A 230,686-nucleotide genomic window follows, 5' to 3' on the forward strand; every position below is an offset into this window, starting at 1 on the left:
TGTGGCGCAGTGGTAGCGCATCACCTTGCCAAGGTGAGGGTCGCGAGTTCGAATCTCGTCATCCGCTCGAGTGCAGTGGATCAGCCTCAGGGCCGGTCCTGATCGGTCTTCGGACAGGTCGGGCATGTGGGTCAGCCCACACGCGGTGGCGTGGCCGAGAGGCGAGGCAGCGGCCTGCAAAGCCGTCCACACGGGTTCGAATCCCGTCGCCACCTCCACTCAGCATCCTCCAGGTGCTTACGCAGTACCCGGTTCCCGGGCGATTGGCGCAGCGGTAGCGCGCTTCCCTGACACGGAAGAGGTCACTGGTTCGATCCCAGTATCGCCCACCAGCAAGACGAAGGCCCCGAGCGGAGACGCTCGGGGCCTTCGTCGTTCCACCGCTGGGTCGATACCGCCGTGCCGACGCCGCAGCGCACGCGTGACGCGCCCGGGATGCACAACGACTTTTCCGCGTCATTCCGGGCGAGAATGCGGATCCGACAGTCCAGATGTCACGAACGCCTCTCAGCATCGGCTAGAGTTTTCAAGCACCCGGGAAACCGGTTGTGAAATGCGGATGTGGCGCAGTGGTAGCGCATCACCTTGCCAAGGTGAGGGTCGCGAGTTCGAATCTCGTCATCCGCTCGAGTGCAGTAGACCGGTCTCGGACCGTCTGCGGCAGGTGGGCTCAACCCACACGCGGTGGCGTGGCCGAGAGGCTAGGCAGCGGCCTGCAAAGCCGTCCACACGGGTTCGAATCCCGTCGCCACCTCCACTCGGCAACAACAGAACATGGGCGATTGGCGCAGCGGTAGCGCGCTTCCCTGACACGGAAGAGGTCACTGGTTCGATCCCAGTATCGCCCACCAGCAAGACGAAGGCCCCGAGCGGAGACGCTCGGGGCCTTCGTTGTTCCGCCGCGGCGCGAAAGACTAGGGCATACCCCCTAGTGGGGGGCATTGCCGTCTCCGTAGGCTGGGCAGCGCGCTGCGGGACGAGGGCGCGACGTCTGCGGGGGTGAACGTGTCGGAGCTGGTGTGGAACCTCCTGGCGGCGGCTGGGGTTCTCCTCGCAGTGAGCGTTGTGCTGCTCGTCCTGCTGCGCAACCGCACGGGCGCCTCGAGCCGCCTGGGCGACCGCTCGGCCGAGACGCGGAAACGATCGACCTGGCTTCCGCTCGAACCCGACTGATCCGTCGAGAGCCCGTCAGGCCTGCGATGCGGAACGTGCCGAGCGCCCGATGCCGTCAGCCGCTGCCGCACCAGCCGCGCGTGCGCGCAACACTCGCGCCACCCCGAACACGATGAGGCCCTGGCCCGCCGCGTAGAGCACCATGATGATCTCGTCCGCGGCCCAGAGAGGGAGCGACGGCACAAAGCGATCGATGGCGATGAGGGAGTCGGACACGAGGAACAGCGCGCCGCCGACCGCGATCATCGGCGTCGTCGCGGACGCCGTGAGCGCCATCGCGCCGATCACCGCCCCGTAGAGGATCACCGCCGGCAGCAGGACGCCGAGCGACTGCTGCGCGATCAGCCAGACGCCGGCGACGAACCACGCCGCGTACACGAGCGACCACCAGGGGAGTCGCTTCAGCCGGAGTCGGGACCGGAACAGGACCACGTACGCCGCCTGAGCCAACATAAAGAACACGATGCCGATGAGGAACGGGACCTCGCCCGGGATCTCCAACACGACATCGCCCAGCCAACTGCAGAGGATCGCGACGAGCGTGATGACAAGCGCCCGGCTGAGTTTCGGGACGGCCCAGACGAGGGCGAGCGCCAATGACAGCATCAGGAGCGGCTTCGTCGTGACCGACAGCAGCTGGATGCCGGACGCGAGCCCGATCACGTGCACAACGGCGATCACCGGGAAGGCGGCGAACACGGCCATCGTCGTTGGTCGAGTCTGAACCGCCACGTTGCCTCCATCGACCGTGATCCGAATTGCGCCCAACTCTACCGAGACGTCGTCGCCCGGGCGCACAGCTGCCCTCGCGCTCGGCGGTAAGGTAATACGGTTCGACTGATCTGAGAAGGAGTGGCCATCCGTGAGTGACGGGTTCGCACTGTTCACCGACCGATCCGTTGTCGCAATGCGCGTCAACGGCGAGCTGAAAGACCTCGCCACGACGGTGACGGAGACGGACACCGTCGAGGCAGTGCACATCGGCTCACCCGATGGCCTCAATATCCTCAGGCACTCCGCAGCCCACGTCCTCGCGCAGGCCGTGCAGCAGATCGACCCGCACGCGAACCTCGGCATCGGCCCGCCCGTCACCGACGGCTTCTACTACGACTTCGACGTCGCAGAGCCGCTCACGCCGGAGGCGCTCAAGGCGATCGAGAAGAACATGGACCGCATCATCCGTCAGGGGCAGCGGTTCGTCCGCCGCGTCGTGACGGAGGACGAGGCCCGCGAAGAGCTCGTGAACGAGCCGTACAAGCTCGAACTTATCGGCCTCAAGGGCGGTTCAGCGGAAGCCGGTCAGGACGGCGAGAGCGTCGAGGTCGGCGGCGCGGAGCTCACGATCTACGACAACGTGGACCCCAAGACCGGCGAGACCGTCTGGAAGGACCTCTGCCGAGGACCCCACCTGCCGAGCACACGCATGATCGGCAACGGTTACGCGCTCACCCGTGTCGCCGCCGCCTACTGGCGCGGCAGCGAGAAGAACCCGCAGCTGCAGCGCATCTACGGCACGGCGTGGCCGAGCAAGGACGAGCTCCGCGCGTACCAGACCCGCATCGAGGAGGCCGCGAAGCGCGACCACCGCAAGCTCGGTGCGGAACTCGACCTGTTCTCGTTCCCCGAGGAGATTGGTTCCGGTCTTGCGGTGTTCCACCCCAAGGGCGGCATCATCCGCAACGAGATCGAGAACTACATGCGCGAGCGCCTGCTCGCGTACGACTACGAGCTCGTCAACACTCCGCACATCACGAAGGGCCGACTCTACGAGATCAGCCAGCACCTCAACTGGTACAAGGACGGGATGTTCCCGGCCATGCACCTCGACGAGGAAGTCGATGCGGACGGTCACGTGACCCGTCAGGGCCAGGACTACTACCTGAAGCCCATGAACTGCCCGATGCACAACCTGATCTACCGTGCTCGCGGACGCAGCTACCGTGAGCTCCCGCTGCGTCTGGCCGAGTTCGGCACCGTCTACCGTTACGAGAAGAGCGGGACCCTCTCCGGTCTGACGCGCGTGCGCGGCCTGACCCAGGACGACGCCCACATCTACGTCACCGAGGAGCAGATCAAGGACGAGGTCGGCAAGCAGCTCGAGTTCGTGCTCGAGACGCTGCGCGGCTACGGCCTCGACGACTTCTACCTCGAACTCTCCACCCGGAACCCGGAGAAGTCCGTCGGCTCAGAGGAACTGTGGGAGCAGGCGACCGAGACGCTGCGCGAGGTTGCGGTCGAGTCCGGCCTCGAGCTCGTCGCAGACCCAGGGGGAGCGGCGTTCTACGGCCCGAAGATCTCGGTGCAGGCGCGCGACGCCATCGGTCGGACCTGGCAGCTCTCCACCGTGCAGCTCGACTTCAACCAGCCTGAGCTGTTCGAGCTCGAATACACGGCGGCCGACGGCACACGCAAGCAGCCGGCCATGATCCACCGTGCCCTCCTCGGCTCGATCGAACGGTTCTTTGCGATCCTGCTCGAGCACTACGCCGGTGCGTTCCCCGTGTGGCTCGCGCCCGTCCAGGTCGTCGGCATCCCCGTCGCGGAGCAGTACGGCGAGTTCCTCGGCGAGGTCATCGCCGGCCTCAAGGCCGCAGGCGTCCGCGCTGAACTCGACTCCTCGGACGAGCGCATGCAGAAGAAGATCCGCAACCACACGAAGGCCAAGGTCCCGTTCCAGCTCATCGTCGGCGAAGAGGACCGTGCCAATGGCGCAGTCAGCTTCCGGTTCCGCGACGGCACGCAGGTGAACGGCGTCCCGGTCGAGGACGCGGTGCGCCGCATCCTCACGTCGATCAAGGAGCGCGTGCTCGTGAACGGCGCGGAGGACTTCCCAGCATGACCGAGGCACCCGGGTTCGGCGTCGGTGGCCCCACCGACGCCGAGCTCGAGTCCTCGAGCGAGTTCGCAGGGGTCCCGGACGAGTTCCAGCGCCTGTGGACGCCGCATCGGATGGTCTACATCCAGCAGGGGCAACCAGCCGACGACGGCTGCCCGTTCTGCGTCGCACCGAGCATGGACGACGAGCGTGCGCTCATCGTGCACCGAGGAACGCACGCGTTCGTGCTGCTCAACCTCTTCCCCTACAACTCGGGGCATCTGCTCGTCTGCCCGTATCGGCACGTGGCGATGTACGACGATGCGACGCCGGAGGAGGTGGCCGAGATCGGCAGCCTCACCCAGACCGCGATGCGGGTTGTCAAGCAGGTCTCGCGCAACGACGGCTTCAACATCGGGATGAACCAGGGGCAGGTCGCCGGCGCCGGAATCGCCGCGCACCTGCACCAGCACATCGTCCCGCGATGGGCGTCGGACGCGAACTTCTTCCCCATCATCGCCAAGACGAAGGCGCTCCCGCAGCTCCTCGGCGACGTGCGCACGGCCATCGCGAACGCCTGGCCGGCCGACGGCGCCTGATCCGGCGCACCCGCATCACCACGGAACCCGCACCACCCACCCGCAAGTCCAATTCCTGAGCTGTGGACGGCGATCACGCCGGCAGCCCCCGAGTAGAATCGACACCATGACCGACAGTGCCACGCCCACCGGAGAATACGGCTCGAACCGCGTGAAGCGCGGCCTCGCTGAGATGCTGAAGGGCGGCGTCATCATGGACGTCGTCACGGCAGAGCAGGCCCGCATCGCAGAAGACGCAGGAGCCGTCGCCGTTATGGCGCTCGAGCGCGTTCCGGCCGACATCCGCTCGCAGGGCGGCGTCGCCCGCATGAGCGACCCGGACCTCATCGACGCCATCCGCGCCGAGGTGTCCATCCCCGTGATGGCGAAGGCCCGCATCGGCCACTTCGTCGAGGCGCAGGTCCTCCAGGCGCTCGACGTCGACTACATCGACGAGTCCGAGGTCCTGAGCCCGGCCGACTACGTCAACCACATCGACAAGTGGAACTTCACCGTCCCCTTCGTCTGCGGCGCCACCAACCTCGGTGAGGCCCTCCGCCGCATCAACGAGGGCGCGGCCATGATCCGCTCCAAGGGCGAAGCAGGCACCGGTGACGTCTCTGAGGCCACCAAGCACATCCGCAAGATCAAGTCGGAGGTCGCCGCGCTCACGTCCATGAGCAAGGACGAGCTGTACGTCGCAGCCAAGGAACTGCAGGCCCCCTACGACCTCGTTGTGGAGATCGCCGAGACCGGCAAGCTCCCCGTCGTCCTCTTCACCGCCGGCGGCGTCGCCACCCCGGCCGACGCGGCCATGATGATGCAGCTCGGTGCGGACGGCGTGTTCGTCGGCTCCGGCATCTTCAAGTCGGGCAACCCGGCCGAGCGTGCTGCCGCCGTCGTCAAGGCGACCACGTTCTACGACGACCCGGCCGTCATCGCCGAGGTCTCCCGCGGGCTGGGCGAAGCCATGGTCGGCATCAACGTCTCCGACCTCGCAGCGCCGCACCGCCTCGCAGAGCGTGGCTGGTAGCAGCACGCCCCGCGTCGGCGTCCTCGCCCTCCAGGGCGATTTCCGCGAACATGCAGCAGTGCTCTCCGGGCTCGGAGCGAGCGTCACGCTCGTCCGACGCCCGGAGGAGCTCGCTGCGGTCGACGGACTCGTCATCCCCGGTGGGGAGTCGAGTGTGATGGACAAGCTGGCGAGGGCCTTCGACCTGGCCGAGCCGCTCCGCGCCGCCGTCCGCGGCGGCCTGCCCGTCTACGGGACGTGCGCCGGTCTCATCATGCTGGCCGACCGCATCGTGGACGGCATCGTGGGTCAGGAGAGCATCGGCGGGCTGGACGTGTCCGTCCGCCGCAACGCCTTCGGTTCGCAGGTCGACTCGTTCGAGACCGACCTCGACATCCCGGTCCTTGGCGCTCCGCCGGTGCATGCCGTGTTCATCCGTGCGCCCATCGTGGAATCGGCGGGGGAGCAGGTCACCCCGCTCGCAACACTCGACGACGGCACGATGGTCGCCGTCGAGCAGGGCAATCTGCTCGGCACCTCCTTCCACCCGGAGGTCACCGGGGACACCCGTTTCCACGCCTATTTCCTGGCGAAGGTGGCCGCGGCCGTCTGATCGTCGGCCGACGACCCCGGTCCACCAGCGAGCAGCTCCGCGCTGCTCTAGACTAGGTGGGTTCTTTTCACGCAGTTAGGGAGCACATGTCCGGTCACTCCAAATGGGCAACGACGAAGCACAAGAAGGCCGTCATCGACAGCCGTCGCGCCAAGTCGTTCGCGAAGCTCATCAAGAACATCGAGGTCGCAGCCAAGATGGGCGGCGCCGATCTCTCGGGCAACCCCACGCTTGTGGACGCCATCCAGAAGGCCAAGAAGACCTCGGTCCCGAACGACAACATCGATCGCGCCGTCAAGCGCGGCGCCGGGCTCACCGGTGAGGTCGTCGACTACACGACCATCATGTACGAGGGCTACGGGCCGAACGGCGTCGCCCTGCTCGTCGAGTGTCTGACGGACAACAAGAACCGAGCTGCAGCGGACGTGCGCACACTGATGTCGCGCAACGGCGGCACCATGGCGGACCCCGGAAGCGTTGCCTACAACTTCCAGCGCAAGGGCCTCATCGTGGTCCAGGCAGAGGGAACGACCGAGGACGACATCCTCGCGGCGGTCCTGGAAGCAGGCGCCGAAGAGGTCAACGCAGAGGGCGAGACCTTCGAGGTCGTCACCGAGCCGAGCGACATGGTCGCGGCGCGGAAGGCGCTGCAGGAGGCCGGCATCGACTACGACTCGGCCGACGTCGCGTTCGTCCCGAACCTCAAGGTCGAGGTCGACGCGGAGACCGCACGCAAGGTGTTCAAGCTCATCGACGCCCTCGAGGACAACGACGACGTGCAGAACATCTACAGCAACTTCGACCTGACTCCAGAGGTGCAGGCCGAGCTCGAAGCGGACGACGAGTAGTTTCGAACGGATGTACGACACTCCGGGCCGGTCGCGATGCGACCGGCCCGGAGGTCGTTAACCTCGGATCATGACGCTCAGAGTGCTCGGCATCGATCCTGGGCTGACCAGATGCGGCATCGGCGTCGTCGATGTCGAGCCCAACCGGACGGCGGTGCTCGTCGAGTACGGCGTCGTGCGGACGGAGCCGGACCTGCCGCTCGAACTGCGTCTGCTCGGCATCGCCCAGGGCATCGCGGAGTACATCGAGCGCACCTCCCCGGACGCGATGGCGGTCGAGCGCGTGTTCGCGCAGCACAACGTCCGCACCGTGATGGGGACGGCGCAGGCCAGTGGCCTCGCACTCCACGCCGCGGCGTCGCGTGGCATCCCGGTCGGACTGCACACGCCGAGCGAGGTCAAAGCCGCGGTGACCGGCTACGGGCAGGCGGACAAGAAGCAGGTGCAGGCCATGGTGGCGCGGATCCTCGGCCTGGACGAACCGCCGAAGCCGGCGGATGCCGCAGACGCGCTCGCCCTCGCAATCTGTCATGCGTGGCGTCCGTCGAGCATCTCCACAACGGCCGCCGCCGCCGTCTCCACTGCACCAGGGCGGCCAGCAGCATCGGGCCTCACACCGGCGCAGCTCGCGTGGCAGCGTGCCGAGCGGTCGTCGAAGTCGCCGACTCAGCGCGCGGGGGTGCACGGTGTGTCTGCGCCGCGCCCTAGGCTTGGATCGTGATCTCCTCAGTACGCGGCCCCGTTCTCAGTGCTCTCGGCAGTGTCGTCGTCGTCGAGGTGGGCGGCATCGGATTCGCCGTGCAGGTCGTGCCGGAGCTCGCCCTCTCGCTCCGCATCGGCGAGGAGGTCCGCCTGACGACGACGCTCATCGTCCGCGAGGACTCGCTCACGCTCTTCGGCTTCCGCGATGCGGAGGAGCTCGCGGTCTTCGAGCTGCTGCTCGGTGTCACCGGTGTCGGCCCCAAGTCGGCGCTTGGCGTCATCGCAGCGCTCACACCGGACCAGATCGCCTCCGCGGTCTCCGCAGAGGACGACGCCCCGTTCCGGAAGGTGTCCGGCATCGGCCCCAAGACCGCGAAGCTCATCGTGCTCTCGCTCACCGGCAAGCTGAAGGTCGCGCCGCCGAGCGCCACGAAGCCCGGAGCGGTCGTCGACGCGTCCGCCATCTCGGAGCGCGTCGTGACGGCGCTCATCGGACTCGGCTGGCAGGAGAAGACCGCCGTCCAGGCCGTCGTCGACGCCTCGGCCGAGGCTGCACCTGCCGACCTCACCGCCGTTCCGGCCCTGCTCCGGCTCGCCCTCGCGAGGCTCGGCCCCGCACACACGCCAGGACGCAGCGCATGAGCGACGACCTGACCAACCCTGAACCGGAGTCGGACGCCGAGCTCGCGTTCGAGGGGGCGCTCCGCCCGCGGTCGTTGTCCGAGTTCGTCGGACAGAGCAAGGCGAGGGGGCAGCTCCAGCTGCTCATCACCGCCGCCGGGATGCAGAACCGCACGCCCGACCACATCCTGCTGGCCGGCCCGCCCGGACTCGGCAAGACGACGCTCGCGATGATCGTCGCCCACGAGACCGGGAAGCCGTTGCGACTGACGAGCGGCCCGGCCATCCAGCACGCGGGCGACCTCGCCGCCGTCCTCTCGTCGCTCACGCCGGGCGAGATCCTCTTCATCGACGAGATCCATCGCATGGCGCGTCCTGCGGAGGAGATGCTCTACCTCGCGATGGAGGACTTCCGCATCGACATCATGGTCGGCAAGGGCGCCGGCGCGACGAGCATCCCGCTCGACCTCGCACCGTTCACCCTCGTCGGCGCGACGACGCGCTCCGGTCTCCTGCCGAATCCGCTCAGGGACCGCTTCGGCTTCACGGCGCACCTCGAGTTCTATGACGAGTCAGAGCTCCAGCAGGTGCTGAAGCGAACCGCGGACATGCTGGGTCTCGACATCGACGGCGAGGCGATCGCCGAGATCGCCGGACGCTGCCGGGGGACTCCTCGCATCGCGAACCGGCTGCTGCGGCGCGTGCGGGACTACTCGCTCGTGCACAGCGGCGCCGCCGATCTGGCGACGGTGCGCGCAGCCCTCGAACTGTACGACGTCGACGCGCTCGGACTCGATCGCCTCGACCGGACGGTCATGGAAGCGATGCTCGACCGCTTCAGTGGCGGCCCGGTCGGGCTCAACACGCTCGCCGTCTCCGTCGGCGAAGAACCGGAGACGATCGAGTCGGTCGTGGAGCCGTTCCTCGTCAGGATCGGCCTCATCACGCGCACACCGCGGGGGAGAATCGCCACCAGGAACGCCTGGGACCACTTCGGCAGGACCCCCTCACAGCAAGCCCCCACGCTCGGTGACCTATAATTATCATTTGGCGGTGCGCCATGAGCGCGTCCGACCCCCACAACCCTCTGGAAGGTTCCCATCGTGGATGCAATGACTCTCGTCCTGTTCGGCCTCGCGGCCGTCATGATCGTCTTTATGATGGTCAGCAACAACAAGCGGAAGAAGCAGGCCGCTGAAACCGAAACCAAGCTCGTTCCGGGCGCAGAAGTGCTCACGGGCTTCGGCGTGTACGGTACCCTGATCTCCATGGATCGCGAGGCCCGCAAGGCGGACGTCGAGATCGCACCCGGTGTCATCGTCACCATCGACCCGCGCTTCGCAGGCAGCGTCGTCCCGGAGCCCGTCGTCGAGACGCCCGCAGACGCTCCGGCAGTCGAATCCATCACGGATGAGGCAACGGCGGGGGAGCCTGAATTCGGTCAGCGGATCGAAGACCAGTCGAACCAGTCGAAGAAGAGCGACGACTAACACCAACCTTCCCGCGTGACGCGCAGCGATGCCGTCACACGCAGAGAAAGCTGAGTTCCGAGTTTGGCAAAGTCGACCCCGGTCAAGAAGGCGTGGCGCTCGCTCACGTGGCTTGGCGTGATCATTATCGGTCTGTTCGCGATCAATGCGGCCGGGGTGATCTGGGGCAACAGCTCCTGGACGCCCAAGCTCGCCTTGGACCTCGAGGGCGGAACGCAGATCATCCTCGCGCCGAAGCTCGAGTCCGGTCAGACGGTGTCGTCTGAGCAGCTCAACCAGGCCGTCTCCATCATCCGCCAGCGCGTCGACGCGTCCGGCGTCTCCGAAGCGGAGATCACCACACAGGGCCAGAACGTGGTCGTGTCGATCCCCGGCACTCCGGACGACGAGACGCTCAAGCGCATCCAGTCGTCCGCGAAGCTCGAGTTCCGACCGGTCCTCACCTCGCAGCAGCTCACACCGGGCCAGCCCTCGAACACGTTCATGGGTCAGGACGGCAAGTCCACGCCGTACCCGACGCCGGCTCCGGATCTCGAGAGCACGCCGACGGCGAAGCCCACGAACGCGAGCGACCTCAACTACGTCACTCCGGCGTTGTACGCAGAGTTCCAGGCGTTCGACTGCGCGGCCGAGCAGTCCGGAGACGCGGCTGCGGCACCGGCAGACAAGCCGCTCATCACCTGTGACGTCGACGGCACGTTCAAGTACATCCTCGGCCCGGTCGAAGTGACCGGCGAGGACCTGTCGGACGCCAGCGCAGGCATCAAGACGACGCAGTCGGGGGCCAGCACCGGCGAGTGGGCCGTCTACCCGGTCTTCAACGCGCACGGCACGAAGCTGTTCGCCGACGTCACCGGCCGCCTCACCTCGCTCCAGAGCCCGCAGAACCAGTTCGCGATCGTCCTCGACGGCAGCGTCATCTCGGCCCCGCAGTCCCTCGCGGTCATCTCGGACGGCAAGCCGGAGATCAGCGGTTCGTTCACGCAGGAGTCCGCAAAGACCCTCGCCGACCAGCTGAAGTACGGCGCCCTGCCCATCAGCTTCACGGTGCAGTCGTCCGACACCATTTCGGCGACCCTCGGTTCGACCCAGTTGCAGAGCGGCCTCATCGCCGGTCTCATCGGTCTGATCCTCGTGGTCATCTACACGCTGTTCCAGTACCGATTGCTCGGTCTCGTCACGATCGCGTCGCTTGTGGCCGCTGCCGCGCTCACCTACGTCGTCGTCCTGCTGATGTCCTGGCGAGAAGGGTTCCGGCTGTCACTCGCGGGTGTCGCGGGCCTCATCGTCGCCATCGGCTTCACGGCCGACTCGTTCATCGTGTACTTCGAACGCATCAAGGACGAGTTGCGCGACGGCCGTGGCCTGGAGTCCGCCGTCGAGGCCGGCTGGAAGCGTGCGAAGCGCACCATCTACGCGGCGAAGGGCGTCAACCTCCTCTCCGCCGTGGTGCTCTACATCCTCGCGGTCGGCAACGTGCGCGGCTTCGCGCTCACGCTCGGCATCACGACCGTGATCGACGTCATCATCGTGCTCATCTTCACGCACCCGATGATGCAGCTGCTCGCGCAGACGAAATTCTTCAACAGCGGCAAGCCGATCACGGGTCTCGACCCGACAGCGCTCGGCGCCATCTATCGTGGTCGAGCCGAGTTCAGGAAACCGACGGCCACCGCCGGCAAGAACGCCGGCGCGAACCGTGAGGCTGCAAAGCGTCAGACCATCGCCGAGCGCAAGCAGGCGGCACTCGTCGGTGCTGGCGGCGATGCCGGTGACGACCATGCATCGACCGAGGGGAAGGACTCCTGATGGGTGCGTTCGCACGTTTCGGAAACGAGCTGTACACCGGCAAGCGGTCCTACGACTTCGTCGGGAAGCGCAAGATCTGGTACACGATCGCAATCGTCGCGATCCTGCTCTCCGTCCTCATCCCCGTGGTCAAGGGCGGATTCAACTTCGGCATCGAGTTCCGCGGTGGATCGCAGTTCCAGATCGCCGACGTCAAGGACACGAATCAGAACCTCGCTCAGGATGCGGTGACATCGGTCGTCCCCAACGCGGTCGTGCACGTCACGATCGTCGGCGACGACGCGGTGCGGGTCCAGACCGACCAGCTGAAGAACAACGCCGAGACGAAGCAGGTCTCCGAGGCCCTCGCGAAGGCCTACGACGTCCCGGTCTCCGACATCACGGTGTCGTTCGTCGGGCCGACGTGGGGCCAGGACGTCTCGCAGCAGGCCATCAAGGGTCTGATCGTCTTCCTCGTCCTCGCAGCGATCCTCATGGCGCTGTACTTCCGGACCTGGAAGATGTCGGCCGCAGCGCTGATGTCGCTGCTCCACGACCTCCTGATCACGGCCGGCGTCTACGCCGCGACCGGTTGGGAGATCACTCCGGCGGCCATGATCGGCTTCCTGACGATCCTCGGCTTCTCGCTCTACGACACGGTCGTGGTGTTCGACAAGATCCGTGAGAACACGACCCTCGATGCGGACGGCGCTTCGCGCACGTTCGGCGAGTCGGTCAACCTCGCGGTGAACCAGACCCTCGTGCGCTCGATCAACACGGGTGTCGTCGCCGCGCTGCCGGTCGCAGCGATCCTCTTCATCGGTGCGTTCGTCCTCGGTGCAGACACACTTCGCGACATCTCGCTCGCGTTGCTCGTCGGCATCCTGGTCGGCACCTACTCGACGATCTTCGTTGCGGCGCCGCTGTACGCGAACTTCCGTCAGGGTGAGCCGCGGATCGCCAAGCACGACAAGCGCGTGCTGGCAGCCCGCGAGCGCGCCCAGACCGGCGAGCTCGTGGAAGCAGACGCCTGATCGCGTTGTTGTAGTACTCGAGATCATCGAACGGAGGGAGGTCTGACATGGCGGATACAACGACGTCATCGACGGCCTCCCTTCGTCGTCTCGTCCCGCGGATCTTCTCCAAGGCACAGCCGGCCGGCGCCGTCGACACCCTGATGCGCACCGTACGGCAGCACCACCCCAAGGCGGACCTCGCGCTCATCGAACGCGCGTACACCGTTGCGGAGCGGGCCCACTCCGGCCAGAAGCGTCAGAGTGGCGAGCCGTACATCACGCACCCCGTCGCGGTCGCCCAGATCCTCGCGGACCTCGGCATCGGCCCGAAGACGATCGTCGCCGCACTCCTGCACGACACGGTGGAGGACACCGACTACTCGCTCGACCAGCTCCAAGCGGACTTCGGCGACGAGGTCGCGATGCTCGTCGACGGGGTCACGAAGCTCGACAAGGTCAAGTACGGCGACAGTGCGCAGGCGGAGACCGTCCGCAAGATGATCGTGGCGATGTCGAAGGACATCCGTGTGCTCATCATCAAGCTCGCCGACCGGCTGCACAACGCGCGCACCTGGGGCTTCGTCCCGTCCGAGAAGGCGGCGAAGAAGGCCACCGAGACGCTCGAGATCTACGCGCCGCTCGCACATCGGCTCGGCATCCAGGCCATCAAGTGGGAGCTCGAAGACCTGTCGTTCGCCGTTCTCTACCCGAAGCTCTACGCGGAGATCGAGTCGCTCGTCAAGCAGCGGACGCCGCAACGCGAGGAGTACGTGCAGAGCGTCATCGACGCCGTGAGCGAAGACCTGAAGGCTCAGCGCATCCGCGGGAAGGTCGTCGGCCGCCCGAAGCAGTACTACTCGATCTATCAGAAGATGATCGTTCGCGGACGCGAGTTCGATGACATCTACGACCTCGTTGGCATCCGCGTGCTCGTCAATTCGCTGCGCGACTGCTACGCCGTGCTCGGTTCCATCCATGCGCGATGGACACCGGTTCCCGGCCGTTTCAAGGACTACATCGCCACTCCGAAGTTCAACCTGTACCAGTCGCTCCACACCACCGTCGTCGGGCCGGGCGGCAAGCCCGTCGAGATCCAGATCCGGACGAACGAGATGCATCAGCGCGCCGAGTTCGGCGTCGCGGCGCACTGGAAGTACAAGGAACGCGTCAACTCGGGCAAGACCCAGTCGTCTTCGGAGCCGGACGCCTCGATGGCGTGGCTCGCCCACATCTCCGACTGGCAGGCCGAGACCGCCGACCCGGGGGAGTTCCTCGACTCGCTGCGCTTCGAGATCGGCGCGAAAGAGGTGTACGTCTTCACGCCGAAGGGCCGCGTGATCGGTCTCCCGGCGAGTGCGACCCCGGTCGACTTCGCGTACGCCGTGCACACCGAGGTCGGCCACCGCACCATGGGTGCGAAGGTCAACGGCCGTCTGGTGCCGCTCGAGAGCACGCTCAACACCGGCGACGTCGTCGAGGTCTTCACCTCGAAGAACCCGGACTCCGGCCCGAGCCAGGACTGGCTGAACTTCGTCAAGAGCCCCCGGGCTCGGAACAAGATCCGTGGCTGGTTCACGAAGGAACGCCGCGACGAGGCGGTCGAGCAGGGGCGTGACGCCATCGCCCGGGCGATGCGCAAGCAGAACCTGCCGCTGCAGAAGCTCATGAACCAGGACTCGTTCGCCGAGGTCGCGGCGCAGCTGCGCTACGAGGACGTGACCGCGATGTACGCTGCGGTCGGCGAGGGCCACGTGTCCACACAGTCGGTGCTCGAGAAGGTCGTTGCGCTCGTCCACCAGGACGAGAGCGAGAACACCGAGTTCACGCTGCCGACCCGCGGTCGTCGTGAGCGTCTCAAGAACAGCGATTCCGGTGTGCTCGTGCGCGGCGCGGACGACATCCTCGTGAAACTCGCGAAGTGCTGCACACCGGTGCCAGGGGACGACATCGTCGGCTTCGTCACCCGTGGCGCCGGCGTCTCCGTGCACCGCTCGGACTGCCACAACGTCCAGTCGCTGTTGCAGGAGCCGGAGCGCATGATCGACGTCGAATGGGCGCCGTCGTCCAAGAGCGTGTTCCTGGTCCAGATCCAGGTGGAGGCCCTCGACAGGGCCGGTCTGCTCTCCGACGTCACACGCGTCCTCTCCGAGTACCACGTGAACATCCTGTCCGCGACCGTCAACACCTCGAGCGACCGACTGGCGATCAGTCGATTTGTGTTCGAGATGGGGGACACGACGCATCTCGACCGTGTGCTCAACGCCGTGCGCCGCATCGACACCGTCTACGACGTCTATCGCGTCAACGGCGGCTGATCCGCTGGGCGGACGTCACCGCGGCCGCCAATGGCGCTGTGGGACGAGAGGATCGCTGAGACGGCCGCTTGCTCCACCGGGACGTCCAGGCCCGGCAGCGTGGCATCAACGGCCGCCTCGATAGATCTGAGCGCTCGTGGACGCCCGGGGAACCGTCGATGAGCGTCCAACCAAGCGATGACCTCGGCTGGTGGGGCAGTGCCTGACCCGAGCAGGCGCCGCAGTGCGACGTGTCCGGGCGAGGAGAGCCGGTGGTCCCGCGCGAGATCGACGGCGGTCCGCACCGCCGTGGTGACCCCGTACGGCCCGAGCCGGGTGACGTCGGCGTTCTCGATGACGAGCTGACGGACGCTCACGACGCTGGATGAGTGCCAGGACCCGCGCGCCTGCACGGGGATCACGACCTCATGACGTGCGGGAGGCGTGGAGAGTGCGCCGTGCAGCCACGCGGCGCTCAGCCCGGCGATCGTCGCGCCCAGAGAGGGCCGAACAACCCGCGAGAGGATCTCGAGCCGGAGCTCCCTGGTGTCCGGTTCGTCGATGCTGCAGTAGCCGTCGTCGATCGCGAACAGATCGCCGTCGAGCCGGGCGGCCGAGAGCTCGGTGACCGATAGAACCGGCGGCTGCAGGTAGGCGGACAATCGGCTGGACATACAACGATCCTCCTGCAAGCGGATGGCCTGCAGGAGGATCGTGGCGATGTTGTGGAGAACCGGTCGAGTGGGGCGGGTTGTGGACGGCCCTGCTCGACCGGGCGGATCAGCGAATGGCGCCGAGCCAGGCCTTCCGAGCATCGAGCGCTTCGATGGCGGCTGCCAGACGGGCGGCATCACCGGACGCGCGAGCGGCGGTGACCTCGTCCTCGAGCTTCGCGATGGCGTCCGCCAGCTGGCTCGCGAGTCCCTCGGTGCGAGCCTTGGTCTCGGGGTTGTTCCGCTTCCAGTGGTCGTCCTCGAGCTGCTTGACGTGCGCTTCGATCTTGCGCAGGCGGTCCTCGACGACACGGACCTGGTCGCGCGGGACCTTGCCGATCTCGTCCCAGCGGCGCTGGATCGCTGCGAGAGCCGTACGGGCCTTGTCGCGGTCCTGTTCCGTGAGGATGGGCTCAGCATCGGTCAGGACAGCGAGCTTGAGGTCCAGGTTGCCCTGGAACTCGGCGTTGTCGCGGGCGTCGATCTCAGCCTTCGCGCCGTAGATGGCGTCGCCGGCAGCCTTGAACTTGGCCCAGAGCGCGTCATCCTGACGCTTGCCGGCACGCGGCGACTGCTTCCAGTCGTCGAGCAGTGCGCGATACGCGGGAACGCCGTCCGCACCCTGCGGGATGAGCGCCTCAGCGCGGTCGACGAGGGCCTGCTTCTTCGCCCGCGCCTCCTTGTGCACCGAGTCGAGCTCCGTGTAGAACGCGCGGCGGTGCTGTTCGATCGTGGCGCGAGCGGTGCGGAATCGCTTCCAGAGCTCGTTGCCCTCGGTCTTCGGCAGGCGCGGACCGTCGTGCTGCTGGCGCTGCCACTCCGCGAAGAGCTCGTCGAGCCTGGTGGAGGTCTGCTTCCACTGGACGCGCGCCGGGTCCTGCTGCGCGAGCGCCTCGGCCTCTTCGATGATGGCGACACGGGACTGCACCGCCTCGTCGAGCGCGGCCTTCGCCTCCTGCGTCTGCGCCTCGGTCAGCTCGCCGACCTTGCCGTCCAGCGCCGCGAGGCGCGTGGTCAGTGCTTCGAGATCGCCGACGGCGTTGGCCGATTCGACGTTCTTCCGCAGCGACGACACGGCTTTCGCGATGTCGGTCGCCGGTGCGCCGCGCTTGGCGCGCTGCTCGAGCAGCGTCACCTGCCCTGCGAGGTCGGTGTACTTGCGCTCGAAGTAGGCGAGCGCTTCCTCTTTGGTTCCGTCAGGGTACTGTCCGACGGCTCGTTCGCCCTCGGCTTCGCGGACGAAGACCGTTCCGTCCTCGTCCACCCTGCCCCATGGGGCCATGTCTGAACTCGTCACACGCTTCACCTTGCTGTGTTGTCGCCTCGTTGACAATCTTGATCAATCCGCAAGCCTAATACGCCAGACGGCGTCGCTGGCGAAACTTCCGGATCGAACCGGTACTCGGTGACCGCTACTGCACGGTCACCGAGGTGATCTTGGCCGGAACGGCCGGGGCGCCATCGCCCGTCCCGCCTTCGACGCCCTTCGACGTCACGCCGGAAATGAGGTTGTCCAGGCCGTCCGTGATGTTGCCGAGGATCGTGTAGCCGCCGGCGGCGTCAGAGGGGATCGTGGAGTCCTGGTAGACGATGAAGAACTGGCTCCCGTTGCTGTACCCGTTGCCGCCCTGGCGCGCCATCGCGATGGTGCCGGCCGGGTACACGTCGCCCTTCGGCGCGTTCTCGACCGGGCCGTAGCTGTATCCGGGACCGCCGGTGCCGTCGCCCTTCGGGTCGCCGCACTGGAGCACGTAGATGCCGCTCGTGGTCAGGCGGTGGCAGCTGATGCCGTTGTAGAAGCCCTTCTCGGCGAGCGAGATGAAGGACGAGACGCCCTGCGGTGCGCACTTGCCGTCGAGCGTGAGGTCGAGGGCGATGTCGTTGATCGTCATCGTGCCCGTCCAGTCGCGCCCCTCCGCGAGGCTCGTCGATGGGGCGTCGCCCGTGTTGGAGCCGGTGGTCGCTCCCGTTGTGCCACACCCGTCCGCTGCGGCGGACGGTGAAGCCGATGCGGAGGCGCTGGCAGTGGGCTTCGGCGTTCCAGGGCCGCCGGAGAAGTAGAACACCTGGGCCGCCGTGGCTGCACCGAGCACCACGACGAGGGCGACGGTCGCGATGATGTTGTCCCGCACGCGCCGCTTCACGCGGTGCTCGTGCACCGTCCGCCTGGCGTTGTATCCGCGGATGCGCGCACGCGCTTCACGGGCTTCTTTGTCCGGACCCTTGCTCGTTGCCACGTCTGTTCCCTCCAGATGCCGCCAGATGATTCGGTGATTCGGCGACATCGCCGCGTGCCCCACGTCGTGCGGCCCCTCAGAACCTTACGGGGGCGCAACTTCCCGAGCCAAATGGACGCGGCCGGAATCGTCACGTTCTTGGCGAGTTGGGAGGTGACCGGTCGGCCGTCGGATGTGCGTGACGCGGCATCGGACACCGCGCACGGCGGTGGTGTCGGCCGTGCGCACTACCCTTGAACACATGTTGGATGCAGGCCCTGGAATCTCGGGCGGACAGGTGCCCCTCGCCGTGCGCATGCGTCCGCGCAGCCTGGACGAGGTCGCCGGGCAGCGTCACCTGCTGCGTCCGGGCTCGCCCCTCGTGCGACTCGCCACGGACGTCTCCGGCAACCAGGCGGCGGTCTCCGTGATCCTGTGGGGCCCGCCAGGGACGGGCAAGACCACCCTCGCCCAGGCGATCGCGCACAGCTCCGGCCGCCGATTCGTCGAGCTCTCGGCCGTCACCGCCGGGGTGAAGGACGTTCGGCAGGTCATGGAGGCCGCGATGTCCAGCCGCGATCTCTACGGCACGTCCACCGTCCTCTTCCTCGACGAGATCCACCGGTTCAGCAAGGCCCAGCAGGACGCGCTCCTGCCCGGTGTCGAGAACGGCTGGGTCATCCTGGTGGCGGCGACGACCGAGAATCCGTCGTTCTCCGTCATCTCACCACTCCTGTCGCGGTCGCTCCTGCTCACGCTCGAACAGCTGAGCGATGACGACCTGGGCATCCTGATCGATCGTGCGGCAACGGATCCGAGAGGACTCGGCGGTCGCTTCACCGTCACGCCGGAGGCGCGCGACGCGCTCATCAGGCTCTCCTCGGGTGATGCCCGGCGTGCGCTCACCGCCCTCGAGGCGGCGGCGATCGCGGCCGACGCCGACCTCGGCCGCTCCACCGGCGCCTCAGAGGACGACCTCGACGATGCCGGGCTGCTCGGGTTCGGAGATGACGACGAGGACGATGCTGACGGCGAGGCGGACGACGGCGATGACGAGGACGATGCGGATGACGCATCGGACGACGCCGCAACCGCCTCCTGGACCGGTCCGGTCATCACCGACGAACTCGTCGCGCAAGCAGTCGACCGCGCGCTCCTGCGGTACGACCGCAACGGCGACGAGCACTACGACGTCATCAGCGCCTTCATCAAGAGCATCCGAGGCTCGGACGTGGACGCGGCCATGCACTACCTCGCCAGGATGATCGAGGCGGGGGAGGATCCCCGGTTCATCGCCAGGCGCATCATCATCTCCGCAGCCGAGGACATCGGCATCGCCGACCCGCAGGCGCTCCCCATCGCGGTCGCAGCAGCGGACGCCGTGCAGTTCATCGGCATGCCGGAGGGACGCATCCCGCTCGCGGAGGCCGTCGTCTACCTCGCGACCGCCGCAAAGTCCAATGCCGCATATCTGGCGATCGACAAAGCCATCGCCGATGTGCGCGCCGGTTCGTTCGGGCGCGTCCCGAAACCCATGCGGGACGCCCACTACGCCGGCGCGAAACGCCTCGGACACGGCAAGGGCTACCGCTACCCGCACGACGCGGCGATCGGCGTGGTCAAGCAGCAGTACATCCCGGACGAACTCACCGACGTCCGCTACTACGAGCCGACGGATCACGGCCACGAACGCGAGATCGGCGCCCGCCTCGACAAGCTGCGGAAGATCGTCCGGGGGACGGAGGACTGACGCGCCGCGCCCGGCTCGGCCCGACATGTCTGCGGGGCGTCCTCCGTGCTAAGATCGTCGAGGCCTAGATCAGGTGTGACCGTGCGGCTGCGCGATCATCTCGATCGACGGGACGTGTTCTGTAGCCGAACAGCCCTGGCGAACCCCTCTGACTTTCCGGTGCATCACTGCGCCGGGACCACTGCGTCCCGGTCGACACGGCGCCGGTATCCATCGTTTGAGTATCCATTGAAAGGAAACCGTGTCTACCAAGTCACGTACCCGCAGCAAGACCCGCCTCTCGCGGGCCCTCGGCATCGCCCTCACCCCGAAGGCAGCCAAGTACCTCGAGAAGCGTCCGTACGCTCCCGGTGAGCACGGCCGCACCAAGCGCAAGGCCGACAGCGACTACGCAGTCCGTCTGCGCGAGAAGCAGCGTCTGCGCGCCCAGTACGGCATCCGCGAGGCTCAGCTGAAGATCGCCTTCCAGGAAGCACGCCGCACCCAGGGTCTGACCGGTGAGAACCTGGTCGAGATCCTCGAGACCCGTCTCGACGCACTCGTCCTGCGTGCCGGCTTCGCCCGCACCACGGCGCAGGCGCGCCAGATGGTCGTGCACCGTCACATCCTCGTCGACGGCCAGCTCGTCGACCGCCCGTCCTTCCGCGTGAAGCCGGGTCAGCTCATCCACGTCAAGCCGCGCTCGGAGGGCACCGAGCCCTTCCAGGTCGCCGCTGCCGGTGGACACGTCGACGTCCTCCCGAAGGTGCCCGCGTACCTCTCGGTCGAGCTCGACAAGCTGCAGGCACGCCTCGAGCGTCGCCCGAAGCGCGCTGAGGTTCCCGTGACGTGTGAAGTTCAGCTCGTCGTCGAGTACTACGCAGCCCGCTAAGTCGCACGACTTCGCATCGAGAGGGACCGTGGCATCTGCCACGGTCCCTCTTCGCATCCCCCGAGTCGATGCGCCGCACGGGCGCAGTGCTCGACGATGCGCGCCGCTCGACTACGATGGATGCGCTGGCCTGTCGCTCCGCGCGCGAGGTCACTCGCAGAGAAGGAGCTCCACATGAAGAACGTGTTCTGGCTGGTCGTGGGCATCGGCGCCGGATTCGTCGTCGCCCACCAGATCAACAAGACGCACAAGGGCAAGCAGTTCTTCGCGGAGCTCGACGCACGCATCAAGGAGTTCACCGACACCGTCGGCGATGCGTACAAGGAGCGTGAAGCGCAGCTGCGCGACACGGTCGACACGATCGTCGACGAGGCGGAAGACGTCATCGACGAACTCAAGAAGTGAGATGACCTCGCTCCTCCAGGCGAGCCCTCCCCACTCCCCGCAAGACGACCGCAACAAGTAATCACCGACGTACGGAAACTATGCAAACCGCAGACATTCGCTCCCGCTGGCTTCAATTCTTCGGAGATCGGGGGCACACGGTCGTGCCGTCGGCCTCGCTCGTCAGTGACGACCCGACGCTCCTGTTCACGGTGGCCGGCATGGTCCCGTTCGTCCCGTACCTCACGGGTGTCGTCCCCGCGCCGTTCGATCGCGCGACGAGTGTGCAGAAGTGCATCAGGACGAACGACATCGAAGAGGTGGGCAAGACCCCTCGTCACGGCACGTTCTTCCAGATGAACGGCAACTTCTCCTTCGGCGACTACTTCAAGGAAGGGGCCATCGGGTACGCCTGGGAGCTCCTCACCGGACTGGAGTCGGAGGGCGGATACGGCTTCGACGAGAAGGACCTGTGGGTCACCGTCTACAAGGACGACGACGAGGCCATCGCGCTGTGGAAGAAGATCGCCGGTCTGCCGGACGAGCGGATCCAGCGCCTCGACAAGGACACGAACTACTGGTCCACCGGTCAGCCGGGTCCAGCAGGCCCCAGCTCCGAGATCTTCTTCGACCGGGGCCCGGCGTACGGTGCGGACGGCGGGCCGGCGACGGACGACGACCGGTACGTCGAGATCTGGAACCTCGTCTTTATGCAGTACCTCGTCGCGAACGTGCGCAGCAAGGTCGACTTCGACATCGTCAGCGAGCTCCCGAAGCGGAACATCGACACCGGCATGGGTCTCGAGCGCGTCGCGTTCATCAAGCAGGGCGTCGAGAACATGTACGAGATCGACCAGGTCCGCCCGGTCCTCGACCTCGCCTCCACACTGAGCGGACGCCGCTACGGCGCCGACCACGGCGACGACGTGCGGATGCGCGTCATCGCGGACCACGTCCGCTCCTCGCTCATGCTCCTGAGCGACGGCGTCACGCCGTCCAACGAGGGTCGCGGGTACATCCTGCGCCGGCTCATCCGCCGGAGTGTTCGCGCCATGCGTCTGCTCGGCGTCGACACGGCGACCCTGCCGGAACTCCTCACGGCCTCGAAGGACGCCATGAAGGCTTCATACCCCGAGGTCGAGGCCGACTACGGCCAGATCTCGCAGGCGGCGTACGCGGAAGAGGAGACCTTCCTGCGCACCCTGTCGAGCGGATCGACGATCCTCGACCTCGAGCTGGACAAGACGAAGCAGACGGGCGGCACCCAGCTGGGCGGCAAGCAGGCGTTCCTCCTGCACGACACCTATGGATTCCCGATCGACCTCACGCTCGAGATCGCAGAGGAAGCAGGCCTGTCCGTCGACCGCTCGGCGTTCGACACGCTGATGCAGGAGCAGCGCGCACGAGCCAAGGCGGACGCCAAGGCGAAGCGGAGCGTCCTCGCGGACCTCTCCGTCTACAGCGACCTCCGTTCACTCGGCGAGACGGTCTTCACCGGGTACACCGACCTCGAGACCGAGTCGCGCATCCTCGGCATCATCGTCGACGGACACCCCGTCACGAAGGCCGTCGCGGGCGACATCGCCGAGGTGTTCCTTGCGGAGACCTCGCTGTACGCGGAGTCGGGCGGACAGGAAGCCGACCAGGGCGTCATCGTCGGCCCTGGCTACGAACTCGAAGTGCTCGACGTGCAGAAGCCCGTCAAGGGCCTCATCGCGCACAAGGTCCAGGTGACCCAGGGCGAAGTGGGCGTCGACGCACCGGCGACCTCGATCGTGGACGCCGACTACCGTCGCGGCGCGCAGCAGGCGCACTCCGGCACGCACATCATCCACGCGGCACTGCGCCAGGTGCTCGGGTCGACCGCGCACCAGTCCGGATCGTCGAACAAGGCCGGCTACCTGCGCCTCGACTTCACCTGGAACCAGGCGCTGTCCGCCGAGACCAAGACCGAGATCGAAGAGATCTCGAACAACGCGATCCGCGAGAACCTCCTCGTCTCCACGCGCGAGATGGCCCTCGACGACGCCAAGGCGCTCGGCGCGATGGCCCTCTTCGGCGAGAAGTACGGCGAGAGCGTGCGCGTCGTCGACATCGGCGGTCCCTGGTCGCGTGAACTCTGCGCAGGCACCCACGTCGCCTCCAGCGCCGAGATCGGGATGATCAACCTCATCAGCGAGTCCTCCGTCGGGTCGACCAACCGTCGCGTCGAATCGCTCGTCGGCATCGAGGCATTCCGTGATCTCGCTGCTGAACGTGCGATCGTCGCCCAGCTGTCCGCGAACCTCAAGGCTCCGAAGGACCAGCTGGCCGACCGCATCGCGGAGCTCGCCGCCAACCTGAAGGCGGCCGAGAAGAAGATCGCGGCGTTCGAAGCCCGCTCGCTCAGCGATCGTGTTCCGACGCTCGCCGCCAAGGCCCAGTCGGTCGGATCCGTCACGCTCATCGCGGAGTCGGTGGGGGCGCTCGCGTCCCAGAACGACCTCCGCACCCTCGTGACCTCGCTGCGCGAACGCCTCGGCGACGCGCCAGCGGTCGTCGCGCTCGGGGCGGTCGTGGCCGACAAGCCGGCGGTCGTCATCGCGACGAACCAGGGTGCTCGTGATGCCGGGCTCAAGGCGGGAGCGCTCGTGCGCACCGCGGCCGGTGTGCTCGGCGGCAACGGTGGCGGCAAGGACGACCTCGCACAGGGTGGCGGCACGGATGCCGCGGCACTCCCGGCCGCGCTTGCGGCCGTCGCCCGCGAGATCGGCTGACGTGTCGTCCGACGTCGCACCCGGTCACGAGAGCTCCGACGACGGCCCCCGGTTCCGCCGGGGCGTCCGCCTCGGCGTCGACGTCGGGAAGGCCAGGGTCGGGGTCGCTCGCAGCGACCCCGACGGTCTCCTCGCGACGCCCGTCGAGACGGTCGCCCGCGACCTGGGCGGTGACACGGACATCGCCGCCATCGTGGCGATCTGCGCAGACCTCGGCGTTGTGGAGATCGTCGTCGGCCTGCCCATCTCGCTCGCCGGGAAGGACACGGCGTCCACCGGGGACGCTCGCGAGTTCGCCGCGCGGTTGGCTCGCGCATCCGGGCTGCCGACTCGTCTGGTGGACGAACGCCTCACCACCGTGACGGCGCACTCGGCTCTGAGATCGGCGGGAAGACGCTCCAAAACCACCAGATCGATTGTCGATCAGGTGGCAGCCGTCATACTCTTGCAGTACGCCCTCGACGCTGAACGCGGTTCGGGCAGAGCCCCTGGAACCCTCGTCGACTCCTAGAAGGACGTGTCTGTGTCAGATCTGACACCCCAGAACCCCCACGATCACGACCCGACGACCGGTGAGGCTGCGCCTCCGCTGTCACGTCGGGAAGCGCGTGAACGTGAGCAGGCGCTGGCGGATGCACAAGCGCGCGCAGCGGCGCAGCAGGAGCAGCAACACCTGAGCCGGCCATCCGCGCCTGAACAGGCGCCTGCGGCGCCCACCACGGCTGCATCCGCGGCCGCAGCCCCGGCTGCGACCGCTCCGATCGCCGCGCCGGCCTCCGCGCCGGCCTCCGCGCCGCTCCCCGCCATCCAGGATGCCGACAATGGAGCGGATCGGCACCTCGGCACCGATGCGATCCTCACGGCGCTCGGGACGTCCGCCGCCGAGCAGGAGCACCACGCGCCGCATCGCGGCCAGCGCAGGGCCAAATCGGGAGACGGCGCACCGCCTCGGAAGCGTCGAGGACGGCGCGGACTGATCGCGCTCATCGTGTCGATCGTCGTCGTCGGCGGACTCGCGGCGTGCGCCGCGGTGGTCTGGACGTCGTACGAGCCGCAGATCAGGAAGGTCCTCGGCTGGGTGGAACCGAACGACTACACCGGCACCGGCACAACCGACGTCACCGTGCAGATCCACGCGGGCGACATCGGCGAGGACATCGCGAACACCCTCCACAAGGCGGGAGTCACCAAGAGCTTCGACGCCTTCTACAACCTCCTGCTCGCGCAGAAGACCCAACCAGAATTCTTCCCGGGCGCGTTCCAGCTGAAGAAGCAGATGAGCGCCAAAGCGGCACTCGAGGCCCTGCTCGACGACGCGAATCGCTTGAAGGACACGGTCGTGGTGCCGGAGGGCACGGTCGAGCAGGACGTCCTCGCATCGATCTCCGAGACGTCCGGCATCCCGCTCGCCGAGATCCAGGCCGCCGCAGCCGACCCGTCGGCGTACGGCCTGCCACCTGAGGCGAAGACCCTCGAAGGCTTCCTGTTCCCGGCGACGTACACGCTCCAGCAGGGCGCGTCGGCGCACGACATCATCAAGATGTTCGTCGACCGCTCCTTCGAGGCGCTCGACTCCGCGGGTGTCACGCCCGCCGATCGCTGGAAGACGATCGTGCTCGCCTCGCTCGTGCAGAAGGAAGCCGGACTCAAGGACGACTACTACAAGGTCGCCAGGGTCTTCCTCAACCGTCTCGACCCCGCACAGTGGGACAGCGGGCTGCTGCAGTCCGACGCCACGGTGGCCTACGGCACCGGGAACACCCACCGCGTCTCGACGACGGACGCCGAACGGGAGGACGCGAGCAACCCCTACAACACCTACGTCCATCCCGGTATGGTCGTTGGACCGATCTCCAACCCGGGCGACCTCGCCATCGATGCAGCTCTGCACCCCGCCGAGGGGCCCTGGCTGTACTTCGTGACCTGGAACCTCGACACGGGAGAGACGATCTTCTCGACAACGGGCGAGGAGCACCAGGCCGCCGTCGACAAGTGGCTCGCATGGATGGACCAGCACCCTGAGTACAAGTAGCAACCCCAACGCCGAACACGCCGACGCGGCCGCCCGCCTCGCCGTCTTCGGGTCGCCCATCGCGCACTCGAAGTCGCCGACCCTGCACCGCATCGCCTATGAGCGCCTCGGGTTCGCCTGGAGCTACGACTCCAGGCAGGTCGAGGCCTCGGAACTGGCCGACGTCATCGCGTCGCTCGGCGACGAGTGGCGCGGGCTGTCGCTCACGATGCCCCTCAAGCAGCAGGCGTTCGCGCTGTGCGACGAACTGGACGCGATCGCGACCGCAACGGGCGCCGTCAACACGATCAGGTTCCGCACGGTCGGCGACCGCCGAGTGCTCTCCGGTTTCAACACCGACGTCGGCGGCATCGTCCGGGCCATCGGCGCCGCTGGAACGGCGTCCGTCCACGCCGCCGCCATCATCGGCGGGGGAGCGACGGCGTCCTCCGCAGTGCTCGCCGTCGCAGAACTCGGCGCCCTGCACGTCACCGTCGCCGTCCGCGACGCCACACGCGCCGCCCGCCTCGGCGATCTCGCGACATCGCTCGGTCTGACGATCGATTTCCAAGGTCTCGACGTGGAGCTCCCCGCCGTACCGCTCGTGGTCAGCACCCTCCCGGGTGGAGCCGGAGTCGACCCGGCCCCCTTCACCCGGCATGCCGCGGAGGCACTGCTCTTCGATGTCGCCTACGACCCGTGGCCGAGCGATCTCGCCCGCGCGTGGGAGCAGGCCGGCGGGAACGTGTTGAACGGGCTCGCGATGCTCGTGCACCAGGCCGTGCTGCAGATCAGGATCTTCCGAACCGGCGATCCGCTCGTCCCGCTCGACGACGAAAACGCCGTCCTGGAGGCCATGCTCGCCTCCGTCGGGCTGTCGCCGACGGGCAGCACTCGCTGACATCCACCCGGTCCGGCCTCGATTCGCATCGGCCAGACCCTCGTGCGCGCACCCGTGCGCACGAGCACCCCCTCCTCCTATGGAAAGATGGACCCATGCTTCGTTGGCTCACTGCCGGAGAGTCTCACGGCCCGGAACTCATCGCCGTCATCGAGGGGCTCCCTGCGGGGGTCCCCGTTTCCATGGACGGCATCCGTGCCGACCTCGCACGTCGGAAGCTCGGTTACGGCCGAGGATCGCGTATGAAGTTCGAACAGGACGAACTCGCGATCTCCGGCGGCGTCCGCCACGGCTACTCGATGGGCAGCCCCATCGCCGTGCGCATCGGCAACACGGAATGGCCGAAGTGGATCGAGGTCATGAACCCCGAGCCCGTCGAAGAGACCGAACGCTCCCGTGGACGCAACGCGGCGCTCACCCGCCCGCGCCCCGGCCACGCGGACCTCGTCGGCATGCAGAAGTACGGCTTCGACGAGGCCAGGCCGGTCCTCGAGCGCGCGAGTGCGCGTGAGACCGCCGCGCGTGTCGCCCTCGGCGCCGTCGCGAAGGCGTTCCTCGCCGAGCTGGACATCACCCTCGTGAGCCACACCCTCTCCATCGGCCCCGTCCGCGTCCCAGAGAACAGCGCGTTGCCGTTGCCGTCGGACGTCGACGCCCTCGACGCCGATCCGCTGCGCTGCTTCAACCCGGCCACCTCTGAGCTGATGGTCGCCGAGGTCGACGACGCGAAGAAGGAGGGCGACACGCTCGGCGGCGTCGTCGAGGTCCTCGCGTACGGCCTGCCGCCGGGGCTCGGCTCCTACGTGCACTGGGACCGTCGCCTCGACGCGCGCCTCTCGGCCGCACTGATGGGCATCCAGGCGATCAAGGGCGTCGAAGTCGGAGACGGCTTCCTCACGACGACCCGCCGTGGTTCCGCTGCACACGATGAACTGGTGCAGGAGGACGGCGAGATCGCCCGTGTGAGCGACCGCGCCGGCGGAACAGAGGGCGGCATGACGACCGGGACGGTACTGCGCGTCCGTGCCGGCATGAAGCCGATCGCCACCGTCCCGCACTCGCTGCGCACGATCGACATCGCGACGAGCGAGGCCGCGACCGCACACCACCAGCGTTCCGACGTCTGCGCCGTCCCCGCTGCCGGCGTTGTGGCGGAGGCCATGGTCGCGCTCGTCCTCGCCGAGGCCGTTCTGGAGAAGTTCGGCGGCGACAGCGTCTCGGAGACCAAGCGCAACCTCACCGGTTACCTCCAGGCGATCCCGGAGAACCTGCGCACGCGCGGCGACGACGGGGACCGCGCTCCGTCGCATGTCTGAGGTCGACGCTGCTGCTGCAGCCGATCAACAGGGTCACGACCAGGAAACGGCTGACGGCATCGCGCTGCCGATCGTTCTGATCGGACCGATGGGGGCTGGGAAGACCCGCGTCGGCAAGCGACTGGCCAAAGCGCTCGGGGTGCGGTTCATCGACACCGATGCCGTCATCCAGAGCGAACACGGCGTCATCCAGCGCATCTTCGACGAGCACGGAGAAGCCCACTTCCGCGGACTCGAACGGGACGCGGTGGCCGATGCGCTCGCCCAGCCTGCCATCGTCTCGCTGGGCGGAGGAGCCGTCCTCGACGAGCGCACGCAGCAGGACCTCACGGAAGCGCGGGTCGTCCTGCTGACGGTCACCGCTGAAGCGGTCCTCGCCAGGGCGAACCTCGACAAGCGACCGCTGCTCAAGGATGATCCGGGGGCGTGGACACGCATCGCGGAGGCCAGACGCCCCATCTACGAACGCCTCGCGACCGTGACGTTCGACACCTCACACCGCCCGATCCAGGGCATCGTCGACGAACTCGTCGTCTGGGCGAAGGAGCAGGAATGACCACCGACCGCACCGTCATCGAGGTCACCGGCGATTCGCCGTACCCCATCATCATCGGCCACGGCCTGCAGGGGGAGATCGTCGAGCACCTCGGCACCGGCGTCGCCCGGGTGCTCATCGTGCACCCGCCGACACTGGGGGAGAAGGCCGCCCGCCTGCGCGAGTCGCTGCTCGAACACTACGAGGTCCTCCTCGCCGAGATCCCGGACGCCGAAGCCGGCAAGCGTGTCGAGGTCGCCGCGTTCTGCTGGGGCGTGATGGGGCAGTCGAACTTCACCCGCACCGACGCCGTCATCGGATTCGGCGGAGGCGCAGTGACCGACCTGGCCGGCTTCGTTGCCGCGACCTGGCTGCGCGGGGTCAAGCTCATCCAGATCCCGACCACCGTGCTCGGCATGGTCGACGCCGCGGTCGGCGGGAAGACCGCCATCAACACGGCGGAGGGCAAGAACCTCGTCGGAGCGTTCTACGCGCCGGCCGCCGTCATCAACGACCTCGACACGCTCGACACCCTGCCGAAGAACGAGATCCTCGCCGGCTACGCCGAGGTCGTGAAGGCCGGATTCATCCGCTACCCGGAGATCCTCGACATCGTCGAGGCCGACGTCGACCGTGCCACCGACCCGACCACGCCGGAGTTCCGCCGCGCCATCGAGCTCGCGATCCAGATGAAGGCCGACGTCGTCAGCGAGGACTTCACCGAGCAGGGGCTGCGGGAGATCCTCAACTACGGGCACACGCTCGGGCACGCCATCGAGCACACCGAGCGGTACCAGTGGCGGCACGGAGCCGCCGTCGCCGTCGGCATGATGTTCGTCGCGGAGCTCTCCCGCCTCGCCGGCCGACTCTCCGACGAGGCCGTCGACCGCCATCGCCGCGTCCTGGAGCTGCTCACCCTCCCGGTGTCGTACCCCGTCGGCAGATGGAACACGCTGCTCGCGACGATGCAGCGGGACAAGAAGACCCGCGGATCGATGCTGCGCTTCATCGTCCTCGACGACATCGCGAAGCCCGTCGTCCTGCAGGGCCCTGACGCCTCGCTCCTGTTCGCGGCCTACCAGGAGATCGGTTCCTGACGGGACCGATACGCTGATCATCATGACGACCGTCCTTGTCCTCAACGGCCCAAACCTCGGACGCCTCGGCAGCCGGGAACCCGACGTCTACGGCGCCGCGGACCTCGATGCGCTCCGCGCCTACCTGGAGGCGAGCGCCCCGGTCGGGACCGCCATCGATCTGCGGCAGACGGACGACGAGGCCGAACTCATCGCCTGGCTGCACGGAGCGGTCGACGCCAGGACGCCCGTCATCCTGAACCCGGCGGCATTCACGCACTACAGCTACGGACTGCGCGATGCCGCAGCACTCGTCACGAAGGCCGGTGTGCCGCTCATCGAGGTGCACATCTCCAACCCGCACGCGAGGGAGACGTTCCGGCACACGAGCGTGATCTCCGGAATCGCGACCGGGGTCATCGCCGGGTTCGGCTTCGACTCGTACCGGCTCGCGCTCGACGTCATCGTGCGCCGCGCAGCTTCCTGACGGTCTGCCGACCCACGGAGGCACCCGCGCAGACGCGCGGTGATGCGCCCTGACGCTCGCTGAAGCGCCCGCGGCGACAAGCCGCGGAACCCGGCTATTCGTGACCTCACGCCGCGAGCGGCTACACTCGTTCGTTGGGTCGTCTCCGGCCGTACACCTTCTTCCACCACGAACGGACAATCTCTCGCATGGCATCTACCGCTGACATCAGAAACGGCGTCGTCCTCAACATCGACGGCCAGCTCTGGACCGTGATCGAGTTCCAGCACGTCAAGCCGGGCAAGGGCGGCGCGTTCGTTCGCACCAAGATGAAGAACATCATGACCGGCAAGGTCGTCGACAAGACGTACAACGCCGGCACGAAGATCGAGATCGAGAACGTCGACCGCCGCGACTTCACCTACCTGTACGCGGACGGCGACGCCTACGTGTTCATGGACACGAGCGACTACGACCAGATCACCATCCCCGCCGTCATCGTCGGCGACACCAAGAACTTCCTCCTCGAGAACCAGGCCGTCACGGTCGCGCTCAACAACGGCAACCCGCTGTACGTCGAGCTCCCGGCATCGGTCATCCTCGAGGTCACCTACACCGAGCCGGGCCTGCAGGGCGACCGCTCGACCGGCGGCACGAAGCCCGCGACCGTCGAGACCGGCTACGAGATCCAGGTCCCGCTGTTCCTCGAGACCGGCACCAAGGTCAAGGTCGACACGCGGACGGGCGACTACCTCGGTCGCGTCAACGACTAGTGAGCGCTCGGACGAAAGCGCGCAAGCGCGCCCTCGACCTGCTCTACCAGGCCGACCTCCGCGACATGACGCTCGCTGAGATCCTCTCGGCCGAGGCGCAGCGCGCCGTGAGCGAACCCGACCGCGAGGCGTCCTGGATGTACGCGCGGGAGATCGTGGACGGCGTGGCGGACCACTCCGAGGAGATCGACGAGCAGATCGAGACGTACTCGCAGGGATGGACGCTCGCGCGCATGCCAGCGGTCGACCGTGCGATCCTGCGCATCGCGATCTGGGAGATCCTGTTCAACCCCGAGGTGCCGCACGGCGTGGCGATCGATGAGGCCGTCGAGGCCGCGAAGACGCTGTCGACGGAGGACTCCTCCGGATTCATCAACGGACTGCTCGGCAAGATCTCGCAGATCAACCCGCGCTGACCATCGCACAGACACCCGGACGGACGACGTGGAACTGAAGCGTGTGCACCACATCGCGATCATCGCGAGTGACTACGAGGCGTCGAAGCGGTTCTACCAGGACGTGCTCGGCTGCGAACTCCTCACCGAGGTGTACCGCGCCGAGCGCGACTCCTGGATGGGCGACCTCGCCCTGAACGGCGAATACCTCATCGAGTTGTTCTCCTTCCCGGACTCTCCGGCACGGGTGAGCGGCCCTGAAGCGCTCGGCCTCCGCCACCTCGCGTTCGCGGTCGACGACGTCGACGCGTGCCACGCGGAACTCGTCGGCAAGCAGGTCAGGGTGGAGGACGTCCGCGTCGATCCGCACACGGGCCGCAAGATGCTGTTCTTCTTCGACCCGGACGGCCTGCCGCTCGAACTGTACGAAGCCTGAGTTCAGACGTTCGTGCTCGTGCGGGACGCACGCCCCGCGGCGGCCGTCCCGCACGAAAACGTACGTCTGACTGATATGGTTGAACCATCAGACAACCTTTAAGAGCCGTCCAGAGAGACGGAGAAGGGAGTCGGCGATGAGCGCACGAATCGTGCTGCAACAAGCTGACATCGCACGGGCATTGACTCGGATCTCCCACGAGATCCTGGAGTCCAACCGTGGAGCAGAACACCTCGTCATCCTCGGCATCCCGACCCGCGGAGTGATCCTCGCGAGTCGGATCGCCGCGATCATCACCGAGATCTCCGGAACCGAGATCTCCTCCGGGTCGCTCGACATCACGATGTACCGCGACGACCTGCGTCGGCAGCCGACACGCGTCCCGCAGCCGACGACGCTCCCGGCCGGCGGGATCGACGGGACAACGGTCGTCCTCGTCGACGACGTGCTGTACTCGGGACGGACCATCAGGGCAGCCCTGGATGCGCTCACCGACCTGGGACGACCGCGCGCCGTTCGGCTCGCGGCCCTTGTGGATCGCGGCCACCGCGAGCTTCCCATCCGCCCCGACTTCGTGGGGAAGAACCTGCCCTCCTCCCAGTCGGAGCGCATCTACGTGCGCCTCGAAGAACTCGACGGCGAAGAATCCGTCTCGATCGACGGGAGTGCGGCATGAGACACCTCCTGTCCACCAAATCGCTCACCCGTGACGAGGCGGTGAGCATCCTCGACGTCGCAGAGGACATGGCCCAGACGCAGGAGCGCGAGGTCAAGAAGCTCCCGACCCTTCGCGGCAAGACGGTCGTCAACCTGTTCTTCGAGGACTCCACACGCACGCGCATCTCCTTCGAAGCCGCTGCGAAGCGCCTCTCAGCCGACGTCATCAACTTCAGCGCCAAGGGTTCGAGCGTCTCGAAGGGCGAGAGCCTCAAGGACACCGCCCAGACGCTCATGGCGATGCACGCCGACGCCGTCGTCATCCGCCACCCCGCCTCTGGCGCGCCGCAGACCCTCGCCGCGAGCGGCTGGATCGACGCCGGCATCCTGAACGCGGGCGACGGCACCCACGAACACCCGACGCAGGCGCTCCTCGACGCGTTCACGATGCGCAAGCGCCTGCACGGCGACGCCTCCCGCGGACGCGGACTCGACGGCGTGACCGTCACGATCGTCGGCGACATCCTGCACTCGCGCGTCGCCAGGTCGAACGTGTGGTTGCTGCACACCCTCGGCGCCGAGGTGACCCTCGTCGCTCCGCCGACGCTCCTCCCGGTCGACACGAGGCACTGGCCGGCGACGATTAGGTACGACCTGGACGACGCGATCGCCGAGGACCCGGACGTCCTGATGATGCTCCGAATCCAGTCGGAGAGGATGCATGCGGCGTTTTTCCCCAACAGCCGGGAGTATTCGAGGCGTTGGGGCCTCGACGACGAACGAATGGGGCGTCTCGGTCCGACTAGCATTGTGATGCACCCCGGACCGATGAACCGCGGTCTGGAGATCTCGTCCGGGGCTGCGGATTCACCGCAGTCAACGGTGCGGGAGCAGGTCGCGAACGGCGTGTCCGTTCGCATGGCCGCCCTGTACCTGCTGCTGTCAGGTGATCGAGAGGAAAACGAACGTGTCTGAAGCATCGAACGCCACGAGGCCGGCCGAGGCCGGAGCCGCGACGCTCATCGTCGGCGCGACCCTCGCCGACGGCAACCGCACCGACCTGCTCGTGCGCGACGGCCGCATCGTCGAGACCGGTTCGGGTCTGTCGGCTGCAGGTGCAGACGTCATCGACGCGGACGGCCTGATCGCACTGCCCGGCCTGGTCGACCTCCACACGCACCTGCGGGAGCCGGGCTACGAGCAGAGTGAGACCGTGCTGACCGGCACGCGCGCCGCCGCCGCCGGTGGATTCACGGCTGTCTTCGCGATGGCCAACACCTCACCGGTCGCAGACACCGCCGGCGTCGTCGAGCAGGAGCAGTCGCTCGGCGAGCAGGCCGGATTCGCGACGGTGCAGCCCATCGGCGCCGTGACCGTCGGGCTCGCGGGGGAGCGGCTCGCCGAACTGGGCGCCATGGCGTCCTCCCGGGCGAAGGTCCGCGTCTTCTCCGACGACGGCTTCTGCGTCTCAGACCCGCTGCTCATGCGCCGTGCGCTCGAGTACGTCAAGGCGTTCGACGGCGTCATCGCCCAGCACGCCCAGGAGCCCAGGCTCACGGTCGGCGCCCAGATGAACGAGGGAGCCCTCTCCGGCGAACTCGGTCTCACCGGCTGGCCGGCCGTCGCCGAGGAATCGATCATCGCCCGCGACGTCCTGCTCGCGGAGCACGTCGGCTCACGCCTCCACGTCTGCCACGTCTCGACAGCGGGTTCCGTCGATGTCCTGCGCTGGGCGAAGTCGCGTGGCATCGATGTCACGGCGGAGGTCACGCCCCACCACCTGCTCCTCACGGAGGACCTCGTCGCGAGCTACGACTCCCGGTACAAGGTCAACCCGCCACTGCGCCGCGCCGAAGACGTGCAGGCGCTCCGCGAAGCCCTTGCGGACGGCACGATCGACATCGTCGCGACCGACCACGCCCCGCACCCCCTCGAAGCGAAGGACTGCGAGTGGGATGCAGCGGCCAACGGCATGGTCGGGCTCGAATCGGCGCTGTCCGTCGTCCACGCGGCGATGGTCGAGACCGGACTGCTCGGCTGGGAGGACGTCGCACGCGTCCTCTCGACGACACCGGCGCGCATCGGCCGCATCTCCGGTCACGGCGAACCGCTCGCGGTCGGCGCCGCAGGCGAGATCGTCCTCTACGACCCCGCAGCGTCCCGTCCGTTCGGCACGGAGCGCCTCGCCGGCAAGGGCGTCAACTCGCCCTACCTCGGACGATCGCTCCCCGGCCGAGTCGTCGCGACCTTCCACCGCGGGTACGCGACCGTCCTCGACGGCACGGTCCTGCCCTCGGACGTCGTCGCAGCATCGGCGTCCCGGTTCCTGCAAGGGGCGCCGCGTGGACACTAGGATCCTGGCCGCGATCATCGTCGGCATCGTCCTCGTCGGCATCCTCGCTCTGATGCTCTTCGCCTGGCGACGACGGGTGACCCGCGATGGGGCGATCGCCGTCTCGGCCGAGGTGCCGGAGCCGCGTCCCGTCGCGTCCTCGACGGCCACGGTCCTGTACGTCGCGACCAGCCGCCGCGACGAGCCGATCGAACGCCTCGCCCTGCCCGGCCTGGCCTACCGGTCGAAGGTCACCCTCGAACTCAGCGACGCCGGCGTCATCATCGACGTGCCAGGCGACCGCTCGACGTTCATCCCCGTCGCAGCGATCGAGTCCGTCGGCCAGGCGAGCTTCACGATCGACCGGGTCGTCGAACGCGACGGCCTCATCGTCATCGCGTGGTCCCCGGCCCCCGACGTCCAGGCCGACAGCTACTTCCGCGTCCTCGATCAGGCAGACCGACGACGGATCATCGACACCATCACTCACATCACCCCGGCACTCCGGGACTCACGACAGCACAACGAGAGCGCATGATGACCTCCTCAACATTCACCCCGCCCAGCCCAGCAGTCCTCGTCCTCGAGGACGGGAACCGATTCGTCGGTCACGCATACGGCGCAACGGGCCGCACCCTCGGCGAGGCCGTGTTCTCCACCGGCATGACCGGCTACCAGGAGACGCTCACCGACCCGTCCTACGCCGGTCAGATCGTCCTCATGACGGCCCCGCACATCGGCAACACCGGCGTCAACCGCGAAGACATGGAATCCTCCCGCGTGTGGGTCGCCGGATACGTCGTGCGCGACCCATCACGCGTCGTCTCCAACTTCCGGGCCGACCGCAGCCTGGACGACGAGCTGACGGGCGACGGCATCGTCGGCATCAGCGGCATCGACACGCGCGCCGTCACACGCCACATCCGTTCAGCCGGATCGATGCGCGCCGGCATCTTCTCCGGCGCCGACTTCGAGCTCTCCGGGGCTGAACAGCTGAGCCTCGTCCGCGCCGGCGTCCAGATGGAGGGCCTCAACCTCTCCGCAGAAGTCTCGACGCCCGAGCAGTACACGGTGGAGGCGACCACGGAGCGCATCGGCTCGGTCGCCGTCCTCGACCTCGGCATCAAGACCTCGACGGTCAACTACCTCGCGCAGCGCGGCTTCGACGTCATCGTCCTGCCGCAGACGGTCACCTCGGAAGAGATCCTCGCGCTCGAGCCGTCGGCGCTGTTCTTCTCGAACGGCCCAGGCGACCCGGGGGCGAGCGACCGCCACGTCGCGCTCCTGCAGGACGTGCTCCGCGCCGGCGTGCCGTACTTCGGCATCTGCTTCGGCAACCAGCTCCTCGGCCGCGCGCTCGGCTTCGACACCTACAAGCTGCCGTTCGGGCACCGCGGCATCAACCAGCCGGTGCTCGACAAGGCCACCGGGCGCGTCGAGATCACCGCGCAGAACCACGGCTTCGCCGTCGACCTGCCCATCGAGGGTCAGCACGACACTCCCGCCGGCTTCGGTCTGGCCGAGGTCAGCCACTACAGCCTCAACGACCACGTCGTCGAGGGCCTCAACTGCATCGACATCCCCGCGTTCTCCGTGCAGTACCACCCGGAGTCGGCCGCTGGGCCGCACGACGCGAACTACCTCTTCGACCGTTTCCGTGACATGGTCCTGAACCGCGGCACCGCCCGCGCACAGGACGTCGCCTCCGAAACCGTCACCACAGACAGCACCGCCACCACCGAGGAGAACAACTAGTGCCCAAGCGCGACGACATCAACAGCGTGCTCGTGATCGGCTCAGGGCCGATCGTCATCGGGCAGGCCGCCGAGTTCGACTACTCGGGAACCCAGGCGTGCCGGGTGCTCCGCGAGGAAGGCGTGCGCGTCATCCTCGTCAACTCCAACCCGGCCACGATCATGACCGACCCGGACTTCGCGGACGCGACCTACGTCGAGCCCATCACGTGGGAGGTCATCGAGACCATCATCGCCAAGGAGAAGCCCGACGCGATCCTGCCGACCCTCGGCGGGCAGACGGCGCTCAACGCGGCCATCCAGCTGCACGAGCACGGCATCCTGGAGAAGTACGACGTCGAGCTCATCGGCGCCAACTTCGAAGCCATCAACAAGGGCGAAGACCGCCAGATCTTCAAGCAGCTCGTGCTCGACGCGGGTGCAGACGTCGCTCGTTCGCACATCGCGCACACGGTCGACGAGGCCGTCGGCTTCGCAGAGGACCTCGGCTACCCGCTCGTCGTCCGTCCGTCGTTCACGATGGGCGGCCTCGGCTCCGGCTTCGCGTACAACGAGGAGGAGCTGCGCCGCATCGTCGGCGACGGCCTCCACCAGAGCCCGACGACCGAGGTGCTCTTGGAGGAGTCCATCCTCGGCTGGAAGGAGTACGAGCTCGAGCTCATGCGCGACACGGCCGACAACACGGTCGTCGTCTGCTCGATCGAGAACGTCGACCCGGTCGGCGTGCACACCGGCGACTCCATCACGGTCGCGCCTGCGCTCACGCTCACCGACCGCGAGTACCAGAACATGCGCGACATCGGCATCGACATCATCCGCGCCGTCGGCGTCGACACGGGCGGCTGCAACATCCAGTTCGCGATCGACCCGACGAACGGCCGTGTCATCGTCATCGAGATGAACCCGCGCGTGTCCCGTTCGAGCGCCCTCGCCTCGAAGGCGACCGGCTTCCCGATCGCCAAGATCGCGGCGAAGCTCGCCATCGGCTACCGTCTCGACGAGATCCCGAACGACATCACGAAGGTGACGCCTGCGAGCTTCGAGCCGACGCTCGACTACGTCGTCGTCAAGGTCCCCCGCTTCGCGTTCGAGAAGTTCCCGGCGGCGGACCCGACCCTCACGACGACCATGAAGTCCGTCGGCGAGGCGATGGCCATCGGCCGCAACTACGCGACCGCACTGCAGAAGGCGCTCCGTTCGCTCGAGAAGCGCGGATCGAGCTTCCACTGGGGCGATGAGGACCGCACGGTCGAGGAGCTCCTGGAGATCAGCACGGTCCCGACCGACGGCCGCATCGTCGTCGTGCAGCAGGCGCTGCGCAAGGGCGCGACGTCGGAGCAGGTCTTCGAGGCCACGAAGATCGACCCGTGGTTCATCGACCAGATCATCCTGATCAACGACGTCGCCGAGTACATCCGCACCGCGGAGCGTCTCGACACCGAGGTGCTGCGCAATGCGAAGAACCACGGATTCTCCGACGCCCAGATCGGTCAGCTCCGCGGCTTCGGCGAGCAGGAGGTGCGCGAGGTGCGTCACATCCTCGGCGTCCGCCCGGTCTACAAGACGGTCGACACCTGCGCGGGCGAATTCCCCGCGCTCACGCCGTACCACTACTCGAGCTACGACCAGGAGACGGAGGTCGCCCCGAGCGACCGCCGCAAGGTCGTCATCCTCGGCTCCGGCCCCAACCGCATCGGCCAGGGCATCGAGTTCGACTACTCGTGTGTGCACGCCTCGTTCGCACTCCAGGGTGCCGGCTTCGAGACGATCATGATCAACTGCAACCCCGAGACGGTCTCGACCGACTACGACACGAGCGACCGGCTCTACTTCGAGCCGCTCACGCTCGAGGACGTCCTCGAGGTCATCGACGCGGAGAGCCAGTCAGGCGAACTCGTCGGAGTCGTTGTGCAGCTCGGCGGCCAGACGGCTCTCGGTCTCGCAAAGGGGCTCGAAGCGGCCGGCGTCCCCATCCTCGGCACGACCCCCTCGGCGATCGACCTGGCTGAGGAGCGAGGCCAGTTCCAGGAGATCCTCGACGCCGCAGGCCTCATCGCCCCGCGCAACGGCACCGCGATCGAGATCGAGGGCGCACTGCGCGTCGCTGAGGAGATCGGCTACCCGGTCCTCGTCCGCCCGAGCTTCGTGCTCGGCGGTCGTGGCATGGAGATCATCTACGACAACGCGTCGCTCACCGACTACTTCGTCCGTATTGAGGACCAGGGCATCGTCGGCCCGCAGCAGCCGCTGCTCGTCGACCACTTCCTCGACGACGCCATCGAGATCGACGTCGACGCGCTGTTCGACGGCGAGGAGCTGTACATCGGTGGTGTCATGGAGCACATCGAGGAGGCCGGCATCCACTCCGGCGACTCGAGCTGCACCCTGCCGCCCGTCTCCCTCGGCCGCGCCGAGATCGACCGGGTGCGTGAGGCGACGCTCGCGATCGCCCAGGGCATCGGCGTCCGCGGCCTGCTGAACGTGCAGTTCGCGATCGGCGCAGGCATCCTCTACGTCATCGAGGCGAACCCTCGTGCGTCGCGCACGGTCCCGTTCGTCTCGAAGGCGCTCGGCATCCCGCTCGCGAAGGCCGCGTCGCTCATCATGACCGGCTCGACCGTCGCCGACCTCAAGGACAGCGGACTGCTCCCGCCCGTCGACGGGTCCCGCGTCCCGATCGACTCGCCCGTCTCCGTCAAGGAGGCCGTGCTGCCCTTCAAGCGCTTCCGCACGAAGACCGGCCAGATCGTCGACAGCGTCCTCGGCCCTGAGATGCGCTCCACCGGCGAGGTCATGGGCATCGACAAGGACTTCCCGCGCGCGTTCGCGAAGTCGCAGGAGGCCGCGTACGGCGGACTGCCAACGAGCGGAACCGTGTTCGTGTCCGTCTCGGACCGCGACAAGCGTTCGATCATCCTGCCCGTGCTGCGCCTGCAGCAGCTCGGGTTCGAGATCCTCGCGACCGACGGCACCGCTGAGGTGCTGAACCGCAACGGCATCAGCGCGCGCACCGTCCGCAAGTACAGCGAGGCCCAGGGCGAAGAGGACATCGACGGTTCGATCGTCGACCTCATCAACCGCAACGAGGTCGACATCGTGATCAACACGCCGTCCGGCCGCTCCGCGCGCGCCGACGGCTACGAGATCCGCGCGGCCGCCGTCGCGGCGGACAAGCCGCTGTTCACCACGATCGCCCAGCTCACCGCCGCCGTCGCCTCCTTCGAGGCGCTCGGCTCCGGCTTCGAGGTCCGTTCGCTCCAGGAGTATGCACTCGATCGGGCCGCGCGCTCGTGACCTCCCGGTTCGGAGACCGGCTCGAAGGCGTGTTCCACGCGTCGGGGAGGTTGTGCGTCGGCATCGACCCGCACCGCTTCCTCCTCGACGCGTGGGGGCTGCCGGACACGGCCGCCGGAGCGGAGTCGTTCGGGCTCACGGTGGTCGAGGCCACCGCTGGGCGCGCCGGCATCGTCAAACCGCAGATCGCCTTCTACGAACGGTTCGGCGCTGCGGGGTACCAGGCACTCGAACAGGTGCTCGGTGCTGCGCGATCGGCCGGCCTGCTCGTGATCGGCGACGTCAAGCGCGGCGAGATCGGCACGAGCATGGAGGCCTACGGTGAAGCCTGGCTGACGCCGGGCCACCCCCTCGAAGTCGATGCGATGACCGTGAACCCGTACCTGGGATTCGGTTCGTTCCAGTCGACGTTCGACTACGCGGAGGCCAACGGCAAGGGCGCGTTCGTCCTGACGGCGACGTCCAACCCGGAGGGACGGACGGTGCAGCTCGCAGCAGACCCTGCCACGAACAGGTCGGTGGCGCGCTCGATCGCCGACTCGATCGGCGACTGGAACCTCTCCCACACGCCCGGGGCGGGGTTCGGCTCGATCGGCGCCGTCATCGGTGCGACGCTCGACCTCGACGAGTTCGGCCTGGCCGATGCGACGTCGGTGGGGGAGCGTACGGTGGTGATGCCGGTGCTCGCCCCCGGGTTCGGACATCAGGGGGCACGCGTCGAGGACGCGACCAAGATCTACGGCGCCGCAACGGCAGGCGTCATCGTCTCCGAGTCGAGGAGCATCCTCGGAGGCGGCCCGGCGGGCCTGGCAGGCACCGTCGAACGAACAGCAGACAACGTGAGGACCGCAATTGGCTGAGGCCGAAGACACCAACCAGGGCCGTTCGGCCGACACACCGGGCGCTGCGCCGCGCCCCATGCCGGAGGTCGACCGCGCCGCTGCATCCCGTGAGGCCGTGCGGAAGCGTCGCGCGCGCGCGACGGTCAAGGCGTCCATCGCCTCTGGAGCACGCACCGCGCTCGATGTCCTCGACACCGCGACACGCGAGCCGGCAGGCATCGAGGGCAGCATCCGGGTGACCGAGTACCTGTTGAGCATCCCGAGCATCGGCGTCACGAAGCTCAACCGGATCCTCGAAGCGCTCGAGATCTCGCCGGTCAAACGCCTCGGCGGACTCGGACGGCTGCAGCGCGACCGCTTGCGCGAGTTCATCGTCGAGCGTCAGCCGAAGCGTCGCAGGAGTCGACTCGTCGTCCTCGCCGGCCCGACCGCGGTCGGCAAGGGGACGGTCGCGGCCTACATCCGCGACCACTTCCCGGAGGTGCACCTGTCGGTGTCGGCCACGACGCGTCATCCGCGTCCAGGCGAGGTCGAGGGCGTCAACTACTACTTCGTGTCCGACGAGGGCTTCGACCGGCTCATCGACCAGAACGAGCTCCTGGAGCACGCGACCGTGCACAACGCGTTCCGCTACGGCACGCCGCGCGCGCCCATCGACCGCGCCCTCGCGGCAGGAGACAGCGCACTGCTCGAGATCGACATCCAGGGCGCACGCCAGGTCAGGGCTGCCATGCCGGAGGCGACCCTCGTGTTCCTGCTGCCGCCGAGCTGGGACGAACTGGTCCGCAGACTCGTCGGCCGCGGCACTGAGGACGAAGAAGAACGCGAGCGCCGACTGCGCACCGCGAAGGTCGAATTGGCGGCCGCAGACGAGTTCGATTACCGCGTTGTGAACGACGACGTGGCCCGCGCGGCCCAAGAGGTCGTAGACTTGATGAAGATTCACGGGGAATGAAGTCCGAGCGGCACCCCGCATCGAACCCCTCTCATCCCCGAACAACCACACGAGGAGTGTGACCCAGCATGGCTGACAAGCTCAAAGGCATCATCGATCCGCCCATCGACTCCCTGCTCACCAAGGTCGAGTCGAAGTACGCACTCGTGATCTTCGCGTCCAAGCGCGCACGTCAGATCAACGACTACTACGCCGACCTGCACGAGGGAAGCCTCTTCGACAACGTCGGGCCGCTCGTCGACTCGTCCGTCGAGGACAAGCCGCTGTCGATCGCGCTCCACGAGATCAACGAGGACAAGCTCCAGGTCCGCCCCTCCGGCGAATAGTTCCTCCTCGAGGTCCGCCAGCCCGTCTCGAACGTGCTGGCGGACTTCGTCGTTTCCGACCACCCTCAGCAGCGCGTAACACACACCTCCGGGTGTCCGAGGCCCGCGTTATAGTGTGTGAGGCCCGGCAGAACGCCGTCGGCCGCCCGCTCGCAGAGCCGATCCGTGACCGACGGACGCTCGTCGCTGCTGCACGGCACACCACCCACACTGGGAGACCGCATGACCGATCTGCGCCTGTTCACCTCCGAATCCGTGACCGAGGGCCACCCGGACAAGATCTGCGACCAGATCTCGGACAGCATCCTCGACGCACTGCTCGAGGAAGATCCGGCCAGTCGCGTCGCCGTGGAGACGCTCGTCACCACGGGGCTTGTGCACGTCGTCGGCGAGGTGTCCACAAGCGGCTACGTCGACATCCCCACGATCGTCCGCGACCGGGTGAAGGCCATCGGCTACACCTCCTCCGACATCGGTTTCGACGGCGACTCGTGCGGCGTGTCCGTGTCCATCGGTTCGCAGTCAGCCGACATCGCGGCCGGCGTCGACCACGCGTTCGAGTCTCGTGAGGAGTCCAGCAAGGACTCGTACGATCTGCAGGGCGCCGGCGACCAGGGCATCATGTTCGGCTTCGCCACCCGTGAGACCCCGCAGCTGATGCCGTTGCCCAGCTGGATCGCGCACCGCCTCGCCGAGCGGCTCGCCGAGGTCCGCAAGTCCGGTGAGCTGGACTACCTCCGTCCGGACGGCAAGACCCAGGTCACGATCGGGTACGACGGCATCGTCCCCAAGACGGTCGAGACCGTGGTCGTGTCCACGCAGCACAACCCGGGCGTCTCCACGGAGCAGCTGCGTCGCGACGTCGCTCGCCTTGTCATCGCCCCTGTGCTCGAGACGGTCGAACTCGACAGCTCGAACGTCCGCCACCTGATCAACCCGACCGGCATCTTCGTCGTCGGCGGCCCGAAGGGCGACGCCGGGCTCACCGGCCGCAAGATCATCATCGACACCTACGGCGGCGCAGCCCGCCACGGTGGAGGAGCCTTCAGCGGCAAGGACCCGTCGAAGGTCGACCGCTCGGCCGCCTACGCCATGCGCTGGGTCGCGAAGAACGCCGTCGCGGCAGGATTCGCGGAGCGTCTCGAAGTGCAGATCGCCTACGCGATCGGCAAAGCGGCGCCCGTCGGCCTGTATGTCGAGACGTTCGGTACCGGCCACGTCCCGGACGCCACGATCACGAAGGCGATCCGTGAGGTCTTCGACCTGCGACCGGCTGCGATCATCAACGACCTCGATCTCCTGCGTCCCATCTACACGGCGACGGCGGCGTACGGCCACTTCGGCCGTGAACTGCCCGACTTCACGTGGGAGCGTCTCGACCGGGTGGAGGCTCTGCAGAGCGCTGCAGGGGTCTAATGGTGGCTGGGGCGAAGGTTGCCCGGGTGGTGCTCGACTCTCCGCTGCCCCAGCTCGACCACCTGTTCGATTACGGGATTCCGGAGGAGCTCAGCGAGGACGCCGTGGCAGGCGCACGGGTGACTGTCTCGCTCCGTTCAGCCGGCAGGGTGGCGTCGGGGTTCATCGTCGGACTGGCGGATTCGAGCGAGTTCGGCGGGACGCTCAGCCCGCTGCAATCGGTGGCTTCGCCCGTCCCGGTGCTCACACCTGAGCTGTGGACGCTCGCCCGGAAGGTCGCCGACCGGAGCGCCGGAAGCGCGATGGATGTCCTGCGTCTCGCCATTCCGCCGCGTCAGGTGCGCGTCGAGAAGGCATGGCGGGCGACGCCGGAGCCGGAGGCGCCGACGGTGGCGAAGCGCCCGGTGCCCGGGTACGCGGCCGGAGTGCTTGACCGGCTCGTGCCAGGCGACCGCATCGCGTTGAGCGCCGTTCCGGCCCTCACGACGGCCGACGACGGATCCTCCGTCCCGAACTGGGCGTTCACCTTCGCTGCCCTCGCCATCAACCAGCTCGCGGACGGCCGCAGCAGTGTGCTCGCCGTGCCTGATTATCGTGACGAGGAACACCTGCTGACGGCGCTCCGCACGCTCGGCGCGGACGAGTACACCTACCGGACGGACGCCAGGCAGACGCCAGCGGAACGCTACCGTTCCTACCTGTCCGGCCTGTGGGGCGTGCCACGCATCGTCGTCGGCAACCGCTCGGCCGTGTACGCCCCGACGCACGCCCTCGGATTGCTTGCGATCTGGGACGACGGCGATCCGCTGCACCAGGAACAACTGGCGCCGTACGTGCACGCACGTGATGTCGCACTGGTGCGCCAGGGGGAGACCGGGGCCGCGCTCGTGATCGCGTCGCACTCTCGCAGCACGGAGGCACAACGTCTCGTCGAGCTCGGATTCCTCTCCGACGTGCAGCCGTCGCCTCCTGCCCGGCCGAGGGTCATCGCGTCGAAGCCGGACGAGGACGACACCATGACGAGTCAGGCGCGCATCCCCACACGAGCATGGCGGGCCGTGGACGAAGCGCTGCACAGCGGCCCCGTGCTCGTCCAGGTGGCACGGCCGGGTTACGCGCCGCACGTCGCGTGCCGTCGATGCGGGACGCGCGCGCACTGCGCCGTGTGCCAGGGGCCGTTGCTGCTCGCGACGAGCCGCAGCCAGCCGTCCTGCCGATACTGCGGCGCGATCGCGACCAGGTGGGCGTGCACGGAGTGCGGCGATCACGGGCTCCGGGTGACGGCCGCCGGCACCGGCCGCACGGCCGAGGAGTTGGGGCGGGCGTTCCCGAAGACCAAGATCATCGTGTCCGACGGCGAGACGCCGAAGTTGCGGGTCGGTTCGGAGTCCGCGCTCGTCATCGCGACGCGCGGTGCAGAGCCGGTCGCCGACGGCGGGTACCGTGCCGTCCTCCTCGTGGACGCCGACCGGATGCTCGCGCGAGAATCCCTGCGTGTGGCTGAGGACTGCCTGCGCTGGTGGTCGAACGCCGCCGCGCTCGGCGCCCGGGATGCGCCGGTGCTCCTGATCGGCGTCGACGCACCGGTCGCGACGGCGCTCGCCCTCTGGCAGCAGCCCCGGTTCGCGAGCGAGGAACTGGCGGAGCGGCGCGCCCTCGGCTTCCCGCCGGCGGTCAGGACCGCGACCATCAGCGGCCGCAGGGATGCCGTGGATGCCGCGCTGGGGGAGTTGCCCCCGGAATGGAAGCGGCGCGTCCTCGGCCCGACGACCACGGAGGACGGCGACAGCGTCGCGATCGTGCGGGTGGACTACCGCCACGCGACCGACGTCGCCGAGAACCTGCGCGCCTCGGTCATCGCATCCGCAGCGCAGCGCAGACGACCGACCCCCGGCAGGCGGCAGGCGCGCCCCACGCCTACACTCAAAGTACGATTCGACGATCCGGAGATGCTGTCATGATCCACCCCACCCGCCCCCGCAGCGAGAGCCGCCCGGCCGGATCGGCAGCGATCGCGTGAGGCTCGTCTTCGCAGGGACCCCGGCCGTCGCCGTGCCGACGCTCGAAGCGCTCGTCGCGAGCGATCACGAGGTCGTCGCCGTCGTGACGCGCGAGGACGCGCCGGTCGGGCGGAAGCGTGTCCTCACGCCGTCGCCCGTCGCAGATGCGGCGGCCCGCCTCGGCATCCTCGTCGTCAAGGCGAACCGCCTCGACGACGAGGTGACGGCTCGGATCGCCGCGCTCGACCCGGATCTCGGCGTCATCGTCGCGTACGGCGGCCTCGTGCGGGAGCCGCTGCTGTCCACGCCGAAGTATGGCTGGATCAACCTGCACTTCTCCCTCCTGCCCGCCTGGCGGGGTGCCGCACCCGTGCAGCGCTCCATCATCGGCGGCGACCGCGTCACCGGTGCATCGGTGTTCCAGCTGGTTGCCGCGTTGGACGCCGGCCCGGTGTTCGAGGAGCTCGAAGTCCCGATCGGCGATGCAGAGACGGCCGGTGAGCTCCTCGATCGTCTCGCCGACCTCGGCGGAGCCCTGACGCTGCGAGTGGTAGACGGCATCGCCGACGGCACGGCCGTCTCCGTCGAGCAGGAGGGGGAGCCGACCCTCGCGCCCAAGCTCGGCAGCGACGACGCGCGGATCGACTGGAGCGCAGACGCCGTCACGGTCGATGCGCTCATCCGCGGGGTGACGCCTGAGCCAGGTGCGCACACGAGCATCGACGGTGCCCGGTTGAAGATCCACCGGGCGACCCGCACGGACGCGGAGCCGCTCGCGCCAGGACACATCACCCAGCGGGGCGGCGAGATCCTCGTCGGCACCGCAACAACACCGCTTCGGCTGCACACCGTGCAACCGGCCGGGAAGACCGCCATGCCGGCAGCCGACTGGTGGCGCGGCATCGACACGGAGAGCCTGGTGGCATCATGACGAACCGCGAACCACGTCACGAGACGCCGCGGGGCCGGCAGCGGCCCGCGCGACAGGTCAACGCCGGGACCGCGCAGCCGGCGCGGCGCATCGCCTTCGACGTCATCCGCGCGGTCAGCGAATCCGACGCGTATGCGAACCTCCTGCTTCCGCACCGGCTCAACGAGGCCAAGCTGTCCGCGGCCGACGCCGGCCTCGCCACCGAGCTGACCTACGGGACGCTCCGGATGCGCGGTTACTACGACCGCGTCATCGAGCGTGCAGCCTCGCGTCCGGTCGCCGAGATCGATCCGGCCATCCTGGACGTCCTCCGCCTCGGCACGCATCAGCTCCTGTCGATGCGCGTGGCGAGCCACGCAGCCGTCAACGAATCGGTCGAACTCGCCCGGAGCGCAGGCTCACGATCGGCGGCCGGCTTCGTCAACGGCGTCTTGCGGGCGATCACCCGCACGGAACCCGATGCCTGGCAGTCCCTGATCCTCGGCGACTCCACGGGGGAGATCGACCGGCTCGCCACGCGGTACGCCCATCCGTCGTGGGTCGTTCGCGCCATCAAGCAGTCGCTCGACCTGCAAGGACGCGGTGACGAGCTGGAGGAGGCACTCGCGGCGGACAACCTCGCGCCGCAGGTCAACTTCATCGCACTCCCGGGCCTTGCGACACGCCCGGAGGAGGCGACCCCCAACCGGTTCTCGCCCTTCGGCTTCCGATCTGGCGGCGGCGATCCGCTGTCGACCGTCTCCGCAAGCGGCGGAACGCTGCGTGTGCAGGACGAGGGCTCGCAGTTGGCCGCCCTCGCGCTCTCCCGCGTCCGACCGGTCGAACCGGGCGAGCAATGGCTCGACGTATGCGCGGGACCGGGAGGGAAGGCTGCGCTGCTGGCCGCCGAGGCGCTCGCAGGTGGAGCGGAGCTCGACGCGAACGAGCTCGTTCCGGCACGCGCCAGACTCGTGGAGCGCGCGATCGAGGCCGTTCCGTTGCCGGTCGTGGTGACGACGGAGGACGGCACGACGCTCGGCGCCTCCAGGACGGGTCATTACGACCGCATCCTGCTCGACGCGCCCTGCACGGGTCTCGGAGCGCTCAGACGACGCCCGGAAGCCAGATGGCGGAAGACGCCGAAGGACGTGTCCGAGCTCACGAAGCTGCAGGGTGCGCTGCTCGACTCGGCGCTCGACGCCCTCGCGCCCGGCGGCATCGTCGCGTACGTGACGTGTTCGCCGCACGTCGGCGAGACTGCGCTGATCGTCGAGAGCGCGCTGCGGACCCACCCAGGCGTCGAGCGTCTCGACACGCAGGCCGTCCTCGACGGTGTGACCGGTGAACCGCTCGACGCGGCAGCGCCTGGCGGGGCTGTCCAGCTGTGGCCGCACCGCCACGGCACCGACGCGATGTTCATCGCACTGCTGCAGAAGCCGTTCGACCAGCCGGTCGGCTGACGGCGAGCGGGCGTCGCTGCGGTCGTGATCGTCGACCACCGCGACGCTCGCTAGGCTCGATGTATGGCCGTACGCATCAACCCGAGCATCCTGTCCGCCGACTTCGTCAACATGGAGCGTGATCTCGGACGCATCACCTCCGCAGATCTCGTGCACGTCGACGTGATGGACAACCACTTCGTCCCGAACCTCACGTTCGGGCCGCAGATGGTCCAGCGGATCCAGGACGTCTCCGCGATCCCGCTCGACATCCACCTGATGATCGAGGACCCGGATCGTTGGGCTCCCGGATACGCGGAGATCGGCGCCTACTCGGTGACGTTCCACGCCGAGGCCGTCGCCGATCCGGTCAAGCTCGCCCGCCGCCTGCGGGAGATCGGCTCCCGCGCGGGCATCGCCCTGAAGCCGGGCACCCCGGTCGAGTCCTATCTCGAGCTGCTGCCCGAGTTCGACCAGGTCCTCGTGATGACGGTCGAGCCCGGATTCGGCGGCCAGTCGTTTATGGGGGAGACCATGCCCAAACTGGAGCTGCTCTCGGCCGAGGTCGCGCGCACGGGACTCGATGTGTGGCTGCAGGTCGACGGCGGCATCACGGCCGATACGATCACGATCGCCGCGGAGGCCGGGGCCGACACCTTCGTCGCCGGTTCCAGCGTCTTCGGCGGCATCGATCCCGCAGCCAACATCGCGACCCTGCGCGCGGCGGCAGCCGCCCACCAGCACACTCACTAACCCGCCCGTCCGCCCCGTCCGCCCGCCTGCCTACCCGATCCACGCTCGCGAGCTGGCAGTTGTGGCTGGAACGGCCATGCCGGAACCCGCCACGAGTGACAGTTCGCGGGCCGAAAGCTGGCCGAAAGCGGGCCGGGGACGCGAGGCGGCACGGGGGACGTTCAGGAACCGGTAGCCTTGGAGGGTGAAAACCTTCGACGAGCTGTTCGACGAGCTGCAGATGAAGGCCGAGACTCGGCCAGAGGGTTCCGGCACGGTCCGTGAACTCGATTCCGGCGTGCACGGCATCGGCAAGAAGATCGTCGAAGAGGCTGCAGAGGTCTGGATGGCAGCCGAATACCAGACCGACACCGAGACCGCTGAGGAGATCTCCCAGCTGCTCTACCACGTACAGGTGCTGATGGTCGCGAAAGGCCTGACCCCGGCCGACGTGTACCGACATTTGTAGGAACGCCGCTCCAGGCGCGCCCCAGCAGGGCGCGCCGCATCGGATCCGTCCCACCGGACGACCACGAGCGCTGCGTGACCACCACGTCGACACACCACACACCTACACGAAAGTCACCCCATGCTGAGAGTTGCGGTGCCCAATAAGGGTTCGCTGTCCGAGATCGCCATCGAGATGCTGCAGGAGGCGGGTTACGCCACCAGGCGGGACACGAAGGAACTGCACGTCGTCGACGCCAAGAACGGTGTCGAGTTCTTCTACCTGCGTCCGCGCGACATCGCGACGTACGTCGGATCCGGTGCCCTCGACGTCGGCGTCACCGGTCGTGACCTCATGCTCGACTCGCACTCGCCGGCAGCAGAGCTGGCATCCCTGGGCTTCGGCAACTCGACGTTCCGATTCGCCGGCCCCGCCGAGCGTTTCCAGAAGCTCGAAGACCTCGACGGCACGCGCATCGCCACGAGCTACCCCGGCCTCGTCGGCGGCTTCCTCGACGCCGCGGGCATCAGCGCAGAGCTCGTCCGTCTGGACGGCGCCGTCGAGTCGGCTGTGCGCCTCGGTGTGGCCGATGCCGTCGCCGACGTCGTGGAGACCGGCACGACCCTCCGCAAGGCGGGCCTCGACATCTTCGGTCCCGTCATCCTGGAGTCGACGGCCGTCCTCATCACCTCACCGGAGGTCAAGGCGGGAACCGACACGCTCCTCCGCCGCCTGCAGGGCGTGCTCGTCGCCCGTCGCTACGTCCTCGTCGACTACGACCTGCCCGTCGCGCTGCTCGAACAGGCGAGCGAGATCGCGGCCGGCATCGAGTCACCGACGGTCTCTCCGCTCCGCGATCCGGAGTGGGTCGCCGTGCGCGTGATGATCAAGCGCACGGATGCGAACGAGGTCATGGACCGCCTGTACGAGCTGGGCGCCCGCGCCATCCTCGTCACGGCGATCCACGCCGCCCGCTTGTAGGAAGGACGATCATGTCCCTCGCAACCCGGGTCATCCCGTGTCTCGACGTGGCCGACGGCCGCGTCGTCAAGGGCGTCAACTTCCTCGATCTGCGTGATGCAGGCGATCCCGTCGAACTCGCCAGGAAATACTTCGAGCAGGGTGCGGACGAACTCACCTTCCTCGATGTCACGGCAACCGTCGCCGGACGAGACACCACCTACGACCTCGTGAGCCGCACGGCCGAGCAGGTCTTCATCCCGCTCACCGTCGGGGGTGGAGTGCGTTCGGTCGACGACGTCTCACGTCTGCTCGCGAGCGGCGCGGACAAGGTCGGCGTGAACAGTGCGGCCATCGCACGCCCTGAACTGCTCGGCGAGATCGCCGACCGGTTCGGTGCCCAGGTGCTTGTGCTCTCGCTCGATGTGAAGCGTGCGGCAGGAACACCGTCCGGGTTCGTCGTGACGACGCACGGCGGTCGCACGGAGACCTCCATCGACGCCCTCGAGTGGGCGAAGGAGGCGATCGAACGCGGCGCAGGGGAGCTGCTGGTGAACTCGATCGACGCCGACGGCACCAAGGCCGGCTTCGACACGGAGCTCATCACCCTCATGCGCGGCGTCAGCTCGGTGCCGGTCATCGCCTCCGGCGGCGCCGGCAAGGTCGAGGACTTCCCACCGGCCATCGCCGCCGGTGCGGACGCCGTGCTCGCGGCGAGCGTCTTCCACTCCGGCGAACTCACGATCGGCGACGTCAAGCAGGAGCTCTCGGCAGCAGGATGGACGGTTCGGTGATGGGCGCGGAAACGACGACCGGTGTGACGGGCGCGGTGACCGGCCCGGTATCGGGCACCGAGGAGATCCTCGCGAGCCTCGTGTTCAACGACCACGGCCTGCTTCCGGCGATCATCCAGCAGTGGGACTCCCGTGAGGTGTTGATGCTCGGCTGGATGGACGCGGAAGCCGTCCGCAGGACACTCTCGGAGGGGCGCGTCACGTTCTGGTCCAGGTCTCGGCAGGAGTACTGGCGCAAGGGGGACACCTCCGGACACGTCCAGTACGTGCGTCGAGCGGCCTACGACTGCGATGGGGATACCCTGTTGGTGGAGGTCGACCAGGTCGGCGCAGCATGCCACACCGGCACACGCACCTGCTTCGACGGACGGACGCTCGATGCGGTCGTCGGCTCCGCGGAACACGCAGGCCACTGATCGCCGTCTGGAGCACGTCATGACGATTCCCACAACGGGAACGACCACCCAACGAGAGTTCGACCGGCTCGCGTCGGACCGTCGGGTGATCGCGGTCGTCCGGACGCTCTTCGCCGACGGCGAGACGCCCGTCGGCATCTACCGGAAGCTCGCGCTCGGCAACCCGGGGACGTTCCTCCTGGAGTCCGCCGAGCAGGGCGGCATCTGGTCCAGGTTCTCCTTCGTCGGCGTCTCGTCGTTCGGCGTGCTCACGCAGGAGGGCGACACGGCCGCCTGGATCGACTACGGCCTGTCCGCGAAGCGTGCCCTCGGTGATGTGACCGGCCTCGGCCCGCTCCAGGTCCTCGAACAGCTCTACGACCGTTGGCAGACGACGCCACCGCCAGGACTCCCGCCGCTCACGGGCGGCCTCGTCGGCTTTGTGGGCTGGGAGGCGATCAGGCAGATCGAACGGCTGCCGAACCGGCCGGTGCAGGAAGTCCGTGTCCCAGGGCAGGCGTTGTCGTTCGCTGCGGACGTCGTCGCCATCGACCACCGCGACGGCACCGTGCATCTCATCGCGAACGTGCTGAACGACGGTCTCGAACCGGCGCAGGCGCTCTGGCGCGAAGCGCAGACGCGACTCGACCGGATGCAGCGGAAGCTCGCAGAACCGGCGGAGGCCTGGCTCGCAGACCTCGACTTCGCAGCCGAGCCGGCGCCGAGCCATCGAACGGCGAAGTCCGACTTCCTCGCATCGGTCGACACGGCGAAACAGCACATCAGGGACGGCGACGTCTTCCAGGTGGTCGTCTCGCAGCGGTTCGATCAGGAGTGCACGGCCGACCCCATCGACGTGTATCGCGTGCTGCGCAGCCTCAATCCGAGCCCGTACATGTACCTCCTCGCTCTGGACACGGCTGACGGCCGGCCGTACACGATCGTCGGATCCTCACCGGAGGCGCTCGTGAAGGTGCAGGACGGCAGGGCTTTGACGCACCCCATCGCCGGTTCGAAGCCGCGTGGTGCGACGCCTGAGGCGGATGCCGACCTCGAAGCAGAACTGTCCGGCGACGCGAAGGAGCGCGCTGAGCACCTCATGCTCGTCGACCTCGCCCGCAACGACCTGTTGAAGGTGTGCGAGGCCGGGACGGTCGAGGTGACCGAGTTCATGCGCGTCGAACGCTTCAGCCACATCATGCATCTGGTCTCCAGCGTGGAGGGGACGATGCGTGACGACTTCTCGCCCATCGACGTCTTCCGTGCCACGTTCCCGGCGGGAACGCTCTCCGGCGCGCCGAAACCGCGTGCGCTCGAGATCATCGACGCCCTGGAACCCGCACAACGCGGCGTCTACGGCGGCGTCGTCGGTTACTTCAGCTTCTCGGGCGACCTCGATCTCGCGATCGCGATCCGCACCGCGACGATCATCGACGGCACGGCCCACGTGCAGGCCGGCGGTGGACTCGTCGCCGACTCCGACCCGGCGAGCGAGTACCTCGAATCACAGAACAAGGCCGCAGCGCCCCTCCGCGCCGTCGCCATCGCGAACAGTATGGAACGAGTACGCTGACATGCCCAACCCCCGCAGGTTGAAATCGACCCTGCTCCTTGCAGCGGTCGTCGTGGACGCGTTCGTCCTCGCCTCCTGGACCCAGACCTGGCTGACGGTCGGCCTCGGTGCGGAAGCCGGACACAAGGGCGAGATCGTGGTGGTCGGCTCCATTGCGGCCCCTGCACTGTCGGCCCTCGCCCTCGCCGGACTCGCGCTCGTCGCGGCCCTCGCCATCGCCGGTCCCGTGTTCCGCGTCGTCCTCGGCAGCCTGCAGGCCGTGATCGGCGCGTGCGTCGCCTACTCGGCGTTCGCTGCGCTCGTCGATCCTGGTGCCGCTGCCGCCGCCGCGATCACCCAGGCGACCGGTGTCGCCGGCAGCAGCTCCGTCGACGCGCTCGTCGAACACACGACGCTGACGGCGTGGCCGATCGTGACGCTCGTCCTCGGCATCCTGCTCGCGCTCGTCGGCATCGCGATCGTTGTGACCTTCCGTGCGTGGCCAGGTCCGTCCAAGAAGTACCAGACCGTCCAGTTCGCCGATGCGGACGCCGACGGCGAGGCCGACCCGGTCATCACCTGGGACGGCCTGAGCCGCGGAGACGACCCCACCCGTTGACCAACGGCGCGCGGCACTCGCGCGTCGATCCCATCCACCACCAACACCGAAGCAGGCCTGCGCCCCGCCTCGCAACCTCACGGTCGGCGAGCCGATACACTGGTCAGGAACCCGCTGAGAAGGAGACTCATGAGCACCGATCCCTCGGACCCCGGCCACGGACACTCGCCCGCCGCCTGGACGGCAGTGATCATCATGCTGGTCGCATTCGCCATCGGAACGCTCGCGTTCTGGCTCGACCTGCCCGCCATCGTCTGGGCTTCGGTCGGACTGTTGATCGTCGGCGCAGTCGTCGGCTGGATCATGGGCAAGGCCGGATACGGCGTCAACGGCACCAAGTACATCGCGAAAGAGCACTGACCCGTGCTCGCCGACCTGATGGCCGGCGCGAAGGCGGATGCTGAAGAGCGTTTGTCACAACGTCCGTTCGCAACGGTGGAGGCCGCCGCGCACGCGGCCCCGCCCGCGATCGATGCGCTGGCAGCCCTCGCGCCGTCCGACCGCGTCAAGATCATCGCAGAGGTGAAGCGATCGAGCCCTTCGCGGGGCGCCCTCGCCGACATCCCGGATCCCGCGCTCCTCGCCTCGCTCTACGAGCAGGGCGGGGCGAGCGCCGTCAGCGTCCTCACCGAGGGCCGTCGTTTCGGCGGCTCGCTCGCGGACCTGGAGGCGGTCAGGGCGAAGGTCTCGCTGCCCGTGCTGCGCAAGGACTTCATCTCCTCGCCGTACCAGGTGTTCGAGGCACGCGCCGCAGGCGCAGACCTCGTGCTCCTCATCGTCGCCGGTCTCGAACAGGCTCCGCTCCGGCTGCTGCACTCGCTCATCATCGAGCTCGGCATGACGCCGCTCGTCGAGACTCACACGGCGGACGAGCTCGAACGCGCCATCGACCTCGATGCGAAGCTCATCGGCGTCAACGCGCGCAACCTGAGCACCTTCGAACTGGACCAGAGCCTCTTCGGCACGCTCGCGGATCGGATCCCCGCCGGGACCGTCCGCGTCGCGGAGTCCGCGGTGAAGACCGCAGAGGACGTCGCCAGGTACCGTGCAGACGGCGCCGACGTCGTCCTCGTCGGCGAAGCACTCGTGACCGGCGATCCGGTCGCAACCCTCAACCACTTCCTGGGAGCTGGCGAATGAACCTGCGCGATGAGACGGGCCCCTTCTTCGGCGACTTCGGTGGCCGCTACATGCCGGAGTCGCTCATCGCAGCGGTCGACGAGCTGTCGGCGGCGTACGAGCACGCGAAGACCGACCCGACGTTCCAGGAGGAACTGACGACGCTGCTTCGCGACTACGCGAACCGGCCGTCGATCATCACCGAGGTGCCCCGTTTCGCGGCGCACGCCGGGGGAGCACGCGTCATCCTGAAGCGTGAGGACCTGAACCACACCGGTTCACACAAGATCAACAACGTCCTCGGGCAGGCCCTCCTCACCAAGCGCATCGGCAAGACCCGGGTGATCGCGGAGACCGGAGCAGGACAGCACGGTGTCGCCACGGCGACGGCTGCAGCGCTGTTCGGCCTCGAGTGCACGATCTACATGGGCGAGGTCGACACCGAGCGCCAGGCGCTCAACGTGGCCAGGATGGAGCTGCTCGGCGCGACCGTAATTCCGGTGAAGACCGGATCGAGGACGCTCAAGGACGCCATCAACGAGGCGTACCGCGACTGGGTCGCATCGGTCGAGACGACTAACTACATCTTCGGCACTGCCGCCGGACCCCACCCGTTCCCTGCCATGGTGCGCGACTTCCAGAAGATCATCGGCGAGGAGGCGCGCCAGCAGGTCCTCGACCTCACGGGAGCGCTTCCCGACGCCGTGGTCGCGTGCGTCGGCGGCGGCTCCAACGCCATCGGCATCTTCCACGCGTTCCTGGACGACCCCTCGGTCGCACTGTTCGGCGTCGAGGCGGCCGGTGACGGCGTCGACACCCCGAAGCACGCCGCGTCGATCGAGCGCGGTCGCCCCGGCATCCTGCACGGTGCGAAGACCTATGTGCTCCAGGACGAGGACGGCCAGACGATCGAGTCGCACTCGATCTCCGCCGGTCTCGACTACCCGGGCGTCGGCCCGGAGCACGCGTGGCTCTCCGACATCGGACGCGCCACCTACGTTCCCGCAACGGACGCGGAGGCGATGGACGCGTTCCGTCTCCTCTGCCGCACCGAAGGCATCATCCCGGCGATCGAGTCGTCACACGCGCTCGCGGGCGCCATCGTGCTCGGCAAACGCCTCGGTCCGGACGCGACGATCCTCGTGAACCTCTCCGGTCGCGGGGACAAGGACGTCGAGACGGCCGCGAAGTACTTCGGCCTGCTCGATGAAGGAGTCACAGCATGACCGCATCACCGGTCGCAACCGCGATCGATCAGGCGAAGGCACAGCGCGCCGGCGCCCTCATCGGCTACCTGCCCGTCGGGTTCCCGGACCTCCAGACGAGCATCGACGCCGCAATCGCCCTCGCGCAGAACGGCGTCGACGTCCTCGAACTTGGTGTGCCGTACTCCGACCCCGTGATGGACGGTGCGGTCATCCAGGCCGCGACGCTGCACGCCCTCGAGGGCGGATTCCGCCTGCAGGACGTCTTCACGGCGATCCGCGCCATCCGCGCGGCGGTCGACGTGCCGGTCCTGATCATGACGTATTGGAACCCCGTGCTGCAGTACGGCGTCGAGCGGTTCGCCTCCGACCTCGTCGAGGCGGGCGGCGCAGGGCTCATCACCCCGGATATCACGCCTGACGCTGCCGACGACTGGCTCGCTGCGAGCGAGAAGTTCGGCCTCGACCGGGTCTTCCTGGCCGCCCCGACCTCCACCGACGCCCGACTGGCGCTCGTCAACGAGCACTCGCGCGGCTTCGTGTACACCGTGTCGACGATGGGCATCACCGGCGCCAGGCAGGACGTCGACGCCGCGGCGAAGCAGCTCGTCGCCAGGCTGCGCGCCGTCGGGACCGAGCACGCGTGCGTCGGCATCGGCATCTCCACCGCCGCTCAGGTCGCCGACGTGCTGGTCTACGCCGACGGCGCGATCGTCGGCTCCGCCATCGTCAAGGCCTTGGCCGACGGGGGAGTCGAGGCCGTCGCCGCGATCGCCCGCGACCTCAGCACCGGCACCGCGGCAGTCAAGTAGCAATCCAGTAGCATCTCGTCCCAGGACGTACACTCGATCAGAGTTCCCCACGAAAGGCGTTCACACCAGTGATTGCACCCCTCAGCATCCCGAGCCCCAGCATCTCGAGCTTCAGCCTCGGTCCGTTCACGGTGCACATCTACGCCCTCTGCATCATCGCGGGGATCATCGCGGCGACCATCCTGACATCCAGGCGCCTCACCAAGCGCGGCGCAGAGCCAGGCATCGTCCTCGACATCATCCTGTGGGCTATCCCGCTCGGCATCATCGGTGCGCGCATCTTCCACGTGCTGACCCACCCGGGCGACTACTTCTACCCGGGAGCCGATCTGCTGCGCACCCTGTACGTGTGGGAGGGCGGCATCGCCATCTTCGGGTCGCTCATCGGCGGCGCCGTCGGCGCGTACATCGGCTGCCGCATGACGGGCATCCGGTTCTGGACCTTCGCTGACGCGCTCGCCCCCGGCCTGCTGCTCGCTCAGGCGTTCGGTCGCCTCGGCAACTACTTCAACCACGAGCTGTTCGGCCTCCCGACCGACCTGCCGTGGGGTCTCGAGATCGAGGCGAGCAACCCGGCGTTCCCCGTCGGGCTGCCGGCCGGAACGCTCTTCCAGCCGACGTTCCTCTACGAGATCATCTGGAACCTCATCGGCGTCGCCGTCCTCCTCTGGATCGGCCGGAAGTTCAACCCGCAGTGGGGCAAGCTCTTCGCCGGCTACCTCATCTGGTACGGCGCAGGCCGCACCGTGTGGGAGAGCATCCGCATTGATCCGAGCGAATACTTCTTCGGCATCCGCACCAACGTGTGGGCTGCGATCCTCGCGATCGTCGTCGGCATCGCGATCATCATCGTGCAGACGAGACGCCACACGGGACGCGAGTCCTCGCCCTACGTCGCGGGGAGGGAATGGAAGGGCCCGAAGGCTGAGGTACACTACTACGACACCGACGCGGAGAACCTGGGCCTCGAGCGTGTGGACGAAGCCTCCGACACTCCGGACGGAACGTCCGACGCTGCAGCCGCTCCGGAATCGGGAGATGCGGTCGCCACAAGCGGAACCGGCTCGAAATCCTAGGCGTGGCGCACACCGACTTCACCAGCCTCTGAACCCCTCCACTCGCGAGGGTTGCCACCTTTTGCTCGTTTCAGGGCCATCGTCGTCCCTTTTGTGAATCCCCCTTCGTGAGGACGGTATTTCTATGGCGCATGCTCCGTATGCTCAGTTCAGCGCGGTTCCTGCCAAGCAGGGCATGTACAACCCGGCCCGGGAGAAGGACGCCTGCGGGCTGGCGATGGTCGCCAGCCTCCGCGGCGAAGCCTCCCACGCCATCATCGATGCCGCTCTCGGCTCGCTCCGCAACCTCGAACACCGCGGCGCCATCGGCTCCGACGCCGGCACCGGTGACGGCGCCGGCATCCTGACGCAGATGCCGGACGAGTTCCTGCGCGGCGTCGCAGGCTTCGAGCTGCCGCCCGTGGGCGAGTACGCGGCCGGCATCGCATTCCTCCCGGCCGATGAGGCTGCACGCGACGAGCTCAAGGCCGGCATCGCAGCGATCGCGGCCGAAGAACACCTCGACGTGCTCGGTTGGCGTGTTGTGCCGGTGAACCCGGACCAGCTCGGCAAGCTCGCGCGCGCCGCGATGCCGGCGTTCGAGCAGCTGTTCGTGACGAGCGCGGGTGAGCACGCTCTCACCCCGTCCGGCATCGTGCTGGACCGTCTGACCTACCGGTTGCGCAAGCGCGCCGAGCGCGAGCTCGGCGCGTATTTCATCTCCCTGTCCAGTCGCACGCTCGTGTACAAGGGCATGGTCACAACGCTGCAGCTCGAGCCGTTCTACCCGGACCTGTCCGACGCGCGCTTCGCGACGAAGCTCGCGATCGTGCACTCCAGGTACTCCACGAACACCTTCCCCTCGTGGCCGCTCGCGCAGCCGCTCCGCATGATGGCGCACAACGGCGAGATCAACACCGTCGAGGGCAACCGCAACTGGATGCGCGCCCGCCAGTCACAGCTCGAATCGGAGCTCATCGGCGACATCCGTCCGCTGCTGCCGATCATCACGCCTGGCGCGAGCGACTCCGCATCGTTCGACGAGGTGCTGGAACTGCTGACGCTCACGGGTCGGTCCCTGCCGCACGCCATGATGATGATGGTGCCGGAGGCATGGGAGAAGCAGACGGGCCTCTCGCAGAGCCGTCGCGACTTCTACGAGTTCAACTCCATGCAGATGGAACCGTGGGACGGCCCGGCCGCACTGACCTTCACCGACGGAACGCTCGTCGGCGCGACACTCGACCGCAACGGTCTGCGTCCCGGTCGCTGGCTCGAGACCACTGACGGTCTTGTGGTGCTCGGCAGTGAGATCGGCGTCCTCGACGTCGAGCCCGGCCGAGTGAAGCGCAAGGGCCGCCTGCAGCCGGGCAAGATGTTCCTCGTCGACACCGAGGCCGGCCGGATCATCGAGGACGACGAGATCAAGGACGAGCTGTCTGCGCTGCAGCCGTGGGGCGAGTGGCTGGAGCACGGCCGCATCCACCTGCGCGACCTCCCGCAGCGTGAGCACATCGTGCACACGCCGGCGTCCGTCACACGCCGCCAGCGCACCTTCGGCTACACCGAGGAAGAAGTGCGCATCCTGCTGCAGCCCATGGGCCAGAACGGCGCAGAGCCGCTCGGCGCGATGGGTTCGGACACGCCGATCGCGGTGCTCTCCGAGCGTCCTCGCCTGCTCTTCGACTACTTCGTGCAGCAGTTCGCGCAGGTCACGAACCCGCCTCTCGACTCCATCCGCGAGGAGGTCGTCACCTCGCTGAGCCTCGGGCTCGGTCCGCAGCGGAACCTCCTGTCCTGGGGCCCGGAGCACGCGAAGCAGGTCGTGCTCGACTTCCCGGTGATCGACAACGACGAGCTCGCGAAGATCCAGCACATCGACCCCCGCCCCGGCCGTCGTCTCACCACGACGATCAAGGCGTTGTACCGCGTAGAAGACGGAGCCACCGGGCTCGAAGACCGGCTCACCGCGATGTGCGCCGAGGTCGACGAGGCCATCACGGCCGGCGCGGCCTTCATCGTCCTGAGCGACCGCGACTCCAACACGGAGCTCGCGCCGATCCCGTCGCTGCTGTCGCTCGCGGCCGTGCACCACCACCTGATCCGCTCCGAGAACCGCACGAAGGTCGGTCTCGTCGTCGAAGCCGGCGACGTCCGAGAAGTGCACCACGTCGCACTCCTCATCGGTTACGGCGCATCGGCGATCAACCCGTACCTCGCCATGGAGACCTGCGAGGACCTCGTCCGCAGCGGCATGATCCAGGGCGTCACCCCTGAGCAGGCCGTCAAGAACGTCATCAAGGCGCTCGGCAAGGGTGTCCTGAAGATCATGTCCAAGATGGGCATCTCGACGGTCGCCTCCTACGCGAGCGCTCAGGCGTTCGAGGCCGTGGGCTTGAGCGAGGAGTTCATCGGCCGGTACTTCACCGGCACGGAGACGAAGCTCGGCGGCGTCGACATCGACGTCATCGCCGAGGAGAACGCGACGCGTCACCGCTACGCTTACCCGGAGGATGCCGCGTCCACGGCGCACGAGCGCCTGCAGACGGGCGGCGAGTACCAGTGGCGCCGCGACGGCTCGCCCCACCTGTTCAACCCGGACACGGTGTTCAAGCTGCAGCACTCCACGAGGACGCGCCGCTACGACATCTTCCGCGACTACACGCGCCTCGTCGACGAACAGGCCGAGTCGCTCATGACGCTCCGCGGCATGTTCAAGCTGCGGAAGGACGTGCGCCAGCCCGTTCCGATCGACGAGGTCGAGTCGGTCTCCTCGATCGTCAAGCGGTTCTCAACCGGGGCGATGAGCTACGGCTCGATCTCCAAGGAGGCGCACGAGACGCTCGCGATCGCGATGAACAGCATCGGCGCGAAGTCGAACACCGGTGAGGGCGGAGAGGACGTCGACCGTCTGCTCGACCCGACCCGTCGCAGCTCCATCAAGCAGGTCGCGTCCGGACGCTTCGGCGTCACGAGCATGTACCTGACGCACGCCGATGACATCCAGATCAAGCTCGCTCAGGGCGCGAAGCCGGGCGAGGGCGGTCAGCTGCCTCCCACGAAGGTGTACCCGTGGGTCGCGCGGACCCGTCACGCGACCGCCGGCGTCGGCCTCATCTCCCCGCCCCCGCACCACGACATCTACTCGATCGAGGACCTCAAGCAGCTGATCTTCGACCTCAAGCGTGCGAACCCGAGCGCCAGGATCCACACGAAGCTCGTGAGCCAGTCCGGGATCGGTGCCGTCGCCGCCGGCGTCGCGAAGGCGCTTTCCGACGTCATCCTCGTCTCCGGTCACGACGGAGGAACGGGTGCGAGCCCGCTCAACTCCCTCAAGCACGCCGGAACGCCGTGGGAGCTCGGTCTCGCCGAAACCCAGCAGACGCTTATGTTGAACAACATGCGCGACCGCGTCGTCGTCCAGGTCGACGGTCAGCTGAAGACCGGGCGCGACGTCATCATCGGTGCGCTGCTCGGCGCCGAGGAGTTCGGTTTCGCTACCGCGCCCCTCGTCGTCTCCGGCTGCATCATGATGCGCGTCTGCCACCTCGACACCTGCCCCGTCGGCGTCGCGACGCAGAACCCCGTGCTCCGCGAGCGCTTCACCGGCAAGCCCGAGTTCGTCGTCAACTTCTTCGAGTTCATCGCCCAGGAGGTGCGCGAGTACCTCGCAGAGCTCGGCTTCCGCTCCATCGAGGAGGCGATCGGCCACAACGAGCTCATCGACTCCGACGGCGCGATCGAGCACTGGAAGGCGTCCGGTCTCGACCTCACGCCCGTGCTCGTCGGTCCCGAGTTCGCCGAAGACGAGCCGCGTACGAACCGCCGAGTGCAGGAGCACGAGCTCGACAAGCACTTCGACCGCGGACTCATCGAGGCGAGCGCGGACGTGCTGGAGAACGGTGGGCACATCGCCATCGACCTCCCCATCCGCAACACCGAACGCGCGGTCGGCACGATGCTCGGCCACGAGGTCACCCTCCGCCACGGTGAGAACGGTCTGCCGGCGGGGAGCATCGACGTCACGCTGCACGGTTCCGCCGGTCAGTCGTTCGGTGCATTCCTGCCAGGCGGCGTCAGCCTGCGGCTCATCGGCGACTCCAACGACTACGTCGGCAAGGGCCTCTCCGGCGGACAGATCGTCGTCCGTCCGCCGGCGGAGGCGACGTTCGCCCCTGAGGACAACGTGATCGCCGGCAACGTGATCGGGTACGGCGCAACGCAGGGGACGTTGTTCCTCGGCGGCACCGTCGGCGAACGCTTCCTCGTCCGCAACTCGGGTGCGACAGCGGTCGTTGAAGGTGTGGGAGACCACGCCCTCGAGTACATGACGGGTGGCCTCGCGCTCATCCTCGGGGAGACCGGCCGGAACCTCGGCGCCGGCATGTCCGGTGGTACGGCGTACGTCTACGACCTCGCCCGCGAGAAGGTCAACCGCGATTCGCTGAACTCCGGCGAGCTCGAGTTGCTGCCGCTCGGCAGCGGTGACGTGGAGATCGTGCGCGACCTCCTCGCTCGCCACCTGGCTGAGACGGGATCCCCGCTCGCCGCCCGTCTCCTCGACGACGTCGAAGAGACCATGCAGAAGTTCGTCAAGGTCCTCCCGCGCGACTACGCGGCCGTCCTCGCCACGAGGCAGACGGCTCTGGACGAGGGGCTGGACCCCGATGGCGACATAGTTTGGACCCGAATCTTGGAGGTGACCGGTGGCTGATCCGAAGGGATTCCTGAAGGTACAGGAGCGCGAAGTACAAAAGCGGCGGCCGGTGCCCGTCCGCCTGATGGACTGGAAAGAGGTCTACGAGCAGGGCGACCCAGCGACGGTCCGCAAGCAGGCCGGACGCTGCATGGACTGCGGCATCCCGTTCTGCCACAAGGGCTGCCCGCTCGGCAACCTGATCCCTGAGTGGAACGACCTCATGTGGCGCGGCGAAGGCCGCTCCGCGATCGAGCGTCTGCACGCGACCAACAACTTCCCGGAGTTCACCGGTCGTCTCTGCCCTGCCCCGTGCGAGAGCTCGTGCGTCCTCGGCATCAACCAGCCCGCCGTCACCATCAAGCAGGTCGAGGTCTCGATCATCGACCAGGCGTTCGCGAACGGATGGGTGGAGTCACACCCGCCGGAGCGCCTCACCGGCAAGACGGTCGCCGTCGTCGGATCCGGCCCAGCCGGTCTCGCGGCAGCACAGCAGTTGACGCGCGCCGGTCACACGGTCGCCGTGTACGAGCGAGACGACCGCATCGGCGGGCTGCTCCGCTACGGCATCCCCGACTTCAAGATGGAGAAGAAGCACCTCGACATCCGCATCAAGCAGATGCAGGACGAGGGCACCCGCTTCCGCGCCGGCGTCAACATCGGCGTCGACATCACCTGGGCAGACCTGCGCGCACGGTACGACGCCGTCGTCGTCGCGACCGGCGCCATGGTTCCGCGCGACCTCCCGATCCCCGGTCGGGACCTCGGTGGCGTCCACTTCGCCATGGAGTACCTCGTCCAGGCCAACAAGGTCGGCGCAGGCGACACCGTCTCCGGTCAGATCACTGCAGAGGACAAGCACGTCGTCGTCCTCGGCGGCGGCGACACCGGCGCGGACTGCATCGGAACGGCCCACCGTCAGGGCGCCGCCTCCGTCACGAACCTCGCGATCGGCCGCCAGCCGGGCATCGCCCGCCCCGACCACCAGCCGTGGCCGATGCAGCCGAACCTGTTCGAGATCCAGAGCGCGCACGAAGAGGGCGGCGAACGCGAGTTCCTCGTCTCCACCGTCGAGTTCCTCCGCAACGACGAGGGCGACGTCCGCGCCATCCGCGTCGCCGAGACCGAGTTCGTCGACGGACGCCGCGTCCCGAAGAGCGGCACCGAGCGCGAGATCCCGGCCGACCTGGTCCTCCTCGCCCTCGGCTTCACCGGTCCGGAATCCGACACGCTCGAGTCGCAGTGGAACCTTCCGTTCGACGCACGCGGCAACGTCGCGCGCGAGTCCGACTACCAGACCAGCGAGCCCGGCGTCTTCGTCGCCGGCGACGCAGGCCGTGGACAGTCGCTCATCGTCTGGGCGATCGCTGAAGGCCGCGCAGCCGCTGCTGCGGTCGACGCATACTTGGAGGGTGACACCCAGCTGCCGTCGCCGGTTCGTCCAACGGACCAGCCGATCTCCCTCTAGGCTTTGTCATGACGACAAACATCACGCAGCAAGAAGCGCATCAGCGCAGAAGCATGGAGTACACACCACAATGAGACGAGCGAAAATCGTCGCAACGCTGGGCCCGGCAGTGTCCACGTACGAAAAGATCCGCGCCATCATCGATGCAGGTGTCGATGTCACACGGATGAACCTCAGCCACGGCAGCTATGACGTGCACGAGGCCATCTACGCCAACGTGCGCAAGGCCACCGAGGACTCCGGCCGCGCGGTCGCCGTCCTGGTCGACCTGCAGGGCCCGAAGATCCGCCTCGGCAAGTTCGAGGGCGGACCGTACGAGCTCGCTGAAGGCGACATCTTCAAGATCACGACCGAGGACGTCCTCGGTACGAAGGAACTCTCCTCCACGACGTTCAAGGGCCTCCCCGGCGACGTCAAGCCGGGTGACTTCCTCCTGATCGACGACGGCAAGGTCAAGGTCAAGGTCATCGAGACCGATGGCACGGTCGTCACGACCGAGGTCATCGTCGCCGGCCCCGTCTCGAACAACAAGGGCATCAACCTGCCCGGTGTCGCCGTCAACGTCCCCGCCCTGAGCGAGAAGGACGAAGCCGACCTCCGTTGGGGCCTCCGCCTCGGTGCAGACCTCATCGCGCTGTCCTTCGTGCGTGACGCGAGCGACATCGTCCGTGTGCACGAGATCATGGCCGAGGAGGGCCGCAAGGTCCCCGTCATCGCCAAGATCGAGAAGCCGCAGGCGGTCGACAACCTCGAGCAGATCGTCGAAGCCTTCGACGCGATCATGGTCGCCCGTGGCGACCTCGGCGTCGAGCTTCCCCTCGAAGCCGTCCCGATCGTGCAGAAGCGCGCCGTCGAACTGGCCCGTCGTATGGCGAAGCCTGTCATCGTCGCGACGCAGATGCTCGAGTCCATGATCCAGAACCCGATCCCGACCCGCGCGGAGACCTCCGACGTCGCCAACGCCGTCCTCGACGGTGCTGACGCGGTCATGCTGAGTGGCGAGACGAGCGTCGGCGAGTACCCCGTCATCACCGTGCAGACCATGGCGCGCATCGTGGAGTCGACGGAAGAGCACGGTCTCGACCGTGTCGCTCCGCTCGGCACGAAGCCGCGAACGCAGGCCGGCGCGATCACCCTCGCAGCCGTCGAGGTCGCCGACTTCGTCGGTGCCAAGTTCCTGTGCGTGTTCACCGAGTCCGGTGAGTCCGTCCGTCGGATGGCGCGTCTGCGCAACCGCATCCCGATCCTCGCGTTCACGCCGGACCCGGCCATCCGTCGCCGGATGGCGCTCAACTGGGGCGTCGAGTCCTTCGTCGTCGAGCGTGTGACGCACACCGACCAGATGGTCGCGCAGGTCGACGAGGTCCTCGTCGCAACCGGCAAGGCTCAGGCCGGCGAGAAGGTCATCATCATCTCAGGATCCCCTCCCGGAATCCCCGGCACCACCAACGACATGCGTGTGCACCGGGTCGGAGACGTCCTCTAAGCATCGTGTGGTTGTGAACGCCCCGCTCTGCAGCTCATGCTGCGCAGCGGGGCGTTCTCGTCCGCCCCATGCCACAACCGGTGTCCGCATCGTGTGCCGTGTCCAGACCCGCCCTGGAGGCCCTACGCTGTTGCCATGAACCACGATGGCGGCAGTCGGCTGACCCACGGATCGACGGCGTACCTGGCGTCCCACCTGCCCGTGCTCGACCTCGCGACATGGGCGGTCGGTTCCGTGGAGGATGCGGCGGATCGGTTGCGAGTCGCGCTCGGCTTCGATCCGCTCCTCGCGTCCGTTGACCGGGAGCGGGTGGCCGCTGCGTACTCGAGTGATCGCCTGCTGCGACTGGACGGCGAACCCGTCGACGGATTCGCGCCGCTGTCCGGGTTCTTCCCCGCGTCGGACGCGTGGGTGCGCACCCACGCGAACTACCCGCACCACGCGGAGCGGTTGCGCCGCATGCTGGCGTTGAGGCCGGATGCCGGCCGAGACGAGGTGGCCTCGGCCATCGCCGCTCGCTCCGCCGGGGAGTTGGAGGACGCGGCGGATGCGATCGGCGCGCTCGTCGTTCGGGTCAGATCGAGCGACGAGTGGTCGAGCGGGGAACAGGCGTGCTTCCTCACCCGGGAGCCGCTCGTCCGACGCTCAGTCGATGCCCAGGCACGGTCCGATCTCGCGGACGACGGTGACGCCGATCCTCGGGCCGTCGAGCGGCGATCCCTCACCGATCCGGTAGGGCCGCTGCGCGGAGTCCGCGTCCTCGACCTGACGCGGGTGATCGCCGGACCGGTGGCGACACGGACGCTCGCGTTGCTCGGAGCAGACGTGCTCCGGGTCGACACGCCGACGCTGCCGGAGATCCCGTGGCAGCACATGGACACCGGGCAGGGCAAACGAACGGTTTCGATCGACGGCACGACCAGGAGCGGTCGCGCGCTGCTGCAGGAGTTGCTGGACGGCGCGGACGTCCTCGTCACCGGATATCGGCCAGGCGCTCTGGATCGCCTTGGGCTCGTCCGTCCGCCGCGGCTCGTCGAGGCGAGTGTCGACGCCTGGGGCGGCAGCGGACCGTGGCGGGGCAGACGTGGCTTCGACAGCCTCGTGCAGGCTGCCTCCGGCATCGCTGTGATCGACGGCTCGCTCGACCGGCCGGGCGCGTTGCCGGCTCAAGCCCTCGATCACACGTCCGGATATCTGCTGGCGGCGGCGATCATCGATGCACTCGCCCGGCAGATCGAAGCGCCAGGCGCTCATCGCGTAGCGGTGTCGCTCGCGCGCGTCTCAGCACACCTGCTTGCCTCCGGCCGGACCGAACCCGCCCCGCTGCCGATCACTCCGGGTGCGGCAGCGACGGTCACACACCGCGTCCGGGGGACCGAGGTCACAACGGCACGTCCGGCACTGAGCGGATACGACGACTATCCGTTCCCGGCTCACCCGCTCGGCTCTGGCGCCCCGGTGTGGACCGTCTGATGCGGTCGCACGCCATCCGCGTGTCTGTGCTTCTTGGGTGGACACTGAGCCCGTCACCCAGGCTCCGGTGAACGAGGTCGCCTAGGCTGGACGTATGCGCCTCATTCTCATCAGACACGGTCAGACCCCATCGAACGTCGCGGGATTCCTCGACACGGCGATCCCGGGAGCCGACCTGTCCGAGCTCGGACGAGAGCAGGCCCTGGCAGTCCCTGAGGCGCTCTCTGCCGAGCGCATCGAGGCCGTGTATGCATCGACAGCTGCGCGCGCACAGCAGACCGCAGCGCCCCTTGCAGCCGCGCTCGGGCTCGACGTCGTGGTGCGCGAGGACCTCAAGGAGATCGCCGCCGGCGACAACGAGATGCGCAACGACATGCCGGCGGTCGAGGTCTACATGCACGCGATGGTGCAGTGGGCCAGGGGCGATCTGGACCACCGCATGCCAGGCGGGGAGAACGGTCACGAGGTGTTCGACCGATTCGACCGGGTGGTGGACGAGATCGCTTCACTCGGTCTCGAGACCGTCGCCGCCGTGAGCCACGGCGCGATGATCCGCTCCTGGGTCGGTCTGCGGGCCGCGAACGTCAACGCCGAGTTCGTGGCGGCGCATCCCATCACCAACACCGGCGCCCTCGTCCTGACCGGTTCGCCTGCGGACGGCTGGATCGTCGAGACCTGGACCGGGCAGGCGGTCGGCGGCGACGCCGTCACCGACACGGACTTCGACGGCGTCGCAGCCGAGGTCACCCGCGGCTTCTGATCCGGATCGAGTCCGGATCGAGCAGCTCTGGTCCGCCTGCCCGGTCTCGTCTGAGCCGGCGAACACGATCGCCCAACGACCGACAGCATTCAAACCCCTGGTCAGGCACCCGCCGAGTGTGCAACACTGCACTCGCGACGAGACACGTCGCCGGCACTGGAACGGTTCAGGAACGCGAAGCGAAGCGGCTCGGTGCATTTCGGATGGATCGGGAGACCGTGATGGCGACACACCACAAGAAGCACGACGGCAAGAAGCCGGATGCCAAGAAGAGCGACGCGAAGAAGTCGGATGCGAGGAAGCCCGACGCGCGGAAGCCCGATGCCAAGAAGCCCGACCCGAAGAAGTCGACTCGGAAGCAGGCGACCGAGACGAAGACCTCGCTCAGCCCTTCGAAGGACCAGCCGAAACATGAACGCCTCGCGGAGCAGGCACTCCTCGCAGCCGAAGCAGCCGTCGCCGCCGCGCGACACGCCGTGCAGGACTCCTCGAAGAAGCTCCGCAAGCGCGCAGAAGAGCTGCACGAGGAGACGGCGAAGCTCGTCCGCGAGCAACACGATGCGGTCCAGGCGCTCGCCTCGACGCCGCCGGCAGCCGCGACCGGAGCCGTCGTGGGGGAGCAGGTGCCGTCCACCTCCTCGCCGAGCGGCGTCCCGAGCATGATCGAGCTGCGCGCACACGCGAAACGTCTTGGGCTCACCGGCGTCTCCAGACTCAGCAAAGCCCAACTCCAAGCCCATCTGGAGCACGTGGAGGCCGAACGCCAGGCTGCCGCCGCGACCGCGACCGACTGACGGAGCGGCCGTTCGTCACCGGTACGATTGACTCACCGGACGAAAGGTGAGCACCATGGTCGACGCCATCCTGTACAGCATTCTCGGAGCCATCACGCTCCTCGGCGCCATCGGCGGCATCGCCGCTGCGATCGCGCTCGCGAAGTCGGGCTACCACGGCTGATTCCGTCGGCCCCTGTACGCACAATGGCCCGTGATTCCTGGAAAAACCAGGGATCACGGGCCATTGGTCGAAGTACCGGTGGTGGGACTCGAACCCACACGCCCTCTCAGGCAAAGCATTTTGAGTGCTCCGCGTCTGCCATTCCGCCACACCGGCTCACAACAACCTGGACCAGAGTACCGTAGGATTTGAGGGTGACTGAGCAAGAGACCCCAATCGTAGCCCCGCGGCGAGTCGTCGTCGCCGAGGACGAATCCCTTATCCGCCTCGACATCGTCGAGATCCTCCGCGACAACGGATTCGAGGTTGTGGGTGAAGCAGGTGACGGCGAGACCGCGGTCGCGCTCGCGACCGAGCTGCGCCCGGACCTCGTCATCATGGACGTCAAGATGCCGCAGCTCGACGGCATCTCGGCTGCGGAGCGCATCGGCAAGGCGCACATCGCGCCGGTCGTGCTGCTCACGGCCTTCAGCCAGAAGGAACTCGTGGAGCGCGCGAGCGAGGCAGGGGCACTCGCCTACGTCGTCAAACCTTTCACCCCGAGCGACCTGCTGCCGGCGATCGAGATCGCCCTCTCCCGGTACCAGCAGATCATCACCCTCGAGGCAGAGGTCGCCGACATGGTCGAGCGCTTCGAGACCCGCAAGCTCGTCGACCGCGCGAAGGGCCTCCTCAACGAGAAGATGGGCCTCAGCGAGCCCGAGGCCTTCCGCTGGATCCAGAAGGCGTCCATGGACCGCCGTCTGACCATGCACGACGTGGCCCAGGCCATCATCGAGCAGCTCAGCGCCAAGAAGTAGCACCGCTGACGACCCGGAACGGGTCGTACGGCTCTGAACGTCACGAAGGCGGTCCTCCCAGGGGAGGACCGCCTTCGACGTGTGCGGGAGCCAAGCGGATCGTCAGCGCGCGGTCGGCGCCTCTTTGATGAGGTTCGTGATGCGGATGGTCGAGCACCTTCTGCCCTGCTCATCCGTGACGGCGATCTCGTGGACCGTGAGGCTCCGACCGAGGTGGATCGGTGTGCAGACACCGGTCACGATGCCACTCGTGGCGGAGCGGGTGTGCGTCGCGTTGATGTCGATCCCGACCGCGAGACGACCGGCGCCGGCGTACAGGTTGGCCGCCATCGAGCCGAGCGACTCTCCCAGCACGACGTATGCGCCGCCGTGCAGGAGCATGGCGGGCTGGGTGTTGCCCTCGACCGGCATCGTCGCGACCGATCGCTCGACCGAGAACTCGGTCATCTCGATGCCCATCTTCGTTGCGAGGGCGCCGATTCCGCGCGCCTGGAGGAATGCCAGGGCGTCGCTGGTGTCCCGGGTCGTCTCGTTCGTCATGTCCGCCTTCGGATCGTGCCTGACCGGTGTCGGCCCCGGCTTGTAGGCTGGGTCCGTGTCGGATTCAGAAAAGCCTACCCTCCTCGTCATCGACGGCCACTCGCTCGCGTTCCGGGCGTTCTACGCCCTGCCGGTGGACAGCTTCCAGACGCGCGACGGCCAGCACACGAACGCCATCCACGGCTTCGTGGCCATGCTCATCAATCTCCTGAAGAACGAGAACCCGAGCCACATCGCGGTCGCGTTCGACATCTCCCGCCGGTCGTTCAGGACCCGCGAGTACCCCGAGTACAAGGGCACCCGCGGTGAGACGCCTGCCGAGTTCATGGGTCAGGTGCCACTGCTCGAAGAGGTGCTGAAGGCCATGAACATCACGACCATCAGCAAGGAGGACTACGAGGCGGACGACATCCTCGCAACGCTCGCCTCGCAGGGATCCCAGCAGGGGTTCCGCGTCCTCGTCGTCTCCGGAGACCGCGACACCATTCAGCTCGTGAACGACGAGGTCACGCTCCTCTACCCCTCGACGCAGGGCGTCTCCGCGCTCACCCGCTACGACCCGGCCAAGGTGTTCGACCGCTACGGCATCCGCCCGGAGCAGTACCCGGAGATCGCGGCGCTCGTCGGCGAGACGAGCGACAACCTGCCCGGCATCCCCAAGGTCGGCGAGAAGACGGCCGTGAAGTGGCTCAACCAGTTCGGCAGCCTCGAGGAAATCCTGTCTCGCGCAGACGAGATCACCGGCAAGGTCGGCGAGAGCCTGCGCGAGCACAAGGAGAACGCGGTCAGGAACCGCAGACTCAACCGGCTGTTGACGGACGTCGAGCTCCCGGTCGGACCGAAGGACCTCGAACGCAAGCCGCTCGACGTCGAGGAGGTGCGCACCATCTTCGGTCGACTCGAGTTCAGAACGCTGCTCGACCGCGTCCTGAAGCTCGACGGCTCCGATGCCCCAGGGACGGAACCCGCAGCGGTCGCTCAGATCGGTGAGACCATGCCGCCGCAGAAGGAACTGCTCGACGAGGAACTCGGGGCCTGGCTCACGAGGGTGACCGCTGCGAACCCGGACGGACTCGGCCTGCAGATCGACCTCCACGAGGACGCACCGACATCGCTCGGCGTCTCGACGTCCACGGAGATCGTGACAGTGGCCTGGAAGCCGGGTGAAGCCGACTACGAGCCGCTCGAAGCGTGGCTGCGCAGCGACGCCCCGAAGATCATGCACGACGCGAAGCCGCAGGTGAAGGCCGCGGCTCGCGCCGGCGTCGCCATCGCCGGCCTCGCCTACGACACGGTCGTCGCCGGCTGGCTGCTCCGCCCGAGCGGCGGCGACAAGTCCATCGCAGACCTCGTCTCCCGATACCTCGACGAGACCCTGCCCGTCGCGGACCCGAACCAGCTCGTCCCGGATGCGGATCCGGTGAGCGCTGGCGGCACCGCCTGGTACACGCTGCGTGTCGCAGCGGCCACACGAACGGCCCTCGACCCCGGTTCGCTCCGGGTGCTGTTCGACATGGAGATGCCGGTGCTGCGCGTCCTCGCGCACATGGAGTTGAACGGCGTCTCCGTCGATCACGAGATCCTGAGCGGCCTGTCCACCGAGCTCGGCGCGAAGGCTGCGGATCTGCAGTCGCAGGCGTTCGCCGAGATCGGCCGCGAGGTGAACCTCGGGTCGCCGAAGCAGCTCCAGGAGGTCCTGTTCGACCAGCTGGGCATGCCGAAGACACGAGCCAACAAGACCGGCTACTCCACGGACGCCGGCGCGTTGGCCGACCTGCAGGAGAAGAGCCCGCACCCGTTCCTCGGTCTGCTCCTCGAACACCGGGATGCCACCAAGCTCAGGCAGATCGTGGAAACACTCGACAAGGCGATCACACCCGACGGCCGCATCCACACGACGTACGTGCAGATCGGCACGAGCACGGGCCGCATCTCGTCCACCGACCCGAACCTGCAGAACATCCCCGTCCGCACTGAGGAGGGGCGCCGGATCCGGGCTTCGTTCCAGTCCGGACCGGAGTTCGAGACGCTCCTGACCGCCGACTACTCGCAGATCGAGATGCGCATCATGGCGCACCTCTCCGGCGATGAAGCCCTCATCGAGGCATTCAACGCCGGTGAGGACCTGCACCGCTTCGTCGGCGCCAGGATCTTCGGTGTTGATGCCGCGGACGTCACACCGCTCATGCGCACGAAGGTCAAGGCGATGTCCTACGGTCTCGCGTACGGGTTGAGCGCATTCGGCCTGTCGAAGCAGCTGCGCATCACGAGCGCCGAGGCGAAGCAGCTCATGTCGGACTACTTCGAGCGCTTCGGCGCCGTCCGCGACTACCTGCGCCATGTTGTGGAGCAGGCGAAGATGGACGGCTACACGGAGACGATCTTCGGTCGCCGCCGGTTGTTCCCCGAGCTCTCGAGCCCCAACCGCCTCGTCCGGGAGAACGCGGAGCGTGCGGCTCTCAACGCGCCCATCCAGGGTTCGGCCGCTGACATCATGAAGATCGCGATGATCGGCATCGAGCAGGACATGGCCGAACAGCAGCTCACCTCCCGCATGCTGCTGCAGGTCCACGACGAACTGATCTTCGAGACGGCCGCGGGGGAGTGGGACGCACTCGAAGGCATCGTCCGGACGCGGATGGCCGGTGCCGCAGACCTCCGTGTTCCGCTCGACGTCCAGGTCGGACGCGGGAAGAACTGGGACGCCGCGGCGCACTGATCGTTCGGTGGCCGCCGCCCGCATCGGGCGGCGGCCACCGAGACGCGGACGGGTGCACGGCGGCTGCATCGACGGGTGCCGGCTTGGCGCTCATCACAGGATCGTCCTAGGCTCGTCGTATGGCACACGACGAAGTACGTCCAACGACCCCCATCGACGCGATCGCCGAGCGGTGGGTCGACACACTCGTCGAGCTGCAACCGGTCCTCGGCACCTACATCGGCCGCAATGAGGTCAACGATCGCTACGGCGACTACTCCCCGGCCGGCCACGGCGCCTACATCGAGGCCGCGAAGCGCACGCTCGGCGAGCTCCGGGCCGCGGCCGTCGTCGATTCCGTCGACGAGGTCACCAAGACCGATCTGAGCGCGCAGCTCGAACTCGACGTCGAGAGCTCCGATGCCGGCCTGCAGTATCGCGACCTCAACGTCATCGCATCCCCGGCGCAGGAGATCCGTGAGGTGTTCGACCTCATGCCGACCGCGACCGTCGAGGACTGGGAGACGATCTCGACGCGGCTGGGGCGTCTGCCCGAAGCGGTCCACGGCTACATCGAGACGCTCCGCGAAGGCATCGCGAAGGGGATCACGCCGGCGAAGCGCCAGGTGGCCGAAGTCTTCGAACAGGTCAACCGGGTCGCGGCGGAGGACGGATTCTTCGTCGAATTCGCGGCGAACGGCGGTCCGGTGGGCGGACAGCTTCCGGCGTCCCTCGCCAACCAGCTCGGCGTGCACGCGGGCGCGGCGGCCGTCGCATACAGCGAGCTCGCCGACTTCCTCGCCCAGCAGCTCCTCCCGGTGGCCACCGAGCGCGACGCCATCGGCCGCGACCTGTACGCGCTGCAATCCCGCCGGTTCCTCGGCGCGACGATCGATCTCGACGAGACCTACGAGTGGGGCATCGAGGAACTCGGTCGGATGGTCGCCGAGCAGTCGTCGATCGCGAACGAGATCCTGCCGGGCGCTTCGGTCGAGGAGGCCGTCGCCTTCCTCGAACGCGACGACGCCCGGAAGCTGCACGGCACCGAAGCGCTGCAGCGGTGGATGCAGGAGACGAGCGACCGCGCCGTCGAGGAGCTCGGACGCACGCACTTCGACATCCCCCAGGAGATCCGTGCACTCGAGTGCATGATCGCGCCGACGCAGGAGGGCGGGATCTACTACACGGGGCCGACCGACGACTTCTCCCGTCCTGGACGCATGTGGTGGTCCGTGCCTGAGGGCGTCACCGAGTTCGACACCTGGCGAGAACTGACGACCGTTTACCACGAGGGCGTTCCAGGGCACCACCTGCAGATCGGCCAGGCCGTGGTCAACCGGGCGAAGCTCAACACCTGGCGCCGTCAGCTCGCGGGAACCTCCGGCCATGCGGAGGGTTGGGCGCTGTACGCGGAACGCCTGATGGAACAACTCGGCTACTTGAACGACCCGGCGGACCGACTCGGCATGCTCGACGGACAGCGGATGCGGGCGGCGCGCGTCGTCCTCGACATCGGCGTCCACCTCGGGAAACAGCTCCCGGACGGCAGCGGCGCCTGGAGCGCAGAGTACGCGTTCGAGTTCATGGGTCAGAACGTCAACATGTCGCCGGAGTTCGTGAAGTTCGAGGTCAACCGCTACCTCGGCTGGCCCGGACAGGCGCCGTCGTACAAGGTCGGTCAGCGCATCTGGGAGCAGCTGAGGGACGAGGTCCAGCGCCGCGAGGGCGATGCGTTCAGCATCAAGGAGTTCCACCGGCGCGCGCTCGACCTCGGCGGGGTCGGCCTGGATACCCTCCGATCGGCACTGCTCGGCTGAGTCCGCGCGGTGGGGGACAGGGCGTCCGAGCGCAGATCTCCGTACGAGGATGCGCTCGGCGCGAGCCTCGACGAGCTGCACCCTCGGCTCAGGGCCTACTTCAGTGCGATCCCGTACGGGTCGGTCGGCGTCGGGACGGGTGTGTTCGACACGGTAGGCACACCGAGACGGTGGTTGTGGCCGCTGCTGTGGCCGTTCGGTCGCGCCGGGGTGATGTTCGGCGTATGGGAGCGGGACGTCCCGTTCACCGTCGTCAACCGACCCGTCATCCCGGACGTCGGCGTCCCGGCGGTGGCATCCGAACGGATCTTCCACCTCGCATCCGGCGACCGCACGATGGTGGATCGCATCGCCTCCAGCGGCGGGCTGAGTCGATCGGTCACGGATGCCCTCGGTTCCGGTGGACGTGTGCACTCGCGGCTCGATGCGTCGATCGTCGACGGCTCGCTCCGCCTGAGATCGACCGCGGTCGCCGTGAGGATCGCGCGCCTCACGATCCGGATCCCCGGCGTCATCTCACCGGTGGTGACGCTCGTCGAGCGCTGGGACGACGACGCCGATGAGCAACGCGTCTCGATCGTGGTCGACGCGCCACTCATCGGTAGGCTGTACGAATACGCCGGTCGCTTCACCTATGCGGTCCGGCCGGGGGAGGCAACACCGTGACCGAGCGGATCGTGATCGCCGGCGCGTCCGGTTTCATCGGACAGTACCTGATCGACGCATACCGGGGGCGTGGGGCGCAGGTCGCCACGATCGGACGACGCGGGGCCGACGCATCGTGGGGCGACACCGAGCGCATCACCGCGTTGCTCGACGGCGCCGACGTCCTGATCAACCTCGCAGGCAAGAGCGTGAACTGCCGCTACAACGCGGCGAATCGTGCCGAGATCGCACGCTCGCGGGTGGAGACGACCGCTGAACTCGCAGCTGCGGTGCGCGCGTGCCGAAAGCCACCGCCCCTCTGGGTCAATTCCTCGACGGCCACGATCTACCGACACGCGGAAGACCGCCCGATGACCGAATCGACCGGCGAGATCGGCCGCGGCTTCTCCGTGGACGTCGCAACCGCCTGGGAACGGGAGTTCTTCGCGGGCGACCTCGACGGCACACGGCGGGTGGCCCTCCGCATGGCGATCGTCCTCGGCGACGGCAGCGCCCTCGTGCCCCTCATCCGCCTTGCGTCGTTCGGGCTCGGTGGAGCTCAGCTCGACGGTCGGTGGCCGTCGACGGAGGCCGGCATCGACGCCGGAACCTACCATCGGTATCGCTCGCGCGGCGGCCGTCAGCGCTTCAGCTGGATCCACGTCGAGGACGTCCTCGGCATCATCGACTTCGTTCGGGAACATCCGGATGTGGACGGCGTGCTCAACGCCTCATCGCCGAACCCGACCGACAACCGAGGCTTTATGCGGACGCTCCGATACGCGCTCGGCGTGCCGCTCGGCATCCCGACTCCTCGGTGGATGCTGGAGATCGGATCGATCGCCATCCGGACCGAGACGGAACTCGTCCTGAAGAGCAGGTGGGTGGTCCCAGAACGCCTCCAGGGCCTCGGCTACCGGTTCCGGCACCCGAAGCTCGACCCGGCGATCCGCTCGATCATCGACGGGCGGAACGGCATTCGTCACGGGTTGCCGGGAGCCGCAGAATCCAGCTAAACTGGATTGTCACAATTGTGACGTTCTATCCGCCTGCCAGTCTCGCAGCGCGACGCGTCGGCCACCCGGTCGCCGCGGCACACACATCATCGCCGGAACTCCTCACGGAGTTCGGGTCGGTGCGTGCGGCTGGCCTGAAACATTGTCCGCACTGGAGCAACTACTACATGACAAGCGCAACGACCGCCCCCCGGCAGGTCGCAATCAACGACATCGGATCTGCTGAAGACTTCCTGGCAGCGGTCGAGAAGACTCTGAAGTTCTTCAACGACGGCGACCTCATCGAAGGCACCGTAGTGAAGATCGACCGCGACGAGGTCCTCCTCGACGTCGGTTACAAGACCGAGGGCGTCATCCCCTCACGCGAACTCTCCATCAAGCACGACGTCGACCCCAGTGAGGTCGTCAACGTCGGTGACACGATCGAGGCTCTCGTTCTCCAGAAGGAGGACAAGGAAGGCCGTCTGATCCTGTCCAAGAAGCGCGCACAGTACGAGCGCGCTTGGGGCGATGTGGAGAAGATCAAGGAATCCGACGGCGTCGTCACCGGTTCGGTCATCGAAGTGGTCAAGGGTGGCCTCATCGTCGACATCGGCCTCCGTGGCTTCCTCCCGGCATCGCTCATCGAGCTGCGCCGCGTCCGCGACCTCACGCCGTACCTCGGCCAGGAGATCGAAGCGAAGATCCTCGAGCTCGACAAGAACCGCAACAACGTGGTCCTGTCGCGTCGTGCGCTCCTCGAGCAGACGCAGTCCGAGAGCCGCACCACCTTCCTCAACAACCTCCAGAAGGGACAGGTCCGCAAGGGCATCGTCTCGTCGATCGTCAACTTCGGTGCGTTCGTGGACCTCGGCGGAGTGGACGGCCTCGTGCACGTCTCCGAGCTCAGCTGGAAGCACATCGAGCACGCCAGCGAGGTTGTGGAAGTCGGCCAGGAAGTCACCGTCGAGATCCTCGAGGTGGACCTGGACCGCGAGCGCGTCTCCCTGTCGCTCAAGGCGACGCAGGAGGACCCGTGGCAGGTCTTCGCCCGCACCCACGCCATCGGCCAGGTTGCACCGGGCAAGGTCACCAAGCTCGTTCCGTTCGGTGCGTTCGTTCGCGTCGCAGACGGCATCGAGGGCCTCGTGCACATCTCCGAGCTGTCGGGCAAGCACGTTGAGCTCGCCGAGCAGGTCGTTTCGGTCGGCGACGAGGTCTTCGTCAAGGTCATCGACATCGACCTCGAGCGTCGCCGCATCTCGCTGAGCCTCAAGCAGGCCAACGAGGGTGTCGACCCCGAGGGCACCGAGTTCGACCCGGCCCTCTACGGCATGCTCACGGAGTACGACGACCAGGGGAACTACAAGTACCCCGAGGGCTTCGACGCCGAGACGCAGGAGTGGAAGGAAGGCTTCGACGCCGAGCGCGAGAAGTGGGAGCAGGACTACGCTGCAGCCCAGGCTCGTTGGGAAGCGCACAAGAAGCAGGTTGCAGCCGCAGCCGCTGAAGAGGCCAACCCGACCACGTCGAGCGCTTCGTCCGCTGGTTCCTCGTTCTCGAGCGAGTCCACCTCCGGTGGCACGCTCGCTGACGACGAGTCCCTCGCAGCTCTGCGCGAGAAGCTCTCCAGCAACTAGTTCCATCCGCTGACCGGTCTCCGACCGCGATGCACTGAAGAGGGTCGCCTTCGGGCGGCCCTCTTCTGCGTGTGGGGCAGGTGCTGCGTCTGCCTCAGGCGGGGTTCGCGAGCCGACGCCGCCGCTTGCGGAGGACGCGCCAACCGAGGATTGCGAGCGTCACGGCGACGAGGACGACGAGCACCGGGACGACGAGCGCGAGAATCGACGCGAAGAGGCTCCCGACATCCTCCGCGATGCTGAGGACTGGGGCGGCGAAACCGGCGGTCGCGGCATTGGCGACCGGACGCACCCCCATCTTCAGCAGGTGGATGATCAGCGCGATGACCACGCCTGCGACGATCGGGACCCATTGGCCGTTGTCGAGCGCGACTGACGGGTCTTGGACCGCGACGGTCTCGGCTCCGAAACCGGAGCCGAAGGCGATGCCTCCGGCAGTCGGTCTGATCACCGTCTGGACGACGTCGTTGAGGGAGTCGACGGCCGGGATCTTGTCCGCGACGACGTCGAGCACCAGCAGGAAGCCGAGGATCCCGAGCACCCACGGATTCTCCAGCCAGGTCCAGCCGGCAGGCAGCGTGATCAGATCTGTGAAGCGGCCGATGAGCCCCAGCACGAGCAGCGGGATGTACGCGTTGACTCCGGCCGCGGCGGCGAGGCCTGCACCGGTCAGGACTTCGAGCATGGCGCCTCCTCGGCGGGTCGACCACGGCCGGATCGATCGATGACCCGTGCTCCATGGTAACGACGGCCGCTCGAGGACTGCGCGCGGCTAGGCTTGAGTCATGTACTTGATCGGCCTCACGGGCGGCATCGCCTCAGGCAAATCGACCATCGCCCGTCGCCTCGCCGAGTTGGGAGCCGTGGTGATCGACGCCGACGTCATCTCCCGCGAGGTCGTCGAACCGGGGACACCCGGGCTGCAGGCGATCATCGAACGATTCGGGCCGGACGTGCTCGCGGCCGATGGTTCGCTCGCCAGGCAGCGGCTCGGGTCCATCGTGTTCACCGATGAGACCGCTCTCGCCGATCTGAACGCGATCGTCCATCCGGCGGTCAAACGCCGCTCCAGGGAGCTCATCGATGCCGCCTCGCTCGTCCCGGGCGCGGTCGTCGTCTACGACGTCCCGCTGCTTGTGGAGACGGGGCGCGCGGACGAGTTCGACCGTGTGGTCGTCGCGTCTGCGCCGGAGGCCGTCCGCCTCTCCCGGCTGACCGAGATCCGCGGACTGGATGCGGGGGAGGCCGCCAGGAGGATCGGCGCCCAGGCGACCGACGAGCAGCGCCTGGCGGTGGCGGACGACGTCGTCGACACCGGTGGGACGATGGAGCACACGCTCTCCCAGGTCGACCGCATCTGGGATTCCGCACGCGCAGCATCCCGCGCCAGCTCCTGACCTTCTGCCGAGGGGTCGCAATCTGCGGGTGCTGTCGGCGAACACCCGCAGTTCGCGACCCTTCGGCAGAGGGTAGCGGGGGCGATGTCGGTGGGGATACCTAGGATTGGAGCATGGAACCCACACGCTCCGTTCGTCCGTTCGAGGTCATCAGCGACTACGAGCCGAGCGGCGACCAGCCGAAGGCGATCGCCGAGCTGACCGGTCGCATCAACGCCGGTGAGACCGACGTCGTGCTGCTCGGCGCCACCGGTACCGGCAAGTCGGCCACGACGGCCTGGCTCGTCGAAGCGGTGCAGCGTCCAACGCTCGTGCTCGCGCACAACAAGACCCTCGCGGCGCAGCTCGCGAACGAGTTCCGCGAGTTGATGCCAAACAACGCGGTCGAGTACTTCGTCTCCTACTACGACTACTACCAGCCGGAGGCGTACGTCCCGCAGACCGACACCTTCATCGAGAAGGACTCGTCGATCAACGCCGAGGTGGAGCGACTCCGCCACTCGACGACCAACTCGCTGCTCAGCCGGCGCGACGTCATCGTCGTCTCCACGGTGTCGTGCATCTACGGCCTCGGTGCAGCGGAGGAGTACCTGGAGGCCATGGCGGCCTTGCAGGTCGGCCAGGAGATCGGTCGCGACCGCCTCATCCGCAAGTTCGTCGGCATGCAGTACAACCGCAACGACGTCGACTTCTCCCGCGGCAACTTCCGGGTGCGCGGCGACACCATCGAGATCATCCCGGTCTACGAGGAACTCGCCATCCGCATCGAGTTCTTCGGCGACGAGATCGAGGCGCTGTACGCGCTCCACCCGCTCACAGGAGACGTGGTCAAGAAGCTCGACGCCGTATCGGTGTTCCCCGCATCGCACTACGCCGCCAGCCCGCAGACCATCCAGCGCGCCATCGGCACCATCCAGGAGGAGCTCGCAGAACGCCTCCAGGACCTCGAGCGCGAGGGGAAGCTCCTCGAAGCGCAACGCCTGCGCATGCGCACCACCTTCGACCTCGAGATGATGCAACAGATCGGGTTCTGCTCGGGCATCGAGAACTACTCCAGGCACATCGACGGCCGGAACCCGGGGGAGGCGCCCAACTGCCTCCTCGACTACTTCCCGGACGACTTCCTGACCGTCATCGACGAGTCGCACGTCACGGTGCCGCAGATCGGCGCCATGTTCGAGGGCGACGCGTCCCGCAAGCGCACCCTCGTCGAGCACGGGTTCCGTCTGCCGAGCGCCATGGACAACCGTCCGCTCCGCTGGGACGAGTTCAAGAACCGCGTCGGACAGACGGTCTACCTCTCCGCGACCCCCGGCAAGTACGAGATGGGCATCGCCGACGGCATCGTCGAGCAGATCATCCGCCCGACCGGCCTCGTCGACCCTGCCATCATCGTGAAGCCGTCCACCGGCCAGATCGACGACCTCCTCGAAGAGATCCGCCAGCGTGCCAAGCGCGACGAACGCGTCCTGGTGACCACCCTCACCAAGAAGATGGCGGAGGAGCTGACCGACTTCCTGACGGAGGCCGGCGTGCGGGTGCGGTACTTGCACTCCGACGTCGACACCCTGCGCCGAGTGGAACTGCTGAGCGAGCTGCGGGCCGGTGTGTACGACGTCCTCATCGGCATCAACCTGCTCCGAGAGGGTCTCGACCTGCCTGAGGTGTCGCTCGTCGCGATCCTCGATGCGGACAAGGAAGGCTTCCTGCGATCGTCCACGTCCCTCATCCAGACCATCGGTCGCGCCGCGCGAAACGTGTCCGGCGAGGTCCACATGTACGCAGACGTCCTCACCGACTCCATGAAGCGCGCCATCGAAGAGACCGACCGGCGGCGGGAGAAGCAGGTCGCGTACAACCTCGAACGCGGCATCGACCCGCAGCCGCTGCGCAAGCGGATCGCCGACATCACCGAAGCGCTCGCGCGTGAGGGAGCCGACACGGCGGAACTCCTGGCGGGACGCGACAAGTCCAAGAAGAGCCCGACTCCGAACCTGCGGCGGGAGGGCATTGCAGCCGAGGGGGCGAACGACATCGAGTCGATCATCGCGGACCTCAACGCCCAGATGCTCGCGGCCGCGGCCGAGCTCAAGTTCGAACTGGCCGGGCGCCTCCGGGACGAGGTCGCCGAACTCAAGCAGGAGCTCCGGCAGATGTCGAAGGCCGGCCACATCTAGGGGATCCGCCGCAGAGGGTCACCCTCCGATGAGCGGTACGAAGGCGACGCCGCCGAGCGCACTGCAGTCGAGCGCACCGTCTGGTCGCTTGACACAGCAGGTGAGCGTCTGCCCGTAGCTCGGACGTCCGATCGGCGCGACGAGCCGCCCGCCCGGACGCAGCTGGTCCCGCCAGGCATCCGAGATCGACGGCGTGGCCGCCGCGACGACGATGACGTCGAACGGCGCCTCCGCTGGCGCGCCGAGGCGACCGTCGCCGTCGAGGACGGTCACGTTCGAGACCGTTGGAGACCCGAGTCGATCGCGCGCCGATTCCGCGAGGGCGGGGATCCGCTCGACGCTGACGACACGGCGAGCGAGCCTCGCGATGACGGCCGCTGCATACCCGGAGCCCGTTCCGATGTCCAGGACCACGTCATCCGGTCCGATCTGCGCGGACTCGAGCATCAACGCCACGACGTAGGGCTGCGAGATGGTCTGGCCGTCTCCGATGGGGAGCGGGTGGTCCGAATACGCGTCGCGGATCAACGCAGCCGGAACGAACTCGTGGCGGGGCACCTCGCCCATGGCGGAGAGCACACGCTCATCGGTGATGCCGCGAGCACGAAGCTGCTCGTCGACCATCTCTGACCTCGCCCGGTCGAATCCGTCCATGTTCCATTGTCGCTCCGAAGCGCGTGGATGGATCCAGCCGTCGGAGAGAAATCGCCTGGGACGATCCGGATGCGGCACCGGACGATTCACGGCATAACTTCGCTCTCGGCACAGCCCTGGGTGATCCAGTGTCGGTGGCGCTGCGTACACTCGTAGGGTGTCAGTTGCGAAGGTAGATTCCCACTCCAAACTCAGCGTTCAAGGTGCCCGCGTGCACAACCTGCAGAACGTGAACCTCGAGATCCCACGCGACTCGCTTGTCGTGTTCACGGGCCTCTCCGGCTCGGGCAAGTCATCGCTCGCGTTCGACACCATCTTCGCCGAGGGACAGCGCCGGTATGTCGAATCGCTGTCCGCATACGCGAGGCAGTTCCTCGGCCAGGTCGACCGCCCGGACGTCGACTTCATCGAGGGCCTCAGCCCGGCGGTCTCCATCGACCAGAAGTCCACCAACCGCAACCCCCGCTCCACGGTCGGCACCATCACCGAGGTGTACGACTACATGCGTCTGCTCTGGGCGCGCATCGGCGTCCCGCACTGTCCCGTGTGCGGCGAGGTCATCCAGCGCCAGACCGTGCAGCAGATCGCCGACCAGCTGATGGAGCTGGATGACAAGACCCGGTATCAGATCGTCGCGCCGGTCGTGAGCCAGAAGAAGGGGGAGTTCGTCGACCTCTTCAGCGAGCTCTCCGCGAAGGGTTTCGCCCGCGCCATCGTCGACGGCGAGCAGATCCAGCTCACCGAACCCCCCACGCTCAAGAAGCAGGTCAAACACGACATCGCGGTTGTGGTGGACCGCCTCGTCGCCGGACCGGAGATCCTCGGCCGCCTGACTGACTCGCTGGAGACGGCGCTCAACCTCACCGACGGACTCGTCAAGATCAACTTCGTCGACGGTGAAGGAGACGATGCATGGCGCACGTTCTCGGAGAAGCTGTCCTGCCCGAACAACCACCCGTTGCAACTGACCGAGATCGAGCCGCGGACGTTCTCGTTCAACGCGCCCTTCGGCGCCTGCCCGGAGTGCTCCGGTCTGGGAACCAGGATGTCGGTCGACTCCGAGCTGCTCCTCGGCGACGAGGAGCTGAGCATCAACGAGGGCGTCATCATCCCCTGGACCACACAGGGCAAGGGGCTGTACCAGTACTACGAGAAGCTCCTCGAGGGCCTCGCCCGCGATCTCGAGTTCTCGCTCAGCACACCCTGGCGCGACCTCCCCAAGAACGTGCAGGAAGCGGTGCTCCGCGGCAACAACTTCAAGGTCACGGTCAAGTGGCGCAACCGGTTCGGTCGCGACATGAGCTACTCGTCCGGTTTCGAAGGCGTGATCCCGTACATCGAACGCCAGTACATGGAGGCGGACTCCGACTCCCAGCGTGTTCGCTGGTCAGAGTACCTCCGCGAGGTGCCCTGCCAGGTGTGCGAGGGCAAGCGGCTGAAGCCGGAGGTCCTCTCGGTCCTCATCCACGAGCACAGCATCGCCGACGTCGCACTGCTCAGCCTGTCCGACGCCCGCGCGTTTATGGACAAGCTGGAGCTGTCCGATCGGGAAGCACACATCGCGGCGCAGGTCCTGCGCGAGATCAAGGTGCGGCTCGACTTCCTGATCCAGGTCGGGCTCAACTACCTCGACCTCGCCCGTTCCGCCGGGTCGCTGTCCGGCGGCGAGGCGCAGCGCATCCGCCTCGCCACGCAGATCGGTTCCGGTCTGACGGGTGTGCTCTACGTCCTCGACGAGCCGAGCATCGGCCTGCACCAGCGAGACAACCGCCGTCTCATCGAGACGCTCGTTGCACTTCGCGACCTCGGCAACACGCTCATCGTGGTCGAACACGATGAGGACACCATCCGTACGGCGGACTGGATCGTCGACATCGGGCCTGGCGCCGGCGTCAACGGCGGCAAGGTCGTCCACTCGGGGTCGTTCGAACAGCTCCTGGCCAACACGGAGTCGCTCACGGGCGACTACCTGTCGGGCCGCAAGGCCATCGAGACGCCGGAGAAGCGTCGTCCCATCGACCCCGAGCGTCAGATCCGGGTCGTCGGCGCCGCCGCGAACAACCTGCGCAAGGTGAACGTCGACTTCCCACTCGGTGTGCTCACGGCTGTCACCGGTGTGAGCGGGTCAGGCAAGTCGTCCCTCGTGAACGACGTCCTGTACCGTGTGCTCGCCAACAAGCTCAACGGCGCCCGCAAGGTCCCTGGCAAGCACACGCGAGTCACCGGTCTCGAACTGCTCGACAAGGTCGTGCACGTCGATCAGGCGCCCATCGGACGCACACCCCGGTCGAACCCGGCCACCTACACGGGTGTGTTCGATCGCATCCGCACCCTGTTCTCCGAGACGTCAGAGGCCAAGGTCCGCGGCTACCTCCCCGGCAGGTTCAGCTTCAACGTCAAGGGAGGCCGCTGCGAGGCGTGCTCCGGCGACGGCACGATCAAGATCGAGATGAACTTCCTGCCGGACGTCTACGTGGCCTGCGAGGTCTGCGGAGGCGCGCGTTACAACCGCGACACCCTCACCATCCACTACAAGGGCAAGAACATCGCAGAGGTGCTCGACATGCCCATCGCCGAGGCTGCGGACTTCTTCGAACCGATCTCCTCGATCCACCGGTTCCTGAAGACGCTCGTCGAGGTCGGCCTCGGATACGTCCGTCTCGGCCAGAGCGCCACCACGCTCTCCGGCGGTGAGGCCCAGCGCGTCAAGCTCGCAACGGAACTGCAGCGCCGGAGCAACGGCCGGAGCATCTATGTTCTGGACGAGCCGACGACCGGTCTGCACTTCGAGGACGTGCGCAAGCTCCTCCTCGTGCTCGGCAGCCTGGTCGACAAGGGCAACACGGTCATCGTGATCGAACACAACCTCGACGTCATCAAGACCGCCGACTGGCTGATCGACATGGGGCCGGAGGGCGGTGCAGGCGGCGGCAAGGTGCTCGCGACCGGCACCCCGGAACACCTGGCCACGGTCACGCAGAGCCACACCGGCGTCTTCCTGCGCGAGGTCTTCGAGGCTGAGGCCGGCGACAGCCGCAAGGCGGGCTGACGTGCCGGCCGTTCAACGCGGAAGCGGTCTGTCGTACCGGCCGAAGGCGGGGGAGATCCCGACCCTCCCGGGCGTGTATCGCTTCAGTGACGACGCAGGTCGGGTGCTGTACGTCGGCAAGGCGAAGAACCTCCGCGCGCGCCTGAGCAACTACTTCGCACCGTTGCACTCGCTCCACGAGCGCACGAGGCGCATGGTGACCACCGCGACCGGCGTCGAGTGGACCACGGTCGGCAGCGATGTCGAGGCGCTCCAGCTCGAGTACACCTGGATCAAGGAGTTCGATCCGCCGTTCAACGTCAAGTTCCGCGACGACAAGACCTACCCGTACCTCGCCATCACGCTCGGCGACGAAGCGCCACGGGTCGTCGTGACCCGCAACACGCGGATGAAGGGCGCCAAGTATTTCGGGCCGTACCCGAAGATCTGGGCCGTCCACGACACCGTCGACCTCATGATCAAGGTGTTCCCCATCCGCACCTGCTCCGATTCGAGCTACAAGCGCGCCATGACGACAGGCAAGCCATGCTTCCCTGGGCAGATCGGCCGATGCGGCGGTCCGTGCTCCGGCAAGGTCACGATCGAGGAGCATCGCGCGATCGTCGACGACTTCGTTTCGTTCATGGCCGGCAACGACAAGCGCTTCACCTCACGCATCATGGCCGAGATGCGAGCGGCGGCGGAGCGCCAGGACTACGAGAGCGCAGCAACGTACCGCGACCAGCTCCAGGCGCTCGAGCAGGTGCTCCAGAAGAGCACGGTCGTCCTCCGCGACGGCGTCGACGCCGACCTGTTCGGCATCGAACACGACGAGTTGGCGGCATCCGTGCAGCAGTTCATCGTGCGGGGCGGCCGAATCCGCGGTGTCCGCTCCTGGACGGTCGACAAGGAACTCGACATGTCCACGGCCGACCTCGTCGACGGGGTCATCCAGCGCGTCTACGACACGGCATCGGGCATCGACGTCCCCCGCGAGGTCCTCGTCCCAGAGCTTCCAGAGGATGCAGAAGGTCTCGAAGCGTGGCTCGCGGAACGACGTGGATCGAAGGTCAAGGTCCGCATCGCCCAGCGCGGTGAGAAGGCGACGCTGATGGAGACGGCCGTCGTCAACGCGAAGCAGGCGTTGATGCTCTACAAGACCCGTCGGAGCTCCGACTTCGTCGCACGCACGCAGGCGCTCGAAGACATCAGGGACGCGCTCGGCATGCCGGAGGCGCCGCTGCGCATCGAGTGCTACGACGTCTCCCATCTGAGCGGGACCAACATCGTCGCTTCGATGGTCGTGTTCGAGGACGGCCTCTCCCGCAAGGACGAGTACCGACGCTTCAGCGTCGCGGAGTCCACGGACGACACCGATTCGATCTACCAGGTCATCACCCGACGACTCGCGCACCTCACCTCAGCCGAACCCGTCGAGACGATCGACGAGACGACGGGGGAGCGCAAGCGCCGGAAGTTCACCTACCCGCCGCAACTCCTCATCGTCGACGGCGGCCAGCCGCAGGTCGCAGCCGCCGCGAGGGCGCTCGAAGAGTCCGGGTTGACCGGGATCACGCTCTGCGGCCTCGCGAAGCGTCTGGAGGAGATCTGGCTGCCGGAGGACCCGTACCCGGTGATCCTCCCTCGTGGCAGCGAAGCGCTGTTCCTGCTGCAACGCGTTCGCGACGAGGCGCACCGCTTCGCGATCACGTTCCAGCGCCAGAAGCGCAAGCGCGACATCTCCAGCGTCCTCGCGGAGATCCCAGGGCTCGGGCCGGCGAAGGTGCGCGAACTGCTCAAACACTTCGGCTCCGTCGCCAAGCTCAAGGACTCGACGCCCGAGGCCATCGCGGAGGTCAAGGGCATCGGCCCCAAGCTCGCCGGGACCGTCCACGAAACCCTGAACTCTCGATAGGCTTGAGGCTCACCATCCACCGAGTTGAAAGTGTGTCGATGAGCCCCGGCCAGCAGCAGCACCAGCAGGAAGTGCTGATCGTCACCGGCATGTCCGGAGCAGGGCGTTCCACGGTGGCGAACGCACTCGAGGACCTCGACTGGTATGTGGTGGACAACCTGCCACCGCAGATGCTCCGTCCGCTCGTTGAACTCGCGGAACGCGCGGGCTCCCGACTGCCCCGCATCGCGGCCGTCGTCGACGTGCGCGGCCGTGACTTCTTCAGCGAACTCCAGGAGATCGTTCCGGCGCTCCGCAGCGGCACGCACCTCCGGATGATCTTCCTCGAAGCGACCGATGCGGCACTCGTGCGTCGCTTCGAAGCCGTGCGCCGCCCGCACCCGCTGCAGGGCGAGGGCACGATCCTCGACGGCATCGTGGCGGAGCGGGCGAGGCTCAACGACATCCGCGAGTCCAGCGACGTCATCATCGACACGAGCGAGCTGAACATCCACCAGCTCGCCACCACCACACGGGAGTTGTTCGCCGGCGCAGAGACGCCCGGTGTGCAGGTCACCGTCCTCAGCTTCGGGTTCAAGTACGGCCTTCCGGCCGACGCGGACCTCGTGGCCGACATGCGCTTCCTCCCGAACCCGTTCTGGGTGCCGGAGTTGCGAGCGCTCACCGGCCAAGACGCAGCAGTGAGCGACTACGTGCTGTCCCAACCGGGCGCCGAGGAGTTCATCGAAGCGTATGCACGCGCGCTCGAACCCGTCCTCGCTGGATATCAGCGCGAGAACAAGCGTCACGCCACCATCGCCGTCGGCTGCACGGGCGGGAAACACCGCTCCGTCGCCGTGGCCATTCAGCTTGCCGACCGTCTCAGGACGGTGTCCGGCGTCGCCGTGCATGTCAGACACCGCGACCTGGGGCGCGAATAGACGCAGACCGCGTCCGCAGCCCCCGCATCAACAGATAGGAACCCACGTGGCCCTCACCGCCGACGTCAAAAACGAACTGGCGCTCGTCCGCGAAACCCGCAACCAGGTCAGGGCGGCAGAACTCGCCTCCCTGCTGCGATTCTCCGGCGGCCTGCACACCATCTCCGGCCGCGTCGCGATCGAAGCCGAGCTCGACAGCCCGGCGCTCGCCCAGCGTGTCCGCCGCGACATCGGGGAGCTCTACGGCATCCGGAGCGAGATCCTCGTGCAGAACCCCGGCACGTCCGGCAAGGCTGCGCTGTTCGTCGTCCGCGTCATCGAAGGCGGGGAGACGCTTGCACGCCAGACCGGTCTGCTCGATGCCCGTCGTCGCGCCGTCCGCGGCCTTCCCAACCGTCTGACCACCGGCTCGCGCGATGAACTCGCCGCCGTGTGGCGCGGGGCATTCCTCGCAACGGGTTCACTCACCGACCCTGGTCGCTCCGCGTCGCTCGACGTCGTCTGCCCCGGCAACGAGTCCGCGATGGCGCTCGTCGGCGCTGCGGGCCGCATCGGCATCCCCGCGAAGGCACGGGAGGTGCGCGGCATCCACCGCGTCGTCATCCGCGAGGGCGATGCGATCAGCGGCATGCTGACCGCGATGGGCGCGACGGGCACCGTCACGTCCTGGGAGGAGATGCGGCAGCGCAAGGAGGTCCGCGCGACCGCGAACCGCCTGGTCAACTTCGACGACGCCAACCTGCGTCGTTCGGCGCAGGCGGCCGTCGCCGCGTGCGCACGGGTCGAGCGCGCCCTCGAGATCCTCGGCGACGAGGTTCCGGAGCACCTGCGGTACGCGGGCGCGCTCCGCCTCGACCACCGCGAAGCCAGCCTCGACGAGCTCGGCCACTTCGCGGACCCGCCGATGACCAAGGACGCGATCGCCGGCCGCATCCGCCGCCTGCTCGCGATGGCTGACAAGCACGCGACGGACCTCGGAATCCCGGGCACCGACGCGAACCTCCCGGCCGACTTCGACGAGTAGCCGGCCTGGCGGCGCAACATCAGGTGAACATCGGATCGACGAAGTGTAGCCATTCGTCATCTCCGGAAGAACCCGGGGGCGCCGCCAGTTGGCTTCAGTAGACTGGGCCCGACGCTCAGAGCCGCGTGCAGACTGCGCGCGGGACGATTCGAGGAGATCACACGAATGGCTGTTTACACCCTGCCCGAACTTCCGTACGACTACAGCTCGCTGGAACCGCACATCAGCGCTGCGATCACGGAACTGCACCACGACAAGCACCACGCGGCGTACGTCGCCGGCGCGAACACGGCCCTCGACAAGCTTGCTGAAGCACGCGACACGAACGACTTCGCGAACGTGAACAAGCTCGAGAAGGACCTCGCCTTCAACCTCGGCGGACACGTCAACCACACCATCTGGTGGAACAACCTCTCCCCGGACGGCGGCGACAAGCCCACCGGTGAGCTCGAGGCAGCGGTCGACGAGTACTTCGGCAACTTCGACAAGTTCCAGGCCCACTTCACGGCGGCAGCGCTCGGCGTGCAGGGTTCCGGCTGGGCGGCGCTCACCTGGGACACCCTCGGTCAGCGGATCAACATCCAGCAGTTCTTCGACCAGCAGGGCAACTTCCCGGCCGGCACCGTTCCGCTCCTCCTCCTCGACGTGTGGGAGCACGCGTACTACCTCGACTACAAGAACGTCCGCGCCGACTACGTCAAGGCGTTCTGGAACATCGTGAACTGGGCCGACGTCCAGGCTCGCTTCGAAGCAGCACGCGAAAAGACCGGCGGCCTGCTGGTACTGTCTTAAGCGACAGGGTTGTCCCGGGCCCCGTGCCCGGGACGACCTACCCCGCTCATTCGAGCATCCGTACAACTGCGCCATCGCGCCCCAGTATCAGGAGTCATCTGTGTCCGTAAAGATCGGTATCAACGGCTTCGGCCGCATCGGCCGCAACTTCTTCCGCGCCGCCCTCGCCAAGGGCAGCGACCTCGAGATCGTCGCGGTCAACGACCTCACCGACAACAAGGCACTCGCTCACCTGCTGAAGTACGACTCCATCACGGGTCGCCTGGACGCGACGGTCGAGCTCGACGGTGACAAGATCATCGTCAACGGCAAGCCCATCATCGTGCTCGAGGAGCGCGACCCCGCGAACCTCCCCTGGGGCGAGCTGGGTGTCGACATCGTCATCGAGTCCACCGGTCGCTTCACGAAGTCGGAAGACGCTCGCAAGCACATCGCAGCCGGCGCCAAGAAGGTCCTCGTCTCCGCTCCCGCAACGGGCAGCGACGTCGCGACCATCGTCCTCGGCGTCAACGAGGACACGTACGACGCAGCGTCGCACGACATCATCTCCAACGCGTCCTGCACCACGAACTGCCTCGCGCCGCTCGCCAAGGTCCTGCTCGACAACTTCGGCATCGAGCGTGGCCTTATGACCACGGTCCACGCCTACACGGCAGACCAGAACCTGCAGGACGGCCCGCACAGCGACCTCCGTCGTGCACGTGCAGCTGCCGTCAACATCATCCCGACGTCGACCGGTGCCGCCAAGGCGCTCGGCCTCGTCATCCCCGAGCTCGTCGGCAAGCTCGACGGCTACGCACTGCGCGTTCCGGTCCCGACCGGCTCGATCACCGACCTCACCGTCGAGCTCACGAAGCCCGCGACGGTCGAAGAGATCAACGCCGCGTACAAGGCTGCCGCCGAGGGTCCCCTCAAGGGCATCCTCAAGTACACCGAGGACCCGATCGTCTCCAGCGACATCGTCACCGACCCGCACTCCTCGATCTTCGACGCCGGCCTCACCAAGGTCATCGGCTCGCAGGTCAAGGTCGCTTCGTGGTACGACAACGAGTGGGGCTACTCCAACCGTCTCGTCGACCTGACGGAATACGTCGCCGACCGACTGTAAGTCACCGCTGCATGAGTCAGGCGCACTGAACCGAGTTCAGTGCGCCTGACTCAGTTTCACCCCAGATCACGCTTCATCCACACACCATCTGAAGACAGAAGAGGTTATGGCACTTCGCACGCTCGAATCACTCGGTTCGCTCGCGAGCAAGCGCGCCGTTGTCCGTCTTGACTTGAACGTCCCCCTGAAGGACGGCGTCATCACCGACGACGGCCGCGTGCGCGCGGCACTCCCCACCCTGAACGCCCTCATCAACCAGGGCGCCCGTGTGGTCATCGTCTCCCACCTCGGACGCCCTGAGGGCACCCCGGACGCGAAGTACAGCCTCGCGCCCGTCGCCCAGCGTCTGAGCGAGCTGCTCGGCAAGCCCGTCACGTTCGCCGCCGACACCGTCGGCAGTGCTGCGACGGACGCCGTCGCCGCGCTTGAGGATGGCGACGTCGTCCTGCTGGAGAATCTCCGCTTCAACCCGGGGGAGACGAGCAAGGACGCCGATGAGCGTTCCGCCTTCGCCGCGAAGCTCGCCGCATTCGGCGACGTCGTCGTGTCGGACGGCTTCGGTGTTGTGCACCGCAAGCAGGCGAGCGTCTACGAGCTGGAGAGCTTGCTGCCGAGCGCCGCGGGTCTGCTCATCGCGAAGGAACTCGAGGTCCTCGACCGCCTGACGGAGAACCCGGAACGTCCGTACACGGTCGTCCTCGGCGGTTCGAAGGTCTCCGACAAGCTCGGTGTCATCGGCCACCTCCTGCCGCGCGTGGACTCGCTCCTCATCGGCGGAGGCATGCTCTTCACGTTCCTCGCCGCCAAGGGCCACAAGGTGGCGTCGAGCCTGCTCGAAGCCGACCAGATCGACACCGTTCTCGGCTACCTCGCGAAGGCCGAGGAGCTGGGCGTCAAGATCGTCCTCCCGACCGACGTCGTCGTCGCCTCCAAGTTCGGTGCGGACGCCGAGCACGTCATCCGTGCTGCCGACGCCATCGAGGACACCCCGTTCGGCGCATCCGGTCTCGGACTGGACATCGGCCCGGAGACCGCGGAGGCGTTCGCCGCCATCGTGCGGGACTCCAAGACCGTCTTCTGGAACGGCCCCATGGGCGTCTTCGAGCTCGCGCCGTTCGCGGCAGGCACGAAGACCGTCGCAGAAGCACTCACCCACACCGACGGACTCAGCGTCGTCGGCGGTGGAGACTCAGCAGCAGCGGTGCGAGCACTCGGCTTCACCGATGGCCAGTTCGGCCACATCTCAACCGGTGGCGGCGCGAGCCTCGAATTCCTCGAGGGGAAGCGTCTGCCTGGACTGGAGGTCCTCGGATGGCAGTAGTAGGCGCACGGCACGGGCGGGTTCCGCTCATCGCCGGCAACTGGAAGTTGAACCTGGACCACTTCCAGGCGATCGCCCTCGTGCAGAAGCTCGACTGGACGCTCAAGGACGCGAAGCACGACTACGCGGCCGCTGAGGTCGCCGTGTTCCCGCCGTTCACCGACCTCCGTTCGGTGCAGACCCTGGTCTCGGCAGACAAACTCCAGCTGCGCTTCGGCGCCCAGGATCTGTCGCAGCACGACTCCGGCGCGTACACCGGCGAGATCTCCGGCGCGTTCCTCGCCAAGCTCGAGTGCACCTACGTGCTCGTCGGACACTCGGAGCGGCGCACGCTGCACAACGAGACCGACGAGGTCGTCGCAGCGAAGGTCAAGGCGGCGATCCGTCACGGCCTCGTTCCGATCATCTGCATCGGCGAGACCGCAGAGGACCTCGAGACGCACGGCCCGAGCGCCGTTCCCGTCGCTCAGCTGAAGGCAGCGCTCGAGGGCGTCGACACGGCGGCGGACATCGTCGTCGCGTACGAGCCCGTCTGGGCCATCGGCTCCGGACAGGCGGCGACGCCAGAGCAGGCGCAGCAGGTCGCGCAGGCCCTGCGTGCAGCGATCGCAGAGCTCCTCGGCGACGACGTCGCCCAGAAGACCCGCATCCTCTACGGCGGCTCGGTCAAGGCGGTCAACATCGCCGGCTTTATGAAGCAGCCAGACGTCGACGGCGCCCTCGTCGGCGGAGCGAGCCTGCAGGCGGACGAGTTCGCCGGCATCGCACGCTTCGACAAGCACGTCGGACTGTAAAACGCACCACCGATCACCGCGATCCGAGCGGATCGACGCGACACCGACGGAGCCGATGCTCGGAGAGCACGGCTCCGTTGGGGTCGCACGGTATACTTGACGACGGTTCAGCCTCTCTGAACGCGAATTGAAAGGTCCCACGTGGAGATTCTCCAGGTCATCTTGCAGGTGCTGCTCGGCATCACCAGCCTCCTGCTCACCTTCCTGATCCTGCTGCACAAAGGTCGTGGCGGCGGTCTGTCCGACATGTTCGGCGGCGGGATGTCAAGCAACCTCGGTTCTTCCGGTGTTGCAGAGCGGAACCTGAACCGATTCACCGTCATCCTCGGTCTCACGTGGGGAACCTGCATCGTTGTGATCGGTCTCCTCACCAAGTTCACCGCGTCCTGAGCCCTCGGTCCGACCAGTCGGGCCGACCAGGCAGCAGTACAGGCAACAGCACAGAAGGAAGACACCATGGCATCTGGCGGAAGCGCCATCCGGGGTTCGCGCGTCGGCGCAGGACCCATGGGAGAACAGGACCACGGCTACCACGCAGACCGCGTCGCCGTGTCCTACTGGGACGCCCTCGGCAACGAGACCGTCCGCTACTTCGCGGCCAACGTGCCGGCGGAGGAGATCCCCGAGACGATCGACTGCCCGACGTCCGGTCTGCCGGCCGGTCGCGACAAGGAGAACCCGCCTGAGGTCTCCAAGCTCGAACCGTACAAGACCCACCTCGCCTACGTGAAGGAACGTCGTACGGAGGAGGAAGCCGAACAGCTCCTCGAAGAGGCGCTCCAGCAGCTTCGCGCACGTCGCGGCACCGCGGCGAAGAAGGCGTAGCCGCACCACAAACGCATGCAGAAGAGGCCGTTCCCAACCGGGAACGGCCTCTTCTGCATGTGTCGACCAGCTGCGCGGTCTAGTACTCCGGCAGGATGAGCGAGTCGGGGACCTCTGCTGCGGCAGCCTGATCCACGAAGAACACCGTGCGCTTGCGCCCCTTGGCGCCGGCGGCGGGAACCTCATTGAAGCTCGCACCGGCGAGGGTCAGGCCGAGTGCGGACGCCTTGTCGTCGCCCGACATCACGAGCCACACCCGCACGGACGAGTTGATCGCCCCACGGGTCAGGCTGAGACGCTCAGGCGGCGGCTTGGGGGAGTTGCGCACGGACACGACCGTCGCATCGGTGACGGTGATCTCGCGACGCTCAGGGAAGAGCGACGCGATGTGGCCGTCAGGACCGACGCCGAGGAACGTGATGTCGAAGCGTGGGAGATCCTGCCCCTCCGGAGCGTGGGAACGCAGCTCCTCCGCATACTGCACGGCAGCATCGTCGAGCTCGACACCCTCATCCGACGCCGCGAAGGCATGGATGTTGGCTGCCGGGACGTCGAGCGCGTCGAGGAGCGCTTCACGCGCCTGGACCTCGTTGCGATCGGCGGAGTCACGGGCGACCCATCGTTCATCGCCCCACCAGAAGTGGACTCGTGAGAAGTCCACCTTGGCGAGGTCCTTCGAAGCGGCGACCGCTGCGAGGGAGCCGATGCCGACGGTGCCGCCCGTGAGAACGACGTGCACCACGTCTTGCCCTTCGAGCAGCTCACGCGTCCTGGAGAGGAAACGCTTCGCAACAGCCGAGGTCAGCTGATCGCGGTCGGGGTAGACGAGTACACGTCGTTCGTTTGCCATCAGCTCGTCCTTGCTCGCAGGGTGACCGGCTCACCGAGGCCGAGGACGCCCTCGGTGATGACCTGGCCGTACAGTGTGTCGGGGTCCAGCGTCCGCAGTTCCTCCGCGAGGCAGTCGCGGAGACTGCGGCGGGGGAGCGACAGGTCGTGCGTCGGCTGACCCGGCTGGATGAGCGTCGCGATGTCCGGCACCGGGCGTTCGAGGACGACGTCCCCGGAGGCACGACTCAGTCGGACACCGTGGATGCCGCTCGATCCGTGCGCCATCGTGAGCTCGTGCGTCACCGAGACCTGCAGCTGGAGCTGCAGCCAGGCGGCGAGGAGCTCGGTCGACGGCGAATCGGCAGCACCGGACACCTGGATGGCGGTGACCTGCTCGTACGGCGGCTGGTCGAGCACGGCGGCGAGCTGTGCACGCCACAGCGTCAGACGGGTCCACGCGAAGTCGGTGTCGCCGGGAGCGTAGTTCTCCGACAGCGCCCGAAGCGCCTCGTGGGTGTTCGAGTGCGACGACGCGTCCGTGATGCGACGCTGTGCGATGCGACCGATGGGCGACGTGGAGACGCGCGCAGGCGCCTCGGCCGGCCACCAGGCGACGACGGGGGCATCGGGCAGGAGGAGGCCGGTGACGAGGCTCTCCTCGTTGTCCGCGACCGCGCCGTACGCGCGGAGGATGACGACCTCGCTCGCACCGGCGTCTCCGCCGACCCGGATCTGGGCGTCGAGTCGGTCGCCGACCTGGCCGGCAGTGCCGGTCGTGTCGGTCGACAGCACGATGACCCGCATGGGGTGCTCGCGCGACGCCTCGTTCGCGGCCTCGATCGCTTCTTCCTCTGCACCGAGCGCAGTGGAGATGACGAGCGTGAGCACACGTCCGAGGGCGACCGCTCCACCGTCTTCACGGATGGTGACGAGCGCCTTCGAGACCTTGCTCGTGGTGGTGTCTGGCAGATCTACGATCATGGTCGCCTCCAAGTGCGTCCGTCGCGGGCCATCAGGGCGTCGGCGGAATCCGGGCCCCAGGTGCCGGGAGCGTACTGCTCCAACGGGGTCTGCTGGGCAGACCAGTACTCTTCGATCGGGTCGAGGATCTTCCAGGAGAGTTCGACCTCCTCGTGACGCGGGAACAACGGCGGGTCGCCGAGCAGCACGTCGAGGATGAGACGCTCGTAGGCCTCCGGGCTCGCCTCGGTGAAGGCGTGTCCGTACCCGAAGTCCATCGTCACGTCGCGCACCTGCGTGCCTGCGCCGGGAACCTTCGAACCGAACCGGATGGTCACGCCTTCGTCCGGCTGCACGCGGATGACGAGTGCGTTCTGGCCGAGGGCGGACGTCTGGCTCTCCGCGAAGAGGTACTGCGGGGCGCGCTTGAACACCACGGCGATCTCGGTCACACGGCGGCCGAGACGCTTGCCGGCACGCAGGTAGAACGGAACACCGGCCCAGCGACGGGTACCGATGTCGAGGCGCATGGCCGCGAACGTCTCCGTCTTGGACTCGGGGTCCATGCCGTCCTCGTCGAGGAAGCCGGTCACCTGCTCGCCGCCCTGCCAGCCGCCGGCGTACTGACCGCGAGCCGTTGAGGCGCTGAGGTCGGCCGGGAGCCGCACAGCTGCGAGGACCTTCTCCTTCTCCGCGCGGAGGTCCGCGGCGTCGAACGAGATGGGCTCCTCCATGGCGGTCAACGCCAGGAGCTGCAGGAGGTGGTTCTGGATGACGTCGCGGGCTGCGCCGATGCCGTCGTAGTAGCCGGCACGACCGCCGACGCCGATGTCCTCGGCCATCGTGATCTGCACGTGGTCGACGTAGTTCGCGTTCCAGATGGGCTCGTAGAGCTGGTTCGCGAAGCGGAGCGCCAGGATGTTCTGGACGGTCTCCTTGCCGAGGTAGTGGTCGATGCGGAAGATCGAGTCGGACGGGAACACGGACTGGACGATGTCGTTCAGCTCGCGCGCCGTCTTCAGGTCGCTTCCGAACGGCTTCTCGATGACCACACGACGCCACTGGCCGTCTTCGGGCTCTGCGAGCCCGGAGCGGCGCAGCTGCTCGGTGACCTGGGGGAACGCCTTCGGCGGGATCGAGAGGTAGAACGCGTGGTTGCCCATCGTTCCACGGTCCCGGTCGAGCTCCTCGACGGTCTCCTTCAGCTTCTCGAACGCAGCGTCGTCACCGAATTCACCCGGGACGAACCGGATGCCCTGTGCGAGCTGGTTCCAGACGTCTTCCTTGAATTCGGTTCTGGCGTACTGCTTCACCGATTCGTGGACGACTTCCATGAAGTCCTGGTCCTCCCAGTCACGACGGGCGAACCCGACGAGGGAGAAACCGGGGGGAAGCAGTCCGCGGTTGGCGAGGTCGTACACGGCCGGCATCAGCTTCTTGCGTGACAGGTCACCTGTCACGCCGAAGATGATGAGACCGCTGGGTCCGGCGATTCGGTTGAGTCGTCGGTCGGAGTCAACCCGCAACGGGTTGGACTCCGGGGTGATATCCACGGGGGACATGCAGCTCCTTGGTCGCTGAGAGTGCGTCGTTCTTATTCGTTGACGGCGTCGAAGAGGGACACGATGTTCTGGTCCGGTGACGTGAGCGTCAGCGTGAGGACCGGGCGACCGTGTTCGGCGAGGACACGGGCGTCGCCGCCTGCCTGCGCCTGGATGAGCTGACCGAACGTGAACGGACGAGCGGGGATCTCGAGGTCGACGGGTGCCGTCTCGGTGATCTGCAGGAACACGCCGGTGGCTGGACCACCCTTGTGGTACTGGCCCGTGGAGTGCAGGAAGCGCGGGCCCCAACCGAACGTCGTCGGACGACCGGCCTTCGCGGCGACGAGGTCGCGGATGCTCTCGAGCTGCGGCGATGCGAGGCGGTCGACGTAGGCCTGGACGGAGACGTAACCGTCTTCGCCGAGCGTTGCGACGAGTGCGTCGATGGCGCCGGACAGCGTCGTGACGCCGTTCAGGAGCTCGGCGCTGCCGCGGACCTCGATGCCGTCTGCGACGAACGCGGGGGCGGTGGGCTCCGGGCGTGCGTCGAGCAGGCCACGCGTCGCGACCTTCGCGGACTCGACGTCCGGCTGGTCGAACGGGTCGATGCCGAGCAGGCGGCCGGCGACGGCCGTCGCGTACTCCCACACCAGCATGAGGGTTCCGAGGCTGCCGCTGATGAGGATCTCGCCCTCGTGGCGGTCGCGCGGGAACAGGTGCAGCGCGTGGGCGTCGTCGACGATGCGGACGATCTGGAGATCGGCCGGCTTCGCCTCGAGTTCAGGGGCCAGCGTGTTCAGCACAACGGGCAGGAGGCCCTTGCCGATCTTGCCGGTGGACTCGGCGATCAGCTGCTCGATCCAGTCCGGGAACCCGACGATGTGGGTGCCGTCCGTGATGAGGCCCAGCTTGTCGCGCAGGGGAGAGGTGCCGGCGATCGCGGCGCCCAGGATGAGGCCGGGGTTCGACGGGTCGTCGATCGCGAGCTCGAGCAGCGCGGACTCCGCGTCGTCGAGCAACGCGCCGATGTCGACGCCTGCGAGGCCCGACGGCACGAGGCCGAACGCGGTCAGGGCGCTGTAGCGTCCACCCACGTTGGGGTCGGCGTTGAAGACGCGGTAGCCGGCGTCCTTGGCAGAAGCCTCGAGCGGCGAGCCCGGGTCGGTGACGACGACGATGCGACCGGTGGGGTCGATGCCGGCGTCGCGGAACGCCTGCTCGTACGTGCGGCGCTGGCTGTCCGTCTCGACCGTCGAGCCCGACTTGGAGGACACGACGAGCACGGAGGTCTCGAGGCGGTCAGCAAGAGCGCTGAGCACCTGGCCTGGGGCCGTGGAGTCCAGCACGGTCAGCTGACCGTCGAGCGTGTTCGTGATGACCTCAGGCGCGAGCGAGGAGCCGCCCATGCCCGCGAGCACGATGTGGTTGATGCCCTGTTCGTGCAGTTCCTCGCGGAGGGCGAGGATCGGCTCGACGAGCGGACGGGAGACCGAGACGGCCTCCGTCCAGCCGAGGCGCTTGGCGGCCTCGGCCTCGGCCGCAGGGCCCCACAGCGTGGGGTCCTGCGACGTGATGCGGGATGCGACGAGGTCGGCGACGAGCGTCGGGACGACGTTCGCTACGGCCTCCTCTGCAGCTCCGCTGACGTGGATCTTGAAGCTCACTTGGACGCCTCCAGCGCAGCGGTCACGGTGTCGAGGAGTTCGTTCCAGGAAACGATGAACTTCTCGACGCCCTCCTTCTCGAGGAGCGCGGTGACGTCGTCGTAGGAGATGCCGAGTGCGGCGATCGCGTCGAGGACGCCGTTCGCGTCGGCGTAGGAACCGGTGACGGTGTCGCCCGTGATGACGCCGTGGTCGAAGGTCGCTTCGAGCGTCTTCTCCGGCATCGTGTTGACGACGCCGTCTGCGACGAGCTGCGTCACGTAGAGCGTGTCAGGCAGCTCGGGGGACTTGACGCCGGTCGACGCCCAGAGCGGACGCTGACGGTTCGCGCCGGCCTCGAGGAGGACGGTGGCACGCTCGCTGGAGAACTCCTGCTCGAACGCCTCGTAGGCGAGCTGAGCGTTCGCGACGCCTGCCTTGCTCTTCAGTGCGACGGCCTCCGGCGTGCCGACGGCCTCCAGGCGCTTGTCGATCTCGGTGTCGACACGCGACACGAAGAACGAGGCGACGGAGTGGATCGTCGACAGGTCGTGGCCGGCGGCCTTGGCCTGCTCGAGACCGGTGAGGAACGCGTTGACGACCTCGCGGTAACGGGCGAGGCTGAAGATCAACGTGACGTTGACGCTGATGCCGGCGCCGATGACGGCGGTGATGGCCTCGAGGCCCTCGACCGTCGCCGGGATCTTGATCATGGCGTTGGGCTGGTCGACCTTGGCCCAAAGCTCCTTCGCCTGCTTGATCGTGGCGGCTGCGTCGTGCGCGAAGCCCGGCTCGACCTCGATCGAGACCCGGCCGTCGTAGCCGCGCGACGAGTCGTAGATGGGGCGGAAGATCTTGGACGCCTCTGCGACGTCGTCGGTGGTGATCTCGAAGACCGCCTCCGTGACGTTCTTGCCGGCAGCTGCCAGCTCGGCGACCTGCTCCTTGTAGACGTCGCCGTTGCTCAACGCGGAAGCGAAGATCGTCGGGTTCGTGGTGACACCGACGACGTTGCGGTCGGCGATGAGCTGCTGCAGTCCGCCGGACTGGATGCGCTCGCGCGACAGGTCGTCGAGCCAGATGCTGACGCCGGCTGCGGAGAGCTGGGCGGTGGGGGTTTCAGTCATGTTCTTCTATCTCCTTCGCCCGGGCTACTTGCCGAGCGTGTCTTTGGCGGCCGAGACGACGGCCTCCGTCGTGATACCGAATTCGCGGAACAGGGTCTTGTAGTCGGCCGATGCGCCGAAGTGCTCGATCGACACCGTGCGACCTGCGTCGCCGACGATGCTCTTCCAGGTCAACGCGAGACCGGCCTCGACCGATACCCGAGCGGTGATCGCTGCTGGCAGAACGTGCTCGCGGTACTCTGCGGACTGCTCCTCGAACCACTCGAGGGCCGGGACCGAGACGACACGAGCGTTGACGCCTTCGCCGCGGAGCGCCTCACGGGCGTCGACGGCGAGCTGGAGCTCGGAACCCGTCGCGATGAGGATGACGTCGGGCGTGCCGCCTGGCGCCTCCGCGAGGATGTACGCGCCCTTGGCGACGTTCGCGGCCGAGGCGAAGGTCTCGCCGACGGCGTCGCCCTCTCCACGCTCGAACACCGGGATGTTCTGACGCGTGAGCGCGATGCCGGCCGGGCCGCCACGACGCTTGAGGATCTCGAGCCATGCGTATGCGACCTCGTTGGCGTCACCTGGACGCACGACGGCGAGGTTCGGGATGGCGCGGAGCGTTGCGAGCTGCTCGATCGGCTGGTGCGTCGGGCCGTCCTCGCCGAGGGCGACGGAGTCGTGGGTCCACACGAAGATGGACGGCACGTTCATGAGCGCGGCGAGACGGACTGCCGGACGCATGTAGTCGCTGAAGATGAGGAAGGTGCCGCCGAACGCGCGCGTCGGGCCGTGGAGCACGATGCCGTTCAGGATGGCGGCCATCGCGTGCTCACGGATGCCGAAGTGCAGCACACGACCGTACTGGTTGCCCGTCCACTCGTGCGTGGAGTGCTCGCTCGGGATGAACGAAGCGCCGCCCTCGATCGTCGTGTTGTTCGACTCCGCGAGGTCGGCCGAGCCGCCCCACAGTTCCGGCAGCACGCCGCCGAGTGCGTTGAGGACCTTGCCGGATGCTGCGCGGGTCGAGACGTCCTTGCCTGCCTCGAAGACGGGCAGAGCCGCTTCGACGCCCTCGGGGAGTTCGCCGGCCAGCAGGCGCTGGAGGAGTTCGTTGCGCTCGGGGTTGGCTGCAGCCCACGCGTCGAACTGGACCTGCCAGGCCGCGTGCTCTTCGGCACCGCGGTCGACGGCCTTGCGCGTGTGCTCGATGACCTCGTCAGCGACGAAGAAGTTCTGCTCCGGGTCGAAGCCGAGGACTTCCTTGACCGCTGCGAGCTCCTCAGCGCCGAGAGCCGAACCGTGGATCTTGCCCGTGTTCTGCTTCTTCGGTGCCGGCCAGCCGATGATCGTCTTGAGGATGATGAGCGACGGCTTGTCGGTGACGGCCTTGGCCGCTTCGATCGCGTCGTTCAGGGCGTGCACGTCCTCGACGTACTCGCCTGTCTTCTTCCAGTCGACGACCTGGACGTCCCAGTGGTAGGCCTCGTAGCGGGCCTTGACGTCTTCGGTGAAGGCGATGTTGGTGTCGTCCTCGATCGAGATCTGGTTGGAGTCGTAGATCGCAATGAGGTTGCCGAGCTGCTGGTGGCCGGCGAGCGAGGAAGCCTCGCTCGTGACGCCTTCCTGCAGGTCGCCGTCGCCGGCGATGACGTAGACGAAGTGGTCGAAGGGGCTCTTGCCCGCTTCTGCCTCAGGATCGAACAGACCGCGCTCGAAGCGCGAGGCGTAGGCGAAGCCGACGGCGGACGCGAGGCCCTGGCCGAGCGGGCCGGTCGTGATCTCGACGCCGTCGGTGTGTCCGAACTCCGGGTGCCCGGGAGTCTTCGAACCCCAGGTGCGGAGCGACTCGATGTCTTCGAGCTCGAGGCCGTAGCCACCGAGGTAGAGCTGGACGTACTGCGTCAACGAGCTGTGTCCGACCGACAGGATGAACCTGTCCCGGCCGAGCCAGTGCTGGTCGTGCGGATCGCGCCGCATGACCTTCTGGAACAGCAGGTAAGCGGCTGGAGCGAGGCTCATCGCGGTGCCCGGATGACCGTTGCCCACTTTCTCGACCGCATCGGCGGCGAGAACACGCGCCGTGTCGACTGCTTTGTTGTCAATGGGATCCCACTGCAGAGCTGCCACTGAATACTGACCCTTCTCATCGGAACAGGGTGTCGGCAGCGTCGCCGCCGGCCCCTACTGTGCGTTCGCGTGCCCACGACGTCTTCGGCGCCCGCGCCGCGCACGCCACGAGCATCGTTTCGGAAGCTCGGGAGGACGCTGCACGGTGGCTAGCGAGCGTTCCCAGCATAGCGAAACGCACACCTGACGGGGGCACCTTTCGTCATGCGGGACCGGCGCACTCCCAGCTTTGGCATAGAATTGCGGGCGAGACGTGTCCCCGAGACATGGTTAGAGGAGCAATGGACGTCGCAGTAGAAGAACGGGTCCGACCCGCAAAGATCGGGTTCTCGCGGAAGGCGAAGGCGTACGTAGCCCTCACGAAGCCCCGCGTGATGGAACTCCTCCTGGTGACGACCATCCCGGTGATGATCCTCGCCCAGGGCGGCCTGCCGAACCTGTGGCTCGTCATCGCGACGGTCATCGGCGGCTCGTTGAGCGCCGGTTCAGCCGCCGCGTTCAACTGCTATTTCGATCGTGACATCGATGCGGTCATGGACCGCACGAAGAAGCGGCCGCTCGTCACCGGTGAGGTGACGCCGCGTGAAGCGCTCGTGTTCGCGTGGACCCTCGGCGTGGTCTCCACGGTGTGGCTGTTGCTGACCACCAATTGGCTCGCTGCGGCACTCTCCGTCGGCGCCATCCTCTTCTACGTTCTCATCTACACGCTGTGGTTGAAGCGCCGCACGGAGCAGAACATCATCTGGGGCGGCATCGCCGGATGCTTCCCGGTGCTCATCGGATGGTCGGCCGTCACCGGCTCGCTCACCTGGGCCCCCGTCATCCTCTTCGGCGTCGTCTTCCTCTGGACGCCGCCGCACTACTGGCCGCTGTCCATGAAGTACCGCAGCGACTACAAGGCCGTCGACGTCCCCATGCTCGCCGTGACGCGCGGCCGCGCACAGGTCGGCCTGCAGGTCATCCTGTACGCGTGGGCGACCGTCGTGTGCTCGCTGCTCCTCATCCCCGTCGCCGACATGGGCATCCTGTACAGCGTCGTCGCGTTCGTCTCCGGTGGTTGGTTCGTCTACGAGACCCACCGCCTGTACAACCTCGCGATCCGCCACGAGAACGTGTCGCCCATGCGCGTGTTCCACGGCTCCATCACGTACTTGACGCTCCTGTTCCTCGCCGTCGGCATCGACCCGCTGCTGCCGTTCTGAGCGGCGTGAGCATCGTCAGCGAGGAAGCCGACCAGCCGAGGGACGAGGACTTCGTCGATCCGGTGCGCACAGCGCTCGTCGACCACCTCCCGGACGATCCGACGAGCGACGCGATCTTCGACGCCTTCGTCGAGTGGGCGGAGCACGACGGCCTGTCGCTGTATCCGGCACAGGAGGAAGCCCTCATCGGCATCGTGGACGACGCGAACGTCATCCTCTCCACGCCGACGGGGACGGGCAAGTCCCTCGTCGCTGCCGGCGCGCACTTCCAGGCCCTCGCGACCGGACGGCGCAGCTACTACACGGCCCCGATCAAAGCCCTCGTGAGCGAGAAGTTCTTCGCGCTCGTCGAAGCGTTCGGCGCTGAGAACGTCGGCATGGTGACGGGGGACTCCTCGGTCAACTCCGACGCCCCGATCATCTGTTGCACCGCCGAGATCGTCGCCAACCTGGCACTGCGCCACGGCTCGGATGCCGGCATCGACCAGATCGTGATGGACGAGTTCCACTACTACGCCGACCCGGACCGCGGGTGGGCCTGGCAGGTGCCGCTGCTGTTGCTGCCCGACACGCAGTTCGTGCTCATGTCGGCGACCCTCGGCGACGTCACCGAGCTGTCCGCGGACCTCAGCCGTCGCACCGGGCGGGAGACCGCCATCGTGACCGGTGTCGAGCGACCGGTTCCGCTCCACTTCTCCTACGCGACGACCCCCATCCACGAGACCGTCGAAGAACTGCTCCACACGGGGCAGGCGCCGATCTACATCGTGCACTTCGCGCAGGCGGCGGCGCTGGAGCGGGCCCAGGCGCTCACGAGCATCAAGATCGTCAGCCGGGAGCAGCGGGACGAGATCGCGGCGGCCATCGGCGATTTCCGCTTCTCCACGGCGTTCGGCACGACACTGTCACGTCTGGTGCGCAGCGGGATCGGCGTGCACCACGCCGGCATGCTGCCGAAGTACCGCCGACTCGTCGAGCAGCTCGCCCAGCGCGGCCTGCTGCGCGTCATCTGCGGGACGGACACACTCGGCGTCGGCATCAACGTCCCGATCAGGACCGTGCTGTTCACCGCCCTCACGAAGTACGACGGCACGAAGATGCGCCAGCTGAACGCGCGAGAGTTCCACCAGATCGCCGGGCGCGCCGGCAGGGCCGGCTTCGACACGGCCGGCACCGTCGTCATCCAGGCGCCGGAGCACGAGAGCGACAACCTCAAGGCGATCGAGAAGGCCGGCGACGACCCGAAGAAGCGACGCAAGATCGTCCGCAAGAAGGCTCCGGAGGGGTTCGTCTCCTGGGGGCAGCCGAGCTTCGAACGCCTCGTCGCAGCCGAGCCGGAAACGCTCACGAGCCACATGCAGATGACCCACGCCATGCTGCTCAACGTCATCGCCCGCGGGGGAGACGTCTTCGGCACCGTGCGCACCCTCGTCTTCGAGAACCATGAGCCTCGGGCCAAACAGTTCGCCCTGGCCCGGAAGGCGCTGGAGATCTACCGGACGCTGCGGACCGCTGGTGTCATCACCCAGGACATCGACCCCGAGACCGGCGAGGTGATCATCGGACTCACGGTGGACCTGCAACCGAACTTCGCACTCAACGCACCGTTGTCGCCCTTCGCCCTCGCGGCGTTCGAACTCATCGACCCCGACCAGCCAGGCTTCGCCCTCGACATCATCTCGGTGGTCGAGTCGACGCTCGACGACCCCAGGGCGATCGTGTTCGCGCAACAGCACCTCGCCCGCGGTGAAGCCGTCGCCGCGATGAAGGCCGATGGCATCGAGTACGAGCAGCGGATGGAGCTGCTGGAGGAGATCACCTACCCGAAGCCGCTGCAGGAGCTCCTCGAGGCCGCATTCCAGAGCTACACCGCCGCCCAGCCCTGGGCACTCGACCTGGAGCTCCGACCGAAGGCCGTCGTCCGGGACATGGTGGAGCGCGCCCTCAACTTCAGCGAGCTGGTGTCGTTCTACGGCCTGTCCCGCTCGGAGGGGCTTGTGCTCCGCTACCTCTCCGACGCGTTCCGCGCCATCAGGCAGAGCGTCCCGGACGAGTTCAAGGACGAGGAGCTGCTCGACCTCATCGAGTGGCTCGGCGAGCTGGTCCGCCAGGTCGACTCGAGTCTCCTCGACGAGTGGGAGGAACTGTCCCACCCCGATCCTGCCAAGCACAATCAGATCGCCAACTCCCTGCCGCCTGCGCCGCGCAGCGTCCTGGCGAATCGGCGTGCATTCACCGTGCTCGTGCGCAACGAACTCTTCCGGCGGGTGCAGATGGCATCGCTCGAACGCTACGACGCGCTCGGCGAGCTCGATCAGTCTGCGGGTTTCGACGCCGACGCCTGGGCCGATGCGATGGACCCGTACTTCGAGGAGCACGGCCAGCTGCCGACGGGTGCCGACGCGCGCAGCCCTGCACTGCTCGTGATCGACGAGACGGACGAGGCGTCAGGCTCGGTGTGGCACGTCCGCCAGGTCTTCGCCGACCCGGCCGGGGACCACGACTGGGGGATCGACGCCGACGTGGACCTCGACGCGTCGGAGGAGACCGGCACGGCCGTCGTCCGCGTCACGGCCGTCGGCATGCGCGACCGCTACTAGTCCGGCACCCCGAGCCCCGGCATCGAGCACAACTCCTTCAATTCCTCGGTCGCCCGGCGGTGACCCGCGGAATTCCGCGGGCCACCGCCGATGGCGGCTCGAATTGAAGGAGTTGTGCTCGAGAGGACGAGCGATGGTGGTGGCGCAGACGGTCAGACGGCGACCGCTCCGGCGCGCTCGGACTCAGCGGCGGGAGCCGCGACCTCGCGGGGGACCGTCAGGCTCAGGATGACGTTCGTCATGGCGGCGACCAGCAGTGCCGCGAGGACCATGTGGATGCCCACGAGCAACTCGGGCAGACCGAGACGCGCCTGCGTCAGACCGACCGCGATCTGGACGAACTCGACGGCGATGAGCAGCACAACGGCGACGCGCAGCCGACGCACGACGGTGGCGCCGACGACGGGGATCTGCGCCCGACCGACCACCCACGCGCCGATCAGGAGCACAACGGTCGCCGCGAACGTCGCGTACGCTGGCCAGCTGTGCAGGTGCTGCAGGAACTCCGGGTCGAGTCCGTTGCGGAGCGCAGGGACGTCCTTCGAGTTGTCTCCGGCGTGCGGGCCTGCACCGGTCGTGAGGATGCCGAAGAGGACGGTGATCGCCACGAAGAGCGACGTGACGTGCGCGACGATGCGGTACCAGCTCGGCACGACGTGCACGGAGCCCTTCGGGCCGCGGTAGACGCGGAACAGCAGCGCCGCGGTCAACGCGACCAGCACGATCGACACCACGAAGTGCATCCCGACGATGTACGGGTTCAGTCCGGTGAGCACCGTGATGCCGCCGATGACGGCCTGCGCGGGGATCGAGAGCCCCTGCAGCAGCGTCAGCCAGAAGAGGTCGCGACGCTCCTTGCGCATCCGCACGACGGACAGGAACGCTGCGATGACGATGATCACGATGACGCCCGTCAGCGTCCGGTTGCCGAACTCGATGATGCCGTGGATGCCCATCTCCGGCGTCGACACGAACGACCCGTCCGTGCACTTCGGCCACGTCGGGCAGCCGAGCCCGGACGCCGTCAGCCGAACGGCGCCGCCTGTGCCGATGAGGACCACCTGGAAGATGAACGACAGCCAGGCGAACACCCGGACGGGACGGGTCACGGTCGCAGGAAGCCAGGCCACGAATCGGGAGAAGACCGAGGTCGACGGTGAGGCTGGCGCAGGGGCGGACGTTGACACAGAGGTGGTCCTTCGTTCTCTTCGACTGGATGATGAGGATGACCTCACCCAAAACGCACAGCAACCTGTAGGATTATGAGGTTCACGGTGCGCGCGACAGCGAAACGGACCGCGGAGACGGATACTCCACGACCGAGGCCGCAGCGCCATGGTTCATGAACATTGTAGGTACGCAATGAAGCCGCCCGCACACTCCCTTCCCATCACGATGTGGCATGCCTGCGTCGCGGGGAGGGAATGACGACCGTCGCCCGGCGGTTGTCTCGAGGGAGGAAAAGAGGGACACATGTCAGACATCCTGATCGAACGCCCGGAGCTCGACGGACTCGGACAATACGAGTTCGGTTGGCACGACGGCGACGCAGCAGGCGCCTCCGCCCGCCGAGGGATCAACACCGAGGTCGTCAGCGACATCTCCAGCCTCAAACACGAACCGGACTGGATGCTCCAACGCCGCCTGAAGGCGCTGCAGTTGTTCGAGCGCAAGCCCATGCCGTTGTGGGGAGCAGACCTCTCCGACATCGATTTCGACAACATCAAGTACTTCGTCCGTTCGACGGAGAAGCAGGCCCAGACCTGGGAAGACCTGCCGGACGACATCAAGAACACGTACGAGAAGCTCGGCATCCCAGAGGCCGAGCGTCAGCGCCTCGTGTCCGGCGTCGCAGCCCAGTACGAGTCAGAGGTGGTCTACCACCAGATCAACGAAGAGCTCGAAGCCCAGGGCGTCATCTTCATGGACACGGACACCGCTCTGCGCGAGCACCCCGAGTTCTTCGAGGAGTACTTCGGAACCGTCATCCCCTCCGGCGACAACAAGTTCGCCGCCCTCAACACGGCCGTGTGGTCCGGCGGCTCGTTCGTCTACGTTCCGCCTGGCGTCCACGTCGAGATCCCCCTGCAGGCCTACTTCCGCATCAACACGGAGAACATGGGCCAGTTCGAGCGGACGCTCATCATCGCCGACGAGGGCAGCTACGTCCACTACATCGAGGGCTGCACGGCCCCGATCTACAAGTCGGACTCGCTGCACTCCGCCGTTGTGGAGATCATCGTGAAGAAGAACGCCCGCGTTCGCTACACGACCATCCAGAACTGGTCGAACAACGTCTACAACCTCGTCACGAAGCGCGCCACGGCAGCCGAGGGCGCCACCATGGAGTGGATCGACGGCAACATCGGTTCCAAGGTCACCATGAAGTACCCGTCCATCTACCTCATGGGCGAACACGCGAAGGGCGAGACGCTCTCCGTGGCCTTCGCCGGCCCAGGCCAGCACCAGGACGCCGGCGCGAAGATGATCCACATGGCTCCGTACACGCAGTCGTCGATCGTCTCCAAGTCGATCGCCCGTGGCGGCGGTCGTGCGGGGTACCGCGGTGAGGTCCGGGTCGACGCGAACGCGCACCACTCGGCCAACACGGTCCGATGCGACGCGCTGCTCGTCGACACCATCTCCCGCAGCGACACGTACCCGGCCATCGACATCCGTGTCGACGACGTCCAGCTGGGCCACGAGGCCACGGTGTCCAAGGTCAGCGAGGAGCAGCTCTTCTACCTCATGAGCCGCGGCATGCCGGAGGACGAGGCCATGGCCATGATCGTCCGCGGCTTCATCGAGCCGATCGCTCGTGAGCTGCCCATGGAGTACGCACTCGAACTCAACAAGCTCATCGAGATGGGCATGGAAGGATCAGTCGGTTAATGACGACTGCAGCACCGACTCAGACCCAACTTCCCGAAGGCCAGCACGGCATCAAGGCGCACAGCGACGGAGCAGGGAAGGTCGTTCCCGTCCAGACGCGCTCCGAGCGGTTCGCCTCGTTCGACGTCAACGACTTCGCAGCCGTCACCGGCCGCGAGGCCGTGTGGAAGCTCAGCCCTGTCGGAACCTTCACCGACCTCACGGCCGGCGAGCTCGACGGCTCCACGTACCCCATCGAGGCCGATGACGTCGACGGCGTGACCCTCGAATGGATCGACCGGGCCGATGCCCGCATCGCCGTCGTCGGCGTTCCAGAGGAGCGTGCGTCCGCCAATGCGTGGTCGAGCTTCGATCAGGCGTTGTCCATCACGATCGACGGCGAAGAGGCGAAGACCGTCGTCGTCAAGCGCTCCGCGCTCGGCGACGGCCCGCGCGCCGCGCACACCGTCATCACCGCGAAGCCGTTCAGCCGCGGTCTCGTCATCATCGAGAACTCGGGCGACGCCCGTCTCACCGAGAACGTCGAGATCGTCGTCGGCGACCAGGCCGACATCACCGTCGTGAGCGTGCAGTGGTGGAACGACGAAGCCGTGCACCTCGCGAACCACTTCGCCACGATCGGCCGCGATGCCCGCCTCAAGCACGTCGTCGTGTCGCTCGGCGGCAAGGTCGTCCGCGTCAACCCGACGCTGCACCTGAACGGTCAGGGCTCCGACCTCGAAGCGCTCGGCGTGTACTTCGCCGACGCAGGTCAGCACCTCGAGCAGCAGGTGTACATGCACCACAACGCCGCCAACACGCGCGGACGCGTCACGTACAAGGGCGCGCTCCAGGGCGCCGGTGCGCGCACGGTGTGGATCGGTGACGTACTCATCAGCAACAGCGCGGTCGGCACGGACAGCTACGAACAGAACCGCAACCTCGTGCTCACGGACGGCACCCGCGCGGACTCCATCCCGAACCTCGAGATCGAGACCGGCGACATCGCCGGCGCCGGCCACGCGAGTGCGACCGGTCGGTTCGACGACGAGCAGCTGTTCTACCTGCAGGCCCGAGGCATCCCGGAGGACCAGGCCAGGCGCCTCGTTGTCCGCGGCTTCCTCACGGAGATCGTGCAGCAGATCGGTGACGCAGCCCTGCAGGAACGCCTGCAGGATGCAATCGAGGCCGAACTGCTCGGCACCCCGGTCTCAGCGTCCACCGGCGCCCAGGGCGGAGCGCAGCAGTAGTGGCGTCCAAGGTGTGCTCGTTCGACGAGCTCGCCGTCAACCAGGCCAAACGGGTCGTGGTGGACGGCGTGCCGATCGCGCTCGTCCGCGATGCGAATGACGACGTCTTCGCCATCGGCGACACCTGCACGCATGGCGACATCTCCCTGTCAGAGGGCTTCGTCGAGGACGGCAACCTCGAGTGCTGGGCGCACGGCTCCCAGTTCTCCCTCACCACGGGGAAGCCGCTCACCCTCCCGGCCTACGAGCCGGTCCCCGTCTACGTCGTCGAACTGGTCGACGGCGACATCTACATCGACCCGACCGCAACGAAAGAGATCTAGCACCATGTCAGTACTTGAAATCCGCGATCTGCACGTCAGCGTCGAGACCGACCAGGGCACCAAGCCGATCCTGCGCGGCGTCGACCTGACCATCAACAAGGGTGAGACGCACGCCATCATGGGCCCGAACGGCTCTGGCAAGTCCACCCTCGCGTACACGATCGCCGGCCACCCGAAGTACACGGTGGACAGCGGATCGATCACGCTCGACGGCGAAGACGTCCTGGCCATGTCGGTCGACGAGCGCGCACGCGCCGGCCTCTTCCTCGCGATGCAGTACCCCGTCGAGATCCCGGGCGTCACGGTCACGAACTTCCTCCGCACCGCCAAGACGGCGATCGACGGTGAGGCTCCTGCGATCCGCACGTGGATCAAGGACGTCCGCCAGTCGATGAAGGACCTCCGCATGGACGCGGCCTTCGCCGAGCGCAATGTGAACGAGGGCTTCTCCGGTGGAGAGAAGAAGCGCCACGAGATCCTGCAGCTCGAACTCCTCAAGCCGAACTTCGCGATCCTCGACGAGACCGACTCCGGACTCGACGTCGACGCGCTCAAGATCGTGTCTGAGGGCGTCAACCGCGCCAAGGAGAACACCGGTCTCGGCGTCCTGCTCATCACGCACTACACGCGCATCCTCCGCTACATCAAGCCGGACTTCGTGCACGTGTTCGTGAACGGGCAGATCGCGGAGCAGGGCGGCCCTGAGCTCGCCGACCGTCTTGAGGACGAGGGTTACGACCGTTTCCTGGTCGATGCGGACGGCGAGTCTGCTGCGGCTCCGTCGGACGATACCGCCACCGTCTAGCGCCACCGGGGCTAAGATAACGACATGGTAACAACACTGAGTCCGCAGAAGTTCGACGAGGTCGAGGAAGCGCTCAAGGACGTTATGGATCCAGAGCTCGGGATCAACGTCGTCGACCTCGGTCTGATCTACGACCTCGGCTGGGACGACGAGAACAACGCGCTCATCATCCACATGACCCTGACCTCTGCCGGCTGCCCGCTGACCGATGTGCTCGAAGAGCAGACCGGTCAGGCGCTTGACGGCGTTGTCGAGGCGTTCCGCATCAACTGGGTGTGGATGCCGCCCTGGGGTCCTGAGCGGATCACCGACGACGGCCGCGACATGATGCGCGCCCTCGGCTTCGCGATCTGACGTCGCACCGCAACCGCTGAACGCGGGTGGGATCACTCCCACCCGCGTTTTCGCGTGTCATGGGCGCGGACTAGGGTCGAGGGTATGGAATCCGTCGCCGCAGACCCCATCGACGTGCTCCGCTCGCGGACGAGCGAGAAGTGGTCGGAGTATCCGCCGGATGTCGTGCCGATGTTCGTCGCGGAAATGGACGCGCCGCTCGCGCCCGTCATCCGGGAGACCCTCCATGCGGCGATCGACCGCGGAGATGCGGGCTACGTCGCCAGCAGGACCCGGTTGCCGGAGGTCTTCGCAGCATTCGCGGAGCGCCGCTGGGGTTGGGACGTCGACCCGGCTTCGGTGTTCACCACGGCCGACGTCAGCATGGGCATCGTCGAGATCCTCCGTCGAGTGATCTCGCCGGGAGACGGCGTCGTCATCAATCCGCCGATCTATCCGCCGTTCCCTGAGCTCGTCGCAGAGGCCGGCGGGACGGTCGTCGAGGTGCCGCTCGTCCGGCGTGACGCCGGTTGGTCCCTCGATCTCGACGGCCTCGAAGCCGCGTTCCGGGCGGGTGCCACAGCGTACCTGCTCTGCAATCCGCACAACCCGATCGGCCGCCCGCACCCGCGGGAGGAGCTGATCGCCGTGGCCGCTCTCGCCGCACGATACGACGTGGCCGTTGTGAGCGACGAGATCCACGCACCGCTCACCCAACCCGATGCGACGTTCACCCCGTTCCTGAGCGTCTCGGACGATGCCAGACGTCAGGGCTTCTCTGTGCTCGCGGCCAGCAAGGCGTGGAACCTCGCCGGCTTGAAGTGCGCCATGATGATCAGCGCCTCACCCGAGCATCGCGCCGTCCTGTCCGGGATGCCGGTCGAGGTGTCATGGCGGACCGGACAGTTCGGGCTCCTCGCGAGCATCGCCGCGTTCGAGGACGGAGAGCCGTGGCTCGACGGCCTCCTCGCGATGCTCGACGACAACAGGCGCTTGCTCGCTACGGAACTCGCCGAACACCTGCCCGAGGTCCGGTACGTCGTTCCAGAGGCCGGCTACCTCGCCTGGCTCGACTTCTCGGAGCTGGGATGGGGAGACAACCCGAGCAGACGGATCCTGCGCGAGGCGCGCATCGCACTCCAGGCAGGCAAGCCGTTCGGCACGCCGGGCGCGGGCTTCGCACGGCTCAATTTCGCGTGCGCGCCTGAAACGATCTCGGCAGCGGTCCGCGCCATCGCATCGCTCAGGGGCTGAGTCCGGGGCCGCACGAGTCCTGCCCATCGGTCCCGGCGGCTCGGAGGGGAATTCCGATGCGCCCAGACGGTTTAGGATAGAAGGCTGACCCCCACCCTTCCGCGTTGCCGCCACGTCGCCGCATCGCACCCAAAGAAATGGACTACGCCTTGCTGAGTGTGCACGACCTTGAAATCCGCGTGGGGGCACGCGTGCTGATGGAAGGCGTCAACTTCCGCGTCTCCGACGGCGACAAGATCGGCCTCGTCGGCCGCAACGGCGCTGGCAAGACCACGCTCACGAAGACGCTCGCGGGGGAGACGCTGCCGACCAAGGGCCGCATCGACCGTACCGGCGAGATCGGCTACCTGCCGCAGGACCCGCGCTCCGGCAACCCGGAGGACCTCGCGCGCACGCGCATCCTCGACGCACGCGGCCTCGGCCAGCTCGCGCTCGGCATGCAGGAGTCCAGCCTCGCGATGGCGAGCGACGACCCGGCAGTGAGCGCCGCGGCCATGAAGAAGTACGGCAACCTCACCGACCGCTTCAACGCGCTCGGCGGGTATGCGGCCGAGGCGGAGGCTGCGTCCATCGCGAGCAACCTGAATTTGCCCGACCGCATCCTCGACCAGCCGCTCAGCACCCTCTCCGGAGGTCAGCGTCGGCGCATCGAGCTGGCGCGCATCCTCTTCTCCGATGCCCAGACCATGATCCTCGATGAGCCGACGAACCACCTCGACGCCGACTCCGTCGTCTGGCTGCGTGAGTTCCTGAAGCAGTACAAGGGCGGCTTCATCGTCATCACCCACGACATCGAGCTCGTCGGCGAGACCGTCAACCGCGTCTTCTACCTCGACGCGAACCGCACGGTCATCGACGTCTACAACATGAACTGGAAGAACTACCTCCGCCAGCGGGAGGCCGACGAGGAGCGCCGCAAGAAGGAGCGCGTCAACGTCGAGAAGAAGGCGACCGCGCTGCAGCTCCAGGCTGCGAAGTTCGGGGCGAAGGCGAGCAAGGCGGCAGCCGCCCACCAGATGGTGGCTCGCGCCGAGAAGATGCTCTCCGGCCTCGAGGAGGTCCGCGCCCAGGACCGCGTCGCCAAGCTGCGGTTCCCGACGCCGGCCCCGTGCGGCAAGACGCCGCTCATGGCGAGCAACCTGTCCAAGAGCTACGGTTCCCTGGAGATCTTCACCGCGGTGGACCTCGCGATCGACCGCGGTTCGAAGGTCGTGATCCTCGGTCTCAACGGTGCAGGCAAGACGACGCTCCTCCGTATCCTCGCCGGTGTGGACAAGCCGGACACCGGCCGCCTCGAACCAGGCCACGGACTCCGCGTCGGCTACTACGCTCAGGAACACGAGACCATCGACGTCAAACGCAGCGTGCTGGAGAACATGGTCTCCTCCTCGCCGAACATCACCGAGATGGAAGCGCGTCGTGTGCTCGGATCGTTCCTCTTCACGGGTGACGACTCCGCCAAGCTCGCCGGTGTGCTCTCCGGCGGCGAGAAGACACGTCTCGCACTCGCGATGATCGTCGTCTCCGGCGCCAACATGCTGCTGCTCGACGAACCCACCAACAACCTCGACCCGGCCAGCCGCCTCGAGATCTTGGACGCGCTCGCGCACTACGAGGGCGCGGTCGTCCTGGTGAGCCACGACGAGGGCGCCGTCGAGGCGCTGAACCCGGAACGCGTGCTCATCATGCCCGACGGCGTCGAGGACCACTGGACCAAGGACTACTCGGACCTCATCAGCCTCGCCTGATCCGGATACACGCCACCACGGTGAGACCTCCGTTCGCGTGAGACACTCGGCATCCCAGCCGGGCGTCTCACGCGAACGGAGGTTTCGTCGTTCCGGCGCGTGCTCAGCGTCGGGGATCGAGCCGGCGCTCCAACCAGGCGAGCATGACTGCTCCCTGGCGCCGCTGAGCATCACGGATCGTGGGGAGTCCGGCAGGGGCCGGACGCTTGGCCGCGTCGATGAAGTAGCCCGTGAGACCCGCGATGACGCCGTCGAGGTCATCACGCTCGACGCCGTCGAACAGCGGATGGTCGACGATGATGGCGTCGGCGTCGAACGTCGGGCGCCCGAGCAGCGCATCGCCGAGCACACCGACCCCGTCGAACCACGCTCTCCCGCGGTTGGCCCACGGCCAGTCGACGATGACGATGCCGCCGTCCCTCGTGACGAGGATGTTGTCCGCGCGGAGATCCGTGTGGATCAGGCCGTCGCCGTCGAGCGCCGGAAGCGCGCCCATCGCGAACCGATCGAGCCACGCGACGCGGGACTCGCTCCACCCGGCGGGCAGCTCGGTCCCGTCCTCCAACATGCGCCGCCACCCGCCGAACGTCCCGGCGAGATCAACGCTCGCGTAGGGGAGCACATGCTGAGGGTCGCGGACCTCGAGGTCATCGAGCTGTGCCACGGTGTCGAGGACCGCCCAGATCTCGTCAGCATTGCACGGCGCCTGCGGCTGAGCCCCGGCGACATCTTCCAGGACGATCGCGACCCAGTCGTCGTCATCCAGGCTGCCGAGCATGCTCGGAGCGGGCGCATCAGCCGGGATGACCTCCATCACGGCGATCTCGCGGCGGTGGATCGTCGGCGTGTCAGGATTGAGGGACGTGCCGCACGCTTTGACGAACGCGCGTCGACCTCCACGGGTGACCACCCGATCCGCCGTGCCGGGGGAGAATCCGCCTGGCTGCGAATGCCACTCGACGACCTCGTCGCCGATGATCCGCTCGACCCCGCGCTGCACACCGACCGGGAGGTCCTGCCAGCCGATTCGTCCGTTCGTCGATCCGTCCATCGACGAAGTCTATCGATCGGCCCCGCCCGGACGGCAAGTGTTCAGGCGACGGGTGCGAGCGATCCTGTGGGGGCGTGTCAGCTCAGCGGTGCGACTCGAGGATGGCGTCCTCGACGTCCGCATCGGACTTCGCCTTCGCGGCGGCCTTCTTCGCTCGAGCGGCGGCACGCACCTGCTCCCGGGGATCATCGGAGTTGCGGATGCGGTACTCCTGCCGGATGGCGTAACCGAGGAACAGGAAGCCCATGATCGCGAAGACGATCCATTGGAACGCGTAGGAGAGGTGCGGCCCCTCGTCCGGAACGGGCTTCTGCGCGGGCAGCGGTGTCGGATCCGTGGCGTGCGGGGTCTCGGAGACGAGGAGCCCGTAGGCGCCCGTGTACAGGTTGTCGCCGTGGATCTCCTTGATCTGCGGCAGGTTGATCGTGGCCAGCTGTCCCTCTGCTGCGCCTCGACCAGGCAGCGTCGGCTCGCCGCCCTTCAACCGGGCGACGACCTCGACGGTGCCCTTCGGCGCCGCAGGGACGACGTCGGGGAGGTCCTGTGCAGCCCCGGCCGGCAGCCAGCCCCTGTCCACCATAAACACGCGGCCGTCGGCGAGTTGCAGCGGGACGAGCTGCTCGAATCCCGGGTTCCCGTCACGCGGTCGGTTGCGCACGAGGAGCTGCTGGTCGTCGAGGTACTTGCCCGTCATCGAGATCGGGTGCCACTCGTCGTCCAGCGTGAACGAACCGAGCTTCGGAAGGGCTTCATCGATCGGAATCGGCGCCGCGTCGAAGTTCTGCGCGACCCGGCCGATCTCCGCCTCCTTGTCCGCACGGCGCGAGAGCTGCCAGTTGGACAGGAGCACACACACGATGGCGAACACGATCACCACACCGAGATACCCGAGCCACCGCCGACTGAACGCGAAACGCCAACCCCTCACGAGGCCTCCTCCTGATGCAACCGGTGACGTGCCACCGGGAACGAACGTGCTCCGAGGAACTCTGCGAGGTAGTCGACGTGCTCATCGCACGCGAGCCATACCTTCACGCGGTCCTCCGTGTGGATCTTGGGGTTGCGCCACTCGATACGCCAGCTCGCGTCCGCCCGACATCCGGCGCGGGAGCATACGAGTCCGTCCGGGCCCTGTCCGATGCCGATCATCGGGTCTGGTCCTGGTCGGTCTGGTCGGACTTCGCGCCCGCGTCCGCCGGAGACTGCGACTGCGACTGCGACATCGTGCGTGGATCCACAACGACACCGGTGGGCCGATCATGCTGCCCGACACCTGGCGTGGATCCGACGTTCGCCAGGATCACCGCGACATACGGCAGGAAGATCGCGCCGGCTGCGAACACGAACATCCACCCGCCGTGGACGAATGGAAGCGCGCCAAGGCACAGTACGCGAATACCCATGGTGATCGAGTACTTGATGACCCGCCCGCGCCGTTCATCGTCCGGCGACGGGGGGAGTGAGGTGATGCTCGGCTGCTTCATGCACCTCCAAGACTACGCTTCCAAACCACCTATGCTGGTACGGGCCGAAAGGCCGGTTGGACGCGCGAGAGGAAACTGAACATGACGACGCCACGCACAGTGCTCATCACCGGAGGCAACCGAGGAATCGGTTACTCGATCGCCGAGGAATTCATCGCACAAGGACACCGCGTCGCGGTGACCGCCCGGTCCGGTGAAGGCCCAGCGGGAAGCCTGACGGTCCGTGCGGACGTCACAGACACGGCATCGGTCGACGCCGCGTTCACCGAGATCGAGGCCGCATACGGTCCCGTCGAGGTCCTCGTCGCGAACGCCGGCATCACGAAGGACACCCTGCTCATGCGGATGAGCGACGACGACTTCGACTCCGTCGTCGACACGAACCTCGGCGGATCATTCCGCGTCGTCAAGCGCGCATCGAAGGGCATGCTCAAGGCCCGCTTCGGCCGCATCGTGCTGATCTCGAGCGTGGTCGGACTCCTCGGGTCGGCCGGCCAGGTCAACTACGCGGCCTCGAAGAGCGGGCTCGTCGGCATGGCGCGCTCCATCACTCGGGAGTTGGGCGCCCGCGGCATCACCGCGAACGTCGTCGCCCCCGGCTTCATCGAGACGGACATGACCGCAGAACTGCCCGCGGATCTGCAGGCCGAGTACAAGAAGAACATCCCCGCCGGCCGGTTCGCCACCGCAACCGAGGTCGCACGCGTGGTGACCTGGATCTCCGGTGACGACGCCGGCTACATCTCCGGCGCGGTCATCCCGGTCGACGGCGGTCTCGGGATGGGTCACTGACCGCGACCCCTCGCTGAATCGGCTGTGGCCCCATCGGATCATCCGATGGGGCCACAGTCGTCTGCTCGGGGCTCCGAGCCTGACGCGGCGGTTCAGCCGGAGACGGGCGCCCGGAGCCCGAGCACGGAGAGCACGGTGCGGAGGTCGACGACCCCGGCGACGACATCCGCCGTCTCACGGACGATCGGCTTCGCGTTGAACGCGACCGAGAGGCCGGCCTCAGCCATCATCCGCAGGTCGTTCGCGCCGTCACCGACCGCGACGGTCCGTTCGATCGGCACGCCATCTGCGGCAGCCCATTCCCGGAGCGCCTCGGCTTTCGCCTCTGCGTCGATGATCGGACCGACGAGGCCGCCCGTCAGGACGCCGTCGCGGACCTCGAGGCGATTCGCGCGCACATGATCGAGGCCGAGGGATGCCGCGAGCGGATCGAGCAGTTCGTGGAATCCGCCTGAGACCACGCCGATCGTCGAGCCGTGGTTATGCAGCCCCGCGATGAGCTCGCGCAGCCCACGCGTCTCGACGATCCGTTCGCCCACCGATGCGAAGGCCGAAACTGGAATGCCCGCGAGCGTGGACACCCTGGCCCGCAGGCTCTCGGCGAAGTCGAGCTCTCCGCGCATCGCACGCTCGGTGATGTCCGCGACCTGGTCGCGACTGCCAGCCTCCTCGGCGAGGAGCTCGATGACCTCGTTCTCGATGAGCGTGGAGTCCGCATCCAGGACCACGAGGAACCGGACGCGAGTCCCATCCGCACGTTCAGCCGATGCAGCGGACACCATCGGTGAACGTTCGATACTCATGGAACGACGCGTACTCCCTTGCCGACGACGGTGAGACCTGACTCGGTGACCGTAAAGCCGCGGGCGCGGTCCCGGTCGTGGTCGACGCCGACGCGAGCGCCTGCGGTGACCACCACATCCTTGTCCAGGATAGCCCGCTGGACGAAGGCGTCCGGTTCGATGCGCACCTTGTCGAAGATGACGGAGTCGACGACATGCGCGCCGGACTCCAGGAGTGCCCAGGGTCCGAGGACGCTCCGTTCGATGTGCGCGCCGGAGATGAGCGAGCCGAGCGACACGATCGAGTCGATGACCTGCCCGAGGTTCCCCTTGGCATCGCGCACGAACTTCGCGGGGGGCGAGTTCAACTGCTGGCTGAAGATCGGCCAGTCGCGGTTGTACAGGTTGAACACCGGGAGTGTCGAGATGAGGTCCTGGTGCGCTTCGAAGAAGGAGTCGATCGTCCCGACGTCGCGCCAGTAGTACCGGTCGCGATCGGTCGAGCCCGGAACGTCGTTGCGCTGCAGGTCGTAGACGCCCGCGAGCCCCTGCGAGACGAAGTGGGGGATGATGTCGCCACCCATGTCGTGGTTCGAGGAGGTGAGCTCTCCGTCGCTGATGACCGCCTCGATGAGCGCGTCGGCGTCGAAGACGTAGTTGCCCATCGACGCGAGGATCTCACCTGGAGAGTCCGGGAGGCCCGGCGGGTCCAGCGGCTTCTCGAGGAACTGGGCGATCTTCGTCGGATCGCTCGGATCCACATCGATCACCCCGAACTGGTCAGCGAGCGAGATCGGCTGGCGGATGGCGGCGACGGTCGCCTTCTGCCCCGAGTCGATGTGCGCCTGGATCATCTGCGCGAAGTCCATCCGGTACACGTGGTCGGCGCCGACCACAACGACGATGTCTGGCTTCTCGTCGCGGATCAGGTTGAGGCTCTGCAGGATCGCATCGGCCGAGCCGCTGAACCAGCGCTTGCCGAGCCGCTGCTGCGCAGGCACGGAGGCGACGTACGAGTCGAGGAGGCCGGAGAGCCGCCACGTCTGGGACACGTGCCGGTCGAGGCTGTGGGACTTGTACTGCGTGAGCACAACGATCTGCGTGAGTCCGGAGTTGATGAGGTTCGAGAGCGCGAAATCGATGAGACGGTACTGGCCGCCGAACGGCACGGCCGGTTTCGCCCTGTCCGCCGTGAGCGGCATCAGACGCTTGCCTTCCCCACCCGCGAGCACGATTCCGAAGATCTTCTTTGATGTCGCCATGCCTTCACAGTAGATGGTCGAACAGGACTGCACTAGCGTCGAGACATGCGAGTTGATCTTCTCACCCGGGAGTATCCGCCGGAGGTCTACGGCGGCGCCGGAGTCCACGTTGCCGAACTGGTCAAATCCCTCAGGACGGAGCTCTCCGTCACGGTCCGATGCTTCGGCGAGGACCGAGCGGAGCCGGACACGGTGGCCTACCGTCCGCCGACCGAGCTGATCGGCGCGAACGCCGCGCTGACGACGCTCGGAACCGATCTGGTGATGGCGCAGGACGTCGCCGGTGCAGACATCGTGCACTCCCACACCTGGTATGCCAACGGAGCCGGCCACATCGCCTCCCTGCTGCACGGTGTTCCGCACGTCATCACCGCGCACAGCCTCGAACCACTGCGGCCGTGGAAGGCCGAGCAGCTCGGCGGCGGGTATCGCGTCTCCAGCTGGGTCGAGCAGACCGCGTATGAGGGCGCCGCTGCGATCGTGGCCGTGAGCGACGGCATGCGCCGTGACATCCTGCGCTCGTACCCGCACCTCGATCCGCAGCGCGTCGGGGTGATCTACAACGGCATCGACCTGTCGGACTGGCAACCGAGGGAGGACGACGACTTCCTGCGCAGCGTCGGCATCGATCCGAGCCGCCCATCGGTCGTGTTCGTCGGGCGCATCACGCGCCAGAAGGGCCTGCCGTACCTCCTGCGGGCCGCGAAACTGCTTCCGTCGGACGTGCAGCTCGTCCTGTGCGCCGGCGCTCCCGACACACCGGAGATCCTCGACGAGGTCAAGGGACTCGTTGCGGAGCTCCAGGCCGAACGCTCAGGCGTCGTGTGGATCGATCGGATCCTGCCACGGCACGAGCTCTGCACGGTGCTCACGGCGGCCACGACCTTCGTCTGCCCGTCGGTGTACGAACCGCTCGGCATCGTGAACCTCGAGGCCATGGCGTGCGGTGTCGCGGTCGTCGGGGCCGGCACGGGTGGCATCCCGGAGGTCGTGCAGGACGGTGTGACCGGTCGCATCGTGCCGATCGATCAGGCCACGGACGGCACCGGCACCCCGCTCGATCCGGAACGATTCGTGCACGATCTGGCGGCGGTGCTGACGGAGGTCGTGTCTGATCCTGCGCAGGCTGCTGCGTACGGCGCAGCCGGCCGGCGTCGAGCAGAGACGGAGTTCAGCTGGTCGAGCATCGGCGCCCAGACCGCCGCGCTCTACCGCTCCCTGCTGTAGCCCGCGAACTGGCAGTCGTGGCTGGATCGGCACCTGCCGAAACGACCACGAGTGACAGCTCGCGGGCAGATCGGGGACGATAGGCTAGGAGTTATGCCGAGCGTGTTGCAGTTCTCCGACGTGTCCGTGGTCCGATCCCTCAACCCGATCCTCGACGGGGTCGACTGGGAGGTGACGGGGGACCAGCGATGGGTGATCCTCGGCCCGAACGGCGCAGGCAAGACGACGCTCCTGCAGCTCGCGGCGACGCTCATCCACCCCACGAGGGGCACGGTCACCGTCCTTGACGAACAGCTCGGCAAGACCGACCTCTTCGAGATCCGTCCGCGCATCGGCTTCGCCTCGTCCGCGATCGCCAAGCGCGTGCCGTTCGAGGAGACCGTCCTCAACGTGATCCTCACCGCCGCGTACTCGGTCACGGGACGCTGGGTCGAGCAGTACGACGACATCGACGTCAAGCGCGCCAACCGCGTCCTGGCCGAGTGGAACCTCGATCACCTGGCAGAGCGCCGCTTCGGCACACTGAGCGACGGCGAGCAGAAGCGCGTCCTCATCGCCCGCGCCATCATGACCGACCCCGAACTGCTGCTGCTCGACGAGCCGGCGGCCAGCCTCGACCTCGGCACCCGCGAGGAGCTCGTCGAGCTGCTCGGCGGGTACGCATCCGCCGACGACTCGCCGGCGATCATCATGGTGACCCACCACGTGGAGGAGATCCCGGTCGGCTTCAGCCACGTCCTGCTCCTCAAGGCCGGCCGCGTCGTGGCCGCAGGCCCCATCGCCGAGACCCTCACCGCAGAGAACCTCACCGAGACGTTCCAGCTGCCGATCGAGCTGACCGAGACGGACGGGCGCTACCACGCCCGCTCGGCCCGCGCCGGGCAGGCCGCCATCGCCGGCGTCTGACACACGTCCGCGAGTACAGCGAACACGCACCGAATCTGGTAATGTTGACAGCTGGCTCACGGAGCCGAAAGCTTCTTGCCCCGAACCCCAGGTTCACCGAAGGGTACGGGCGCCACCAACCAATCCGCTCAACAAGGACTCCTGATGAAAACTGACATCCACCCCACCTACGAAGCCGTTGTCTTCCGCGACCTCGCCTCGGGCTCGACCTTCCTCACGCGTTCGACCGTGTCGTCCTCCAAGACGATCGAGCTCGATGGCGTCACCTACCCGGTGATCGACGTTGAGATCTCGTCCGAGTCGCACCCGTTCTACACGGGCAAGCAGCGCATCATGGACTCGGCCGGCCGCGTCGAGAAGTTCAACCAGCGCTTCAAGGGCTTCGGCAAGTAGTCAGCCCCCACGCACAACGAAGAACGGCCCGATCCATGTGGATCGGGCCGTTCTTCGTTGTATCGGCAGTGTTGCCGGGTCTTGCGGGTCTATCGGATGGGCCAGCCGGTCTCAGCGGTGAACTCCGGGTCGCGGACTCGGCGCATGTAGGACTCGAAGTCCTTGGCCTGCTCTGCCGCCCATCCGATCTGGAGTTCGTGGAGATCTGCAGCCTCGAACGGCAGGTGCTCCGTGTGGATGCGCGCGATGGCCTGCGCGATCCGTCCGGCCGCGATGGCGTCGACGCCGGCGTCGTGAGCGCCGTCGAGCGGGACGCCGTAGAACTCAGAGACGAGGTTCAGCGTGCGCTTGCCCTTGCGGTACCGGTCGAGCTGCTTGTCGATGATGAGCGGGTCGATGACCGGGGAGGGCTCTGCAATCGACTCGATACCGTGCCGCACGGCCTCGTGGTGCAGGAGCGAGAAGTCGTACGGCGCGTTGTACGCCACGACGGGGGTGCCCGCATCGAGCAGCAGACGGAGCGTGGCGACGATCTCGCCGACGACCTCCTGGGCGCTCCGTCCGTCCCGCCTAGCGATCTCCGTGGTGATGCCGTGGACCTCGGTGGCGCGCTCCGGGATGTCGATGCCGGGGTCCGCCATCCAGGACCACTGCTCGACGACCTCGCCGCCGGCGCCGAGCACCCCGACGAATGCCGTGACGATACGACTCGATTCGACGTCGATGCCCGTCGTCTCGAGGTCGAACACCGCGAGGCGGTTGGTCCAGGTGGGGAGGGTCGTCTCGATATTCACGGTTTCACCCTACGGCGGACGGCCGACACACGGAGGATCCCGCCCGGCACGTCGTGTGCCGGACGGCCTCAGTACTGTTCGTGCCGGCCGATGTGCAGCCAGTAGAAGCTTTGCGTCGCGAGCGTCAGGGTGAGGACACCGTCCTCGTCCACACTCGGGAACGCGCCGCCGCCGAACAGGTCCTGCAGACGCGTATTCGCGAGCTCCGGAGCCTCGATCCGCACGCTGATCGGGTTGTGACCGAAGCTGAACACGCACAGCACGTCCTCCGGCTGGTCGCCGAAGTGCGTCCCGCTGCCCTCGTACGAGCGCACGAACGCGAGGACCGACTCGTGATCGGTCTGCAGGACCCGCAACGAACCGAGCCCGAACGCCGGGTGCGCCTTCCGCACGTGGATGACGTTCCTCACCCAGTGCAGCAGCGAACGCGACTGCGCCAACTGCGATTCGACGTTCACGACCGAGTAGTTGTAGACGAGCGACTGCACAACGGGAAGCGTGAGCTTGCCCGGATCAGCGGAGGAGAAGCCCGCGTTGCGGTCCGGCGTCCACTGCATCGGCGTCCTCGACGAATCACGGTCGTCGAGCCAGATGTTGTCGCCCATGCCGATCTCGTCGCCGTAGTACAGGAACGGGCTCCCTGCGAGGGAGAACAGGAGGGCGTGGGCGAGTTCAAGTTCGGCCCGGGAGTTGTCGAGCAGCGGTGCGAGCCGACGGCGGATGCCCACGTTCGCACGCATGCGGGGGTCGTACGCGTACCAGCCGTACATCGCCTGGCGATACTCCTCCGAGACCATCTCAAGCGTCAACTCGTCGTGGTTGCGGAGGAAGACGCCCCACCCGGCCCACGACGGGATGTCGGTGACCTCGGAGAGCACCCGGACGAGCTCGTCCGCCTGCTGGGAGCGCAGGGAGTAGAAGATGCGCGGCATCACAGGGAAGTCGAACGCCATGTGGCACTCCGGCTCCTCATCGGTCCCGAAGAACGCCGCGACCTCCTTCGGCCACTGGTTCGCCTCGGCGATCATGATGCGTCCCGGGTATTCGCGGTCGACCATCGCCCGAAGTTCCTTGAGGAACTCGTGGGTGGGCGGTTCGCCCTCTCCATTGCCCTCGTCCGACTCGTACAGGTAGGGGATCGCGTCGAGCCGGAACCCGTCCACGCCGAGATCGAGCCAGAAGCGGACGATGTCGAACACGGCCTCGTGGACCGCCGGGTGGTTGAAGTTCAGGTCCGGTTGGTGCGAGAAGAAGCGGTGGAAGTAGAACTGCCGACGCACGGGGTCGAACGCCCAGTTGGACTCCTCCGTGTCGGTGAAGATGATCCGGATGTCCGGCCACTTCTCATCGGTGTCGCTCCACACATAGAAGTCGCCGTAGGGTCCCTCCGGGTCGCTGCGCGACTGCTGGAACCAATCGTGCTGGTCCGAGGTGTGGTTGAGCGGCAGGTCGATGATGACGCGCATGTTCCGCTCGTGCGCCTTGCGGACCAGGTCCTTGAACTCGTCGATCGTGCCGAAGTCGGGCAGGATCGCCCGATAGTCGGACACGTCGTACCCGCCGTCGCGGAGCGGCGACTGGAAGAACGGCGGGATCCAGAGCGCATCGATGCCGAGCCACTGCAGGTAGTCCAGTTTCGAGGCGAGTCCCTGCAGGTCCCCAGAGCCGTCGCCGTTGCTGTCCACGTAGGCGCTCACGAGCACCTCGTAGAAGACCGACCTGCGGTACCAGAGGGGATCGCGGGTGAGGCCTGGCAGCTGAATGGGCGCGGTAAAGCTCACGTTCATCCTTTCGAATGCGCTTGTGGGGATGGGAAGACGACTCGTCGAGTCTACGGTCGGCTCCGCGACCGTGTACATACGGCTGCGCTGCCTAAACTGGTCGGATGCCAGTGGATTCTCCGTACGCCGACCTCCTCGATCGCATCCCCGTCCGGGAGCGTTCCGTCTCCGTGTTCGGGGTCGAGACGGCCTTCTGGGAGTACGGCGACACCGACGCCGCGACGACGATCATCGCAGTGCACGGCTTCCGCGGTGACCACCACGGACTCGAACCGGTGGTCGCCCAACTGGACGGCTTCCGCGTGATCTCGCCCGACTTGCCCGGTTTCGGGTCGTCGGCGGCGTTCACGGACCGGCCGCACGACATCACCGGGTATGCGGCCTGGCTGGAGGAGTTCATCCGCACGCTCGACCTCTCCGGACGGATCGTTGTGCTCGGGCACTCCTTCGGTTCGATCGTCGTGAGCGCCGCCGTCGCCGGCGGCCTGCGCCCGGACGACCTCGTCCTGGTGAACCCTATCGCGGCTCCGGCGCTCGAAGGTCCGCGCGGGATTCTCACGAGACTGGCAGTCTTCTATTACCAGGCCGGGGCGTGGCTCCCTGAGCGCCTCGGGTTCGGTCTGCTCAAGAACGGCGCCATCGTCCGGGTGATGAGCGTCACGATGGCGAAGACGAAGGAGCCGGAGCTCCGCCGATGGATCCACGACCAGCACGCGCGATTCTTCAGTGCGTTCGCGGACCGCTCGGTCGTCCTCGAAGCGTTCCGCGCATCGGTCAGCCACGACGTGAGCGAGTACGCGGCGCAGATCCCGACCCGGACGCTGCTGATCGCGGCCGAGCGTGACGACATCACCCCGGTCGCGGCGCAGCACGTCCTCGCGAAGAAATTCGCCGACGCCAGCCTCCACGTCATTCCGGGCGTCGGGCACCTCATCCACTACGAGGAGCCCGTCGCAGCCGCCGGGTTCCTGCGCGACTTCCTCGCGGAGGAGTCGACGGGCGCGTAGTCGCGCCTCGGCCGACTGCACGGTCGGCTCCGCCGGTCGGCTCCGCCAGTCGGCGGAACAGGCTCAGGCGTCTGTCGCCCCTGAGCCGATGACCGAGGTGAACGACGCCGGCAACAACGCTTCCGCGAACGTCGTCAGCGTCTCCGTCGTTCCGGCGTCGATCTTGACGTTGGCACGGGAGTCCGCCTTGGTGACACCACGGTTCACGACCACGATCGGCAACCGCCGACGCCTGGCCTGCTCGAGCAACCGGATGCCGGAGTTGACGACGAGCGAGGAGCCGGCGATGACGAGGGCCTCCGATGAGCGCACGAGCGCGGACGCTTCCGCGAACTTCTCTGCCGGGATGAACTCGCCGAAGAACACGACGTCGGGCTTCAGCATCCCGCCGCACACGGAGCACACGGGAACGACGATCTCGTCGACGCCGCCGACCTCCGCGTCACCGTCGGGGTTGATGGTCACGTCTGCCGTGGTGTCGAGCCACGGGTTGAGCTCTGACATCCGCACGGCGATGCTCGATCTCGCGTACGTCTGTCCGCACGTCAGGCAGCTGACCCTGTCCATCGAACCGTGCAGGTCCACAACACGCCTCGATCCGGCACGCACGTGCAGGCCGTCGACGTTCTGGGTGATGACGCCGGAGAGGATCCCGGCCTCTTCGAGCTCCGCGATCCGCCGGTGCCCCTCGTTGGGCCTGGCTCCGTCGAAGCGCTTCCACCCCAGGTGGCTGCCCGCCCAGTAGCGCTTGCGGGCTGAGTCGTTCGTGAGGAACTGCTCGACGGTCATCGGCGTGCGTTTTGGTGCGCCTTTGCCGCGGTAGTCCGGGATGCCGGAGTCGGTGCTCACACCCGCCCCCGTGAGCATGATGAGACGCTTGCCCCGCAGGAGGTCGACCGCCTGCTCCGTCGCGTGACGAGCCGCCTGCTCCTCGTGGACATCGACGGGTGCGATCATGGCCTCCTCCAACCGGTGCGGACGCCGGCCCGCACACCTGAGTGTAAACGGCCCGCTTTTCGGTTGTGTTCCCGGCTCTGGCAAAGTAGGACGTCTACGTCGCAGCCGAGAGGATGACCCATGCGCACGATCCGCATCACCGATCTCGAGGATGAACGACTCGCCGACTACTCCAGACTCACCGACGTGGCGCTGCGGCGCGTGTCCGAGCCGGAGGGCGGGCTGTACATCGCAGAATCGACGAAGGTGATCGAGCGGGCGTTGCGCGCAGGCCACATCCCGCGCTCCGTCCTGGTCCAGGAGAAGTGGCTCACGGACCTCGAGGAGTTGCTCGGCGATCTGGACGTGCCCGTGTTCGTCGGCGAACCATCGTTGCTCGAGCAACTCACCGGATTCCACCTGCACCGAGGCGCCCTGGCGTCGATGCACCGCCCTGAACTCCCGGACCCGCGTGAGCTCCTGCTGAACGCACGACGAGTCGTCGTCCTGGAAGACATCGTGGACCACACGAACGTCGGTGCGATCTTCCGTTCGGTGGCCGGCCTCGGCGCCGATGCGGTCCTCATCACGCCCCGGTGCGCGGATCCGCTCTACCGCAGGAGCGTGCGCGTGAGCATGGGCACGGTCCTCCAGGTGCCGTGGACGCGTCTGCCGGAGTGGGACGAGGCGAAGTCCATCCTCGCCGATGCCGGATTCTCGGTCGCGGCGCTCGCCCTGTCCGATCAGGCCGTCGACCTGGACACCTTCGCGGCGACGGCCCCGGAGCGTCTCGCGATCGTGCTCGGAGCGGAGGGGGACGGCCTGAGCCAGAGGGCGCTCGACGCCGCTGACACGATCGTGACGATCCCGATGCTGCACGGCGTCGACTCACTGAACGTCGCGTCGGCGAGTGCTGTCGCGCTCTGGGAGCTGCGCACGCGGACCCCGTGACACGTGCGCGCGCAACCGTGAACGGATGTGTCGTGGCACTCAGCAAACCGAAGGCTGTCCGCCGGTAGCATTGCCGGGTGCCACTCACGAGACGTCAGAAGTTCCGCCGCCGCCGTCTCGCGTTCGGCGGTGCAGCGCTCGCGATCATCATCGTGTTCGCGTACGGAGCCATCTCGCTCGGACGGAGCGTCCCTGCTGCCGCCGCGACGATCGATCAAACGGCGACCAGCACGATCAGCCAACCGAAGACACAGGTCGACTGGCCATCGTTCGGACGCGGGGCCCTCGGCGCCGTCGGCTTCGACGGCCTGCTGAGCACAACCGGCGACCAGACGCCGTTCCCCATCGCGAGCCTCACGAAGACGATCACCTCGCTCGTGGTCCTCGACAAGAAGCCGCTCGCCGCGGGGGAGAGCGGACCGAACATCACGCTCACGAGCGCCGACGTCGGGTACTACTACGACACGATCGCCGAGGACGGTTCGGCCGCACCGGTCGTCGCCGGGTCCGTCTTCACCCAGCGGCAGATGTTCGAAGCACTCCTGCTGCCGTCAGCCAACAACTATAGCATCTCGCTCGCCGTCTGGGCGTACGGATCGGTCGACGCGTACCTCGATGCTGCGAAGATGTGGCTCGCAGCCCACGGACTCACCGGCACGACCGTCACCAACACGAGCGGCATCGGACCGACCAACAAGAGCACCCCCGCCGACCTGATCACGATCGGCAAGCTCGTGCTCGCGAACCCGGCGCTCGCGAGCATCGTCTCGGAGAAGTCCGCGATCCTGCCGGCCATCGGCGAGGTCGACAACACGAACGCGCTGCTCGGAACCCACGGCGTCACCGGCATGAAGACGGGAACGGACGACGAATCGGGCGCCTGCCTGCTCTTCTCCGCCGACATCCCCGTCGGCGGCCGCACCGTCACGATCGTCGGAGTCATCCTGGGCGCGGACGACCACACGGTGCTCGACGAGGCCGTCGTGAAGCTCCTCGCGAGCATCCCTGCGGGTTTCCATGAACTGCAGCTGACGAAGGCCGGCACCTCCTTCGGGACATACTCGTCCGAGTGGGGACGATCGGCCCGGATCCTGGCAGGCAAGGACGCGTCAGCATTCGTCTGGCAGGACACCCCCGTTACCGTGAAGGCTCAGGCGCGTCCGCTCTCCGCAGGTTCCAAGGGCTCTACGGTCGGCTCCGTGCACTACGAGATCGGTGCGGGAGCAGAGGGCGGAGCGACCACGGTGACCGTCCCGCTCACGCTGAGCGCCGACATCGCCCCTCCCACCGCCTGGTGGAAGCTCACGAACCCGTAACCCGCGTCGCGGTTCCACGCGCCGCGATGGGTGAGCCCGCGTCGCGCAGAACGGTCGAATCCGTCAGTCGAGCGTCACTTCACGTCGTCGGCGTCCAGCGCCGCCTCGACATCGAGTCGCAGCGGACCGGCAGTCGGACGCTTCGCCGTGATGTGGTCCCCTGAGGACTGGTGACGGATGCGTCGCAACACCCAGGGGACGAGATACTCCCGCGCCCAGACGAGGTCCTCGGAGCGGGCCTCGCGCCATCTCACGCTCGGCAGAGGCTCGGGCTGCAGCGGCTTCAGGTCGTTCTCGACGTTCAGGGCCGCGAGGACCATACGAGCGACCTCGTGATGGCCGAGCGCGTTCAGGTGCAAGCGGTCGGGCGCCCACATCCGCGGGTCCTGGATGGCCTGCAGCGACCACTGGTCGGCGACGATGCAGTCGTGGCGCGAGGCGATGGCACGCAGGTTCTCGTTGTAGATCGCCACCTTGCCGCGGATGCTCCGGAACACGGGGGAGAAGCCGACGTCGACGCCAGTGAAGAGGACGACGGTCGCACCGTCGCTGCGCAGCCGTTCGATCGCGCGCTCGAACCGCGCCGCGATGTCGTCCGGATCCGTCCCAGGGCGGATGACGTCGTTCCCGCCGGCCGAGATGGTGATGAGGTCCGGGCGGAGTTCGAGGGCCGGCTCGACCTGGTCGTCGAGGATCTGCTGCATCAGTTTCCCCCGTACGGCGAGGTTGGCGTACGCGAAGTCCGAAGTGGCGCCGTCGAGGACCTCCGCGACGCGGTCGGCCCATCCTCGATGACCGCCGGGGACGCCGGGTTCAGGGTCGCCGATGCCCTCGGTGAACGAGTCGCCGATCGCGACGTACCTGGACCAGGGATGCAACCGACCAGCCATGCATTGTCTCCTTCTCAGTGCGCAGATGCGCGCCGGATCCGACCGTCACGGCCGACATCGCCTGGAGCACATCGCCACGGTTCAGCGTACGCCACGGCTCATCCGAGATCACCCCGAACGCTGCCAGAACCCACTCGTGTCGGATAGCCGGGCCTTCCCGCGTGCGATCGGCCGGGGCATGTTCCAGCACGGTCGACGGACTCAGTGTCGGTGGAGTTCGGGTAGATTGGACTCCAGTGAACGCGGAATCTGCATCAACCCCCAATCTGGGCTCGTCCGCAGCCGAACACCTCTCACCCGCCTTCCCCGAGCGTGCCGCCTGGGGTACGGCGAGCAAGCTGCGTGCGTGGCAGGCCGAGGCCCTCGAGTCCTACTTCTCCAACGAACCACGCGACTTCCTGGCAGCCGCGACGCCAGGGGCAGGCAAGACGACCTTCGCGTTGCGTCTCGCATCCGAGCTCCTCCACCGCGGCACGATCGATCGGATCACGGTCGTCGCACCCACCGATCATCTGAAGCGCCAGTGGGCGGAAGCCGCTCACCGCGTCGGCATCAGACTCGACCCCAATTTCGCGAACCGCGACAGCGTCTTCGGCCGCCACTTCCACGGCGTCGCCATCACCTACGCCCAGGTCGCAGCCAACCCTCCTGTCCACCGCAACGTCACGGAGTCCGGCCGCACACTCGTGATCCTCGACGAGGTGCACCACGGCGGCGACGCCCTCAGCTGGGGCGACGGCATCCACGAGGCGTTCTCCCGCGCAACCAGGCGACTCTCGCTGACCGGGACGCCGTTCCGCTCCGACACCGCGCCCATCCCGTTCGTGGTGTACCAGCCAGACAGCCAGGGCATCCGCACCTCCGTCACCGATTACAACTACGGCTACGGACGGGCACTCGCCGACGGCGTCGTCCGCCCCGTGCTGTTTATGGTCTACGCCGGCCACATGCGCTGGCGGACCAAGGCCGGCGAGGAGATGGAGGCCAGGCTCGGCGAAGGCAACACGAAGGACATCACCTCCGCCGCGTGGCGCACCGCACTCGACCCGCAGGGCGACTGGATCCCTGCCGTCCTGAAGTCGGCGGACCTCCGCCTCTCCGAGGTGCGCCACGGCGTCCCGGACGCCGGCGGGCTCGTCATCGCGACCGATCAGATGACCGCACGCGCGTACGCGGCGATCCTGCACGAGATCACCGGAGAGGCCCCGACCGTGGTCCTGTCGGACGAGAAGGAGGCGAGCGATCGCATCGCCGACTTCTCCGGCAACACCAAACGATGGATGGTGGCCGTGCGCATGGTGTCCGAGGGAGTCGACGTCCCGCGGCTCGCCGTGGGCGTCTACGCGACCTCGGCGGCGACGCCGCTCTTCTTCGCACAGGCGGTCGGACGGTTCGTGCGGGCGAGGCGCCGAGGCGAGATCGCGAGCATCTTCCTGCCCAACGTGCCGAACCTCATGGCGCTTGCGGAGAAGCTCGAGCTCGAACGCGACCACGCGCTCGACCGTCCGGCCGACCCTGACGCCGAGGGCGACATGTTCAACCCGGAGGACGCGATGTCGGCGGCCGCCGAGCGCGAGGACAAAGCCTCGGATTCGCTCCTCGACGAGTTCGAATGGCAGGCGGTATCCTCCAACGCCCACTTCGACCGGGTCGTCTTCGACGGCGCCGAGTTCGGAGAGCTCGCCCAGCCAGGCACCGAGGAGGAGTTCGACTTCATCGGCTTCCCAGGGCTCCTCGAACCGGAGCAGGTCCACGAGCTGCTCGTGCAACGACAGTCGAGGCAGGCCAAGCGCGGCGCGTTCGTCGACCCGAACCAGTCGTCGCCCGGCGGCGATGCCGACATCCCAGCGCCCCTGTACCGGACGCTCAAGGAGCAACGGAGCCTGTTGAACAGCCTCGTCGGCCTGTACGCGAAGCATACGAAGGAACCCCACGGCATCATCCACGCCGAGCTGCGCCGCGTCTGCGGTGGACCGGCGGTGCCACAGGCGAGCGTGACGCAGTTGCAGTCGCGCATCGAACTGCTGCGACGCCGACTGGGCCACGGACACTAGAACCATCCGTCCCCACTCGCAAGCCCTGTTCGATCGCACGTCGCCGTGACAGCCTCGGAGTGATCCCGCCGCGGCTGCGGCGGGCCAGAGGACGGAGCACGGACATGGGACTCATCCACATCGACCTGTTCACCACACTCGACGGTGTCGCGCAGGCGCCTGGCGGACCCGAGGAGGACCCTGAGGGCGGCTTCGCGTTCGGGGGCTGGCAGGCGCCGCTCACCGATGAACTGACCGGCGAACAGATCGGCGCCGGGATGGAGGGCATGGACGCGCTGCTGCTCGGGCGCAGGACGTACGACATCTTCGCGTCGTACTGGCCGAAGATCGACGGGGGAGTCGACGGCGGGATCGCGGACCTCTTCAACCGCATCCCGAAATACATGGTCTCGCGGGAACCCCGTCGTCTGGAGTGGGATCGATCGACGCAGCTGGGACCGGACGTGGCCGATGCCGTCGCCGGCGTTCGCGATCGACACGAACACGTCCACGTCATCGGCAGCCTCGATTTTGTGCAGACGCTGCTCGCCGAGCAGCTCTTCGACCGTCTGACCCTCTGGGTGTACCCGATCCTCCTCGGCCGGGGGAAGAAGGTGTTCGCCGACGGCGCCGTACCGACCAACCTGCAGCTCATCGCGCCGGTCGTCGCGTCCCCGAAAGGAGCCGTGATGCTCCGGTACGGATTGCTCGATGGAACACCGGCCGTCGGCGACATGGGGGAGCGGGACTAGCGCGCCGGAGCAGCACATGCCGGCAACGGCATATTTCTTCGTGTGACATACGAAGAAGGCCCCGAGAAGAATCTTCTCGGAGCCTTGTTCGATCGTGACGGCACATCCCAGAACACTGGGAAGACAAGAACGGCCGGAGCTTTCGCTCCGGCCGTTCGCCGTCTCAACACGGTGTGCGCGAAGGGGGACTTGAACCCCCACGCCCGTTAGGGCACTAGCACCTCAAGCTAGCGCGTCTGCCATTTCCGCCACCCGCGCGTGTTGTGATTGTGTTTCCGACTTCCGCCGGGCACGAGATAAGAGACTAGCACGGATTCGGACGCGTGTAGAACGCACGTGACTCCCGCGCGTGTCGAGCGGGTACCGTGGGGATATGACGACTGGATCCGCTCCGCAGCCGACCGACGAGAATCTCGATGAGACCACCCGCATCGCGCGCGACCTCATCCGTATCGACACCACCAACTACGGGGAAGGCAGGTCGGAGGGGGAGACAGAAGCAGCAGAGTACGTCGAGGCGTATCTGCAAGGCCTCGGCCTGAAGCCGGCGCTCTACGACGCGGCTCCGCGTCGCACGAGCGTCGTGGCACGCGTTCCCGGTCGAAACCGCGACAAGCCGGCACTCGTTGTGCACGGGCACCTCGACGTGGTCCCGGCCGACCCGACCAACTGGAGCGTCGACCCGTTCGGCGGCGTCATCTCCGACGGCCTCCTGTGGGGGCGGGGCGCGGTCGACATGAAGAACATGGACGCGATGATCCTCGCTTCCCTTCGCGACATCCTCGACGCCGGCCAGCAGCCGGAACGCGACCTCGTCATCGCCCTCTTCTCCGACGAGGAGAACGGCGGCGTGTTCGGCTCACACCACCTCGTCGAACACCACCCCGAGCTCTTCGCAGGCGCGACGGAGGCGATCAGCGAGGTCGGCGGATACTCGATCACCTTCAACGGGCAGCGCGCCTACCTCCTCCAGACGGCGGAGAAGGCGCTGCTCTGGATCAAGCTCGTCTCACGCGGGCGTGCAGCGCACGGATCCAGGTACATCAAGGACAACGCGGTTACGAAGCTCGCTGAAGCGGTCGCAGCGCTCGGCCGGACCGACTGGCCCATCAGGCTCACCGGGACGACGGAGCAGTTGCTGGCCGAGATCGCGGCCATCCTCGGCGCCGACCCGCAGCAGGTCGGACCGGACGAACTCGCCATTGCGACGGGGACCGCTGCCGGCTTCATCCAGGCATCCCTCCGCACGACGAGCAACCCGACACTCCTCTCCGGCGGATACAAGCACAACGTCATCCCGGACACCGCGGAGGCGCTCATCGACATCCGCACGCTCCCTGGCGATGAGGACGCTGTGCTCGCGCGCGTGGCGGAGATCGTCGGCCCCGACATCGAGATCGTGGTGATGCACCGCGACATCGGCCTTGAGACGCCGTTCTCCGGTCCGCTCGTCGACGCCGTCGTCGAGACGCTCGGCAAGCACGACCCAGGGGCGCCAGTGCTGCCCTACATGCTCTCCGGCGGAACCGACAACAAGGCGCTGTCGACCCTCGGGATCAAGGGATACGGCTTCGCCCCGCTCAAACTGCCCGAAGAATTGGATTTCCCTGCGATGTTCCATGGTGTCGACGAGCGCGTTCCCCTCGACGCGCTAGTGTTTGGCAAGCAGGTCCTCACAGAGCTGCTCCTCGGCTACTGACCGGCGCCTCCCAGCCGGCGGCTGGGCCCCACCCCGTTGAACTACGACCGCAAGCCGCTCGGCCTCTGACCGCCCGAGCGGCCCAAGAAAGTTGCGCATGGACCTCCTCAACGCCATCATCCTGGGCTTCGTGCAGGGACTCACCGAGTTCCTGCCCATCTCGTCGAGCGCCCACGTGCTCATCGTCGGACGCCTCCTCGGCACCGGCGACGACCCGGGTGCCCGATTCACGGCGATCACACAGATCGGCACCGAGCTGGCCGTCGTCCTGTTCTTCTGGCGGGACATCGTCCGGATCATCGGATCATGGGCGAAATCCCTCGTGGGCAAGATTCCCAGGAACGACCCCGATGCGCGCATGGGCTGGCTCATCATCATCGGTTCGCTCCCCATCATCATCCTCGGCCTCCTGTTCAAGGATCAGATCGAGACGACGCTCCGCAACCTGTGGATCACGGCCGCGATGCTCATCGTGTTCGGCATCCTGCTCGGCATCGCCGACATGGTCGGAGCCAAGAAGCGTCGTCTGAAGAACCTGACCTACGGGCACGGCGTGGTCTTCGGCGTCGCCCAGTCGCTCGCCCTCATCCCGGGCGTCTCCCGCTCGGGCGGAACCATCACCGCCGGCCTGTTCCTCGGCTATGAGCGCCGCGCCGCTGCACGATACGCGTTCCTGCTCGCCATCCCAGCAGTCTTCGGCAGCGGGCTGTACCAGGTCTACAACGCGATCAAGGACCCGTGCCTGCCCGGTGCGACCGGTTGTGTGCCGGAGGTCTTCGGACCGTTCGAGACCCTGGTTGCGACCGTCATCGCCTTCGTCGTCGGCCTCGCCGTCATCGCGTTCTTCATGAGCTACATCTCGAAGCGCAGCTTCCTGCCGTTCGTCATCTACCGGATCCTGCTCGGCATCGCCCTCATCGTGATGCTCAGCACCGGCCTGCTGAAGGCGTAGCCCGCACATGGAGTCCTGGAGCCGTCCCGACGTCCCCGTGCTGCCCGGACAGGGCAGCACCCCGAAGATCTGGTGCACCGCCAGCGCGACGCTCGTCGAAGCATCGGCGGATGAGACCGCGCGGCTGTACGTGTGCGGGATCACCCCGTACGACGCGACCCACCTCGGTCACGCCTCCAGCTATCTCGCCTACGACACGCTGCAGCGGGTCTGGCTGGATGCCGGCTACGAGGTGCACTACGCGCAGAACATCACGGACGTCGACGACCCGCTCCTCGAACGCGCGAACGCGACGGGTGTCGACTGGCGCGAGCTTGCCGAGAGCCAGGTCGCACTTTTCCGCTCAGACATGCAGCACCTGCGCATCCTGCCGCCAGAGGACTACGTGGCCGTGACCGAGGTCATCGACCCGATCGCATCCGCCGTCGAGATCCTGCGTGAACGCGGACTCGCGTACCCGGTGGACACGCCGGACAGCGCGGCAGGGGACGACCTCTACTTCGATGTGCGCGCTGCGGCGGACGACGTCTGGCACCTCGGGGCCGAGAGCAACCTCGACGACGTGACGATGGCCGCATTCTTCGCTGAGCGCGGGGGAGACCCCGACCGTCCTGGGAAGCGCGATCCGATGGACCCGCTGCTCTGGCGTGCGGCCCGTGACGGTGAGCCGAGCTGGCCGTCCATCGTCGGCGAAGGCCGGCCAGGCTGGCACATCGAGTGTTCAGTCATCGCCCTGCAGCACCTCGGTTCGGACTTCACGGTGCAGGGAGGCGGATCCGATCTGGTCTTCCCGCACCACGACATGAGCGCCGGTCACGCGGCAGCGCTGTCCGGACGGCCGCTTGCGAAGGTGTTCAGTCACGCCGGCATGGTCGCCTACGAGGGCGAGAAGATGTCGAAGTCGCTCGGGAACCTGGTCCTCGTCTCCAAGCTCGTCGCCGCGGGCGTCGATCCGCGTGCCATCCGTCTCGCGATCCTCGACAACCACTACCGCTCCGACTGGGAGTGGGCCGACGGGCGCCTCGATGCTGCCGTCGCCCGCCTCGCCGCCTGGACAGCCGCGTTCGGGCCGGCCACCACCGGCGACGCAGCGGCTGCTGTGTCCGACGCCGTTTCCGGGTCAGCCGAGACGCTGCTCGCCGCGGTACGCACCCGTCTCGCCGACGACCTCGACACCCCGTCGGTCCTGGCGCTCCTCGATGCGGCCGCATCCACCGGCGTCGACGACCCGGCTCTCGTGCGCACCCTCATCGACGCCTTCCTCGGCGTCCGCCTCTAACCCTCTCTGCCCGCGAACTGTCACTCGTGGCGGTTCCCAGCCGCTGAGACCAGCCACAACCGACAGCTCGCGAGCTGTCGGTTGTGGCTGTTCCGGCCTCCCCTGAACAGACACAAGTGAAAATTCGCGGGCAGGGACGTCGGGGTGTGGAGAACTTTGACGGGGGAGGGCCGACTTCGGGCAGGTTTGGGGGATGCGCCGACCCAGACCACTTCCAGCGCCCCTCACCGACCGGGCGTTCACGACCACCGATGCCGCACGGCACGGCGTCTCCCGCTCTCGCCTCAGGGCGTCGGACCTGTCCCATCCGCATCGTGGCGTCATCGCGCCGATCGATGCTGGTGACGTCCACTCGCGCGCATCCGCGTACGCTGTCCTGTTGCACGACGGCCAATTCTTCAGTCACGCCACCGCCGCATCATTGCACGGCCTGCCCGTCCCGAACCGGCTGCGCTCAGGACCGATGCACGTCGCCTCCCTCGCCCCCGCTCGCGCGCCGCGTGCGCTCGGGATCACGGGGCATCAACTCGACGGCACACATTGGGAGATCGTGGTCGTCGATGGCCTCCCCACCGTCACTGCGGTCGATGCATGGTGCCAGCTCGCGACTCGGCTGACCGAGGCGGAGTTGGTGATCGTCGGCGATGCATTGCTCAGGCGGAAGCATCCGCTCGCCACCCGGAAGCAACTCGTGCGCGGACTCGCGCGGATGAACGGGCGGCGCGGAGCGAAGAAGCTGCGTCGTGCGTACGAGCGCGTCCGCGAGGACACGGACTCCCCGAAGGAGACCGAGTTGCGCTTGGCGATCGTGGATGGCGGCCTCCCCGAGCCGATCGTGAACGCACCGATCTTCGACGCGTTCGGTCGGTTCATCGCGCTCGGCGATCTGGTCTACACGGCGCAGATGGTCCTCGTCGAGTACGACGGCGAAACACACTTCACCGATGAAGCAGCCGTGATCCACGACATCGATCGGCTGGACTCGGTGGTCGCGGCCGGCCGGCGGGTCATCCGGGTGAACCGTTCCCACTCCCTCGACCCGGACGGGCCGGTCATCACCGCGATCCGCGAGGCGCTGAGCTCACGAACTGGCAGTCGTGGCGGAAAAAAGGGTCGTCAAACCAGCCACGAGTGACAGTTCGCGGGCAGGGCCGGGAGGAAGGGAAGGAGGGTCAGTCCTTGCGACGGAAGTCGTCGGGTTTGTCGTCACGGCGGAGATAGCGTTCGAACTCCTTGGCGATGGCCTCACCACTGGCCTCGGGGGACTCGACCGTGTCCCGCGCCTGCTCCAGCTGCCGGATGTAGGCGGCCATGTCCTCGTCGTCGGCTGCGAGCGTGTCGATGCCGCTCTGCCACTCGCCGGACTCCTCGATCAGCTGGCCCCGGGGGATCACGACATCGATGAGCTCCTCGAGCTTGTCGATGAGCGCGAGCACCGCTTTGGGCGACGGAGCGCTGTGCACGTAGTGCGGCACGGAGGCCCATACCGACAGTGACGGGATGCCGCGCTGGTCGGCCGCGTCGGCCAGGACGCTGAGGATGCCGACCGGCCCCTCGTAGCTGCTGCGTTCGAGCTGGAATGCCTGACGCAAGCCCGCGTCCTCACTCGAAGCGAACACCGAGATCGGCCGCGTGTGCGGGACGTCGGCCAGCATCGCGCCGAGCATCACGAGTGCAGTGATGTCGTTCTCGACCACCACCTGCATGATCTCGTCGACGAACGCCTTCCATCCCCGCGACGGTTCAGCTCCGATGAGCACGTACACGTTCGAGCCGCCGTCGGCGCTCACGTGCAGTTGCGCGTCGTCCGCGAGCGGCGTCGCCGGCTTCACCGCGTCAGGGGAAGGACCGGAGATCGTGGCGCCGGGCCAGACGAGCTTGCGCTTGCCGTCCTCATCGGTTCCGATGGTGGGCCGGTTGAACTGGTAGTCGTAGTACCGCTCAGGGTCGATCTCGAGGATCGGCTGGAGTTCAAGGGACTCCTGCAGCACCTTGACGGCACCGCTCGCCGCTTCACCCGCGTCGTTCCAGCCTTCGAAGGCCACTACGAGCAGGCGACCGCCGAGCGGACCTTTCGACTCATCGCTCACGTTTCACTTCCTCGATCCGGGGAACCTCCCCGAGCCGTCCTTCCAGGATAGGCGCTCGCAGACCCGGTAGCATGAGAACCCGTGACCAGTCTCCTCCCCGCCGCCGTCCTCTGGGACATGGACGGCACCGTCGTCGACACCGAGCCGTACTGGATGGAAGCGGAGACCTCGCTCGTCGAATCCTTCGGCGGCACCTGGACCCACGACGACTGCATGACGCTCGTCGGATTCGGTCTGTGGGATTCCGCCGCGGTCCTCCAGGGACGCGGCGTCGACCTCGGTGCGGACGAGATCGTGACCCGGCTCACCGACCGCGTCCGCGAACTCATCGACGAACGCGGCGTGCCGTTCCGTCCCGGAGCGCAGGAGCTCCTGCGCGAGCTGAAGGACGCGGGCGTCAAGACGGCGCTCGTCACCATGTCGGTGCGAGCCATGGCAGAGGAGATCGTGAGCGGCATCCCGTTCGACGCATTCGACTTCATCGTCCCAGGAGACGAGGTCTCCGCCCCCAAGCCCCACGCGGCCCCGTACCTGCATGCTGCAGCGCTGCTCGGCGTCGACGCGGCCGCCTGCATCGCGATCGAGGACTCACCGACGGGCCTCGCATCCGCCGTCGCGGCGGGAACCATCGCGATCGCCGTACCCCACGCGATCGACATCGCACCAGGACCAGACCACACCACGTGGACGACGCTCGAAGGGCGTCGCCTCACCGATCTCTCCGCACTCGCGGCGGATCGCCAGAACCAGGAAGACGAGGCAGCACGCCGATGAGCGCCAGCCACCAACCCCAGAACAGCGGGCCGTTCCGCGAGGGCGACCGCGTACAGCTCACCGGGCCGAAGGCCAGGAAGAACACCATCACGCTGGAATCCGGCAAGGTCTTCCACACGCACAGCGGGATGATCGACCACGATCAGATCATCGGCCTCCCTGACGGCAGCGTCGTCGCGAACACCGTGGGCGTCGAGCACCTCGCCCTCCGCCCGCTGCTCGTCGACTTCGTGATGTCGATGCCGCGCGGCGCCGCGATCATCTACCCGAAGGACGCGGCCGAGATCATCGGCCAGGCGGACATCTTCCCCGGAGCAACGGTCGTGGAGGCCGGCGTCGGATCCGGAGCCCTGTCGCTCTGGCTGCTGCGCGCGATCGGCCCGTCCGGCACGCTGCAGTCCTTCGAACGACGTGACGAGTTCGCCGACGTCGCGCGCGGCAACGTGAAGACCTTCTTCGGATACGACCCGGAGAACTGGTCCGTCACGGTCGGCGACCTGCAGGAGACGCTCCCGATCACGGCGCCCGCCGAGTCCGTCGACCGCGTCGTGCTGGACATGCTCGCCCCCTGGGAGTGCCTGGACGCAGCCTGGACGGCGCTCAAGCCGGGCGGGGTCATCCTCTGTTACGTCGCGACCGTCACGCAGCTGTCCCGCGTCGCTGAGGCCATCCGCGCCACCGGCGGGTTCACGAACCCGCAGTCGAACGAGACGATGATGCGCGGCTGGCACGTCGAGGGCCTCGCGGTCCGCCCAGACCACCGCATGATCGGTCACACCGGCTTCCTCATCACGGCTCGGAAGCTCGCGCCGGGGACGATCCTCCCTGAGCTCAAGCGTCGTGCGTCGAAGTCCGATTTCAGCGATGAGGACGTCGAGTTGTGGACGCCGGGCGCGCTCGGCGAACGCTCCACGAGCGCCAAGGTCCTGCGGAAGCGGGTCCGCCTCGCCGAAGCCGGCGCACAGGCCTCCCTCGCCCGCGACCTCGGAAGTGGTCCGGCGGACGACGACACGGAGCAGGCGGAGGACGCCCCCACCACGGCTGCGGACGGCCGGCAGGGCGACGCGGACGAGCCTCACACTTCCGTCCACTAAACTGTGCGACGGCACCCGCCGCCCACACAACGCTCCCCGAAACGAGGATCCGTGCGCACTGCACCCGCCATCATCGCCACCGCCGGCCTGCTCCTGGTCACCCTGACCGGGTGCGCTCCAGCCGGCTCCAGCTCATGCGGCACCCCCGCGGAGCCCGGTGCGGCGACGAAGCTCATCCACGTGAGCGGAGCGGCGGGCGAACAGCCGAAGGTCGATGTCCCGACCCCGATCTACACCACCACGACCGAGCGTGAGATCATCACGACCGGTACAGGTGAGGCGGTCACGGCCGGCGAGACGGCCGTCGTCAACTGGGTGCTGCTGAACGGCCGGACCGGTGACGTCGTCGCGAAGTCCGACTTCAGCAAGCCGGCGAGCGTCGCGCTCAGCTTGAACAAGCCGCTGCCCATCGGCTTCAGCAAGGCGCTCGAGTGCGCTCCGGTCGGCTCTCGCGTCACCGCGGCGATCGCCCCGGCAGACGGATTCGGCCCGGCCGGCGGAAGCGAGGCCGATGGCATCGGCAAGGACGACACGCTCGTCTTCGTCGCGGACATCGGTCACGTCGTTCTTGCGCGCGCGAACGGCGCCGAGCGTCCGACGCCGTCCGGCCTGCCGTCCGTCGTCGTCGCTCCGGACGGCCGGCCCGGCGTGACCGTTCCTTCTGCAGCACCGCCCACGACCGTGCAGTCTGCGGTCATCCGCGAGGGTGACGGCGCCACGGTGAAGAAGGGCGACCAGGTCACGGTCGCGTACACGGGCGTCCTGTGGAAGGAGAAGAGCGTCTTCCAGAGCACGTGGGAGGACGGCAAGCCGTTCGTCTACACGGCGGGACAGCTCGGCATCACCGGATTCGACAACGCCGTCCTGGGTGCGAAGGTCGGTTCGCAGGTCATCGTCGTGCTGCCACCGAAGGACGCGTACGGCGAGCAGGGCTCAGGTCCGGTCCCGGGCAACGCGACCCTCATCTTCGTCATCGACATCCTCGGCGTTTCCCCCGCGAGCTAGGCAGCGGTCCGCCCGGTCGCAAATAGAATGGTGCAGTGCCCCACACCCGTGACGCCCCAAAACCGGTGCCTGTCGAGGAACGTCTCTTCAGCCTGGTGCTCGCGCTGCTCGCCACGCAGTCCGGACTGACGAAGAACGAGATCCTGTCGACGGTGCAGGGCTACCGGCAGCAGTACTCAGATGGCGGGAACAACGCGAGTCTCGAGCGTCAGTTCGAACGCGACAAGGACAACATCCGCGAGCTGGGCGTCCCACTGGAAACGATCGAGCAGCCGGGGGAGCCGGGCAACAACCAATCGATGCGGTACCGCATTCCCAAGGGGGAATACGAGTTGCCGAGCGATGTCCGGTTCACCGCTGCAGAGCTCTCGCTGCTCTCGCTCGCCGCGACCGTCTGGCGTGAGGGATCACTGTCCGGTCAGTCTCAGCGAGCCATGACGAAGCTCCGGTCGCTCGGCATCGAGCCGGACGAACCCATCATCGGCTACGCGCCGCGCCTCCGCACACGGGAGGGGTCGTTCGAACCGCTCGACGCAGCACTCGAACGACGGGCCGTTGTGACGTTCCCGTATCTGAAGCCGGGGGAGCGGGCACCGCGCATCCGCACCGCCGCACCGCTCGCGCTCGTGCAGCACGAGGGTCGGTGGCATCTCTTCGCGAGGGACGTCGACGTGGACGACACCCGCACCTTCCTCCTGTCCCGCATCGTGGGCGATGTGAAGCAGACCGGCGAGATCAGCGAGCCGGGGGAGCGGGACTACGCGGCGGACGCCATCCGGGGGCTGCGAGCGGTCTCCGCCTCGCAGCACGCGACGGTCGAGGTCAGGCCTGGAACGGACGCCGCCGCCAGGCTCGGCAATCGCTACCAGGGGACGTCGACGGGATCCGCAGACGTCCTGACCATTCCGTACCTCGATCTCAACATCCTGGCCGACGAACTCGCCGGCTTCGGCCCGGAGGTGTTCGTCCTCGACCCGCCTGCGCTCGTCGAAGCAGTGGTCGCCAGACTGAACGATGTCGTCGACGCACACCGAGAAGAGGATCCCCGTGGCTAAGCGCAGTGCGCCGAAGGCTCAGGACAAGCTCATCTTCCTCCTGTCGCTCGTGCCGTATCTCATCGACCGTGAACGGGTGACGGTGGACGAGGCGGCTCGCCATTTCAGCCTGCCGCCGCAGCAGATCCGTGACGCCGTCAGCCTGCTGACGGTCTCGGGGGTGCCAGGGGAGACGCACCAGTACCTGTCCGGGGACCTGTTCGACATCGACTGGGGCAGCTTCGAGGAGGACGACGAGATCGTCCTGACCCACCGGGTCGCTCTCGACGACGCCCCCCGGTTCTCCGCACGTGAGGCGTCCGCGCTCATCGCCGGCCTGCAATCCCTGTCGCGCCTGCCGGAGTACGAGGACAGCGATGTCATCGGCGGAGTGATGGCGAAGCTCGCGCGCGGCGCATCATCGACACCGGGGCAGGTCGCCGTCACCCAGTCCCATTCCGACCGGTCCGTCGGCATCATCCGATCCGCAATCGGAACCGGCCACAGCGTCGTGTTCGACTACGTCAACGCGCGCGGCGAACACGAATCCCGCCTGGTCGATCCGCTGCGACTCGAGTCTCAGGATCAGGACTGGTATCTCTTCGGCTGGTGCCACCTGCGTGAAGCGACGAGACGGTTCAGGCTCGATCGGATGACGGACCTCCAGGTGAGCGAGCTCGCCGTCGCGCCGCACGATTCGTCGCTCGTGGTGCCTGAGGCCCTGTTCGAGCCGAGCGATTCCGATCTGTCGGTGACGGTGAGGCTGCATTCCTCGGTCGTCCCGCTCATCGACGACTACGTCGCCGCGATCACCCGAACCGATGACGCGACGGTCACCGCAACGCTGCGGGTCGCCCACTACCACGGACTGAAAAGGCTGGTCACGAGCCATCCGGGCCTCATCGAGGTTCTTGGACCGGATGAGGCGCGTCGCTTCGTGGCGGCCTGGGCCGCATCCGCACTTAATCGCTACAGTTCTCCCCAGAATGCTCCGAAAGCGGTAGACTCGACGGACGACGCTCTCAACGATCAGGAATGATGCCCCATGTTCGGTAACGCATTTTCAGGATGGCACCTCGTCATCATTCTGCTCATCGTCCTGCTGTTGTTCGGCGCACCGAAGCTTCCGGGCCTCGCAAAGAGCGTCGGACAGTCGATGCGCATCTTCAAGAACGAAGTGAAGACGCTCAAGGATGACGACAAGTCGGCTGACGCAGCATCGTCGGCGGACAACACCGCGGCTTCGGATTCGGCAGTGAAGCCGGAGACGACCGCGAGCACCGTCGAACCCCCGCTCAAGCCGTAGCGGGCCGTGCCTACCCGCACTCCACGCCAGAAGTCTCGCGATGGGCGCATGTCGCTCGGTGCCCACCTGGTAGAACTGCGCAAGCGTCTGTTCTTCGCAGCCATCGGCATCATCATCGGCATGGTGATCGGCTTCCTCATCTCTGAGATCGTCATCGACGCCATGAGCGCACCGATCAAGGTCATCGCAGACGAACGTGGTCAAGCGCTGCTCAACTTCACGAACGTGACGAGCGCCTTCGACCTCAGGATGAAGATCGCACTGACAACCGGCGTCGTGATTTCGAGTCCTGTCTGGCTCTATCAGATCTGGGCGTTCCTCGTCCCAGGGCTGACGCGCAAAGAGATCAAGTACGCGGTCGCCTTCTTCGCGAGCGCCGTGCCGCTGTTCCTGCTCGGCTGCTACGCCGGTTGGACCGTGCTGCCGCACATCGTCGAACTGATGGTGAGCTTCACGCCGGCCGCCGCGTCGAACTTCTTCGACGCCGCCACCTACTACGACTTCGTGCTGAAGCTCGTCCTGGCGGTCGGCATCGCGTTTGTGCTGCCGGTCTTCCTGGTGCTGCTCAACTTCGTCGGCGTGATCTCGGCGGCGTCCATCATCAAGTCCTGGCGCGTGGCGATCCTGCTGATCGTGCTCTTCACGGCCATCGCAACGCCGGCCGCAGACGTCGTGTCGATGTTCCTCCTCGCCATCCCGATGGTCATCCTCTACTTCGCGGCGTACGGCGTCTCGTACCTGCACGATCGCCGCAAGGCGAAGGATGTCCGTCGTCTCGAGGCAGAACTCGCCAGCGGCGGAACGGTATGACCGACCAGCTGTCCCCGGCTGAGCGGTTCAGTGCGGCGACGCGGCGAGCAGCCACGCCACGACTCCAGGCGTTCCGTGATCGGTTGCGTTTCGACCTGGATCCCTTCCAGATCGAAGCATGCGAGCGGATCGAAGCGGGGAAGAGCGTGCTCGTCGCCGCGCCGACCGGCGCAGGCAAGACGATCGTGGCCGAGTTCGCGATCGCGCTCGCGATGCACCAGCCGAACGCGAAGGTCTTCTACACGACGCCGATGAAGGCGCTGAGCAATCAGAAGTTCCAGGAGTTGACGGCCGAGTACGGCCCGGACTCCGTTGGCCTCTTGACCGGCGACACCAACATCAACGGCAACGCCCGCATCGTCGTGATGACGACCGAGGTGCTCCGGAACATGCTCTACGCGGACTCCGATGCGCTCATCGATCTCGCATTCGTGGTGATGGACGAGGTGCACTACCTCGCCGACCGGTTCCGTGGCGCCGTGTGGGAGGAAGTCATCATCCACCTCCCGTCGGAGGTCAAGATGGTGTCCCTCAGCGCAACGGTGTCGAACGCCGAGGAGTTCGGCGATTGGTTGCAAGCCGTCCGCGGCGACACCGAGGTGATCGTCTCCGAGGAACGCCCGGTCCCGCTCACGCAGCACGTGCTGATGCGCACGAAGCTCGTAGACCTGTTCGCCGCGCCGAGTCTTGCGGACACCCACCAGGTGAATCCCGAGCTCGTGCGGATGGCACAGTTCGGCGGTCGTGCCCCGAGTTCCCGCCAGTACAAGGATGTCAGCCGGTACAACCAGCGACGTGCACCGCACCACGCCGAGAAGATGGATCGCGGCGACTTCGTCCGGATGCTGGGCGACCACCACCTGCTCCCGGCGATCTTCTTCGTGTTCAGCCGCGTCGGCTGCGACCAGGCGGTCAAACAGGTCCTGAGGTCGGGCGTCAGGCTCACGGAACTGCACGAGCGTGACGAGATCCGCGCCATCGTGGAGGATCGCTGCAGGACGCTGCTCGACGAGGACCTCGCCGTGCTGGGCTACTGGGAGTGGCTCGATGGCCTGGAGCGCGGCGTCGCTGCACACCACGCCGGCCTGCTGCCCGCCTTCAAGGAGGTCGTGGAGGAGCTCTTCCAGCGCAAGCTCGTGAAGGTCGTCTTCGCGACGGAGACGCTCGCGCTCGGCATCAACATGCCGGCTCGGACAGTGGTGCTCGAGAAGCTCGAGAAGTTCAACGGCGAAGCGCGTGTGCCCATCACGCCGGGCGAGTACACGCAGATCACCGGCCGGGCCGGTCGACGTGGAATCGATGTCGAGGGTCACGCCGTCATCCAGTGGTACGAGGGACTGCACCCGCAGTCCGTCGCATCACTCGCCTCGAAGCGGACCTACCCGCTCAATTCGAGCTTCCGCCCCACCTACAACATGGCCGTGAACCTCATCGACCAGTTCGGTCGCCAGCGCACGAGGCAGATCCTCGAGTCCTCCTTCGCGCAGTTCCAGGCCGACCGCGCCGTCGTCGGACTCGCGAAGCGCGTGCGTGAGCAGGAGGCGTCGCTCGCCGGCTACGAGACGTCGATGACCTGCCACCTCGGCAACTTCGTCGAGTACGCAGGCATCCGCCGAGAACTGACCGATCTGGAGCGCAAGGGGAACGAGTCGGAGTCCCGTGCCGCGAAGGATCGCCGCCAGCGCAAGCTCGCCGAGCTGCGCAAACGTCTGCGCTCCCACCCGTGCCACGTCTGCCCCGAACGGGAGGACCACGCACGCTGGGCTGAGCGATGGTTCAAGCTCAAACGCCAGACGGATCAGGTGAAGCAGCAGATCGCGACCCGCACGGGCGCCGTCGCCCGCGTCTTCGACCGGGTGACCGACGTCCTCCTCGTCTACGGCTACCTGCAGCGCGACGAATCCGGGAAGGTCGTCATTGCGGCTCCGGGCAAGACCCTCAAGCGGATCTACGGCGAACGCGACCTCCTGATCGCCGAATGCCTGCGATCCGGCGCGTGGAACGACCTCGACGCTTCGTCACTCGCCGCGATGGCGGCGGCCATCGTCTACGAACCCCGCCGCGACGAGCAGAACACCCCGGAGCGCTTCCTGCCGAGAGGCCCGTTCCGCTCGGCGCTCGAACGCACCCAGGACATCTGGAGCCGTCTGGACGACACCGAACGGGAGCACAAGCTGCCCGGCAGCAATCCGATCTCGACGGGGTTGTCGCTCGCGATGCATCGCTGGTCGAAGGGCGCGGCGCTCGACACCGTCCTCATCGAGGCCGAACTCGCCGCAGGCGACTTCGTGCGCTGGTGCAAGCAGACCATCGACCTCCTCGATCAGTTGAGCATCGTTGAGGGCAGTGTCGGCCGGACGGCACGACAGGCGCTCGATTCGATCCGCCGCGGCATCGTCGCGTACAGCTCGCTGTGAGCGCGAGTACCGTCGCGGCCCCGGCCGCACTCCCGGCACCGATCGACTTCACGGCGGGCGATCGTCGGACCCGGAAGCGCGCCAGACCGAAGCCGCCTCTGCCGTTGTGGTTCGCCGTCATCGTCGCGATCGGGGCTGGCCCCATCCTCGACGGCGGCTTCCCGGATCGTGGCATCTGGCCGCTCGCCTTCGTCGGCATCGGCCTCATCCTGGTGACGTTGATGGGCCGCAGCGTCTGGGGAGCCCTGCTCATCGGGTTCATCGCGGGGGAGTCGTTCTACCTCGTGCACATCGAGTGGGCGACCGTGTACCTCGGCCCCGTGCCGTGGGCGGCGCTGGCCACGGTGGAATCGATCTTCTTCGCCATCGGCGCGATCGTCATCACCCTCGCCTACCGTTTCATCCCACGGGCATTCCCCGGCGTCGCAGGGCGCGTGTGGCTGACCTCAGCGGTCGTGGCAGCCGTCTGGACGGCGCGAGAGTCGCTCGTGAGCGTGTGGCCGTACGGCGGCTTCCCGTGGGCGAGGATGGCGCTCAGCCAGTCCGAGAGCCCGTTCGCGCCGCTCGTCGCCTGGGTGGGTTTCTCCGGACTGTCGTTCATCATGGTCTTCATCGTCGCGTTGGCCCTCCAGCTGGCGCGCACCTCCGAGGTCAGGCCGGTGACGAAGGCTGGAACGCTCGCCCTCGTCGTCATCGGCGTCCTCATCGTGCCGGCCTGGCCGACGCCGACCACGGGTTCGACGCGAGTCGCCGCCGTGCAGGGCAACGGACCGGCCGGGTACTTCGACGGAGCTGCGCCGGGGACGGTCATGAACACGCAGATCGACGAGACGCTCAAGATCCTCGACGAGCACGTCGACATGGTCGTCTGGCCGGAGAACGGCGCCGACCTGGATCCGCAACGGGTCCCACAGTCCGCTGCAGCCCTGGACTACCTGAGCCGGAGGATGAACGCCCCGTTCATCGTCGGGGCCATCTCACAGCGCGGGGACAAGTACTTCAACTCGTCCCTCCTCTGGTCGTACCCGAACGGCGTCACGGACGTCTACGACAAGAAGCATCCCGTGCCGTTCGGCGAGTACGTCCCGGACCGTGCGTTCTGGGAGCCGCTCGCTCCGGACCTCATCGGCCTCATCGGGCGCGACTACACCCCTGGGACGAAGGACAACGTCTTCGACATCGGGGGAGTGCTCACCGGCATCAGCATCTGCTTCGACATCGCGGACGACCAGCTGACACGGGATGCGGTGGCCGGTGGTGCGAGGCTCATCCTCGCACAGACCAACAATGCCGACTTCGGGAAGACGGATGAGAACGAGCAGCAGCTCGCCATCGCCAGGCTTCGCGCGATCGAGTCTGCGCGGTCCATCGTGAACATCTCCACGGTCGGGACCAGCCAGATGATCGGACCAGACGGTCACACGATCACGAGCATCCCGGCCTTCAAGCCGGGGTCGATGATCGCCGAGGTCCCGTTGACGGACACGGTGACGCCGGCGATGTCGTTCGGGCACCAGTTCGAGCTCTTCATCGACGGGATGGGGCTCGCGACCCTGGTGCTCGCGGGAATCGCCTCCGCACCCCGTGGTGCGAGGCGTCCCCGCGTCGAGCGCTAAGCGCTCTTCTGCTGCCCTCGGCGTGCCCGAAGGTAGTCGAGGCGTTCCTGCAGGAGCTCTTCCAGTTCGTCACGCGAGCGACGCTCGAGCAACATGTCCCAGTGGCTCCTCGGGATCTTCACGTCGCCGCGGTCCACGACCACCGGCTTCGAATCCACGAGTAGGATTGCTTCTGCGCCGCAATGACGGCACTCCCAGAGCTCAGGAACCTCCGCGTCAGCGGCAAACGTCATCGTGGTTTCACGTTCGCAGCTCTGACACCGGTAGGTGTGCTGGCTGCGCTCGGAAAAGACGACGCCCTCTTCGGTTTGTAGACTCTGGGCGCCCAGGCGCATTCCGCGCAAACTGCGATCTGCCATTGTGTGGTCTCCTCTCGCTCGGCACCCATAGTTATAAACCCAGAAGCTGGGTAATCTGTTCCGATTGCCGGGTCTTCTCCCAGGTGACGTTCAGTTTCGAGAGGCGACGACCGCGAGTGCGAGGTCTGCACGGTCCGTCACCAGACCGTCGACGCCGAGGTCGAGCAGTTCGCGCATCGTCGGTTCGTCATTGACCGTCCAGACGTGGACCTCGATGCCGGCGCGGTGCATCGTCGCGACCGAACGCCTCGTGACCACGGGGATTCCGTGGAATCTCCGCGGCACCTGGACAGCGTCAACGCCACCCAACAGCCGACGGACACGGGTGACGTCGCCGAGGACCGCGAAGGGGAGCGCCCGTGCCATCAGCGGCAGTCCGGGCGAGGTCGCCACCGATCCGGCGATTGCAACGGTCGCGAGGCGGCGTTGCTCCGAGAACGAGGTGACGAGCACCCGATCCTGAGCATCTGCTTCGACAACGGCCCTCGCGACCGGGATCGCAGCGCCGGCGGCTTTGACGTCGATGTTGAAACGCGTTTCGGGAAACGCATCGAGGGCCTCTGCGACCGTCGGCACCCGATCACCGCCGAGGTCGATTGCTTGGAGCTGCCGGAGTGTCATCGAATCGATCGGACGGCTGTCTCCGGTGATGCGTTCGAGTGTGTCGTCGTGGAACAGCACCGCAACGCCGTCACTCGTCACCTGACTGTCCGTCTCGATGTATTGCGCACCGATGTCGGTCGCACGTCGGAATGCGGCGATCGTGTTCTCCGGAACGTCGAACGTCAGGCCCCGATGCGCGAACACGCGGGGCCTGGCGGGACCGAAGAAACCGTGCTGCCCGGCAGCACCCATCGCTACTCCGAAGCCGGCGGTGCGGCTGGGGGAGCCGGTGGGGCGGGCGGGGCCTGCGGCGGAACGACGCTCGACGCGGTCGGCCACACGGGAGGCGTCTGCATCCCGGCGGCAGCTGCAGCGGCCGCAGCCGGATTCCGCGTGTTGCCAGGTCCGAATGCGCTGCCGATGCCCTTGAGCGCCTCGGTCAGCTCGCTCGGGATGATCCAGAGCTTGTTAGCCTGACCCTCAGCGATCTTCGGCAGCATCTGCAGGTACTGGTAGCCGAGCAGCTTCTCGTCCGGATCACCCTCGTGGATGGCCTTGAACACGGTCTGAATGGCCGAAGCCTCGCCCTGAGCGCGGAGGACCGCCGCCTGGGCGTCGCCTTCTGCGCGGAGGATCTCGGCCTGTCGTGCACCCTCAGCCGTGAGGATGGCGGACTGCTTGGTACCTTCTGCCGTCAGGATGAGCGCACGGCGGTCACGCTCTGCGCGCATCTGCTTCTCCATCGAGTCCTGGATGGAGAGGGGCGGGTCGATCGCCTTGAGCTCGACGCGTCCGACGCGGATGCCCCACTTGCCCGTCGCCTCGTCGAGGACGATGCGCAGCTGACCGTTGATCTCATCGCGGCTGGTCAGCGCCTGCTCGAGGTTGAGACCACCGACCACGTTGCGGAGGGTCGTGGTCGTGAGCTGCTCGACGGCGCCGAGGTAGTTCGCGATCTCATACGTCGCCGCTCGCGCATCCGTCACCTGGAAATAGACGACCGTGTCGATGGAGACGACGAGGTTGTCCTCGGTGATGACCGGTTGTGGCGGGAACGAGACGACCTGCTCGCGCATGTCGATGAGCGGACGCAGGTGGTCGATGAACGGGATCAGGATGTTCAGCCCTGGCGTGAGGGTCTTGTGGTACGCGCCGAGGCGTTCGACGACACCGGCTGTCGCCTGGGGGATGATCCGGATGGATCGGAACAGCACCACCAGCACGAAGATGATGACGACGGCGCCGATCACCCACCCGATCACCATGGGGACTACGTCGCTCGGATCGTTCATGAGTGCTCCTGCTCTTCGGTCGGCGCTTGTGGCGCGCTGTGGGACGGGATGACGACGGCGGTCGCGCCGTCGATCGTGCTGACGAGGATCGAGGTCCCCGGTTCGAGACTCGTCGCCTGTCCGCCGTACGGCGTGCGCGCGGTCCAGGTGTCGCCGTTCGAGAGCTTGACCTGGCCGCCAGTGACGCCGACCGTCGAGACCACGACGCCGGGGAGGCCGAGCAGCGCTTCGACATTGCTCTTGGTCGGATCAGCGCCCCGATGCAATGCGCGCAGCAACGGTGGCCGGACGGTGAGCAGCAGCAGCACGGAGGCCGCGGCCCCGATGATGAGCTGCAACCACCACGGCGCACCGAGCAGACCGGACAGCAGTCCGACCACACTGCCGACGGCGAGCATCAGGAAGGTGAACTCGAGGGAGAGGATCTCGATGGTGACGAACACGAGGATGAGTACGAGCCAGCCGATCCACGCATATGAGGTGATGACATCCATAGTCAGACTTCCTCTCGGCCGGGCTCACGTCGCCCGGTCGTCTCCACGCTATCAGGTGGACCTTCGTTTGAGCCGGGAGATGCTCGCGATCTCGCGGTTCTTGATAGTCTCGGTGGCTGGAACCGCCGTCACCGGACGGCCGCAGACTTTCAAGGAGACACCCGTGTCGAACCCCCTCGTCCCCGGATCACTCGCCGGCAAGAACGTTCTCGTGACGGGCTCATCGAGAGGGATCGGCGCAGACACCATCCGGTACTTCGCGGCGGCCGGCGCGAACGTCGTCATCAACTTCCGCAATAAGGAGGCACGCGCGGTCAAGCTCGCCGACGAGGTGCGCGCGCTCGGCGTCACCGCGGTCGTGGTCGGTGCAGATCTGACGGACCCGGCATCCGTCCAGGGCATGTTCGACACGGTCAAGGCAGAACTCGGCGACCTCGACGTCCTGGTCCTCAACGCTTCCGGCGGCATGGAGAGCGGCATGGCCGAGGACTACGCGATGGTCCTCAACCGTGACGCGCAGCTGAGCGTCGTCGAGCACGCACTCCCGCTGCTCAAGACCGGTTCGCGCATCGTCTTCGTCACGAGCCACCAGGCGCACTTCATCCGCACGACGCCGACCATGCCGGAGTACGTCCCCGTCGCGAACTCGAAGCGCGCCGGTGAGGACGCCCTCCGTGCGAAGCTGCCGGAGTTCGATGCTGCGTCGATCGACTTCGTCGTGGTCTCCGGCGACATGATCGAGGGCACGATCACCGCGACGCTGCTCGAGCGCGCGAACCCGGGAGCGATCAGCCAGCGCAAGGAGTCGGCCGGCCGCCTCTACAACGTCGGCGAGTTCGCGGCAGAGGTCGCCCTCGCGGCGGTCGAACCCATCGCCGAGAACCACACCAGGTACGTCGGCGACACGAGCGACTTCGCAGCAGAGTAGGCGTTCGCGCGCAGCACGCCCGAAACACCGATGGCCGGCAGATTCCCTGAGGAATCTGCCGGCCATCGGCCGTTCTGACGACTATGCGAGCTTCGCGGCCTTGGTGCGCCCGAAGGTGAACGCCTGCACGATCTCGACGATGCCGGCCGCGATGAGGAAGAATGCCGTGAACCACAGCAGCGCGATGATCGCGCTTGCCGGCCACACGAGCACGAAGATGCCGCCGACGATGCTGATGACGCCGTAGAGGATGGCGAACCAGCGCGAGGAGTCCGGAGACGCGTCGAACAGGGCTGCGACACCTTCGATGATCCAGGTGATGCCGATCGTCAGACCGAGGGCGAGGATGCCGATCGCCGGCTGGACGAAGACGTAGACGCCACCGATCACGAGCAGCACGCCGAGGATGACACTGAAGATGCGCCAGCCCGTGCTGTGCTCCTTCGCGACGATGCCGCGGCTGATGCGGACGACGCCCGCGATGATGAAGTACGTGGCGAAGATCCAAGCCACGGCGATGAGCGACGCCTTCGGCCACGCCAGCAGGAAGATGCCCAGCGCGATCGTTGCGACGCCGCCGATGCCAAAGGCCCACCGGATGCCGGTGATCTGCTTGGCATTGAGCTTGGTCGAATTCAGGGTGTACGTGGTGGTCACGATGGTTGGTTCTGACATGGTGCTGCTCCTCAAGACGCGAAACGGTGGCGTAGCTCCAGTGTGGCGCATCCGCACAGCACTTTCCCAGTTTTGACGCCACGTGTCGTCTATCTGGATCGAGGGGAGCGTTACCGCGCCGGGCCCACGCTGCCGCGGCGTATCGTTCGTCCTATGGCTCGCAGAGTGGTGGAAGAGACCGTTGACGACCTGGGAGTGCCACGGGGCATGCGGATCGCGACGGCGTGGTCCTGGCGAATCCTCGTGGTCGTGGGGGCGTCGGCCGTGGTCATCGCGCTGGTCGTGGTGTTCGAGGAGATCGTCGTTCCATTGCTGGTCGCGATGCTCGTCTCAGCGCTGCTCGCACCGACGGTCGCGACGCTCGGCCGCCACCGCTGGCCCCATTGGCTCGCGATCCTGGTGACGCTCGTGGCGTTCGCCATCGTCGTCGCCGGGCTCGTCGTCATCGTCGTGTGGCAGGTCCGGTCCGGGCTTCCGCAACTGGAGCGAGAGTCCGTCGCCGCGTACGACCGCGCACGAGGAGTGCTGAGTGCACCGCCGTGGAACGTGTCCGATGCCCAGCTCGCGTCCTGGATCAACGACCTGGGTGCACTCGCTCAGAAGGACAGCGGCGTACTCATCGGCGGCGCCGTGAAGGTCGGCGGCACACTCGGGCATCTGCTCGCCGGTGCGTTGATCGCCCTGTTCGCGACGATCTTTATGCTCATCGACGGCCGGGGGATCTGGAACTGGATCGTACGGATCTTCCCCCGCGCGGCACGCCCGGCGATGTCTGCGGCAGGCGGCTCCGGATGGTCCACCCTCACGAAGTTCGTCCGTGTGCAGATCGTCGTCGCACTCGTGAACGCCATCGGCATCGGAGCCGTCGCATTCTTCCTCGGGCTGCCGCTCGCCGTGCCGATCGGTGTGGTCGTCCTGTTCGCATCCTTCATCCCGGTGATCGGCGCGATCGTGAGCGGTGCCATCGCCGTCGTCATCGCGCTCGTCTACGGCGGACCGGTGCAGGCGGTCGTGATGCTCGCCGGCGTTCTCGTCGTCCACCTACTCGAAGCACACGTGCTCCAACCGCTGCTCGTCGGCGGCGCGGTGAAGGTGCATCCGCTCGCCGTGGTCGTCGGCGTCGCTGCCGGCACCGCCATCGCCGGTGTGCCTGGCGCGTTGTTCGCCGTGCCGCTCATCGCCACGGTGAATGCGATGGTCACGACGATCGCGTCCAGGTCGTGGCGGGGGAGCGGGCAGACGAGAACGGCATCGACCACACATCCAGCGCCGCGGCCGGGCTCAGCGGGGGAGTAGGAGCGCTCAGACGTTCACGAGCGGGACCGCTGCCGGCTGGTAGCGGCGGCTGAGTTCCGCGCCGAGGAATCGTGCGACGGCGACGGCTCCGGAGCTCTCGCGATCGGACTCCACGTCGGGGTTGTAGTTGGTGTTGGTGTTGATGTCGTACGGGACGACACGCCCGTCGACGGTTTCGATGAACTCGATCCCTGCGACTTCGATCCCGTGCTCGGCGATGAATGCCTTGAGACGCACGATGAGCGGGTGGGCGGCATCGATCTCCGGACGGCGGGTGAAGAGCGAGGGGAGCGGGAGCGCATCCGCGGCAGCACCCGACTCCGGGACGGCGCACGCCTCAGCCGGGCAGAGTTCGAAGCTGCCGGCCGAGGTATCGACCTTGACCGCGTACAGGAAACGTCCAGCAACGAATTCGGCACGTGTGATGAACGGTTCAGCCGCCACCAGGTACTCCTGGAGGAGTGTGATGCCGTCGACCGGCTGCTCGAAGTCCGGTCCGGCGATGTAGGCGTCGAACGCCTCGTGCGTGTCGAACAACCGGACGCCGAGCCCCTTGCCGCCCTGATTGTGCTTGGTGATGAAGGGGGCGCCGAGTTCACGCGCTCGGCTACTCAGCTCATCGACGCCGAAGACGGCGATCGTCTTCGGGACGTCGAACCCGGCTGCGGCGAGAGCCAGGTACTGCGCAACCTTACTCACCTCGAATTCGAGCACCCGGCTGCCGTTCACAACCCGGCGGCCGGCCGATTCGAGCCAGCGGAGCGTCGCGCGTGCGTATTCCTTCGCGGTCTTATGTCCTCGCGTGTGCGAGGACGCGCTGAATCGCGACCAGAAGACACCCTCCGGCGGAGCAACGCCCAAGTCGATCGCACCGCCGGTCAGGAGCAGTTCACGGAACGGAACGCCTTCAGATTCGAGTGCCGCAGTGAGCGGTGGAATCCAGTCCTCGTTCTCATGCAGGATGTACACGACGGGCTCGGTCGTTGCGGTGTTCGACATCTGCCGATCGTACGTTCGTCGGCACGGAGCGTCCGACGTCGTGCGTCACACGCGGTAACCGATCGCAGCGCGTCGGGAACGCTCGGTTCGTTCTCACCCGTGTGGCGGGTTCGAAAGCACTGATAATGCACATTATGTCAAGTCGCTTCTGCGTAACCCCGCTACGATCGTCTCGTGACGACGCGGGAGTTCGATCTGACGATGACCGTTGCAGTGCGCCCGGAGACCGCGATCGACTACCTGATGGACCTCAATCGGCAACGCGGACTGCACCCGTTCCTGGTCTCGGCCGACATCATCGAATCTGGAACAACGGACGCTCAGCCGTGGTTTCTCTGGCGGATCCACGAACGACCTCGGTTGGGGCGCCTCACGTATTCGATCCGATTCACTGCGACGATGCGGCGCATCTCCCCCACCACGATGGTCGGGAACGTCGCCGCGGCACCTGGCTGCACACTCGTCACCCGCACAGACGCCCAACTCATCGAATCTGAGGGACGGACCCGCACGGTGCTGCACGAGATCACCACCGTGGCAGCACCGCGACCAGTCCTCGGGTACATGTGGAGGCAAGCCTTCGCTGCTCACGCCCGCGTGTACGAACGGCTCCCGACCGAGATGTCGACGCTCTGACAACTCTGAATGCGCCCCGGCGGGCGACGGGCCTCCGCGAATACCTATCTGGCGAAGTCGAGTTCGATGACCGGGATGAGCACATCCGGCCGCACGATCGGCAACTTCAGCACGGTCGATCCCGCGGGCCCGGCCAGAACCACATGCGGCGCGAGATCGGACACCTCACCGATGACCTCATGCCGAACCTCCACGCCATCGTGGACAAAACGCGCGAACGCCAACGGCGCCGGCAACCCCCGCAATACGAGGTGCCCCGTCGGCCAGTCGAACACGTGCACGAACACACGCCCATCGCGTTCGGTGATCCTGCACCCCTCCGGCGCGGGGATCGAACTCACGCCGGCTCCGCGGATCGACGACTCATGGACGTCCATCCACTCCCCCACATCCCCCAGCAGCAGCGCGGCACGCTTCTCGATGTCACCCCTCCCGGTCGGGCCGACGTTCAGCAAGAGGTTCCCGCCTTTGGACACACTGTCGATCAGCAGACGCAGCACCTGACCGGCGTCGAGCCAGTTCTGATACGTCGGCGCGTATCCCCACGAGCCGTTGAGCGTGCGACACGCCTCCCACAGCTGCAGGTCGCCGTTGACGATGTCGCGACTCGGCTGCACCTCCTCCGGCGTGATGAAGTCCTCGGAGCCCGGCACGTCCAGACGATCGTTGACGAGCATGTCTGGCGCGAGCTCCGTGATCCGGGCGAGGAGGCGTTCGGACTGCCAGAAGTCGGCGCCCTTGCCCTGTTCGACGACCGAGTCCCCCGGATACGAGAAATCGAACCACAGGATGTCCGGCCCGAATCGCACGATGAGCTCCTCCACCTGAGCGTGCAGGTAGCTGACGTATCCATCGCCGTCGCGAGGCTCGCTGGTGGAACGGTTCTTCCAGTCCGGGTGGAATCCGTCCAACGGGAAGTCGGGGTGGTGCCAATCGAGCAGCGAATAGTAGAGCCCGATCCGGAGCCCCTCGGATCGGCAGGCGGCGACGAGCTCCTCGACGAGGTCGCGCCCCGCCGGCGACTGCGGCGCCGAGTAGTCGGTGTACTCGGAATCCCACAGACAGAACCCCTCGTGGTGCTTGCTGGTCAGGACCACGTACTCCATACCGGCCGCCTTCGCGGTGCGGGCCCAGGTGCTCGCGTCGAACCGATCCGCCGTGAAGTGCTCGAAGTACACTCGGTAGTCCGACTCGCCGATCGACTCGTAGTTTTGCACCCACTCATGGCGGCCGGCCACCGAGTACAGGCCGAAGTGGATGAACATGCCGAACCGCGCGTCCCTGAACCAGGCGGTGCGGTCGATGTCGGCAGTCGTACTCGTCATGATGTCTCCGCTCGATCGAGGTGGCCCCACGCCACTCCCCCGCGATTCTGCGGTCACGAACATTGAACATTGGTCGGATGTCTAAGTCAAGAGTTGGTCCAACTTCTTCCCAGGTAAGTAAGCCGTAGGGGTATAGGTCCGATGTCTACTGCGAAAACCGTGCTCCTCGTTCCGAGCCAGCAGACACCGGCACCCACATCCCCCACGCACTCAGCCGACCGCAGCGATCGCCGAGCGGATCGCCGCGAGCGTCACATCGGGTCGTGACACCAGGGAGACGTGAGACGCATCGACCTCGGTGATCGTCGACCCCGCCCGCTGGGCCAGACGGCGCTTCAGGGCGATCGGGATGACGCGGTCGTCCGTCGCCAGGACCGCCCAGCTCGGGATGCTCTTCCAAGCCGGAGCGCCCGATGGCGTGACATTGGCGACGATGGAGGCCGGCCGTTGCGTCGCGGCGATGAGCAGACGATCGGCCTCGGGCAGGTCCTGCGCAAAGGAGTTGTGGACGGTTTCCGGCTTCAGGAACGCATCCACCGCACCCTCCGGTGCGCCCGGATATGCGGCCAGATCCAGGACCGTCGTCGGATCGGCAACAGCGAGAGCCGAATCCGTCCCGTCGAGGAGGCCCACGACCGTTTCGCCCTCATCGGGGATGAATGCATCGATGTACACGAGCGCCGCGACGTCGCCGCCCCGACCCGCCGCATTCGTGATGACCGCTCCGCCATAGGAGTGTCCGACGAGCACGACCGGCCCGGTTGTGCGCTGCGCGAGGAACGAGGCGATGTACGCGGCATCGCTCGTGAGCCCACGGAGCTCATTCGACGGAGCGAGGACGGTGTATCCCTCGGCCTGCAGAGGTGCGATCACGGCGTTCCAACTCGACGCGTCCGCCCACGCACCGTGCACGAGCACGATGGTCGGCTTGCTGTTCTCAGACATTCGATCCCCATTCTCGTCACCGCCCCGATAGCGGCTTCGTGGAGCACAGTCTGCGCCTCACTCCAGCGCCACACCAGGGCCAAAACCCGAGCGGCCGAGATACGGCGTAACACGACCGTCCTGATCAGCAGGACATTTCCGCCGATGGGCAGCGCGAACCATCACCGATGGCGCACCGCGCTCTCGCCGGTCGGCGGGAGCGCCCCTGACACATTCTCGAAATCTGGGGACATGGCAGGGCGAGTGATGCGGAGCGGGCGGACAATAGGACGACCTTCAGACCCCGAGGAGCAGTGCATGAGCGAAGCGTCCCACACACCAGTCCGCGTCGAACTGATCGGCGGGCCGACCGCGGTGATCGACCTCGGTGGACTCCGATTCGTCACCGATCCGACCTTCGACGCGCCCGGAGAACACACATCGGGAACGAGCACGCTCACCAAGCTCACCGGCCCGTCGAAGCTCCCGCACGAACTCGGGCCGGTCGATGCCGTACTCCTGTCGCACGACCAGCACGCGGACAATCTCGACGACGCCGGCAGAGCGTTCCTCGATACGGTCCCGCGCATCTTCTCCACCACTGCTGCGGCGGAACGGATCGGCGAGGTCGTCACCGGCCTCGCACCCTGGCAGCGGACGACCATCACGAGGCCGAACGGGGACGATCTTCACATCACAGCCGTTCCGGCGGTTCACGGTCCGGACGGATCAGCGGCTTCCACCGGCCCCGTGATCGGGTTCGTGCTGCACGGTGAAGAGCTCCCCAGCGTCTACGTGAGTGGCGACAACGCCTCGCTCCGCGTTGTGGAGGAGGTCGCACATCACCTCGGCCCGATCACCTACGCACTCCTGTTCGGCGGCGGGGCGCGGGTGTCCAGAATCGATGCCTACCTCACCCTCACGAGCGACCAACTCCCCGCCGCCACGAACATCTTGGCGGCGAAACGCGTCGTCCCCGTCCACAGCGAGGGGTGGGCGCACTTCACCCAGGACCACGACTCCGTCCGCCGCGCATTCGCCGCGAGCGACGTCGACGATCGTCTGGTCCTGCTCGAACCGGGTGAAGCAGCAGAGCTGTGACGGCGGCAACGCGCTGGACATGGGGCGCTGAGCGCTGAGCGGCTACCGTCGCCTCGCCACGGCAGCCAACGCGACACCGAGGCCTGGGTCGACCCTGGTCCAGTAGTCGATGATCCGCTCCACGAGATCGGGCCGCGTCACGGGCGCGACGTGCGCTGCGATCGTGTCGAGGAGGCGCGCACGCGCGGCGTCATCCAAGACGTCTCGGACGAGCGTGCCGGCTTGGACGAAATCGTCGACGTCATTCCCGGCTGACACGGCGGCGGCCAGCGCGAGCACGGCTGCAGAGTCCGGAGGAGCATCGGCCATGGACGCCTGAGGAACACGCGGTGATTGCGCACGATCGAGGACGACGCGGTGCTTGTGGAAATTGGGATAGCTCGCGATGCGCGCCACAAGCATCGGATCGGGGCTCGGTGCGATGCCGGGCACGAAGTTCGCCGGGCTGAACGCCGCCTGCTCGATCTGCGCTTCGAAGTCGTCCGGGTTCCGATCCAGGACGAGACGGCCCACCGGGATCAACGGGTAATCGGCCTTCGACCACACCTTCGTGACGTCGAACGGATTGAACCGGTACGCCACAGCCTCGTCGTAGGGCATGATCTGGACGCTGAGCGACCACGCCGGGTGCGCACCCCGCTCGATCGCCGAGCTGAGGTCGTCGCGGTAGTAGTCGACCTCTGCGCCCTCGATGCCGTCGAGATCCTCACCGCTCAGGTGCTCCGTCCCCTGCTCACTCACGAAGTGGTACTTCACCCAGAAGCGCGCACCGGAGGCGTTGATCCACTGATAGGTGTGCGTGCCGAATCCGTCCTGGTGTCGCCACGACCGTGGGATGCCGCGGTCCCCGAGCAGCCAGGCGACCTGATGCGCGGTCTCCGGATGTGTCGTCCAGAACTCCCACAACCGGTCGTAGTCGAACAGGGTGTCGAATGCCGGGGTCGAGGAGGAGCCGGCTCGGCGACGATCGACGGCGACGGCGCGGACGAGCGATGCGAACTTCACCGGGTCGACGAGGAAGAACACGGGCGAGTTGTTGCCGACCAGGTCATAGTCGCCGTCGGTCGTGCGGAACTTCACGGCGAATCCGCGCACGTCCCGCCAGGCGTCGGGAAGACCGAGATACCCGATCGTCGACGAGAAGCGGACGACCGTCTCCACTCGGGCGCCGGGCTGGAACAGCGAGGCAGCGGTGAACTCGCTGACGTCGTGCGTCGTCTCGAACCGGCCGAGTGCGCCGCCGCCCTCCGAGTGGCGGATGCGGACCGGCACCGCGACGGGCGCGACGTCCGCCGTCACGCCGAGACGCTCAGGGTGAGGGACTCGTAGAAGGCCAGGTGCCCGCCGATCTCGGCGAACGAGGGGTTCGGTTCCGGGTATGACCAGGCTGCCGGAGCGCCGTCCGGGTCGCTCGCGAGCGACCAGTACTCGTTCGCGACGCCCTTGAACGGGCAGAACGTCGTGCCGTCGATCGGGTGCAACAGTTCGAGTCGCACGTCCTCTCGCGGGATGTAGAAGCGCACCGGCACGTCCACCTCGTGCAGTTCCACCGCGCGGGTCGTCGAGGCGATGACCGTGTCGCCGTGACGGATCTCGACGGTGCCGGCGGCCGGAACCAGACCGACCAGCAGATCGCCGACGGGCCTGCTCACGAGACGCTCGGCTGGTGGCGCGACCAGGACGGGGGCGATGGTGTCGAGCGACATCGGTGTTCCTTTCGACGGTGGTGCGGTGGCGATCGTGACATGCTGTCGTCATCAAAGCCGATCACCGACGGAACCGTCCATCGGACGCTGCAACACGGCGACACAGAGCCGAAGGTGCACCCGATCGGCGGGCGCCATCCATCCGACCGACGTCAATCGGACCAGATCGCGCGCAACACGCGTATCGCCTCATCCAGATCGACTCCGTCGCGCTTGCTCGCCGCCAAGAGCGCTCGGGCGGCCGCGAGAACATCTCGCGGTGTGGCCGACGCATGAGCGCCCACTCGGGTCCCACTGCCGATCCGGCTGACGAGCACACCCTCCGCCTCGAGCGACTTGTACGCCTTGGCCACCGTCCCCGGTGCAACACCGAGATCACCGGCAAGCTGACGCACGGATGGAAGGCGCTGGCCGGCCGGGAGGATCCCGGTCGTGATGAGCCCACGAATCTGGTCCTGGATCTGATCGACGAGCGGCGCACCGGTCTCGGTGAGCGTGATCTTCATACCGCGACCGCAGGACCGGGTTGACGGGACCTCGCCGGCAGTGCGGAGAAGAGGACCGACCACCACATCGCGAACCCGAGCACCACGGCGCCGACGGCCGCCCAATGGAGCACCGGTCCGAGCGCTGCGAACGATGTGCCGAGTTCGATCCACCCCGCAGCTCCGCCCGGCAACCCGGCGCGGATGGTCGAGGTCCCGGACAACGACCGCATGACCTCTCCGAGATGCAGCAGCAACGCGCCGGTGCCGACCATCAGCACACTGCGGACGCGTGCGACCCTCACCGCCGTATCCGCGGCCGCATCGGAGCCGAGCGCAGGGCTGGAGATCATCCGGATGACGATGAGGACGGTTCCGAGCAGGAGTGCGATTCCGATCAACGTCGGGACCGAGAACCACCACCCGTAGATCGATCCGCCCACGGTCATATGCTCCGCCACCCGCACCTCGTACTGCACGTATCGTCCAGCGTCGTCCGGACTCGACGCCGGCCCGGCGACGACCGCCAGGAGCACCGCCACCGCCGAGGCGCCGACGAGGCCCACAAGCCAGGAGCGGGGTGCGAACGTCGTCAGGGTGCGCGGAGCAAGCGCCGCGGTCCCCGTCGGCCCGGCGACCGGACGCGGCACGAGTAGGAGCAGCGCTCCGACGCCGCCCGCGATCACCGGGGCGAGGTAACCCGCGAGCTGCAGCATCAGGAACACGTCCTCACCGAGCGGAGGGAGCACCGGCGGCATCACCCGCCACACCGAGAAGTAGCCGAACACAGCGAGGATGACGATCAGTGCGATCGCGGTACTCAAGCGCACCGGCGGCGGGAGTTCGACCTTCGTCCTCCGACGAACGAAGGTGACGATGACCGCCACGACCAGTCCGCCGATGATCGGTCCGTACTGCGCCAGCAAGATGACCATGCGATTCGCCCCCAGCAAATGTATCAATCACGTGATACACAGTGTGCCATGCGAGTGACACACTTTCCAGTGATGTCCAGTTTTCTCCCGCGGGCGGAACAGAGGAACCGCACACCATCTGCTGATGAGGCGCGCAGTCCGGACGCCGGCGCAGGAGCGGCACGATGCCGACGCATCACCGCCAGAGGTCGACCAACCTCGCAGCCGTCGTGATGCCTTGCTCATGACCCGCTCGCGCAGCCGCCGGGCGGGTGGACAGATCCATCAGATTCGTGCCGAACGCCGCCAGGGATGCCGCGTCGGGCAGGATCGCCTCGACCGCACTGCCTCGCGCCTGCAGCTCCTCCACCTGCGTCGCGAGTTGCATGCCCCACTCCAGTGGATGGCGCGTCCTCCCGCCGAGCGGTGACAAGACGAGCACCCGCGCGTATCCGGCGGCAAGATCCGCGTTCTCGTTCCGCCGATAGCCGCCGTCGATGTAGTGGCGCTCGCCGATGCGATACGGCTCGCCGCTCGAACAGCTCGCTGCAACGGCATCCACCAGATCGACGCCGCTGTCCCGGTCGAACACCACCGGTCCCCCGGTGTGCGCATCGACCGCCGTGATGAGGACACGCCGATCTGTCCAGCGGGCACCCGGAAGCCGGGCTGCGACGGTCGCACGCCATCGGTCGCGCATGGAATCATCCGAGGCGACAGCGGACTCGAGGGCGGATGCCCCCATCCTGCGTCGCATGTCGGCCGCGTTCTCGGCAGCTGCGATGGCTGCGCTCGATCGCTCGAAATGGTTGACGGCCGGCCGTGGAGCCTCCTGTCCGGCGGTCGCACCTGGCGACGCCGCGCGTGGTCGGGTCGGAGCCGGAGTTGCGACGATCGCCGCGAGCAGCTCGCCCGCCCCCACGTCCCCGGTGATCTGCGCCGCGACCGTCGAGCCGGACGACGTTCCGACGATCAGATCGGCGTCTCTCACGTCGAGGCCGCCGTCGAGCAGCCCGGCGATCACGCCGATGGCCCATGCGTTGCCGGCGGATCCGCCGCCGCCGAGGACCAAGGCGCGCTCCCCCGCAACGCCGTCCGGCGCCGCTGTCGCCTGCGGGAGTGGGATCTCAGGGGGTGTTGCGTCCATCGGCGTGACCTTTCGCACATCGCGGTCGTACCAGATCTCACACCCAGCCGAAAGCCGGGCCGGTCGACACGTCACCGCACAAGGCATTCTCCGCCACACAAGGCCGAATCGCCTGAAACACACCTGCTCTCACGCGATTCTCCTGCTTCCGTGCAGCGTGTGCGCTGCCGAGCCGGCCCGGATCGGCCAAGCGGACCCGGATCAGCCGAGCCGATCGAGAGCCCCGCCGTCACCCCCGGACTCGTAGCCCTGCAACCAACGCGTCAGAATCGGCTCGAGCGCGGCGCGATCCGAGAGCGACAGCTGCTCGACCAGTCGACGCTCATTCGCGATGTGGTCGGTGAACGCCGCATCGATGACGGCGAGACCGGCGACGGTGAGCGCGACGATCCGGCGACGGCCGTCGTCCGGGCCGATGCTGCGCTCGACGAGACCGGCCGCCACGAGCCGATCGATGCGTTTCGTCATGGCACCCGTGGTGACCATGGTGTGCTGGGCCAACTCCCCCGGGGCGCGATGATACGGAGGCCCAGCCCTGCGCAGGCTCGCGAGCACGTCGAACTCCCCCTCGCTGAGACCGTGACGCGCATACACGGCGAGGAGTTCCTCGGTCAGGTGGGCGGCGAGCCGATGCAACCGCCCGATGATGCCCTGCGGCGTGACGTCGAGATCCGGTCGCTCCCGCCGCCACTCCCCCTGGATGCGCGCAACCCGATCAGTCGATTCCGTCATGGATCCACTATAGCTTCCATGGAAGGTATAGTACCTTCCATGGAAGCTAGATGGACATGGTTGCTGGTCGCCGCGTTCGCCCCGATCGCCTGGGGCGCGAACTACTTCGTCACCAGACAGTTCCTCCCGGAAGACGCGCCGCTATGGGGCGCTGCGATCAGAGCCCTCCCGGCCGGCATCCTCCTCCTGCTCATCAAGCCCCGCCTGCCGCGCGGCTCCTGGTGGTGGAAGTCCGTGGTCCTCGGCGCCCTCAACGTCGGGGCATTCTTCGTCCTCATCTACGTCGCGTCACAACTCCTCCCCTCGAACATCGCATCGACGATCATGGCGACCTCGGCCGGCGTCCTGATGTTCTTGGCGTGGCCGCTGCTGGCGGAGCGGCCGGCGAGGACGGCCGTCGTCGGCGCGGTCGTCGGCTTCGCCGGCGTGTGCGTGCTGCTGGTCCAGGGCGGGGAGGCGGTGAACCCGTGGGGTGTTGTGGCATCCCTCGTCGCGATGCTGATGTCCTCGGTCGGGTTCATCCTCACGAAGCGCTGGTCACCCGATGAGTCGATCATCACCGTCACCTCGTGGCAGCTGCTCGCCGGCGGGCTGCTCCTGCTCGGTGTGGCGCTGGTCTTCGAGGGCGCTCCTCCGGTGCTGAATCCGACGGCGATCGCCGGCTTCGCCTATGTGAGCGTCATCGCCACGGCGCTCGCGTTCGTCGCCTGGTTCACCGCGCTCCGCCACCTCCCCACGGGGACCGTGGGGCTCGTCGGGCTGCTCAATCCGCTCACCGGGGTGCTGCTCGGAGCCCTGCTCGCGTCGGAACCGTTCGGTCTGCGACAGGCGATCGGGACATCGCTGGTCCTCGCCGGTGTGCTCATCGGGCAGCGGCGCCGACGCCTCGATCGCCCCGATCGCCTCCGTCACACACCTGACGAATCCCCTCAGCGCGGCGCACAGCTCGCCACAACGAGCAGTGCCACGCCGAGTGCCATCAGCGACCAATCGGCCCGACGCAGCCGGTAGTCCCGGATCTCGCTCCGCCCGACGCTCCCCCGGTATCCGCGTGCCTCCATCGCCTCTGCGATGTCCTTGGCGCGGACGATCGTCGCGATGAGCAGCGGCAGGAGGATCGGCACGACCGAGGCCGCCCGCGCCCGCAGCCCGCGGCGATGCGCGCCACCGCCGCGGGAGATCTGGGCGATCTGCAATCGCGTGAACTCCTGCGCGAGGATCGGGATGAACCGCAGGGTGATCGAGAACATCATCACGGCCTCGTGGGTCGGCACCCCGATGCGCGCGAGCGGGCGGAACATCCGCTCGGCACCCTCCGCGAGGATCACCGGAGAGGTCGATCGGACCAGGAGGGCGAGCGACAGGATCACGCCGATGATCTGCAGACTCATCCGGAGGCCGACCACCAAACCGACGGGCGACATCGAAACCGGCCCGATGAAGGTGTGAGGAGCGCCGACCGGCGGCGCGATCACGGCATTCAGCAGCAGGGTTCCGACGATGAAGATCGACAGTGACGCGAACGTGAGGGCCAGGGCGCGCAACGGCAACCGCGCGACGAGCCAGAACACCGCCCCGGTCAGGACCACAGCGGCCTTCAGCCACACAGGCCCAGCCACGACAGCTGACACCGCGAGCAGGATGCCGAACGTGATCTTCGCGCGGGGATCCAAACCTTCGGTGAAGGATGCCGTCGGGCGATAGAGCGCGCTTGCGACCGTCATGCGAGATCCTCGAAGAGTTCCCGATCCGCGTCGGAGCCGATTTCCGGCTCCGGCCAGCCGAGGCCGTCGAGGATCGTACGATCGGTCACGAGCCCGGGCCCGCCGTCGGCGACGATCCGCCCCTGATCGATGACCACAACACGGTCCGCGTGTTCGTAGATGTCTTCAAGCTTGTGACTGACCCACAGCACGGTGATCCCCCGCTCGTTGAGGTCGTGCATCAGCTCGAACACCTGTCGGCGTGACGGGTGGTCGAGTCCGGCCGTCGGCTCGTCGAGGATGAGCACCCGCGGTTCGGTCACGAGGACTCCGGCCAGCGCCACCCGGCGTTTCTCCCCACCGGACAGTTCGAACGGAGAGCGCGGTCCGAATCGCTCGGGGTCGAGCCCCACCCTCACGAGGGCAGCGTCGACGCGCGCTGCGACGTCCTCCGCCGACAGCCGTGCCGACCTGAGTCCGTACGCGACATCGTCACGCACGGTCGCCGCGAACAGCTGATGCTCGGAGAACTGGAAGATGTACCCGATGGCGTCGAACGACTCCGGATGCTTCGTCGCCCACGGGTCGAGGCCCTCGATCGCGATGCTCCCGGAGACCGGGCGCAACAAACCCTTGAGGGTGGCGATGAGCGTCGACTTGCCCGCCCCGGATTTACCGGCGACCGCGACGAGCTCGCCCCGCCCGACGGCGACGGACAGTCCGGCCAAAGCAGGGGCAGCGCCGGAGCGCGCCGCACGGCGTCCGCCGTGGAACACCGTTACATCCCGCGCTTCGAGCTGGGTCGTCTCCGGGGCCGGGACAAGCGCTGCTGCAGAGGTTCGCCGAGCCGCACCGGAACGCGGGGTGATCCGTCGACGCAGCGGTTCGAGGCCACAACGACCGAGCAGCTCGACCTCGGAGAGCACCTCGCCCGGGCGGCCCTGCGCTTCGATTCGCCCCTCGTGGACGACCACGATCCGGTCGGCGTCCTCGACCTCTTCCAGATGATGCGTGATCGCGACCACGGCGAACGGCCGTCGCCTCCTCGTCTCCGCGAGCGAGCGCAGGAAGTCGCGCCGGGCGCCAGGGTCGAGCATCGCCGTCGCCTCATCGAGGATCAGATACGCGGGCTGCAGCGCCAGGACGCTCGCGAGCGCGAGGCGTTGGAGTTGGCCGCCTGACAGCGTGTTGACGTCGCGGTCGAGCGCGACATCGAGTCCGACGATCCCCAGCGCATCGATGGCGCGCGACGGCATCTCGGGCCCCGGGACCCCCATGTTCGAGAGCCCGAACGCGACGTCCTCGAACACCGTGACACCGACCTGCTGGTTCTCCGGGTTCTGGAACACCATCTGCACACGGCGTCGGACCTCGACGAGCGAGGCCGGGTCGTTCGTCGGATGCCCGTCGACGGTGACCTGGCCCGCGGTCGGCAGGTTCAGGCCGTTCAGTGTCCGTGCCAGTGACGACTTCCCCGAGCCGTTCCGACCGACGATCCCGAGGAACTCGTCCTCGCCGATGTCGAGGTCGATGCCGGCGACGACGTTCGGGGCGACGCCGGGATCGTAGGAGAAGGTGACGCCGTCGAGGCGGATCACAGCGCGGGAACCGAGTACTCGACATCCGTCCGGCAGCCGACGACCTGCCGCTCGGTGCCGGAGGACACCGGGGTGATCGAGAGCAGTGCACGATTCGCCGGCGGACCGAACGAGGTTGCAGGGTCCGCGGCGTCGAACGTCCCCGTCTCCGAGTTCGGAATCTGCCACAGCTGTGTGATCTCGATGCCGGCCGCCGTCGCCGCCTCCAGAATGTCGGTCACCCAGTTACCCTGACCGGGATCGCAGGACGGGCTGTCCTGCACGAACAGTCCGCCGACGATCTCGTATCCGGCGTCCTGATACACCTTGAGCTGCGCGATGACGGGTTCGATGAGCCCACGATTGCTCTGATGGAATTCCGGGGTGTCGTACTGCTCGTTCGTCATGCCCGGCCGGTTCGGCCCGAGGAAGAAGAACTCGGGGCACGGGAGCTGGATGATCCCGTATCCCTCCTCGTGCGCCCAGTCGACGGCGCTCTTCATCACCCCGGTGCTGCGGGCGAGCGGCTGCACGACCGCGTTCTGATTGAGGATGCAGTGCGAGGTGAGGAGGATTCGTTTGCTGCGTTGGTCGGTCCCCATCGGATGCCCTTACGCGACCGGGTTCGGGGTGGACGAAACGAGTGCTTCGGCCGACTGCGTGACGGGTTCACGACGACGCGGCTTGATCAGCACGGGCGGAATGGCGCGGAGCACCGCGTAGACGATGAGCGATGTGAGGATCTTGTCGATGAGGTTCTCACCGAGGCGAGGCAGGAACGCGGAGACGAAGATGCTGGAGCCGGCTTGACGGAGGCCGAGCACGAAGACATCGATCCCACCACCCGTGAGGCCACCGAAGACGTAGACAGCGATCACACTGCCGATGACGGGCGCGACGATGCCGACGGTGATGCCGGCGACGATGGCGACCCAGAGCTTGTACCCCCACTTGTTCGCGAGCAGGCCGACGATGATCGCGACGACCGCGTTCACGATCGCGAACGGGATGTTCGTCGGGCTCGTGGTGACGCCGAGGATGACGTTCGTGAGCACACCCACGAGCACACCCCAGCGGATTCCGAACGATGCGGCGATGAAGAAGGTGCCGAGGGTGTCGAGGAAGAGGAACGGGATGTGCAACAGTCCGACCGCCGTGCCGCCGAGGACGTTCACGGCGACGGCAAGCGCGCTGAGAACCAGGGTGAGCGTGACTGAATTCGGGTTCACGAGGCGGGTACGAACGATGTCGGGCACAGCGGGCTCCTCTGAGAGCGGCGTGGGGGAATTCGTTCGAGCGAACGATCTGACGGCGAGCATAGGAGCGGCGTTCTCACCCGGCAATCCGGGCCCTCCAGTGTTACGGGTTGCTACCGAGCGGGCTGATTTCCGGGGCCGAATCCGGCCGATCACCTGAGTTTCGTCCCGGGAAGACGCAGATGAGACGCGAGAACTCGCGCAGGCATGCCGTGGCGACGACACGGATCGTAACATCGGTGCGGGAGACCGGCAGGAGGACTGCCACACGAGTGGCGGAGGAGGCATGGACCGCCGACGTCGCCGGTGCTAGCGTTCACCCATCGGGAGCGCGGGCTCCCGCGATTTCCGGTGGCGCCACGATGCACAGACGGTTCTTCGCACTCCAGGCGGTCGTCGTCGCGGTCGCGGTGCTCGCGTGCACGTCGTCGATCGATCGGCGGATCACGGAGAGCATCGTCGAGGAGGCCGGCGATCCTGGGTTCATGACGGTGCCCACACATCCCCCACCCGGGGCACCTGGAGAGATCTTCCGCTCGGAGTCGATTTCGAGCATCGGCGACGGGATGCGCGCGTGGCGGGTCATCTATCACAGTCGCGACCTGGACGGGGCCGACGTCCTCGTCTCCGGTGTTGTGGTCGCGCCTGACGCACCGGCCCCGCCCGGCGGCCGTCCCGTCGTGTCCTGGGGGCATCCGACCACGGGCGCAGCGATCCACTGCGCGCCGTCGACCAGCATCGATCCGTTCGACCTCATCGAGGGACTCGACGACCTCGTGCGGGCAGGATACGTGGTGGCCGCGACCGACTACCCCGGGATGGGCCTCCCCGGTCCCGCCGCGTACCTGATCGGCGAGACGGAGGGCAACAGCGTACTGGATGCTGCCAGGGCGGCGCGCGCACTGCCCGGCACGGGTGCCAACGAGCAGCTGCTCCTGTGGGGCCATTCGCAGGGCGGGCAGGCGGCGCTGTTCGCGGCTCAGGATGCCGCGGACTACGCGCCGGAGCTCCGTCTGGTCGCCGCAGCCGTCGCCGCCCCGGCCGCCGACCTCGCCGCACTGCTCCGCGACGACATCGGCACGGTGTCCGGCATCACGATCGGTTCATACGCCTTCGCGGCCTACGAATCGGTCTATCGCGATCGCTACCCCGGGCTCTCCCTCGATTCGATCCTCTCCCCGGAGGGCGTGCGGCAGACCAAGGTCCTGGCCGGGCTCTGCCTCCTGAGCGGCCACACCGAGCTCCACGCCATCGCCGGCCGGCTCCTCGGGGACTACGTCGTCCACGACCCGGGCACGACGGAACCCTGGGCGACGATGCTCCGCGAGAACACCCCGGGCGCGACCAGCATCCCGGCCCCGCTCTTCGTCGCCCAAGGGCTCTCTGACACGCTGGTGCATCCGACGGCGACCGCTGCGTTCGTGCGGACCGTGTGCGCGATCGGCACTCGCGTCGATTCGCGCACCTACCCGGGCACCGGGCACGGTCTGATCGCGCTCAAGGCCGTGCCCGAGGTCCTGGACTTCTTCCACGCGGCGCTCGCCGGGACGGCGACGTCGACCTGCTGAGGTGCAAGATCGATGCACCGACGAGCGCCCAACACGGAACCGATGGACAATAGAGCGGTGAGAATCGAGCTGCTGCACATCGTCGACTGTCCGAACACGGAGATCGCTGCTGAACGCCTCCGAGCCGCGCTCGATGAGACCGGGCACCAGAAGGTCCAGGTCACCCGGACCGAGCTGACATCGGCTCCGGTCTCAGCATCGATCCCCTTCTCCGGCTCGCCGACCATCCTGATCGACGGCGAGGACGCGTTCCCGTCCGACGGCAGGACGCCAGACCTCGCCTGCCGGGTGTATCCGACGCCGGACGGACTCGCCGGCTCACCGACACTCGACCAGCTCGTCGCAGTGCTCTCCGAGCGCTGACCTCGGCGGAGCACACATGAAGATCCTCGTCGTCGACGACGAACCCGAGATGACGTCGCTCCTCGCGCGAGGACTCGCCGTCGACGGGCACGACGTCGCCGAGGCCTACGACGGCATCGCCGCCATCCGACAGGCATCGGATAAAACCGCCGGCGTCGACGTCGCCATCGTCGACGTGATGTTGCCCGGCATGTCCGGGTTCGAGCTCACCCGCAGACTGAAGGAGATCGATCCGAGGATCGCCGTGATCCTCCTCACCGCGCGAGACGCCGTCGACGATCGTGTCCGAGGCCTCGACTCCGGCGCGGACGACTACATGGTCAAGCCCTTCGATCTGGCGGAACTGTCCGCGCGGATTCGCGCCATCCGTCGTCGCGACGCCCTCCACACGCAGACGACGATCGAGTTCGGTGGGCTCACACTCGACCTCGTTCGTCATCGCGCACGGTCCGACGGCGCAGAGCTGATGCTCAGCAGAACCGAATTCGACCTCCTGCGCGTCCTCGCCCACCGCCACGACCAGACGGTCAGTCGAGCCGACATCCTCGATGAAGTATGGGAGACGCGCGACCACATCGATCCGAACATCGTCGACCAGTATCTGAGTGCCCTCCGCCGCAAACTCGATCGGGCATCCGCGTCGGTCCGGATCGTCACGACCAGAGGGGTCGGCTTCCAGCTCGTCGACACGGGCGTGTGATGCGCGGGCCGCGACTCACCGCACGATTCGGCATCCGGGCGCGGATCGCCGGGGGAAGCCTGCTCATCGCAGCGCTCATCGCCATCGCTGCCGGAGTCGTGTTCAACGCGCAGATCGAACGCATCGTGCGGGACGGCACGACTGCTGTGCTGCGAAGCGACAGCGCACCGTACGTCGTCGCATTGCACACCGAACCAGACGACCCGTTCGACCAGCCCGGCCCCGCTCAGCTCATCGCCGTCCGCGCCCCTGACGGTGCGATCCCCCTCAATACGCTGCCGGCGGCGCTCGCCGAAGCCGTTTCCAAGATCCGTCCTGATACCGCGGCACACGAGATCCGGGCGGGTTCGTCGTCCTACACCGTGCTGACGACGACCGTGGCGCTCTCGGGCGCCGACTGGACGATCATCGCCGCACGGGACTCCGCCGAAGAAGACACGGTGCTGAATCAGATGCGCGCGCTCGTGTTCGTCGGACTCGCCGTCATCGTCATCGGCGTGGCAGCGGCGGCCTGGATGCTCACGTCGGCGTCGCTCCGCCCGGTGCGACGACTGCAGGACGGTGCGCGGGAGTTGATTGCGGCCCCATCGGCCGAGCTGTTGCCGGTCGGCGAGGCGAGCGACGAGGTCTCGGACCTCGCCCGCACACTGAACGACCTCATCGAGAAGCTCCGGGATGCCGCGCTCCGGGAACGCCAACTCGTCGCCGATGCGAGCCACGAATTGCGCACGCCGATCGCGCTCCTCGATACGCAGTTGCAGGTCGCCATCGCCGAAGCATCATCAATCGACGATCTGGTGCGGGACATCGAGGGTGCGCGGCGAAACGTCGCCAGGTTGTCGAGACTCGTCGCATCGCTCCTCGAACTCTCGATGCTCGAACTCTCGATGCTCGAGACGGCGGAGCCGACCGGTCGTTCGTCGTTCCTCGACCTCGATCAGGAGGTCGAAGCAGCAGTGGACCGCGCGTTGTCGCGGACAGCGCCGATCGACCCGCGCACGGTCGGCGGGGACGGGATCACCGTCTCGTACACACGCCCGAGCGTCGGCTCCGACGGCGCGTTCGCCATCCGGGCCGAGGACGTCGGGCGCCTGCTCGACAACCTGCTCGGCAATTCGCTGAAGGCCATCGGCCGCGGTAGCAGTCGTGGTGGCAGCATCATCGTCGAACTCGCTGAGGAGTCGGGCGGCGCATCGGTGACGGTGACCGATACCGGGGGCGGCCTCGACCCGGCGTTCGCGCCCCGCGCCTTCGATCGATTCAGTCGTCAGGACGACTCCCGCACGGCCGGGAGCGGTGTCGGACTCGGCCTCGCGATCGTCGCAGTCATCGTTGCGAACGCGGGCGGGACGATCGCGCTGCGCAACGACCCGGGGTCGGGGCTCGCCGTCAACGTGTTCCTCCCGAATGCGCCAGACACGCCGAGAAGCAATGAGGCTCCACGCGATCGCTGATCGCCGAGCCGTTCTCCTCAGCCCACTTCCGGGGAACGCTCCGGGACACGACCCGCGGCGACGCCCCGTGACGTCCGGGACTCGTTCCACGCCAAGACCGCGACGAAGACGATCGTCACCGCCATCGCGACGAGTGTGACCTCTCCCGTGCCGAGCCCTGCTCCGCCGCGGTCGTGGGAGACGGCGAGCCCGTCCGCGATGGACGCACCGAGCGGCCTCGTCACGATGTAGGACGTCCAGAACGCGGCGACCGCCGACCAACCGAGGAATCTGTACGCCACCCACGGCAGCACGAACACAACGGCGAAGACGACTGCTGAACCGGCGTACCCGAGGCCGACGTCGTGAGCTGCGAAGTCGCCGGCCGCAGTACCGAGCGCGAACGTCGCGCACACGGTCGCCCAGTAGAACAGCTCGCGCCGCCTGGTCGTGATCGAGTGGATCGACAGCGTCCGTTCGGTGCGCCACCAGGTGAACAGCACCCCGGCCAAGAGCACGGCGAACACCGCGGTCGACACCGTGTACGGAACCCCGACGACGATGTGGGCGACATCGGCGACCATCGTGCCGAACACCCCGATCATGGCCACGAGCAGCCAGTACCGCCAGACGACGTACTGCGGCGCCCGCAACTGGAGGACCAGACACAGCACAAAGAGGACCGCCGTGACGAGCACCACAACAACCGGCTCCAGGTGCACAACGAGCCAGTCGGACGCGGTCTCCCCCATCCCGGTGGTCAGGATCTTCACGATCCAGAACAGCGCGGTCACCTGTGGGACCTTGGACGCGGCGAATGAACGGGATGAGGGCGCGACTGGCATGGCGACAGTGTGCTCGGTGAGACCGAGAACCTGCGCAACATCGGCGGCCTCCTCCCTGAAAGAACGCTCAGCGAGACGGCATCGGCCCTGCCGGGGTCCTGAGCGCACCGGAAGACCGATTGTTACGCCGTTGAAACACCTCGGTAACGCCCGCGAGGATCCCTCGATTACTCTTCCCATAACGCCCTCGACGAGGGCAGCCGTCTAGGGTTCCGCTCGCACGAGGACTGGACCGAGGGACGCACCGGCCCACGCCGGACACCAGGGGACAAAAGCCCGGAAGGAACTGGGAGCATCAGCTCCTCAGTCGTGGAGGCTCTGATGTCTCTCAGACACAATTTCCCACATCCATCTGCACGAACCGTTGGACTGGCCCAGTGAAGTGGGCAGAATCGACGATGTCCCGACTCGCGAACGCGAACCTGGATCGGCGGATCGGACTCGTCCCGGTTGGCGCCACCGAACAACACGGGCCGCACCTCCCGACGGACACCGACACACGGATCGCATCGGCGCTCTGCGATGCCGCGCTGGCACGGCGTCCAGACGACATCGTCGTCCTGCCGCCGATCACCGTCGGCTGCAGCCTCGGGCACGGCACGGCGTTCCCCGGGACGCTGTCCCTGTTCCCCGACGAGCTGACGACCGTCCTCGTGCGCTACGCGGAATGGGCCTCGCTCAGCGGACTCACCCGAATCCTGTTCGTCAACGGCCACATGGGCAATGCGACACCGCTCGCCGCCGCCACGGACGTCCTGCGGTTCCGCCGCCCGGATCTGCGCTCGTCCTGGATCGACTGGTGGAAGGCGGATGACCGCGTCGCGGAACTCGTGAGCGCTGACGGGCAGGACATCCACGCGAACCGCGGCGAGACATCGGTTGTGCTGCATCTCGCCCCGGAACTCGTCGACATCGATGCGATGCGATCAGCAGACGACATCGATCGGACCACCTCGCTCGCGTTCCGGTACACGGCCGAGTCCCTCTCCCGGAACGGCGTGACGGGATCTCCTTCCGAAGCGACCCCTGAGCTTGGCCGAGAGATCTTCGAGCTCATCGTGGACGCGATCGACCGGCAGGTGGGATCGGCGCTCGTCGAGACCGCCCCGCTCGTGAACGCCTCGCCGGCTCCCACCCCCACCTGGATTTGACACAGCAAGGAACACCGACCATGAACACCACACCTCTGACTGGCACGACCACCCGAACCCCGGTCACCCGAACCCCGATCACCCAGCCCACCATCGATCAGGCCGACCTCGCCCGGCTGATCGACTCGGGCGTCAAGTACGCGATGGGCGGCTGGGTCGACGTCCATGGCCGCTCGAAGGCGAAGGTCGTCCCCATCGAACTCCTGCCGAAACTCCTCGACGGCTCCGAGCGCTACACGCCGCGCGGCATCACCGGCTTCGGCGTGATGGAGCCGCAGGAGGACGAGTCCGTCGCGATCCCCGATCCGTCGACCCTGCGTGTGCTCCCCTGGGATCGACGATTCGTCTGGATGGCGGCGGACCTGCTCCGCGAGGGCGAGGAGCCCTTCGACCAGTGCACCCGCAGCATCCTGAAAGAGCAGCTCCGTCTCGCCCGCGAACGCGGATTCGAATTCAAACTGGGCGTCGAGATCGAGCTGTTCGTCTTCCGGCCGGATGCGGTCCAGGGCCCGTACCTGCGCCCCGTCGCACCGAGCGGCAGTCTCCGCCCCTCGCCCGCCTACGACACTGAGGCGACGCTCGACGCAGCCGATTTCCTCGACGAGCTCGTGAGCGCGATGCAGGAGAGCGGGTTCGGCGTGTACAGCTTCGATCAGGAGGGCGGTGACGGCCAGTACGAGTTCGACTTCGGTTACGACGGAGCGCTCGAAATGGCGGACAAGGTGACCTTCTTCCGGGTCATGGTCCGGCAGATCGCGAAGCGCCACGGCCTCGCCGCGACATTTATGCCCAAGCCGTACACGGAGGCATGGGGCTCCGGCCACCACTACAACATGAGCCTGGAGTCGACCACGACCGGCGAGAACCTCATGAAGGATGCTGACGATCCCCGCGGCCTCGGGTGGAGCAGGCTCTCGTACGCGTTCTCCGCCGGCATCATGCGGCACGCGGATGCGCTGGCCGCTATCGTGACTCCGACGGTCAACTCCTACAAGCGACTGAATCCACGGCTCGCCGACGGAACCGCCTCCTGGGCGCCGGTCTGGTCTGCGTACGGCGTACAGAACCGCTCGTGCATGCTCCGCCTCCCCCAGAACCGGCCCGCGATCGAGAACCGCGTCGTCGATGCGTCGGCCAACACCTACCTCGCTGCGGCGTTCCTCCTGGCCGCGGGTCTCGACGGCATCCGGAACGACCTCGATCCAGGGGAACCCGTCGACATCGCACTCCTCGATGACACCGATTCCGCACGCAGCAACAGCGTCCGACTCCCCCGGAACCTCCTCGAAGCGACGGAGGCATTCGCCGGGAGCGAGCTCGCCCGATCGGTGTTCCCCGAGCGGTTCGTCCGTGAGTACACGGCGATGAAGCTCGAGGAGTGGGAGTCCTTCCATTCCTCAGTGACCGAATGGGAACGCGACCGCTACCTGTTCTCGCTGTGAGCGAGGAACGATGACCGACACCACACTGCAGCGTTCGACCCGATCCGCCCACCGGCGGGTCGCGGTCGTCCGCGCGGCGGCCGCCGTCCTCCGTCGCCGTGGCATCGACGCGCTGACGACCAGAGCGGTCGCCGAGGAAGCCGATCTGCCGGAGGCCACCGTCCGCGCGTTCCTGCCGTCGAGAGAGCGGCTGCGCGAAGCAGCCCTCGATTACACGCTGACCGGCTGGGTGCTGGGCGGGGAGGACTTCATCCGCCGCCTCCCTCGCAACCTCAGCCTGGAGCAGGCCGCCAGCGCGATCGTGGAGGTGGCGACCATCCACCCGGCCGAGCAGGCCGACACCTCCCGGGCGACGATCTCCGGCGTGTACGAGCGTTACATCCAATCGGGGCGGCACCCTGAGCTCCGCCCGCTGGTGAGCAGGTACAACGACGAGCTCGCCGACCTCGTCGGCCGGATCCTCGCCCTGAACGGACGGGTCAGCAGGCCGGAGATCGCCCAGGCGGTCCTCGCGGTCGTCGACGGCACCGTCGTATATCGATTGGCCGCCGGGGAGTCCCCGGTTCCGGCGGCCATCGCCGCGGTCCGTCTGGCGATCCCGCTGCTGTGCCCGGTGAGAACTACCATGACCTCCCCTGTACCCGAGAGTGAACAACCATGACCACTGAGCGTGACGAGCTGCTCGACCAGAGCAGCGGCCCTCGATCCGAACTCCTCGAATCCGCGTCGATCGAGTGGATACCGCTGCACAAACGCAAAGGCAACGCCTGGAGCATCACCCCGTTCTTCTTCGTCGCGAACTGGAGCTTCTTCACCATCGCGCTCGGCTTCACCGGGCCGTCGCTCGGGCTGTCGTTCGGTTGGACGATCGTCGCGGGCGTCGCCGGCATGGCATTCGGCACGTTCTTTATGGCGTTCCACGCCACGCAGGGGCCGCACATGGGGCTGCCGCAGATCATCCAGTCCCGTGCGCAGTTCGGGTTCTATGGCGCCGCCATCGCGGTGGTGATGGCGGTCGCCTGCTATCTGGGCTTCGGAGTGGTCTACACCGTGCTCACCACGAGCGGCCTGCAGAGCATGTTCGGCTGGTCCCCCGTGCTCGTCGGCATCGTGATCAATCTCGGCGCCGCAGTTCTCGCAGTGCTCGGTCATGACGCGCTCCACCGGGCGAGTCGGATCATCTTCGCGGTCTCGCTCCCGCTGTTCGCGATCTTCACCGTGATGATCATCGTCGGCGCCGTCCACGAACCGCGCGCGTCCGGCGTCGGCGCCGTCGGGTTCAGCGCCGTCGCCTTCATCGCCCAGTTCGCGGTGTCGGCGGCGTACAACATCGCCCTCGCGCCCATCGTCTCCGACTACACGCGGTATCTCCCACCGACGACCAAGCCGGGTCTGCTCATCGCGAGTGTGTACACGGGCACCGGACTGTCAGCGATCTGGTTGCTCGGGATCGGCGCATGGCTGGCGGCATCGTTCGGCGCGCAGGACGCGCTGACGTCGTTGGCCCGCGCCGGCGATTCCGTCATCCAGGGGTTCGGACTCCTGCTCGCAGTCGTCTCCGTCGCGACGCTCGTGGTGTGCCTGGGGTCCTTCTCCTACAGCGTCGCACTGCAGGTCATGACGGCCGCCGACATGTTCGGATTCCGAGGAGGGAAACGGACGAGGCTCTGGATCGGCCTCGGCGCGGTGACGATCTGGGCGGCGATCGCGATCCCCTTCGGCGATGACGTGGTCGGGGTTGCCGGCGGCGCTCTGTCGCTGATGCTGTTCCTCCTCGTCCCGTGGACGGCGGTCAACCTCACCGACTACTTCCTGGTGCGCAAGGGCGACTACTCCGTCGCGGACATCCTGGACAAGAACGGGGTGTACGGGCGGTGGTCGGCGCGGGGTCTGGTCGCGTACGGCGCGGGATTCGCGTCGATGATCCCGTTCGCGGTGCTCCCGTTCTATGTCGGGCCGGTCGCAGCACTCATCGGCGACATCGACATCTCGTTCCTGGTCGGTCTGGTCGTGGCGTCGGCGTGCTACTACTTCTGGCCGAATCGTTCGGTCGGCGCTGTCGGCATCGGTACGAAGTGAGGTACGGGTGCGTCGACGGAAAGCCTCGACGCACCCGCTCCTCAGTCGCTGGCGAGCTTCGCCGCGAACTCCTGCTCCACGTCGATGTAGTGGTCGTCCGCGACGTCGTACACGACCTCGTGGATCGTCCCTCCGGTGAACTCGAACCGGTTCGGGTAGCCGGGGCTGACCGTGTCGCCGGAGTCGTAGCCGATGCTCAACCCTTCGCCGGTGAGCGCGTAGCGACCCAGCTGGGTGCGGATGCGCGCGGTGTCGACGGCCCGATCGTCGATGTACAGCGTCAGTTCGCCGAGGGCTTCGCCGTGCTCGCCGCTGCCGTCCTTCACAAAACCGACGCCGACGACATGCCGGCCGTCGGCGGGCACCTCAGCGGACACCCGTTGCTCGGGTGGAATGCCGAGGAAGTTGTAGACGAAGACGATCCTCCCGCCCTGGACGAAGAGCGAGTACCCGCCGAAACGAGATCCCTGGGCCACAACGACACCCTCGGCCTGCGGCGTGAATTCGACGTCGGCCAGGATGTTGAACGACACCTGCTGTGTGCGTGCCGCGAGTTGTTCCTGCACCTCCGTCGTGCCCGGGTAGTAGGTGAAACGACCGTCCACTGGCACCGGCCGGTGGTACTCGAGCTTGATGAGCCCCGCGACCCCCAGATCGTTGAGCGGCAGCACGTTGTACTTGTGCGCCTCCTCCAGCCAGAGGGCCTTCAGCTCTTCGAGCTTGTCCGGGTGCTGCTCGGCGAGGTCGTGCGCTTCCGCGCGATCCTCATCGGTGTGGAACAGCTGCCATCGGTCCTCATCGAAGTGCCCGAGATCGATGGGGACCGGACCGTGTTCCGTGACCGCCTTCCAGCCCTCGTGCCAGATGCCGCGGGTGCCGAGCATCTCGTAGTACTGCGTCTGTTTCGTCGTCGGCGCCTCGGTGGCGTCGAAGGCGTAGCGCATGGAGACGCCAGGCATCGGCGTCTGCTCGACGCCGTCGACGACGGCAGGCGCTTCGACGCCGCACGCGTCCAGGATGGTCGGGACGATGTCGGTGCAGTGGTGGTACTGGCTGCGCACTTCTCCGCGCGCAGCGATGCCGGCCGGCCAGTGGATGACGAGCGGATCGGCCGAGCCGCCGGCGTACGAATACCGCTTGAACATGCGGAACGGGGTCGAGAACGCCGCTGCCCAGCCCGTCGGGTAGTGGTTGTACGCCTCGGGCCCGCCGAGCTTGTCCACCATGCCGAGGTTCTGGGCGATGTCCTCCGGGTAGCCGTTGAAGAACAGGTTCTCGTTGATGGACCCGTTCGGGCTGCCCTCTCCCGATGCTCCGTTGTCGGCCGCGTAGATGATGAGGGTGTTGTCGAGTTGCCCGGATCGCTCCAGGTGGTCGACGATCCGGCCCACCTGTGCGTCGGTGAACTCACTGAACCCGGCATACACCTCGGCGGTCCGGGAGAACAGGCGCCGCTCCTCCTTGGTCAGTTCCGACCACGGGCGGACGCTGTCCCCCGGCGAGAAGGTGCCCTCCGTCATCGGATTCAGCGGGGTGAGCTCGGTCCCCTCCGGCAGGATGCCCGCGGCGACCATCCGCGGGAGCACCCACTCGCGGTACGCCTCGTACCCGTCGTCGAACATGCCTTTGTACCGATCGATGTACTCCTGGGGCGCGTGGTGCGGCGCGTGATTCGCGCCAGGGCAGAACCACAGGTACCAGGGCTTGTCCGGGTCCGACTGCTTCGTGTCGCGCAGCATCCGGATGGCCTGATCGGCGAGGTCCTTCGAGAGGTGATATCCCTCCTCTGGGGAGTACGGCTGGTCGACGTAGTGGTTGTCGACCGCGAGGTCCGGGTACCACTGGTTGGTTTCACCACCGATGAACCCGTAGAACCGGTCGAAGCCCTGTCCGAGCGGCCAGGCGCTCCGATCCGATCCGCTCGAGATCGCGTTCACGGGGACGTTGTGGTTCTTCCCCACCCAGTACGTCGACCACCCGGCGTCTCGCAGGATCCGCGCGACCGACGCGTTCGATTTCGGGATGTGGCCGTTGTATCCGGGGAAGCCGACCGCGGATTCCGAGATCGTGGCGAACCCGTTCTGGTGGTGGGTGCGACCGGTGAGGAACGACGAGCGGGTGGGTGAGCACAGCGCCGTCGTGTGCCACTGGGAGAAGGTGAGGCCGCCGTCGGCGAGCCGTTTGAGCGTGGGCATGTTGATGCGGCCGCCGTAGGGTTCCCAGGCCGCCAGGCCGGTGTCGTCGAAGAGGACGACGAGGACATTGGGTGCGCCCTTCGGCGCTTCGGTGGGAGCGTACGCGCCCCAATCGGGTTCCGAGTCCCGGATGTCGAGCTCGATCCTCCCCTGGAATTCGCGTGGCATTCCGGCCTCCATACTCGTCTCGTCACTCGCGATACGGCCGGCCGGAGCGACAACGGTCGACCTCAGGGACTCATTGTCGTCCGCGACGAGGACGGCGAAGATCGCCTGAAACGGGTGAAAGCCGTCAGACGCTGCTGCGACGCACGATCGACGTCGGCACGAGGGCGCCGTCGATCTCGACCGCTTCGCCGCGAAGTTGCGCGAGCATCACCTCCGCGGCTCGCCGACCGACGGCGGCAGCGGGCTGGTGCACGGTCGTGAGCGGCGGGTGGCAGCGGAGCGCCCAGGCCGAATCGTCGAACCCGACGACCGAGACGTCCTGGGGTACACGACGACCGGCGGACCGCAGCGCGTCGAGGGCGCCCGCGGCGACGGCATCGGAGGCTGCGAACACCCCATCGATCAGCGGTTCGCGCTCGAGGAGCTCGGTCATGCCGTCGAACCCGTCGCGGAAGGAGTACAGCGGCACGTCGACGACACGATGCTCGTCGAAGCGCTCGCCGAGTGCGTCCCGGAATCCGGCGAGCCGGTCCGATCCGGAATCACGGTCGAGCGCAGCGGCGATCATGCCGATGCGCTGCCGTCCAGCCTGCACGAGCTCGCGCGTGATGCCGGCGGCGGCTGCGCGGTTGTCGATGCCGACGAACGGGAGCTCGTGGAGGTCCGGCGGGTGGCCGACGAAGGTGGCTGGGAGCGACAGGCGCTCGATCACACGCGTGATCGGATCGTTCTCGCGGGCGGAGACCATGATCACGCCGTCGACGAATCCGCCGGACAGGTATCGCGTGATCCGATCCGTATCCCGCTCGGAGTCCACAACGAGACACACGAGCTGATAGTCGGCCTCCGACAGCGTCTCGTTCGCCCCGAGCAGGATGTTGCCGATGTTCGGATCGTCCACGAACAGGCTGTGCGGCTCGTGCACGATGAAACCGATGGCCTGCGTCCGCTGCATCACCAGGTTGCGCGCGGCCGTGTTCGGAACGTATCCGACCTTCTTGATCGCCGATTCGATGGCTTCCCGCGCTTCCAAGGAGACGTATCGTTCCCCGTTGACCACTCGACTGACCGTGCCACGGGACACGCCGGCTTCGATGGCGACGTCGTGGATCGTCGCGCGTTTGCGACGGGTCGGCGGAGTGATCACGACTCCACCCTAGTGGCGGGATCAGCCGATTCGGCGACACGGTCCGCGGCTCGTCCTCGGGACACGCAGACGACGTGGAGGGCGATGCGCGTTTGACAACTTCTTGAGGCCGTGTCTACTCTGTGTACGTTCACAGACTCTCAACGAGGAGTTGTCGCTCCGCGATCTGTGCACGTTCACAGATCGCGGAAGGTGTTATGAGCAACGCTCCGACGTTCAACCACGACGGCATCGCCTACGGTTGCGACTACAACCCCGAACAGTGGGACCGATCCCTCTGGCGCGAGGACGTCGCCCTCATGCGCGAGGCCGGCGTCGACCTGGTCGCCCTCAACATCTTCGGGTGGTCCCACCTCGAGCCGCGGCCTGGAGAATTCGACTTCAGTGGACTCGACGAGATCCTCGACCTCCTGCACGAGGCCGGCATCCGTGTGAACCTCGGCACCGGAACCGCGTCCGCTCCCCCGTGGCTCACCTTCCGTCACCCGGAGATCCTCCCGGAGGCCGAGGACGGCACCACGCGCTTCCCGGGCGGCCGCCAAGCGTGGTGCCCGTCCTCCACCGTCTTCCGTCGCCACGCCCTCGCGCTCGTCGAACAGGTCGGCGCACGCTACGGCTCACACCCGGCCGTCGCCCTCTGGCACGTGTCCAACGAGCTCGGCTGCCACAATGCCCTCTGCTACGACGACGAGAGCGCCGAAGCCTTCCGTCGCTGGCTGCAAGCGCGATACGTCACGATCGAGCGTCTCAACGCCGCCTGGGGCACGTCGTTCTGGAGTCAGCAGTACAGCGACTTCGCCGAGATCCTGCCACCACGACTCACCCTGTCCAGTCGCAACCCCGGCCAGGTCATCGACTTCCAACGGTTCTCCTCCGACGAGTTGCTCGGCTACTACCGGGCGGAGCTCGAGGTGCTCCGCCGCCACAGCGACGTCCCGGTCACCACGAACTTCATGGTGACCGCCCACATCCGCAACCTCGACTACTGGCGGTGGGCGCCCGACATGGACGTCATCGCGAACGATCACTACCTCGACAACCGTCTGGCAGACCCCGCCGCGGAGTTGTCCTTCGCGAGCGACCTGACCCGCGGACTTGCGGATGGTGGCGCCTGGCTCCTGATGGAGCAGTCGACGGGGGCCGTGAACTGGCAGCCCCACAACCTCGCGAAGGCCCCAGGGGAGATGACCCGGAACTCGCTCACCCACGTCGCGAAGGGCGCCGAGGCCGTGTGCTTCTTCCAGTGGCGCGCATCGCTGCAGGGTTCGGAGAAGTTCCACTCTGCGCTGCTCCCGCACGCCGGGACCGACACCGATCTCTGGCGGGAGGTCGTCGCACTCGGCGGCATCCTCGACAGCCTGGACGAGATCACCGGCACCCGCGTGCAGGCGGACGTCGCCCTCATCTTCTCGTGGGAGAGCTGGTGGGCTGCCGACGGGGAGAGCCGCCCGTCACAGCACGTCGACTATCTCTCGCAGGTGCACGCAGCGCATTCCTCCCTCCGTCGACTCGGTCACACCGTCGACGTCGTCCGTCCGGGCGCCGACCTGTCCGCGTACCGGCTCGTCGTCGTTCCGGCCCTCTACCTGGTCCGAGACAGCGAGGCCGCAGTCATCGCCGAATTCGTCGGCAACGGCGGACATGCGGTGATCACCTTCTTCAGCGGGATCACCGACGAGGAGGACCGGGTCCGCCCTGGCGGATACCCGGGCGCGTTCCGCACTCTGCTCGGCATCACGGTCGAGGAGTTCGCACCGGTCCTGCCCGGTCAGGCGCTCCGGTTGACGTCCGGCAAGGCGGCGACGGCGTGGTCGGAGCGCACCCGGGCACGCGGCGCGGAGGTGCTCGACACCTTCGCCGACGGGCCGTCCGCAGGGCGCCCGGCCATCACGCGTCACCGGAGCGGCGATGGCGCAGGGGCCGCCTGGTACCTCGCGACGCACCTCGACCCCGAGGACCTCGACGAGGTGCTCCGCGATGCGGCGAGGGGCGCCGGCGCGGTTCCGCAGGGCGACGAACGCCACCCGGGTCTCGAAGTCATCCGCCGCGCGGACGACGAGCGCAGCTACCTCTTCCTCATCAACCACTCGACGCAGGACGTCGAGCTGCCGGCGACCGGTCACGAACTCGTGACCGGCGCACCCGTCGATTCCATCGCCACCGTGCCGGCCGGCGCGGTACGCGTGATCAGAGAGGACCTCAGCCGATGAGCGTCAACATCGAGACGGCGAAGGCGCCGATTCCGGGGACCACGGCCGGTGCCGTCACCCGGCGTCGCGTCCGTCTGCCGAAGGCGGTGGTGCAGCACAAGCGTTCGATCGTGATCTTCATCGCACCGTTCGCCGTGCTCTTCGCCCTGTTCTACCTCGTCCCGATCGGGTACGCGGTGTACCAGTCGCTGCTCGTCATCGAACGCGACGGCACCTTCGGTCAGGCCCGCGAGGTCTTCGGCGGCTTCGCGCAGTACGTGCAGGTGTTCCAGAACGGGCCGTTCTGGCAGTCGGTCGGGCGTGTGCTCCTGTTCGGGGCGGTGCAGGTGCCGATCATGCTCGGCCTCGCGCTCCTGTTCGCGTTGCTGCTGGATTCGCCGCCGCTGCGCGGCAAGCGGTTCTTCCGCCTCGCCTTCTTCGTGCCGTACGCCGTGCCGGGCGTCATCGCGGCGATCATGTGGGGCTTCCTCTACTCCCCCAACCTGTCGCCGTTCACGGCGGTCACGCAGAACGTGGACTTCCTGTCCGCGGACCTCGTTCTGTGGGCCATCGCGAACGTCGTCACCTGGGTCTTCGTCGGCTACAACATGCTGATCATCTACTCGTCGCTGCTGTCGATCCCGACCGAGATCTACGAGGCCGCACGTCTCGACGGCGCCGGGCAGTTCCGCATCGCCTTCGCCATCAAGATCCCGCTCGTGATGCCGGCGATCGTGCTCACGGCGATCTTCTCCATCATCGGCACGTTGCAGTTGCTCGCAGAGCCGCAGGTCTTCCGCTCCTTCAGCTCCGCCGTGACCAGCACGTTCACCCCGAACCTGACCGTCTACACCACCTCGTCCATCCCCAACGTGAACCTCGCGGCGGCCTTCTCCGTCGTGCTGGCGCTGGCGACGTTCGTCCTCTCCTTCGGGTTTCTGAAGTTCACCCAGCGAAAGGAAGGCAAATGACCGCCCTCCGCTCCCCCGGCCTCCCAACAGCCCGCGGGCCCCGCGAGAGCAGGCTCTCCCGTGCCGGCGCGCTCATCGTGATGCTCGTCTTCACGCTCTACTTCCTCATCCCGATCTGGTGGCTGTTCATCGCCTCGACCAAATCCTCTGCGCAGTTCACGAACTCCGCCCCGCTCTGGTTCGCCGACTTCAACCTGGTCGAGAACATCGGCCGACTCGTCGCCTACCGTGACGGCGTTTACCTCAAGTGGATGCTGAACTCGGTCCTCTACGCGGGCCTGGGCGCACTCATCGGCACGCTCATCGCGGCGATGTGCGGGTACGCGCTCGCGAAATACCGGTTCCCAGGGCGCGACCTGATCTTCAACATCGTGCTCGGCGGTGTGCTCGTCCCGGCGACCGCCCTCGCACTGCCGTTGTTCCTCATCTTCAGCCAGGTGGGCCTCACCAACACGTTCTGGGCGGTGTTCCTGCCGTCGCTCGTGAGCCCGTTCGGTGTCTATCTCACGCGCATCTTCGCTGCGTCGAGTGTCCCGGAGGAACTCCTGGAGGCGTCGCGCCTCGACGGCGCCGGGGAGATCCGCACCTTCTTCACGATCTCCGTCCGCCTGATGTTCCCGGCGCTCGTGACGGTGTTCCTGTTCCAGTTCGTCGCCATCTGGAACAACTTCTTCCTGCCGCTCATCATGCTGCGGGACGAGTCGCTCTTCCCGGTGACCCTCGGACTGTACTCGTGGAATTCGCAGGTCAACCAGATCCCCGAGCTGCGCCTCTACGTCCTCGTCGGCGCGTTCCTCTCGATCATCCCCCTCGTCATCACCTTCCTGCTGCTTCAGCGGTTCTGGCGTTCCGGCCTCGGCGCCGGCGCCGTGAAGTAGCACGCCCCGAACCACACCTCCGCACCATCTGTCACACCACCCCGCATCACACCAACAAGAAACGGATCAGCATGAACCTCAAGAGAACAGCGGTCGCCGCAGCGGTGCTGTCGGCCGTCGTCCTGAGCGGCTGCACCTCCACCGGATCGGGAAGCGGCGATGCTGCCACCTCCTGCGCTCCGGCCGAGGGCAAGGTCGACCTCAGCTTCACATCCTGGATTCCCGGCATCGAAGACGTCGTCGCCGTCTGGAACAAGGAGAACCCGGACATCCAGGTCGCCGTCCAGACCGGCCCGAACGGCAACAGCGGCACCTATCAGAACTTCTTCAACCAGTTGAAGGCCGGCAACGCGCCGGACCTCGGCCAGATCGAGTACGACGCCCTGCCCAACTTCCGCGTGCAGAACGGCCTGATGGACCTCGGGGCGTGCAAGGACGTTATGGCAGCGAAGGACGAGTTCGTCGACTGGACCTGGGGTCAGGTCTCGCTCGGTGAGAAGGATTCGGTGTACGCCGTCCCGCAGGACTCCGGTCCGATGGCGATGTTCTACCGCGCGGACCTGTTCAAGGAGCACGGGATCGCGATCCCGACCACGTGGGCCGAGTACACGGAAGCGGCGAAGAAGGTCCGTGCGACCGGCGCGTACATCACGAACTTCTCCCAGGGCGACATCAACCAGTTCGCCGGGTTCGTCTGGCAGGCCGGCGGCAGCTGGTTCAAGAACAACGGCACGAACTGGACCGTCGATCTGACCGACGCCGCCTCCAAGCAGGTCGCGGAGTACTGGCAGGACCTCATCAAGGAGGACCTCGTCTCGACCGTTCCGGCCTGGACCACCGAGTGGGACAACGCCTACAACTCCGGCGCGGCCTGGACCTGGAACTCCGCGGTGTGGGGTGCGAACTCGATCGCATCCGGTGCACCGGACACGGCCGGCAAGTGGGCCGTCGCCGAAGCGCCGCAGTGGAAGGCCGGCGACGCCGCCGCCGGCAACTGGGGCGGGTCCTCGACCGCCGTCTTCACCGGGTCGAAGCACCCGTACGAAGCCGCCAAGTTCGCCCTGTGGCTGAACACGTCCGAGGAGGCGCTCACGATGCTGAACACCTCGGCGAACATCTACCCCGCCACGAAGGCCGGCCTCGAACTGCCCGTCCTCAAGAAGGGTGTGCCGTTCTACGGCGACCAGCCGATCTACGACGTGTTCGCGAAGGCGTCGTCCGAGGTGTCGGAGGACTTCGCGTGGGGTCCGACGATGACGCAGACCTACAACGACGTGTCGGACGGGTTCAAGGCAGCTGTCTCCGGCAACGGCACCCTGCTCGACGCATTGCAGAAGGGCCAGTCCTCGACCGTCGACGCGCTCAAGGCGCAGTCGATCCCGGTCAAGGGATAGCAGAACCGACTCCAGCAGCCGTCGCGTACCGAGCGTACGCGGCGGCTGCTGCCGTGTGCCGTCGCCGGTCCGGTCGCGTCATCTCGGGAATCCGCACGGTCTCGAACCGACCGCTTCGCGGATCCGCCGCGACCTCACCCGTGGCGGGTGATTCGGCGAGGCGACCGGCACGGCATCCTGAGGCTGACGGGCCGTATGCGCCCGCCCAGCGGTCTGCGCGAGAAGGGTGCCGACATGGCCGTCGAGTCGGATACGACCGCACCACCGGGCCACGGTGCACGGCCATTCCCGCGAGCGACCGTCATCCTGGTGGCGTTCGCCGCGACGCTCGTCTCCGCACTCGCCCTCAGCCAGTTCCGCGACATCCTCGGTCCGGTGCTGCTGACCCTCGTCCTGAGCATCTGCGCACACCCGGTGCGGGTGCGGCTCGAGCGACGAGGGGTGCCCCACGGCATCGCGACCGGCAGCGTGATCCTCGTGGTGTTCGCGCTGCTCGCCGGTTTCGCGTACATGCTCACGATCGCGTTCGGCCAGTTCGCCTCGATGTTGCCCGATTACGCCGACCAGTTGTCCGCAGCCGGCGCGACGATCGCCGGTTGGCTGCAGAGCATCGGCTTCGGCGCCGATCAGGTGCAGGCCGTGACGAGCAGTTTCGATCCGGCGACGATCCTCGGTTTCTTCACGGGCCTGATCGGCAGTGTGTTCAGCGTGACCGGCGCACTCGTCATCGTGCTCACGATGCTCATCGTGATGTCGGCTGACGCGACCTACATCCCCACGGTGCTGCAGCAGCTCTCACGCACCAAGCCGGACGTCGTCACAGCGCTCGGCGGGTATGCGCGGAACGTGCGCCGATACATGGTCGTCACCACGATGCTCGGCATCGCGCAGGGGGTGCTGAGCGGCCTTGCCCTCGTTGTGATGCAGGTGCCGGCTGCGCTGCTGTGGGGCCTGCTCGTGTTCCTGTGCAGTTTCATCCCCAACATCGGATACTTTTTCGCGCTCGTGCCGCCGATCGTCTTCGGGTTCCTCGTCGGGGGTTGGCCGCTCGTGATCGCCGTCATCGTCGTCTACGGCGTGATCAACTCCATCCTCCAAACGGTTCTGCAGCCGCGGTTCGTGAGCAGCGCCGTCTCCCTCAGCCAGACGTTGACGTTCTTCTCCGTCCTGTTCTGGGCGTCGATCCTCGGTTCGATCGGCGCCATCCTGGCGATCCCGCTCACCCTGCTGGTGAGGACGATCCTGATCGATGCCGACCCGGCGGCCCGGTTGTGGCGGCCGGCGATGGGCGACATCTCCGAGACGCGGACGCTGTTGAAGGAGAACGATGCTGCGGCGAAAGCCGCGCGTCGCGCACGGTCGGGAGGACGCGACGATGACGGAACGCCGCTGCGGGCACACGAGCCGGACGTGGATGCTCCGAACGAGCCCGGCAGGGACGGCTGAGGCGAGACCGCCGTGCTGCTCGCGTTCCTGGAGATCATCCCGATCGGCATCGCCACCGCGGTGAGTACGATGCCGTTGCTCGCGTCGATCGCGATCCTCCTGTCTCCCGGACGCTCGCGGGTCGCGTGGCCGTTCCTCATCGGCTTCGGCGGCGGGATGCTCCTGATGACCGCACTGTTCAGCGTTGGGCTCACCTTCGTCCCGGATTCCCCGGTGACGTCCCCTGAGGGCACCGCGGTCATCGAACTCGTGATCGGGCTCCTGCTCGTCGGCCTCGCGGTCTTCCTCTATCTACGGCGACGGCGTCCGACGAGGCCGAGCGCGATCGCCGCCGAGTTGCGACGTCTGCGACCGGGGACCGCGGCAGGTTTCGGTTTTGTGCTCAACCTGCGGCCGAAGGCCCTCATCCTGGCCGCAGCCGCCGGTGTGGTGATCAGCGGCGTCAGTCGGGTGTTCACCGGGGCACTGGTCCTCATCATCGTGAGTGTCGCGATCGGGGTGTCGAGCGTCGCCGTGCCCATCGTCCTGACGCAGGCGCGACCGGCGGTGATGGAACCTCGACTCCGCGCGTCTCAGGCCTGGATCGCCGAGCGGCAGAACGTGTTCACCGCTGTCGTCACGTTCGCCGTCGGCGGCTTCTTCATGGTGAGCGGGATCCTGAAGCTCTAAGCTGCGACGACGACGCCGCGCCGGTGACTCATCGTCCGCGCCGCCACCCGACGCGGTGTCTTCACCCTCGGCGGGCTTGCTTCCGTCGGAGCCGGAGCCGTCTGGCAGGTCGTCGGCCGACGTCTCTGGGTGATCGTCATTGCGCTTCGTCATCTGTTCTCCTGATCGTTTCCGGCAACGGTACGCGTTCGCATGCGTGAGCATCAGGGGTTGACTGCGCGGCAGACGAGCGCCGTCCTTGCCGCCCCGCGGCTCCTACCTACTGGTTGGGAGCGGAGACCGGCACGGGGCTCAAACGGGGGCACCAGCAGCGCACCGCCTCGCGATAGCGGCGGAAATCCTCGCCGAAGCGCTCCTCGAGGTCCGCTTCCTCCAGAGGACGGATCGCGAAGTTCCACAGCAGCGACCCGCAGACCGCATACACAACGACCGACCATGATGACAGCACAAGACCGACCGCGGCACCCTGTGTGATTCCAGCGATCGCCATCGGATTCCGGACGAAGCGGTACGGCCCCGCGACGACGAGCCGATGCGGCATCGCCGACGGGAGCGGAGTTCCTCCTCCCCTGCTCGACATCGCGCCGGCCGACCACAGTCCCAACGCGCTCGCGAGCCCGAAGACCACCCAGCCGATGACAGCGATCGCCGGCGGGAACTGGACCGCGAATCCCCAGCGCTCCTCGCAGAACGCGAGGATCACGGGGATCAGACCGAGGAACAGCCCCCAGAACACGATGATCTGCAACGCAGTCACGACAAGATTCTTGGAAGCCTTCGCACGGGCCGCGGGGCGGAATGCGAACGGCCCGAGCGCGATCCACTCGGTCGGCACCCTCCCGAAGACGATGAGCGACGCCGCGGTGATCGATGCGCCGGCTGACGCCGCCATCAGCAGCACTCCCCATCCCGCCGTTGTGGTGAGCGTCGCGTACCCGGCGAGGGCGATGGTGACGAGCACCGTCCATCCGGCGGCGAGGACCGCGGCCGACCGAACACCGTATGCGGCGACCGCAGACGCCACGACGAAGAGCGGGATGTCGAAGACGGCGACGATCACCGGATCAAGACCGCCGAGCGTCGCCTCCCGGATCACGGGCAGGAGGAACACGGACACCCACCACACTGCACCGGCGATCGCCTGCACACCGAAGTACAGCCGTCCCCAACGCACCGCCGCTCGCCGGTTCACGCTGTCGGGATTTCGAGCACGGCTTTCCCCACCACACGCCGCTCTGAGACGAGTTGCAGCGCCGTCGCCGCGTCCTCCCACGATCCGGACCAGCCCACCGGCACGACCAATGCCCCGTCCTCCACCAGCCCGAGGAGCCGTTCCAGGTCCGGTGCGCTCGTATCGGTGCGCGTGTAGGCGACGAATCGCGACCCTGGCGCGTTCCGCCGGAGCTGCTCGAAGTCGATCGTGCTCGCGCGATGTGAGGCGTTGCCGATCGCCAGGACGTGTGCTCTCGGGCGAAGGGTCGAGACCGCCCGTTCGAGGAGAGGCCCACCGACCAGGTCGACAACGACGTCCGTTCCGAACGCCCACTCGTCGTCTGCCCCGACCGTCTCACTCGCGCCCAGCTCGGCGAGATGTTCCGTACGGGTCAGGTCCCGAACCACAGCGGTGACACTCGCTCCACGCAGGACCGCGAGCTGCACGGCCAGCTGCCCGACACCGCTCGTCGCACCGAGGACGGTGACATGCCTGCCGTCGAGCCCGTCGGGACCGTCGGATCGGCTGCCCCGTGCGACCTCATCGAGTGCGCCGAGCGCCGTCAACCCCGCAGCTGGAAGCGCGGCCGCATCGACGAACGACACGGAGGCGGGAAGCTCGGCGAGATCGGAGGAACGCACCGCGCACCGTTCGGCCCAGGTGCCGTTCGGGGTGAGGAACGCGACCCGCGTCCCGACGCCAGGGCCGCTGCCGTCGACGGCGGCCCGGAGTACGACCCCCGACCCGTCGTATCCGCCGATCTTCACGATGCCGGCCCCCGGCTCGAGATATCCGGCGTCGCCGTAATTGATGCTCGCGGCGCACACCGAGATCACCGCCTCGTTCGGCTGCGGCGCAGGTTCAGCGACATCGACGAAGGACAGCATCGGCACGGAATCCGATGCGAGCTGGAGGGCGCGCATCCGCCCATCTTATTTCGCGACCGGCCCCGCCTGCCGGGCCGCAGCCTGGACCGGCGGATCACCCCGAGATCCGATCACTCGCGAAGACGGCCTTGCGGCCGGCGTCCGCCCGGTCGACCATTGTTCTCGGAGGGGCGCACCGGCCTATCGAAACGATGCCAGCTCCTCGAAGGAGGAGAACACCATGTCTGAACGTCCTGTACCCGTCGACCCGCCGGGGCTCGCCCAGAGTCCCGCTTTTGCGCAGGGGATGATCGCCCCGGCCGGTCGAACGCTGTACATCGGAGGCCAGAACGGCGTCGATGCGAGCGGCGAACTCCTCGACGGGCTCGGTCCGCAGACGGAGCAGGCGCTGCGCAATCTGCTCGCCGTGCTGGCTGCTGCCGGCGCCGGACCGGAGGAAGTCGTGCGGATGACCATCTACCTCACGCCCGGCATCGATCCGAACGCCGCCTACGCGGCGAGCGGCGCCGTCTGGGGCGCGCATCGCACGACCGTCTCAGTGCTCGCAGTCGCCCCGGCCCGTCCGGGAGCACTGGTCGAGATCGACGCCATCGCTGCGCTCCCGGAGCCGTGATCCTGCTCCGCCCGGCACGGTAAGCCGGGCAGAGCTGAACCGTTGCTACTTCGTGACGAGCAGCTTGCGAAGGTCCTTGAGGACCTGCTCCGCACCGATCGGGCCGAGACCGAGGAACCACGTTCCGTCGTCGACCGCGGTCGCGTGTCCGGCCTTGACTGCGGACAGCGTCGGCCAGACGGGTCCGTTGAGCACCTGGCTCTCGGCAGTCGCATCCGCGGCGCCGTAGCTGCTGTAGTAGATCCGGTCGGCGTCGGCCTGCTGTACGTTCTCCGGGGAGATCTCGATCGCGAGCTCGTCGAAGTCCTGGTCCTTCGGGCGAGGCAGGCCGACGTCCTGGAGGATGACGCCGATGAACGACTTGTTCCCGTACAGACGCGTCTTGCCCGGCATAAAGCGCAGCAGGGAGATGGTCGGCTTGTCGGTGATGTCCTGCTTCAGCGCAGCGGCGTTGTCCGCGTACTCGTTCAGGATCTCGACGGCCTTGGTCTCGTCGCCGAGCGCCTTGCTCGCGAGGAGGAAGTTCTCCTTCCACGGGAACCCGGGGCGGATGCTGAAGACCGTCGGGGCGATGGCCGAGAGTTGTGCGTAGAGCTTGTCGGCGCGCAACTGGCTGCCGAGGATGAGGTCGGGCTTCAGAGCCGCGATCGCTTCGAGGTTGAGCTCCTGGATCTTGCCGACCGTTGCGATCCCCTTGACCTTGCCGGCGAGATAGGCGGGCGTCGGATTCGCACCGTCGGTCGTGGGGACGCCGACCGGCGTGACACCGAGCGCCAGCACCTCGTCGAGTTCGCCGGTGTCGAGCACCACAACGCGCTTCGGCTTTGTCTTCAGTTCCGTCGTGCCGGCGGCGTGCGTGATGGTGCGCGGGAACATGCCTGGCTTCGCATCGGTCCCGAGGGCCGCGGTCGCCTTGTCGGCGGTCGAGAATCGCTCGCCGCCGGTCGCCACGTCCGCGTTGCCTGCCCCGGCCTTGTCGGTTGTTGCGGCGCACCCGCTCAACAGGCCGATGACGGCGACGGATGAGACGACGGCCGTGAGGATGGAACGGACGGCTCGCGGGCGCGACGAACGCGCGGAATGAAGAATGGGCATGAAGTAAGGGTATCCTCAACCAGTGGCCGTTCTCACTTCGCGACAGCAGCAACCGGCTGCCTCGCAGCAGATTCACACGGCCCGTCGGACGCGGGTCCTGGTCTTCTGCGGACTCGCCGTCGTGGTCGTCCTCATGGCGGCTGCGAGCGTCGTGATCGGCGCCAGGACGATTCCGCTCGACACCGTCCGTCAGACGCTCTTCGCGCCGACGGAGGCACTCCGCTCGACGGCCGACTACGGCATCATCGTGACCCAGCGTCTCCCCCGCACACTGCTCGCGCTCCTCGTGGGCGCGGCGCTCGGCGCAGCCGGACTGCTGATGCAGACCGTGACGAGGAACGCCCTTGCCGATCCGGGGATCCTCGGGGTGAACGCCGGCGCTGCGCTCGCCATCGCGATCGCGGTCGGATTCGCCGGCGTCACCGCCCCCATCGGTTTCATCTGGTTCGGCCTGCTCGGCGCCGGCATCGCCTCCGTTGTGGTGTACCTGTTCGGGCGAGGACGCGGGAGACGACCGGATCCGTTGACGATGACGCTCGCCGGCGTCGCCCTCACGGCGGTGTTGAGCGGTATCACGGCGGTCATCGGTCAGCTGCAACCGCAGGCGTTCGACCAGTTGCGCGCCTGGAACGCTGGATCGCTGCAGGGACGGGGCGCGGACGTCCTCATCGCCGTGGCGCCGTTCATCGTGCTCGGCTTCGTCATCGCGTTCCTCGGTAACCGTCCGATGTCGCTCCTCGCACTCGGCGATGACGTCGCGTCCGGTCTCGGTGTGCATCTCGGACGCGTGAGAGTGACCACGCTGCTCGCCGTGATGCTCCTGTGCGGAGCGGCGACGACGGCTGCCGGCCCCATCGGCTTCGTCGGCCTGATGGTGCCGCACGTCGCACGACGATGCTTCGGGACATCGAGCCCTGCAGCACTGCTCGCGGGCAGTGCGCTGTTCGGTTCGGTGCTCCTCACAGCGGCCGATGTCCTCGGGCGCGTCCTGTATTCGGGCGAACTGCCCGCCGGGGTCGTGACGGCGTTCATCGGCGCCCCGGTCCTGGTGCTGCTTGCGCGGTCCCGGAAGCTGCGTGAACTGTGACCGGAACTTCGACGCGCACCCGCGCGCACGTGTCCGCAGCGCACGAACTCGCCGTGATCGGCCGTCGCAGGCGCCGCCGGACCGCTGTCGTCCTCGCGGGGCTCGTCCTGGTGATCCTCGCGACAGCGGCATTCGCGTTGCTGACCGGTCCATTCGCGGCATCGCCGCTCACGGTGCTGTCGACGTTCTGGGGCGGCGGGGACCCGGCAACGCAGACCGTCGTCCTCACGCTCCGCCTGCCGCGCATCGTCGCAGCGATCACGTTCGGAGCCGGTCTCGCCGTCAGCGGTGCATTGTTCCAATCGCTCACCAGGAACCCGCTCGGCAGCCCCGACGTCGTCGGCTTCACCTCCGGCGCGTACACGGGTGCGCTCATCGCCATCGTGACGGTCGGCGGCGGTGTCGGAGCGACGATCACCGGTTCGCTCGTCGGTGGTGCCGCCGCCGCCCTCCTTGTCGGCTCTCTCGCCGCCGGCGGCAACGGCGGCCGAACCAGACTCATCGTGGTCGGCATCGGCATCGGCGCGATGTTCACGGCCGCCAACCACTGGCTCATCCTCACGGCAGACCTCGATACGGCGCTCGCCGCTGCGGTGTGGGGAGCCGGTTCGCTCAACGGTCTGACCTGGGGGCAGGTCGTCCCGGTGAGCGTCATCGTCGTCGTCCTCATGGGATGCGCGATGGCTGGATCGGGGAGGATGCGCCTGCTCGAGATGGGCGATGACATGGCGACGGCGCTCGGTGTGCGCATCGGCCGCACGAAGCTCATGATCCTGGCCGTCGGCATCGGACTGGTCGCCGTGGTCACGGCCATCGCCGGTCCCATCGCGTTCATCGCACTCGTTGCACCGCACCTCGCGAAGCGGTTGGCGCCCGACCGCACCCCGATCGTGGTGACCGGGCTTATGGGTTCGGTCCTGCTCCTCGTGAGCGACACCGTCGCGACACGTCTCTTCGCGCCGGTGCAGCTGCCGGCCGGCATGGTGACGATCTGTCTCGGAGGCGCGTATCTGCTCTGGCTGCTCGGCCGTCAGGCGCGCACGCGCTAGCCAGGTGGCGCGCCTAGCTCACCGCCTCTGCCGGTTCGCGGTCTCCCACCCCGGCGCCGACGCGTTCGAGATAGGCGTCGATGGCGTCACGACTCGCTCCCAGGCAGGTGAGCTTCGCATCGAGCCGCGCCCGGTGCGCGAGGATCCGTTCGACGAGCGCCGGTTCCGGCGTGATCTGGTAGATCGTGTCGTCGGCGTTGAAGCACGGCAGGATCTGGTGGATGAGGGAGATCGGCATGCCGGCCCCCAACAGTCCTCTGATCCGGAGGACCTTGAGTTCGAGGTGTTCCCCGTATTCGCGGTAGCCGTTGACGCCGCGCTCGGGATGCAGCAGCCCCTGTTCCTCGTAGTATCGCAGGAGCCTCGGCGTCGTCCCGGTGTGTGCGGCGAACTCTCCGATGCGCATGCTGACGTCTCCTCCAGGGCTTTCTGCTGGGCCGGGCGCACAGCACAGCACGTCCTGAACGCGACCCTCAATGGCTAGCCGCGCCGACGTCGGCGATATTCCCGCATGGCCTGATTTGACCTTGCCACTGGTGGCAGAGATCAACACTTGTCGAATGTCTACCGAATCACCCTCGACGCTCCCCACGTCGACCGCATCAGCTGCGGAACACATCAATGCCAAGACCTCTCCCGCCCGTTCTCCACTCCCGATCGCGTTGCTCCTCTCCGGCGTCGGCTTCATCACCTTGCTGACAGAGGTGCTCCCGGCCGGTGTCCTGCCTGCCCTCGCCTCCGACCTCGGTGTGTCGGCCTCAGTGGCAGGTCAGAGCGTGGCGGTGTTCGCACTCGGCTGCATCGCCGCGGCGATTCCGCTCACCAGGGCGACCGCCCGTCTCGACCGACGCACCCTCATCCTCGTCGCCATCGCCGTCTCGGCGCTCGCGAACCTCGGAACGGCCTTCGCTCCGGAGATCTGGAGCCACCTCGCGACCCGCTTCGTCGCCGGACTCGTGGCCGGACTCGTGTGGGCGATGCTCCCCGGCTACACACGCGGCTTCACCCCTGCGCGCCGCTTCGGCGCGACCCTCGGGATCGTGCTGTCCGGGGCGACGTTCGCGTTCGCCGTCGGTGTGCCGATCGGCACGCTGTTGAGCGAGGTCATCGGGTGGCGCGCCGTGTTCGCCGTCATCGCCGGATGCTCGGTGATCCTCTGGGCGGTCGCCGCCGTCATCGCACCGCGTGTGCAACGCCCGCAGGCGACCTCCGGGTCGAGCATCGGCGCAGCGCTCCGGATCCCGGCCGTTCTCGTGGTGCTCGCGGCCGTCGCGGCGTGCATCATCGCGCAGAACATGGCGTACACCTACCTCGCACCGGTGCTCGACGATCGCGGTGTCACGGTTCCGCTCAGCGTCGTCCTCGCCGCGTTCGGCCTGTCCTCGGTCGTGGGGACGCTCGGGGCCGGGCGGCTCGCCGACCGCAAGCTCGGTACGACCGTGATCGTCGAGCTGTGCATCGGCGCCGCCGGTCTCCTCGTCTTCTTCCTGACCGCCTGGGTCCCCGTCCTCCTGATCGCCGCGGCGACGTGGGGGCTCGCCTTCGGCGGATACTCCGTCCTGTTCCAGGTCGCAATCGGACGTGTGGGCGGCGATGCGGCGGACGCGGCGCAATCGGCGCTCGTGACTGTGTGGAACATCTCGATCGCGCTGGGCGGCGGCGTGGGCGGCATCGTGCTCGCGGTGTGGGGTCCCGGCGCCCTCGTCCCGGCAGCAGCCGTGCTGACGGCCCTGGCGATCCCCTTGGGTGTATCGATCGCGGCCAGCGCGCGCAAGGTGTGACACGGCCGTTGCGCAGGATGACGTGAGCGTGCAGGATCGTATTCCACGATCCCGTCGAAAGGGCAGATCAATGGCCGCGAGCAGCGTCCCCGAGTACAACAAGACCGTCGCTGAACCGCTGCAGGAGGTCGCGACGACCTTCGCCGCGATCATCGAGACCGCGCTGCCCGGCATCGACGGCGTCGTGTGGCACGGTCACCCGGTGTGGCTCGACGGGAAGACCCCGATCGCTGGATACAAGGCGTACCCGGCGTACGTCACGTTTATGATCTGGCGGGGCCAGGATCTGCTGGACGCCGTCGGTGCGCTCGAACCGGCCGGCTCCCAGCGCATGGCGACGCTGAAGGCCGCATCGCTCGTCGACGTCGACGAGGCGAAGCTGGCTGTCTGGGTCCGTGAGGCGTACGCACTCGAGCGCGAGTGAGCGACGGCGTCGTCAGGCGTCGGATCGCCCGGCCGGGGTGTCGAGCACCATACCCAGCTCGTTGACCGGCGCAGCCGATCGCGACGGATCGGGCAACCTGTCCGAGACGGGGCAGTACATGAAGTGGTCATGCTTCGAAGAGCGGTCGAATGCGTGCTCGCTGAGCGCATGACCGCACACCGTGCACAACCGCTCCGCCGTGACGGCATCGACTCCGTAGGGGCCGACTGCCGGGGGTCCGAGGACCGGGATCAAACGGTCGTCGACCCATTCGAAGAACCGGGCGTATCGTCCGGTCTTCGTCCGCACCTTCGCGTTCTCGTCCATGGGGGCATGATACGCCTGATTTGACAGTTGCGCACGGCTCGTGATATGAGCCGTGCGCAACTCTCAGAGTTCGCCGAAGCCGGTGCCGATCAGCGCCACGAGCGCATCGATCGCGGCCGGCGCATCATCACCCTCCGCGGACAACGCGACGTCCGTGCCCTTGGTCAGCCCCAACGCCATGATGCCGAGCAGACTCTTCGCATCCTTGCCGTTGACGGTGACCTTGGCGCCGAACGTGCTCGCGAGCTTCACGAACTCGGCAGCAGGACGCGCATGCAGACCGTCCTTGTTCAGCAGGGTGACGGTTCGCTGCACCGGTCCCTGCACGCCGGACTCCGCGCCGTGCGCGGCAGGAGCATCGGCATCAGCGCTGGGAGCACCCGCACCCGCCCCGTCGCCTCGAGCGGACTCGGCAGCGCGGACGACCTCGTCGAGCGACGAATCCATCTGCGCGGCGACCGCCGCGGCCACCCCGCCCTCCACGAGCGGCGCGTCCACGATGCGCACGCGGGCTCGCTGGTCGTCATCGAGGAAGTCCAAGGCGGTCTCAGCCGTCAGGATGGCGGAGCCGAGGTCGCACAGCACCACGACTCCACCGCCGTCGTCGACCGCTGCGATGCCGTCACTGACCTTCTGGAAACTGGTCCCGATGCCGTCTGCATCGGTTCCACCGGCTGCGAACAGCCGTGCGTCGGGCGCCATCTGCCTCGCGAGCTCGACGAGCCCGGTTGCAATTCCGGAGCTGTGAGAAACGAACACCACTCCGACGCTCATGCGTCAGCCCCGGACTGCGCCGCAGCGGCGTCGGCTGCAGCACGGATCAGGTACGCGCTGGACTGCGCACCTGGATCGCGATGTCCGATGGCGCGCTCCCCCAGATAGCTCGCGCGACCCTTGTGCGCGATGAGCGGATCCGTCGCTTCGGCGCCGGCCTGCGCGGCCTCGGCAGCCGCGGCGAGCACTGCTGCAGGGCCTGCACCGCCGTCGAGCGCCGCCTGAGCGGCCTCGACGGCCGGCGTCCAGGCGTCGATCATCGTCTTGTCACCCTGTTGCGCCTTGCCGCGCAGCACAACACCGTCACGAGCGGCCGTCAGGAACGCCACCACGGCGGCGGCGTCGAGGTCCGTCTGCGCTCCGATCACGACGGCGCCCTTGAGGAACGCCGTGCCGAGCAGGGGTCCGCTCGCGCCGCCGACCGTCGAGATGAGGGTCGTCGCCGCGAGCTTCAGGACGTCGCCCGGTGTCGCATCGTCCGCCACGGTGTCGAGCTTCTCGACGATGGCGGAGAATCCGCGATCGAGGTTCTCACCGTGATCGCCGTCACCGATCTCGCGGTCGAGCGTGATGAGTTCGACGCGATGCTCCGCGACGACCTCCGCGCTCGTGCGCAACCATGCAACGGCCCAGGCGGCATCCAGCCCCATGTGTCCTACCTTCCCCAGCGGAGCGCGGCCGTCTGCACGGGCGCATCCCACAATTCGGTCAATTCGTCGTCGAGCTTCAGGAGCGTGATGGACACGCCTTGCATCTCGAGGCTCGTGGTGTAGTTGCCGACGAGCGACCGCGACACCTCGACGCCCTTCGCAGCGAGAACCTCCGCCGCGTGCTTGAACACGATGAACAGCTCCACCTGGGGCGTGCCACCCATCCCGTTCACCAGCAGGAGCGTCCGCTCTCCGCTCGCATACGGCAGGTCTTCGAGGATCGCGTCGAGCAGGCGGTCCACGATGGCGTCGGCCGGCTCCAGCTTGATCCGCTCGCGCCCTGGCTCACCGTGGATGCCGATGCCGATCTCGATCTCGTCGTCGGCGAGGGTGAAGCTCGGCTCTCCGGCATGCGGGACGACGCACGGCGTGAGTGCGACGCCCATGGTGCGCGTGCGGTCGTTGACCTTCTCGGCGATCGCGGCGACGTCATCGAGCGACGCGCCCGTCTCGGCCTTCGCGCCGGCGATCTTCTCGACCAGCACTGTGCCTGCGACACCACGTCGACCCGCGGTGTAGAGCGAGTCCTTCACGGCCACGTCGTCGTTCGTCACGACGGCGCGCACCTCGATGCCCTCTGCCAGGGCGAGATCGGCGGCGGTCTCGAAGTTGAGGACGTCTCCCGTGTAGTTCTTCACGATGTGCAGCACGCCGGCTCCACCGTCGACCGCCTTCGTGGCAGCGAGGATGGGATCGGGGGTCGGCGAGGTGAACACCGGACCGGGGACGGCTGCATCGAGCATGCCGTAGCCGACAAATCCGCCGTGCAACGGTTCGTGGCCGCTGCCTCCGCCGCTGACGATCCCGACCTTTCCGGCGGTCGGGGCGTCCTTTCGGACGATGAAGATCGGGTCGAGCGAAACCTCGACGAGGTCGGGGTGAGCGAGGCCGAAACCGGCCACGGCTTCATCGACGACATGCTTCGGATCATTGATGAGCTTCTTCATTGAATCCTCCTGGACGATCGGTTCGGGCATGCCGATGCGGGGCGTCGGCACCGACTCTCAACCTACGCCAGTGTGCACCTCGGCCGGTAGTACCTGAGGGCGGACTCCAGGCGGATCGGCGGGAACGAGGGCAGCGGACGAGCGCTCAGGCGAGGGGACGGTTGGTCGCGGCAACCCACTCGCTGAGCTTGGCAGCTGCCGCGCCGGAGTCGATCGCCGTCTTCGCGACCTCGATCGCCTCCCCGAAGCGTTCGAGCAGCGCACGCTGCGCCTGCGCCGGGTTCTCGGAGAGCTCGAAGGACACGATGCCAGCAGCGGCGTTCAACAGGACGATGTCGCGGACCGGACCGGTCTCGCCTGCGAGCACCTGGTGGACGACGGCAGCGTTGTGCGCCGCGTCCCCGCCGAGGAGGTCGTCGATCGACGCTCGTGGGATTCCGAGGTCGCGCGGGTCGAGGTCGTGTTCGTTCACCGCTCCGCGGCTGATCTCCCACATGCGGCTGTGGCCCGTCGTCGTCAACTCGTCCAGCCCGTCGTCCCCGCGGAACACGAGCGCCGTCGCTCCTCTGGTCTGGAAGACGCCGACGAAGAGCGGGATGCGGTCCGCGTGCGCCACACCGACGGCCGAGGCCTCCGGGCGGGCAGGGTTGCAGAGCGGGCCGAGGAAGTTGAACACGGTCGGAACGCCCAGCTGCGCCCGCACGGGGCCTGCGTGCCCGAAGCCGGGGTGGAACGCGGCCGCGTACGCGAAGGTGATGCCCGTCTCGGCCAGTACCGTGCCGACGTGTTCGGTCGGCAGGTCGAGATTGACTCCGAGCGCACCGAGGACGTCGGAGGAACCGGATGCAGAACTCGCAGCGCGGTTGCCGTGCTTGATGACCGGAATGCCGGTCGCGGCCGCCACAATCGACGCCATGGTGGACACGTTGACCGTGCCGAAGCGGTCGCCGCCCGTCCCGACGATGTCGAGCGCGCGCGACGGTGCGATGAGGGGCCTCGCGTGATCGAGGATCGCGTCGCGGAATCCGACGATCTCGTCGACCGTCTCCCCTTTGACACGCAGCGCGACGAGGAATCCGGCCAGCTGGGCGTCGGTCACACTGCCCGTCATGACCTGTTCCATCGCCCAAGTGGACTGGGACACGCTGAGATCGGTTCCGTCGAGAAGATCGCCGATGAGTGACGGCCACGTGTACAGAGCAGGCATGACTGCGATCCTACAAGGCTGTGAACCGCGCAGAGTCACGGGAATCCAACAGCTATAGCCCATGAATCCACCAGGGACTTAGGTTAACCTAACCGTGCGGAGCACCGCCGAGCGGCCCGAAATGCAAAAAACCACCTCAGCTTTCGGACATAATGGAGGGGTGACGAGCACCTCTATCAACCTTGCGCCGAGCGCGCCCCGGATCAACCGACCCAACCCGGTCGCCGTTGGAACGATCGTCTGGCTGGGCAGCGAGGTCATGTTCTTCGCCGGCCTCTTCGCGATCTACTTCACGCTGCGATCGATGGCTCCTGAACTGTGGGCAGCGGAAACCAGCCGACTGAACGTTCCGTTCTCGACGGTCAACACGATCATCCTCGTGTCGTCGTCGTTCACTTGCCAGTTCGGCGTCTTCGCCGCTGAGCGGATGCAGCCGCGAATGACCGGATGGAGCCCGCGCAAGTGGGGCATGGTGGAGTGGTTCTTCCTCACCTACGCCCTCGGCGCCCTCTTCGTCTCCGGTCAGATCCTCGAGTACGCGACGCTTGTGAGCGAGGGCATCTCGCTCAGCTCCAACGCGTACGGCTCGGCCTTCTACCTCACCACGGGCTTCCACGGTCTCCACGTGACGGGCGGCCTCATCGCCTTCCTGCTCGTGATCGGCCGCGCATACGCCGTCAAGACGTTCGGCCACAAGGAGGCCACGAGCGCAATCGTCGTGTCCTACTACTGGCACTTCGTCGACGTCGTGTGGATCGGCCTCTTCTTCGTCATCTACGTCCTGAAATAAACCGGAATGACTGACTCCATGCAGAAGCACACCAGAAAAGCCCGCAAGAGCGGTCGCCGGAGCCCACTGGCAACGGCAGCCCTCCTCGCCATCGGACTCCTCGTCACGGGTGGCGCCTACGCCGCCTTCAGCGTGAGCACGGCCAGCGCCTCGACGGCTCCCGTCCACTCACAGGCGTCGGTCGACGAAGGCAAGAAGCTGTTCAGCGCGAACTGCGCGACCTGCCACGGCCTCGACATGCAGGGCACCACCGCCGGCCCCAGCCTCCTCGGCGTCGGCGCAGCAGCGGTCGACTTCCAGGTCGGCACCGGCCGTATGCCCCTCCAGAACCAGGGTCCGCAGGCGCCTGAGAAGCCCGTCCAGTTCACGGACGACCAGATCTCGGCCCTCGCGCAGTACGTCGCGTCCGTCGCCCCCGGCCCCGCCATCCCCGACGAGCACTACCTCGACGGCAACGGCAACGCGTCCAACGGTGCGGAGCTCTTCCGCATCAACTGCGCCATGTGCCACAACGTCGCAGCAGCCGGTGGCGCCCTGACCGAGGGCAAGTACGCTCCCCCGCTGACCGGCGTGAGTGCAGCTCACATCTACGAAGCGATGATCACCGGCCCGCAGAACATGCCGGTGTTCAACGACATGAACCTCAGCCCTGAAGACAAGCGCGACATCATCACCGCGCTCAAGTTCATGGAGAAGAACCCGTCGCCAGGCGGAAACGACCTCGGCTCGCTCGGACCGGTCTCGGAGGGCCTCTTCCTCTGGATCTTCGGCCTCGGCACGATCGTCGCACTCACCGTCTGGATCACCGCGAAGTCGAACTGACCGACGCGCGACACGACTACACCCCGTAAGAAGGAGCACAATGGCTAAGGACGACACGAGCGGCACTGAGATCGCCGCCGACTCGTCTGCCCATGGGCAAGAGCTGCAGGCTTCGGCCGGCACCGCCGTGATCACTCACGACGCCATCGCCGACCCGGGCCTGCCGCCGCACCGCAAGCGCGTGACGGACCTCGACCCGAAGAAGGACAAGCGCGCCGAACGGCTCGTCTACACCCTCTTCTACCTGTCGATCGTCGGCAGCGTCTGGGCCATCGCGGCGTACATGATCTTCCCGATCGAATCGGAAGACCTGGGCTCGGTACGACTGAACAACCTGTTCATCGGTCTCGGCATGGCGCTCGCCCTGCTCGCGATCGGCATCGGCGCCGTCCACTGGGGCAAGGCGCTGATGGCCGACCACGAGGGCATCGACATCCGCCACCCCATCCGCGGCTCCGAGGAGTCCCGTGAACGTGCGGTGGAGATCTTCGCCGAGGCGAACGAGGAGTCCGGCTTCGGACGTCGTTCGCTCATCCGCAACAGCCTCATCGGTGCGCTCATCGCGTTCCCGCTTCCCGGTGTCGTCCTGTTCCGTGGCCTCGCGCCGCAGGACAAGGACCCGGTGGAGCTGCTCAGCCACACCATGTGGGAGAAGGGCACGCGTCTGGCACGCGACCCATCCGGTGCGCCCATCAAGGCTTCGGACGTCACCCTCGGCAGCGTGTTCCACGTCATCCCCGAGAACCTGCACGAGGCAGACGAGGTGCTCAACGAGAAGGCCAAGGCCATCGTGCTGCTGATGCGCCTCAAGCCTGAGGACCTCATCGAGACGCCGGACAAGAAGGACTGGTCCTACGACGGCATCGTCGCCTACTCCAAGGTCTGCACCCACGTCGGTTGCCCTGTCGCCCTGTACGAGCAGCAGACGCACCACCTCCTGTGCCCGTGCCACCAGTCGCAGTTCGACGTCACCAACCACTGCGCCGTCATCTTCGGACCGGCTGCACGGCCGCTCCCGCAGCTGCCGATCGCTGTTGACGACGAGGGCTACCTCGTCGCCCAGAGCGACTTCCACGAACCTGTCGGCCCGAGCTTCTGGGAGCGTCATTGAGTACCGCAACTGAGTCACGCGCTCCTGAGCAGGCACCCGCCGGCGCTCAGAGCAAAAAATCCGGCGGCTTCACGGCCGCCGCAGCGAACTACATCGACGAACGCACCATCATCTCGGGTGCCGTCAAGGAGTTCGGTCGCAAGATCTTCCCCGACCACTGGTCGTTCCTGCTCGGTGAGGTGGCGCTCTACAGCTTCGTCATCATCCTGCTGTCGGGAACCTTCCTGACGTTCTTCTTCCAGGCGTCGATGGCAGAGGTCCACTACGACGGTTCGTTCGTGCCGCTCAAGAACATCCAGATGTCGGCTGCCATGGCGTCCACGCTGGACATCTCGTTCGACATCCGCGGTGGCCTCCTGATGCGTCAGGTCCACCACTGGGCTGCACTGCTGTTCGTGGCCTCCATCGGCCTCCACATGCTCCGCATCTTCTTCACGGGTGCGTTCCGCAAGCCGCGCGAGCTCAACTGGGTCATCGGTTTTGTCCTCTTCATCCTCGCGATGGCTGAAGGCTTCACCGGCTACTCCCTCCCCGACGACCTGCTCTCGGGCAACGGCCTCCGCATCATCGACGGCATGGTCAAGGGCATACCGCTCGTCGGCACCTGGATCTCGTTCCTCCTCTTCGGCGGCGAGTTCCCGGGAACCGACATCGTCGGGCGCCTGTACAGCCTGCACATCCTCTTGTTGCCGGCGATGGTCCTGATCTTCATCGCCTTGCACCTGGCGTTCATCGTCATCCACAAGCACACGCAGTACCCGGGCGCCGGTCGCACCGAGCAGAACGTCGTCGGCTACCCGGTCCTCCCGGTGTACGCGGCCAAGGCCGGTGGATTCTTCTTCATCGTCTTCGGTGTTGTGATGCTCATCGCCTCGCTCTTCACGATCAACCCGGTCTGGAACTACGGCCCGTACGACCCCTCGCCGGTGTCGGCAGGTACGCAGCCCGACTGGTACATCGGATTCGCCGACGGCGCGCTCCGACTGATCCCGCCGCACCTCGAGTTCGTCCTGTGGGATCGCACCTGGTCGTTCAACATCCTGATCCCGCTGCTCGGGCTCGGCCTGTTCATCGTCACCGTCCTGATCTACCCCTTCATCGAAGCGTGGATCACCGGCGACAAGCGCGAGCACCACGTGCTCGACCGCCCGCGCAACGCTCCGACCCGTACCGCGATCGGCGCTGCCGGTGTGACCTTCTACGCCGGCCTCTGGGCAGCGGCCTCGTCGGACATCATCGCCACGCACTTCAAGGTCAGCATGGAAGGCGTCATCCACGTCCTCCAGGCGGTCGTCATCCTCGGACCGTTCATCGCCTTCTTCATCACGAAGCGCATGTGCATCGGCCTGCAGAAGAAGGATCGTGAGATCCTCCTCCACGGCTACGAGTCTGGTCGCATCGTGCGTCTCCCCGGTGGCGAGTACATCGAGGTCCACGAGCCCGTAGACGAGTACGAGCGCTGGCGTCTCGCCAGCTACCGCGACTACGCGCCGCTGATGATCCGCCCGAACGCTCAGGGCAAGATCACGAACGGTCAGCGGTTCCGTGCGGCCCTCTCCCGCTGGTTCTTCGAAGACAGGATCGCTCCGGTCACGAAGACCGACATCGAGAAGGCGCACGGCGACCACTAGTCGTCGCCGCTCCCCCGGTTTCATCTGAACGGCCCTCCGGAACTTCGGTTCCCGAGGGCCGTTCGGCGTTTCCGCCCAGCTCTCCCGTTCGCAATTCAGGAACACCCTCGGCATGTCGCGCCAGACGGCGCATTCCGCGCCCGACGCGCCGCAGCGCGCCTGAGTTGTGAACACCCCACTGCGCCGAAGACGGCCAATCTGGCGCTGAATCAGCCCGGACGGACGGCGCACACCATCTCGAGCGGAGCGATCACGCTCGAAACCGGAGATCCGGTCGGCTTCACGACTGAGCCGTAACGCGCTGGTTCGTCACACTCGGACGGCTAGAGTCCTCCGACATCCTGTCGCCGCGGTGAGCCGTCCGCCGCCTCTGAGACACTCACCAGGTCCATGCCGGGCGCGTCGTTCGGACGGCGCTCGAATCCGTGCCGTTCGTAGAAGTCGGATCGGCCGCGCGCTGCGAACAGTTGCACGTCCTCCACCCCTCGTCGACGCGCCTCGCTCACCAGGCGCCTGAGGATCTCAGCCCCGACACCGCCACCGCGTCGGCCGTCGGCCACGATCAGCTCCGTCACGAACGCATGCAATGCCCCATCGCTGATCAACCGGCCGATACCGACCAGCGAACCCGCTTCGTCGCGAGCCGCGCACACGATCCAGCTGCCACTCAGTGCACGAGCGAAACACTCGGTGTCCCGCGCACCCCAACCGGTCTCGTCGTACAGCGTTTTGAACTCCGAAGCGGTCGGCGGTAAGAACGAGAACTCCATACTGCAACGGTAGCGAATCGCCACACCGAAGCTCCACACGGCCCCGTGGACCGTTCGCAACTCAGGCTACGTCTCGGCGTGTCTGCCGCTCAGCACGCCCGGAACGGCGACACACGGGGACGCTACCTGAGTATTGGACAACCTGGTGCGGCGGCGCGGTGAGACTCACAGGAGGCACAGAACGCAGCAGGCCCCGACCGGGAAACGGTCGGGGCCTGCTGCTGTCCCAGAGGACGAAGAGTGGACGATCAGCCGAGCGGCAGGATCTTCTTGTAGAACTCTGCGGTGACCGCGTACCCGAGGCGACGGTAGAAGTCGCCTGCACGGGCGGTGGACATCGTCAGCTGACGTGCGCCACGCTCCACCGCGTAGAACTCGTTCGCCTGCACGAGGGCAGAGCCGATGCCACGTCCACGAGCAGACTCGTCGACGACGAGCTCCTGCAGGTGGGCGGTGAGGCCGGCGGCGTGCAGCAGTCGGGAGACCGTCATCAGCGTGTAGCCGACCACGGTGCCGGAGGCGTCGACCGCGACGTACAGGACGTTGGTCTCATCCTCACGGGGACGCATCACGTTGTTGTATGCGGTGATGAAGTCGTCGGCAGCCGGCGGGATCGAGCCCGTAATCAGCTGCGCGGCCAGCCCGAAGACTGCAGCGCTGTCTTCGGTCCGGCCGCGACGAATACTGAAGGAGTCAGTCATTACCGAGCGTGGTATCCGCGGTAGTACTCGTACGTCCAACCCACGACCGCGATCACGACGAGCGGAACCGCGATGAACGCGATCCAGAACCCGACGGCAAGACCGAGGACGAGGAGGCCGGCGGAACCGGCGAGGACGATAGGCCACCAGCTCCACGGGCTGAAGTGACCGATCTCGGGGTCGCCGTCATCGATGTTGGCCGTGACGGTGTCCTCCGGCAGCTCGCCGCCCTGGCTCTTGTGCACCCGGTTCAAGTAGAAGCCGAGGAACGCGCTCAGGATGGCGGTCAGCGAGAGGGTGACGGTTCCGACCCACTCGACCGTGCCGTGGTTCGGGTCGATGAGCGACCAGAACGTGTACAGCGCGGCGAGGAAGGCGCAGAAGACCGTCAGCAGTGCGAAGAGGATGATATTGGCGCGCATGGCCCTACTTCACCTTTCCGTCAGCGAGATCGAGAGCTGGTGCGTCCGGTGCGTCCTTCGCAGGACCGACCCCCACCGGGATGCCGACCTCTGGGTGATGCAGGTCGAACGCGGGACGCTCCGAACGGATGCGCGGGATGGTGACGAAGTTGTGACGCGGCGGCGGCGAGCTGGTCGCCCACTCGAGCGATCCGCCGTAGCCCCACGGGTCGTCCTCGGTCACACGCGGCGCCTTGCGGGCCGTGATGTAGACGTTGAGGAAGAACGGCAGGAGCGAGATCGCCAGGATGAAGGATCCGACCGTCGACAGCTGGTTCATCCACGTGAAGCCGTCCTCAGGCGAGTACGTGGCGTAGCGACGCGGCATGCCGATGACGCCGAGCCAGTGCTGCACGAGGAAGGTCGTGTGGAAGCCGATGAAGAGCAACCAGAAGTGCCAGTAGCCGAGCTTCTCGTTGAGCATCTTGCCTGTCCACTTCGGCCACCAGAAGTAGAAGCCGGCGAACATCGCGAACACGACGGTGCCGAAGACGACGTAGTGGAAGTGGGCGACGACGAAGTACGTGTCGGACACGTGGAAGTCGAGCGGAGGCGACGCGAGGATGACACCGGTCAGACCGCCGAACACGAAGGTGATCAGGAAGCCGATCGACCAGAGCATCGGGGTCTCGAACGTCACTGAACCACGCCACATCGTGCCGATCCAGTTGAAGATCTTCACACCCGTCGGGACGGCGATGAGCATCGTCATGAGCGAGAAGAACGGCAGCAGCACGGAACCGGTCACGTACATGTGGTGTGCCCACACGGTGACGGACAGGGCGGCGATGGCGATCGTCGCGTAGATGAGGGTCTTGTATCCGAAGATCGGCTTGCGGCTGAACACCGGGAAGATCTCCGACACGATGCCGAAGAACGGCAGCGCGATGATGTACACCTCTGGGTGTCCGAAGAACCAGAAGAGGTGCTGCCACAGGATCACTCCGCCGTTCTCGGCGTCGTAGATGTGGGCTCCGAAGACGCGGTCGGCGCCGAGGGCGAAGAGCGCTGCTGCGAGGACCGGGAAGGCCATGAGCACGAGCAGCGACGTCACGAGGGTGTTCCAGGTGAAGATCGGCATGCGGAACATGGTCATGCCCGGGGCGCGCATGGTGATGATCGTGGTGATGAAGTTGACGCCACCGAGGATGGTGCCGAAACCGCTCAACGCGAGGCCGAGGACCCAGAGGTTGCCACCGAGCCCCGGCGAGAACGTCGTACTCGACAGCGGCGAGTACGCGAACCAGCCGAACGCCGCGGCGCCCTGCGGGGTCAGGAAGCCACCGACGGCGATGAGGCTGCCGAACACGTACAGCCAGAAGGCGAACGCGTTCAGACGCGGGAACGCCACGTCGGGGGCGCCGATCTGCAGCGGCATCAGGGCGTTCGCGAAGCCCGCGAAGAGCGGGGTGGCGAACATGAGCAGCATGATCGTGCCGTGCATCGTGAAGAGCTGGTTGTACTGCTCTTTGGTCTCGATGATGGTGCCGCCCGGCTCGAAGAGCTGGGCGCGGATGATGAGCGCCATGACTCCGCCGAGGCAGAAGAAGACGAACGACGCGATCAGGTACATGTACCCGATGGTCTTGTGGTCGGTGGAGGTGATCCACTTGACCAGGACATTGCCCTTACGCTCGACCGTGCTGCGTCCGATGACGCGTGCTTGGCCTGCGGGAAGCGTGGTGGTGGTCATTCCCCGTCTCCTTGTGCGCCTGCCGGAGCCTTGGTGCCCGGAAGGTTCGTGTTGCGGTCGTAATCGGTGCCGTAGTTGCCGATGTTGCCCGAGTCGGCCAGCTCCTTCAGGTGCGCGTCGTACTCGGACTGCGAGACGACCTTCACGTTGAAGAGCATGAGCGAGTGGTACTCGCCACAGAGCTCGGCGCACTTGCCGGCATAGGTGCCCTCACGCTCAGGCGTGAAGGACATGTAGTTGATCTTGCCCGGGAACATGTCCTTCTTGTAGAGGAAGTCGATGACCCAGAACGAGTGGATGACGTCGCGGGACTGCAGGGCAATCTTCACGGTCTTTCCCACTGGGAGGTAGAGGGTGGGGAGCTCTTCCTGGTCGATGACGCCGCCAGGGCCTTCCTGCGCCTGGACGCCGGCGGACCAGACGTCCTCGCCGGAGACGGACTTGTCGTAGACGAAGTCCCAGGCCCACTGCTTGGCGAAGACCGAGATGGCTACATCGGGATCCTTGTACTGGGTCTCGATGGCCGCCTGATCGCGTGCGGTGAAGGCGAAGAAGCCGAGCACGAGGATCAGGGGCACGACCGTGTAGAAGATCTCGATCGGCATGTTGTACCGCAGCTGCACGGGCAGGCCGGTCTGGCCCTTCCGGCGGCGGTACACGATGACGGCCCAGATGATGAGGCCCCAGGTGATCACACCGACAGCGAGGAGCACGAGCCACGCGGTCACCCACAGACCGGCGATGCGGTCCGTGTGGTTGGTGACGGGTGATTCCCCCTCAATGAAGCCCGGCAAATAGCCGTGCAGTTCTGCCTGCGTACAACCCGCCAGGACTATGGCGAGAGTGGCGGCCATGGGAATGGCTGCCAAGCGGAGACGACGATTCGAGCGCACCTACGAGACCTTTCGAATACACAGCTGTGGTTCAGCCATAAGTCTAGCGGGCTAGCTAGGCGCCCGCCGGACCATTCCTCCCCGTGGCGCGCAGGCCTCAACGAAAAAAAGCGAGGGGAAATCACCCGAGACCGGGTGATTTCCCCTCGCATGAGAGTTCAGACTCAGTGGAAGCTGTCTCCACAAGCGCAGCTGCCGCCTGCATTCGGGTTGTCGATCGTGAACCCCTGCTTCTGGATGGAGTCCTCGAAGTCGATCTGAGCACCGTCGAGGTAGGGCACGCTCATCTTGTCGACGATGACCTCGACGCCGTCGAAGTCGACGGTCTCGTCGCCGTCGAGCATGCGCTCGTCGAAGTACAGCTGGTAGATGAGGCCGGAGCAGCCACCGGGCTGGACGGCCACACGGAGCCGCAGGTCGTCACGACCCTCCTGGCTCAGGAGGCTCTTCACCTTGAGGGCTGCAGCATCGGAGAGTCCGACGCCGTGTGCGGCCGCCTGCGTCTCGGTGACGGTCGGCTCGGTCAGGATGGTGTCGCTCATGGGTCTCCTCGAGTTGACGGGACGCCGAACGGCGCCATGGTTGGAATTCTACCTCCGGAAACCGCACATCGGCCCCGAACATTCCCGCAGGCGCGCGGTTCAGTCCTCGTCCGCCGCGGCTGGAGCGACCCGTGACGACAATCGGCCGAGGAAGAGCGCCTCGGTCAGGATCGCCTTGTGGAACACGCCGAGGTGCAGGGACTCGTTCGGGCTGTGCGCCCTGGAGTGCGGGTCCTCAACCCCTGTGACCAGGATCTGCGCCTCGGGGAAGGTGCGCACGAGGTCGGCCACGAACGGGATGGATCCGCCGATGCCGGTCTCGAGGGGTTCGACGCCCCAGGCGTCGGCCATCGCCTGCTTGACCTCGGCGACAGCCCACCCGGAGGTGTCGACGAGGAACGGATTCCCCTGGTCGACGTCGTCGATCGACAGCCGCGCCCCGAACGGCGCGTTCGCCAGCAGGTGCGCTTCGAGTGCCGAATAGGCGTCCGCCGCGTCTTGTCCGGGTGCGATGCGGGCACTCACCCGCACGGACACCTCCGGGATGAGGGTGTTGGAAGCGTTGGCGACGCTCGGAGCATCGATTCCGGTGATCGTGATCGCCGGCTGCGACCAGAGGCGGCTGAGGATCGAACCGCGGCCGATGGGCGAGACGCCCTCCGGGAGGCCGGCCTCCGAACGGAGCTGGGCCTCGTCGTAGGCCGGCGTCTCCGCATCGCGCGAGGTGAGGCCGTCGACGGCCACCGCTCCATCCGCGTCCCACAGGGTCGCGAGCAGTGTCACCGTTGCGAGCATCGCATCAGGCACGGCTCCCCCGAACATGCCGGAGTGCGAGGCGTGTTCGAGCGTCCGCACCGTGAGGCGGAAGGTGACGTTGCCGCGGAGGCCGACGGTGAGCGCAGGGGTGGCGTCGTCCCAGTTGTCGCTGTCCGCGACGATGATGACGTCTGCGGCGAGCGTTTCGGCGTTCTGCTCCAGGAAGTTCGCGAACGACCGGGAGCCGAATTCTTCCTCGCCTTCGATGAACAACACGAGTCCGAGGTCGAAATCGGTGCCCAGCACGTTCGTGAGCGCCCGGATCGATGCGATGTGCGCCATAACACCGGCCTTGTCGTCCGCGGCGCCGCGTCCGTAGATGCGCTCGTCCCGGACGGTCGGTTCGAAGGGCGGGGAATCCCAGTGCGCGTCGTCTCCGGGAGGCTGCACGTCGTGGTGGGCATACAGGAGGACCGTCGGGCGGCCGTTGCGCGGAGCCCGGCGCGCGAGCACGGCCGGCTGGCCGAGTTCTGCTCCGTTGCCGATGGGCGCCCGCTTGATCTCGACGGTGTCGAACGCGCCGGTCTCCCGCGCCAGCTCGGCGACCGCCTCAGCGCTTCGCTGCACATTCGTGGGGTCGAACGCCGACCAGGAGACCGATGGGATGCGCACGAGAGCGCTCAGATCCGCGATGGTCGACGGGAGCGAACCCGCTACGGCGTCCCTCAACCGGGCGTCGCGTTCCTGCTCATTCGATGGGTCTTGTGATGATTCCGTCGTGTTACCAGTCGTCATGCAGGTAATCTTAAGGCGAATCTTTCGATCAAGGACGTTCCATCGTGGCGAAACAGCAGAGTACCCCAACACCCGAACCGGTCATCGAGACCTCGGAGCAGACCGCTGAGCGTCTCGCTCGCGCTGAAGGCAAGGGTCGGCCGACGCCGAGCCGTGCGGAGCGCGAAGCGCAGAACAAGCGTCCGCTCGTGCCCTCCGACCGCAAGGAAGCGACGAAGCAGGCCAAGACCCAGCAGGCCGAGGCTCGACGCCGAGCACAGGCCGGTATGGCGGCGGGAGACGACAAGTACCTCCCAGCTCGCGAGCGAGGCCCGCAGCGCAAGTTCGTCCGCGACTTCGTGGACGCGCGTTTCAACATCGGCGAGTTCATGATCCCGGTCATGTTCATCGTGATCCTGCTGACCTTCATCCCCATCCCGGAGATCCAGGTCTACGGCATGCTCACGCTGTGGGTGTTCTTCATCATCGCCATCCTCGACTGCGTGTTCCTCGGCTTCCGCGTGCGCAAGGCGCTCGCGAAGAAGTTCGGCGAGGCCGAGCGGGGCGTCCGCTGGTACGCGGCCATGCGCGCACTGCAGCTGCGCCCGCTGCGTCTGCCCAAGCCGCAGGTCAAGCGCGGCCAGTTCCCGCACTGATCTCCGCACTCCGTGCACAGAGAACGGCTCCAGTCTTCGGACTGGAGCCGTTCTTCGTTGTAGTGGTCCGTCTAGGTCCGCGTGCTCGTGCGCGCCTCTGCGGCACACCGAGCGCCCGCGGACCCACGATCAGCGTACGAGCTTCGCCAGCCCGCGGTTGATCTGCCTGGCCCACAGCGGACCGAGGTAGAGGAAGGCCGTGTAGCCCTGAACGAGCGTTGCTCCTGCGTCGAGCCGTTCACGCACGTCGGCCGCGGTCTCGACGCCGCCGACGGAGATCACGCAGAGCTCCGGGGGGACGACCGATCGGATGCGGCGCAACACCTCGAGCGAACGCGCAGCGAGTGGGGCACCTGACAGCCCTCCGGCGCCGACCGCCTCGACCACGGATGGGTCGGTCGCAAGTCCTTCACGCGAGATCGTCGTGTTCGTCGCGATGATCCCGGCGAGGCCGAGACGGACGGCGAGGCCCGCGATGCTGTCGATCTCCTCGTCGACGAGGTCCGGAGCGATCTTCACGAGCAGCGGGGTGGCGCCCGCAGCGGCCTTGACGGCCTCGAGGAGCGGCGCGAGCTGTTCGAGTTCCTGCAGACCGCGGAGACCCGGCGTGTTCGGTGAACTGACGTTGACCACGAGGTAGTCGGCGACCGGCGCGAGCAGGGTGGCGCTCGTCACGTAGTCCGCGGTCGCATCGGCGACGTCGACGACCCGGCTCTTGCCGATGTTGATGCCGAGCACCGGCCGCTTCGTCCTGGCCTGGATCCGCTGCAACCGTTCGGCCGCGGCAGCTGCTCCCCCGTTGTTGAAGCCCATGCGGTTCACGACGGCGCGGTCCTGGACCAGCCGGAACAGCCGAGGCTTCGGGTTGCCCGGCTGGGCGATCGCCGTGATCGTGCCGACCTCGACGTGGCCGAAACCGAGCTGCCCGAGACCGAGCACCGCTTTCCCGTCCTTGTCGAAGCCTGCAGCGACGCCGAAGGGCGAGTCGAAGTGCAGGCCGAGTGCGTCGACTCCGAGGCCGGGTCTGGGCTTCGTGATCGCGCGGGCGACCGAACCGAGCCCGATGGCCGGGAGTGCGCGGATGACGTCGAATGCCAGGTGGTGGGCGCGCTCAGGATCGAGCTTCGACAGGACGTGGGTAAACAGGAAGCGATACATGCCGAAGCAAGGTTATCGGTTCTGGCCCGCTTCGCTCGACTCCTGCAGCTCCGCGTTCTCGGCGCGCTCGACGCGGAGCAGTGTGATCGCCGACTCGAAGTCGTCGAGGGACTCGAAGGCCTGGTAGACGCTCGCGAACCGCAGGTAGGCGACCTCGTCGAGTTCACGCAGCGGCGTGAGGATGGCGAGACCGATGTCGTTCGCGTCGATCTGCGACGCACCGGTGGACCGGATGGCTTCCTCGACCCGCTGCGCGAGCACCGCGAGATCGGAATCGGTCACAGGACGCCCCTGGCAGGCCTTCCGGACGCCGCTGACGACCTTCTCACGGCTGAACGGCTCGACCACGCCTGAACGCTTGATCACGCCGAGGCTCGCGGTCTCGGTGGTGCTGAAACGGCGTCCGCACTCTGGGCACTGCCGCCGGCGTCGAATGGAGAGACCGTCATCGCTTGTACGCGAGTCGATCACACGGGAGTCTGGGTGACGACAAAAAGGGCAATACATCGTGTGCTCAGACTACCGCACCCCGGTGGTCCCCCAGGACCTCTCTGGCCCTGGGGAACCGCCGTGAATCGCTCTGGATCAGGACGTGAAGCGCGCCGTCACGGCCTCGCCGTGCGCCGGCAGGTCCTCTGAAGTCGACAGCGCGACGATGTGATCGGCGACCGCACGGAGCGACGTCTTGTCGTAGCGGACGATCTGCTGCGGCCGGAGGAAGGTGAAGGCGCCGAGCCCGGAAGAGAAGCGCGCCTGCCCGCCCGTCGGCAGGACGTGGTTCGATCCGGCCAGGTAGTCGCCCAGGCTGACCGGGGAGTGATCCCCGAGGAAGATCGCGCCGGCATTGGTGATGCCGTCGAGCAAGGCCTCCGGATCGGCCGTCTGGACCTCGAGGTGCTCCGGACCGTACGCGTTGCTGAACGCGACGGCCGCAGCGAGGTCGTCGACGAGGACGACGGCGGACTGCCGTCCGGACAACGCCTCGACGACGCGCGCGCCGTGCCTGGTCTGGTTCGCGAAGGTCTCCAACCAGCGCTCGACCTCGACGGCGAGCTCCGGGGCGTCGGTCACGAGCAGCGAGGCGGCCGCTTCGTCGTGTTCCGCCTGACTCACGAGGTCGGCAGCGATCAGACGCGGATCAGCCGTGTTGTCCGCGATGACGAGGATCTCGGTGGTCCCTGCCTCAGCATCGATGCCGACCTGCCCGTTCACGATGCGTTTCGCGGCCGCGACGAAGATGTTGCCGGGACCGGTCACGACGTCCACCGGTTCCAGACCGAGGTCGTCGACGCCGTACGCGAAGGCGCCGATGGCGCCCGCGCCGCCCATGGCGTAGACCTCGGTGATGCCGAGGAGTCCGGCCGCGCCGAGGATCGTCGGGTGCACAGCTCCCCCGTGCCCGCGCTGTGGCGGCGATGCGAGGGCGATCGACGTCACACCGGCTTCTTGAGCTGGAACGGCGTTCATCACGACACTCGACGGGTAGACCGCTTTGCCGCCAGGCACATACAGCCCGACCCGGCCGACGGGCGCCCAGCGCTGACGGACCGTCGCACCGTCTGCGAGCTCCGTGACACGCTCGGGCGGCACCTGGGCGCGCGTTGCGACGCGAACGCGGTCGATGGCCTCGATGAGCGCGGCGCGGACCTCGGGGTCGAGCTGCTCGACCGCCAGATCGATGGCGGACTGCGGCACTCGGATGGCGTCGGGACGACCGCCGTCGAAGCGGTCCGCCTGGTCGAGGAGTGCTGCACTGCCCCGGTCGCGGACGTCATGGATGAGTTCCTCCGCCGAGCGCGCGGCCGTCGAGACGTCGACGACGGGGCGAGGAAGCATGGCGAGCAACTCGCCGCGAGTAGGGTGGGATCCGCGAAGGTCAATGGTCGTGATCATGGCCAGATCAGCCTATCGCTTCGGCGGGAATAGCCGGTCTCCGTCCCCGCTTGATGCAGATGGATGCACATGAATGCAGATGGATCGCCGGCGCATCAGCGCAGGCACAACGGAAGGCCGGACCCCATGGAGACAGCGAACCCGGACGCGGTGCACTCGGACCGCGTCGTCCCGGACCGTGTGCCGCTCGAACCCGTCACCCCGGATCTCGATGCGTTCAAGCGGGCGTTCCGACGCCACGCGGCCGGCGTCGCGATCATCACGACCCTCGCGCCTGACGGACGGCCCGTCGGTTTCACCGCGACGTCGCTCGCCTCACTCTCCGCCGTCCCGCCGCTCGCGACGTTCAACATGGCGAAGAGCGCCAGCTCCTGGCCCGCCATCGTCGAAGCCGAGCGCGTCGTGATCCACATGCTCGGCGCCAAGAACCGCCCGGTCGCCGAGCAGATGTCAGGCGATCAGCGGTATCGATTCGTCGGAGACCACTGGCACGAGGGCCCGCACGGCCTGCCCATCGTCGATGGCGTCACGACCTGGATGATCGGTCGGATCGTCGAACGATTCGAGGTGCACAACAACGCGGTCGTTGTCGTGCAGATCGAGGACGGCGGCGCCGGTGAGGACGACGACGCCCTCCTGTATCACGAGCGCACCTACCGCATCCCGGGCGAACCGGCCTGACCATCGACACACGGGCGAGCCACTCGCCCCGCCGATCAGGCTGATTCGGCCCGGGCCGGATCGTCCGCGCTCAGGCCAGGCAGTTCGGCCCGAGCAACGACTTGAGCTCGCCGAAGAGACCGGGCGACGGAGCGACCCGGTAGGGCAGCTCGAAGACGCGCGCGACGTCGCCCCGGACGAGGCGCAGACGCACCTCGGTCGTTCCGGCGTGCCGTACGAGCATGTCGCCGAGCGTCGTGACGATCTCCGTCGTCGCCCGGCTGTCTGCCATCAGCAGCTGCAGCGGCCGGTCTGCGCCGGTCTCCGGGAACTCGGGCGAGAAGATGCTGTACGCATGCAGGTTCATGCCGTCGTCGCGGACGCTCACCCGGCCGCGGACGACCACGATCGTGTCGCCGACGAGGGCCGGCGCGAACTCCTGGTACGCCTTCCCCATGAACATCACGGTCATCTCGCCGCCGAAGTCCTCGACCTGGATCATGCCGTACTGGTTGCCGGAGGCTTTTGCGATCCGGTGCTGCACGCTCGTGATGAGTCCGGAGATGACGACCGTCTCGCCGTCGGCGTCCTCCAGCGACATGAGGTCGGTGATGGATGTCGTCGCGTGTTTCGCGAGCTCCATCTCCAGTCCGGCGAGCGGGTGGTCGGACACGTACAGCCCGAGCATCTCCCGTTCGAAGTTCAGCTTATCGCGCTTGCTCCAGTCCGGACGCTCAGGAACGCTCGCGAGGGGCACCTCGCCGACCTCGGCGAAGAGGCTGTCGAAGTCGAATCCGATGCTGCCGGACGCCTCCGCCCGCTTGTCCTTGACCACGGAGTCGACGGCGTCCTCGTGGATCTCGTAGAGCGCACGCCTCGTGTCGCCCATCGAGTCGAACGCACCGGCCTTGATGAGCGATTCGATCGTGCGCTTGTTCGCGACCGGCAGCGGCACCTTGCGCAGGAAGTCGTGGAAGGACGTGAACCGGCCCTCGGTCTCGCGCGCCTGACGGATCAGTTCGACGACGTTGGAGCCCACGTTGCGCACGGCGCCGAGCCCAAAACGGATGTCCTCGCCGACAGCGGCGAAGAAGCCGATGGATTCGTTGACGTCCGGCGGCAGCACCTGGATGCCCATCCGGCGGCACTCGTTGAGGTAGAGCGCCATCTTGTCCTTGGAGTCGCCGACGCTCGTCAGCAGACCGGCCATGTACTCGGCCGGGTAGTGCGCTTTGAGGTACGCCGTCCAGTAGGAGATGACGCCGTACGCGGCGGAGTGAGCCTTGTTGAAGGCGTAGTCGGAGAACGGGAGCAGGATCTCCCACAGCTTGTTGACGGCCTCCATGGAGAAGCCGTTGTCGACCATGCCGCCGGAGAAGCCCTCGAACTGTTTGTCCAGCTCGGACTTCTTCTTCTTGCCCATCGCCCGTCGGAGGATGTCGGCCTGTCCGAGGGAGAAGCCGGCGACCTTCTGGGCGATCGCCATCACCTGCTCCTGGTAGATGATGAGGCCGTAGCTCGTCGACAGGATCTCGGACAGCGGCTCGGCGAGCTGCGGGTGGATCGGGGTGATCTCCTGCTGCCCGTTCTTCCTCAGCGCGTAGTTCGTGTGCGAGTTCGCGCCCATGGGGCCAGGACGGTACAGCGCGATGAGCGCGGAGATGTCCTCGAAGTTGTCAGGCTTCATCAGCCGCAGCAGGGCCCGCATGGGGCCGCCGTCGAGCTGGAACACGCCCAGCGTGTCGCCGCGGGACAGCAGCTCGTACGCGCCGTGGTCGTCGAGGTCCAGGTCCTCGAGCACCAGGTCCAGGTCGCGGTTGCTCTTGATGTTGTCGAGCGCGTCGTTGATGATCGTGAGGTTCCGCAACCCGAGGAAGTCCATCTTGATCAGACCGAGGGACTCGCACGCCGGATAGTCGAACTGCGTGACGATCTGGCCGTCCTGCTCGCGCTTCATGATGGGGATGATGTCGATGAGCGGATCGCTCGACATGATCACGCCGGCAGCGTGCACACCCCACTGCCGCTTCAGGTTCTCGATGCCGAGCGCCGTGTCGAACACGGTGCGCGCCTCCGGGTCGGTCTCGATGATGCCGCGGAAGTCGACGGCCTCACGGTACCTGGGGTGCTTGGGGTCGACGATCCCGTCGAGCGGGATGTCCTTGCCCATCACGGCCGGCGGCATGGCCTTCGTGAGCTTGTCGCCCATCCCGAAGGGGAAACCGAGGACACGAGAGGAGTCCTTGAGCGCCTGCTTCGCCTTGATGGTGCCGTAGGTCACGATCTGCGCGACGCGCTCGTCGCCGTACTTCTCGGTCACGTACTTGATGACCTCGCCGCGGCGACGGTCGTCGAAGTCGACGTCGAAGTCGGGCATGGAGACGCGGTCGGGGTTCAGGAAGCGCTCGAAGATCAGGCCGTGCTGGAGCGGGTCGAGATCCGTGATCTGCATGGCGTACGCCGCCATCGATCCGGCGCCGGAGCCACGGCCAGGGCCGACCCGGATGCCGTTGCGCTTCGACCACTGGATGAAGTCGGCGACGACGAGGAAGTAGCCGGGGAATCCCATCTGCACGATGACCTGGGTCTCGTAGTCCGCACGCTCGCGCACCGAGGCGGGGATACCGTTCGGGTACCGGCCGGCCAGCCCGACCTCGACCTCCTTGATGAACCAGCTCTCCTCGTTCTCGCCTGCCGGCACGGGGAACCTGGGCATGTAGTTGGCCTTGGTGTTGAACTCCACGTTGCACCGCTCCGCGATGGCGAGCGTGTTGTCGCAGGCCTCCGGGTACTCGCGGAAGAGGCGGCGCATCTCGTCCGCCGTCTTGAGGTAGAACTCGTCCGCGTCGAACTTGAACCGGTTGGGGTCGTTGAGCGTCGAACCGGACTGCACGCAGAGCAGGGCGGCGTGCGCCTTGGCGCCCTCGGCGTGGGTGTAGTGCAGGTCGTTCGTGGCGACGAGCGGGAGGCCGAGGTCCTTCGAGAGCCGGATGAGGTCGGACATGATCCGGCGCTCGATGCCGAGGCCGTGGTCCATGATCTCGCAGAAGTAGTTCTCCGCACCGAATATGTCGCGGAAGTCGGCAGCGGCCTTCACCGCTTCGTCGTACTGTCCGAGGCGCAGGCGGGTCTGGACCTCGCCGCTCGGGCAGCCCGTTGTGGCGATGAGGCCCTTGCCGTACTGGCTGAGGATCTCCCGGTCCATGCGGGGCTTGAAGTAGTAGCCCTCGATCGACGCCTTCGACGACAACCGGAACAGGTTGTGCATGCCCTCCGTCGTCTCCGACAGGAGGGTCATGTGCGTGTAGGAACCGGCGCCCGAGACGTCGTCTCCCCCACCGTCCCCCCAACGGATTCGCGTGCGGTCGCCGCGGGCGGTGCCCGGCGTGATGTACGCCTCCGTGCCGATGATCGGCTTGATGCCGGCGTCGGTCGCCGTCCGCCAGAAGTCGAACGCACCGAACATGTTGCCGTGGTCCGTGACGGCCACGGCCGGCATTCCCTGCGCCACCGCCGCCTCGATGAGCGGCTTCACCCTCGCGGCGCCGTCCAGCATGGAGTACTCGCTGTGAACGTGCAGGTGGACGAAGGAATCGGTGGAACTGGGCACTACGGCGTCTCCGGAGGGTCGATCGGAACGGTCACTCAAGCCTAACGTCGATCACCGACGCTCGGACCCTGAGCAGCGGGCGGAACGCGTTCTCAGTCGAGCTCGAGGATGCTGAGCGCGTGCTGCAGGTCGTCGGGGTACGGCGCCTCGAACGACACCCGCTCCCCCGTGTGCGGGTGCGCGAAACCGAGCTGAGCGGCGTGCAGCCACTGCCTCGTGAGGCCGAGGCGGGCCGACAGCGCCGCATCGGCGCCGTACATCGTGTCTCCGACGCACGGGTGGCGTTGTGCAGCCATGTGCACACGGATCTGATGGGTCCGGCCGGTCTCCAGGTGGATCTCCAGCAGGGATGCGTAGGGGAACGCCTCGATCGTCTCGTAGTGGGTGATCGACGGCTTGCCGTCCGAGACGACGGCGAACTTCCAGTCCGAGCGCGGGTGGCGGCCGATCGGGCCGTCGATCGTCCCCGCGAGCGGATCGGGGTGGCCTTGGACCACCGCCCGGTAGATCTTCTCGACCTCGCGGTCGTGGAACGCTCGCTTGAGGGCCGTGTACGCCGTCTCGGTCTTCGCGACGACCATCAGTCCGCTCGTCCCGGCGTCGAGCCGGTGCACGATGCCTGCCCGCTCGGCTGCTCCCGACGTGGAGATCCGGAATCCGGCCGCGGCGAGGGCGCCGAGCACGGTCGGGCCGGTCCATCCGACGGACGGGTGGGCCGCGACGCCCGCCGGCTTGTTGATCACCACGATGTCGTCGTCGTCGTGGATGATCCCGAGATCGGGAACCGCGATCGGGACAATGACGGCTTCGCGCTTCGGCGCCCACTCGACCTCGAGCCAGGATCCGGCGACGAGGCGATCGGACTTCATGACCGGCTTGCCGTCCATGCTGACGCCGCCGGCCAGAGCGACCTCCGCCGCGAACGTCCGGGAGAACCCGAGGAGTTTCGCGAGCCCTGCGTCGACGCGTTCGCCGTCGAGGCCGTCCGGGACGAACGTACTGCGTGATTCCATAACTGCTTATTCGGCCTTCGGTTGCGACGTGGAGTCGCCGTCGACGCCTTCTGTCTGGGTGCTGGCACCGTCCGCGTCGGCGTCGGTGGAGCTCGTCGATTCAGCCGTTCCGGCCTTCGACTGCTTGGTGGTGCGGGTGCCGTCGAGATTCACGCCGAGCAGCGTGAGCAGGACGAAGAGCACCATGGCGACGACGATGCACATGTCGGCGACGTTGTAGATGGCGGGGATGAGCCACGGCGTGGAGATGAAGTCGACGACGTGTCCGAGCCCGAAGGACGGCTCGCGCAGGAGTCGGTCCGTGAGGTTGCCGAGCACACCGCCGAGCAGGAGTCCGAAGACGACGGCCCAGGCGAGCGACTTGATGCGCCTGGCGAACCAGACGATGACGATGACGACGACCGTTGCGAGGATCGAGAAGATCCAGGTCGAACCGCTCGCGAGCGAGAAGGCCGCGCCGGGGTTCTTCACGAAGTGCAGGACGAGGAAGTCGCCGAGCACGGGAACGGTCTCACCGACGGTGAGGTTGGTGGAGATCAGGAACTTCGTGAACTGATCGAGTGCATAGGCCACGACGGCGACCAGCGCCAGGACTCCAAGAGTCCTGGCGCTGGCCTTCGACGGTGAGACGGCAGACAACCCTACGCGACGCTGTCGGCGGTGACGCCGGCTGCTGCGTCGGGAGCGGAGCTCGACGACGAGGCGTCGAGGTCCTTGAGCTGGCTCTCGATGTAGCCGCGGAGCTTCTGGCGGTACTCGCGCTCGAAGGTGCGGAGTTCATCGATGCGGTGCTCGAGGACGGAACGCTCCTGCTCGAGGATCTGCATCTGCGCGCGCTGCTTGGCCTCGGCCTCTGCGACGACACGAGCTGCGGTTGCGTGGCCTTCCGCGATGAGCGAGTCGCGACGCTGTGCGCCCTCTGCGACGTGCTCGTCGTGCAGGCGGCGAGCCAGCTGCAGGAGGTTGTTGGAGCTCTCGGCGTCGTCGGTGCCTGCTGCTGCAGGAGCGGCGGGCGCTGCGGCGACAACGGGGGCTGCGACCGGAGCGGCTTCGACCTTCGCGGCGGCGGGAGCGGATGCCCCACCTGCCTCGAGTTCGGCGACCTTGGCCTCGGCGGCATCCAGCTTCTGCTGGACTTCGTCCTTCTCCTGGATCAGGCGACGGAGTTCGACCACGACCTCATCGAGGAAGTCGTCTACCTCGTCCTGGTCGTATCCTTCGCGGAACTTGGTCTGCTGAAACCGCTTCTGGACCACGTCTTCGGGAGTGAGCGCCATAGCGAACCACCTTCACTGTCGAATCGAAAATCTGTACAACGTCACTACGCTAGCAAAGTCTGTCCCAATGGTGGAGACATCTTGACATCGCGTCGTGAACGCTTCGTCGTATGAACGACGCTCTATCGTAGCCACACATTCACGAGCGTCATGGCGATGATGCAGCACAACATCGTGAGCGTCCAGCCGAAATCGAGCGCCACGGGGCCGATCGCGACCCGCGGGAGGACGCGCCGGAAGAACTTGATCGGCGGATCCGTGACCGAGTAACTGGCCTCGGCGATCACCAGCACAACACCGTTCGGTTTCCACTGGGGACGGAGCACTCGAGCGAGATCGAGGATGAACCGTCCCCAGAGGAGGAAGAAATAGAGGAGCAGCGCGATGTAGAGGATCGTGCCGATCACGGAGATGAGGGAAGCCACCCCTCAATTATGACTGAGCGAAGAAGGTTGCCTCTGCCGCTTCCGGCGCGCCCTGGCCGTTGTCGCCGGAAACGGCGACGTGCTCGGGCGAGAGGAGGAAGACCTTGCTCGTGACGCGCTCGATCTTGCCGTACAGTCCCTGGGACAGTCCGCTGGCGAAGTCGATGAGGCGACGGGCGTCGCCATCGCTCATCTGCGAGAGGTTGATGATGACCGGAACGCCGTCGCGGAAGCTCTCGGCGATGATCTGCGCGTCGCGGTACTGCTTGGGGTGCACCGTCAGGATCTCGTTGAGTTCCGAAGCTGCGGGCGCGACCTGACGCACGGGCGTCGGCTTGCGCAGCGGGGTGACCGGCGCAGCCTTCTCGGCACGGACGGGGGCTGGGGCGGCTGCAGGAGCTGCCGGAGCGGCCTGCTGGTGCTGCTGCTCCTCGTACTCAAGGTCGTCATCGGCCAGTCCGAGGTACACCATGGTCTTCTTCAGTGGGTTCGACATCTTTTCCTCCGTCGTGTGCGTGCCGTGCACCTCGACATTAACTCAGACCGGGCGATTCCCCGTGATTGCCGTGCCGATGCGAAGGTGTGTCGCGCCTTCGAGAATCGCTTCGCGGTAGTCGTGGCTCATGCCCATCGACAGCGCCTGTGCGTTCGGTGCGAGTTTCTGGACGCGCTCGGATGCGCGCCGCACGGTCGCGAACGCGGCACGGGGATCCGCGTCGAGCGGCGCAACGGCCATAACGCCACGGAGGACGATGCCCGGCGCATCGAGCACACGCTCGACGATCACTTCGAGGTCGGCGTCGCTCGTTCCGCCTCGGCCGGCATCGGCCGTCAGGTTGATCTGCACGAACCCGTCGATCGTCCGTGTCTCGCTCGACAGGGCCGACACGAGTTCCGGCCGGTCGATCGAGTGGACGGCGTCGGCGTACCTGGCGACCTGCTTGGCCTTGTTCGTCTGCAACTGGCCGATGAAGTGCCACGTGAGGCCGAGATCGGCGGTCGCTTCGACCTTGTCGCGCGCCTCCGGGTGGCGGTTCTCCCCCACGTCGGTGACCCCGAGCCCGTGCAGCTCGCGGACGAGCGATGCTGGATGGAACTTGGTCACGACGATGAGCGTGAGCTCGTCGACTGATCGCCCGGCCGCTGAGGCGGCGTCCGCGATACCCTCGCGGACGCCGGCCAGACGGGATTCGAGTTCCGCTCCCACTTACTTGAGGAAGTCGGGGATGTCCAGTTCGCCCTCGTCGTCGAACGACGGGTCGGCAACCACGGTCTCGACTGCGGTCTCCTGGCGGTACGAGTTGCGCTCGTACTCGGAGACCGGCTGCGATGCCGGAGCTGCGGCCGGTGCCGACTGCGGAGCGGCCTGCACGGTCGTCGGCGTCGACTCGACGTCGCCGGCCGAGCTCATCACACCACCGGAGATGACGGCGTCGGCAGGAGCTGCCACCGTGCGCGTGAGCGGCTCTCCGCCGTCGAATCCTGCGGCGATGACCGTGACCCGGACCTCGTCGCCGAGCGTGTCGTCGACCACTGCACCGAAGATGATGTTCGCTTCGGGGTGCACGGCCTCCTGGACGAGCTTGGCCGCATCGTTGATCTCGAAGATGCCGAGGTTCGATCCACCCTGGATGGAGAGCAGGACGCCGTGGGCGCCCTCGATGCTCGCTTCCAGGAGCGGTGACGCGACGGCGAGCTCCGCCGCCTTGATGGCGCGGTCTGCCCCTCTGGAGGAACCGATGCCCATGAGCGCGGAACCTGCGCCCTGCATGACCGACTTGACGTCGGCGAAGTCGAGGTTGATGAGGCCGGGCGTCGTGATGAGGTCCGTGATGCCCTGGACACCGGCGAGGAGCACCTGGTCGGCCGTCGAGAAGGCCTCGAGCATGCTGATGCCGCGGTCGCTGATCTCGAGGAGGCGGTCGTTCGGCACGACGATGAGCGTGTCCACCTCCTCCTTGAGGCGTGCGACGCCGAGCTCGGCCTGGGCCTGGCGACGGCGACCCTCGAAGCCGAAGGGCTTCGTGACGACACCGATCGTGAGTGCTCCTATTGACTTCGCGATCCGAGCGACGACCGGTGCGCCACCCGTTCCGGTGCCACCGCCCTCACCTGCCGTGACGAACACCATGTCGGCGCCCGCGATGGCCTCTTCGATCTCTTCCGCGTGGTCCTCGGCGGCACGACGGCCGACCTCGGGGTCGGCGCCTGCGCCGAGTCCGCGGGTGATCTCGCGTCCGACGTCGAGTTTGACGTCCGCGTCGCTCATCAACAGCGCTTGCGCGTCGGTGTTGATGGCGATGAACTCCACCCCACGAAGGCCGAGCTCGATCATGCGATTGACTGCGTTGACGCCACCGCCGCCGATTCCGACGACCTTGATGACGGCGAGGTAGTTCTGGTTTGTAGTCACTTCCGGCCTCCGTGAGAACTTTCAACCTGTACTACAGGTTTAAAGTCATGCTGAGTATGCATTTCTTGTGATTGACGTTAGGTGCAGCACAGTGGCCGATGGGGAGGCGCGCCCGCGTGTCGGCACATCGGCCAGAAATCCGCGTGGAGATCAGCGGACGACGACGGTCGAAGGCGAGGAGACGTCGTACTCGGTCACGGTGCTTGGGTCCGTCGCGGCGATCGCGCGCTGCAACTCCACCGCCTTGACCGCGGAGTCCTTCGCGCTCCCCCACACCACTCGGGCAGCCGTGTCGGTGAGCCCGAGCGTGACATCGTCCGCCGTCGATGCAGACACGGTCGAGACCCGCGAGCGGAGCTCCTCCGGAAGGGCGCGCATGACCTCCGCCGCAGCCGTGAAACCGACCGACCCCGGGCCGCCTGCGACTTCGAGCACCGGATACCCGGCGATCGGCGTCGAGCTCTTCTGGATCGTGACCCCTGCGGCGTCGACGAGCGTGTACGAACCGTCCGCTGCGACGAGGCCGACCGGGACGCGTTCGACGATGCGCACCACGAGGGTGCTCGGCGGACGGGACTCGAGCGAATAGCTCCCGATGAGCGGGTAGCGCACGAGGATTGCCTTCACCTCGCTCGCGTCGACGAGCGACAGCGGGCGGCCCATCTGGTCGTCGAGCGCCTTCCGGAGAGCCGCGGCATCGACCCTGTCCGTTCCGACGACCTCGATCGTGCGCACGGCGAGCAGCGGTGAATACGCTCCGGCGATCGAGACGACGACGAGTGCGACGAGCACACCGGCTGCGACGAGCCAACCACGCGAACGCCTGCGGGACCGCGCCGTGAATCGCCTGATCTCGTCACGTTCGTGCTTGCGCCTCGCGCGCTGTGCCTGTTTGGGGTCGAGCGGATCGGGATCGCCGGACGCCCGCTTCGACGCGCGTTTCGCAGCACTCGATCCCCGAGGGTTCAGGCGGCCTGCGTCACTGGTCGCCTCGCTCGCCCCTGTGGACGTCGCCGACGGCTTCCGCTTCGCTTTCGGAGCGATGAACTCGATGACGTCGGTCGGCTGCTCCGCACTCGCACGCGGCGATCCGCCTCGTGCGGTGTCGCGTGCATCGGGCTCAGAAGCGGCTGCGGGCGAGCGCTTGGCGCGCTCACCGTCCGACGCCTTCCGCGTCGACGGGTCGAAACCGTCGGGACGCTTCACCGCGGCACCGTCAGGCCGTCTCGTGGCGGGAGATCGCCTCGAGGAGCTGCGGCACGATCCGGTAGACGTCGCCGCACCCGAGCGTGATGACGAAGTCGCCTGGGCGGGCGATGGACGCCGTGTAGTCCGCTGCGCGCTGCCAGTCGTCGACATAGGCGACCTTGGACGGATCGGAGAACCGTTCGGAGACGAGCGCTCCGGTCACGCCGGGTTCCGGGTCCTCACGCGCACCGTAGACCTCGAGCACGACGGTCTGGTCAGCGTACTGCTCCAGCGTGTCGGCGAACTCCTTCGCGAAGAGGCGCGTGCGGCTGTAGAGGTGCGGCTGGTGCACGGCGATGATCCGACCGCTACCGACGACCGTTCGTGCGGCGGACAGTGCAGCGGCGACCTCTGTGGGGTGGTGCGCGTAGTCGTCGTAGACGCTCACGCCGTCGACGACGCCGTGCAGCTCGAAGCGGCGCTCGGTGCCGCCGAAGCCGCTGATGCCGTCGAGGACCGCCGCCGGGTCGAACCCGAGACCGACGAGCACTGCGAATGCGCCGGCCGCGTTGATCGCGTTGTGGCGCCCTGGCACGCGCAGGCGGGTGCGGTAGTCGGTTCCCTGGTACGAGACGGAGAACTCGACCGGTCCGTCGGTGACGACCGAGTGCACCCGCACGTCGGCGCCCGGGGCCTCACCGAACGTCAGGACGCGCTTGTCGGTGATGCTCGGCGTGACGCGCACGGCGCCGGCGTCGTCGGAGGAGATGACGACGAATTCCTTGGCCTGGTTCGCGAACGTCACGAACGCCTGCTCGAAGGCTTCGAGCGAGCCGTAGTGGTCCAGGTGGTCCGGGTCGATGTTCGTGATGAGCGCGACGGCCGTGTTGTACAGCAGGAAGGATCCGTCGGACTCGTCCGCCTCGACAACGAACAGTTCGCCCGAGCCGCGAGCGGAACTCAGCCCGAGCGACTCGATGACACCGCCGTTGACGAAGCTCGGGTCAGCATCGAGCGCGAGGAGGGCCGTGATGATCATGCCGGTCGACGTGGTCTTTCCGTGCGCTCCCGCCACCGAAACGAGGCGCGACTTCGACGTCAGCCAGGCGAGCGCCTGCGAGCGGTGGAGGATGGTGAGCCCGCGTTCCTTCGCGAGCAGGTACTCGGGGTTGTCCGCCCAGAGCGCGCCGGTCACGACGAGCGTGTCGGCGTCGCCGACATTCGCGGCGCTGTGCCCGATGGACACCGTGGCACCGAGCTCGCGGAGGGCGTCGATGTTCGACGACTCGCGGACGTCGGAACCCGTGACCGTCGTCCCTGCCCCGATGAACAAGCGGGCGATGCCGCTCATGCCGCTTCCGCCGATGCCGACGAAGTGGACGGCGCCGAGGTCGTCCGGGATCTGGACTGATGGGTCTGGCTTGATCACAGTGTCACGCTTTCGTGGTGGGTTCCCGGTGTGGGACGTTCGTCGTCAGCGTTTCGCTTGGACGCGGGAGTCGACCGCCTCGTCGACGAGGCTGATGAGTCGAGCGGTTCCGTCCGTGACGCCGACGCTCTTCGACTGTGCGGCCATGTCGATGACTCGCACCCGATCGTCGAGCAGCGGAATGAGGGTCGACCTGACCCATGCCGGAACGAAACGCGCGTCATCAACCATAACCGCTCCACCTGCGCGCACGACGTCAGCAGCGTTGTAGCGCTGCTCTCCGTTGCCGACGGGGTACGGGATGTACACGGCGGGAACCCCGACGGCGCACAGCTCGCTCACGGTCGCGCTGCCGGCGCGGGACACGGCGAGGTCGGCGACGGCGAGGGCGAGTTCCATCCTGGAGCAGTACTCGAGCACGTGATAGTGCTCGAGGCCGGGGTCGACGATCTCACTCTTGGACCCCGTGATGTGCACGATCTGATACCCGGCGTCGACGATGTCGGCTGCCGTCTCGCTGATGGTCGCGTTCAAGCGCCTGGCGCCGAGCGATCCGCCCGTCACGAGGAGGGTCGGTCGTGCGGCGTCGAGCCCGAACGCTGCGACGGCCTCCGGACGCAGGGCGTCGCGGTCGAGCTGTTCGATCTCCGAACGCAGCGGCATCCCGACGAACCGCTCGTTGCGGATCTTCGTGTGGTGGAAGGCGACGCCGACGAAGGGCGTGTAGCGCGCACCGAGCTTGTTCGCGAGACCGGGCTTCGCGTTCGCCTCGTGGATGACGAGCGGCGTCTTCGTGCGCTTCGCCGCCAGGTATGCGGGGGCCGACGCGTACCCGCCGAAGCCGATCACCACATCGACCTGCTGCTCGGTGATGATCTTCGCGACCTGCTTGACCGCACCGCGGAGCCTGGAGCCGAACTTCAGGGCGTCGAGGTTCGGGCGTCTGGGGAAGGGCAGCTTCGGGATCGTCAGCAGTTCGTACCCGCGCTCGGGGACGAGCCGGGACTCGAGGCCCTCCTGCGTTCCGACGACGAGGATCGTGTCCTCCGGATGGCGTTCGCGCAGGCCGTCGGCGACGGCCAGGAGCGGATTGACATGGCCGGCGGTTCCGCCCCCGGCCAAGAGGTACGTGGTCATCGTGCTCCTACGGTTGTATCCGCCGGACGACGGGCTGGACGGCGCCTCGTGGTCGGACGTGCTGGTGTGGCGCGAGATCGCGCGAACGACAGGACGATGCCCATCGAGAGAAGTGTGCTGAGCAGGGCTGTTCCACCGGCCGAGATGAACGGTAACGGCACGCCTAGGACGGGGAAGAGACCGAGGACGACGCCGATGTTGAGCAGCGCCTGTCCGATGATCCAGGTCATGATGGCGCCCGTGGTGACACGGACGAACTGATCGTCGGTGGACCGGATGATCCGGATGAACATGATCGTGAGGAACACGAAGAGGCCGAGGACGAGCACGGCGCCGATGAGCCCGAGCTCTTCGCCGATGACGGCGAAGATGTAGTCGTTCGACGCGGCTGGGAGCCAGGACCACTTCGCGCGGGAGTTGCCGAGGCCGACACCGAACACGCCGCCGTTCGCCAGCGCCCAGGTCGCGTGCAATGGCTGCCAGCAGGAGTTCTCGTAGTCCGTGCAGCCGTCGCCGAGGAAGGACATGATGCGCTGCATGCGGTTGGGGCTCGTGACCGCCATGATGAGCACCCCGATGATCCCGGCGACGAGCGGGATCGCGAGCACCCGGAGGCGGATGCCGGCGAAGTAGAGCGCGGCGAACACGATCATGGCCATGATCATGACGGTTCCGAGGTCTCCACCGAGGAGCACGAAACCGAGCGACAGGCCTGCGATGGGCAGCACGGGGATGAGCGCGTGCTTCCAGTCGCCGAGGCGGTCCTGCTTGACGGTGAGGATGAGGCCCAGCCAGATGACGAGTCCGAGCTTCACGACCTCCGAGGGCTGCGCCGTGATGGGACCGAGTTCGATCCAGTTGCGGTTGCCACCCGTCTCGAGGCCGAGCGGGGTGAACACGAGCAACTGCAGCGCCATGCCGAAGAGGAGCGCAGGCCACGCCCACTTCTTCCAGAACGTGATCGGGAACCGGCTGACGATGAGCATCAGCGGCACGCCGATGATGGCGTACGTGCCCTGCCGCCAGAACCCGCCGAAGTACCCGGACCCGTCCAGATGGGAGTCGACCGATGAGGAGGACAGCACCATCACGAGGCCGAGGGCGACGAGGAAGAGCGTCAGGCCGAGCATCACGAAGTAGTTCGTGGACTCCGGCTTGAGCACCCGTCCGAGCGTGATCCGCGCCGTGCGCGCGCCGGTCGAAGCCTGGGCGCCGCCTGCGCTAGTGCGAGGCGGATTGCTCATCCGCCTCACCTCCCACGTACCGTTCGACGGCCGCTGCGAAGAGGCGGCCCCTGTGCCCGTAGTCCGTGAACTGGTCCATCGAGGCCGCGGCAGGGGCGAGGAGGACGGTGTCCCCCGCCTGCGCGATCTCGGCAGCCCGTGCAACGGCTTCCGGCATGACCTCATCAGTTTCCGTCGCGGCGACCTCGATGACCGTCAGGGTCGGCGCGTGTCGCGCGAATGCGTCGAGGACCTCGCTGCGATCGATGCCGATCACAACAGCCCCGCGCAGGTGATCGGCGTGACGCTCGACGAGGCGGTCGATCGAGACGCCCTTCAGGAGTCCGCCGACGATCCAGACGACGGAGCGGTAGGCGGCGAGCGATGCGTCGGCCGCGTGCGGGTTGGTCGCCTTGGAGTCGTCGACCCACTCGATCTCCTGCGCGCTCGCGACGAGCTGGATGCGGTGGGCGTCGAGGCCGAATTCGAGGAGCGTCGCACGGACCGCTTCGACGGGGACGCCGGCGGAGCGTGCGAGAGCGCTGGCGGCCAGGATGTTCGCGACGATGTGCGGCGCGGACAGGCCGACGAGCGCGAGCTCGGCGACCGTGGAGAGTTCGAG

At 67.1% G+C, this 230,686-nt stretch carries 215 protein-coding genes and 7 tRNA genes (1 of these 222 cut by a window edge); 142 read left to right on the plus strand and 80 right to left on the minus strand.

Annotation, left to right across the window (positions count from 1 at the left end):
- Positions 1–144: 144 nt before the first annotated feature.
- The 6 genes from ACL9RL_RS11565 (at position 145) to ACL9RL_RS11590 (ending at position 1,173) form a co-directional block, all read left to right on the plus strand.
- A tRNA-Cys gene (locus ACL9RL_RS11565) sits at positions 145–218 on the plus strand.
- Positions 219–257: 39 nt separating this feature from the next.
- Positions 258–332: transfer RNA gene (locus tag ACL9RL_RS11570), tRNA-Val, on the plus strand.
- Between the two features lie 223 nt (positions 333–555).
- Positions 556–627: transfer RNA gene (locus ACL9RL_RS11575), tRNA-Gly, on the plus strand.
- Between the two features lie 56 nt (positions 628–683).
- Positions 684–757, plus strand: a tRNA-Cys gene (locus ACL9RL_RS11580).
- Between the two features lie 19 nt (positions 758–776).
- A tRNA-Val gene (locus ACL9RL_RS11585) sits at positions 777–851 on the plus strand.
- A gap of 154 nt (positions 852–1,005) precedes the next feature.
- The gene (locus ACL9RL_RS11590; RefSeq protein ID WP_422780411.1) at positions 1,006–1,173 is read left to right on the plus strand and encodes a hypothetical protein; all 168 of its coding nucleotides are present in this window, start codon (positions 1,006–1,008) and stop codon (positions 1,171–1,173) included.
- A gap of 15 nt (positions 1,174–1,188) precedes the next feature.
- Here ACL9RL_RS11590 and ACL9RL_RS11595 read toward each other — a convergent pair whose 3' ends face one another.
- Positions 1,189–1,905 (minus strand): lysoplasmalogenase, encoded by a 717-nt coding sequence (locus tag ACL9RL_RS11595; protein ID WP_422780412.1) that lies wholly within the window; start codon positions 1,903–1,905, stop codon positions 1,189–1,191.
- Positions 1,906–2,080: 175 nt separating this feature from the next.
- Between ACL9RL_RS11595 and thrS the strand changes: the two genes are divergently transcribed.
- The 12 genes from thrS to ACL9RL_RS11655 all read left to right on the plus strand — a co-directional run bounded on the left by thrS (position 2,081) and on the right by ACL9RL_RS11655 (position 14,971).
- On the plus strand, positions 2,081–4,012 hold the full coding sequence (thrS, locus tag ACL9RL_RS11600; protein ID WP_422780674.1) for a threonine--tRNA ligase: 1,932 nt from the start codon (positions 2,081–2,083) through the stop codon (positions 4,010–4,012).
- Positions 4,009–4,587: an HIT family protein gene (locus tag ACL9RL_RS11605; RefSeq protein WP_422780413.1), complete on the plus strand. Its 579-nt coding sequence runs from the start codon at positions 4,009–4,011 to the stop codon at positions 4,585–4,587. Before thrS ends, ACL9RL_RS11605 begins: the two co-directional genes overlap by 4 nt.
- Positions 4,588–4,693: 106 nt before the next feature.
- Positions 4,694–5,599: a pyridoxal 5'-phosphate synthase lyase subunit PdxS gene (gene pdxS / locus ACL9RL_RS11610; RefSeq protein ID WP_422780414.1), complete on the plus strand. Its 906-nt coding sequence runs from the start codon at positions 4,694–4,696 to the stop codon at positions 5,597–5,599.
- A complete protein-coding gene (gene pdxT / locus ACL9RL_RS11615; RefSeq protein ID WP_422780415.1) occupies positions 5,589–6,191 on the plus strand; it encodes a pyridoxal 5'-phosphate synthase glutaminase subunit PdxT in 603 nt (200 codons plus the stop codon). The genes pdxS and pdxT overlap by 11 nt, the downstream gene beginning before the upstream one ends.
- Before the next feature lie 86 nt (positions 6,192–6,277).
- Positions 6,278–7,039 carry a YebC/PmpR family DNA-binding transcriptional regulator gene (locus tag ACL9RL_RS11620; protein ID WP_422780416.1) on the plus strand — a complete coding sequence of 254 codons (762 nt, stop codon included), beginning with the start codon at positions 6,278–6,280 and terminating at the stop codon, positions 7,037–7,039.
- A gap of 70 nt (positions 7,040–7,109) precedes the next feature.
- Positions 7,110–7,760: a crossover junction endodeoxyribonuclease RuvC gene (gene ruvC / locus ACL9RL_RS11625; RefSeq protein WP_422780417.1), complete on the plus strand. Its 651-nt coding sequence runs from the start codon at positions 7,110–7,112 to the stop codon at positions 7,758–7,760.
- Positions 7,757–8,383, plus strand: coding sequence for a Holliday junction branch migration protein RuvA (ruvA, locus tag ACL9RL_RS11630; RefSeq protein ID WP_422780418.1), 627 nt, complete (start codon positions 7,757–7,759; stop codon positions 8,381–8,383). The genes ruvC and ruvA overlap by 4 nt, the downstream gene beginning before the upstream one ends.
- A complete protein-coding gene (gene ruvB, locus ACL9RL_RS11635; RefSeq protein ID WP_422780419.1) occupies positions 8,380–9,402 on the plus strand; it encodes a Holliday junction branch migration DNA helicase RuvB in 1,023 nt (340 codons plus the stop codon). The genes ruvA and ruvB overlap by 4 nt, the downstream gene beginning before the upstream one ends.
- A 72-nt stretch (positions 9,403–9,474) precedes the next feature.
- On the plus strand, positions 9,475–9,852 hold the full coding sequence (locus ACL9RL_RS11640) for a preprotein translocase subunit YajC (RefSeq protein WP_422780675.1): 378 nt from the start codon (positions 9,475–9,477) through the stop codon (positions 9,850–9,852).
- Positions 9,853–9,915: 63 nt separating this feature from the next.
- Positions 9,916–11,661 (plus strand): protein translocase subunit SecD, encoded by a 1,746-nt coding sequence (gene secD, locus ACL9RL_RS11645; RefSeq protein WP_422780420.1) that lies wholly within the window; start codon positions 9,916–9,918, stop codon positions 11,659–11,661.
- Positions 11,661–12,674 carry a protein translocase subunit SecF gene (secF, locus tag ACL9RL_RS11650; RefSeq protein WP_422780421.1) on the plus strand — a complete coding sequence of 338 codons (1,014 nt, stop codon included), beginning with the start codon at positions 11,661–11,663 and terminating at the stop codon, positions 12,672–12,674. The genes secD and secF overlap by 1 nt, the downstream gene beginning before the upstream one ends.
- Before the next feature lie 47 nt (positions 12,675–12,721).
- Positions 12,722–14,971, plus strand: coding sequence for a RelA/SpoT family protein (locus ACL9RL_RS11655; RefSeq protein WP_422780422.1), 2,250 nt, complete (start codon positions 12,722–12,724; stop codon positions 14,969–14,971).
- Here ACL9RL_RS11655 and ACL9RL_RS11660 read toward each other — a convergent pair.
- The 3 genes from ACL9RL_RS11660 to ACL9RL_RS11670 all read right to left on the minus strand — a co-directional run bounded on the left by ACL9RL_RS11660 (position 14,950) and on the right by ACL9RL_RS11670 (position 17,900).
- Positions 14,950–15,624: a type IV toxin-antitoxin system AbiEi family antitoxin gene (locus tag ACL9RL_RS11660; RefSeq protein WP_422780423.1), complete on the minus strand. Its 675-nt coding sequence runs from the start codon at positions 15,622–15,624 to the stop codon at positions 14,950–14,952. The genes ACL9RL_RS11655 and ACL9RL_RS11660 overlap by 22 nt on opposite strands.
- A 106-nt stretch (positions 15,625–15,730) precedes the next feature.
- Positions 15,731–16,945, minus strand: coding sequence for a DUF349 domain-containing protein (locus ACL9RL_RS11665; RefSeq protein ID WP_422780676.1), 1,215 nt, complete (start codon positions 16,943–16,945; stop codon positions 15,731–15,733).
- A gap of 130 nt (positions 16,946–17,075) precedes the next feature.
- Complete coding sequence (locus tag ACL9RL_RS11670; RefSeq protein ID WP_422780424.1) at positions 17,076–17,900, minus strand: peptidylprolyl isomerase; 825 nt, start codon at positions 17,898–17,900, stop codon at positions 17,076–17,078.
- A gap of 241 nt (positions 17,901–18,141) precedes the next feature.
- Here ACL9RL_RS11670 and ACL9RL_RS11675 point away from each other — a divergent pair, with 241 nt between their 5' ends.
- The 45 genes from ACL9RL_RS11675 (at position 18,142) to ACL9RL_RS11895 (ending at position 67,842) form a co-directional block, all read left to right on the plus strand.
- Positions 18,142–19,629, plus strand: coding sequence for a replication-associated recombination protein A (locus ACL9RL_RS11675; RefSeq protein ID WP_422780425.1), 1,488 nt, complete (start codon positions 18,142–18,144; stop codon positions 19,627–19,629).
- Positions 19,630–19,870: 241 nt separating this feature from the next.
- Positions 19,871–20,500 (plus strand): 30S ribosomal protein S4, encoded by a 630-nt coding sequence (gene rpsD, locus ACL9RL_RS11680; protein ID WP_422780426.1) that lies wholly within the window; start codon positions 19,871–19,873, stop codon positions 20,498–20,500.
- Between the two features lie 174 nt (positions 20,501–20,674).
- Positions 20,675–20,905 carry a hypothetical protein gene (locus ACL9RL_RS11685; protein WP_422780427.1) on the plus strand — a complete coding sequence of 77 codons (231 nt, stop codon included), beginning with the start codon at positions 20,675–20,677 and terminating at the stop codon, positions 20,903–20,905.
- Between the two features lie 80 nt (positions 20,906–20,985).
- Complete coding sequence (gene alaS, locus ACL9RL_RS11690; RefSeq protein WP_422780428.1) at positions 20,986–23,640, plus strand: alanine--tRNA ligase; 2,655 nt, start codon at positions 20,986–20,988, stop codon at positions 23,638–23,640.
- Position 23,641: 1 nt separating this feature from the next.
- Entirely contained in the window at positions 23,642–24,151 is a 510-nt protein-coding gene (gene ruvX / locus ACL9RL_RS11695) for a Holliday junction resolvase RuvX (RefSeq protein WP_422780429.1), read from the plus strand.
- Between the two features lie 12 nt (positions 24,152–24,163).
- Positions 24,164–25,672, plus strand: a complete 1,509-nt coding sequence (gene mltG / locus ACL9RL_RS11700) for an endolytic transglycosylase MltG (protein WP_422780430.1) — start codon at positions 24,164–24,166, stop codon at positions 25,670–25,672.
- A complete protein-coding gene (locus tag ACL9RL_RS11705; RefSeq protein WP_422780677.1) occupies positions 25,659–26,552 on the plus strand; it encodes a shikimate dehydrogenase in 894 nt (297 codons plus the stop codon). Before mltG ends, ACL9RL_RS11705 begins: the two co-directional genes overlap by 14 nt.
- Before the next feature lie 95 nt (positions 26,553–26,647).
- Positions 26,648–27,868, plus strand: coding sequence for a chorismate synthase (gene aroC / locus ACL9RL_RS11710; RefSeq protein WP_422780431.1), 1,221 nt, complete (start codon positions 26,648–26,650; stop codon positions 27,866–27,868).
- An 88-nt stretch (positions 27,869–27,956) separates the two neighbouring features.
- Entirely contained in the window at positions 27,957–28,424 is a 468-nt protein-coding gene (locus ACL9RL_RS11715; protein WP_422780678.1) for a shikimate kinase, read from the plus strand.
- Complete coding sequence (gene aroB, locus ACL9RL_RS11720; protein WP_422780432.1) at positions 28,421–29,500, plus strand: 3-dehydroquinate synthase; 1,080 nt, start codon at positions 28,421–28,423, stop codon at positions 29,498–29,500. The genes ACL9RL_RS11715 and aroB overlap by 4 nt, the downstream gene beginning before the upstream one ends.
- 22 nt (positions 29,501–29,522) lie before the next feature.
- Positions 29,523–29,966 (plus strand): type II 3-dehydroquinate dehydratase, encoded by a 444-nt coding sequence (locus tag ACL9RL_RS11725; RefSeq protein ID WP_422780433.1) that lies wholly within the window; start codon positions 29,523–29,525, stop codon positions 29,964–29,966.
- A 188-nt stretch (positions 29,967–30,154) separates the two neighbouring features.
- The gene (efp, locus tag ACL9RL_RS11730; RefSeq protein WP_422780434.1) at positions 30,155–30,718 is read left to right on the plus strand and encodes an elongation factor P; all 564 of its coding nucleotides are present in this window, start codon (positions 30,155–30,157) and stop codon (positions 30,716–30,718) included.
- On the plus strand, positions 30,718–31,134 hold the full coding sequence (gene nusB / locus ACL9RL_RS11735) for a transcription antitermination factor NusB (protein WP_422780435.1): 417 nt from the start codon (positions 30,718–30,720) through the stop codon (positions 31,132–31,134). The genes efp and nusB overlap by 1 nt, the downstream gene beginning before the upstream one ends.
- A gap of 28 nt (positions 31,135–31,162) precedes the next feature.
- Positions 31,163–31,549, plus strand: coding sequence for a VOC family protein (locus tag ACL9RL_RS11740; RefSeq protein ID WP_422780436.1), 387 nt, complete (start codon positions 31,163–31,165; stop codon positions 31,547–31,549).
- Between the two features lie 79 nt (positions 31,550–31,628).
- Positions 31,629–32,225, plus strand: coding sequence for a bifunctional pyr operon transcriptional regulator/uracil phosphoribosyltransferase PyrR (gene pyrR / locus ACL9RL_RS11745; protein WP_422780437.1), 597 nt, complete (start codon positions 31,629–31,631; stop codon positions 32,223–32,225).
- On the plus strand, positions 32,222–33,181 hold the full coding sequence (locus tag ACL9RL_RS11750; protein ID WP_422780438.1) for an aspartate carbamoyltransferase catalytic subunit: 960 nt from the start codon (positions 32,222–32,224) through the stop codon (positions 33,179–33,181). Before pyrR ends, ACL9RL_RS11750 begins: the two co-directional genes overlap by 4 nt.
- Positions 33,174–34,559, plus strand: a complete 1,386-nt coding sequence (locus ACL9RL_RS11755) for a dihydroorotase (protein WP_422780439.1) — start codon at positions 33,174–33,176, stop codon at positions 34,557–34,559. Before ACL9RL_RS11750 ends, ACL9RL_RS11755 begins: the two co-directional genes overlap by 8 nt.
- Positions 34,549–35,076: a hypothetical protein gene (locus ACL9RL_RS11760; protein WP_422780440.1), complete on the plus strand. Its 528-nt coding sequence runs from the start codon at positions 34,549–34,551 to the stop codon at positions 35,074–35,076. Before ACL9RL_RS11755 ends, ACL9RL_RS11760 begins: the two co-directional genes overlap by 11 nt.
- The gene (gene carA, locus ACL9RL_RS11765; RefSeq protein WP_422780441.1) at positions 35,073–36,293 is read left to right on the plus strand and encodes a glutamine-hydrolyzing carbamoyl-phosphate synthase small subunit; all 1,221 of its coding nucleotides are present in this window, start codon (positions 35,073–35,075) and stop codon (positions 36,291–36,293) included. The genes ACL9RL_RS11760 and carA overlap by 4 nt, the downstream gene beginning before the upstream one ends.
- Positions 36,293–39,586, plus strand: coding sequence for a carbamoyl-phosphate synthase large subunit (gene carB / locus ACL9RL_RS11770; RefSeq protein ID WP_422780442.1), 3,294 nt, complete (start codon positions 36,293–36,295; stop codon positions 39,584–39,586). Before carA ends, carB begins: the two co-directional genes overlap by 1 nt.
- Positions 39,583–40,446, plus strand: coding sequence for an orotidine-5'-phosphate decarboxylase (gene pyrF, locus ACL9RL_RS11775; RefSeq protein ID WP_422780443.1), 864 nt, complete (start codon positions 39,583–39,585; stop codon positions 40,444–40,446). The genes carB and pyrF overlap by 4 nt, the downstream gene beginning before the upstream one ends.
- Positions 40,447–40,504: 58 nt before the next feature.
- Complete coding sequence (gene gmk / locus ACL9RL_RS11780) at positions 40,505–41,383, plus strand: guanylate kinase (RefSeq protein ID WP_422780679.1); 879 nt, start codon at positions 40,505–40,507, stop codon at positions 41,381–41,383.
- 68 nt (positions 41,384–41,451) lie between these two features.
- Positions 41,452–41,709 (plus strand): DNA-directed RNA polymerase subunit omega, encoded by a 258-nt coding sequence (gene rpoZ / locus ACL9RL_RS11785; RefSeq protein ID WP_422780444.1) that lies wholly within the window; start codon positions 41,452–41,454, stop codon positions 41,707–41,709.
- A 222-nt stretch (positions 41,710–41,931) separates the two neighbouring features.
- Positions 41,932–43,125 (plus strand): methionine adenosyltransferase, encoded by a 1,194-nt coding sequence (gene metK, locus ACL9RL_RS11790; RefSeq protein ID WP_422780445.1) that lies wholly within the window; start codon positions 41,932–41,934, stop codon positions 43,123–43,125.
- 26 nt (positions 43,126–43,151) lie between these two features.
- Complete coding sequence (locus ACL9RL_RS11795; RefSeq protein WP_422780446.1) at positions 43,152–45,086, plus strand: primosomal protein N'; 1,935 nt, start codon at positions 43,152–43,154, stop codon at positions 45,084–45,086.
- Positions 45,087–45,141: 55 nt separating this feature from the next.
- A complete protein-coding gene (fmt, locus tag ACL9RL_RS11800; protein WP_422780447.1) occupies positions 45,142–46,056 on the plus strand; it encodes a methionyl-tRNA formyltransferase in 915 nt (304 codons plus the stop codon).
- A complete protein-coding gene (locus tag ACL9RL_RS11805) occupies positions 46,053–47,495 on the plus strand; it encodes an RsmB/NOP family class I SAM-dependent RNA methyltransferase (protein ID WP_422780448.1) in 1,443 nt (480 codons plus the stop codon). The genes fmt and ACL9RL_RS11805 overlap by 4 nt, the downstream gene beginning before the upstream one ends.
- A gap of 63 nt (positions 47,496–47,558) precedes the next feature.
- Complete coding sequence (gene rpe / locus ACL9RL_RS11810) at positions 47,559–48,227, plus strand: ribulose-phosphate 3-epimerase (RefSeq protein WP_422780449.1); 669 nt, start codon at positions 47,559–47,561, stop codon at positions 48,225–48,227.
- 184 nt (positions 48,228–48,411) lie between these two features.
- Positions 48,412–48,675, plus strand: a complete 264-nt coding sequence (locus ACL9RL_RS11815; protein ID WP_422780450.1) for a phosphoribosyl-ATP diphosphatase — start codon at positions 48,412–48,414, stop codon at positions 48,673–48,675.
- A gap of 120 nt (positions 48,676–48,795) precedes the next feature.
- A complete protein-coding gene (hisG, locus tag ACL9RL_RS11820; RefSeq protein ID WP_422780451.1) occupies positions 48,796–49,635 on the plus strand; it encodes an ATP phosphoribosyltransferase in 840 nt (279 codons plus the stop codon).
- Between the two features lie 11 nt (positions 49,636–49,646).
- A complete protein-coding gene (gene hisF, locus ACL9RL_RS11825) occupies positions 49,647–50,408 on the plus strand; it encodes an imidazole glycerol phosphate synthase subunit HisF (RefSeq protein WP_422780452.1) in 762 nt (253 codons plus the stop codon).
- Positions 50,408–50,824: a phosphoribosyl-AMP cyclohydrolase gene (gene hisI, locus ACL9RL_RS11830; RefSeq protein WP_422780453.1), complete on the plus strand. Its 417-nt coding sequence runs from the start codon at positions 50,408–50,410 to the stop codon at positions 50,822–50,824. The genes hisF and hisI overlap by 1 nt, the downstream gene beginning before the upstream one ends.
- A 19-nt stretch (positions 50,825–50,843) precedes the next feature.
- On the plus strand, positions 50,844–52,376 hold the full coding sequence (locus ACL9RL_RS11835) for an anthranilate synthase component I (RefSeq protein ID WP_422780454.1): 1,533 nt from the start codon (positions 50,844–50,846) through the stop codon (positions 52,374–52,376).
- A gap of 1 nt (position 52,377) precedes the next feature.
- Positions 52,378–52,974 carry a Trp biosynthesis-associated membrane protein gene (locus tag ACL9RL_RS11840; protein WP_422780455.1) on the plus strand — a complete coding sequence of 199 codons (597 nt, stop codon included), beginning with the start codon at positions 52,378–52,380 and terminating at the stop codon, positions 52,972–52,974.
- Positions 52,975–53,103: 129 nt separating this feature from the next.
- Positions 53,104–53,334: a DUF6704 family protein gene (locus tag ACL9RL_RS11845; protein ID WP_422780456.1), complete on the plus strand. Its 231-nt coding sequence runs from the start codon at positions 53,104–53,106 to the stop codon at positions 53,332–53,334.
- Between the two features lie 3 nt (positions 53,335–53,337).
- Entirely contained in the window at positions 53,338–54,114 is a 777-nt protein-coding gene (gene trpC / locus ACL9RL_RS11850) for an indole-3-glycerol phosphate synthase TrpC (protein ID WP_422780457.1), read from the plus strand.
- A complete protein-coding gene (gene trpB / locus ACL9RL_RS11855) occupies positions 54,111–55,319 on the plus strand; it encodes a tryptophan synthase subunit beta (protein ID WP_422780458.1) in 1,209 nt (402 codons plus the stop codon). The genes trpC and trpB overlap by 4 nt, the downstream gene beginning before the upstream one ends.
- On the plus strand, positions 55,316–56,110 hold the full coding sequence (gene trpA / locus ACL9RL_RS11860) for a tryptophan synthase subunit alpha (RefSeq protein WP_422780459.1): 795 nt from the start codon (positions 55,316–55,318) through the stop codon (positions 56,108–56,110). The genes trpB and trpA overlap by 4 nt, the downstream gene beginning before the upstream one ends.
- 68 nt (positions 56,111–56,178) lie before the next feature.
- Entirely contained in the window at positions 56,179–57,186 is a 1,008-nt protein-coding gene (gene lgt, locus ACL9RL_RS11865; RefSeq protein WP_422780460.1) for a prolipoprotein diacylglyceryl transferase, read from the plus strand.
- Positions 57,187–57,310: 124 nt separating this feature from the next.
- Complete coding sequence (gene gltB, locus ACL9RL_RS11870; protein ID WP_422780461.1) at positions 57,311–61,879, plus strand: glutamate synthase large subunit; 4,569 nt, start codon at positions 57,311–57,313, stop codon at positions 61,877–61,879.
- On the plus strand, positions 61,872–63,329 hold the full coding sequence (locus ACL9RL_RS11875; RefSeq protein WP_422780462.1) for a glutamate synthase subunit beta: 1,458 nt from the start codon (positions 61,872–61,874) through the stop codon (positions 63,327–63,329). The genes gltB and ACL9RL_RS11875 overlap by 8 nt, the downstream gene beginning before the upstream one ends.
- 70 nt (positions 63,330–63,399) lie before the next feature.
- A complete protein-coding gene (pyk, locus tag ACL9RL_RS11880) occupies positions 63,400–64,815 on the plus strand; it encodes a pyruvate kinase (RefSeq protein WP_422780463.1) in 1,416 nt (471 codons plus the stop codon).
- Positions 64,816–64,950: 135 nt separating this feature from the next.
- Positions 64,951–66,288 (plus strand): CoA transferase, encoded by a 1,338-nt coding sequence (locus ACL9RL_RS11885; RefSeq protein WP_422780464.1) that lies wholly within the window; start codon positions 64,951–64,953, stop codon positions 66,286–66,288.
- Between the two features lie 94 nt (positions 66,289–66,382).
- Positions 66,383–67,048, plus strand: coding sequence for a histidine phosphatase family protein (locus tag ACL9RL_RS11890; protein WP_422780465.1), 666 nt, complete (start codon positions 66,383–66,385; stop codon positions 67,046–67,048).
- A gap of 221 nt (positions 67,049–67,269) precedes the next feature.
- The gene (locus tag ACL9RL_RS11895; protein WP_422780466.1) at positions 67,270–67,842 is read left to right on the plus strand and encodes a hypothetical protein; all 573 of its coding nucleotides are present in this window, start codon (positions 67,270–67,272) and stop codon (positions 67,840–67,842) included.
- 236 nt (positions 67,843–68,078) lie between these two features.
- Here ACL9RL_RS11895 and ACL9RL_RS11900 read toward each other — a convergent pair.
- Positions 68,079–68,161, minus strand: a tRNA-Leu gene (locus ACL9RL_RS11900).
- Positions 68,162–68,199: 38 nt separating this feature from the next.
- Here ACL9RL_RS11900 and ACL9RL_RS11905 point away from each other — a divergent pair.
- Entirely contained in the window at positions 68,200–68,805 is a 606-nt protein-coding gene (locus tag ACL9RL_RS11905; protein ID WP_422780467.1) for an ANTAR domain-containing response regulator, read from the plus strand.
- Between the two features lie 102 nt (positions 68,806–68,907).
- Here ACL9RL_RS11905 and ACL9RL_RS11910 read toward each other — a convergent pair whose 3' ends face one another.
- Positions 68,908–69,345: a hotdog fold thioesterase gene (locus ACL9RL_RS11910; RefSeq protein WP_422780468.1), complete on the minus strand. Its 438-nt coding sequence runs from the start codon at positions 69,343–69,345 to the stop codon at positions 68,908–68,910.
- A gap of 55 nt (positions 69,346–69,400) precedes the next feature.
- On the opposite strand from ACL9RL_RS11910, the gene polA reads away from it, so the two are divergent.
- The 5 genes from polA to rpsA all read left to right on the plus strand — a co-directional run bounded on the left by polA (position 69,401) and on the right by rpsA (position 77,140).
- Positions 69,401–72,064 carry a DNA polymerase I gene (polA, locus tag ACL9RL_RS11915; RefSeq protein ID WP_422780469.1) on the plus strand — a complete coding sequence of 888 codons (2,664 nt, stop codon included), beginning with the start codon at positions 69,401–69,403 and terminating at the stop codon, positions 72,062–72,064.
- A gap of 119 nt (positions 72,065–72,183) precedes the next feature.
- Positions 72,184–73,860, plus strand: a complete 1,677-nt coding sequence (locus tag ACL9RL_RS11920) for a DUF885 domain-containing protein (RefSeq protein ID WP_422780470.1) — start codon at positions 72,184–72,186, stop codon at positions 73,858–73,860.
- Between the two features lie 9 nt (positions 73,861–73,869).
- Positions 73,870–74,526: a DUF4166 domain-containing protein gene (locus tag ACL9RL_RS11925; protein WP_422780471.1), complete on the plus strand. Its 657-nt coding sequence runs from the start codon at positions 73,870–73,872 to the stop codon at positions 74,524–74,526.
- Complete coding sequence (locus ACL9RL_RS11930) at positions 74,523–75,521, plus strand: epimerase (protein WP_422780472.1); 999 nt, start codon at positions 74,523–74,525, stop codon at positions 75,519–75,521. Before ACL9RL_RS11925 ends, ACL9RL_RS11930 begins: the two co-directional genes overlap by 4 nt.
- 167 nt (positions 75,522–75,688) lie before the next feature.
- Complete coding sequence (gene rpsA, locus ACL9RL_RS11935) at positions 75,689–77,140, plus strand: 30S ribosomal protein S1 (RefSeq protein WP_422780473.1); 1,452 nt, start codon at positions 75,689–75,691, stop codon at positions 77,138–77,140.
- Positions 77,141–77,234: 94 nt separating this feature from the next.
- Here the strand turns inward: rpsA and ACL9RL_RS11940 are convergent, their stop codons facing one another.
- Entirely contained in the window at positions 77,235–77,825 is a 591-nt protein-coding gene (locus tag ACL9RL_RS11940; RefSeq protein ID WP_422780474.1) for a DUF4126 domain-containing protein, read from the minus strand.
- Between the two features lie 100 nt (positions 77,826–77,925).
- On the opposite strand from ACL9RL_RS11940, the gene coaE reads away from it, so the two are divergent.
- Together coaE and uvrB are read left to right on the plus strand one after the other, a co-directional pair.
- Complete coding sequence (coaE, locus tag ACL9RL_RS11945; RefSeq protein WP_422780475.1) at positions 77,926–78,537, plus strand: dephospho-CoA kinase; 612 nt, start codon at positions 77,926–77,928, stop codon at positions 78,535–78,537.
- A gap of 113 nt (positions 78,538–78,650) precedes the next feature.
- Positions 78,651–80,714 carry an excinuclease ABC subunit UvrB gene (gene uvrB, locus ACL9RL_RS11950; RefSeq protein WP_422780476.1) on the plus strand — a complete coding sequence of 688 codons (2,064 nt, stop codon included), beginning with the start codon at positions 78,651–78,653 and terminating at the stop codon, positions 80,712–80,714.
- 18 nt (positions 80,715–80,732) lie between these two features.
- Here the strand turns inward: uvrB and ACL9RL_RS11955 are convergent, their stop codons facing one another.
- Positions 80,733–81,368, minus strand: coding sequence for a protein-L-isoaspartate(D-aspartate) O-methyltransferase (locus ACL9RL_RS11955; protein ID WP_422780477.1), 636 nt, complete (start codon positions 81,366–81,368; stop codon positions 80,733–80,735).
- 157 nt (positions 81,369–81,525) lie between these two features.
- Between ACL9RL_RS11955 and uvrA the strand changes: the two genes are divergently transcribed.
- The 10 genes from uvrA to ACL9RL_RS12005 all read left to right on the plus strand — a co-directional run bounded on the left by uvrA (position 81,526) and on the right by ACL9RL_RS12005 (position 93,095).
- The gene (gene uvrA / locus ACL9RL_RS11960) at positions 81,526–84,417 is read left to right on the plus strand and encodes an excinuclease ABC subunit UvrA (RefSeq protein ID WP_422780478.1); all 2,892 of its coding nucleotides are present in this window, start codon (positions 81,526–81,528) and stop codon (positions 84,415–84,417) included.
- A 1-nt stretch (position 84,418) separates the two neighbouring features.
- Positions 84,419–86,311 carry an excinuclease ABC subunit UvrC gene (gene uvrC / locus ACL9RL_RS11965; protein WP_422780479.1) on the plus strand — a complete coding sequence of 631 codons (1,893 nt, stop codon included), beginning with the start codon at positions 84,419–84,421 and terminating at the stop codon, positions 86,309–86,311.
- Between the two features lie 38 nt (positions 86,312–86,349).
- Positions 86,350–87,231, plus strand: coding sequence for an RNase adapter RapZ (rapZ, locus tag ACL9RL_RS11970; protein ID WP_422780480.1), 882 nt, complete (start codon positions 86,350–86,352; stop codon positions 87,229–87,231).
- Positions 87,232–87,277: 46 nt separating this feature from the next.
- Entirely contained in the window at positions 87,278–88,255 is a 978-nt protein-coding gene (gene whiA / locus ACL9RL_RS11975; protein ID WP_422780481.1) for a DNA-binding protein WhiA, read from the plus strand.
- A 165-nt stretch (positions 88,256–88,420) separates the two neighbouring features.
- Positions 88,421–89,047 carry a superoxide dismutase gene (locus tag ACL9RL_RS11980; protein ID WP_422780482.1) on the plus strand — a complete coding sequence of 209 codons (627 nt, stop codon included), beginning with the start codon at positions 88,421–88,423 and terminating at the stop codon, positions 89,045–89,047.
- Between the two features lie 100 nt (positions 89,048–89,147).
- Positions 89,148–90,155, plus strand: a complete 1,008-nt coding sequence (gene gap, locus ACL9RL_RS11985) for a type I glyceraldehyde-3-phosphate dehydrogenase (protein WP_422780483.1) — start codon at positions 89,148–89,150, stop codon at positions 90,153–90,155.
- A gap of 106 nt (positions 90,156–90,261) precedes the next feature.
- Positions 90,262–91,476: a phosphoglycerate kinase gene (locus tag ACL9RL_RS11990; protein ID WP_422780484.1), complete on the plus strand. Its 1,215-nt coding sequence runs from the start codon at positions 90,262–90,264 to the stop codon at positions 91,474–91,476.
- Positions 91,467–92,270: a triose-phosphate isomerase gene (tpiA, locus tag ACL9RL_RS11995; RefSeq protein WP_422780485.1), complete on the plus strand. Its 804-nt coding sequence runs from the start codon at positions 91,467–91,469 to the stop codon at positions 92,268–92,270. The genes ACL9RL_RS11990 and tpiA overlap by 10 nt, the downstream gene beginning before the upstream one ends.
- 141 nt (positions 92,271–92,411) lie before the next feature.
- Positions 92,412–92,660, plus strand: a complete 249-nt coding sequence (gene secG, locus ACL9RL_RS12000) for a preprotein translocase subunit SecG (protein ID WP_422780486.1) — start codon at positions 92,412–92,414, stop codon at positions 92,658–92,660.
- A gap of 66 nt (positions 92,661–92,726) precedes the next feature.
- Positions 92,727–93,095, plus strand: a complete 369-nt coding sequence (locus ACL9RL_RS12005; RefSeq protein ID WP_422780487.1) for an RNA polymerase-binding protein RbpA — start codon at positions 92,727–92,729, stop codon at positions 93,093–93,095.
- 79 nt (positions 93,096–93,174) lie between these two features.
- Here the strand turns inward: ACL9RL_RS12005 and pgl are convergent, their stop codons facing one another.
- Genes pgl through tkt form a run of 6 tightly spaced genes read right to left on the minus strand, consistent with a single transcriptional unit; the run spans position 93,175 to position 101,315 of the window.
- Positions 93,175–93,945, minus strand: a complete 771-nt coding sequence (gene pgl, locus ACL9RL_RS12010) for a 6-phosphogluconolactonase (protein WP_422780488.1) — start codon at positions 93,943–93,945, stop codon at positions 93,175–93,177.
- On the minus strand, positions 93,945–94,907 hold the full coding sequence (locus ACL9RL_RS12015; RefSeq protein ID WP_422780489.1) for a glucose-6-phosphate dehydrogenase assembly protein OpcA: 963 nt from the start codon (positions 94,905–94,907) through the stop codon (positions 93,945–93,947). The genes pgl and ACL9RL_RS12015 overlap by 1 nt, the downstream gene beginning before the upstream one ends.
- Positions 94,904–96,448, minus strand: coding sequence for a glucose-6-phosphate dehydrogenase (gene zwf, locus ACL9RL_RS12020; RefSeq protein ID WP_422780490.1), 1,545 nt, complete (start codon positions 96,446–96,448; stop codon positions 94,904–94,906). The genes ACL9RL_RS12015 and zwf overlap by 4 nt, the downstream gene beginning before the upstream one ends.
- A gap of 32 nt (positions 96,449–96,480) precedes the next feature.
- Positions 96,481–98,094 (minus strand): glucose-6-phosphate isomerase, encoded by a 1,614-nt coding sequence (locus ACL9RL_RS12025; RefSeq protein WP_422780491.1) that lies wholly within the window; start codon positions 98,092–98,094, stop codon positions 96,481–96,483.
- Positions 98,091–99,200, minus strand: a complete 1,110-nt coding sequence (tal, locus tag ACL9RL_RS12030; protein WP_422780492.1) for a transaldolase — start codon at positions 99,198–99,200, stop codon at positions 98,091–98,093. The genes ACL9RL_RS12025 and tal overlap by 4 nt, the downstream gene beginning before the upstream one ends.
- 24 nt (positions 99,201–99,224) lie before the next feature.
- Positions 99,225–101,315, minus strand: a complete 2,091-nt coding sequence (gene tkt / locus ACL9RL_RS12035) for a transketolase (protein ID WP_422780493.1) — start codon at positions 101,313–101,315, stop codon at positions 99,225–99,227.
- Positions 101,316–101,596: 281 nt separating this feature from the next.
- Here tkt and ACL9RL_RS12040 point away from each other — a divergent pair, with 281 nt between their 5' ends.
- Together ACL9RL_RS12040 and ACL9RL_RS12045 are read left to right on the plus strand one after the other, a co-directional pair.
- The gene (locus tag ACL9RL_RS12040; RefSeq protein ID WP_422780494.1) at positions 101,597–102,517 is read left to right on the plus strand and encodes a heme o synthase; all 921 of its coding nucleotides are present in this window, start codon (positions 101,597–101,599) and stop codon (positions 102,515–102,517) included.
- 62 nt (positions 102,518–102,579) lie between these two features.
- Positions 102,580–105,117 carry a DEAD/DEAH box helicase gene (locus ACL9RL_RS12045; protein WP_422780680.1) on the plus strand — a complete coding sequence of 846 codons (2,538 nt, stop codon included), beginning with the start codon at positions 102,580–102,582 and terminating at the stop codon, positions 105,115–105,117.
- Between the two features lie 152 nt (positions 105,118–105,269).
- On the opposite strand, the gene ACL9RL_RS12050 is transcribed toward ACL9RL_RS12045, so the two are convergent.
- A complete protein-coding gene (locus tag ACL9RL_RS12050) occupies positions 105,270–106,304 on the minus strand; it encodes a COX15/CtaA family protein (protein WP_422780495.1) in 1,035 nt (344 codons plus the stop codon).
- Positions 106,305–106,590: 286 nt separating this feature from the next.
- Here ACL9RL_RS12050 and sufB point away from each other — a divergent pair, with 286 nt between their 5' ends.
- From sufB to ACL9RL_RS12085, 7 genes are all read left to right on the plus strand, one after another.
- Positions 106,591–108,009: a Fe-S cluster assembly protein SufB gene (gene sufB / locus ACL9RL_RS12055; protein ID WP_422780496.1), complete on the plus strand. Its 1,419-nt coding sequence runs from the start codon at positions 106,591–106,593 to the stop codon at positions 108,007–108,009.
- Positions 108,009–109,238: a Fe-S cluster assembly protein SufD gene (gene sufD, locus ACL9RL_RS12060; RefSeq protein ID WP_422780497.1), complete on the plus strand. Its 1,230-nt coding sequence runs from the start codon at positions 108,009–108,011 to the stop codon at positions 109,236–109,238. Before sufB ends, sufD begins: the two co-directional genes overlap by 1 nt.
- Positions 109,238–109,561 carry a non-heme iron oxygenase ferredoxin subunit gene (locus tag ACL9RL_RS12065; RefSeq protein WP_422780498.1) on the plus strand — a complete coding sequence of 108 codons (324 nt, stop codon included), beginning with the start codon at positions 109,238–109,240 and terminating at the stop codon, positions 109,559–109,561. Before sufD ends, ACL9RL_RS12065 begins: the two co-directional genes overlap by 1 nt.
- 4 nt (positions 109,562–109,565) lie before the next feature.
- The gene (sufC, locus tag ACL9RL_RS12070) at positions 109,566–110,366 is read left to right on the plus strand and encodes a Fe-S cluster assembly ATPase SufC (protein WP_422780499.1); all 801 of its coding nucleotides are present in this window, start codon (positions 109,566–109,568) and stop codon (positions 110,364–110,366) included.
- Between the two features lie 24 nt (positions 110,367–110,390).
- Complete coding sequence (locus tag ACL9RL_RS12075) at positions 110,391–110,720, plus strand: metal-sulfur cluster assembly factor (protein ID WP_422780500.1); 330 nt, start codon at positions 110,391–110,393, stop codon at positions 110,718–110,720.
- Between the two features lie 84 nt (positions 110,721–110,804).
- A complete protein-coding gene (locus ACL9RL_RS12080; protein ID WP_422780501.1) occupies positions 110,805–111,953 on the plus strand; it encodes a MalY/PatB family protein in 1,149 nt (382 codons plus the stop codon).
- A 149-nt stretch (positions 111,954–112,102) separates the two neighbouring features.
- Positions 112,103–113,701, plus strand: coding sequence for an ABC-F family ATP-binding cassette domain-containing protein (locus ACL9RL_RS12085; RefSeq protein WP_422780681.1), 1,599 nt, complete (start codon positions 112,103–112,105; stop codon positions 113,699–113,701).
- Positions 113,702–113,804: 103 nt separating this feature from the next.
- Here ACL9RL_RS12085 and ACL9RL_RS12090 read toward each other — a convergent pair whose 3' ends face one another.
- The 4 genes from ACL9RL_RS12090 to ACL9RL_RS12105 form a co-directional block, all read right to left on the minus strand.
- Positions 113,805–114,752, minus strand: coding sequence for a phosphotransferase (locus tag ACL9RL_RS12090; protein ID WP_422780502.1), 948 nt, complete (start codon positions 114,750–114,752; stop codon positions 113,805–113,807).
- An 82-nt stretch (positions 114,753–114,834) separates the two neighbouring features.
- Positions 114,835–115,680 (minus strand): SURF1 family protein, encoded by an 846-nt coding sequence (locus ACL9RL_RS12095; protein WP_422780503.1) that lies wholly within the window; start codon positions 115,678–115,680, stop codon positions 114,835–114,837.
- The gene (locus tag ACL9RL_RS12100; RefSeq protein WP_422780504.1) at positions 115,677–115,901 is read right to left on the minus strand and encodes a hypothetical protein; all 225 of its coding nucleotides are present in this window, start codon (positions 115,899–115,901) and stop codon (positions 115,677–115,679) included. The genes ACL9RL_RS12095 and ACL9RL_RS12100 overlap by 4 nt, the downstream gene beginning before the upstream one ends.
- On the minus strand, positions 115,898–116,236 hold the full coding sequence (locus ACL9RL_RS12105) for a DUF3099 domain-containing protein (RefSeq protein WP_422780505.1): 339 nt from the start codon (positions 116,234–116,236) through the stop codon (positions 115,898–115,900). The genes ACL9RL_RS12100 and ACL9RL_RS12105 overlap by 4 nt, the downstream gene beginning before the upstream one ends.
- Positions 116,237–116,317: 81 nt before the next feature.
- On the opposite strand from ACL9RL_RS12105, the gene fabG reads away from it, so the two are divergent.
- The gene (gene fabG / locus ACL9RL_RS12110; RefSeq protein WP_422780506.1) at positions 116,318–117,028 is read left to right on the plus strand and encodes a 3-oxoacyl-ACP reductase FabG; all 711 of its coding nucleotides are present in this window, start codon (positions 116,318–116,320) and stop codon (positions 117,026–117,028) included.
- Between the two features lie 92 nt (positions 117,029–117,120).
- Here the strand turns inward: fabG and serB are convergent, their stop codons facing one another.
- Both serB and ACL9RL_RS12120 read right to left on the minus strand, forming a co-directional pair.
- Positions 117,121–117,810 (minus strand): phosphoserine phosphatase SerB, encoded by a 690-nt coding sequence (serB, locus tag ACL9RL_RS12115; RefSeq protein WP_422780682.1) that lies wholly within the window; start codon positions 117,808–117,810, stop codon positions 117,121–117,123.
- 17 nt (positions 117,811–117,827) lie between these two features.
- Positions 117,828–119,072, minus strand: a complete 1,245-nt coding sequence (locus tag ACL9RL_RS12120) for a glucose-1-phosphate adenylyltransferase (RefSeq protein WP_422780507.1) — start codon at positions 119,070–119,072, stop codon at positions 117,828–117,830.
- 45 nt (positions 119,073–119,117) lie between these two features.
- On the opposite strand from ACL9RL_RS12120, the gene glgA reads away from it, so the two are divergent.
- From glgA to ACL9RL_RS12135, 3 genes are all read left to right on the plus strand, one after another.
- Entirely contained in the window at positions 119,118–120,299 is a 1,182-nt protein-coding gene (gene glgA / locus ACL9RL_RS12125) for a glycogen synthase (protein ID WP_422780508.1), read from the plus strand.
- Positions 120,300–120,392: 93 nt separating this feature from the next.
- On the plus strand, positions 120,393–121,205 hold the full coding sequence (locus ACL9RL_RS12130) for an ABC transporter ATP-binding protein (RefSeq protein ID WP_422780509.1): 813 nt from the start codon (positions 120,393–120,395) through the stop codon (positions 121,203–121,205).
- 144 nt (positions 121,206–121,349) lie between these two features.
- Complete coding sequence (locus ACL9RL_RS12135) at positions 121,350–121,598, plus strand: type B 50S ribosomal protein L31 (RefSeq protein WP_422780510.1); 249 nt, start codon at positions 121,350–121,352, stop codon at positions 121,596–121,598.
- An 89-nt stretch (positions 121,599–121,687) separates the two neighbouring features.
- Here ACL9RL_RS12135 and ACL9RL_RS12140 read toward each other — a convergent pair whose 3' ends face one another.
- Positions 121,688–122,392, minus strand: coding sequence for a 3'-5' exonuclease (locus tag ACL9RL_RS12140; protein WP_422780511.1), 705 nt, complete (start codon positions 122,390–122,392; stop codon positions 121,688–121,690).
- A gap of 68 nt (positions 122,393–122,460) precedes the next feature.
- Positions 122,461–124,173 carry a maltose alpha-D-glucosyltransferase gene (gene treS / locus ACL9RL_RS12145; protein ID WP_422780512.1) on the minus strand — a complete coding sequence of 571 codons (1,713 nt, stop codon included), beginning with the start codon at positions 124,171–124,173 and terminating at the stop codon, positions 122,461–122,463.
- 104 nt (positions 124,174–124,277) lie between these two features.
- Between treS and ACL9RL_RS12150 the strand changes: the two genes are divergently transcribed.
- Positions 124,278–125,180 carry an alpha/beta fold hydrolase gene (locus ACL9RL_RS12150; RefSeq protein WP_422780513.1) on the plus strand — a complete coding sequence of 301 codons (903 nt, stop codon included), beginning with the start codon at positions 124,278–124,280 and terminating at the stop codon, positions 125,178–125,180.
- Between the two features lie 63 nt (positions 125,181–125,243).
- Here ACL9RL_RS12150 and ACL9RL_RS12155 read toward each other — a convergent pair whose 3' ends face one another.
- Positions 125,244–126,137: a Sir2 family NAD-dependent protein deacetylase gene (locus ACL9RL_RS12155; RefSeq protein WP_422780514.1), complete on the minus strand. Its 894-nt coding sequence runs from the start codon at positions 126,135–126,137 to the stop codon at positions 125,244–125,246.
- A 120-nt stretch (positions 126,138–126,257) separates the two neighbouring features.
- Between ACL9RL_RS12155 and ACL9RL_RS12160 the strand changes: the two genes are divergently transcribed.
- Together ACL9RL_RS12160 and ACL9RL_RS12165 are read left to right on the plus strand one after the other, a co-directional pair.
- Complete coding sequence (locus tag ACL9RL_RS12160; protein WP_422780515.1) at positions 126,258–127,067, plus strand: TrmH family RNA methyltransferase; 810 nt, start codon at positions 126,258–126,260, stop codon at positions 127,065–127,067.
- Between the two features lie 77 nt (positions 127,068–127,144).
- Positions 127,145–128,383: a D-alanyl-D-alanine carboxypeptidase family protein gene (locus ACL9RL_RS12165; RefSeq protein ID WP_422780516.1), complete on the plus strand. Its 1,239-nt coding sequence runs from the start codon at positions 127,145–127,147 to the stop codon at positions 128,381–128,383.
- A gap of 74 nt (positions 128,384–128,457) precedes the next feature.
- Here ACL9RL_RS12165 and ACL9RL_RS12170 read toward each other — a convergent pair whose 3' ends face one another.
- Positions 128,458–129,273 (minus strand): SGNH/GDSL hydrolase family protein, encoded by an 816-nt coding sequence (locus tag ACL9RL_RS12170; protein WP_422780517.1) that lies wholly within the window; start codon positions 129,271–129,273, stop codon positions 128,458–128,460.
- Positions 129,274–129,509: 236 nt separating this feature from the next.
- Here ACL9RL_RS12170 and ACL9RL_RS12175 point away from each other — a divergent pair, with 236 nt between their 5' ends.
- Together ACL9RL_RS12175 and ACL9RL_RS12180 are read left to right on the plus strand one after the other, a co-directional pair.
- A complete protein-coding gene (locus ACL9RL_RS12175; RefSeq protein WP_422780518.1) occupies positions 129,510–131,327 on the plus strand; it encodes a DEAD/DEAH box helicase in 1,818 nt (605 codons plus the stop codon).
- 104 nt (positions 131,328–131,431) lie between these two features.
- Positions 131,432–132,058 (plus strand): dihydrofolate reductase family protein, encoded by a 627-nt coding sequence (locus ACL9RL_RS12180; protein ID WP_422780519.1) that lies wholly within the window; start codon positions 131,432–131,434, stop codon positions 132,056–132,058.
- 174 nt (positions 132,059–132,232) lie between these two features.
- Here the strand turns inward: ACL9RL_RS12180 and ACL9RL_RS12185 are convergent.
- Positions 132,233–132,316: transfer RNA gene (locus ACL9RL_RS12185), tRNA-Leu, on the minus strand.
- Between the two features lie 115 nt (positions 132,317–132,431).
- Here ACL9RL_RS12185 and ACL9RL_RS12190 point away from each other — a divergent pair.
- The 4 genes from ACL9RL_RS12190 to ACL9RL_RS12205 all read left to right on the plus strand — a co-directional run bounded on the left by ACL9RL_RS12190 (position 132,432) and on the right by ACL9RL_RS12205 (position 137,123).
- Entirely contained in the window at positions 132,432–133,757 is a 1,326-nt protein-coding gene (locus tag ACL9RL_RS12190) for a M20/M25/M40 family metallo-hydrolase (RefSeq protein ID WP_422780520.1), read from the plus strand.
- Positions 133,758–133,854: 97 nt separating this feature from the next.
- Complete coding sequence (locus ACL9RL_RS12195; RefSeq protein WP_422780521.1) at positions 133,855–134,709, plus strand: undecaprenyl-diphosphate phosphatase; 855 nt, start codon at positions 133,855–133,857, stop codon at positions 134,707–134,709.
- Between the two features lie 7 nt (positions 134,710–134,716).
- The gene (gene mshC, locus ACL9RL_RS12200) at positions 134,717–135,988 is read left to right on the plus strand and encodes a cysteine--1-D-myo-inosityl 2-amino-2-deoxy-alpha-D-glucopyranoside ligase (protein ID WP_422780522.1); all 1,272 of its coding nucleotides are present in this window, start codon (positions 134,717–134,719) and stop codon (positions 135,986–135,988) included.
- A 193-nt stretch (positions 135,989–136,181) separates the two neighbouring features.
- On the plus strand, positions 136,182–137,123 hold the full coding sequence (locus ACL9RL_RS12205) for a hypothetical protein (protein ID WP_422780523.1): 942 nt from the start codon (positions 136,182–136,184) through the stop codon (positions 137,121–137,123).
- A 37-nt stretch (positions 137,124–137,160) separates the two neighbouring features.
- On the opposite strand, the gene ACL9RL_RS12210 is transcribed toward ACL9RL_RS12205, so the two are convergent.
- On the minus strand, positions 137,161–138,078 hold the full coding sequence (locus ACL9RL_RS12210; protein ID WP_422780524.1) for a proteasome assembly chaperone family protein: 918 nt from the start codon (positions 138,076–138,078) through the stop codon (positions 137,161–137,163).
- Positions 138,079–138,159: 81 nt separating this feature from the next.
- Here ACL9RL_RS12210 and ACL9RL_RS12215 point away from each other — a divergent pair, with 81 nt between their 5' ends.
- Genes ACL9RL_RS12215 through lnt form a run of 9 tightly spaced genes read left to right on the plus strand, consistent with a single transcriptional unit; the run spans position 138,160 to position 148,134 of the window.
- Positions 138,160–138,852 carry an HAD family hydrolase gene (locus ACL9RL_RS12215; RefSeq protein WP_422780525.1) on the plus strand — a complete coding sequence of 231 codons (693 nt, stop codon included), beginning with the start codon at positions 138,160–138,162 and terminating at the stop codon, positions 138,850–138,852.
- Positions 138,849–139,946, plus strand: a complete 1,098-nt coding sequence (locus tag ACL9RL_RS12220) for a tRNA (adenine-N1)-methyltransferase (protein ID WP_422780526.1) — start codon at positions 138,849–138,851, stop codon at positions 139,944–139,946. Before ACL9RL_RS12215 ends, ACL9RL_RS12220 begins: the two co-directional genes overlap by 4 nt.
- A gap of 51 nt (positions 139,947–139,997) precedes the next feature.
- Positions 139,998–140,951 carry an FKBP-type peptidyl-prolyl cis-trans isomerase gene (locus tag ACL9RL_RS12225; protein WP_422780527.1) on the plus strand — a complete coding sequence of 318 codons (954 nt, stop codon included), beginning with the start codon at positions 139,998–140,000 and terminating at the stop codon, positions 140,949–140,951.
- Positions 140,952–140,986: 35 nt separating this feature from the next.
- On the plus strand, positions 140,987–142,006 hold the full coding sequence (locus ACL9RL_RS12230; RefSeq protein WP_422780528.1) for a helix-turn-helix transcriptional regulator: 1,020 nt from the start codon (positions 140,987–140,989) through the stop codon (positions 142,004–142,006).
- Complete coding sequence (locus ACL9RL_RS12235; RefSeq protein ID WP_422780529.1) at positions 141,999–143,024, plus strand: helix-turn-helix transcriptional regulator; 1,026 nt, start codon at positions 141,999–142,001, stop codon at positions 143,022–143,024. Before ACL9RL_RS12230 ends, ACL9RL_RS12235 begins: the two co-directional genes overlap by 8 nt.
- 6 nt (positions 143,025–143,030) lie before the next feature.
- Positions 143,031–143,291, plus strand: a complete 261-nt coding sequence (tatA, locus tag ACL9RL_RS12240; protein ID WP_422780530.1) for a Sec-independent protein translocase subunit TatA — start codon at positions 143,031–143,033, stop codon at positions 143,289–143,291.
- Between the two features lie 48 nt (positions 143,292–143,339).
- On the plus strand, positions 143,340–144,101 hold the full coding sequence (tatC, locus tag ACL9RL_RS12245) for a twin-arginine translocase subunit TatC (RefSeq protein WP_422780531.1): 762 nt from the start codon (positions 143,340–143,342) through the stop codon (positions 144,099–144,101).
- Entirely contained in the window at positions 144,098–146,518 is a 2,421-nt protein-coding gene (locus ACL9RL_RS12250; protein WP_422780532.1) for a DEAD/DEAH box helicase, read from the plus strand. The genes tatC and ACL9RL_RS12250 overlap by 4 nt, the downstream gene beginning before the upstream one ends.
- Positions 146,515–148,134 carry an apolipoprotein N-acyltransferase gene (gene lnt, locus ACL9RL_RS12255; RefSeq protein WP_422780533.1) on the plus strand — a complete coding sequence of 540 codons (1,620 nt, stop codon included), beginning with the start codon at positions 146,515–146,517 and terminating at the stop codon, positions 148,132–148,134. Before ACL9RL_RS12250 ends, lnt begins: the two co-directional genes overlap by 4 nt.
- On the opposite strand, the gene ACL9RL_RS12260 is transcribed toward lnt, so the two are convergent.
- From ACL9RL_RS12260 to ACL9RL_RS12275, 4 genes are all read right to left on the minus strand, one after another.
- The gene (locus tag ACL9RL_RS12260; protein ID WP_422780534.1) at positions 148,131–148,493 is read right to left on the minus strand and encodes an RNA polymerase-binding protein RbpA; all 363 of its coding nucleotides are present in this window, start codon (positions 148,491–148,493) and stop codon (positions 148,131–148,133) included. The two genes, lnt and ACL9RL_RS12260, sit on opposite strands and share 4 nt — an antisense overlap.
- 90 nt (positions 148,494–148,583) lie before the next feature.
- On the minus strand, positions 148,584–149,435 hold the full coding sequence (locus ACL9RL_RS12265; RefSeq protein WP_422780535.1) for a glycerophosphodiester phosphodiesterase: 852 nt from the start codon (positions 149,433–149,435) through the stop codon (positions 148,584–148,586).
- Positions 149,351–150,388, minus strand: coding sequence for an SPFH domain-containing protein (locus ACL9RL_RS12270; protein WP_422780536.1), 1,038 nt, complete (start codon positions 150,386–150,388; stop codon positions 149,351–149,353). Before ACL9RL_RS12270 ends, ACL9RL_RS12265 begins: the two co-directional genes overlap by 85 nt.
- Positions 150,385–150,882 carry an NfeD family protein gene (locus ACL9RL_RS12275; RefSeq protein ID WP_422780537.1) on the minus strand — a complete coding sequence of 166 codons (498 nt, stop codon included), beginning with the start codon at positions 150,880–150,882 and terminating at the stop codon, positions 150,385–150,387. The genes ACL9RL_RS12270 and ACL9RL_RS12275 overlap by 4 nt, the downstream gene beginning before the upstream one ends.
- Before the next feature lie 163 nt (positions 150,883–151,045).
- Between ACL9RL_RS12275 and ACL9RL_RS12280 the strand changes: the two genes are divergently transcribed.
- A complete protein-coding gene (locus tag ACL9RL_RS12280; protein WP_422780538.1) occupies positions 151,046–151,810 on the plus strand; it encodes an SDR family oxidoreductase in 765 nt (254 codons plus the stop codon).
- Between the two features lie 81 nt (positions 151,811–151,891).
- Here ACL9RL_RS12280 and ACL9RL_RS12285 read toward each other — a convergent pair whose 3' ends face one another.
- Positions 151,892–152,485: an HdeD family acid-resistance protein gene (locus ACL9RL_RS12285; RefSeq protein ID WP_422780539.1), complete on the minus strand. Its 594-nt coding sequence runs from the start codon at positions 152,483–152,485 to the stop codon at positions 151,892–151,894.
- Positions 152,486–152,638: 153 nt separating this feature from the next.
- Between ACL9RL_RS12285 and ACL9RL_RS12290 the strand changes: the two genes are divergently transcribed.
- A complete protein-coding gene (locus tag ACL9RL_RS12290) occupies positions 152,639–153,781 on the plus strand; it encodes an AI-2E family transporter (RefSeq protein WP_422780540.1) in 1,143 nt (380 codons plus the stop codon).
- Positions 153,782–153,787: 6 nt separating this feature from the next.
- Here the strand turns inward: ACL9RL_RS12290 and ACL9RL_RS12295 are convergent, their stop codons facing one another.
- Positions 153,788–154,780, minus strand: a complete 993-nt coding sequence (locus ACL9RL_RS12295) for an ATP-grasp domain-containing protein (RefSeq protein ID WP_422780541.1) — start codon at positions 154,778–154,780, stop codon at positions 153,788–153,790.
- A gap of 174 nt (positions 154,781–154,954) precedes the next feature.
- Here ACL9RL_RS12295 and ACL9RL_RS12300 point away from each other — a divergent pair, with 174 nt between their 5' ends.
- The gene (locus ACL9RL_RS12300; RefSeq protein WP_422780542.1) at positions 154,955–155,416 is read left to right on the plus strand and encodes a hypothetical protein; all 462 of its coding nucleotides are present in this window, start codon (positions 154,955–154,957) and stop codon (positions 155,414–155,416) included.
- A gap of 44 nt (positions 155,417–155,460) precedes the next feature.
- On the opposite strand, the gene ACL9RL_RS12305 is transcribed toward ACL9RL_RS12300, so the two are convergent.
- Entirely contained in the window at positions 155,461–156,741 is a 1,281-nt protein-coding gene (locus tag ACL9RL_RS12305; protein WP_422780543.1) for an alpha-L-fucosidase, read from the minus strand.
- 210 nt (positions 156,742–156,951) lie between these two features.
- Positions 156,952–157,686, minus strand: coding sequence for an alpha/beta fold hydrolase (locus ACL9RL_RS12310; RefSeq protein ID WP_422780544.1), 735 nt, complete (start codon positions 157,684–157,686; stop codon positions 156,952–156,954).
- Between the two features lie 297 nt (positions 157,687–157,983).
- Between ACL9RL_RS12310 and ACL9RL_RS12315 the strand changes: the two genes are divergently transcribed.
- Entirely contained in the window at positions 157,984–158,766 is a 783-nt protein-coding gene (locus ACL9RL_RS12315; RefSeq protein ID WP_422780545.1) for an MBL fold metallo-hydrolase, read from the plus strand.
- Between the two features lie 42 nt (positions 158,767–158,808).
- Here ACL9RL_RS12315 and ACL9RL_RS12320 read toward each other — a convergent pair whose 3' ends face one another.
- The 6 genes from ACL9RL_RS12320 to ACL9RL_RS12345 all read right to left on the minus strand — a co-directional run bounded on the left by ACL9RL_RS12320 (position 158,809) and on the right by ACL9RL_RS12345 (position 163,750).
- Positions 158,809–160,065 carry a catalase gene (locus ACL9RL_RS12320; protein WP_422780546.1) on the minus strand — a complete coding sequence of 419 codons (1,257 nt, stop codon included), beginning with the start codon at positions 160,063–160,065 and terminating at the stop codon, positions 158,809–158,811.
- The gene (locus tag ACL9RL_RS12325; protein WP_422780547.1) at positions 160,062–160,472 is read right to left on the minus strand and encodes a DUF427 domain-containing protein; all 411 of its coding nucleotides are present in this window, start codon (positions 160,470–160,472) and stop codon (positions 160,062–160,064) included. The genes ACL9RL_RS12320 and ACL9RL_RS12325 overlap by 4 nt, the downstream gene beginning before the upstream one ends.
- Positions 160,473–160,624: 152 nt before the next feature.
- Positions 160,625–160,978, minus strand: coding sequence for a GntR family transcriptional regulator (locus ACL9RL_RS12330; RefSeq protein ID WP_422780548.1), 354 nt, complete (start codon positions 160,976–160,978; stop codon positions 160,625–160,627).
- The gene (locus ACL9RL_RS12335) at positions 160,975–161,892 is read right to left on the minus strand and encodes a hypothetical protein (RefSeq protein ID WP_422780549.1); all 918 of its coding nucleotides are present in this window, start codon (positions 161,890–161,892) and stop codon (positions 160,975–160,977) included. The genes ACL9RL_RS12330 and ACL9RL_RS12335 overlap by 4 nt, the downstream gene beginning before the upstream one ends.
- Positions 161,893–162,067: 175 nt before the next feature.
- The gene (locus ACL9RL_RS12340; protein WP_422780550.1) at positions 162,068–163,018 is read right to left on the minus strand and encodes a patatin-like phospholipase family protein; all 951 of its coding nucleotides are present in this window, start codon (positions 163,016–163,018) and stop codon (positions 162,068–162,070) included.
- A gap of 201 nt (positions 163,019–163,219) precedes the next feature.
- Positions 163,220–163,750 carry a MarR family winged helix-turn-helix transcriptional regulator gene (locus tag ACL9RL_RS12345; protein WP_422780551.1) on the minus strand — a complete coding sequence of 177 codons (531 nt, stop codon included), beginning with the start codon at positions 163,748–163,750 and terminating at the stop codon, positions 163,220–163,222.
- A gap of 39 nt (positions 163,751–163,789) precedes the next feature.
- On the opposite strand from ACL9RL_RS12345, the gene ACL9RL_RS12350 reads away from it, so the two are divergent.
- Positions 163,790–164,761, plus strand: coding sequence for a DMT family transporter (locus tag ACL9RL_RS12350; RefSeq protein WP_422780552.1), 972 nt, complete (start codon positions 163,790–163,792; stop codon positions 164,759–164,761).
- Here the strand turns inward: ACL9RL_RS12350 and ACL9RL_RS12355 are convergent.
- Genes ACL9RL_RS12355 through ACL9RL_RS12370 form a run of 4 tightly spaced genes read right to left on the minus strand, consistent with a single transcriptional unit; the run spans position 164,680 to position 168,286 of the window.
- Complete coding sequence (locus ACL9RL_RS12355) at positions 164,680–165,474, minus strand: energy-coupling factor transporter transmembrane component T family protein (RefSeq protein ID WP_422780553.1); 795 nt, start codon at positions 165,472–165,474, stop codon at positions 164,680–164,682. The genes ACL9RL_RS12350 and ACL9RL_RS12355 overlap by 82 nt on opposite strands.
- A complete protein-coding gene (locus ACL9RL_RS12360) occupies positions 165,471–167,051 on the minus strand; it encodes an ABC transporter ATP-binding protein (protein ID WP_422780554.1) in 1,581 nt (526 codons plus the stop codon). The genes ACL9RL_RS12355 and ACL9RL_RS12360 overlap by 4 nt, the downstream gene beginning before the upstream one ends.
- Positions 167,048–167,632, minus strand: a complete 585-nt coding sequence (locus ACL9RL_RS12365; RefSeq protein WP_422780555.1) for a CD3072 family TudS-related putative desulfidase — start codon at positions 167,630–167,632, stop codon at positions 167,048–167,050. Before ACL9RL_RS12365 ends, ACL9RL_RS12360 begins: the two co-directional genes overlap by 4 nt.
- A gap of 9 nt (positions 167,633–167,641) precedes the next feature.
- Positions 167,642–168,286: a CD3073 family putative ECF transporter S component gene (locus ACL9RL_RS12370; protein ID WP_422780556.1), complete on the minus strand. Its 645-nt coding sequence runs from the start codon at positions 168,284–168,286 to the stop codon at positions 167,642–167,644.
- A gap of 362 nt (positions 168,287–168,648) precedes the next feature.
- Here ACL9RL_RS12370 and ACL9RL_RS12375 point away from each other — a divergent pair, with 362 nt between their 5' ends.
- From ACL9RL_RS12375 to ACL9RL_RS12390, 4 genes are read left to right on the plus strand one after another with little or no spacing between them, the layout of a single operon-like run.
- A complete protein-coding gene (locus tag ACL9RL_RS12375) occupies positions 168,649–169,854 on the plus strand; it encodes an alpha/beta hydrolase family protein (protein WP_422780557.1) in 1,206 nt (401 codons plus the stop codon).
- 57 nt (positions 169,855–169,911) lie between these two features.
- On the plus strand, positions 169,912–170,217 hold the full coding sequence (locus tag ACL9RL_RS12380; RefSeq protein WP_422780558.1) for a thioredoxin family protein: 306 nt from the start codon (positions 169,912–169,914) through the stop codon (positions 170,215–170,217).
- Positions 170,218–170,233: 16 nt separating this feature from the next.
- On the plus strand, positions 170,234–170,917 hold the full coding sequence (locus tag ACL9RL_RS12385) for a response regulator transcription factor (protein ID WP_422780559.1): 684 nt from the start codon (positions 170,234–170,236) through the stop codon (positions 170,915–170,917).
- On the plus strand, positions 170,917–172,371 hold the full coding sequence (locus ACL9RL_RS12390) for a sensor histidine kinase (protein ID WP_422780560.1): 1,455 nt from the start codon (positions 170,917–170,919) through the stop codon (positions 172,369–172,371). The genes ACL9RL_RS12385 and ACL9RL_RS12390 overlap by 1 nt, the downstream gene beginning before the upstream one ends.
- Before the next feature lie 17 nt (positions 172,372–172,388).
- Here the strand turns inward: ACL9RL_RS12390 and ACL9RL_RS12395 are convergent, their stop codons facing one another.
- Positions 172,389–173,195: a hypothetical protein gene (locus ACL9RL_RS12395; RefSeq protein WP_422780561.1), complete on the minus strand. Its 807-nt coding sequence runs from the start codon at positions 173,193–173,195 to the stop codon at positions 172,389–172,391.
- 398 nt (positions 173,196–173,593) lie between these two features.
- Between ACL9RL_RS12395 and ACL9RL_RS12400 the strand changes: the two genes are divergently transcribed.
- From ACL9RL_RS12400 to ACL9RL_RS12415, 4 genes are read left to right on the plus strand one after another with little or no spacing between them, the layout of a single operon-like run.
- Positions 173,594–174,346 carry a creatininase family protein gene (locus ACL9RL_RS12400; protein ID WP_422780562.1) on the plus strand — a complete coding sequence of 251 codons (753 nt, stop codon included), beginning with the start codon at positions 173,594–173,596 and terminating at the stop codon, positions 174,344–174,346.
- 20 nt (positions 174,347–174,366) lie between these two features.
- Positions 174,367–175,788, plus strand: a complete 1,422-nt coding sequence (locus tag ACL9RL_RS12405; protein WP_422780563.1) for a glutamine synthetase family protein — start codon at positions 174,367–174,369, stop codon at positions 175,786–175,788.
- 10 nt (positions 175,789–175,798) lie between these two features.
- The gene (locus tag ACL9RL_RS12410; protein WP_422780564.1) at positions 175,799–176,449 is read left to right on the plus strand and encodes a TetR/AcrR family transcriptional regulator; all 651 of its coding nucleotides are present in this window, start codon (positions 175,799–175,801) and stop codon (positions 176,447–176,449) included.
- Positions 176,446–177,867 carry a purine-cytosine permease family protein gene (locus ACL9RL_RS12415; protein ID WP_422780565.1) on the plus strand — a complete coding sequence of 474 codons (1,422 nt, stop codon included), beginning with the start codon at positions 176,446–176,448 and terminating at the stop codon, positions 177,865–177,867. The genes ACL9RL_RS12410 and ACL9RL_RS12415 overlap by 4 nt, the downstream gene beginning before the upstream one ends.
- 41 nt (positions 177,868–177,908) lie before the next feature.
- Here ACL9RL_RS12415 and ACL9RL_RS12420 read toward each other — a convergent pair whose 3' ends face one another.
- A complete protein-coding gene (locus tag ACL9RL_RS12420) occupies positions 177,909–180,230 on the minus strand; it encodes an arylsulfatase (RefSeq protein WP_422780566.1) in 2,322 nt (773 codons plus the stop codon).
- Positions 180,231–180,354: 124 nt separating this feature from the next.
- On the minus strand, positions 180,355–181,377 hold the full coding sequence (locus ACL9RL_RS12425) for a LacI family DNA-binding transcriptional regulator (RefSeq protein WP_422780567.1): 1,023 nt from the start codon (positions 181,375–181,377) through the stop codon (positions 180,355–180,357).
- A 197-nt stretch (positions 181,378–181,574) separates the two neighbouring features.
- Here ACL9RL_RS12425 and ACL9RL_RS12430 point away from each other — a divergent pair, with 197 nt between their 5' ends.
- From ACL9RL_RS12430 to ACL9RL_RS12455, 6 genes are all read left to right on the plus strand, one after another.
- Entirely contained in the window at positions 181,575–183,587 is a 2,013-nt protein-coding gene (locus ACL9RL_RS12430) for a beta-galactosidase (protein ID WP_422780568.1), read from the plus strand.
- Positions 183,584–184,537 carry a carbohydrate ABC transporter permease gene (locus ACL9RL_RS12435; protein WP_422780569.1) on the plus strand — a complete coding sequence of 318 codons (954 nt, stop codon included), beginning with the start codon at positions 183,584–183,586 and terminating at the stop codon, positions 184,535–184,537. Before ACL9RL_RS12430 ends, ACL9RL_RS12435 begins: the two co-directional genes overlap by 4 nt.
- Complete coding sequence (locus ACL9RL_RS12440) at positions 184,534–185,415, plus strand: carbohydrate ABC transporter permease (RefSeq protein ID WP_422780570.1); 882 nt, start codon at positions 184,534–184,536, stop codon at positions 185,413–185,415. The genes ACL9RL_RS12435 and ACL9RL_RS12440 overlap by 4 nt, the downstream gene beginning before the upstream one ends.
- A gap of 71 nt (positions 185,416–185,486) precedes the next feature.
- Positions 185,487–186,809 (plus strand): ABC transporter substrate-binding protein, encoded by a 1,323-nt coding sequence (locus tag ACL9RL_RS12445; RefSeq protein ID WP_422780571.1) that lies wholly within the window; start codon positions 185,487–185,489, stop codon positions 186,807–186,809.
- Positions 186,810–187,043: 234 nt separating this feature from the next.
- The gene (locus tag ACL9RL_RS12450) at positions 187,044–188,255 is read left to right on the plus strand and encodes an AI-2E family transporter (RefSeq protein ID WP_422780572.1); all 1,212 of its coding nucleotides are present in this window, start codon (positions 187,044–187,046) and stop codon (positions 188,253–188,255) included.
- A 12-nt stretch (positions 188,256–188,267) separates the two neighbouring features.
- Entirely contained in the window at positions 188,268–188,924 is a 657-nt protein-coding gene (locus tag ACL9RL_RS12455; protein ID WP_422780573.1) for a GAP family protein, read from the plus strand.
- Positions 188,925–189,183: 259 nt separating this feature from the next.
- On the opposite strand, the gene ACL9RL_RS12460 is transcribed toward ACL9RL_RS12455, so the two are convergent.
- Both ACL9RL_RS12460 and ACL9RL_RS12465 read right to left on the minus strand, forming a co-directional pair.
- A complete protein-coding gene (locus ACL9RL_RS12460) occupies positions 189,184–190,116 on the minus strand; it encodes a methyltransferase family protein (RefSeq protein ID WP_422780574.1) in 933 nt (310 codons plus the stop codon).
- Positions 190,113–191,060, minus strand: a complete 948-nt coding sequence (locus tag ACL9RL_RS12465) for a zinc-binding dehydrogenase (protein ID WP_422780575.1) — start codon at positions 191,058–191,060, stop codon at positions 190,113–190,115. The genes ACL9RL_RS12460 and ACL9RL_RS12465 overlap by 4 nt, the downstream gene beginning before the upstream one ends.
- A gap of 184 nt (positions 191,061–191,244) precedes the next feature.
- On the opposite strand from ACL9RL_RS12465, the gene ACL9RL_RS12470 reads away from it, so the two are divergent.
- Complete coding sequence (locus ACL9RL_RS12470; RefSeq protein ID WP_422780576.1) at positions 191,245–191,637, plus strand: RidA family protein; 393 nt, start codon at positions 191,245–191,247, stop codon at positions 191,635–191,637.
- A 45-nt stretch (positions 191,638–191,682) separates the two neighbouring features.
- Here ACL9RL_RS12470 and ACL9RL_RS12475 read toward each other — a convergent pair whose 3' ends face one another.
- Positions 191,683–192,732 (minus strand): ABC transporter substrate-binding protein, encoded by a 1,050-nt coding sequence (locus ACL9RL_RS12475; RefSeq protein WP_422780577.1) that lies wholly within the window; start codon positions 192,730–192,732, stop codon positions 191,683–191,685.
- Positions 192,733–192,754: 22 nt separating this feature from the next.
- Between ACL9RL_RS12475 and ACL9RL_RS12480 the strand changes: the two genes are divergently transcribed.
- Positions 192,755–193,819: a FecCD family ABC transporter permease gene (locus ACL9RL_RS12480; RefSeq protein ID WP_422780578.1), complete on the plus strand. Its 1,065-nt coding sequence runs from the start codon at positions 192,755–192,757 to the stop codon at positions 193,817–193,819.
- Positions 193,816–194,868, plus strand: a complete 1,053-nt coding sequence (locus ACL9RL_RS12485; RefSeq protein WP_422780579.1) for a FecCD family ABC transporter permease — start codon at positions 193,816–193,818, stop codon at positions 194,866–194,868. The genes ACL9RL_RS12480 and ACL9RL_RS12485 overlap by 4 nt, the downstream gene beginning before the upstream one ends.
- A gap of 13 nt (positions 194,869–194,881) precedes the next feature.
- Here the strand turns inward: ACL9RL_RS12485 and ACL9RL_RS12490 are convergent, their stop codons facing one another.
- Complete coding sequence (locus ACL9RL_RS12490; protein WP_422780580.1) at positions 194,882–195,274, minus strand: MerR family transcriptional regulator; 393 nt, start codon at positions 195,272–195,274, stop codon at positions 194,882–194,884.
- 154 nt (positions 195,275–195,428) lie between these two features.
- Here ACL9RL_RS12490 and ACL9RL_RS12495 point away from each other — a divergent pair, with 154 nt between their 5' ends.
- Together ACL9RL_RS12495 and ACL9RL_RS12500 are read left to right on the plus strand one after the other, a co-directional pair.
- Entirely contained in the window at positions 195,429–196,649 is a 1,221-nt protein-coding gene (locus ACL9RL_RS12495) for an MFS transporter (RefSeq protein ID WP_422780581.1), read from the plus strand.
- Between the two features lie 70 nt (positions 196,650–196,719).
- Positions 196,720–197,073 (plus strand): DUF1801 domain-containing protein, encoded by a 354-nt coding sequence (locus tag ACL9RL_RS12500; RefSeq protein ID WP_422780582.1) that lies wholly within the window; start codon positions 196,720–196,722, stop codon positions 197,071–197,073.
- Positions 197,074–197,085: 12 nt separating this feature from the next.
- Here the strand turns inward: ACL9RL_RS12500 and ACL9RL_RS12505 are convergent, their stop codons facing one another.
- The 5 genes from ACL9RL_RS12505 to trpD form a co-directional block, all read right to left on the minus strand.
- Complete coding sequence (locus ACL9RL_RS12505) at positions 197,086–197,400, minus strand: hypothetical protein (RefSeq protein WP_422780583.1); 315 nt, start codon at positions 197,398–197,400, stop codon at positions 197,086–197,088.
- 63 nt (positions 197,401–197,463) lie between these two features.
- Positions 197,464–198,174 (minus strand): dihydroxyacetone kinase phosphoryl donor subunit DhaM, encoded by a 711-nt coding sequence (gene dhaM, locus ACL9RL_RS12510; protein ID WP_422780584.1) that lies wholly within the window; start codon positions 198,172–198,174, stop codon positions 197,464–197,466.
- Positions 198,171–198,824, minus strand: a complete 654-nt coding sequence (dhaL, locus tag ACL9RL_RS12515) for a dihydroxyacetone kinase subunit DhaL (protein WP_422780585.1) — start codon at positions 198,822–198,824, stop codon at positions 198,171–198,173. Before dhaL ends, dhaM begins: the two co-directional genes overlap by 4 nt.
- Before the next feature lie 5 nt (positions 198,825–198,829).
- Positions 198,830–199,831, minus strand: a complete 1,002-nt coding sequence (gene dhaK, locus ACL9RL_RS12520) for a dihydroxyacetone kinase subunit DhaK (RefSeq protein WP_422780586.1) — start codon at positions 199,829–199,831, stop codon at positions 198,830–198,832.
- A gap of 145 nt (positions 199,832–199,976) precedes the next feature.
- Complete coding sequence (trpD, locus tag ACL9RL_RS12525; RefSeq protein WP_422780587.1) at positions 199,977–201,038, minus strand: anthranilate phosphoribosyltransferase; 1,062 nt, start codon at positions 201,036–201,038, stop codon at positions 199,977–199,979.
- A 121-nt stretch (positions 201,039–201,159) separates the two neighbouring features.
- Between trpD and ACL9RL_RS12530 the strand changes: the two genes are divergently transcribed.
- Genes ACL9RL_RS12530 through ACL9RL_RS12545 form a run of 4 tightly spaced genes read left to right on the plus strand, consistent with a single transcriptional unit; the run spans position 201,160 to position 205,392 of the window.
- Entirely contained in the window at positions 201,160–201,828 is a 669-nt protein-coding gene (locus tag ACL9RL_RS12530) for a cytochrome c oxidase subunit 3 (protein WP_422780588.1), read from the plus strand.
- 18 nt (positions 201,829–201,846) lie between these two features.
- Positions 201,847–202,650 carry a c-type cytochrome gene (locus tag ACL9RL_RS12535; protein ID WP_422780589.1) on the plus strand — a complete coding sequence of 268 codons (804 nt, stop codon included), beginning with the start codon at positions 201,847–201,849 and terminating at the stop codon, positions 202,648–202,650.
- 40 nt (positions 202,651–202,690) lie between these two features.
- Positions 202,691–203,761, plus strand: a complete 1,071-nt coding sequence (locus tag ACL9RL_RS12540) for a Rieske 2Fe-2S domain-containing protein (RefSeq protein ID WP_422780590.1) — start codon at positions 202,691–202,693, stop codon at positions 203,759–203,761.
- Entirely contained in the window at positions 203,758–205,392 is a 1,635-nt protein-coding gene (locus ACL9RL_RS12545) for a cytochrome b (RefSeq protein WP_422780591.1), read from the plus strand. Before ACL9RL_RS12540 ends, ACL9RL_RS12545 begins: the two co-directional genes overlap by 4 nt.
- A 323-nt stretch (positions 205,393–205,715) precedes the next feature.
- Here ACL9RL_RS12545 and ACL9RL_RS12550 read toward each other — a convergent pair whose 3' ends face one another.
- The 7 genes from ACL9RL_RS12550 to ACL9RL_RS12580 form a co-directional block, all read right to left on the minus strand.
- On the minus strand, positions 205,716–206,162 hold the full coding sequence (locus ACL9RL_RS12550; RefSeq protein ID WP_422780592.1) for a GNAT family N-acetyltransferase: 447 nt from the start codon (positions 206,160–206,162) through the stop codon (positions 205,716–205,718).
- 248 nt (positions 206,163–206,410) lie between these two features.
- Entirely contained in the window at positions 206,411–206,863 is a 453-nt protein-coding gene (locus tag ACL9RL_RS12555; protein WP_422780593.1) for a GNAT family N-acetyltransferase, read from the minus strand.
- Positions 206,863–207,285 carry a cytochrome c oxidase subunit 4 gene (locus ACL9RL_RS12560; protein ID WP_422780594.1) on the minus strand — a complete coding sequence of 141 codons (423 nt, stop codon included), beginning with the start codon at positions 207,283–207,285 and terminating at the stop codon, positions 206,863–206,865. The genes ACL9RL_RS12555 and ACL9RL_RS12560 overlap by 1 nt, the downstream gene beginning before the upstream one ends.
- A gap of 4 nt (positions 207,286–207,289) precedes the next feature.
- Entirely contained in the window at positions 207,290–209,017 is a 1,728-nt protein-coding gene (ctaD, locus tag ACL9RL_RS12565; RefSeq protein WP_422780595.1) for a cytochrome c oxidase subunit I, read from the minus strand.
- A complete protein-coding gene (gene coxB / locus ACL9RL_RS12570) occupies positions 209,014–209,910 on the minus strand; it encodes a cytochrome c oxidase subunit II (RefSeq protein ID WP_422780596.1) in 897 nt (298 codons plus the stop codon). Before coxB ends, ctaD begins: the two co-directional genes overlap by 4 nt.
- Before the next feature lie 164 nt (positions 209,911–210,074).
- Positions 210,075–210,452 (minus strand): HesB/IscA family protein, encoded by a 378-nt coding sequence (locus ACL9RL_RS12575; RefSeq protein ID WP_422780597.1) that lies wholly within the window; start codon positions 210,450–210,452, stop codon positions 210,075–210,077.
- Positions 210,453–210,551: 99 nt separating this feature from the next.
- Positions 210,552–212,003 carry a dipeptidase gene (locus ACL9RL_RS12580; RefSeq protein ID WP_422780598.1) on the minus strand — a complete coding sequence of 484 codons (1,452 nt, stop codon included), beginning with the start codon at positions 212,001–212,003 and terminating at the stop codon, positions 210,552–210,554.
- Between the two features lie 44 nt (positions 212,004–212,047).
- On the opposite strand from ACL9RL_RS12580, the gene ACL9RL_RS12585 reads away from it, so the two are divergent.
- Complete coding sequence (locus ACL9RL_RS12585) at positions 212,048–212,638, plus strand: DUF3043 domain-containing protein (protein WP_422780599.1); 591 nt, start codon at positions 212,048–212,050, stop codon at positions 212,636–212,638.
- A gap of 129 nt (positions 212,639–212,767) precedes the next feature.
- On the opposite strand, the gene ACL9RL_RS12590 is transcribed toward ACL9RL_RS12585, so the two are convergent.
- From ACL9RL_RS12590 to hisD, 3 genes are all read right to left on the minus strand, one after another.
- Positions 212,768–213,796 (minus strand): quinone-dependent dihydroorotate dehydrogenase, encoded by a 1,029-nt coding sequence (locus tag ACL9RL_RS12590; RefSeq protein ID WP_422780600.1) that lies wholly within the window; start codon positions 213,794–213,796, stop codon positions 212,768–212,770.
- A gap of 12 nt (positions 213,797–213,808) precedes the next feature.
- A complete protein-coding gene (gene nrdR, locus ACL9RL_RS12595) occupies positions 213,809–214,303 on the minus strand; it encodes a transcriptional regulator NrdR (RefSeq protein ID WP_422780601.1) in 495 nt (164 codons plus the stop codon).
- 78 nt (positions 214,304–214,381) lie between these two features.
- Positions 214,382–215,689, minus strand: a complete 1,308-nt coding sequence (hisD, locus tag ACL9RL_RS12600; protein ID WP_422780602.1) for a histidinol dehydrogenase — start codon at positions 215,687–215,689, stop codon at positions 214,382–214,384.
- Between the two features lie 126 nt (positions 215,690–215,815).
- Between hisD and ACL9RL_RS12605 the strand changes: the two genes are divergently transcribed.
- Complete coding sequence (locus ACL9RL_RS12605; protein ID WP_422780603.1) at positions 215,816–216,370, plus strand: flavin reductase family protein; 555 nt, start codon at positions 215,816–215,818, stop codon at positions 216,368–216,370.
- A 70-nt stretch (positions 216,371–216,440) separates the two neighbouring features.
- Here the strand turns inward: ACL9RL_RS12605 and dnaE are convergent, their stop codons facing one another.
- From dnaE to murD, 13 genes are all read right to left on the minus strand, one after another.
- Positions 216,441–219,905, minus strand: a complete 3,465-nt coding sequence (gene dnaE, locus ACL9RL_RS12610; protein WP_422780683.1) for a DNA polymerase III subunit alpha — start codon at positions 219,903–219,905, stop codon at positions 216,441–216,443.
- A gap of 146 nt (positions 219,906–220,051) precedes the next feature.
- Positions 220,052–220,972: an RluA family pseudouridine synthase gene (locus ACL9RL_RS12615; RefSeq protein WP_422780604.1), complete on the minus strand. Its 921-nt coding sequence runs from the start codon at positions 220,970–220,972 to the stop codon at positions 220,052–220,054.
- Positions 220,973–220,978: 6 nt separating this feature from the next.
- Positions 220,979–221,611, minus strand: coding sequence for a signal peptidase II (gene lspA / locus ACL9RL_RS12620; RefSeq protein ID WP_422780605.1), 633 nt, complete (start codon positions 221,609–221,611; stop codon positions 220,979–220,981).
- 2 nt (positions 221,612–221,613) lie between these two features.
- Entirely contained in the window at positions 221,614–222,249 is a 636-nt protein-coding gene (locus ACL9RL_RS12625) for a DivIVA domain-containing protein (RefSeq protein ID WP_422780606.1), read from the minus strand.
- A gap of 122 nt (positions 222,250–222,371) precedes the next feature.
- Positions 222,372–222,674, minus strand: coding sequence for a YggT family protein (locus tag ACL9RL_RS12630; RefSeq protein ID WP_422780607.1), 303 nt, complete (start codon positions 222,672–222,674; stop codon positions 222,372–222,374).
- A 7-nt stretch (positions 222,675–222,681) separates the two neighbouring features.
- The gene (locus ACL9RL_RS12635; RefSeq protein ID WP_422780608.1) at positions 222,682–223,170 is read right to left on the minus strand and encodes a cell division protein SepF; all 489 of its coding nucleotides are present in this window, start codon (positions 223,168–223,170) and stop codon (positions 222,682–222,684) included.
- Between the two features lie 42 nt (positions 223,171–223,212).
- The gene (locus ACL9RL_RS12640) at positions 223,213–223,881 is read right to left on the minus strand and encodes a YggS family pyridoxal phosphate-dependent enzyme (protein WP_422780609.1); all 669 of its coding nucleotides are present in this window, start codon (positions 223,879–223,881) and stop codon (positions 223,213–223,215) included.
- Positions 223,882–225,087, minus strand: a complete 1,206-nt coding sequence (gene ftsZ, locus ACL9RL_RS12645; RefSeq protein ID WP_422780610.1) for a cell division protein FtsZ — start codon at positions 225,085–225,087, stop codon at positions 223,882–223,884. It lies immediately after the preceding gene.
- Positions 225,088–225,237: 150 nt separating this feature from the next.
- Positions 225,238–226,293, minus strand: coding sequence for an FtsQ-type POTRA domain-containing protein (locus tag ACL9RL_RS12650; RefSeq protein WP_422780611.1), 1,056 nt, complete (start codon positions 226,291–226,293; stop codon positions 225,238–225,240).
- Between the two features lie 10 nt (positions 226,294–226,303).
- A complete protein-coding gene (gene murC, locus ACL9RL_RS12655) occupies positions 226,304–227,704 on the minus strand; it encodes a UDP-N-acetylmuramate--L-alanine ligase (RefSeq protein ID WP_422780612.1) in 1,401 nt (466 codons plus the stop codon).
- Positions 227,705–227,749: 45 nt separating this feature from the next.
- Positions 227,750–228,841 (minus strand): undecaprenyldiphospho-muramoylpentapeptide beta-N-acetylglucosaminyltransferase, encoded by a 1,092-nt coding sequence (gene murG / locus ACL9RL_RS12660; RefSeq protein WP_422780613.1) that lies wholly within the window; start codon positions 228,839–228,841, stop codon positions 227,750–227,752.
- Entirely contained in the window at positions 228,838–230,085 is a 1,248-nt protein-coding gene (gene ftsW, locus ACL9RL_RS12665; protein ID WP_422780614.1) for a putative lipid II flippase FtsW, read from the minus strand. The genes murG and ftsW overlap by 4 nt, the downstream gene beginning before the upstream one ends.
- Positions 230,063–230,686, minus strand: the end of a protein-coding gene (gene murD, locus ACL9RL_RS12670) for a UDP-N-acetylmuramoyl-L-alanine--D-glutamate ligase (RefSeq protein ID WP_422780615.1). It continues 942 nt past the right edge of the window; 624 of the gene's 1,566 nt are visible here — the last part of the coding sequence; its start codon lies off the right edge, out of view — the gene reads right to left on this strand; it ends in the stop codon at positions 230,063–230,065. The genes ftsW and murD overlap by 23 nt, the downstream gene beginning before the upstream one ends.

The organism is Plantibacter sp. Mn2098 (assembly GCF_049319745.1).
GTDB lineage: Bacteria > Actinomycetota > Actinomycetes > Actinomycetales > Microbacteriaceae > Plantibacter.

Excerpts from the sequence above, each read along its gene's own strand:
- hisF (WP_422780452.1), top strand. The coding sequence starts at position 49,647 with ATGTCCCTCGCAACCCGGGTCATCCCGTGTCTCGACGTGGCCGACGGC.
- ACL9RL_RS12305 (WP_422780543.1), bottom strand. The coding sequence starts at position 156,741 with ATGACGAGTACGACTGCCGACATCGACCGCACCGCCTGGTTCAGGGAC.
- ACL9RL_RS12075 (WP_422780500.1), top strand. The coding sequence starts at position 110,391 with ATGGTAACAACACTGAGTCCGCAGAAGTTCGACGAGGTCGAGGAAGCG.
- trpD (WP_422780587.1), bottom strand. The coding sequence starts at position 201,038 with ATGCCTGCTCTGTACACGTGGCCGTCACTCATCGGCGATCTTCTCGAC.
- ACL9RL_RS11665 (WP_422780676.1), bottom strand. The coding sequence starts at position 16,945 with ATGGCCCCATGGGGCAGGGTGGACGAGGACGGAACGGTCTTCGTCCGC.
- ACL9RL_RS12415 (WP_422780565.1), top strand. The coding sequence starts at position 176,446 with ATGACCACTGAGCGTGACGAGCTGCTCGACCAGAGCAGCGGCCCTCGA.
- ACL9RL_RS12155 (WP_422780514.1), bottom strand. The coding sequence starts at position 126,137 with ATGATCGCACCCGTCGATGTCCACGAGGAGCAGGCGGCTCGTCACGCG.
- gmk (WP_422780679.1), top strand. The coding sequence starts at position 40,505 with ATGCCGGAGGTCGACCGCGCCGCTGCATCCCGTGAGGCCGTGCGGAAG.
- ACL9RL_RS11990 (WP_422780484.1), top strand. The coding sequence starts at position 90,262 with ATGGCACTTCGCACGCTCGAATCACTCGGTTCGCTCGCGAGCAAGCGC.
- ACL9RL_RS11890 (WP_422780465.1), top strand. The coding sequence starts at position 66,383 with ATGCGCCTCATTCTCATCAGACACGGTCAGACCCCATCGAACGTCGCG.
- pyk (WP_422780463.1), top strand. The coding sequence starts at position 63,400 with ATGAGACGAGCGAAAATCGTCGCAACGCTGGGCCCGGCAGTGTCCACG.
- thrS (WP_422780674.1), top strand. The coding sequence starts at position 2,081 with ATGCGCGTCAACGGCGAGCTGAAAGACCTCGCCACGACGGTGACGGAG.
- mshC (WP_422780522.1), top strand. The coding sequence starts at position 134,717 with ATGGAGTCCTGGAGCCGTCCCGACGTCCCCGTGCTGCCCGGACAGGGC.
- ACL9RL_RS12385 (WP_422780559.1), top strand. The coding sequence starts at position 170,234 with ATGAAGATCCTCGTCGTCGACGACGAACCCGAGATGACGTCGCTCCTC.
- sufC (WP_422780499.1), top strand. The coding sequence starts at position 109,566 with ATGTCAGTACTTGAAATCCGCGATCTGCACGTCAGCGTCGAGACCGAC.
- pdxS (WP_422780414.1), top strand. The coding sequence starts at position 4,694 with ATGACCGACAGTGCCACGCCCACCGGAGAATACGGCTCGAACCGCGTG.
- uvrB (WP_422780476.1), top strand. The coding sequence starts at position 78,651 with ATGGAACCCACACGCTCCGTTCGTCCGTTCGAGGTCATCAGCGACTAC.
- tal (WP_422780492.1), bottom strand. The coding sequence starts at position 99,200 with ATGACTGAAACCCCCACCGCCCAGCTCTCCGCAGCCGGCGTCAGCATC.
- ACL9RL_RS12440 (WP_422780570.1), top strand. The coding sequence starts at position 184,534 with ATGACCGCCCTCCGCTCCCCCGGCCTCCCAACAGCCCGCGGGCCCCGC.
- ACL9RL_RS11835 (WP_422780454.1), top strand. The coding sequence starts at position 50,844 with ATGACGATTCCCACAACGGGAACGACCACCCAACGAGAGTTCGACCGG.
- hisI (WP_422780453.1), top strand. The coding sequence starts at position 50,408 with ATGGGCGCGGAAACGACGACCGGTGTGACGGGCGCGGTGACCGGCCCG.
- alaS (WP_422780428.1), top strand. The coding sequence starts at position 20,986 with ATGCAAACCGCAGACATTCGCTCCCGCTGGCTTCAATTCTTCGGAGAT.
- ACL9RL_RS12005 (WP_422780487.1), top strand. The coding sequence starts at position 92,727 with ATGGCATCTGGCGGAAGCGCCATCCGGGGTTCGCGCGTCGGCGCAGGA.
- ACL9RL_RS11655 (WP_422780422.1), top strand. The coding sequence starts at position 12,722 with ATGGCGGATACAACGACGTCATCGACGGCCTCCCTTCGTCGTCTCGTC.
- ACL9RL_RS11845 (WP_422780456.1), top strand. The coding sequence starts at position 53,104 with ATGAGCACCGATCCCTCGGACCCCGGCCACGGACACTCGCCCGCCGCC.
- ruvC (WP_422780417.1), top strand. The coding sequence starts at position 7,110 with ATGACGCTCAGAGTGCTCGGCATCGATCCTGGGCTGACCAGATGCGGC.
- ACL9RL_RS12100 (WP_422780504.1), bottom strand. The coding sequence starts at position 115,901 with ATGATCGGCATCGGACAGGGCCCGGACGGACTCGTATGCTCCCGCGCC.
- ACL9RL_RS11675 (WP_422780425.1), top strand. The coding sequence starts at position 18,142 with ATGTTGGATGCAGGCCCTGGAATCTCGGGCGGACAGGTGCCCCTCGCC.
- ACL9RL_RS12535 (WP_422780589.1), top strand. The coding sequence starts at position 201,847 with ATGCAGAAGCACACCAGAAAAGCCCGCAAGAGCGGTCGCCGGAGCCCA.
- ACL9RL_RS11725 (WP_422780433.1), top strand. The coding sequence starts at position 29,523 with ATGACGACCGTCCTTGTCCTCAACGGCCCAAACCTCGGACGCCTCGGC.
- ACL9RL_RS12080 (WP_422780501.1), top strand. The coding sequence starts at position 110,805 with ATGGAATCCGTCGCCGCAGACCCCATCGACGTGCTCCGCTCGCGGACG.
- trpA (WP_422780459.1), top strand. The coding sequence starts at position 55,316 with ATGACCGCATCACCGGTCGCAACCGCGATCGATCAGGCGAAGGCACAG.
- aroC (WP_422780431.1), top strand. The coding sequence starts at position 26,648 with ATGCTTCGTTGGCTCACTGCCGGAGAGTCTCACGGCCCGGAACTCATC.
- ACL9RL_RS12015 (WP_422780489.1), bottom strand. The coding sequence starts at position 94,907 with ATGATCGTAGATCTGCCAGACACCACCACGAGCAAGGTCTCGAAGGCG.
- zwf (WP_422780490.1), bottom strand. The coding sequence starts at position 96,448 with ATGTCCCCCGTGGATATCACCCCGGAGTCCAACCCGTTGCGGGTTGAC.
- aroB (WP_422780432.1), top strand. The coding sequence starts at position 28,421 with ATGACCACCGACCGCACCGTCATCGAGGTCACCGGCGATTCGCCGTAC.
- ACL9RL_RS12495 (WP_422780581.1), top strand. The coding sequence starts at position 195,429 with ATGTCTACCGAATCACCCTCGACGCTCCCCACGTCGACCGCATCAGCT.
- ACL9RL_RS11940 (WP_422780474.1), bottom strand. The coding sequence starts at position 77,825 with ATGCTCGAAGTCCTGACCGGTGCAGGCCTCGCCGCCGCGGCCGGAGTC.
- coaE (WP_422780475.1), top strand. The coding sequence starts at position 77,926 with ATGTACTTGATCGGCCTCACGGGCGGCATCGCCTCAGGCAAATCGACC.
- gltB (WP_422780461.1), top strand. The coding sequence starts at position 57,311 with ATGGCGCATGCTCCGTATGCTCAGTTCAGCGCGGTTCCTGCCAAGCAG.
- ACL9RL_RS12410 (WP_422780564.1), top strand. The coding sequence starts at position 175,799 with ATGACCGACACCACACTGCAGCGTTCGACCCGATCCGCCCACCGGCGG.
- ACL9RL_RS12205 (WP_422780523.1), top strand. The coding sequence starts at position 136,182 with ATGCGCCGACCCAGACCACTTCCAGCGCCCCTCACCGACCGGGCGTTC.
- ACL9RL_RS12290 (WP_422780540.1), top strand. The coding sequence starts at position 152,639 with ATGGCTCGCAGAGTGGTGGAAGAGACCGTTGACGACCTGGGAGTGCCA.
- trpB (WP_422780458.1), top strand. The coding sequence starts at position 54,111 with ATGAACCTGCGCGATGAGACGGGCCCCTTCTTCGGCGACTTCGGTGGC.
- dhaL (WP_422780585.1), bottom strand. The coding sequence starts at position 198,824 with ATGGGGCTGGATGCCGCCTGGGCCGTTGCATGGTTGCGCACGAGCGCG.
- ACL9RL_RS12555 (WP_422780593.1), bottom strand. The coding sequence starts at position 206,863 with ATGACTGACTCCTTCAGTATTCGTCGCGGCCGGACCGAAGACAGCGCT.
- rapZ (WP_422780480.1), top strand. The coding sequence starts at position 86,350 with ATGAGCCCCGGCCAGCAGCAGCACCAGCAGGAAGTGCTGATCGTCACC.
- ACL9RL_RS12310 (WP_422780544.1), bottom strand. The coding sequence starts at position 157,686 with ATGTCTGAGAACAGCAAGCCGACCATCGTGCTCGTGCACGGTGCGTGG.
- ACL9RL_RS12435 (WP_422780569.1), top strand. The coding sequence starts at position 183,584 with ATGAGCGTCAACATCGAGACGGCGAAGGCGCCGATTCCGGGGACCACG.
- ACL9RL_RS11640 (WP_422780675.1), top strand. The coding sequence starts at position 9,475 with ATGACTCTCGTCCTGTTCGGCCTCGCGGCCGTCATGATCGTCTTTATG.
- ACL9RL_RS12180 (WP_422780519.1), top strand. The coding sequence starts at position 131,432 with ATGGGACTCATCCACATCGACCTGTTCACCACACTCGACGGTGTCGCG.
- ACL9RL_RS12365 (WP_422780555.1), bottom strand. The coding sequence starts at position 167,632 with ATGGGGACCGACCAACGCAGCAAACGAATCCTCCTCACCTCGCACTGC.
- dhaM (WP_422780584.1), bottom strand. The coding sequence starts at position 198,174 with ATGAGCGTCGGAGTGGTGTTCGTTTCTCACAGCTCCGGAATTGCAACC.
- pgl (WP_422780488.1), bottom strand. The coding sequence starts at position 93,945 with ATGGCAAACGAACGACGTGTACTCGTCTACCCCGACCGCGATCAGCTG.
- ACL9RL_RS12395 (WP_422780561.1), bottom strand. The coding sequence starts at position 173,195 with ATGCCAGTCGCGCCCTCATCCCGTTCATTCGCCGCGTCCAAGGTCCCA.
- ACL9RL_RS12190 (WP_422780520.1), top strand. The coding sequence starts at position 132,432 with ATGACGACTGGATCCGCTCCGCAGCCGACCGACGAGAATCTCGATGAG.
- ACL9RL_RS12090 (WP_422780502.1), bottom strand. The coding sequence starts at position 114,752 with ATGGACGGATCGACGAACGGACGAATCGGCTGGCAGGACCTCCCGGTC.
- ACL9RL_RS11840 (WP_422780455.1), top strand. The coding sequence starts at position 52,378 with ATGCCCAACCCCCGCAGGTTGAAATCGACCCTGCTCCTTGCAGCGGTC.
- secF (WP_422780421.1), top strand. The coding sequence starts at position 11,661 with ATGGGTGCGTTCGCACGTTTCGGAAACGAGCTGTACACCGGCAAGCGG.
- ACL9RL_RS12575 (WP_422780597.1), bottom strand. The coding sequence starts at position 210,452 with ATGAGCGACACCATCCTGACCGAGCCGACCGTCACCGAGACGCAGGCG.
- ACL9RL_RS12430 (WP_422780568.1), top strand. The coding sequence starts at position 181,575 with ATGAGCAACGCTCCGACGTTCAACCACGACGGCATCGCCTACGGTTGC.
- ACL9RL_RS12130 (WP_422780509.1), top strand. The coding sequence starts at position 120,393 with ATGCCGAGCGTGTTGCAGTTCTCCGACGTGTCCGTGGTCCGATCCCTC.
- hisG (WP_422780451.1), top strand. The coding sequence starts at position 48,796 with ATGCTGAGAGTTGCGGTGCCCAATAAGGGTTCGCTGTCCGAGATCGCC.
- ACL9RL_RS12195 (WP_422780521.1), top strand. The coding sequence starts at position 133,855 with ATGGACCTCCTCAACGCCATCATCCTGGGCTTCGTGCAGGGACTCACC.
- ACL9RL_RS12530 (WP_422780588.1), top strand. The coding sequence starts at position 201,160 with ATGCAAAAAACCACCTCAGCTTTCGGACATAATGGAGGGGTGACGAGC.
- sufB (WP_422780496.1), top strand. The coding sequence starts at position 106,591 with ATGTCAGACATCCTGATCGAACGCCCGGAGCTCGACGGACTCGGACAA.
- ACL9RL_RS12470 (WP_422780576.1), top strand. The coding sequence starts at position 191,245 with ATGTCTGAACGTCCTGTACCCGTCGACCCGCCGGGGCTCGCCCAGAGT.
- ACL9RL_RS12325 (WP_422780547.1), bottom strand. The coding sequence starts at position 160,472 with ATGTCGCTCGACACCATCGCCCCCGTCCTGGTCGCGCCACCAGCCGAG.
- ACL9RL_RS11980 (WP_422780482.1), top strand. The coding sequence starts at position 88,421 with ATGGCTGTTTACACCCTGCCCGAACTTCCGTACGACTACAGCTCGCTG.
- ACL9RL_RS12490 (WP_422780580.1), bottom strand. The coding sequence starts at position 195,274 with ATGCGCATCGGAGAGTTCGCCGCACACACCGGGACGACGCCGAGGCTC.
- ACL9RL_RS11910 (WP_422780468.1), bottom strand. The coding sequence starts at position 69,345 with ATGACGAACGAGACGACCCGGGACACCAGCGACGCCCTGGCATTCCTC.
- ACL9RL_RS12615 (WP_422780604.1), bottom strand. The coding sequence starts at position 220,972 with ATGGAATCACGCAGTACGTTCGTCCCGGACGGCCTCGACGGCGAACGC.
- ACL9RL_RS12295 (WP_422780541.1), bottom strand. The coding sequence starts at position 154,780 with ATGTCGAACACCGCAACGACCGAGCCCGTCGTGTACATCCTGCATGAG.
- ACL9RL_RS11895 (WP_422780466.1), top strand. The coding sequence starts at position 67,270 with ATGGCGACACACCACAAGAAGCACGACGGCAAGAAGCCGGATGCCAAG.
- ACL9RL_RS12550 (WP_422780592.1), bottom strand. The coding sequence starts at position 206,162 with ATGGAGTTCTCGTTCTTACCGCCGACCGCTTCGGAGTTCAAAACGCTG.
- ACL9RL_RS11955 (WP_422780477.1), bottom strand. The coding sequence starts at position 81,368 with ATGGACGGATTCGACCGGGCGAGGTCAGAGATGGTCGACGAGCAGCTT.
- ACL9RL_RS12475 (WP_422780577.1), bottom strand. The coding sequence starts at position 192,732 with ATGCCCATTCTTCATTCCGCGCGTTCGTCGCGCCCGCGAGCCGTCCGT.
- ACL9RL_RS11750 (WP_422780438.1), top strand. The coding sequence starts at position 32,222 with ATGAGACACCTCCTGTCCACCAAATCGCTCACCCGTGACGAGGCGGTG.
- ACL9RL_RS12350 (WP_422780552.1), top strand. The coding sequence starts at position 163,790 with ATGGAAGCTAGATGGACATGGTTGCTGGTCGCCGCGTTCGCCCCGATC.
- ACL9RL_RS12560 (WP_422780594.1), bottom strand. The coding sequence starts at position 207,285 with ATGCGCGCCAATATCATCCTCTTCGCACTGCTGACGGTCTTCTGCGCC.
- ftsW (WP_422780614.1), bottom strand. The coding sequence starts at position 230,085 with ATGAGCAATCCGCCTCGCACTAGCGCAGGCGGCGCCCAGGCTTCGACC.
- ACL9RL_RS12260 (WP_422780534.1), bottom strand. The coding sequence starts at position 148,493 with ATGGCAGATCGCAGTTTGCGCGGAATGCGCCTGGGCGCCCAGAGTCTA.
- ACL9RL_RS12330 (WP_422780548.1), bottom strand. The coding sequence starts at position 160,978 with ATGAAGATCACGCTCACCGAGACCGGTGCGCCGCTCGTCGATCAGATC.
- ACL9RL_RS12580 (WP_422780598.1), bottom strand. The coding sequence starts at position 212,003 with ATGACGACTGGTAACACGACGGAATCATCACAAGACCCATCGAATGAG.
- ACL9RL_RS12315 (WP_422780545.1), top strand. The coding sequence starts at position 157,984 with ATGAGCGAAGCGTCCCACACACCAGTCCGCGTCGAACTGATCGGCGGG.
- serB (WP_422780682.1), bottom strand. The coding sequence starts at position 117,810 with ATGGTGTCCGCTGCATCGGCTGAACGTGCGGATGGGACTCGCGTCCGG.
- ACL9RL_RS12285 (WP_422780539.1), bottom strand. The coding sequence starts at position 152,485 with ATGTCAGAACCAACCATCGTGACCACCACGTACACCCTGAATTCGACC.
- ACL9RL_RS12040 (WP_422780494.1), top strand. The coding sequence starts at position 101,597 with ATGGACGTCGCAGTAGAAGAACGGGTCCGACCCGCAAAGATCGGGTTC.
- carA (WP_422780441.1), top strand. The coding sequence starts at position 35,073 with ATGATGACCTCCTCAACATTCACCCCGCCCAGCCCAGCAGTCCTCGTC.
- rpe (WP_422780449.1), top strand. The coding sequence starts at position 47,559 with ATGGCCGTACGCATCAACCCGAGCATCCTGTCCGCCGACTTCGTCAAC.
- tatA (WP_422780530.1), top strand. The coding sequence starts at position 143,031 with ATGTTCGGTAACGCATTTTCAGGATGGCACCTCGTCATCATTCTGCTC.
- ACL9RL_RS12450 (WP_422780572.1), top strand. The coding sequence starts at position 187,044 with ATGGCCGTCGAGTCGGATACGACCGCACCACCGGGCCACGGTGCACGG.
- ACL9RL_RS12465 (WP_422780575.1), bottom strand. The coding sequence starts at position 191,060 with ATGCGCGCCCTCCAGCTCGCATCGGATTCCGTGCCGATGCTGTCCTTC.
- ACL9RL_RS12590 (WP_422780600.1), bottom strand. The coding sequence starts at position 213,796 with ATGTATCGCTTCCTGTTTACCCACGTCCTGTCGAAGCTCGATCCTGAG.
- fabG (WP_422780506.1), top strand. The coding sequence starts at position 116,318 with ATGACGACGCCACGCACAGTGCTCATCACCGGAGGCAACCGAGGAATC.
- sufD (WP_422780497.1), top strand. The coding sequence starts at position 108,009 with ATGACGACTGCAGCACCGACTCAGACCCAACTTCCCGAAGGCCAGCAC.
- ACL9RL_RS12170 (WP_422780517.1), bottom strand. The coding sequence starts at position 129,273 with ATGGCTGGTCGGTTGCATCCCTGGTCCAGGTACGTCGCGATCGGCGAC.
- ACL9RL_RS12400 (WP_422780562.1), top strand. The coding sequence starts at position 173,594 with ATGTCCCGACTCGCGAACGCGAACCTGGATCGGCGGATCGGACTCGTC.
- ACL9RL_RS12150 (WP_422780513.1), top strand. The coding sequence starts at position 124,278 with ATGCCAGTGGATTCTCCGTACGCCGACCTCCTCGATCGCATCCCCGTC.
- ACL9RL_RS12420 (WP_422780566.1), bottom strand. The coding sequence starts at position 180,230 with ATGCCACGCGAATTCCAGGGGAGGATCGAGCTCGACATCCGGGACTCG.
- ACL9RL_RS12625 (WP_422780606.1), bottom strand. The coding sequence starts at position 222,249 with ATGGCGCTCACTCCCGAAGACGTGGTCCAGAAGCGGTTTCAGCAGACC.
- ACL9RL_RS12135 (WP_422780510.1), top strand. The coding sequence starts at position 121,350 with ATGAAAACTGACATCCACCCCACCTACGAAGCCGTTGTCTTCCGCGAC.
- ACL9RL_RS12445 (WP_422780571.1), top strand. The coding sequence starts at position 185,487 with ATGAACCTCAAGAGAACAGCGGTCGCCGCAGCGGTGCTGTCGGCCGTC.
- ACL9RL_RS12275 (WP_422780537.1), bottom strand. The coding sequence starts at position 150,882 with ATGGATGTCATCACCTCATATGCGTGGATCGGCTGGCTCGTACTCATC.
- ACL9RL_RS12375 (WP_422780557.1), top strand. The coding sequence starts at position 168,649 with ATGCACAGACGGTTCTTCGCACTCCAGGCGGTCGTCGTCGCGGTCGCG.
- ACL9RL_RS11685 (WP_422780427.1), top strand. The coding sequence starts at position 20,675 with ATGAAGAACGTGTTCTGGCTGGTCGTGGGCATCGGCGCCGGATTCGTC.
- metK (WP_422780445.1), top strand. The coding sequence starts at position 41,932 with ATGACCGATCTGCGCCTGTTCACCTCCGAATCCGTGACCGAGGGCCAC.
- rpoZ (WP_422780444.1), top strand. The coding sequence starts at position 41,452 with ATGGCTGACAAGCTCAAAGGCATCATCGATCCGCCCATCGACTCCCTG.
- ruvB (WP_422780419.1), top strand. The coding sequence starts at position 8,380 with ATGAGCGACGACCTGACCAACCCTGAACCGGAGTCGGACGCCGAGCTC.
- ACL9RL_RS12605 (WP_422780603.1), top strand. The coding sequence starts at position 215,816 with ATGGAGACAGCGAACCCGGACGCGGTGCACTCGGACCGCGTCGTCCCG.
- ACL9RL_RS12340 (WP_422780550.1), bottom strand. The coding sequence starts at position 163,018 with ATGGACGCAACACCCCCTGAGATCCCACTCCCGCAGGCGACAGCGGCG.
- ACL9RL_RS11920 (WP_422780470.1), top strand. The coding sequence starts at position 72,184 with ATGGCACACGACGAAGTACGTCCAACGACCCCCATCGACGCGATCGCC.
- ACL9RL_RS12105 (WP_422780505.1), bottom strand. The coding sequence starts at position 116,236 with ATGAAGCAGCCGAGCATCACCTCACTCCCCCCGTCGCCGGACGATGAA.
- ACL9RL_RS11660 (WP_422780423.1), bottom strand. The coding sequence starts at position 15,624 with ATGTCCAGCCGATTGTCCGCCTACCTGCAGCCGCCGGTTCTATCGGTC.
- ACL9RL_RS12120 (WP_422780507.1), bottom strand. The coding sequence starts at position 119,072 with ATGGCGACATCAAAGAAGATCTTCGGAATCGTGCTCGCGGGTGGGGAA.
- nrdR (WP_422780601.1), bottom strand. The coding sequence starts at position 214,303 with ATGTATTGCCCTTTTTGTCGTCACCCAGACTCCCGTGTGATCGACTCG.
- ctaD (WP_422780595.1), bottom strand. The coding sequence starts at position 209,017 with ATGACCACCACCACGCTTCCCGCAGGCCAAGCACGCGTCATCGGACGC.
- ACL9RL_RS12250 (WP_422780532.1), top strand. The coding sequence starts at position 144,098 with ATGACCGACCAGCTGTCCCCGGCTGAGCGGTTCAGTGCGGCGACGCGG.
- ACL9RL_RS12160 (WP_422780515.1), top strand. The coding sequence starts at position 126,258 with ATGCGCACGATCCGCATCACCGATCTCGAGGATGAACGACTCGCCGAC.
- ACL9RL_RS11715 (WP_422780678.1), top strand. The coding sequence starts at position 27,957 with ATGGGGGCTGGGAAGACCCGCGTCGGCAAGCGACTGGCCAAAGCGCTC.
- ACL9RL_RS12505 (WP_422780583.1), bottom strand. The coding sequence starts at position 197,400 with ATGGACGAGAACGCGAAGGTGCGGACGAAGACCGGACGATACGCCCGG.
- tpiA (WP_422780485.1), top strand. The coding sequence starts at position 91,467 with ATGGCAGTAGTAGGCGCACGGCACGGGCGGGTTCCGCTCATCGCCGGC.
- ACL9RL_RS12390 (WP_422780560.1), top strand. The coding sequence starts at position 170,917 with ATGCGCGGGCCGCGACTCACCGCACGATTCGGCATCCGGGCGCGGATC.
- ACL9RL_RS12355 (WP_422780553.1), bottom strand. The coding sequence starts at position 165,474 with ATGACGGTCGCAAGCGCGCTCTATCGCCCGACGGCATCCTTCACCGAA.
- ACL9RL_RS11620 (WP_422780416.1), top strand. The coding sequence starts at position 6,278 with ATGTCCGGTCACTCCAAATGGGCAACGACGAAGCACAAGAAGGCCGTC.
- ACL9RL_RS12335 (WP_422780549.1), bottom strand. The coding sequence starts at position 161,892 with ATGGTCATCTTGCTGGCGCAGTACGGACCGATCATCGGCGGACTGGTC.
- hisD (WP_422780602.1), bottom strand. The coding sequence starts at position 215,689 with ATGATCACGACCATTGACCTTCGCGGATCCCACCCTACTCGCGGCGAG.
- murG (WP_422780613.1), bottom strand. The coding sequence starts at position 228,841 with ATGACCACGTACCTCTTGGCCGGGGGCGGAACCGCCGGCCATGTCAAT.
- ACL9RL_RS11805 (WP_422780448.1), top strand. The coding sequence starts at position 46,053 with ATGACGAACCGCGAACCACGTCACGAGACGCCGCGGGGCCGGCAGCGG.
- dhaK (WP_422780586.1), bottom strand. The coding sequence starts at position 199,831 with ATGAAGAAGCTCATCAATGATCCGAAGCATGTCGTCGATGAAGCCGTG.
- efp (WP_422780434.1), top strand. The coding sequence starts at position 30,155 with ATGGCATCTACCGCTGACATCAGAAACGGCGTCGTCCTCAACATCGAC.
- ACL9RL_RS12540 (WP_422780590.1), top strand. The coding sequence starts at position 202,691 with ATGGCTAAGGACGACACGAGCGGCACTGAGATCGCCGCCGACTCGTCT.
- ACL9RL_RS12220 (WP_422780526.1), top strand. The coding sequence starts at position 138,849 with ATGAGCGCCAGCCACCAACCCCAGAACAGCGGGCCGTTCCGCGAGGGC.
- ACL9RL_RS12345 (WP_422780551.1), bottom strand. The coding sequence starts at position 163,750 with ATGACGGAATCGACTGATCGGGTTGCGCGCATCCAGGGGGAGTGGCGG.
- ACL9RL_RS12500 (WP_422780582.1), top strand. The coding sequence starts at position 196,720 with ATGGCCGCGAGCAGCGTCCCCGAGTACAACAAGACCGTCGCTGAACCG.
- dnaE (WP_422780683.1), bottom strand. The coding sequence starts at position 219,905 with ATGCTGGACGGCGCCGCGAGGGTGAAGCCGCTCATCGAGGCGGCGGTG.
- ACL9RL_RS12270 (WP_422780536.1), bottom strand. The coding sequence starts at position 150,388 with ATGAACGATCCGAGCGACGTAGTCCCCATGGTGATCGGGTGGGTGATC.
- ACL9RL_RS12635 (WP_422780608.1), bottom strand. The coding sequence starts at position 223,170 with ATGTCGAACCCACTGAAGAAGACCATGGTGTACCTCGGACTGGCCGAT.
- ACL9RL_RS12405 (WP_422780563.1), top strand. The coding sequence starts at position 174,367 with ATGAACACCACACCTCTGACTGGCACGACCACCCGAACCCCGGTCACC.
- rpsA (WP_422780473.1), top strand. The coding sequence starts at position 75,689 with ATGACAAGCGCAACGACCGCCCCCCGGCAGGTCGCAATCAACGACATC.
- ACL9RL_RS11605 (WP_422780413.1), top strand. The coding sequence starts at position 4,009 with ATGACCGAGGCACCCGGGTTCGGCGTCGGTGGCCCCACCGACGCCGAG.
- glgA (WP_422780508.1), top strand. The coding sequence starts at position 119,118 with ATGCGAGTTGATCTTCTCACCCGGGAGTATCCGCCGGAGGTCTACGGC.
- tatC (WP_422780531.1), top strand. The coding sequence starts at position 143,340 with ATGTCGCTCGGTGCCCACCTGGTAGAACTGCGCAAGCGTCTGTTCTTC.
- ACL9RL_RS11885 (WP_422780464.1), top strand. The coding sequence starts at position 64,951 with ATGAACCACGATGGCGGCAGTCGGCTGACCCACGGATCGACGGCGTAC.